The sequence below is a fragment of the Bacillus cereus group sp. BfR-BA-01349 genome (genome assembly GCF_022663795.1).
Taxonomy (GTDB): Bacteria; Bacillota; Bacilli; order Bacillales; family Bacillaceae_G; genus Bacillus_A; species Bacillus_A cereus.
Genome location: NZ_JAKUGE010000001.1, coordinates 57,672 through 278,097 on the forward strand (window position 1 = coordinate 57,672; position 220,426 = coordinate 278,097).

A 220,426-nucleotide genomic window follows, 5' to 3' on the forward strand; every position below is an offset into this window, starting at 1 on the left:
TAGCGGAAACCATCTTTACTCCTGTCAAACTGCTCTCCAACTTATACAGAAATCTTGTCTAACAAATATTCATTCTACTTATCAAGGGAGACGTAATGCTGTAAAAACAAAATTTAAATTCAAACAAAACGTTCCAATTCCGATCAATCATAGAGAATATATTTGTGCTTTCCCAACAGAATCTCCTGCTTCTCCAAATTGTATTTGGCTTTTCTTCAAACATGTTCATACAATAGAGTTTTTCAAAAAAGCTAAACGAGCTAAAATTCATTTTTCAAACGGAGCTACCGTAACGATACAAATTAGTTCCCATAAGCTAAGTCAGCAATTATGGAAAGCTGGATATGTATTATCCCAAATGAACATGCAAGATTCATCACCTTAATAACAAATAGAATGGAAGGTAGTATTTCCTCACCTTCCATTCTATTTCCTATTTTTATCCTTTTACACTATCCCGCATTTTCTCGATTGCTTGCCGATACATCCATCTTACTTGATAATATGTCATTTCCGTCTCTAAAGCGATTTCTCCCATCGTCTTCCCTACAAAAAAACGTTCAAAAATAATATACTTCTCCTTCTCATCTAACACGCTCATAAAATCCTTTACTCTTATTTCAACATCCTCAAAATGAAAGATATCCTCATACTCTCCTACACATACACACTTCTCCTGCACTGCGAACTCTTTCTTCAATCTCTCTAATATATAACCTCGCACCGTTACAACTGCATATGCAGGGAAATACCCCTTCTTTGCATCAAACCTTTCATACGCATGCCAAAGACCGATTAAACCACATTGATAATACTCTTCATAATCTTTACGAATACCTAATTTCTTTATCTGATTTACAATCATCCCTTCGTACAAAACAACTGCCTCTTTAAAAGTGGCTGGCTTCACACAGTACCCGTTTCTAAAAGGTATACCTTTCTAGTATTCCGCGGTACCTTCACAATATAAAAATAAAGAAAAGATTTCACCGTGAGTAATTTCAAATACTACCGACGGAATTTGAAATTACACCAGCTAGTATTTGAAATTTTGTTGGTGGTATTTGAAATAGGGGTAAAAATAAAAAAAGGTGACTCTTGAAAGAGCCACCTTTCTATTTTATTTCCTTATTGGAACATACCTTGTAAAGCGCCCATTCCAAGAGTTAAAACAAAGAAAACAATAGTAATAATTGTTGCCTGCTTTTTAGTTAAACCTGCTGTAATTTGAAGACCTAGCCATGTAACTGCATATCCCCAAATTGTAAACACTTCAAATTTACTTACAATGCCTTTTACAACACCACTACTTGAAGCAAAAATTGGCTCTAGGCCAGTGTACATTTCTTGACCTGATCCACCTAAAATATATGCTAAAATCGTATTTATTAATAAACCTAGTAATGAAATAACACTTGAATATACAGTAATCGCTAATAATTTTTTATAAGAAGTATCATTGCTTATAAATACCATTAACACTTTATACACCACGGCACTAAGTAGAAAGACAAATGCCATACTAATAGCAATTACCCCAAATCCCATACCATATGTCATTGCAGCTGAAACAGTAACACCTAATTCCTTATTAAGCTTAATTGCTTCAGGTGTTAGAGAATATACATAAGCAGCAAATCCCCCAACAAGCCCAGCTATTAAAACAAGTAGCCAAAATGCACCCCAAACTGCATTACTCGTCTTCATTCTCTCAAACTGCTCACTTGGAGAAGTAATCATTCCTAATAATGATGGCTTCTTCGCACCTACATCTTGCGTATTAATATTAGCTTCCATTATAACGCCTCCTTCTATTTATATAACCCGTTCTAACGGGCGGTTCACTTCCTCATATAGAGGCTACGAACCGCCCACTAGAACGGTAATGTGTAGTTCTACTACACTATTAATTACTCATAACGCAATGCTTCAATTGGATCTAATTTCGCAGCTTTATTTGCTGGAATTAATCCGAAAATAATACCGAGTGTCATCGAGAACAGTACGCCTCCAACGACAACTTCCCACGAAACGAGCGGTGGCCATTTTGCGAATGTAGAAACGATATATGCTCCGCCATACCCAAGACCAATTCCAATTAAACCACCTAAAAGTGTTAACATAACAGCTTCAATTAAAAACTGTAATAAAATTTTACTACGCGTTGCTCCAAGCGCTTTACGTATCCCAATTTCGCGCGTACGCTCCGTTACAGATACGAGCATGATATTCATAACACCAATACCACCAACGACTAATGAAATACCAGCGATACCACCGATAATCATCGTCATGATGCTAGTTACTTTAGAAACATTTTCTTGGAGTTCTTTTAAATTCACCAGTTCATATTTACCTGGGATTTCACTTGGCTTACGACTATTTAATACATCAACAGCTCGTTTCCCTGCTGCTTCTAAATTGTCTACATTTTTAGCTTGAATTGCGATATTTTGAATATCATCTGTCCCATATAAAACAGGCCATAACGTAAGAGGAATTAACGCTTCTTCCATTTCAAATCCCATAAATTCATTATCTGATGTATACACACCAATAATTTGCATTGGCTGTCCCTTCATCTCAATAATTTGTCCAACTGGGTTTACGTCCTTAAATAACGTTTCCTCTGTTTTTGTGCTAATCATCACAACGTTATTCGCGTGAGAAATATCTGATTCATTTAAGGAGCGGCCCTTTACAACCTTTACTTTATTAACCGCAAAATATTCATTATCAAGTCCAATAACATTCAGCCTTGCTTTTTTATCATTTACATCCAGTGTCTCTGTTGTCGAATTTGTTGTAATAACGTGTGAAACATCTTTCACTTGTTTTACTTCCAAAATATCCTCTTCCGTTAACTTCGGTATTTCAAATCCACCTATAGCAAATTCATCATTAATATCTGCTTTAAATTGAATTGGCATAAGGTTATTACCACCAGAACCTGCGAATTTTGATTTCAACATCGCTTCCCCGCCTTGCCCAATTGCAACGACAGTAATAATCGAACCTACCCCGATAATAATACCCAGCATCGTAAGAGCTGAACGCAGTTTATGAGCTAAAATAGAAGATAAGGCAATTTTTATACTATCTAGTAAACTCATACCGCACACCTTCTATCTTCTGTAACTTTCCCGTCTCGCAGTACAATGCGGCGGGAAGAATACGCTGCCACTTCCTCTTCATGCGTAACCATAACAATCGTCGTACCTTCTGCATTAAGCTTCGTGAAAATATTCATAACTTGCTCACCAGACTTCGTATCAAGTGCACCAGTCGGTTCATCGGCCATAATAAACGTTGGATTATTTGCAATCGCTCTTGCAATCGCTACACGCTGCTTCTGTCCACCTGATAACTCATTTGGTAAATGATGCACGCGATCTGCCAATCCAACTTTACCTAGCGCCTCCAAAGCACGCTTGCGACGCTCTGCTTTCTTCACGCCACCGTATACGAGCGGAAGCTCAACATTTTCCACTGCTGAAAGACGAGGCAGTAAATTAAAATGCTGGAATACAAAGCCAATATATTCATTACGAATTAAAGCAAGCTTTGACTCGTCTGCTGTTAAGATATTCACGTCATTCAGCATATATTCGCCTTCTGTTGGACGATCTAAACAACCGATAATATTCATAAGCGTCGACTTACCAGAGCCAGACGGTCCCATAATCGAAACGAACTCACCGCTCTGAATCGTTAAACTAATACCGTGCAAAATCGGCACTGCCAACTTTCCTTGATAATACGTTTTAGCAATATTATTTAACGTAATCATTTCTCTTTCACTTCCATTCCGTCATACACATCGTCGGAAGGATTTTTAACCACCTTTTGCCCCACTGTTACGCCTTCTACAACCTCTGTCCAGTCCCCATCAGTAGAACCTTTTTTCACATTTTGTTTACGAAGCTTACCTTTATCCTCAACATAAACAAATGCATCATCGCCTTTTGCTACAATGCTCTTACTTGGGACAGCAATCATCTTCTTATTCTCTAAGTTTACTTGCAATGAAACATGATAACCTGGAGATAAACCATCTTGACTATCAAGACTAGCTTTATATGTATATTGGGACATATTTTGAGTTGCTTCACCAACGCCGCCAGCTTGCGCCATCTCTGCGCTCGTTGGGAACTCACTTACCTCTGTAATCTTACCTGTCCACTTCTTCTTATTATTTGCTTTCGCCGTCACAGTGAATGTTTGATCTTTTTGAATTTGTGACTTCTGAAGCTCAGTTAACGTACCTTGAACTTGGAATGGATCTTTAGAAGCTACTTGTAAAAACGCTTTTCCTTGACCACCTAACGCTTGAGATGAGCTTTGTGCCGCATCTTTATCTAACTTTTGAACAACACCAGCGAAATTACTATAAATCGTAAGTTCTTTCTGCTTCTTACTTAACTCTTCTTTCTGCAACTTTCCTTTTTCTTTCTCAAGGTCAATTGTTTTTTGCCCTATCTCTAACTCGTTTACTTGCTCGTCCATCGGATCTGTTACTTCTTTCCCAGCTCCGCTATCTTTCGCCTTCTTAATTTCTTTCTTCAACGAATCAATCTTCTTTTTCCCTTGATCGTAACGCATATCCGCCATCTTCTGATCAAGCTCAGCTTGCTTCATTTGAAGATTAATCTCTTCATTATCATAAGAGAATAACTTCGTACCTTTTTCTACCTCTTGCCCTTCTTTTACCTCAATATCTTTCACTTTCCCTTTGGCCGGATCTGCATAGAAGCTTTCAATATTACCAGGCTTCACCTGACCAGAAATTAACTTCGTATTATTCAGCTTACGCTCTGTCACTTTCTCAAAACTTACAGCATCAGCATTTGTTGATGCACCCTTCTTCTTACCTTGCATAACAAAAATATTAATTGCCGCTACAATAACAATTAGTGCAATAACCCCAATAATAATCCATTTCTTCTTCTTGTTTGGAGTACGAACCGTATTTGGTAACATATTCTCGCTCCCTTTTATAACTTAATAGTTTAATATAAAAATTGTATAAACCTTTCTGAAAATAGATTACATATTATTACATTATTTTTACAAAGTTTTACACATCCATTTATATTGTAACAAAAATTCCAATGATTAGAAATATGACATTATATCTTTTAAGATAGATTTAAGGAAAGGAAAAAGGATAATTTAAATTGAATTTTCAAGTACTTTTATATGAATGTAAGCCATCTTTTATTAATAAACTTCTTACCAAGATAAATTATTAAAATCATTTTTGTCATATATATTTGACATTTCATCTATTCAATTATAAAATGTCACATATAAATGACATTTCGGTACACGAGGTCTACAACCATCAATGGGAGGGTTATATTTGAATAACGTTAAACAATATCGAAAATCTGAAGGGCTATCGCAACTAGAGTTAGCTAAAAAAGTTAACGTGGCGAGACAGACAATAAATTTAATTGAAAACAATAAATATAATCCCTCTTTAGCCTTATGTATCGAATTAGCAAAAGCACTAAAAACAGATTTAAATAGTCTATTTTGGGAGGGAGATTAAATGATGAAAATTGAATGGAAAGAAAGAGTTTATAATAGTTTTGTTGGAACACTAAGTGAGAGAGATGAATACCAAAAACAAGAAATCAATAAAGAGTTATCTGTAGCTGGAATTGGTTTGTGGTGGTTAAATATGTTGGTAATGCTTATTATGTTACTTGTTGATACTATGAACCACACAATATCTATAGGAACTATATTTATTTTTCTATCTAATATGATTTACGCTAATTATTTAGCCTTTAAATTCAAGAAAAAAGGTTTAAGTGATACTGAATGTGCAACAAAAGAAGAATATTTACAACACAAGAAAAAATTAAGAAAAGCTGGGTTAAAAGCAGGTGTACTTTGGGGCTTTCAAATGTTTGTTTTTATGAATTATATCCTTCCCTATGTAGGTTCAGAAGAAATCTCTATTTCTTTATTTGATGTTATGCTTTGGGGCTGCGCTGGCGGATTTTTTGGTACAACCATGTATCTATTTGGTTTATGGAATCTAAAAAAATTATATTAAGTAATAAAAATCATTTACATATTAAACTGCAATTTTACATACTATTTATTTTTCCTAAATAAAAATATAAAAGCTATCCAATATAAAAATTGGATAGCTTTTTCAAACAAAATATTACGCTACTTTAGGATCTTTTCTCTCATGTCCACGTTGAACAATAAATAAGAAGATTGTTGATAAAACCGCACCTGTTAATAGTAAGATGAAACAACCATCCCAGCCAGAACTATCAACAATAACACCAATTGCTGCGTTAGCTACAAGACTTCCGCCTACATAACCGAATAGACCACACATACCAACTGTCGTACCTACTGCAAATTTCGGTACTAATTCCATCGCACTTAAACCGATTAAGAACTGTGGTACATAGATTAAACAACCGATAATAGAAACTGCAATACTTACAACAAGTACGCTAGTTGCTTGCCAATATATAAACGTACCAATAACAACTCCAACCATACTAATAATACATAATGGCATACGTTTTCCTTTAAATAATTTATCACTTAAAAAGCCAACGATTAATGAACTTGGAATTGCCATACCTTCAAAGATTGCATATGCCGCATGCGCTTCTGCTTTTGAAAATCCTTTAACTGTCGTTAAATAAAGTGGAACCCAGTTAATAACACCGAAACGAATTAAATAAACAAAAGCATTCGCAATACATAAGAACCATACAAATTTATTTTTCACTACATACTTCATTAAAATTTCTTTTGGTGACATCTTGTTAGCATTATCTGCTTTTTCAAGATTTTCATAGTCATTACGATACTCATCAATTGGAGGAAGACCTTCAGATTCTGGTGTATCCTTCGCATTGATCCAAACAAGTACTGCAATTACCATTGCGATAATCGCAGGGAAAATAAATACGCCACCTTGCCAATGATTTTCACCGAAAATACCTACACCAATTCCGACAAGTGGTGGCACAAGCATTCCACCAACGTTATGTGAAATATTCCAAAGACCTGTTTTCGTACCACGTTCTTTCTTCGAGAACCATTTCGTCATAACAATACTACAAGGTGGTGCTCCCATACCTTGTACAATACCGTTAACAACGAGTAATGTAACAATCATCCCAAATGATGATGCAAAACCGAAACAAATATTTACAAGCCCTGATAAGAATAAACCGACTGCGATAAAGCGCTGGGCGAAAGCTTTATCTGATAAATTACCCATAAAGAACTTACTAAATCCATAAACAATTGCCATTACTGAACCTAGTAGACCAATTTCAGCTGTACTAAAACCATATTCTTGTACTAAATACGTACTTGATAACGTAAAGTTACTACGAACTAAATAATAAGCAGCATATCCAACTGAAATCCCGATTAACACACGAATACGTAGTAATCGATATACACGGTCGATCATATCCGCTGGCAATCTTTCAATTGCAGGTGCTGGCTTAAGCCATTTAAACATATATTTCCGTCTCCTTTTCTCACTTCAGAGAGAGACGCTGTCTATTCCATATCTCGATTATTCCGCTATTTGATATATTTTGGTTCGTCCTTCTAACCGGCTGTCCTTCTATTTCTTTCTCATTCTTCGCAAACATCGTTGGTACGCCAAACGACACTTTTTCTAAAATATGCCCCGCTTCTTCTGATAAACAATAATCAATAAATAAATCCGCAATAATACCACTCGGTGCACGTTTTAGTTTAGAAATCGCATTAACAGATAACCCTGTTTGCTCAGGTTCGTTACTTAAAATCGGAAAGCCTTGTTTTTGAAGCATTCTCTGATCTCCCATAAAGTTGATGCCTATCATATATTCACCGCTCGCAACAAGTTCTGCTGGGATGTAACCATTCACTGTTACTTCTCCAACTTGTTCTGCCAGATTCTTCACATATTCCTTCGCTTCCTCTTCACCTAACGTATCAATAAGTGATTGGAAAAACGTATATGCTGTACCTGAAACATTTGGATCGGGCATGACAATCTTCCCCTTATATACTGGATTCAATAAATCTTTCCATCTTAACGGATACGAGAGACCGAGCGGCGCTATTTCCTCGTTCCACCGCTCTTTATTAATCGCAATTGCCAGCTTCTCCACTTCATAACCATACCAATAACCATCTTTATCTTTAACAGTTTTTGAAATACGATTTGCATGTTGGCTTATCACAGGAATAGAAAGATTTTTTTGCTTCATCATTTGATGCGCATCTACTGTACCGCCAATAATAATATCCGCCTTCGGATTTCCAGCTTCTTCTTCCACTCTACGAAGAAGTTCTTCTGTTGAAAGACGAATAAATTCATACGTACATCCTCGCGGCTTACAAAATGATGAAAGTAACGCTTCACCAACTTCCTCACGAGCCGCCACATACGCAACAATATGACGATCATCCAAAATAGGGAGACCATTTTTACTATATTTAATAGAGGTTGTATCTCGAGAGCAACTAGACATCGCTCCTCCAATTACTAGCAAAAAGAAGAAAAAGGCTATCTTTCTCATGACGCATTCTCCTTTACGAATAACTCTGCTAGAGAGCCTTTCATATACATGACATTCCCGTTATTATCACCGAGATATTGCACAACAAAGTACGATGGATACACAGAAATCGTAAGAATATCTTCACGATCATTCTTTACACGCTTACCTGTTTTATAAGCTGTAATATAAGCAATCGGTTCATTCTGCGATTGTAATAACTTCTGAATTTCTCCGTAATCTGTAATTTGCTTTGCGTATCGAATAGAATCAAGTATGTGCGTAAGATTGATAGTACGTACCACATCGCCTTGACGTACTACGACATCCTTTGCTGAAGCAAAGAAATCACTAATACGCTCTGGCGTGTAATACAGGCTTAATAAATACGTTTGAAGTGCTGAAATCATCGGATCCATGCCATTCTTTCCGTATACATTTTCCCCATACTGGAACAAGTCACCTACTGCAAAAGTACGCTTATGTCCATTCAAGTACGTTACTTCTCCAGTAAATACTTGTTCTTGGCTCTTAACGTCCCCAGGCTCTATTCGAATTCGGTCAAAGAATGAAATAATCGTATGCAAACGGACTTCATCCGTTACAACGATTTCTCCCCACTTTTCATGTCTTACTTTCACTTCAATTGGAAGAGATTCATTCACCCTTTGTAAAACGGCTTGTTTATCATTTACAATGTTGATTCGATTATAGATTTGCTTCTCCATAACATAAAACAAAACGAGAGAAACAATTATACAAATGACAAATATAAGAATTTGAAATGATAGCCTTTTCATTTCTGCCTACCTCCAAGATAAAAAAACGTTGTTTCGAAAATACCGCATAATTGTTTCATAAATGTATCATTTAACCGCTTTCAAGTTTTTTATGTCTTCCATCCTTCTCGGAAGCAAAAATGTAATGAATATTGTAGTACCTATTTCTTCACTACTCTCAATCCGCATGCTTCCGCCCTGCTTATTCATAATCTCCTGACAAATATACAAACCATAACCATTCCCGTAACTAGAAGGAAGTGCCTTTCCTTTCGGAGACTCATTCCACTCTGCAAGCACCACTTCATCTATACCGATCCCATCATCATGAACAAAAACCTTCGCCTCATGCTCATTTACAATTACATTCATACGAATGTGCGAAGCATCACTATACTTAATTGCATTATCAAGCACATTTAAGAAAATTTGCTTCGTCTTATCAAAATCCGCAACAACATGTACATCCGTTAACTCATTTACCACTTCAATTTCAAACTGATTTAGACGAGGTTTCACAATTGAAACTGCTTCTTCTGCCAATTCCTTTATATTCACAACTGTAGGAGACACTTCAAACGTACTCGTCCCATATTTCGAGGACTTAAGCAGTTCCTCTACAAGTGATAATAAACGCTCACTTTCCACAGCCACATAACGAAGACTTTCCTGTACATCTTCTTTCGATTGTAACTTCGGAATTAAATCAACATAACCGATAATTGCCGTTAGCGGTGTTTTTAGCTCATGCGTAATGCGGTCTAGGAAATCTTTCTGCTTCTCTTTCTCCTCCTGCAATTGCTTAATATGCAGTTCAATTCCATCAGCCATCGCATTAAAAGATGCTGAAAGTTGAGCGATTTCCACGTACTCATTTAACTCAATCTTACTCTTATAATCACCATTCGCGAGCCGCTGTGCCATTTGTCTCAACTGATCAATTGGTTTATGAAGAGACTTCGCCAAACGAATTGCAAAGAAAATACCGGTAGCTACTAAACAAAGAGACGTCATTAAGAAAGTCCAGCTCACATTTGTTAAAACTTCCTTCTCACCCGTTAACTCATTTATAAAACGAATACTTCCAATGACATCGTTTCCATAATAAACCGGGCTTGAAAACAAAAGAATGGGAGCGGGATCCGCCTCCTCAAAAACATAAGACTTCTTCCCCTTCAAAGAACTCTCAATGTCGATGTTACGGTGAAGCAATGCTCCTTTTTGTGTATCTGCAACAACATCTCCATTCTTCCCGATCATCTGCACACGGACATCCATACGCTTCGCTAAATACGACGCAATTAAAAGTGAATTCGGACCAAGCGTATCCACTTCTGCTTCCTTCTCTAAATAATTCATCGTATAAATTTGTGCTTCTACACTTAACTTTTCTAAAGAATCTGCTGCGTTATGATACATATTCTTTTCTAACGTAATATAAACAACTGCATATAAAAGAACAAAAATCGGAATTAACAGCCCAACTATTCCGAACACCATATTTCTCTTTAAAGACATGCCATCACCACTTAACAATCCAGTTTATAGCCTACGCCATAAATTGTCTTAATATATTCTCCGCTCGTCCCAAGCTTCTTTCGAAGTCTCTGCACCATAATATCAACTGCTCTCGTATTTCCGATATACTCAAATCCCCATACTTTCTCAAGTAACTCATCCCTCATAAACACACGCTGCGGATTTGAAACAAACAACTGACATAAATTAAACTCTCGGTACGTTAACTGAATCTCTTGTCCACTCACATGTACCTTTCTTTCCTTAGGACAAATCACTATATCCCCGGCCTCAATTACTTCATGACTTACAGCTGCCTCCGTCTTCTTTACACGCCGCGCCATATTCTTAACCCGAAGAATAAGCTCCGCATAATTAAACGGCTTCGTCACATAATCATCCGCACCAAGCTGCAAGCCAAGCAACTTATCATTCATCTGACTTTTTGCCGTTAACATAAGCACCGGAATATCCCTATCCCTCTCACGGAACAAACGAAGCAACTCATACCCATCCGTATCCGGAAGCATAACATCCAAAATCAATACATCCGGCCCTTCATTCCATCGCTCTAAAGCTTCTCTCCCATCAGCCGCTGCCAATACTTCATAACCTTCCATCTCCAACTGCATCCGAATCAAATTACGAATACTCGATTCATCATCAACCACAAGTATTTTCATCATTCTCCTCCTTCCATCATGTATTATAGTACAGTTTAGTATAGCAAAAATTCTATAAAAAAAGAGAGGGTATTGTCGAACATATTTTGTCGACGATACCCTCTCTTTCACTTATTGTATTTATTTAGCATATCCATTCGGTTGCTTTTGATGCCAATTCCAAGCATGCTCAATAATTGTTTTAACATTTACATACTTAGGATCCCATCCTAACTTCTCTTTCGCTTTCTGAGAAGAAGCAACTAAACGTGCTGGATCACCCGCACGGCGCGGTGCTACCTCAGCAGGAATTTCATGATTTGTAACTTCGCGAACTGCATCAACGATTTCTTTTACACTGAAACCATTACCATTTCCTAAGTTATAGAAATCACTCTCTCCGCCGTTTTGTAAATCCTTAAGCCCTAAGAAATGAGCTGCCACTAAATCTTCAACATGAATATAATCACGGATACAAGTACCATCTGGTGTATTATAATCATCACCAAACATCATAATCTTCTCACGTTGGCCTAACGCCACTTGCAACACAAGAGGAATTAAATGTGTCTCTGGGCGATGATCTTCTCCAATAATACCACTTGGAGTTGCACCAGCCACGTTAAAGTATCTAAAGATCTTATAACGTAAATTTGAAGCTTGGCTATACCAATGAAGCATCTTCTCGATTGCTAACTTCGTTTCTCCATACGTATTCGTTGGATTCGTCATCGTTTCTTCAGTAATAAGATCAACATCTACCTCACCATACGTTGCCGCAGTAGAAGAGAAAATAAACTTATCTACCTTAAACTCATCCATTACCTCTAATAAACAAAGTGCACCATACACATTGTTATTATAATATTGAAGGGGCTTTTCCATACTAACTCCAACTAAAGAATCAGCTGCAAAGTGCATAACCGCCTCAATATTTTCTTGTTTAAAAACATCCCTTAAAAATGATTTATCACGAAGGTCGCCATTATAAAACTTCGCGCCTTCCATAATTGCATCTTCATGACCAGTTTGTAAGTTATCTACTACTACTACAGATAAACCTTCGTCTACTAATTTTTTCACAGCGTGAGAACCGATGTAGCCAGCTCCGCCACAGATTAAAATTGAATTCATTGTTTTCCTCCTACTATTTTCAGATATCTTAATTATAAAAGGAAAAGGTATACGGGAACTCGTACACCTTTTATCTCTCCTTTATTACTTAGCTACAAAATAATCAGTTACATGTTTCGCCCAAACATCATGTCCTTTTGCACTTGGGAAACCGAATTCTTCTTGTAGGTATGGTAAAATTGCTTTCGTTGAAGCATCCGGCCATGCTCCCCAATGATCAATATATGTATAATTATTTTGCGTCGCAAATTGTTTTAATGCTTCAATCGATTTCGGATAATTTTTCGCACCATAAACTGGATTTGATGGTTGAATCATAATCGTAGCACCTTTTGCACTAGTAGAAAGTGCTTGAACGAACTTCTGTGTATTCACAACAGAGTTCCCATTACCAGTTTTACCGTTATCAGTAATAAATGGTGGCTCAAATAAGATCACATCTGGATTATCTTTTGCAATCTCTTTATCACGTTTATTCGTAATTAACTCTTCTGTGCTTTCACCCTTATATTCCTTTACAGTCACATTCCATAAACCTTTACCATAAGCAGTTTCTAAATTAGCCGTTAGCTTAGCTGCCCAAGCACCTTTTTCAGATGAAGAAGCTTCATCACCAACAATAACAAGATTTACTGCCTTTTTATCCTCAGCAGCTTTCTTTAACTTCTCTTTCACTGCATCTGGCAAGTTCTTCGCGTATGCCTCATTAAAAGATGACTTTGCATCTTGTTTTTTCTCCTCTTTTTTCTCCTCTTTTTTCTCCTCTTTTTTCTCTTCTTTCTTTGCTCCGCTATCTTTTACTTCAGCTTTTGTTTTCGTTACTTCACTCGTTTGTCCTGTTGCATTTGCAATCTTCTTATTCCAGTACAATTTACCGCTCACAATCGAAGCTACAAACAATACAAAAATAACAAGGACAAGTACTGCTTTCTTATTCATCGATTCACCTCATCTATTAATCTCACAATATATAATACTAATATAAATCCATGCAAAAATAAACCCAACTCCTTCCAAAGGAGTTGGGTTATTACATATTACTTAGTCAATTCAAGATGTGTTCTTAACTTATTCGTTAAATCTTGTTTTGCTGCATCCGGAACATAGTAGTACCAAATACCATCAGCAGCTTTGTGACCATCACCTGGGATTTGGATTTCTTCACTATTCTGCATGCAATCTTTATAGTTCTTTTGAATATCAAACATTTGGTCTTGCGTTAAACTTGTTTTAACGTTTTTCTCAATTGCTTTTAATACATCACCGTAACTTGCTAAAGAAGAAACTGTAGCACCCTGTTTAATTACTCCTTGAATTACTTGACGTTGGCGCATTTGACGTCCGAAATCACCACGTGGGTCAAGCTTTCTCATCCTAGAATAATGTAATGCCTTTCTACCATCTAAATGAATGTTTCCTTTTTCAAAATGAATTCCTTCATATGTGAAATCTAAATCATTATTTACATCTACACCACCAACAGCATCTACAATATCTTTAAATCCATCCATATTTACTTCAATATAATGATCAACTGGTACATTAAGAAAATTCTCTACTGTTTTTACAGCCATATCAATTCCGCCAAAAGCATAAGCATGATTAATTTTATCCTTTGTACCTTTTCCAACGATTTCTGTATAAGAATCACGTGGAATACTAACAATTTTCATAGATTTCGTCGTAGGATTTAATGTAAATAGCATTAATGAATCCGACCTTCCTTGGTCTTCACCACGTTGGTCTACCCCCATCATTAAAATAGATATGGGTTTCTGATCTGAAATATCTACCTTCTTTTCTCGTTTTTCAGATTTCTCACGATCTAATGGTTTATGAACAGCATCTAATGTATTAGAAACATTAGAATAAACAGTATAAGCATATACTCCACCACCGACAATAAGAATTCCAATAATACCTAGAACCCAGAATAAAATTTTCTTTTTCATTTTTTAACCTTCTTTCGAAAATCGAAATCTTTTCTCAAAAAACATAGTTACAATTATAGCCTAAATACATTCAAAATATCTATAGTCATCATAAATAATCAAATTCCTTTATGCACTCAATTGCAAGAGTTCAAATTTTTATATACTCTTCGCATAAAGTATCTAATTTAATTTTTCATTTAATAAAACACATTTTTAACCAACCATTTGCAATTAGTTTATTATACTCTTATGCTTGCTAAACTTCTTAGTTCATATAGATTATTAAAATTGTAATAAGAAATTTGTTTACTGCTTATATTCATACAATTACGTGTATCAAATATAATAGCCTTTCTTGCGTTATCAATAATGACTTGTTCATCTATTTGTTTAAACTCATTATGGTCTGTTAGTACTAAAATACATTCTGCATTTTTTACAGCATTCTCTAGACTATATAAATTAAAATGGACCTGATTTTCATGAACATGAGGATCATGTACAGCAACTTCATAACCCTGTTCTTTAAGTAAATCTACAATTGTCATAGCTGGACTTTCTCTGACATCATCGATATTACCTTTATATGTAATTCCTAAAACTGCAACTTTTGCATTTTTATCTGGAATAATTTTTGCTAATTGCTCTACAACAAATACAGGCATAGAATTATTTATAAAGCGCGCATTAGAAATTAATTGAGACTCTTCGGGTGCCTTTTCAATAATAAAATACGGGTCCACTGCTAAACAATGTCCTCCAACCCCTGGTCCTGGAAGATGTAAATTTACTCGAGGATGATGGTTAGCTAATTTAATAACCTCTAAAGCATTTACGCCAAGTTTTTCAGAGATTTTTGCTAATTCATTTGCTAATGCAATATTTACATCGCGGAATGTGTTTTCCATAAGCTTAGACATTTCTGCTGTTACAGCAGTAGTTTCAAGGATTTCTCCTTTTACAAAACAACCGTAAACTTCGGCTGCTTTTTGCGTAGATTTTTTATTAATCCCACCAACTATTCTTGTATTCTCTACTAATTCAATTAAAATACGTCCAGGTAACACACGTTCCGGACAATGTGCAAGGTAAATTTCTTCTCCTACTTTCCATCCCTGTTCCTCAATAATTGGAGCCACTGTATCATCAATAGTTCTTGGCGGAATCGTAGATTCTACAATTACAATACTTTCCTTCTGTAAGAATGGTAAAATAGACTTAGTAGCTTCTACAACATAGTCTAAATTTGCAGTATGATCAGCATTGTGTGGTGTAGGAACAGCAATAATAAACACATCAGCTTTGGTTGGTTCTACACTAGCGCTCAATTTCCCCTTTTCTACTACATCTTTAACTAATTCTCCTAATCCAACCTCTTCAATATGAACTTTACCTTGATTAATCATTTCAATTGCAACAGGGTTTACATCTACCCCTATAACATCATATCCCGCTTTTGCAAAAATAGCTGAAGTTGGTAAACCAATGTAACCTAAACCTACTACACAAACTTTTTTATTCATCTTCACCAATCCTTATCTTTTTTATTATTCAACTCATATATCAACGTTATATTAAATATAGAATCATAAAAAATTAAACTCACTCAAATAATTTCATATAGACACACTATACTTTATTATCCTTGCAGTTAATTAAATTCTATTATTACGTATCAATGATTATTGAACCCTTAATTTTGGATTCCTTTACTACCTATAGTCTCTTATTTAGAATATAACTCTTCTATTGAAGATAGCATTTTTTCAATCGTAAAATGTTCCTCAAATGTCCTAAAGCCATTTTTAGAAAGCCTATCATATAGGCTATAATCTTTTATAATTTCTAATATTTTTTGTGTCCCTTCTCTAGCATTATCTTTATCAAAAAGATAACCATTATAATCATCAACCACTATTTCATTATTACCTACAATATCTGTAGCAATAATGGGTTTTTTATATGATAATGCCTCTATTAATGAATATGGCATACCTTCGTATAAGGAAGTAGATAAGAATATATCAAAACATATTAATTCTATATCTGGGTTTGAATGAAATCCTTTTAATTTAATGAATTCACTTAAATTATTCCTTTTAACATAATCAGAAACTTCTTTAAAATACTCTCCATCTCCAATATATACAAACTCAACATTTTGATTTTCCTTAATAACTTGCTCAGCTATACGAATAAATAACCATGGGTTTTTTTGATAATCCATTCTCGCAATTGTTCCTACTACCAATTTCTCTTTACAATCTTTTAAAGGAAATTTACTATCTGTAGGTGGTGAAGAAATACCATTATATACTACCATTGATTTATTTAATGAAATGACTTTATGTCCCAAAGCAAATCCTTCTTCACCTTTGGAAACATGAAGGACCTTCGTTGTTAAAGAACCTAATAGTTTTTCAACGTTCTTATATATGAACTTTTTCTTTGCTGATAAATTTGGGTTTTGAAATACATATGCATGTGGCGTATAGTACACTTGTTTCACTCCACATATTTTGGCTGCTATCCTGCCTATTGCACCTGCTTTAGAGCTATGACAATGAACAATTTGCGGCTTAATTTCCCTTAGCATTTTTATAATTAATTTTGTAGCTCCTATGTCATTCTTAAGTGATAATTCCCTCACCATTTCTGTGACTTCGTAAAAATAGAGCCCTTTTCTCATAAGATTATTTTTTGCCGATAGAAATACATCATCTACCCGCTGAGTACCATGTATAACATGTACTTCATATTTATTTAGGTCTAAATTTGAGAGTACATCTACTAAATGTCTTCTAACTCCCCCACCTAATGCCTCACATATAAAAACAACCTTTTTCATTCCTCACTGCTCCTTTTATCATTAGTTAGATCTACTTAGTAAAGATTTAATACCAATAATTAGCTTGTTAGGAGCTACTAGCAAGATAAAAGACTTTATTATTCCCACGTAGCTTTCTAAAACTAGAGGATTAAAATATTTTTTTTGAATTTTTATTCTACTGTACAACTGTCTTTTTCGCCTACTTAATGAGATACTATTTGGATTGATTTCTTTACAAATAAGTACTTCATCTAAATTCGAAACCTCATATTTATTCATTATTCTAAAGAAGAATTCATAATCTTCTGCCGCTGGAAAATCAGTATGATATACACCAATCTCTTCAATAATTGCTGTTCTAAACATAACTGATGGATGCGGGAAACAGCTATTAATATGCATCTTCTTTTTTATCTCATCTGTTGAAAGCGGTACACGCTCTATAAACACTTCTTTACCATCCATATCCGTATGTCTTACGCTGGAACCTATTAACATATAATTTGGATTATCTAACATATATTGTTTTTGCTTATAAAATCGATTAGGTTCAATAGTATCTCCTGCATCTATCCTCGCAACAAATGTATAACCATTATCACAAATATACTTTAACCCTAAATTTAAGACATGCTCAATTCCTTTATTAACTTCAGATTTTATAAAAATAATATGGTGAATTCCAACAGTCTTAGGAACAAGGATTGGTTCCTTACTACCATCATCAACAACTACTACATCTACCTTCTCTTTTGTTTCCTTCAATAAAGATTCTAAGGTTTGATTTAAACCAACTTGATCGTTATATACAGGAATTAATAAAGCTATTTCTGACATATACTCGCTCCAATCATTTTTCTAATATAAATGAGAAAAAGGGATTACAGGAATCTAAATTAATCTGGATTCCCCAATCCCTAATTCTGTTATATATATCTTAAATTACTCCAGTTGATTAATAGCTGCATTAGGACTATTTGTGTTCGCTCGAATCTTTTTTGAAGAATTAAATTTAGATATTGACATCTTATTAAATCCAGCAAGTCCCCCTAGAAATATAAGCCAATAGCTTAATGAAAAATCGTATGGCCTTTGGTAAATAGATAGGAAGTAAATTATACAAAAAATCCAGATATACCTATTTCTCATAGCAAAAGCATGCCCCATAAAATATATGGTATGAAGGACGAATAATAAAAATCCATTTACTACTACAAAGGTTTTCCAAGATAATGCCTCTGAACCATAAGCATTTGCTTTATAAAAATACTCTTTTTCTTTCATCCCTAACAATAAGTTACCATCTTGCAAAAATTCCTTATATATTTGTTCGAATGCTGCGTTCGCTCTATTATTTCCTTCTAATTCGTTATTTCCTAACTCCAACCTGTAAAGAATCTTTTCATATACATAAGTATCTTTAGGTACAGTATTCATTAATATTAGTAGCACACCTATTGATAGCAAAGCATATTTGTACTTCTTTATCAAAAGATATAAAAATACAATTACATAAAAAGCAAATGAGAAAGAGCATATCCCTGCTACAAATAATATTTTCTCATAACCTCTACGCAAAGAAAATCCTTTAGATGCTAAGATTAAACCACTAATTGTTCCAACTACTCCTGGTTCATCAAACATTCCACAAATTCTATCAATACTTCCTCCCCAAGGGAGGAAGTACCTTTGATCTGATCCGTTAAAAAAGTGGTAGATAGATAAATTAAAGTAATTCCTATAGTAAGGTTTTGTCCAAGATGTACTAGATAACTGAGACCATTGTAAATCTATTCCTACAAATAAAAGAATAGCTATCGCTATTGCTGGTATAAGAGATATGGCAACTATTTTAATAAAATTATCATAAATCTTTAAACGTTCCTCATTCCTTATCAAAACTAATGGAATAAGTGAAACAGAATATAGCCATAGGTTACGAATAATATTCTCGTCCTTAAAACTAAAAATTGCTATTAATATAAAAGCTAAAAAAGCACTAAATATATTTGATTTATTAATTTTGTAATCCGATATACTAATCCATAATAAAAATACTGAGATATGAATTATTCCAAAGAGAGGTATTATGCTATTGTTCCATGTGAAAAATGGATTTAACCATAAAAATCCCAAGAATGCTGCCATAAATATATATATCTTATAAAAAAGTGAATCTATTCTACCTTTTTGCATTTATTTATATCATCCTATCTTTAATCTTACTCTATTAAATATATTTTTAATGTCGCAAGAACCCTTCCCATATTTTTAGTTAACTAATTTATCTTCCTACCGTCTTTATTAACATATTTATTATTTAAATTTAATCAAGCAAGTCCATATATTTTCTAGCATTAGAGGCATAACTATAATATTCCTTTAAATCCGCATAGTTAAAGTCTACACTATCTAAACTAATTTCAAGTAATTTATCTGCAATTTGTTCCTTTTGATTATTTACATTATCAAATAGTTCAGTTAAAGTTGATCCTATATTCAAAATTCGTTTATTTGCATACAAATAATCAATAATTTTACTAGGTATTTGACTTGTACTCTTGTTATTTAGATTAATTAACAAGTCCATTTTTTTCATAATGCTAATAATTTCACTTCTATTTTTAAATGTATTTACCGTAATAGGAATTGTTTTTATATCCAATCCCTCAACTTTTAAAAATTCTTCTAAAGCATTTACATTTCCAAAATAATGAAAATGTAATTTTGGATTATTTTTACTAGCTAATACTAGACCATGAATAAACTCTACTGGGCTCCTAATCCCTCTATAAAAAGACCCTGCGTACATTATATTAAATTTACTCTTATCTATTTTATAGTTACTTTCACCCTGTTGTTCTTCAAATAATTGAGGGATAACATGAATTTCCGACCTATTTACACCAAGATTAGTGTAGCAATCTATCGCACTTTCTGTTGGTATTACTATAGAATCTACATTATTAAGTACCCTTGATTCTAGAAACTTATCGTATTTTCTTATTTTCCTATCTGGATTAAAAGAAAAAGGATCTCCATAATCTGCTATCCACTTTAAATGCGAAGCTTCTTTTTTTAATAGGTGTCCTGTAATATGAGTAGAAACCGGTAAACCTATAGTCACCATAGCTGCACTGTTATTATGCAATTTGTTTTTTTTAACATAGCGATATGCATTGATGGCCCACTCAATTGTTCGATCTGGCCAAACAAATACATCATATAGTTTTTTCAAACCTTTAATAAGAAAATTGCTACGGGGATTATTTAATATATTTTTATTAACATCCCATCTATTTTTTTCTTTATGGAGTAAAATACCTGGCTTCACTTGATGTACAGTTATATTTTCTGATTTTTTAGTACCAATCCCTTGATACATAGTATTTCTAGGAATTATTAAATCTACATGATATCCCTCTTGTATCAAAGAAGATACAATACCTTTCACATGGAATGCACGGGCTACATTTTCCGGATAATACCAATAACTGATTACCATTACTCTCTTCATATTCCGTAATAAATCCCTTCTCAATTTTATTTAAATTTTACATTATATAAAGTAATTTTATTTTTATTATTCCTTCTTTAGTTAATTAGAAATGTATAGAAAAAAATTTTATTTATTCCTAATAATTCGTCCGTAACCATTTGAATAGTAATTGAATTCCGGATTAACAATACTTGTTCCAAAATCGGTTATCACTACTTGTTTGTCACATATTTCTATTTTCCTATATACTTTCTGACCATAACCACTATGGCACCCTATAAAACTATTATTTTTAAATTCCAGGCACTGACTATTTGTATTATGCTCTAAGTTAAATAAGCCACTCAATCCATAATAAAAGTTATTTTGTTCTATATCACCTAATTGAATTGTAAAATGTGCTTTTGTTGACCTAAATAAATTTCTTTTCTCTGGTATTGGGGTGTATAGGTATGTTCCAGGATCTTTTATAATATCTTCCCCATCAATTACTAATTCAATGCTGAGCTGATCATTATGATCATGACTTCCTTTTCCATTAGTACCTAATTTCCCGCACCTAATAGCTAAATAAAAATCTTGAGATTTAAAGATATACATACCAAAGTCAGGATATGCTATCTTTTTTAAACCTTCAACTAAATTTGATTTAGAATTAAAAATATATTGAACAAATTTTTCTTGTTGCTCTAATTTATTTATTTCATTTTTCTCATGCTCATTTATGGAAACGTCTAACACATTATATTTTAAACTCTGTGAAATAGATTCTTCATATCGTTTAATGTTATTTTTTACTATATTTTTAATTAATGTATGTTCTATAGAAGGTTTATTTACAAAGCTAAAAAATTTCTTCTTTTTAAATAAAGCGTTAATTCCCGCGACTAAAGAGCGGTGTTCTAAAAAGTCTTCATCCCAGTACTTTTCTTTATCACTTAATTCATTATAAGTACTTAAATTTAAATATTTTTGCTTAGCCTCCTCAACTGTTACTAAATTATAAGACGGCTGTATCTTAAAGAATCTTCCACTATCATTATCACCAAACTGTGCAACTTCTCCGTTAGGCTTAGTAATATCAACTGTAAACTCAGCCATTTTTTCTAATCTCTCTATATACCAATTCGGAAATGTTTTTCCTTTATGGAAATCCCAAAATTTATCCGAATCAATTTCAAATCCTAGTTTTTTACAAATTTCAATATGATTTTGCAATCTATAACTATGCAATACCTTTATTTTCTCTTCAGGTAACGCTAGCGCCACTGTTGTTGCATAAAGCATGAGTTCGCTAGATAAGCGATGATAAGTAGTTGAATTTTCAAAGTTTGAGCCTTCTTCATAAAATTGAAAACTCATCTCTTGAATTAATTCTTGGAATGAAAAGTTTAACCACTGTGATACCACTTCTGTGGCAGGAAGGTATGTAGCTATAAAGAATAGCCCCACAATATTAGATAAATAATGATTATTTCTTATATCCTTATTACGCTCTAAATTATTAAAAATAAAATTACCATGATCATGTATAGAAAGTACAAATATTTTTTCAAATTCCTTATCAAATTTGACTCCTTGTACTTTAAATAAATCATAAACTAAAAGCCAATTAGCCGCCCGAATCGCAACGTCCATAGTACATGTCCAATTCACTCCGAATTTAGGTGGGTTTGTAGAGATAAAATCAAGGATCTCATCTTGAAATTCTCTTACATATACATATGGACTAGCAAATCCTTCATTTCCTTGTTTCGCTAATTTATATGCCCATACAAATTGAACTAAGTGTTGCATTCTTGAAAGCTCCCAAGGCACTTTAATATCGACTCCCGGTTGTTTACCAAAAGATAGTTTAGAAGAATGTTTTCTTGAATCCCAACAATAACCTGATTTAAAATCTATTCTCCAATCTATCGGTAAATAGTTATCTGATATTTTACTCCGCACATATTTACTATAGGGGATATTTTTTTTATTAACTAAATTTCTTATCAATCCATCAACATTATTTGATTCAATTTTTTTAGCAATATATCTATACTCTCCTAGCCCCCTACATTCTATATTATGTTGAACCTTAGTCCATCCGGATCCTAATAAATCAAAATAATGCTTTAAATAGAGGGATGTTGTTTCTTTAATTTGCTTGATTTCGAAATCAGTAAATTCGTACTCTATGGGATCTAAAAAAATATTTTCCAACTCGTATTTATAAATTTTTTTCGAATAAGAGGGATATAAGTTATCTTGAACACATTTAATTTCTTTAGAAATAGTAGTAAAAGTTTTTTTCTTAATTTTTACTACTATTTCCTTTGGGGATAATCCTTTTATCTTTTTTAAATACACAAAACCCCTCCTATATTAATATTTTTCACTTATTCCATTTTAAGATATCTACTTGGATCTGTACCTAAAACTCTCGCAGGTACTCCTCCTACCACACTATTATCAGGTACATCCTTAATAACAACCGCATTGGCACCTATTACTACATTATTTCCTATTTTAAAATCTCCTAATAATCTTGCACCAGGGCCAATATAAACATTATCCCCTATTACGGGTGGACCACCATGTCCAGCTCTGCCTCCTATGGTACATCCTTGACCAATAACGCATTTTTTTCCTATTTTACAATTTTTATGCAAAACAACTCCTATGCCACCATAACCAAATGAGCTATTTTCACCTATTTGAGCTGTATGAGGTATATTTGAATTATGCACTAAATTATTTATTTTTGTAATAATTTTTGCTATCCTAAAATTTCGTTTTAAATATTGCTTTCTAGCGATTGAATATAATCTATAGGCATCTAACATGCGTTTCATCCCCTTAACAACCATTTATATAAAAAAGTATTAAACTACATAACCAATACTTTATCTAACAATAAGAAAACTAGTAGTTTATGCACATTTTTTTAAAACTCTAAATACCATAGAATACTGTAATACCAAAATAATCAGACCATTAAACACTTGCGCCCATGCCACTCCAACAACCGAGAAATTTTGAATAGCTAGATAGCTGCTAAATAAAGCTATAGGTGTTGAGATAATTGTTACATAAAAATTTTCTCTCATCTTTCCTAAAGAAACTAACATTGCAGCTGTGATTGCATACGAAGAATACAAAACATACTTAATCATTAATATTCCGGTATACTTTGCTGTGTTTATATAAGCCTCCCCATAAAAAATGGGAACAAATATCATTGAGGCAATGTAAACAGCTACTCCAACAACAATACTTATTATTATAGTCTTTTTTTGGATATCAAAAGTCATTGCCTTTAATGCCCTGATATCTTTATTTTTCTCTGCTAAATATGGTGTATAAATACTTTGTAAAGTAGCTGTAACCTGAGTTGCTCCTAGTAAAAATATAGTCGCTATGGCATAATACCCCATTTCAACTCGATCCGTAGTAAAACTATCCATAATAATAATATCTGCATAATTCCCTATATTATTGGTGAAATTCGCTAAAAAACTAAAAAACGCAATACTCCAAAATGCATATGGTACTTTAGAAGGTATTTTATGTAATATTTTTATTGAATTTATCTCTTTAAACAAAGGTAATAATCCTAATAATAATCCTAATACTGTAGCAATGATAAATCCTTTAATGCCAAACAACCATGTTCCAATAATAATAAATACAGCATTCTGTATTTTTATTATTGATTGTATAACGGCCATCCGATTTACTTTTTTTAAAGCTAGTAAATAGCTCATTAAAATATTTGTCATTGCTAGCATTGGAATGCATAAGGTATACAATCCCCACTGAGATATAGAATACTTCGGAACAAAAAACAAAAACAAATTAAATAACAATACTGCAATCACACAAAAAATTATGCTTCTTCGAATCGCATATGAGAGAAGATAATTTTTTTCGCTATCCTCCCTAGGTTCCGCACAATATTTTAATATTGCCGTATCAATTCCAAAAGTACCTATTAGAACAGCTAATATTAAATAAGTCTGTAAGCTTTTTATCTGTGCCATACTTTCAGGAGAAATAAATTTTGCAACTAAAATAACACTTCCGAACCCAACAAACTGTACTAAAAATTTTGTTAATAATAAACTAAAAAAACCTTTTTTTCTTAGTTGAATTATATTATTATGGATTTCCCCTCTCAAATTTGCTAATATCTGCATCATGTTGATTTCTCCTTAGAATCCATATCTTCAATACATTTTTCAATATTACATACTAAATCATTTATATTTCGGTTTTCAAACAATATTGTACCCTCTGGCCGATTGCAAACATTACTTGCAATAGCTCTACAATTAAAGTAAATTGCTTCTTCAATACTTATACCGTAAGCATCACTATAAGTTGGTCGAATCATTATATCTGATTTCTTAAATAGGGGCCATAATTCTTTTTGCCCTGTAAGAAATAATATATTTCCCTCTATTTTATATTCTTTAATTTTTTCTAAAATACTTTTGAAGTACTCTTCATTTCCTATTTCTGCCAAAGCGAAAATCAATCCTATTTTGGGATACTTGTTTTTTAAAATTCTTATTACTTCTATACACATATCAATTCCATACAAATCTATATTCTTATAAAATGTAATCTTTGAGGCATTGCCTATTAATATTTGTTCATGGTTATTTAAAAAACTTATAACCTCTTCGCTATACGTCGATAAAATATGTTCTTCATCCTCTAATGGAGGTGGTATAAAGGGTGATTTTACTACGACTCGTTTTGGTAGTTGTATGTTATTCTTTCTATATCCATCTTTTAAATGTTCTCCAACCAACACACAATAATCTACTTTTTTTATAAATAATTTAGTCATTATTTTTTTCATATTACGAAAAGTATCTAAAATTCTTATAGAATGATTTTGTAAAATAATCCTACATTGAAATGGCCGTAACAATAAAGCGATCATAGTTAATGTATTAAATTCATTAAGGTGGAAAGTATGCTTTTGTGGTGATATTAAACAATAACGCATTAAAAATTTAAACTTTTCTAAACGCCCCATTTTATCAAAATCGATAAATTCTACTTCTTCACCTTGTTTTTCTAAAAATTTACTATACCTATATATATATATACTCACGCCTCCCAATGGAGGAGGATAAGGACCTATAAGAAAATATTTTCCGCTCATATTTTACATTACCTCTTAATTCCATTAAATGTATCAGATTTAATATTTATAATGATATATCTAATATTATTCAGCTTTCTAAAAGTTTGACATAAAAAAAATAAATAGATCCCTCAGATAGAACAAGCTATAATTCTCTCAAGGAATCTATTTATGAATAATCTCAAAAACGTGATGATTATGTTTAATAAGCACCTTTACGTAATACGACCAATAAAACTGTTTTAAATAAGATAATAATATCTAATTTTAAAGATTGATTGTATACATAATATAATTCTATATCTACCCTTTCTGGGTATCCTACATCACTTCTACCACTCACTTGCCAATAACCTGTTAAACCAGGACTCACAGATAAAAAGTCTGAAGTTTTAGAGCCGTATTCTTTTAATTCCTCCTGAATTACTGGTCTCGGACCAACTAAACTCATATCGCCTTTAAGGACATTGATAAACTGTGGTAGTTCATCTAAACTTGTTCTTCGTAAAAAGCGCCCTATGTTTGTAATACGTGGATCTTCCTCTGGCTCAAGCTTATAGTTATTATCTACATATTTCTTATATAAGACTTCATTTTTTTCTAATTTCTCTTCTGCATTAACTACCATAGAACGAAATTTATAAATACCAAATACTTTACCATCTTTACCAATTCTGGATTGTTTAAAGAAAACTGGTCCTTTCGCATCCCCACGCATGTAAAGGATAGGAATTATAATAAAAAACGGAGAAAATACTATCAAACCCACAATAGCACCTATAATATCCAGTGTCCTTTTAAAAAATGCATGGAAAATTGATATTTTTTTCACTACACTTATTTCTTTCTCCACAGATTTATGCATTAATCCTCTTTCTTCCAACCTTTTCACCTCACCTTTACACATTTATATTTTCTGTTTTTATAAGTTCAGTCATATACTCCAATAATTCATCTTTTAATTCTTTATGTTGTAACGCCATCTCAATTGTCGTTTTAATAAACCCAAACTTCTCACCAACATCATAACGAGTTCCCTCAAAATCATAAGCAAATACACGCTGAATTTCATTTAAACGTTGAATCGCATCTGTTAATTGAATTTCTCCACCTGCACCTGTCTGCTGATTCTCTAGGAACATAAAGATTTCTGGTGTTAATATGTAACGTCCCATAATTGCCAAATTAGATGGCGCTGTTCCTTGAACTGGCTTTTCTACAAATTGACGCACCTGATAACGACGTTCATTTTGTTCAACTGGATCGATAATACCGTAACGATGTGTTTCGTTTTCAGGCACTGTTTGTACACCGATAACTGACGACTGTGTACCTTCATATTGATCCATTAATTGACGTAAACACGGTGTTTCTGCTTGCACAATATCATCACCAAGTAATACCGCAAATGGCTCATTTCCAATAAATTTACGCGCACACCATACTGCATGCCCTAAACCTTTTGGTTCTTTCTGTCTTATGTAATGAATATTTATTTTTGAGGAAGCTTGTACTTTTTCAAGCATTTCATACTTCCCTTTTTCTAAAAGGCTTTGTTCTAATTCGAAAGAATGATCGAAATGATCTTCAATAGCACGTTTTCCTTTTCCAGTAACAATAATAATGTCTTCAATTCCTGATTCAATCGCTTCTTCTATTATGTATTGAATTGTCGGTTTATCGACGATAGGTAACATTTCTTTCGGCATCGCCTTCGTTGCTGGTAAAAATCTTGTCCCAAGACCAGCAGCTGGGATAATCGCTTTTCTTACTTTTTTCAATTATACTCCCCCTATAAATCTATTTATTTGTATGTAACAATAACAAAAACCCTACCTATAGAGTCATTTTTATAACTCCATAGGTAGAGTTTCCATTAGAAATAAATTATGGGCATCTAACCCATCCTCACGCCATACTCCCGACGACAAGCGTCTAAGGTAGGCATGAAATAAAATTTCTACCCACAGCACGACCGAGTGCCCCCGTTGATAACGGTTAGGAGACATCACCAATTCTTTATTTAAAAAATACCGAACAATTTTTTACGACGAATTTGTTCTGGATCTTCTTTGTAAATTGCCTTCCCGCTAATTAATAAGTACGGATTTTCTTTCAAATCACTCATAACATTCATTCCGAATTCTTTCTCAATTAGTTCATAACTTTCCGCTAAGTGAAATCCTCTCGATGTCGTGTTATGTGCATCTGAAGCAACCATATGTGTTAAATTATGTTCCACAAGCTGTAGTGAGAATTTTTTAATTTTCTTGCCAAATTTCCCAAGTAAACTACCTGCTGTCACTTGTGTTAATGCACCTTTATTTACAAGATTATATAACTTATCTGGCCGCTCGATTAACTCGGCATTACGTTCTGGATGAACAATAATTGGAATCATTCCCTTTATACGTAGTTCATATAATAATTGTTCTGCATAACGTGGTACGTGATTAGATGGAAATTCAATGAATATATATTTATTTGTTTCATTTAAAGTAACGATTTTACCGGCTTCATAGTCTTCTAATAAATCGCCATATAACCTGACCTCTTGCCCCGGTAAAATAGTAAGTGGAATATTATATTGTTGTAGTTCATCATTTAATTGTTTTACGTGATGAATAATTGAGGTGCGTTCATTTACATATTTGCCATTTTGATGGTGCGGCGTTGCGACAATTGTATGTATTCCTTCTTCTACAGCTTGTTGTGCCATTGCTAAACTATCAGTTACTGCTTGTGCACCGTCATCAATGCCATGTAAAATGTGACAATGTAAATCAATCATTCTTTCAGCCTCCCTTTCTCCTATCAGTCTTTTTTCCCTTGAATATGAGACATCTCATATTCAAGGGAAAAAAGGAGATATGGTTGAAACATATCTCATCCTTTTAATTAGTTTGCGCCATAATAATAATATAAGCCTTGTTCACGTTCACGGTCATTTAAAACAACACCTAACAATTTACCTTTTGCAGACTCCAATAACCCTTTTGCTTTTACTGCTGTTTCTTTCTCTGTTGATTCACTACGAACAACAAGAATAGAAGCATCACATACATTTGCCATAATTTGTGCGTCGGTAACAGCTAAAATTGGCGGCATATCAAAAATAACTAAATCGTACATGCTGTATGCTTGTCCAAGAAGTTCTTTCATTGATTTTGAGCCTAACAATTCGGCCGGGTTTGGTGGGGTTGGACCACAAGCTAAAAAGTGTAGATTATCAACTAATGTTGTTTGCACACATTTTTCTAAACGGTCACTATGTGTTAGTACGTTCGTAAGTCCAAAAATATTATCTACTTGGAACATTTGATGCATAGCCGGTTTACGCATATCTGCATCAATTAATAATACTTTTTTTCCTTGTTGAGCAAACACAACTGCCATATTCGCTGTCGTTGTCGTTTTCCCTTCACTTGGGTTTGCAGACGTGACCATTAATGAATGTAAATTCGTATCAACAGCTGCAAATTCAATATTCGTTCGAATATTACGATATTGTTCTGAAATTGGTGATTTTGGTTGTTGATGAGCAATTAATTGACGGCGTTGACGATGATTCTTGTTCTTTTTAAATAAATTAAGAGCCAATTGTTTGTCCCCTCACTTTTCTTGATGATGGAGCGTGTGATTTCACGTTCATTGTTTCTTCATCCATACGAGCTACAATTCCTAACACTGGTAAGCCAAGTAAGATTTCTACATCTTCTTCTTTTTTCACCGTATTATCTAAGTATTCTAGTAAGAATGCAAGACCAACTGAAGCCATTAAACCAACAATGAAAGCAATTGCTACATTAAGCATAGGCGCTGGTTTAATTGGAGATTGATTTTCTGCAACTTCTGCTTTAGATAATACTGTTACGTTATCAACGCTCATAATTTTAGCAACTTCACCTTTAAACACTTCTGCAGTTGTATTAGCAATATCACGAGCTAGTTTTGGGTCTTTATCTTGCGCAGTTACCGCCACTACTTGTGAGTCTTTCTCATTAGCTACTTCAATTTTATTGTTTAGCTCTTGTACTGTTATATTTAAACCTAGCTTTTCTTTCACTTGATCCAAAATAACTGGGCTTTTAATAATAACCTTGTATGTATTTGTTAACTGAATATTTGTTTGTACTTCATTAAATTGAATTGCTGCCCCTTCTTGCTTCTTCTGGTTAACAAGAATTTGCGTCGAAGATTGATAGATTGGTGTCATAAAGAAGAAGCTAATGATAGCACTTACTATAGCTACACCAAAGGCGATTACGAGGATCATTGCTAAACGTTTTTTTAAGATATGAAATAACTCTTTTAAACTAATTGTTTCTTCCATAAGTTCCTCCAACTTTCTAAAATTTACGCATAGGAAAAATTATAACATATAAATATTACATTTTTTATTTTTAATAATTCAGTTCTATATTTGTTCACAAGAAACAAGTTTAATCTTACAAAATAATCGTAAATATGACAACACATTCCAATGATTCCCCAAAAATTTTATCATATCATGCTTTTTACAATGTATAACTTGATAAATAATTATCAGAAAACAAAAAAGCCAACAAAAATTTTTGTTGGCTTTTTCATATTTTAGTAATAACCATACTGCTCTTTTTCTTCTCTTTTATCGTTCAAAACAACACCTAGTAGTTTGCCTGATGCTTTATCTAATATTTGTTTCGCTTTTACGATTTTATCTTTTTCCGTCTTTTCACTTCGTACAACGAGTACGATTCCATCACATTTATTCGCTAGTATTTGTGCATCTGTAACCGCAAGGACAGGTGGTGTGTCGATTAATATAATATCAAACATGTTATATGCTTCTAGCAACGCCTCGTCCATTACCCGGCTTCCTAATAGTTCTGCTGGGTTTGGCGGGATTGGACCTGCTGCCATTAAGTATACGTTCTCTATATCTGTTTTTTGAATGCATTGCATAAGTTTCGCTTGTCCTGATAATAAGTTTGTTAATCCATTTGAACTATGAATGGCAAATAAGTTTTGTATCGTCGGCTTACGCAAGTCAGCTCCAATTAATAAAACTTTCTTTCCTTGCTGTCCGAAAACAACTGCTAAGTTTGAGATTGTCGTTGTTTTCCCATCACCTGGATCGGCTGAAGTAACAATAATAGAACGAACATGATTATCTACAGATGTAAACTCAATGTTTGTACGAATGTTACGGTATTGTTCTGTAATACGCGATTTAGGCTCTTTATGTGTAATTAATTGTCGTAATGGTTTTCTTTTCTTTCTCCCGAACATATTCATAATCTCCTTTTGTGAAATGCGACATTTCCCTTTTCTCTCTCTTATGCTCGATTTCATACGTCTAATTAATATTCTTGCTGAGTTCCCCACATTTCATCATAATCAATAACATTCTACTTTGTCTTATTTAAGTACCTTAACAATATGACAATGCCCTTATTTCTTTATTACCTTTATCACTTATCCTGTTTTCTAGATAAATAATAAAGTAAGTATATGGTAATTACCATCTATTTACAAGATATTTTCTGATTAGTTTGTATATTATTGTTTCATCGTTATATAGCAGAAATTAAAAAATCCCCTTGTCTTTTCACAAGGAGATTTTTTAGTACTATCTATTCTTTTTTATCACCAATCGCAAATGTAATTTCTGCCTCACATGCAACTTCACCATCTACTGTTGCAATTGCTTTTCCTTTTCCAATTGGACCGCGTACGCGTGTCATTTCTACTTCTAGACGAAGCTGATCACCTGGGCGTACTTGTTTTTTGAAACGGCAATTGTCGATACCTGCAAAGAAAGCAAGTCTTCCGCGGTTTTCTTCTTTCTTTAATACTGCAACTGCTCCGACTTGTGCTAATGCTTCTACAATAAGTACACCAGGCATAACTGCATAGTCAGGGAAGTGTCCGTTAAAGAATTCTTCGTTTGCGGATACATTTTTAATCCCAACCGCTCTTTTTCCTTCATCTACTTCTAATATTTTATCAACAAGTAAAAATGGATAGCGGTGAGGAATGATTTCTTTAATTTGTTCTATATTTAGCATGTAACAATCACCCCTTTTGTAATATTGGTCTTACCACTTGGACATATTGCTATTATCCCATTTTGTTTATTGTTTGTCATTACAAAGTAACATTTTATATTTAGCACAACTTCCTAAAAAAAATGCACACACTCTATTCCATTAAAATAGTTGCACATTTTTGCAACTGACACGGAGGTGGAAAAGAGTGTATGCCCAAATTAGGGAAAGGCAATATGTATTGAAACATTATTTGCCTTAATGTCGTATTCGACTCATTATATTATAAACGTTTTCAATTAAGGAAATATTAAATTTAACCATATATATGAATATTTTACCTGTTTCCTTCATATTTCTCTATTTTCCTTCCATTTTCGCAAAAAAACAAAATAAAAAAATATAAAAACGAAAAAAGAACTAAGGCATTAGCCTTAGTTCTTTCAAATTATCTCAAAGCACGCTTTGGTAATCTGTCGATATTCTCTAACATAATACCTGTACCAACCGCAACGCAGTGCATTGGGTTTTCAGCAATTAATACTGGTACTTTTAGTTCTTCTGCTAGAAGCATGTCGATACCGTGTAGTAAAGCTCCACCGCCTGTTAGAATAACACCGCGGTCGATGATATCTGCAGATAATTCTGGTGGTGTGCGCTCTAATACACCTTTTGCAGCTTGTACAATAACAGCTGCATTTTCTTTTAATGCTTCTGTAATTTCTTCAGAGCATACTGTAATTGTACGTGGTAAGCCTGTTACCATGTCACGCCCGCGAATTTCAAGTTCTTCGCTACGTGCACCTGGGAATACTGTACCAACTTTAATTTTAATATCTTCTGAAGTACGTTCTCCGATTAATAGCTTATACTTACGTTTAATATAGTTTAAGATCTCCATATCAAACTTATCGCCAGCCATTTTGATAGAGGAGGAGGTAACAATATCACCCATAGATAGTACAGCGATATCTGTTGTACCTCCACCAATATCAACAACCATGTTACCGCTTGGTTGGAAGATTTCCATACCAGCACCAACTGCGGCTACTTTTGGTTCTTCTTCTAAAAATACTGTTTTACCACCTGAACGTTCAGCAGCTTCACGAATTGCTTTTTGTTCTACTGATGTAATATTTGTTGGACAACAAATTAAAATACGAGGTTTTGAAAAGAAGCTCTTTACGTCCAATTTGTTAATGAAATACTTTAACATTGCTTCTGTAATTTCGAAGTCTGCGATTACACCATCTTTAAGTGGACGAATTGCTACAATATTACCAGGCGTACGTCCCACCATACTTCTCGCTTCTTCACCTACTGCTAATACTTTACCACTATTACGATCAATCGCCACAACAGATGGCTCATTTAATACAATACCCTTACCTTTAACATGAATTAATACGTTAGCCGTACCTAGGTCAATTCCGATATCTCGCGCAAACATTCCCGTTTTTTCCTCCTCGATATTCAAAATCAGGTTACACCCGAATTCTTTTCACCTAATTTCTGATTTTATCATAAATTTAACAGAAACGTAATATTCGCAAAAAGAATTCTTCTGAAAAATATTACCGAATGTGAACGGAATGTTTGCTACTGTAACATTATTGACGTACAGGCTTCTCTACATCTTCTTTTCTATACTTTTGTTTTGTTGCTTCTCCACCCCTTAAATGACGAATAGACTTATGATAATCAAGAATTTCTTTCACTTCATTTGCGAGCTCTGGATTAATTTCTGGTAGACGTTCTGTTAAATCTTTATGGACTGTACTCTTTGATACCCCAAATTCCTTTGCAATGACACGCACTGTCTTTCTTGTCTCCACGATATACTTACCAATCTTGATAGTTCTCTCTTTGATGTAATCGTGCACACCACTCGCCTCCCTAATTTGGATGTGAGAAGGGTGAAATGAGCCTCGCTGCATACGACTAAGAAGTAAGTGTGAGTGCTGTTTGTAAGCGTTAAACATTCTTGGATTTATAATGAAATAATTCACGATTTCTCACCTCAAACACTCTCTTTGCTTTGGTTTATACCATTGTATTGCCCGCACTACTGATATATGCTACATGTTCACTATTTTTGCGGACTAAGTTAAGAAAAATTACGTTTTTTTGTGAGAAATACGTTAAAACTGACTATTATAGCGAAAAAAAATGACACCTTGTATAAAAGGTGTCATTCTTCTCGTTCCAATTCTTCTTCTAACAATTGATGGTGGGGAACCTCTTTCTTACCGGCAATGTAATAATATAAAGTGAATAAAACAAACAATAAAATAATAGCAGTCGACAGAACAAACAAAAATGACACAGTATCCCCTCCCTTTTGTAATATATATTCGAGAATCTCGTCATTTTTCCTTGTTATTGCAACTTTTTTCTCGAAATTGAGTATTTTTATATGGAAATAAAAAAATCAGCTCCCCTAGTGGGAACTGATTTTTTCACTTTCTTATTCTTGTGAAGAAGAATCGTTAGATGATTCTGTAGAACCATTTGTTGATTTTTCTTCTTTCTTCGGTTCTTCTTTTTTGTCACTAGTTGAACCGCTTGTTGATTTCTCTTCTTTTTGAGATTTGTCTTCTGTTTTACTTTCTGGTTTCGTGCTCGTTGACTTTTCTTCTTTTTGAGATTTGTCTTCTGTTTTACTTTCTGGTTTCGTGCTCGTTGACTTTTCTTCTTTTTGAGATTTGTCATCAGCTTTTTTACCAGAAGCGTTCGTTGCCTTTGCAGCACCTGCATCAGCTTTAATTTCTGTTACTGATTTATTTAAGTAACGTTCAGGGTTCACAGCCACATTATCTTTACGTACTTCAAAGTGAACGTGAGAGCCTGCCTCTTTATTCATTGCACTTAGACCGGATGTTCCTAATACTTCACCTTGTGCAACTCTTGCACCTTTTTCTACTTTCACACTGCCTAAGCTTTGATAAGATACCGCTACACCATTTCCACTATCAACTGTTACAACATAACCAAGAAGTGAATCTTTTTCAGCTTTCGTTACTGTACCACTTAAAGCAGCAGCAACATTGAATTCTTTTCCATTCTTCGCAGCAATGTCAATTCCTTTGTTTGGGGAATATGTGTTGTTATAAAAAACAAGTGCTTTTTCTTGTTCCGCCTCAGTTGCTGCATCTTCATAGAATTTCTTCTGTACGACTACTTCCGCATTCGCGGCAGCTGGCATTTTCACTACTTCTAAAGATTTCGTTACTGGTACTGCTGGATCTTCCGATTGTGTATACGGTGTTGCTTGATCATGGTTCGGAGTCTTCTTCGGATTAGCTCCTTGGAACCATAGCGCAACCATTAAGATTACCGCTGCACAAGCAATGTATAGTGCCGGAAACACCCATCTTTTTTGAAATAAATGTACTACCTTTTGCGACTTTTTATTATTTCTTCCTCGCATTCCATCATCACCTCAGCAATCATTTTGAACAATATTCACGCATCCTATACAACGTATAACTAATTACTTTTCGACAAAATCTGTAAAAATATGTATGAGAATTGCAAAATTTCCGAGGAAATGATAGAAAAAAGAAAAAACTGAGCACTTTTGGCTCAGTTTTTAGTCTAATTGTTTCTTTTTATATACGATTAAACATACAAAGAGCGATATAATAAGCCAAACTGCAACATTTAATACATGCCCACTAATACTACTAAATCCCGCCCCACCTACTAAACTGTTAAGTGCTTTCACAATATGAGATGTTGGAAGATATCCAATCATCGTCTTAATTACTTTATTTTCAACCATCGGCTCAAACTGTACAGCCAAATACATCGTCATTAATATCGGCATTCCAATTATTGATGTTTGTGGTACAGATGCAGCTAACAATCCAATCATTGTTCCAATCACAATAAATAGAATTGTTCCACATAAGAAAATAAATCCTAGCAATAATAGATTTCCACTAAATTGATCCAAAATAAATAAGTTCACAATACAAATGCCCAATGTCAAACATACTGTTAATATACTTTTTCCAAGTAGAACTTCAACCGAAGATGCCGGTGATAGCATTAATACACGCAATGTATGTTTTTCTTTTTCTTCTGCAATTACCATAGATTGAACAAAGCCTGCGACAAATAGGAAGGCCGTTATAGTAGTAATGCCTAACATTTCCTTTCCCACTCCAAATCTGCTAAACAAAAATGAAAGTATAATTGGTAAAAATGCCATTAACAACACTTGTGAATTTGTCTTAAAATCTTGTACTTCTTTTCTAAAAATAGCTGATACACGTCTCATTGAAAATGTCATTATAATCCCCTCCCAGTAACTTCAATAAAAATATCGCCTAAAGTTGGTTCGTGTGAATGAATGGATAGTAATTCTCCTTTGTTCATCCATTCTGAAATACGTTTTGCACCTAATTCATCTTTTTGTACCGTTTCTTTCTTCTTATCCTTTAACACGACTTGTATTTGATCTTTCGCGTATTGTAAGCGAAGGTTCTCCGGTGTATCAAGTGCTACAATCTCTCCGCCACACAGGAAGGCAACGCGGTTACAAAGCGTTTCTGCTTCGTCCATGTTGTGAGTCGTTAAGAAAATCGTCGTTCCTTCTTTATTTAAGTCTTTTAAGATTTTATGAATGTTTTGTACGTTTACTGGATCAAGTGCAGATGTTGGTTCGTCTAAGAAGAGGATATCTGGTTTATGAAGGATTGCTCTTGCTAGTGTGACGCGTTGCTTCATTCCCTTTGATAATTTTTTTACTGGTGTTTTTTTATCATCTAATAAATTCACTTGTGCTAGTACTTCATCGATTCGTTCTTTTTTGCAATCGTATAAGTCACAAAATAATAATAAGTTATCATAAATGCTAAGTCTTTCATATAAGCCGCTGTTATCTGTTAAAATACCAATTCGTTTGTAATCGATGCTACTTGGTCCTGTAATATCTTTCCCTAATACTCTTACCGTTCCAACACTATGAAGCAATTGAGAAGTTAAAATTTTTACTGTTGTCGTCTTACCAGATCCACTCGGTCCGAGGAATCCGAATATCTCTCCTTGCTTCACCTCAATATTTACATTTCCAAGTGCCGTTTTTCCGTCGAAACTTTTCATTACATCTTTCATTTCAATTGCCAATGTCATTTCTTCATCTCCTTTGTTTTTCTTCTTTATAGATGAAAGTCGCTTTAGCGCTTTTCGTTTGTTTGTTTCGCTTTTCTTGACTCAATCATATGAAAAACAAAGGGTAGGCGCATTAAAATACCGGTAAAAGGAGTATTTTTACCGGTGAATGAATCGCATGTTGAGCTTATTGGAGCACTTTTATAGTCCAATAACACCTTTTAATTCATCCATGCGTCCTTTTGAAAGTGGAATTGAACTTTTTCTTTCGTCATCCAAAATTAAACTGAAACTGTTACGAGTCCATGTAATCACTTCTCGTACTCTTTGTAAATTTACAAGGTAAGAGCGATGACATCTAAAGAAACCAAAACCTGTTAATCTCGCTTCTAGTTCACTTAATGTTAATGCACATACGAAATCGCCTTCACGAACGTGAATATGCGTTACTCCGTTTTGCGTTTCAATGAAATGGATTTCCATCGGATCAAGTAAAATGATTTTATCGTTTACTTTCGCAGGTATTCTTTCTAACTTCATTTGCGGAATCATTTGAATGACTTTTTCTTCACCGACTTCTTCCACTTCCTCTTGCTCAATTTCTATTTTTTTCACACCATCGTTGTTTAATATGTATACGTCCTCTGTTAACGAAAGGGCATCTGATAGAAATGATGATGTAATAAAGATTGCCTTTCCTTGCTCTTTCATTTTCATAATCGCTTTTCGAATAATAACCGTACTCTCTATATCGACATTTTGCTCCGGTTCTTCCAAAATGATTAAATCCGGATTATGAATCATCATTCGTCCAATATGAAGACGACGCTTCTCTGAAAATGATAGTTTTTCTATTTTAACGTTTAACTTATCTAAGAGACCGACATATTGTACAACTTCTTCCGTACTCATATTCGATTCATAAAGCCCCATAAAAAAATTAAAGTATTCCTTCACCTTCAAACGATCATATGCCTCGTCTTTCAAAAAACAAAAACCGATGCGGGAATAATTTTTCTTTCCAATTGCTTCCCCTTCAAACAGTACGTTGCCAGTTGAAGCTTCTTCTTCACCAATAATAATACGGTGTAACACTTTAGCTGTATGATTATTGCATTGCAAAACAATACATTGTCCTTTTTCAACCTTTAGCTCAATTTCCGGTAACTGGTTCGCCTTCCCTAACTGTTTCAACTCCAGTAGCGCCATTTCGTCTCCCCCAAATGTCTTTTTATCCTATTATATCAAACAATTAATGGAAAATTATTCTATTTTACATAAAAAAAATAGGCGCCAGAGTTCTGACACCTATTTCTTCACCATCAGTTTTCCTTCATAATCATTCATCGTCTTTATTTCAACGCCTTTATAGTAATGAGCGACGATATCTGTATATTTCTTTCCTTCCGCTGCCATGCCGTTCGCCCCGTATTGACTCATACCAACGCCGTGACCGAAGCCTTTCGTTGTAACGATGATTTTATCTCCTTGTTGTTTCCACGTGAAATCAGAAGAACGTAAATCTAACTTTTCACGAACTTCTTTTCCTGTTAATGTTTTTCCTTGAAAAGCTACATCCTTTACGCGCTTTCCTTCCGTAAGGTCTTTAATATTTCCAACCTTCCCGTCTGCTAGCACTTTCACACCGAGACGTTTTTGAAAATCAGCTACTGTAAATGTTTGCTCGCTCGTAAACTTTGGAGAGGCTTGATCCCACGGACTATCTACACTTTTCAAGTACGGATAATCATTCCCCCAATAGTCAGCTGCATTTTCTGTTCGGCCATTACTCGTTGAAAAGAAGGATGCTGAAATTGGTTTTCCATCATACGTTAAAACTTGTCCTGCTGTTTTCGAAACGGCTTCTTCGATTTTCTTCAAATTATTTTCGTAGTTATTGCCCCATTGCTTCTTCAATTCATCTTTGCCTTTGTACACTTGATCTTTCACCGTATCTGTCACGTCCGCATTATTTTTCTTTCCTCCGCTTAGCATACGTTGTACTACAAATGTTCTCGCTGCTAATGCCTGCGCCTTTAGTGCCTCTATTTCAAAACTGGCATTCATCTCAGAAGCTACTACACCTGTCACATACTCCTCCACTGGTAATGTTTCTACCTTCTTCTGTTTTTCGCGATATACAGCAACTTGAACAGCTGTATCTGCTTTTCCTGGAGCTGGTATGCTTTCTATCGCTGGAGGAGTTTTAGAGGCCGTTTCTTCCCCTACTTTTGCTTTCGCAAATGGAATAACAAGGGCTGCAGGTACAATGATAACGAGCGCTATTAAGAGCGCTACTGTAATAAAAAGTGGCTTTGAAAATTTCATCCTATTTTCCCCCAATATAAAAGCTTTACTCCATTCATTCTTATGGAACAACTCTTTTTTTTAGAACATACTTAAGGGGAAGAGTATAAAACAGAAATTTTCTAAATATTTTTACTGGTACGTGCATAAGTATAGAATTTATTGACTATAACAGTAATAACCCAAAAAAATAGCCCCTATGTCAAAAGACATAGAGACTATTTCAATTAAGCGTGAAGATCAGAAACTTCTTGTTCTTTCACTTCTTCTACTTTTTCGTTTACACGTTCAATAGTTGCACCTAATGCAGCTAATTTCTTATGGAAGTTTACATAGCCACGGTCAAGATGTTTTAACTCAGTTACACGAGTATAACCTTCTGATACTAAACCAGCTAAGATTAATGCAGCTGCAGCACGTAAGTCAGTTGCTGCTACTTCAGCACCTTGTAAACTGTTTGGACCGTTCATAATAACAGAACGACCTTCAATTTTAATATCAGCATTCATACGACGGAATTCTTCAACGTGCATAAAGCGGTTTTCGAATACCGTTTCTGTAATCATGCTTGTTCCATCAGCTTGTAGTAATAATGCCATCATTTGTGATTGCATGTCTGTTGGGAAACCTGGGTGAGGCATGGTTTTAATGTCAACCGCTTTTAACTTATCTGGGCCGATAACACGTACACCTTCGTTTTCCTCAATGATTTTAACACCCATTTCTTCCATTTTCGCTGTAATTGAGCGTAAATGTTCAGGTACAGCATTTTCAATTAAGATGTCTCCACCAGTAATTGCTGCTGCAACCATGAATGTTCCCGCTTCAATACGGTCAGGAATAATAGAGTGGTTTGCACCATATAATTTATCAACGCCTTCGATACGAATCGTTCCAGTTCCAGCTCCGCGTACTTTCGCTCCCATCGCATTTAAGAAGTTAGCTAAGTCAACGATTTCTGGTTCTTTCGCTGCGTTTTCAAGAATTGTTGTCCCTTTTGCTAATGTAGCTGCAGACATAATGTTTTCTGTCGCGCCTACGCTTGGGAAGTCTAAGTAGATTTTAGCTCCTTTTAGTTCTCCCTCAACATATGCCTCAACAAAACCGTTACCAACCTGTACTTTCGCTCCCATTGCTTCGAAGCCTTTTAAATGTTGGTCAATTGGACGTGAACCAATTGCACATCCACCAGGAAGTGCAATACGAGCACGACCATTACGTGCTAATAATGGTCCCATTACTTGAACAGATGCACGCATTTTACGTACATATTCAAATGGTGCTTCAATGTTTAGTTCTTTAGAAGAATCGATTGTTACTTGATTATTTTCAAATACGACTTCAGCATTTAAATGACGTAATACCTCATTAATTGTGTATACATCAGACAAAACTGGTACTTCAGATAGTACATTCTTTCCATCACTCGCTAATAGGGCTGCAGCGATTATAGGTAATACAGCATTTTTTGCGCCCTCAACACGCACTGTGCCGTTTAACCGCTTTCCGCCACGGACGATGATCTTTTCCAAATTATTCCCCTCCGTGTCCTTTTTTCAGTATCTATTCACTCAATACTCAGAAGTTATGATCGGTGTGCCAACCACAATTGTATCTTTGTTGTCTGTAGAACGTATTGCTATTTGCACATTTATTTTCTCTCTATTTGTTGAAAGAGCGTCATCCCACTTTTTATTGTATGCGGAGACTGACACAAATGCTCTTTCTTCTACTTGTTCGATCGCTCTTGCTGAAAGATCTTTCAAAACCTGATTGGTTTTATTTTGCAAAACACCTTCAATCTTATCATTCAGTACACCTTGAACACAAGTGTAAATTATAGGTTTTTCACTAAAAATTTTATTCATGTTTTGAACATACTTCGGGTCCCATTTCGCCCCACTTACTTCAAAGATAATGAAAGTGTTTTCTTTAGTATTTTCTTTACTCCAAGTTACTACTACTCGTTCTTCATAAGAAGAAAGCTTTTTATAGGATGTAGCTTTATATCCATCTGGAGATTGCTCTACTTCCCACTTTTGAATATTTGCCTTTTCCTTCACATCGTTTAACAACTTTTGAAACGTATGTATGTTAGAAATTATTTTTGTTTCTCTCGCTAACCATGACCATTTTTCTACTTTAGCATCATTTTTCTCTAAAGCCTTGATCATGCTCTCCATTTTCTGTTCATCGCTTATCGGTTTCATCTCTCTATATCCAACCAAAAATAAAACAACACTAAGTGCAACAATAAGAATGGCTTTAAGCTTCAATTTCATCCCCTCCTATCCCCATTGTTAACGGAGATTTGAGGTTCTATACACTTACTTTACTAAATACGTTAAACTCTTCGAATAGCCTAAATAATCAAGGAAAAAGTTACTTACAGATGTCCCAATTGCAATTGTAATTAAGATGAGTAATACTCGCGTCTGCAGCACTTTTCCGGACTTCATTAAACGCTCAATGTGAATGCCTTGTAAGGCCCACCACGTAATGGTAATAAACAATAAATGCGAAACAATGGCAATCAGTGCTTGTTGCCCTAAAAGTTGTGCCAAAAAATCGACCCCTTTTTACTCAGCTACTACTTATGAAAGAATATAAAAACGATACCATAATAAGTAGGAGCTACACTTTTTCAAATGCACATAGACATCTTACATTTTACATCGTAATTTTCTTTCCAAAAACGTATATCTACATTACAAGTTAACACAAAATAAAAAGCGCAGAGTACTGACTCCACACCTTTTATTTTCACTATTGTACCACGTTCCCTAAGAAGAAGAAATCTTTCATTAATGGAAAATATTCATAAAAGAAATTGTACCCAATCATCGGCATAATCCCTAGTATTACAATCGAAATTGCACAAAGACTCATAACAACCTTTATATTTAACGGTAACCGTATCCTCTCTTCTGTCTCTCCTGTGCGGAAAAACATTTGTTGTAAAATACGGAAATAATATACGAATGAAACAACTGTCGTACCCATCATAATCGAAGCTAGTAAGTAATGTGCTGGCTCTACATGAAGCGCGCCTAAAAAGATGTTAATCTTTCCAATGAAGCCAGCCGTTCCTGGTATCCCAGCCAGCGATAAAATAAAGATTGTCATCATAATCGCTGCAAATGGTGACCTTTTATATAAACCTGTGAAAATCGTTATATTTTCCTCATCATTTTGTAAGATTAAGCCGTGGATGATAGCAAATGCACCTATATTCATAAGCATGTATGCCAGCATATAAAACCACATGCTATCCATCGTAAATGGTGATAATGCCACAAGTGGAACGAGTAAATACCCTGCATGAGCAATGCCCGAATAAGCAAATAAACGCTTTATATTGTATTGTTTTAACGCAACTACATTCCCAACAATCATCGTAATACTTGCTAACACCGCGATATATATACTCATATGCCCATATAAAGATTGCATATCTCCTTGTATTAATACACTTGCAAAAACCATAAGGAACAAACGAATAATGAGCAGGAACCCAGCAATTTTAGAAATCGTTCCAAGAAAAGCAGTAACTGGTGTAGCCGCTCCTTCATACACATCAGGTGCCCACATATGAAACGGAACTGTGGCAATTTTAAATGAGAGACCGACTAGCAATAAAAGAAATGCGAGAGCTAACAATAACTGAATACCACTAGCGAGCTCCCCAGTGAGTACCTTTTGCATATCTATAATGTTAGTTGAACCTGTAATACCGTATAAATAACTCATTCCGAAGAGCGTAATCGCCGTTCCAATTCCTCCGCTAATGACGTATTTCATTGCCGCTTCATTTGATGCACGGCTCTTTTTTCGTATTCCTACTAAAATATAAGAAGAAAGTGAAAGTAACTCCAAACCAACGAAAAGGGTAATGAAATCAACACTAGAAGCCATGAACATCGCACCAAGAAGTGCCATTAAAAATAAGTAATAATATTCACCCTTATCTTCAATTGGATTCTTCTTATCATCGCTCATTGCGGTGCATAAAATGAGAGCTGAGGCACCTAATAGCAACGTTTTAAACCCTTTTGAAAATCCATCTAACACAAACGATCCATTTAAAATATCTCCTGCTGGTTCGCTATATAGAGTAATTAATGACACGATTGCCAATACGATGGCAGCAATCGCACCAAAAGCTACATATCTATGGTTCAGCTTAAAAAACAAATCACATATGGAAAGAAGGATGGCGGCGCCGAGAATAATAAATTCTGGCACCATTAGATGCCACGATAAACTAAGTAACGTATTCATATCCATCCTACTTCACCCCCAATGTTTTCAATGTATTTTGAAGCGGATCCCCTAGTAACTCTGGCATAACTCCAATTGCAATAATACAAAAGATAAGTAGTAAAACAGGGACATACTCCCATCCGTGTATATCAGTTTTTGCTTCCCACTCTTTCTTTCCAAATGTCACTTGAAGTGTCGCCCTTAATACGTATACAGCGGTTAAAATGATGCCAATCACACCGACTGCAGCAATGACGGGCTCTCCTTGAAATAAACCGAGAAAGGCAAGAAATTCACTAACAAACCCAGACATCCCTGGTAATCCAAGCGATGCCATTCCTCCTGCTAAAAAGAATCCGCTAAGTATCGGTACACTTTTCGCAAGTCCGCCTAGCACCGTAATATCCGAAGTTCCAAATCGTTGTTCTATAACACCCAGTAGAAAGAATAGCAAGGCTGCAATTAAACCATGTGATACAACTTGGAATAGCGCTCCTTGTGTACCAGGTGCATTAAGTGACGCAAGTCCCATTAACACAATTCCCATATGCGAAATACTAGAGTAAGCCAGTACTTTCCTAAAGTCCGTTTGGATGAGCGCTAAAAAGGCACCGTATAGTAGATTAATTACGCCTAATATCGCAATTAGCGTTGCAACATCGTGAAAATATTCCGGGAATAGCCCTTTTCCGAAGCGAATAATACCGTACGCTCCAATCTTTAGCAAAACTCCAGCATGAAGCATAACTACAGCTGGATGCGCTTCTATGTGTACATTGACCATCCAGCGTTGCAACGGAAAAACAGGTAGTTTAATTGCAAAGGCAATCATTATGGCAATAAATACACCAAGCTGCAAGCTACTTGGTATGACGAATGCTCCCTCTGCACTTACGCTTCTTAATATCTCTTTCAGCTCCACAATATTTGTTGTACCTGTTTTCGCGAACAAAATTGAGAAAACAATGAGCAAAATAGCTGAGCCAATACCGTTATATATTAAATAACTATACGCAGCCTTTTCACTCGATAATTTTCCCCACTTTCCAATTAATAAGAACATTGGTGGCAACGTAATTTCAAAGAAGATAAAAAACAACATTAAGTTTTGAGCAGCAAAGACGCCGAGCATTCCTATTTCTAGCATAAGTAACAGCATATAAAATGCTTTTAAATTTCTTTTAATAGAAAAGGCTGCAATTGCTGCAAGCATCGCTAGAAGAGCCGTTAGTACCATCATGACAAGTGACAAACCATCAATACCGAGCTCGTAATAAATAGAAAACCACCTTTTATCCACCGCTGTAAAATCTCCAAACTTAATCCATTTCACCTTTTCATCAAATAGTGACAAATTCTTTCCAGAAGCATATGTACAAGCGAGGACGATAGCGATTCCAAATGGCAGTGCCGTTCCAAATAAGCCAAGCGCTCGCACTGTACGCAATTCCTTTTTCGGTGTTAATACAAGCAATAAAATTCCTAAAAGCGGGGAAAAAATGAAGAACGTTAACAACAAATCATTCATCGTAAATCCCCTCCCGTATAGAGCAAAATAATGACGAGTACAGCGAGCGAAACCGCCGTTACAGTACCGTACACTTGTACATTCCCGTTTTGAAGTTTCGATCCAAGATTACTTGTGCCTTTAACTACACTTGCAATTAAAACTGCAATTCCTTCAACTACATACACTTCAAATAAGCGAAGCACATGAGCGATTCCTTTCGTAATAGGAATCACCGTCATGTTGTATAGTTCATCCACATAATATTTTTCTTTCAAAAGATTATAAAGAGATGTTTCCGTACCCCCAGCCCAATCTCTAGAAATTGATTTCTTGCCATATATGAAATATGCAAGAGCGATTCCCGCAAATGAAACGAGTGTCGCAACAATCATAATCCAAACTGGTCCATGCGCTTCTTCAACCTTAAACCCTACATCTTTCGTCAACCAATCTCCGAGAAACGTCCCAAACCATGGTGTATTTATATATCCTGCCACTACCGCAAGAACGCCGAGAACAATCATTGGATACGTCATAACGCGAGGCGATTCATGCACTTCTTCCTTCGTCTTCGTTTCTCCAGTAAAGACAAGAAAGTATAGGCGGAACATATAAAATGCTGTTAAAAACGCCGCAATTACCGCTAAAGTAAATAAAACGTAATTGCCATTCATCCACGTCGCCGCTAAAATTTCATCTTTGCTGAAAAAACCGGAAAGCAGCGGAACACCGCTAATGGCAAGGGTACCTATTAAAAATAGCGTACCAGTTACTTTCATCTTCTTCTGTAAACCGCCCATTTTATTAATGTTTTGCGTATGCACAGCATGAATTACACTTCCTGCCGCCAAAAATAATAGTGCTTTAAAAAAAGCGTGTGTCGTTAAATGGAATATACCAGCTACATAACCGGCAGAACCTAACGCGAGCATCATATACCCGAGCTGGCTAACTGTAGAATAAGCAAGCACCCTCTTTATATCTGTTTGCACAAGACCAATAGAGGCCGCAAAGATTGCAGTGAAAGCTCCAACGATTGCCACTGTCTGCATCGCCACTGTACTTGCTGAAAATAGAGGGAACATCGTCGCTACTAAATATACGCCAGCTGCCACCATCGTCGCCGCGTGAATAAGTGCCGAAACGGGCGTTGGCCCTTCCATTGCATCTGGCAACCACGTATGAAGCGGGAACTGACCTGATTTTCCCATCGCCCCGATAAAAATTAATATCGCTGTTATTGTAATCATGTAAGGAGGTAGATCCCCTGTATAAATCGCCCTAAATATTGCGTCATATTCAAAACTACCTGCGTACCAAAAAATTAAAATCATCCCGATAAATAAACCAACATCCCCAATACGGGTCATAATAAAAGCCTTTTTTGCAGCAGCCTTCGCTTCTTCTTTAAAGAAATAAAAACCGATAAGTAAAAATGAACCAAGGCCAACTAATTCCCAAAATATATAAAGCTGTAATAAATTCGTTGATATAACAAGCCCTAACATCGCAAATGTAAAGAGTCCTAAATATGCGTAAAAGGTTGGTAATCGTTCATCACCTTTCATATAACCTTTCGAATACACATGTACAAGTAGACTCACAAGCGTCACGATAAATAACATTAAAGCTCCTAATGCAGTCACTTCAAAGCCGAATGATATATCCACATCTCCAGCTCTAAGCCACACCCACTTATGCTTCACGCTTGCTTCTGAAAACCTTTCTATTAACACAAGTACCGCAAGTATAAAGGAGAGAAAGACGAAAAAAATACTAAGTACGCTGCTTCCTTCTCTAATTTTCTTCCCGAATATAATAAGTAACAAAAACGAAACGAGTGGGAAAAGCGGTATGAGCCATGCATAATCGATCATTGTTTCCTTCCCCCTTTTTCGGTCACAATGTTATCCTTTGAGCGTATCCATTTCATCCACTTGAACTGTTGTACGATTACGATATAAAGCAATTAAAATAGCGAGTCCTACCGCCGCTTCCGCTGCCGCTACAGCCATCGTAAACAGTGAGAAAATTTGACCTGTTAAATTCGGAAATAAGCCTAATTTACTAAACGCCACTAAGTTTAAATTGGCAGCATTCAGCATTAATTCGATACAAACTAATACGATTACTGTATTCCGCTTTGTTAAAGCTCCAAATAGACCGATGCAAAACAAAATAATCGCAAGTGTTAAATATGCAGAAGCTGGAACGCTACTCATTGGAATCCTCCTCTTTCTCATCCTTTTTCGCAAGTACAATCGCGCCAACGAGTGCTACAAGTAAAATAACTGAAGTTAGTTCAAATGGGATAATATATTTTGAATAGAGAAGCGTACCGATTTGAAGTGTGTTGTTTTCATGGAGAGGTAAACTTCCTTGTGTGCTTTCATTTGCAAAATCAACATTATTAACAGCGAAATACATAACCGCTCCAAATGCTACAACCGCAAAGAAGATAATCCATTTTCGAAGAGTAAGACGCGATTCATTTTCCGCGTTATGTTTCGTTAACATAATGCCGAAAATCATAATAATTGTGATTGCACCAGAGTAAAGTAAAATTTGTGCAACGCCTATAAATTCAGCTGATAAAAGAAAATACAAACCTGCAATGCTGAGAAATGTCAGAACGAGAGCTAGCATCATGTGCATAACTTTCGTTAAGTTCAACATAAGAACACCGCCGATAATTGCAGACAAGGATAGTATAAAGAATGCTACAAACTCGCCATTCATGCCTTGTTCTCCTTCCTGACGTTTTCGTCGTTTTCGTCAAGCCACTGCAAATTTTTAAATAAGTCATCACGTGAATATTCCGCGAGTTCAAAGTTATTTGTCATGACAATTGCCTCTGTCGGACAAACTTCTGTACATAAATCACAAAGAATACAAATTTCAAAATTAATATCATACGTGTCGATAATTTTTCCTTTTTTCGTAGGATCCGGATGTTTCTTTCCTGTTAACTGAATACAGTCTGTCGGACAAATGTTAGAGCACTGATTACAAACAATACATTTCTCCGGATAAAATTTTTGAATTCCACGAAAACGGTCTGGCAACGGCAACGGTTGATTTGGATAATCATACGTTACCTTCTTCTTGCTCAAATTACTTAATGTATATTTTAATCCTTTAAATAGTCCTTTCATCTCTTACTGGCACCCCCCTCATAGATTAGAAGAATAACTCCTTAATCAATGCCGTTAAGAAAATATTTGCAAGTGCAATCGGCAATAATACTTTCCAACCAAACTCCATTAACTGGTCACCTCTTATACGCGGGAACGTAACGCGGAACCAAATTAATAGAAAGACTACACTGCTAAATTTCAAAGCAAACCATACGGCACCTGGGCTAAATCCAAGAAACATGACTGGATTCCATCCGCCTAAAAAGAGCACTGTAATTAACGATGCCATCCCGAAGAAATATACGTACTCTGAAAGCATGAAAAACGCCCAGCGAAAACCTGAGTATTCCGTATGATATCCAGAAACAAGTTCTGACTCCGCTTCTGGCAAATCGAATGGCGTTCTATTTAACTCTGCAACTGCTGCGATTAAGAAAACGACGAAGCCAATTGGCTGTACGAAAATGTACCAAACCTTCTCCTGCGCCGCTACAATCTCATTTAAATTCAGACTACCAGCTAGCAAAACGATACCAATTACACTCATTACGAGCGGAATCTCATAAGAAATCATTTGCGCCGCCGCACGCATTCCTCCTAAAAGGGAATATTTATTATTCGATGCCCATCCCCCAGTTACAACACCTATCGTCGTAATACCGGAAACAGCAATATAATAAAGTAGCCCAACTCCAATATCTGCAAATTGAAATTTATCAGTGAACGGGATAACCGCAAGCACCATAAATGCTGGTGCAAATGCAATGACAGGCGCTAATATAAACAGCGGTTTATCTGCTGCTTTTGGAATACTATCTTCTTTCAATAATAGTTTTAAAACATCAGCTACCGTTTGCAGTAAACCGAATCGGCCTCCAACCTGGTTTGGTCCAATCCGCCCTTGCATAAACCCCATCACTTTCCGTTCTGCCAAAATTCCATATGTAACGAAGCCAAGGACTGCAAATAGTAGAAGTACCGCTAATCCGAAAAAAATGAAGAAATTCGTCCAGCTTGAAGGTGATTGTAAGAGCGTTTCAATCATTAGCCATCAACCTCCCCAAGTACAATATCAACTCCACCTAAAATCGTAATTAAATTGGCGATGTTTTCACCTTTCAATAACTTCGGTAAAATTTGCAAATTGTAAAAAGACGGCCTACGAAACTTCAAGCGGTACGGCTCTTTCTTTCCGTCACTAGCAATATAGCACCCAATCTCTCCGCGCGGCGATTCGATACGTACAAATGCTTCTCCCTTAGGTGCCTTAATAATTTTCGGTACTTTTGCCAGCACAGCTCCATCTTTCGGGAACTGCTGAACCGCTTGCTCAACAATCTTTAAAGACTCCTCGATTTCTTGCATTCGGCAAACGTAGCGATCCCAAGCATCTCCCACGCTTCCAACAGGAATATCAAAATCAAAACGATCATAAATCGAATACGGCTCATCTTTGCGAAGATCCCAGTTTACTCCAGTGCACCGCAAATTTGCTCCGCTTAAAGAATACGAAATCGCTTCTTCCGCGCTATATATACCAACGCCTTTCACACGATTTAAGAAAATCTCATTACCGCTAACAAGATCATGATAACCTGCCAGTTGCTCTCTCATATACGGAACAAACTCTTCCACCTTTTCAATCCAACCATCTGGCGCATCCCACTTCACACCACCAACTCTCATATAGTTAAAAGTAAGCCGTGCCCCGCATAATTCATTTAATAAATTTATAATCATCTCTCGTTCACGAAAAGCGTACAAAAACGGGCTAACCGCTCCTATATCAAGAAGATTCGTCCCCCACCAAACGAGATGGCTCGCAATTCTTCCTAGCTCCATCGCAAGTACTCGCAAGTATTCGGCACGCTCTGGAATTTCAAGCCCCATCATCGTCTCTACAGCATGGCAAATGACGTAATTATTCGTCATAGCTGATAAATAGTCCATTCGATCTGTATAAGGGATAATTTGCGTATACTGTAAGCTCTCAGCGATCTTTTCCGTCCCGCGATGTAAATACCCAATAACAGGTGTAGCTTCTTTAATAATTTCCCCGTCAATCTTAATTACGAGCCTGAACACACCATGTGTACTCGGATGCTGAGGTCCTACATTCAAAAGCATCTCTTCCGTACGGATCATAGCTACACCTCCACATCATACGGTTCATAGTCTTTTCTAAGCGGATAGCCTACCCAATCCTCTGGCATTAAAATACGCGTTAAATTCGGATGCCCTTTAAATACAATCCCGAGCAAATCGTATGCTTCTCGCTCCGGCCAGTCGGCCCCTTTCCAAAGCGCTGTCACAGATTCGACTTGCGGCGCTTCCCGGTCTATCTTTACCTTCACCGCTACCGATTGTTTCTTACTATATGAAAACAAATGAACATACACTTCCATATGTGTCACAAAATCCGTCGCATGTAGCTCTGACATATAATCAAAAGCAAGTCCCTCATGGAATCGCAGTAACTCCATCACTTCATAATACTTTTCGGGATCCACCACAAGAGTTGGCACATCCTTTGACAGTTTATTAATGTAGGAATCTACTAATGCACCCTCTCCTAACTTCTCCCTAATAGCCTCAACATACTGATTTAAATACGGCTGATTTACGGACGGTTCTTCCTGCTTCGGCTCATCCTCTTTCTTACCTTCAGCCCCCTTTGTCTTCGCTCTTGCAGCCGCTGCTGCTTTCGCTTTTGCCGCTGCAATTGCCTTTGCCTTTTCATCTCCCGAATCCCCATCACCTTGCGAGGCTTTCTGCTTCGCCAATGCTGCCGCTTTTGCCTTGGCCGCTGCCACCGCCTTCGCCTTGGCCTTCGCTTTTTCTTCTTCCATTACTTCTTCTATTCCTTCTCTTTTCTGCTTCGCTAACGCTGCCGCTTTTGCTTTTGCAGCTGCTGCTGCCTTCGCCTTTGCTTTCGCTTTTTCTTCTTCCGTTACTTCTTCTGTTCCTTCTCTTTTTTGCTTCGCTAACGCTGCCGCTTTTGCTTTTGCAGCTGCTGCTGCCTTCGCCTTTGCTTTCGCTTTTTCTTCTTCCGTTACTTCTTCTGTTCCTTCTCTTTTCTGCTTCGCTAACGCCGCCACTTTTGCTTTTGCAGCTGCTGCTGCACGTCGTTTTGCTTCTTCTATAGTAATATCATCGTTTTTTGGTAGCGCTTTCTCTTTTTCTTGATCTTCTTCCTCAAGCTTACTTATTTCCGCCTCGTGTTTCGCTACAAGGCGTTTTCTCGCTTCTTCTTTTGCACGCCTAGCTGCTTCTTTTTTCAACTCCTCTAAATCTTTATTTGGATTACTCATTTATTCGTCACCTGCTTCCCGGTCTTTGCTTCGTAACGAATTTTTTCTTTCAATTTATTAATTCCATAAATTAAGGCAGCTGGATTTGGGGGACAACCAGGAATATACACATCAACTGGTACGATTTGGTCTACACCTTTCACAACAGCATATGAATTTACATACGGACCACCTGCTGTCGCACAAGATCCCATCGCAATAACCCATTTCGGTTCGGGCATTTGATCATATAAGCGCCGAACAATAGGAGCCATCTTCTTCGTTACCGTTCCCGATACAATCATGACGTCCGATTGCCTTGGTGAAGTTCGAAAAAATGACCCAAATCGATCTAAATCATAATGTGATGAGCCTACCCCCATCATTTCAATTGCACAGCACGCCAGTCCGAATGTCATCGGCCATAAAGAGTTGCTCCTCGCCCATCCTTTCAACTGTTCCAATGTAGAAAAAAAGATATTTCGTTCTAATTCTGCTCGCTCATTTGGATGTAATTCCTCAAAATTTATAACCATTGTAACACCTTCTTTTTCCAAGCATACGCTAATCCAACTAGCAACATTACAACAAAGATGAGCATTTCAATTAATGCAAATAAACCTAGCTTGTCATACGCAACAGCCCAAGGATATAAAAATAAAGTTTCTACATCAAAGATCACAAACAATAAAGCGAAAATATAATAACGCGCATGAAACCGAATATTTGCATCATGAAAAGGCTCAATTCCACTCTCATACGTCGTCGCCTTTGCTGCACTTGGTTTATTTGGGCGCAGCATCCTTCCTAATGTAAGAGCCACTACCGGCAGCAATATACCTAATAGCAAGAAAATCAAAACGATCATATAACTATTTTCATATACACTTGCCATTGTGAAACCCTCCCCCCTAAATTAAGAACAAGTTCACATAGTAAACAATATGTCCTAGTTGCAGTAATTATTATTTTTAAATTTTTCTAAATAATGAAACTATTATAATCATTATAGCAAACTTCAAATTCCTATGTCGATATGTTGGGAGGCAGAAACAAGAATTATTAAAATCTATCTTTACAACTTGCTATAATTGTGCAAAATAAATATAAAACTTATATATGCTTTTCAAGAAACCGTAGGTGATATAAATGAAAAAACAAACACATGTAAGTATTCTTATAAGCATTGTATTGCTGTCCATAACGATTCACTACGTAGCGATGCCTTTTCTATATGAATACTCATTTCCTTTTCAGCTATTAATCGGAATGAGTACCCTATTAATTGATATTATCGCTTGTAGTTATATACTTTATTTTTCAAACATGAAAGAAGGGCTATCTCGTTTATTTTGGATCATATTATCTGTTGGAGCTCTCTCTTATTTTATCGGTGATATAGTCGTTGCCTATCAGCGTTTAATTGTAAAAGACTTCTATACGTTCGTTGATCCATCTGACTTTTTTTAGTTAGTTTTACGTTTGCCTTTCTATACGAAATCATTTATAACCGAGATTTATTAGAAAAACTTTTTATGCTATGTGATATTTGTATTATCGTTACAGCCCAATTTACTTTAAGTTACTACTTACTTATTGAACGAACTATTCACATCTTTACAACATCCTATATCGACATATTTGTTCAACTTACCTATCCAATGGCTGATTTACTCTTTCTCTTAATAGGAATCAACCTTTTATTCAAACCACTATCCTTATTACCTAAAAAGGTCGGTGCACTTCTTGGCAGTGCTTTAATTTTATATGCTACTACAGATGCGATTTATGCTTATATAAAATACTTCATACCAGAGTATTCTATGTTTACAGTTACTCCTTTCTATCAAGTAACCTTAGTGTTAGTAGCAATCGCCTGTATTCTCCATACAAAAGAGCCTGAAAAACAAGAACAAGTACTACTAACACCTAAAATTGGTGAATCAATCCGATTATCATTACCGTATATTTCGGTAGTAATGCTTATTGTTTTTATATTAGTTGAATACGTTTTTGCGCCTATTATAGTAATCGGACTTATAATAACTTTCTCTTTCGTTCTCATACGTCATAGCTTAGTTCGAAAACAAAATAAAATATTATTGTTTGCTCAAATGCAATTCAACTCAGAACTCGAGAAACAAATTAAACTACGTACAGAAGATTTAGTAGAACAGAAAAATGAACTCTATCATAATCAACAAATGTTTAAATCTTTATACGAGCATCATCCAGATCCAATCTTCACATTAGATTTGTACGGTAATTTTCTCAAAGTAAATAACGCTGGCACTACTTTACTCGGTTATCAAACGAATGAATTATTAAACCAGCCTTACTATTCACTCATATACGAAGAAGATTTAGAAGAAATGATTAACGCCTTTCATCGCGTGAAAAAGGGGTATTCTATCTCTTTAGAAATACGGGCTTACCATAAAAGCAGAGATATTTACTACTTGCACGTTACCGCCGTACCGATCTTTTTAAAGGAGAAAATTTCTGGGGTTTATTTAATGATTAAAGATATTACAGAAAGCAAACAACAACAAGAACAAATTAATTTCCTAGCATACCATGATACTTTAACAGAGCTTGCAAATCGACGTGCATTTCATCAACATTTAGAACAGGCAATTGCGCGAGCAAAAATATCGAAAAAGCCTTTTGCTGTTATGTTTCTCGACCTAGACCGTTTTAAAGTTATTAATGATACCCTCGGTCATCGAGTAGGAGACCTATTGCTCATCGCAGTAGCAAAAAGGCTCGAAAGAATAGCAACATCAAATATGAAACTCGCGCGGCTAGCTGGGGATGAGTTCACAATCCTTATCGAGAATTACAAAAAAAAGCCAGATGTCCAAAAAATAGCTGATAGGATTGTAACGGCCATGAATGAGCCATTTGAAATCGAAAATCAACATTTACAAATCTCACCGAGCATCGGAATTGCAATATATCCTGAAGCAGGTGAAGATGCGCTATCCATTTTGCAGCATGCTGATATGGCCATGTACGAAGCAAAGAATAAAGGAAAAAACGGTAGCTCTCTTTACACGAAAGAACTATATAAAAAAATGGAACGAAAAGCTCGAATTGAAAAAGATTTGCCAATCGCTTTAGTAAACAAAGAATTTTATCTCGTTTATCAACCACAAATTGATACGACAACAAATAAAATTATCGGCGCTGAAGCTTTAATACGTTGGAAACACCCACTATTAGGTGACATTTCACCATGTGAGTTTATTCCAATTGTAGAAGAGACGCCACAAGTAGTCCCACTTGGACATTGGGTATTACAAGAAGCTTGTCTCCAATTAAAAATATGGCATACCTTTGGCTACCAAAATTTAAAAATAAGTGTTAATCTATCCGCAAAAGAGTTCCGGCAAGATCAATTAATTGAAAGCATTTCACAAATATTAAACGACGTGCAAGTCGATCCAAAATATGTAACACTTGAGTTAACAGAAAGAATTGCAATGGTTGACGAGAAAGAAACGTTATTAAGACTGAAGCAATTAAAAGAATACGGTATCCAAACTTCCATTGATGACTTCGGTACTGGATACTCTTCTCTTGCTTATTTATCAATTTTTCCAATCGACACATTAAAAGTACCGAGAGAATTTACACAATTAGCTGATCATCGTCCTGAAGAACGAGCCATCGTTTCTACAATACTTTCCCTCGCGAATACTTTAAATCTTTCAGTCGTCGCCGAAGGAATTGAAACCGAAAAACAACTTAAGTTTCTGCAAAAACATAACTGTAAATATATGCAAGGTTACTATTTCAGTAAACCACTTACTAGCAATCAGTTTATAAAGTTTCTACAAAAAACCCCCAGTATGAACAAATAATTCATACCGGGGGTTTTTTAGTGCTAAATATTTTTCTCATAATATTCTTCTGCAATCTCTTCGTAAAAAGCTGCAGATGTCGTATAGAAATATGGAATTAACCATAAGAATCCAATCCCTAACGTAATACAACTTAATATAAACCAGCCAATAAAACTTAAACATAAAATGAAATACTCCATCTTATGTCCATCCATCATACGACGACTTTCTGTAATAGCTTGGTTCAGTGAATACTCAGGATGATCGTTTATAATAAAGTATGTCATCGCATAAGAAAATGATTTAATAATACCTGGAATAATGAACAATAACGTCCATAAGAAAAGATAAAGATTTACTAATAAATATAATAAAAATGATTTTAGAAATCTCTTTCCCTCTGAAAACCAAATGAATACATTACCAATACTAGCTTGCTTTTCACGAAGGATATTTAAACCAAGGTAATATCCACCTAAAGTTAACGGTCCAGTAACAAAAAATGTAAGAATATTCGTTGAAAGTGAACCATTTGTTTTTTGCCAACCGAAAATCAAAGAAAATCCCCAATCAACACTAAAACTAAAAGCCGTGATAAGAATTGAAATGAGTAGTGTAGCTCCAACAGCTAATCCCCATTTTCCTTCTAATGAATCTAGTGCTTCTCCTTTTAAATCACTAATCATGCGTAGCCTCGCCTCCTATACACAATAATTCTATTAGTATAGCATGTTCCTATTGAAATTCACCTTTTGAAATATAGCGATAAAAGTGTGCTGTCGTCGTACTCATATACGGACTAAGCCAAAGAAATCCTATTCCAAAAGTAAGAAGCGCTAAAATAGCCCATCCTATGAAGCTCAGCCATAAAAGAAACAAATCTAACTTATGACCCTTCATAAGATTCTTACTTTCCTTCATCGCCTGCGAAACACTATATTCTGGATTTTCAATCATCACATAGTACGTCAGTGCATAAGAAAAATACATCACAATCATACCAACGATTGAAATAGCTAGTAGTACACAGATAGCAATAGCAAACGACGCATTTCCTTCTTCACCAAAAAATGCAAATAAGGCTACTAACAATATCGGAATCCATGTACCTGTATATAATAAAATTGCAAGCATTGCCCATATTGTTTTCATCATTCTTTTAAAGCCACGAAATCCTTCGAATAAGTAATCTACTTTAGCATCTTCTCGTTTACTAATCTGTAAAAATACATTTGTATAACCGTATGATGTAATCCCATAGGATGCACTACTCAAAATTATCATAATGCAATAAAAAATCCCGAATGTAACACTTGCTCCATTTGATATTGTTTGCCCTTCAAGTGAACCTACTAAACCAGCAAATAAGAGAAATATAATAATTCCTGGAATTAATAGTATAAGCATTGCAGCCATCGAAACAACATAACTTAAAATAAAATATAAAATTGTTGATCCAACACCTAGTCCCCATTTTCCCTTTAAAGAGTACAATGCTTCTCGCTTCATTTCACCAATCATTGATTCATCCCCTTTATGAAATATAAATTGTTGTACACTTCTACTTATACAAGCATCAATATAATTATACCAGTTTTGTAAAATTATCCATAAAATACACAAAAAAATCCGTAAAGGCAAAGCCCTTACGGATTTTTTTACTTCATATCGGAAACGTTCAAACGGTTCACAGCACGTTGTAATGCCATTTCTGCACGTTTAAAGTCAACATGTGCTTGTTTATCTTGCAGACGTTGCTCAGCGCGACGCTTCGCTTCATTTGCACGATGGATATCGATATGGTTTGCTTCTTCAGCAGATGATGATAATACAGTCACTTTATCTGGACGAACTTCGATAAAGCCACCGCTTACTGCTACATAATCAGTGTGTCCACCATTTTTCAGACGAACTGCACTAATTTTTAATGGTGCAACAGTTGGAATGTGACCTGGTAAAATCCCCATTTCCCCACTCTCTGCTTTTACACTTACCATTTCTACTTCTTTTTCGTAAACCGGTCCATCAGGAGTTACAATACTGACTGGAAATGTCTTCATACTTCGTCCCTCCTAAGGCCTTACGCCATCATTTTCTTCGCGTTTTCAATAACTTCTTCAATGCCACCTACTAAGCGGAATGCATCTTCTGGAAGGTCATCATATTTTCCTTCTAGAATTTCTTTGAAACCACTAACTGTATTCTTTACAGGTACGTAAGAACCTTTTTGACCTGTAAACTGCTCAGCTACGTGGAAGTTTTGAGATAAGAAGAATTGAATACGACGAGCACGATGTACAACTAACTTATCTTCTTCAGATAACTCATCCATACCTAAGATAGCGATGATATCTTGAAGTTCTTTATAACGTTGTAAAGTTTGCTGTACTTGACGAGCTACTTCATAATGTTCTTCTCCTACGATTTCTGGAGAAAGTGCACGAGATGTAGATGCTAATGGATCTACGGCTGGGTAAATACCCATTTGCGTTAAACGACGCTCTAAGTTTGTTGTTGCATCTAAGTGAGCGAACGTTGTAGCTGGTGCTGGGTCAGTATAGTCATCGGCTGGTACATATACCGCTTGGATAGACGTGATAGACCCTTTATTTGTAGATGTAATACGCTCTTGTAATTGACCCATTTCTGTTGCAAGTGTTGGTTGGTAACCTACCGCAGATGGCATACGACCAAGAAGGGCAGATACTTCAGAACCCGCTTGCGTGAAACGGAAGATGTTATCGATGAACAGAAGTACGTCTTGTCCTTGCTCATCACGGAAATGCTCAGCCATTGTTAAACCTGTTAATGCAACACGTTGACGTGCTCCAGGTGGCTCGTTCATTTGTCCAAATACCATCGCAGTTTTCTTGATTACGCCAGAATCGCTCATTTCGTGGTATAAGTCATTACCCTCACGAGTACGCTCACCTACACCAGCGAATACAGAGATACCACCGTGCTCTTGTGCGATGTTGTTAATTAATTCCTGAATTAATACTGTTTTACCTACGCCGGCACCACCGAATAGGCCGATCTTACCACCCTTAATGTAAGGAGCAAGTAAGTCTACTACTTTAATACCCGTTTCAAGAATTTCTACTTTAGTAGATAATTCTTCGAATGCAGGTGCTTGACGGTGAATTGGATCACGATGTACATCTGCAGGAACCTCACCATCTAAGTCAATTGCATCACCTAATACGTTAAATACGCGACCAAGTGTTACATCACCAACTGGTACAGAGATTGGTTTACCAGTATCTTCTACTTCTGTGCCACGAACAAGTCCATCTGTGGAAGACATTGCAACTGTACGAACTGTATCATCACCTAAATGAAGTGCAACTTCAAATGTTAAGTTAATACTTCCGTTTTCGTTGCTTTGTTTTACCGTAAGGGCGTTGTAGATTTCTGGTAGCTTTCCGCCATCAAACTTAACGTCTACAACCGGACCCATGATTTGCGTAACGCGCCCTTTATTCATCGGGTTCCCTCCTAGCTTTCTTTTAATTAGCCAACTTTCTACGAGCAGCTAGCTTTTAATTTTTTATTGGTTTATAGCTTACGCGACTCTTTTGACAGAGCCGCTTCCGCTTTTTATTGAATCTAGCTCCGGTGGCTAGAAGGGTCGGTCATTTCACCCCTTCCTACGAGGCAAAGAACACCTCTTTGTCAGGAGTTCCAATGCCCTCCCCTTCTGAGCAAGCCACCTACACTTTTTATTGAATCCAGCTCCAGCGGTTAGAATGTTCGGTGGCTTCGCTTTTTCCTACGAGGCACAAATCGCCTCTACGTCAAAAGCTCCATCCCCCTCTCATTCTGAACGAACCGCTTCCGCCTTTTAATACTATTCTAACGCTGCTGCTCCACCAACGATTTCCGTAATTTCTTGCGTAATCGCTGCCTGACGCGCACGGTTGAATGAAAGTGTAAGTGAATCGATAACTTCCATTGCGTTGTCTGTAGCACTCTTCATTGCTGTCATACGCGCTGCGTGTTCACTTGCTTTACCGTCTAGTAATGCACCGTACACTAAGCTTTCTGCGTATTGTGGCAATAGTACTTTTAAAATTTCTTCTTCAGAAGGTTCGAATTCATAAGCTGTCGTCGGTTTGTCAGACGCCACATCAGTAAGCGGTAAAATTTTATTTTCCGTTACCTCTTGTGAAATTTTACTTACGTAATGGTTGTAGTAAATGTACAGCTCATCATAAGCACCATCTGCGAACATCGCAATTGCTCGAGAAGCAAGGTCTTTAATATCAGTAAATGATGGGTGGTCAGATAGTCCAACTACTTCATCAATGATGTTAAAGCCGCGACGTTTTAAATAATCACGTCCTAGTCGTCCAAGCACAATAATTGAATATTGGTTTGAATCCATATTATGACGTTCACGAATTACGTTACTTACTGTACGTAATACGTGACTGTTATAACCACCTGCTAGTCCGCGATCAGATGTAATAACGATGTATCCTGTACGCTTTACAGGACGCGCATTTAGCATCGGATGATTAATTCCTTTACTTCCTTGCGCAATGCTCGCTACTACTTCTTGAATCTTTTCCATATACGGAACGAAAGATTTAGCATTTTGCTCTGCACGGTTTAACTTAGATGCAGATACCATCTCCATCGCTTTCGTAATTTGACTCGTTTTCTTTGTCGAGTTAATCTTCGCTTTTATATCGCGTAAAGATGCCACAGGTTTTCACCACCTTTTTTCCGGAAGTTGGCACGATTAGTAAGAATCCTCTTCCTAATCTACGTTGCAAGATATTCTTGCTCATGATTGAAGGAAAAGAATAGGTGCACCTACTCTTTTCCTTTACATAACCGTCAGCAATCTCAGAGCCCGAGATGCCTTTTATATATACTATCTAGCTCCAGCGGCTTGAATGCTCGGTGGCTTCACTTCTTCCTACGAGGCAAACACCGCCTCTTCGTCAGAAGCTCCATCCCCCTCACATTCAGAACGAGCCGCTTCCGCTTTTATTATTCAGAAGCTACAAATACTTTTTTAAATCCATTGATTGCTGCTGCAAATTTGTCGTCATCCGCAAGTTTCTTAGTTGTGCGGATTTCTTCTAATAAGTCAGTCGCATTAGAATCTAACCAAGCATGGAATTCTTCTTCGAAACGAGTGATATCTACTACTGGGATATCATCTAGGAATCCACGTGTTAAAGCGTAAAGAATGATAACTTGTTTCTCTACACGTAATGGTTTGTGTAATCCTTGTTTTAATACCTCAACAGTACGAGCACCACGGTTTAATTTCGCTTGAGTTGCTTTATCAAGGTCAGAACCGAACTGAGCGAACGCTTCTAACTCACGGTAAGATGCAAGGTCAAGACGAAGTGTACCTGATACTTTACTCATTGCTTTAATCTGAGCAGATCCACCTACACGAGATACAGAAGTACCCGCATCGATCGCTGGACGTACGCCAGAGAAGAATAGGTCAGATTGTAAGAAGATTTGTCCATCCGTAATAGAAATTACGTTTGTTGGGATGTATGCTGATACGTCCCCTGCTTGTGTTTCGATGAAAGGTAGTGCAGTTAAAGAACCGCCGCCTTTTGCATCACTTAATTTTGCTGCACGCTCTAATAAGCGAGAATGTAAGTAGAATACATCCCCTGGGTAAGCTTCACGACCTGGAGGACGACGTAATAGTAATGACAGCTCACGGTAAGCCGCTGCTTGTTTTGATAAGTCATCATATACTACTAATACGTGTTTACCATTGTACATGAACTCTTCACCCATTGTTACACCAGCGTAAGGAGCTAGGTATAATAATGGAGCTGGTTGAGAAGCAGATGCAGTTACAACGATTGTGTACTCTAATGCACCGTGCTTACGTAGTGTTTCTACTACGTTACGTACAGTTGATTCTTTTTGTCCAATTGCTACATAGATACAAATCATATCTTCATCTTTTTGGTTAATGATTGTATCAAGCGCAACCGCTGTTTTACCAGTTTGACGGTCACCGATGATTAACTCACGTTGACCACGGCCAATTGGTACAAGAGCATCGATCGCTTTAATACCTGTTTGAAGTGGCTCATGAACAGATTTACGATCCATTACACCTGGTGCTGGACTTTCAATTGGACGAGTGTTTGTTGTATTGATTGGGCCTAAACCATCAACTGGTTGACCTAATGGGTTTACAACACGACCAATTAGTTCTTTTCCTACCGGTACTTGCATGATGCGACCAGTACGACGAACTTCGTCACCTTCACGAATTTCTGTGTAAGGTCCTAAAATGATAATACCTACGTTATTTTCCTCTAAGTTTTGTGCTAGTCCCATAACGCCGTTAGAGAACTCTACAAGTTCACCAGCCATAACGTTATCAAGACCATGAGCACGCGCGATACCGTCACCAACTTGGATAACTGTACCAACATCACTAACTTCGATTTCAGACTGATAGTTCTCGATTTGTTGCTTTATCAGTGCGCTAATTTCTTCAGCTCTGATGCTCATGTGCTTCACCCCTATCTATTCTTCATTAATTCACGCTGAATACGTGCTAATTTTCCTTGTAAACTTCCATCATAAATGCGATTTCCAATACGTACTTTAATGCCGCCTAGTAAATCTTCATCTACAACATTTTTCACCCGAATTGCATCTTTTCCTGTTCTCTTCGCAAATGCTTCTGCAATGTTAAGCTTCTCTTCTTCTGATAGAAGACGAGTAGAATATACAGTTGCGTCCGCTACGTTACGTTCTTCATTAGCAAGAACAACATATTCATCTGCAATTTCAGGTAAGATATCAATGCGTTTGTTATCAATTAAAATATATAACGTATTTAAAATAGATTCAGAAACAGATCCGAATACGTTTGCAAGAAACGTTTTCTTTTGTTCCTTTGAAATGTTCGGTTGCGTTAAAAAGCTATGTAGTTCTCCGTTCTTTACATAAACGTTTTGTACAAGGCGTAATTCCTCTTCAAACATTTCTAATACGTGTTTTTCTTTAGCAATTTTAAAAAGAGCGACAGCATAACGTTTTGCTACAATCCCATTGCTCATCGCGCTTCTCCTACTTCTTTAATATAATCGCGAATTAACTTCACTTGATCTTCTTCTTTTAATTCTTTTTCAATTACTTTAGAAGCAATTTGAACAGATAAAGAAGCAACTTGTTCTTGTAAAGCAGCAATTGCTTGCTCTTTTTCGCGTTGAATTTCTTGTACAGCAGATGCTTTAATTGATTCTGCTTCTTCTTTCGCAGCAGCAACAATAACATCTTTTTGATCTACAGCTTGCTTTTTCGCTCTTTCGATTAACTCTTGTGCTTCAACACGTGATTGTTTTAACATTTCACGTTGTTCTTCTACTAACTTCTTCGCCTCAGCATTACTTCTTTCTGCAGCGTCGATTTCATTAGTAACATGCTCTTCACGTTCTTTCATAATTCCCATTAAAGGACCCCACGCAAATTTGCGTAGCATTACTAATAGAAGTAAGAAAATGAACAATGTATAAGCAATCGTTCCAAATGGAATGGCAGCACCTAATAATAAAGTTGGCACAAGGATTCACTCCCTTCAAAATATCTAAATTGATCATATGAAAAAAAAAGACATACGTTTCATTCATAAAGCAATGGCGAAGAAAGTTCGGAAAAACACTCTTCGCCATCTATGTAAGGGGAGTCTCCCTTATTTGTTCATTACGATGAAAGCAATAACTACACCGATGATTGGAAGTGCCTCAACTAAAGCAACCCCGATGAACATAATTGTTTGAAGTGCGCCTTTTAGTTCTGGTTGACGAGCAACACCTTCGATTGTACGTGATACGATAAGACCGTTACCAATACCTGCACCTAATGCTGATAAACCAATTGCAATTGCAGCTGCGATTACACCTAAACTCATTTAATTTGTCCTCCTTTGTATTATAAAAAAATAAATTTTTTCTTACTTAAATTATATTAATGGTCATGGCTTACTTTATGAGCCATATAAACCATCGTTAACATAACGAAAATAAATGCTTGGATTGATCCAACGAATACACTGAATCCCATCCATGCTAACATTGGTACAAGCGCACCTACTGCCCCAAGGACTGATGCTCCGCCCAACTTAGCAAGTAATCCTAATAAGATCTCACCTGCATAAATGTTACCAAATAAACGAAGACCTAACGTTAATGTGTTAGCAAACTCCTCAATAACCTTTAATGGGAATAAGAATTTCATAGGTTGGAAATAACCTTTTACGTACTCTTTCGTACCCTTCATCTTAATTCCATAATAATGGGTGAGGGTAACTACCATCACGGCTAATGTTAATGTAACTGCTGGATCAGACGTTGGTGATCTCCACCATGCAATATGTTCGCCAGCTTCAGTTGCTGAATACATGAATGGTAAACCAAGGAAGTTCGATACGATGATAAACATGATAAGCGTAACGCCAAGCGTTAAGAAACGTCCACCTGTTTTCCAGTCCATCGTACTATTGATAATCCCTTTCACGAAGTCAAACACCCATTCCATGAAGTTTTGCATTCCTGTTGGGCGAAGAGCTAAGCTGCGAGTTCCGATAACAGCGATTAAGAAAACAATAACTGCTGCTACAGTAACCATCATAACTGACGACAAATCGAACGTTAAACCTAGAAATTCAACTAATCTACCGTGTTCCACTAGTAATTCACCTCTCTTCCCTGCTCTTATACTCTAAATAAATAAAATCTATGATCATGACAAGGTATCCTGTCAGCAATCCTACACCTAGGCCCCACATCGCGATTAACTCTTGATATTTGGCTGCAAATAAAATTAATAACCCAATCGTGGCGAATCTTGAATATGTACTTACCGCTGTTGCCTTGAACTTCACGTTTTCTCCATTTGTTACGCGATCTAGCAGCTTGTCTGTTCTACGTGCAATGATGCGCAAACTAAGAAAACTGAAAATCGTCCCGATAATCAGTCCAAGAAATACATCCTTGTAAGAGGTAAATCCCCATCCTAGCACTAGAAGCGCAAGCAAGTAGTACATATATTTCTTTTGTCTTTGGACAAGTCCATGTACGTCTATCATCATTGCTCTCCCGAATAGTAATGTCGAATGAGTCGAATCATTGCGTATACCCCTGTTCCTAGTCCGAGTAATAACCCTATAATAAGAAACAACGGAAACGTTCCAACCTTATTATCAATCCACTGCCCACCAAAGATTCCAACAAGAATAGAACCGACTAATTGAGCAAGAATACCTGACATTAAAGCATAAGCTTTTATATGGCTGCGATCGTTTTTTTGCAAGGATTCATCCCTCCAATATGTAACCCTCATTCACGATGTGTTAATAATAACTCATTTTTTTGCATAAATCCTATACAAAACAAAAAGTTTACATTTTCGTCACGGAATAGATGTAATTTTGTCACTGAAAGCCCTACCATCTATCCCCGTTGTTAGCATACAATAGGGTATTAACAGTGTCAACGAGAAATCGTAAAAAATCTAAAAATTTGAGTATTAGGCATTTCCTCCCAAAAATGAAAACGTTCCCCTTCTAAATACTGGTTACATATATGCAATTCCTAACAGTTTTCTCTTTATAATAGAAGGAAATGTTCACAAGTTTGTCACTATTATATTTTCGAGATATAACGCTTTTCTTCCATAATATAGTGTTCCTCAGACGTAAGACTTCTATATTATATGTGAGGTGTATGCAGCTTATGTTGTATATACGATGTATATTTATCCTCTCCCCCTCCCCTACTTGCTTACAACAAAAAAGACGAGCTGGGGAATCTCCCCTGCTCGTCAGTTGTCTTACTTCGTTCCGAATAAACGGTCACCAGCATCACCAAGACCTGGTACTACATATCCGTGGTCATTTAATTTCTCATCTAATGCTGCTACATAAATATCAACATCAGGATGTTCTTCTTGTACTACTTTTACCCCTTCTGGAGCTGCAACGATACACATTAATTTAATTTGTTTCGCACCGCGCTTTTTCAGAGAGTTAATTGCTTCAGCCGCAGAACCACCTGTTGCTAGCATCGGATCTAGTACGATAAAGTCACGCTCTTCTACATCCGTTGGAAGTTTCACATAGTATTCTACCGGTTGCAATGTTTTAGGGTCACGGTATAAACCAACGTGTCCTACTTTTGCTGCTGGAATTAATTTCAGAATTCCATCAACCATTCCTAAACCTGCACGTAAAATCGGAATTAAACCAAGTTTTTTACCAGCGATCACTTTTGTTGTCGCTTTGCTTACAGGTGTTTCAATTTCAATGTCCTTAAGTGGAAGGTCGCGAGTAATTTCGAAAGCCATTAAACTTGCTACTTCGTCCACTAATTCACGAAAATCTTTCGTACCTGTATTCTTATCGCGAATATATGTAATCTTATGTTGAATTAACGGGTGATCAAATACATACAGTTTTCCCATGTGAATCTCTCCTTTAGATGATATTCATGCGTTTGCACGCTTTTTTACACTATTTACGATTGTAAAGAAAACGCTACTAATATTCAAGGGCAAATTTGGCAAAATCATGATTTTACGATGAATCTATCTAGTATCTTTACCAATTATGGGAGCTGTATCCTTCATTATATCGCCAAAATTTATTCATCATTTGTATACATACTTTAAAAATAATATATGTCCACAAAAAAGACCGCCAAAACAATTAAGTCTCGGCAGTCTTCTTCAATCTATTATAGATTTGGATACATTGTGAATTTGCTAGTTAACGCTTCTACACGCTTACGTACTTCTTCTAATGCAACTTCATTTTCATGATTTTTTAATGTATAAGCAATAAGTGACGCAATTTCATCCATTTCTTCTAAACCGAAACCACGAGATGTTACAGCTGCTGTACCGATACGTACACCACTTGTTACAAATGGGCTTGCTGTTTCAAATGGAATTGTATTTTTGTTCACTGTAATACCAACTTCATCTAATACGTGCTCTGCTACTTTACCTGTGATTTCTAAGTTACGAACATCAATCAAGATTAAGTGATTGTCTGTTCCGCCAGAAACAAGTGTAAGTCCTTCTTTTTGAAGACCTTCAGCTAAGCGGTTCGCATTGTTAATGATATTTTGTGCATATGTTTTGAAATCATCTTGAAGTGCTTCACCAAATGCAACAGCTTTTGCAGCGATTACGTGCATAAGTGGACCACCTTGAATACCAGGGAAGATTGATTTATCAATTTGTTTTGCAAATTGCTCTTCACATAAAATCATACCACCACGCGGACCACGTAACGTTTTATGTGTTGTCGTTGTAACGAAATGTGCATGTGGTACTGGATTTGGGTGTAAACCAGCAGCTACTAAACCAGCGATATGTGCCATATCAACCATTAAATAAGCGCCCACTTCATCTGCAATCTCACGGAATCGCTTGAAATCGATAACACGAGGGTATGCACTTGCACCTGCAACGATTAATTTTGGTTTATGTTCTTTCGCTTTTGCTAATACATCATCGTAATTAATACGGTGAGAGTCAGCATCCACGCCATATTCTACGAAATTATATTGTACTCCACTGAAGTTAACAGGGCTTCCGTGTGTTAAGTGACCACCATGAGATAAGTTCATACCAAGTACTGTATCGCCTTGCTCTAAAATCGTAAAGTATACTGCCATGTTCGCTTGTGCACCAGAGTGTGGTTGAACATTTACGTGCTCTGCGCCGAAAATTTCTTTCACGCGATCACGTGCGATATCTTCTACTACGTCTACGTGTTCACAGCCACCATAGTAACGTTTTCCAGGATATCCTTCAGCATACTTATTCGTTAAAACAGAACCTTGTGCCTCCATTACTGCTTCACTTACGAAGTTTTCCGAAGCAATTAACTCAATCTTTGAACGCTGTCTTCCTAGTTCTGCCTCAATTGCAGCAAATACCTTTTCATCTTGACGTTTTAAATGATCCACCAAAATCCCCCTTTTCTGAACGAATTACATCGATTCCCAACAGTTTTTTCTTATTTATTCAGAAAAAACGAAAATTCAGGTTGTAATTCTTTCGAACCTTCATGTTTTCAACTACATTCTAACATGACTTTCTATATCATAAAAGAAAAAAAAGACCGAAAATCGGTCTTTTCTTTCTTCTATTATAAAGTCAGACAACATACCTTTTATCTTATGATAAACAGTTACTATATGACTTCCTAATTTCTCATATTTAACGGCAAGTGGTAGTCTCTTCCACTGCCGCATAGACAGCACGCGCTCCACCAATTAGTTTTCCACGTGTTTTGGCCATCGTTACATGCGCACTTCCAATTGCCTTCACACTTGTACGAACCGGAACAGCTACATGCTTTAAATGCATACCGATAAATGTATCACCAATATCCATTCCTGCATCAGCTTTAATAAACTCAACTACTACCGGATCTTTCAAATTGTGATACGCGTATGTCCCCAATGCACCACCTGCTGATCTAACAGGCGTAACTGTTACAATTTCAAATTGATATTTTATCGCTACTTCTCTCTCAACTACTAAAGCACGGTTTAAATGCTCACAACATTGAAACGCTAATTCAATACCTGTTTGCTCTTGAAATTGTTTTAACTCAGAGAAAATCGCCTCTGCTACTTCCATCGTTCCTGATGTTCCAATTCTTTCGCCTAGCACTTCGCTCGTGCTACAACCCACTACAAAAATTTGACCGCTTTGTAATGAAGCTTGTTCTTGGAAATCAGAAAGCGACATTTGTAGCTGTTCTCTTACCTTTACGATTTCTGTCATTACGCCTCTTCCTTTCACAGGTTGGTTCACCAAATTATATTTCACACTACTGATAGTTAGAATCTATTACTTTGTTTCGTATGTTTTAATTTTTCCTACGCGGTTTTCGTGACGACCACCTTCATAGTCAGTTGTTAACCAGATTTTCGCGATATCACGCGCTAGACCAGCACCAATTACACGCTCGCCCATCGCTAGCATGCTAGTGTCATTATGCTCTCTCGTTGCTTTCGCGCTGAAAGTATCATGAACTAACGCACAACGGATACCATTTACTTTGTTTGCTGCGATTGACATACCAATGCCTGTCCCACAAACTAAAATACCACGATCTACTTCACCATTCGCTACCATTTCAGCTGCTGGAAACGCAAAGTCAGGGTAATCAACAGAACCAGCTTCACATTCACAACCTAAATCAATATATTCAATATTTAACTCTTCTAATAAACTTACAAGTTCTTTGCGGATATTCATACCGCCGTGATCAGATGCTATTACTACTTTCATTTTTACCCCTCCAAATTTTCAATCAATTATCTTCATTTCACACTCGCTACCTCACATAGGAAGAAGTGATCTCCAATATCGTATTATACACGAAACATCAACCTACTGAATGTTTTTTCAGTAAAGTTTGTACAAGTTTTTCCATCTCATCTAACGTTTCTTTATAAATAGAAAGCGAGCCTCCAAGTGGATCTGAAATATCCTTGCCTATACCTTCAGTTAATCCATATAACGTATTTAATTTCTTTTCAACGCTCGGATAATGCCCAAGTACAATTTGCTTATGGTTTTCTGTCATCGTTACGACAATATCAGCCCAATCAAGCAAAGTTTCATTTACTTGCTGCGCCGCATGATCAATTAAAATTCCTTTTTCAGCTAAAGCTTCCTTCGCATGTACCGATGCATCGCTCCCAGGATAGGCGAAAACACCAGCAGATTGCACTTCAAACTTATCTCCTCCGTGATGACGAAGCAACGCCTCAGCCATTGGACTACGACATGTATTGCCAGTACAAACAAATAACACTCGTTTCATTCAAACCCACCCCTATATTCGATTTCTTACCATTCATCATAACTTACATTAGAATAGAACAAAAGAAATGTGAATATACAAAAGGCGCATTTCTCTTATATTTTTTCTAAGAAAAATGCGCCTTATCCACATATATGTGAAACCCTATTTCCAAGTGCCTAGAGTATTTTAACATACATGCTGAACATGCAACAAAAATAAGGAATCCATTTCATACGAAACGGATTCCTCTTATATTGCACTTATTTCATTGTAACTTTCATTACTTCTGTTGAACCTTTTGTAGCTGCTACGCCTACAGTTGTCTTAATAGACTCAGCTGCATCTGTGTTTGTAATAACAATTGGAGTAATTGTGCTTTTCGCTTTTTCACGGATTAATTCTAAGTCGAATGAGATTAATTTATCTCCAGCTTTTACAGCTTGGCCTTCAGAAACGTGAGCTTCGAATCCTTCGCCTTCCATTTTTACAGTTTCTAATCCAACGTGGATTAAAATTTCTGTACCGTTTTTCGCTTTAATTCCAATAGCATGTTTTGTGTGGAATAATTGTACGATTTCACCATCAACTGGAGATACAACTACACCTTCAGTAGGATCGATTGCAACACCGTCACCCATCATACGACCAGCAAATACTGGATCTGGTACTTCTTCAATATTTTTCACTGCTCCAGTTAATGGAGCTACGATTGTTTCTTCATTTGTTTTTGAACCAAGACCGAATAATTTTTTAAACATAGGATAGTCCTCCTTATAATTTACCTAAAAGTTTATAGGGCAATCCCTAGTAAAGCTCGGGATACATGTAAGACTTCATACTTCGAATATTATACTGTAAAAACGCTTTCGAAATAAATTACGTCATTACTAATAGACTCTTATTGTAGCGCTTCACAAAATTCCAGTCAATTCTGATTGTCTGAATAACAATTAGAAGTTAACTTCTATTTATATTTTCTCTTTTTTTGCCCAACTTGTCTAGAGGTCTTTACTACATTTTATTTTTTGTTGTTAATTTGTAAAATTTAATTCAAACTTTTTTCAAAATCCACTTGACTAAAGTAAGTAACTATTTTATTATTACTTACGTAAGGTAAGTTAATAACTTTTAGGGGGTTTTTAAAAATGATGGATTTCGGTCTACTTATTATTCGTCTTATTATAGGAATTACATTCATGGGTCATGGTGCTCAAAAATTATTTGGTTGGTTCGGCGGTTACGGTTTAAAAGGAACAGGTGGCTGGATGGAGTCAATCGGTTTACGTCCTGGTGTATTTATGGCATTTATGGCTGGCGCAACTGAATTACTAGGTGGTTTCTTATTTGCATCAGGTATTTTCATTGTAGTTGGTTCATTATTTATCATTGGAACAATGTTAATGGCTATCTTCACTGTTCACGGAAAAAATGGTTACTGGGTAACCCAAAACGGATATGAATATAACTTAATGTTAATCGCTGTCGCTGTTGGTGTAGCTTTAATCGGACCTGGGGCATACGTTTTACTTTAATTTTTATCTCAAATTTGAGATTCTTGAAAAAAGAACTTACTTCATTACAATTGAAGTAAGTTCTTTTTATGAAACAAAATATTATTTCCAGCAGGATTTTCTCATCGTTATCTTGTAAACAAACAATAAGTATTCATATTTAGAAAGGGGATTACAAGCATGTTATCCATTAATCCAAATGAACAAACTGAAAAAGATAATTACAAATTACTTACTGGAAGTATCATCCCTCGTCCTGTCGCATTCGTTACTTCTGTAACAAAAGAAGGCGTACTAAACGGAGCACCATATAGTTATTTCAATATTGTCGCTGCTAATCCACCACTTATCTCAGTATCTGTACAACGAAAAGTCGGAGAAAGAAAGGACACTTCCCGAAACGCAATTGAAAAAGGAGAATTTGTCGTACATATTTCTGACGAATCATATGTAGCAGCAATTAACGAAACAGCAGCTAACCTCCCGCCAAATGAAAGTGAAATTGAACTAGCAAAACTAACACCAATCGAAAGTGAAGTCATCTCTGTTCCAGGTGTAAAAGAAGCAAATATTCGAATGGAATGCGTATTAGAACGTGCAATTCCACTTGGCGGAACGGAAGACTCACCAGCTTGTGATCTACTAATTGGACGCGTCGTTCGTTTCCACGTTGCCGAACATCTATATGAAAAAGGGCGCATTCACGCCGAAGGACTCAAACCAATAAGCCGCCTAGCAGGACACAACTATGCAAAATTAGGAGAACAATTTGAATTGGTTAGGCCAATCTAAAAGCGGAAGCGGCTCGTTCAGAATCGCAGGAAGACGCGAAGCCACCGACCATTCTAGCCGTTGGAGCTGGATATATTTAAAAGCAAGACGGCTAGATTCCTCCCATCACTCAAATATAAAATCCCCTGCTTTTTAGCAGGGGATTTTATCATTGTAATTCTTCCTTCTTTTCCTCTAAAGTAGGCATTTTCTCTTTTTTCGGCTTCCCTAGCTTAATTACGAAGAAGTATAGGGAAAGTAATGTAATAAGAAAAACAATTAAAAACGGGTACGGAGAGTAAAAGGCACGCGCCGCCTCAGTCTTTCCCGCAACAAATTTCAATGACTCAATATCTAAAAACTCAGCAAACATTTGTACACCGAGCATACTAAACCAAAAAACAAAAAAACTAATAATAATACCAAAAACTTGCTTCAATCTCGTCATTCATCTCATCCTTTCTATATCTGTAATTTTTAGCGCAATAAATATAGTACAAACAAAATATTCACAGAAAGGAACTATCTCACCATTCACGAATTAACTTAATCCAACCTAACATCGAAATTTGCAAAATAATACCCCAAATTATAAGTCTTCTTAGCCATCGAGGATAGAAGGTTAAAAATTTAACATACCATTCCAATAGCTTGTTCATAATTCCCTCCTACATAAAATTATATAGGAAAAAGGATATATAATCCAAACCCAACTAAAATGATACCCCCTACTATCTCACCATATGTACCGAGCATATCTTTCGCATGTCTCCCAATTAATAAACCCATCCACGCTAATAACATGCTAACAAATCCAAAAAGTAAAATCGTAATAATTGTTTGTGCCCCATAAATACCAAGACTAAGTCCTACTGAGAAACTATCTATACTGACGCCAAATGCAAATACGAATAAACTAATTCCAATAGGGGCTGTTCTAGTCTCTTCATTTTGTAAAATGCTCGAATATACGATATAAAACCCTAGTCCGATTAATAAAATAGCACCCGCAAAATGTGCGATATCTCCATACTTCTCTGATAAAAAACGACCTAGTACCATTCCTATAAACGGCATAATAATATGAAATATCCCTATCGTCATACCAATATACAGGATTTGTCTTAACTTTAGGGGTATCATCCCCATACCAAGACTCACCGAGAACGCATCCATCCCTAAGGCGAATGCCATAATTATTAAAGGTATTAGCTGTTCAAACGTCATTCATGCCCCTCCTTGGACGTGCTACTTCACAATATGCTTATCCAAGGAGAAATATTCTGTTTGCTAATCTTACCTTATCATTCAATAATAATATGATGTCCTGCCGCTTTTGTTAAACGATTCATAATTGCATTTCCTATTCCTTCATTAGGGAATGACTCACTAAAAATAACATCCACTTCACTTGCATCAAATGTTCTAAGTACATCATATAATTTAGTCGCAACACTAGCTAAGTCACTTCTAACACCACAAGATAATATAACATCTGCACTATATACATGCTGATACTCTTCTGTCGTTAATACGCCTACTTTAAATCCTCCTTCCTTTTTCTCATCCACAAGATGCTGAATAAACTCACGTGAGCCCTCAACAATACTAAGTGGTGCTTTCGGGGCATAATGTGTGTATTTCATTCCAGGCGATTTCGGTTTTTCCTTCTCATCCTTTAAAGCTGGATCTAAAGAAACAGTACCTATCACCGCTTCTAATTGTTCTTTCGTAATCCCACCTGGACGTAATATTGTTGGAACCGCGCTTGTACAATCAATTACAGTTGATTCAACGCCTACTCCAGTTGCACCACCATCAACAATACCTGCAATCTTCCCATTCAAATCTTCATATACGTGAGAGGCTAATGTTGGACTTGGACGCCCTGAACGATTCGCACTTGGTGCCGCAACAGGTACATTCGCCTCTTCAATAAGAGCAAGTGCAATTGGATGATCAGGCATTCTTACTCCAACCGTATTAAGTCCTGCTGTCACCTTCTCTGAAATCCCTTCTTTTCTCGGCAAAATAATTGTTAATGGTCCTGGCCAAAAATGCGCCATTAACTTCTCTGCAACTGGTGGAATTTCTTTCACAATCCCATCTAACTGAGATTTTGTACCTATGTGGACAATGAGTGGATTATCACTCGGTCTTCCTTTCGCTTCGAAAATTTTCGCGATTGCTTCATCATCCATCGCATTTGCACCTAACCCATATACTGTTTCCGTAGGGAAAGCCACCGCCTCATTTTCTCTTAATAATTTTGCTGCTTCTTGTAACTGTGGATAATATTTTTTTCTTTCCACAACATTATCCACAACCCACATGTTTGTATGCATTTTTTTCCACGTCCTTTTCTACCCTTAAATACTTGTCTATTTTTAGTTTACTATGAGATTTATCCAAAAGACAAACAAGGTTTATCCACAAAATGTGGATAAACCTAATTAATCCGTGGATAACTTTGTGAATAGCTGACAATTTAGTATTATTGCATTCTGCTCTTTTATATTTTTACAAAAATGTTCTAGCTGTTGAACTCCCTCTGGAACCTCATCCTTTTCTATAGTAAAAAAGTCAAAAAACTGAAAGATCGGTACAGATTGTGGATGATTTGTTAGTAAGTACAATTGTTGAACACTTTTTTCTTTCATATACTGCAAAAACATTTCAAAAAAATATAAGAAAGTCTGTTTATCCACATGAGGTGTGAATAAACAAGAACGAATAAGCACATCTTCCCCACTTTGTTCATAACCAATTACAGCTCGTATTTCTTCCGCTTCTTCCAAAATCATAAATTGTGCGTACAACTCATTTATTTTATCATCTTTTTTATTAGCTTGTCCGAAAAAAGAATGTAATCTTTCCACATCTGCTTTCGTAGCAAAATACACTTTCTTCATAATAAATCCCTCCTCATTTTTATATATGAAGAGGGATTTATTAATAGTACTATTTAGAGAATAAAGATGTAAAAGCCTCTACAATAAACAATTTAACTTCTGGCTTTTCTTCTTCCTCTTCTACTTTTACATACTCATTTTGTTTTTCTTGTTTTTTCTCCACAGGTTTCTCCACTTTTTCCACAGTTTTTATTTCTTCTTTACTTACAGGCTGCTCTTCGACTTTTGTTTCATTTTTTACTACTTTCTTTTCAGAAGCTGTTACTTTTTTTACTACTTCCTGCTTTACAGCTTTCGTTTCTTTTACCTTATCTACTTTCTTCTCTTCTTTATCTATTACTTCCTCATCTAGTTGTTTCACCTGCTCCTCTTCAGGAGATTCCGCCTTCACAACGTGCTCTTCTTTTCTTACAGCTGTCCCGCTCGAAAAATCTAAGAAACACATTGGTGGAAATAATACACACCACCAGTTCGCCCCTTCACCTTCTCCAATTGTGATTAATACTGCTTCATATTCTCCTGCTGGATAAATAAAATTCCCATATACCTTTGTAGGAAACTTTACATTCTTACTAAATTTCACTTGAAATGAATCTTTACTTCCTTCTCTTTTTAACGTATTTTCCACCGTTTTCTCGATTTCTGGAATATGACTTTGAATTACTTTGCGTGCCTCTTCAAATGAAGTTAAATCCGCTACCCATCCATCAATTTGTGCCTTTACTTCATCACGCACTTTACGCTTTAATGCCTGGTCTTTATCTGAATCACTATTTGCTAAAATTCTTAATCGAACGGCCTCTTTCGGAATAACTGAAGGCCCTTTCGCATCAGCTTTCATATATCCAAACTGCACAAGTAACTGTGCACCAATTAATAGTATAAGAAGATAAGCAATAACTTGTTTTTTCATTTCCTCCACCGTCCCTTCTACAAACAGTGTGGACAGACTTTCATCTTTCTAAACTATTAAATTCAAAATCTATATGAATTTTTCCACAAAAAAATAGAGTAAGGTGTGAACCTTACTCCATCTCTGCAAATACCATACGATCTTTTCCGTTAATATCGAAAACAACCTCAACATGAGCATGTGGAAAAGCTTGTTGTAACAATCTTTTTACATCCTCACCTTGTCCTACTCCAATTTCAAACGCCACAATCGCTTTCTTCTGCAACACATTTGGCAATTCTTCCATAAAACGGCGATAGAAATCTAATCCGTCTTCACCACCAACAAGTGCTCTCTTCGGCTCATGCTCTTTTACAACAGGAGAAAGACCACGCCAATCCTCTTCCGGTATATATGGAGGATTTGAAACAACAACATCTAGCTTTTGACCCGTTTTATGAAATGGTGACAATAAATCACCGTGATAGAACGTTACTTCTGCACCTAAAGCTTTTGCATTTTCTTTTGCAACTTCAATCGACTCTTGTGCAATATCTACTGTATAAACATGAAGATTTTCATTTTCTAAAGCAAGCGTAATAGAAATCGCTCCACTACCTGTACCTATATCTGCTACATGTAGTTTCTCATCACCAAAATGGCGCTCGATTCTTTCTAATACTCCCACTATAAGCTCTTCTGTTTCCGGTCTTGGTATTAATACTTCTTCATTCACAAAGAAAGACCGTCCATAAAACATTTCATAACCAATCATATATTGAATAGGAATACCTTCTACATGCTTGTGGATAAACTCCGTAAAGCTTTTCTCTTGATCCTCAGTTATTTCTTCACGCATATTCATAAGTAATCCTGTTCTGTTCACCTTTAATACATGACAAAGGACAATTTCTCCCGCATTTTCATCTCGTCCATTTTCCTGTAAAAAAGAAGAAGCCCATTTCAGGGCTTCATAGACACGCATTACTCAGCTGCCTCCATCTTTTGAGCCTGATCTTCCATCACTAAGGCATTGATGAAATCATCTAACTTACCTTGTAAGATTTGATCTAGCTTTTGAATCGTTAAACCGATTCGATGGTCTGTAACACGGTTTTGCGGGAAGTTATACGTACGAATACGCTCTGAACGATCTCCCGTACCAACAGCTTGTTTACGGTTTTGATCATACTCAGCTTGCGCTTCTTGTCTAAACTTATCATAAACACGTGCGCGTAATACTTTCATCGCTTTTTCTTTATTCTTGATCTGTGATTTCTCATCCTGACAAGATACAACTACACCAGTCGGTAAATGCGTTAAACGCACCGCTGACATCGTCGTATTAACGCTCTGTCCACCAGGTCCACTAGAAGCGAATGTATCAACACGAACATCTTTCTCATGAATATCAATTTCTACTTCTTCTGCCTCTGGTAATACAGCTACAGTTGCTGTAGATGTATGAATACGTCCACCAGATTCCGTTTCAGGAACACGTTGTACACGGTGAGCACCATTCTCGAATTTCAGCTTCGCGAAAGCACCTTTACCATTAATCATAAAGATAATCTCTTTATATCCACCTAACTCTGTATAGCTAGCCTCAATAATCTCCGTTTTCCAGCCCTGTACCTCAGCGTAACGGCTATACATACGGTATAAGTCCCCAGCAAATAAAGCTGCCTCATCTCCACCAGCAGCTCCACGAACCTCAACGATAACGTTCTTATCATCATTAGGGTCTTTTGGAACAAGTAAAATTTTCAGACGCTCTGATAATGTTTTATCTTGTGATTCTAACTCAGAAACTTCTTCTTTTACCATTTCACGCATTTCTGCGTCTAACTTATCTTCTAACATTGCTTTCGCATCTTTTAATTGCTCACGAACATCCTTATACTCACGATACACCTCTACCGTTTCCTGTATATCAGACTGTTCCTTTGAATATTCACGAAGCTTATTTGAATCACTAATAATCGCTGGATCACTTAACAATTCATTTAACTTCTCATAACGATTTTCTACAGCTTGCAAACGATCTAACACATCATTCACCTCTACATCCTAGTATCTAATACAAATAGTATATGGTACTTACTCAAAAAAACGCAAATTATATTTAAAAGTGGCGGTGGCTCTTTCAGCTCTGACCAGCTAAGGTTCTTTCGACCTAAAGGTGCTTTTTACCTTTCGGGCGGAAGGTTCTTAGATGCGAAGAGCTAGCCACCAGAACTAGATATATTTAAAAGCGTAAGCGGCTCACACCGCTCATTCTCTCTATTTTGAAAAAAACCCGCCTTGCGCAGCGAGTTTTACTTATCTTTGTTTGCAGGTACTGCATGACAATGACGACAACGCGGTTCATACGATTCTGAAGCTCCAACTAAAATAATTGGATCATCAAATGCCGCTGGTTCTCCATCAATTAATCGTTGTGTACGACTTGCTGGAGATCCACATACAGAACATACTGCTTGTAGTTTTGTCACATGTTCAGCAATCGCCATCAGCTGAGGAACTTGTCCAAATGGTAGACCACGGAAATCTTGGTCTAAACCAGCTACAATGACACGATAGCCACGATTTGCCAATACTTGCACCACTTCCACAATGTCCCCATCAAAAAATTGCACCTCATCGATTGCAATAACATCCAGCTCTTCTGTAATATGTTCAAATATATCCTTTGAAGCTGAAACAGGAACTGCTTTTACCTTTAATCCGTTATGTGATACTACATCTTCTTCACTATATCGATTATCAATACATGGTTTAAATACAATTGCATGTTGTTTTGCAAATTGCGTACGGCGCACACGGCGGATTAGCTCTTCTGACTTGCCAGAAAACATACTACCGCAAATCACTTCAATCCAGCCATTTTGATTTATTAAGTACATGAAGCTCTCCTTTCATCTACTTTTCAGTTAAAAGTAGGGTAAAGGTATAATATTTTCGCAAAAAAAACAGACAAGCGAATACATACACTTGCCTGTTTTATGTTTTTATTACTTAAGACCGTATTTCTTATTGAAGCGGTCAACGCGTCCGTCTGCAGTAGCAAACTTCTGACGTCCAGTGTAGAATGGGTGAGAATCAGAACTGATCTCAACTTTTAGTAATGGATAAGTGTTACCATCTTCCCACTCAACAGTTTCGTTAGATCCTTTAGTAGATCCGCTTAAGAATTTGAAGCCTGTGTTTGTGTCCATGAATACAACTTTCTTGTAATCTGGGTGAATTCCTGCTTTCATTCTTTTCATCTCCTTCCGCCCTGAATCATTTTCGAAACAGAGTTTTTCATCTTCAGCTGCATACACAACTATATTGATGAAACACATATGATGAAATTATAACAAGGCTAACTTCATTTTGCAACTACCTGTTTTTGTCTTTTTAATTTTAAAAGCGCAAGCGGCTCGTTCAGAATGGGAGGGGGATGGAGCTTCTGACGTAGAGGCGCTTTTTGCCTCGTAGGAAGACGCGAAGCCACCGACCATTCTAGCCGCTGGAGCTGGATATTAAATTTAAAGTGGAGGTGGCTCGCTCAGCTCTGACCAGTTAAGGTTCTTTCGCCCTAAAGGTGCTTTTTACCTTTCGGGCGGAAGGTTCTTAGATGCGAAGAGCTAGCCACCGGAACTGGATATCATTTAAAAGCAGAAGCGGCTCGTTCAAAATCGCAGGGCATTGGAACTCTCGACCTTGAAGCGCTCTTTGCTTCGAGTGAGAGAGTGAAATGACCGGAGATTCTAGCCGCTGGAGCTCGATATTATCTTAAAAGTGGAGGTGGCTCGCTCAGCTCTGACCAGATAAGGTTCTCTCACTTATCTCTCTCTTTAATATCACCTAAACAGCATAAAAAACTCGCTTACTATAAAATAAGCGAGTCCTGATTTTTCCCTTTACTTAGTTGTTACATACCTTTTTGAGTCTGCAACAATGTTTTGTAAAAACTCTTCATTTGTCTTAGTTTGACGAAGCTTACGTAAGAAACTTTCAACGAAGTCTGGTGTATCACGCATTGTTTTACGAATGCCCCATAACTTGTCTAAATGTTCTTTTGGAATTAATAGATCTTCTTTACGTGTACCAGAACGGCGAATATCGATCGCCGGGAAGATACGACGTTCAGCTAATGAACGATCTAAGTGAAGTTCCATATTTCCAGTTCCTTTAAATTCCTCGTAAATAACATCGTCCATACGGGATCCTGTATCAACAAGGGCTGTTGCTAAAATTGTTAAGCTACCGCCTTCTTCAATATTACGCGCAGCTCCAAAGAAACGCTTCGGTCTATGGAAGGCAGCTGGATCGATACCACCTGATAATGTTCTACCACTTGGTGGAATAACGAGGTTGTAAGCTCGGGCTAAACGGGTAATACTATCCATTAAAATGATAACATCTTTCTTGTGCTCTACAAGACGCATCGCACGTTCTAACACAAGCTCAGCTACTTTAATATGATTTTCTGGTACTTCATCAAAAGTAGAACTTACAACATCTCCTTTAACAGAACGTTCAATGTCTGTTACTTCCTCTGGACGCTCATCAATTAAAAGTACAATTAATTCTGCTTCCGGATGATTTGTTGTAACACTATGCGCGATTTCTTTTAATAGACTTGTTTTACCAGCCTTTGGAGGCGCAACAATTAAACCACGTTGTCCAAATCCAACTGGTGCGATTAAATCCATGATGCGTGTCGGTAACTTTTTCGGTTCCGTTTCCAATTTCATTTGGCGATCTGGGTATAATGGTGTTAATGCAGGGAAATGCACACGCTCTTTTGCTGAATCTGGATCATCTCCGTTTACAGCTTCAACTTGTAATAACCCAAAATAGCGTTCATTTTCTTTCGGAGGTCGTACTTTACCAGAAACCTTGTCTCCATTACGTAAATCGAAACGACGAATTTGCGAAGCTGAGATATAAATATCTTCTGAGCTTGGAGAATAGTTGATAGGACGTAGGAATCCAAATCCTTCTGATTGAATAATTTCTAATACGCCTTCCATGAAAAAGAAACCTTCTTTTTCTGCTCGAGCTTTCAAAATGGAAAAAATTAACTCTTTTTTCGTTAACTTGCTATAATACGAAATCTTAAATTCTTTCGCAAGCTCGTATAACTCTTTTAATTTCATGTTTTCTAATGCTGCAATTGACAAATTCATTCAGACACCACACTTTAACGTTATTCTCTTTTTTCATGGGTAAAGGGAAAAAATACGGAAGGCAAATAATTAATAATGAAAGGCAATAAGTTCAAGTAGGGTAATATTCACTATTGTAACCCTTTTATCTAGTTTTAATCAATACGTTGGAACACAAATACAAGAAGCGAAGACAAGAAAATTTGTCTTCGCTTCTTATTTAATTTAGTTCCAGCTCCGATAGTTAGAAAAGTCGACCATCTTAACCTTTCTGAGCGAGCCGCTTGCACTTTTTATTTAATCCAGCTCCGGTGTCTAGAAGGGTCAGTCATTTCACCCCTTCCTGCGAGGCACAAAACGCCTCTTCGTCAGGAGTTCCAATGCCTTCCCCTTCTGAGCAAGCCACCTCCGCTTTTTACTTAATCCAGCTTCAGCAGCTAGAATGGTCGGTGGCTTCACTTCTTCCTGCGAGGCAAAAAGCGCCTCTTCGTCAGAAGCTCCATCCCCCTCCCATTCTGAACAAGCTGCTTACGCTTTTTACTTAATCCAGTTCCAGCGGCTAGAATCTCCGGTCATTTCACTCTCTCACTCGAAGCAAAGAGCGCTTCAAGGTCGAGAGCTCCAATGCCCTGCGATTCTGAACGAGCCGCTTGCACTTTTTATTTAATAACTAAGTTCGGTTTTTTATTTAAGCTATGACGACCATCTACGAAGCGAACTGTGCCTGATTTTGCGCGCATAACAAGGGATTGCGTTGTTCCTACGCTACCTTTAAATTGAACACCGCGTAATAGTTCTCCATCTGTTACGCCTGTTGCTGCAAAGATTGCATCGTCACCTTTTACTAAGTCCTCCATACGAAGGATACGATTAATGTCTTCTATGCCCATTTTTTTACAACGTGCTAATTCAGCTTCGTTTTGCGGCAATAGTTTTCCGTGAATTTCTCCACCTAAACATTTTAAAGCAACTGCTGCTAATACACCTTCAGGTGCTCCACCAGATCCAAATAAAATATCTACACCTGTACGATCAAACGCTGTATTAATCGCTCCAGCTACATCTCCATCATTAATCAATTTAATGCGAGCACCAGCTTTACGAATTTCTTCGATAATTTCTTGATGACGTGGACGATTTAAAACTGTCGCTACAACATCTTCAATATCTTTATTTTTCGCTTTCGCAACTGCACGTAAGTTATCAATAATAGGCGCATCAATATCGACCGCCCCAACTGCTTCCGGGCCAACCGCGATTTTATCCATGTACATGTCAGGGGCATGTAACAAATTACCGTGGTCTGCAATTGCAATAACAACAAGAGCATTCCAGCCACCAGCTGCTACGATGTTTGTCCCTTCTAAAGGATCAACCGCAACGTCTACACGTGGTCCATATCCTGTACCCAATTTCTCTCCGATATATAGCATTGGTGCTTCATCCATCTCACCTTCACCAATTACAACTGTACCTTTCATCGGAATTGTATCAAATACATCACGCATAGCTGATGTTGCTGCACCGTCTGCCTCATCCTTTTTCCCGCGCCCCATCCAACGCGCTGATGATAAAGCTGCAGCCTCTGTTACACGTACTAACTCCATAGATAAACTTCTTTCCACGATAATCCCTCTCCTTTAAGTCTTTATATTTCTGCCGTATTTTGTGAACCGTGTTTTTCTATAAAGTGTACTTCCGCAAGTAGTGATGCTTCGCTTCCCCCTTGCGGAAGTATCACTTATGCGTTCTTCATTTCTTCAATTTCTTGCTTTGTCATTTGTTCTCGCCAAATGTTTGCTCCAAGCCCTTTAAGCTTGTCCACTATATTCTCATAACCTCGATCAATATGCTCAAGTCCTGTTACTTCTGTAATTCCATCTGCCATTAAACCTGCAATAACAAGTGCCGCTCCTGCTCGTAAATCACTCGCCTTCACTTTTGCACCTTGCAGTAACACAGGACCAGTTACAATTGCCGAACGACCCTCTACTTTAATTTGAGCATTCATACGACGTAATTCATCAATGTGTTTGAAACGGGCACCGTAAATTGTATCTGTTACAACTCCCGTCCCGTGCGCCTTTGTTAAAAGCGTCGTAAACGGCTGTTGTAAATCCGTTGGAAAACCTGGATATACAAGCGTTTTGATATCAACTACTTTTAACTTTCTATTACCGTTCACCGTAATTTGATCATCGTTCGTTTCAACTTGAACACCAGCTTCTCTTAGCTTTGCAGTAACTGATTCTAAATGCTGAGGAATAACATTATCAACCGTTACTTCTCCTCCTGATGCAGCTCCTAGAATCATATACGTACCAGCTTCAATACGATCTGGGATGATAGTATGGTGACAACCATGTAAAGAGTCCACACCATCTATTCGGATTACATCTGTACCAGCACCTTTAATACGTGCCCCCATGCTTGTTAACAATGTAGCTACATCAATAATCTCGGGCTCTTTCGCTGCATTTTCAATAACAGTTCTACCTTTTGCTCGTACAGCTGCTAGCATAATATTAATCGTAGCTCCTACACTAACAACATCTAAATAAATACGTGCCCCGCGTAGCTCATCTGCTCTTAAATAGATGGCACCTTGTTCATTCGTAACATGTGCACCTAGCGCTTCAAACCCTTTAATATGCTGATCAATCGGCCTTGGTCCTAAATGACATCCACCCGGAAGCCCAATAACAGCTTTTTTAAAACGGCCAAGCATTGCACCCATTAAATAATAAGAAGCGCGCAATTTTTTCACTTTTCCATTTGGCAAAGGCATTGCAACCATGTTAGAAGGATCGACTACCATCTCCTCCTCCTGTCCATAAGTTACTTTCCCTCCAATTTCCTCTAGTAAGTCTCCTAACATTTTCACGTCCGAAATATTAGGGACACCACCAATAGTTACTGGAGTATCTGCTAAAATTGTCGCTGGAATTAATGCAACGGCACTGTTCTTTGCACCACTTACTCGAATTGTTCCATTTAAAGCTCTTCCGCCTTCAATTAGCAATTTTTCCATATTGAGCTCCCTTCTTGTGAATGTATTTACTTTCTATCTTTTTATAGAAAGCTCCCCTTAAGAATCTCAATTACTCTTTCCATCCCAAAACTCAATAAATAGGAAACCATTATCTTCATTTCTCCTGTAGCACGAATAGATAAAGATCAACTATTCATCGAATTCACTTTATCAATTTAGATACGTTATCACATTTATTAATAGGACTATGCACATTATTTTCTATTTAAAAACAAAAATGATAAAATCTTTAGACTTGTTCACGCTTTCATTATACAACGAAAGGAAACCGTCTAAAAGACTAGACGGTTTCCAAAACGGAATTTTATTCTTACGCTTTACCGTTAGAACCGAATTCGCGAATTTTACCAATAACAGTTGCTTTGATAGCGTCGCGGCCAGGTCCGATAAATTTACGAGGATCGTAAACTTCTTGGTCTTTGTTTAATACTTCACGAACAGCTTTTGTAAACTCGATTTGGTTCTCAGTGTTTACGTTGATTTTTGAAGTACCTAAAGAGATAGCTTTTTCGATATCAGCAGTTGGGATACCAGTACCACCATGTAATACTAAAGGTACGCCAGTGAAGTCACGAACTTGTTCCATTTCAGCGAATCCTAAGTTAGGCTCACCTTTGTAAGGACCGTGTACAGAACCTAAAGCTGGAGCTAGGCAATCGATACCTGTTGCTTCAACAAGGTGCTTACACTCTGCTGGGTCAGCGTAAATTACGCCTTCAGCGATTACGTCGTCTTCTTGTCCGCCAACTGTTCCAAGCTCAGCTTCAACAGATACGTTACGAGCGTGTGCGTATTCTACTACTTGTTTAGTAGTTTCAACGTTTTCTTCGAATGGGTGGTGAGAAGCGTCGATCATTACAGATGTGAAACCTGCATCGATTGCTTCTTTACATTTTTCGAAGCTTGAACCATGATCAAGGTGAATCGCTACAGGAACAGTGATGTTCATTTCTTCGATTAAAGCTTTAACCATAGCTACAACTGTTTTGAAACCAGTCATATGACGAGCTGCACCCTCAGATACACCTAGGATTACAGGAGATTTTTCTTCTTCCGCAGCAGCTAAGATAGCTTGAGTCCACTCTAAGTTGTTCATGTTGAATTGACCAACTGCGTATTTTCCTTCTAGTGCTTTGTTTAGCATTTCTTTCATAGAAACTAAAGGCATGGTGAATCCTCCTAAAAAACGTTTTTTGTATCCGATAAGTTCTTATCGCTGGTAGTATGACCAGAATAAGGTAAAATATGTATATATACATACCGGACTTTTTTCTACACTCAATAGGATAACAACTTGTACTCAAAAACTCAACCGTATTCACCTGCACAATAGTCCATGTAAACGCTTTTTTCCATATTTTTTATAAAAAATTCATTTTTACGCCTCTACAGCGAGCTCATTTCTCACAGCTTGACGAATTTCATCAATATCAAATGGTTTAGCAAAATGCATTAAAGCACCTAAATCTTTTGCTTCTTGGATCATATCAAGCTCTCCATAAGCAGTCATTAAAATTACTTTAATACTCTCATCAATTTCTTTTACATGCTTTAAAATCTCTATACCATCCATGCCTGGAATTTTCATATCTAACACTACTAAATCTGGATTATCTTTTTTCACGATATCTAAAGCTTGAAATCCATTTGCTGCTTGGAATGTCTGATAACCTTCTTTTTGGAACACTTCATGTAATAACACACGAATCCCATATTGATCATCAACGATTAAAATTTTACCTTCCATAATTCCCAACCTTTCTGTGTAAGTACAAGATTTAAAGCTTCTTATATCTTAACGATTTATTTTCGCTATTCTTTGGCAAATTCCTTCCTATTCTTTCTTATTTTACCGTTTCCTATTTTGTTATGCTACCCTACGATTTCACCTTTCTAAAAAAATAAACTATAATGAAAGCCGGCAAACACGTACGAAGGGAGTAACATTATGTTAAAAATTTTTTCAACTCAATTAAGTGGTTATTTCTCCAGAGTTTCTCAAAAAGAAGAAATGAATATAGAAGATAGCGCTCGTTTACTTGCTCAAGCACTAGTTGGCGATGGTTTCATTTATTTACATGGTACAAATGAAATGGAGGGCGTTGTTGCCGAGGCACTATTCGGTGCTGAACCAATGAAGCAAGCAAAACGCTTATTTGAAAATGGTAAAGAAGCAGAAGTAACCTCTGCGGATCGTGTACTTCTTATTAGCCGTTTTTCAACAGATGAAGCGGTTGTAGAAATTGCAAAAAAACTACAAGAAGAGGGACACTCTATTGTCGGCATTTCTGCTCTTCAAGAAGGTACGGAATCACTCGAACGATATACAGACGTACATATTGATACAAAACTGTTAAAAGGTCTTATTCCAGATGATGAAGGTAATCGCTACGGATTCCCAAGTTTAATAGTAGCTTTATTTGCTTATCACGGAATCAAATTCACAATCGATGAAATGTTAAATGAATATTAAAAAAAGCGCCTTATTTCAGGCGCTTTTTTTATTACTTGCTCTCTTTATTCGTAATAGAAGCTCTTACGAAGTCATGGAACAATGGTTGTGGACGGTTTGGACGAGAAACAAGTTCTGGGTGGAACTGTGCTGCCACGAACCAAGGATGGTCTTTTAATTCAATGATTTCAACTAGACGGCCGTCTGGGCTTGTACCAGAGAATACAAATCCTTCTTTTTCCATATCCAGACGGAACTGGTTGTTGAACTCATAACGATGACGATGACGCTCATATACAACCGGCTCATTATAAGCATTGTAAGCATTGGTTTCTTCAGCAAGCTTACATGGGTATAGACCAAGACGAAGTGTACCACCTAGGTCCTCTACATCTTTTTGTTCTGGTAATAAGTCGATGATTGCATATGGTGTGTCAGGGTTGATTTCAGAAGAGTTAGCACCTTCTAAACCTAATACATTACGTGCGAATTCGATTGATGCAAGTTGCATACCTAAGCAAATTCCTAAGAATGGAACTTTGTTTTCACGAGCATATTGAATCGCAACGATTTTACCTTCTACACCACGATCGCCGAAGCCACCTGGTACAAGGATACCATCTGTATCGCCAACTAATTCTTTTACGTTTTCTGCTGTTACGTGCTCAGCATTTACCCATTTTACTTCTACATCTGTGTCGAATGAGTAACCAGCATGACGAAGTGCTTCTACAACAGAAATATAAGCATCTTGAAGTTCTACATATTTACCAACAAGAGCGATTTTTGTTTTCTTAGAAAGATTACGCACTTTGTTAACTAGCGCAGTCCACTCTGTCATATCTGCAGCTGGATTGTCTAATTTTAAGTGGTCACAAACGATTTGGTCCATGTTTTGTTCTTGAAGAGATAATGGAACCGCATATAAAGTATCTGCATCGCGAGCTTCGATAACTGCTTTTGTATCAATGTCACAGAATAATGCAAGCTTGTCTTTCATATCTTGAGAAACAGGCATTTCTGTACGAACAACGATAATGTTTGGCTGAATACCTAAGCTACGAAGTTCTTTAACACTATGTTGTGTTGGTTTTGTCTTCATTTCACCCGCTGCTTTTAAGTACGGGATTAACGTACAGTGAATGTACATTACATTGTCACGACCGATGTCGCTCTTAATTTGACGGATTGCTTCTAAGAATGGTAGAGACTCGATATCACCAACTGTTCCACCGATTTCTGTAATAACAACATCCGCATTTGTTTCACGGCCAGAACGATATACGCGCTCTTTAATTTCGTTAGTAATGTGAGGAATAACTTGAACTGTTCCTCCTAAATATTCACCGCGACGCTCTTTTTGAAGAACTGAAGAGTAAATTTTACCTGTTGTTACGTTGCTGTATTTGTTTAAGTTAATGTCGATGAAACGCTCATAGTGACCAAGGTCTAAGTCAGTTTCTGCGCCATCATCTGTTACGAATACCTCACCGTGTTGATATGGGCTCATAGTCCCTGGGTCTACGTTAATGTATGGATCAAACTTTTGAATCGTTACGTTTAAACCACGATTTTTTAAAAGTCTTCCAAGAGATGCTGCTGTAATACCTTTTCCTAAAGACGATACTACACCGCCTGTTACAAAAATATACTTAGTCATGAAAAAGCTCCCTTCTATTTTGCTGTTATATAATCACCGTTGCAAAGCGCAACGTATGTAGATAACACTGTATCCATCTTATTGTTAGACTCTTTTTATTTTCTAAACAAAAAACAAAAAAGAAAATTGCTCCCCTCATCACAAAGAGTAATAAGTAGGGAGCAATTTTCTTTTATATTTACACTTTAAAAGTATTATCGTCCTTTTTTAAAGAGCCCAAAAATGATTCTACATGGACGATAATGAAAAGTCAAGAACTACAGTTCTTCCTCTTCTTCTTCAGCGAAGTCGTCGTCATCTTCGTCTAAATCATCAAGATCGTCGTCATCTCCGTCTTCTTCTTCAAGAACTTTGTCCAAATCTTCTACATCGTCTTCTTCAATTACGTCTGCATCGTCGAAGTCATCTTCGTCTTCTTCAATGTAGTCGTCAAAACCGTCTTCTTCAACTTTACGTTTCTTCTTCGGTTTTGGTTGAGGCAAGATTTCTTCATCAATTTGCTCATATGGGTACCAGCTGCGTAGTCCCCAACGATTTTCTCCTAAATTAATGAAACGTCCATCGATGTTTAAGTCTGTATAAAATTGTGCGATTTTCGCATTAACTTGCTCTTGAGATAGTCCCAGCACTTGAGCGATTTCTTGAACCAACTCGTTGTATGTCGTTGCTTGTTTTTTATCCCCTAAAACGCTATGTACAACTTCAATCATTGAACATTCTTTTAGCTCTTCTGGTGAATATTGCTTAAAATCCACTTATGCGGCACTTCCTTTCATCAAATATAACCTTATATATAACGGCCTGCTTAAAAAAATCCATACTATTCATTATAAACAAAAGTCGCACAAATATGCTACAAAAAAAACGGGAAACTTTTATAGGGTAGTAAAATTATAATTTGTCTGTTCCTTATTTCGGAAGCATATGGGCCCCTTGCAATACATACCTAATTTGCATTTCTGTATATTCTTCGAGCGTATACAGTTTTTGCAGCGCCCAGCGTCTAAATCCCCACATCTGTCCTTGTATAAAAATATTATGCGCAAGAAGCTGTATTTCTTTTTTATTTAATGTAAATGTTCCATTTTCCGTACACTGTTCTAAAATATTCTCGAACATTCCTACCATTTGAAACTCCTTTTCTAATACATACGGAAGTGATTCTTTCGGTAAAAAGCGTACCTCTTGATACATTATCAATACTTCTTCCTGTAATTCGTCCATCACTTTAAAGTAATTCGTTATTGCTATCTTTAAACTTTCTATACTCCCTTTTTCTGTACACACTACTTCCTCTAATCTTTCTTTTACATGTTCATATATACTATCACAAACTAAATATAAAACATCATCTTTGGTACGAATGTACTCATAAAGTGTCCCTATACTAAACCCAGCCGCTTTTGCAATCTCTCTCGTTGTTGTACGCGGAAATCCTTTTTGTTTAAACAGTTGCACCGCACCTTTAATCATTTGTTCACGTCTTAACGCAACTAATTTTTCATCTTTCACCGATGCATGCACATTATGTTTAACCATTCCCTTCACCTCTCTATTATTTTTTGGAAGGAAAAAGCGTAGGAAAATACCTACGCTTTCGTTCCTACTTCGTTAACATACGAGAAATTACAAGCCTCTGAATCTCTTGTGTTCCTTCATATATTTGTGTAATCTTTGCATCTCGCATATAACGCTCTACTGGATAATCTTTCGTATAACCGTAACCACCAAATACTTGCACCGCTTCAGTCGTCACCTTCATCGCTGTATCTCCTGCAAATACTTTTGACATCGCTGATTCTTTTCCATACGGAAGCCCTTCTGATTCAAGCCAAGCCGCTTGATATGTTAAGAGGCGTGCCGCTTCTACATCTGTTGCCATATCCGCAAGTTTAAAGCCAATCCCTTGCTGCGCCGCAATTGGTTTTCCAAATTGATGGCGCTCCCTTGCATATTCTACAGAAGCATCTAAAGCCCCTTGTGCAATACCAACAGCTTGCGCCGCAATACCGTTACGACCTCCATCTAATGTTTGCATCGCAACTTTAAACCCTTGCCCCTCTTCTCCAAGTAGATTCTCTACAGGAATACGGCAATCTTCAAACATAATTTCAGTCGTTGGTGAAGAGCGAATCCCTAGCTTGCTCTCCTTCTTCCCAACTGAAAATCCCGGTGTATCACTTTCTACAATAAATGCACTCGTACCGCGCTGCTTCGATTCAGGATCAGTTAGCGCAAAAACAACATAAATATCAGCAATACCGCCATTTGTAATGAAAATTTTTGATCCATTTAAAATATAATGATCGCCATCTCTCTTTGCGATTGTCTTCATTCCACCAGCATCCGATCCAGATCCTGGCTCCGTTAAGCCATATGCACCAATTTTCTTCCCTTCAGCCATCGGTCGTAAAAACTTTTGCTTTTGCTCTTCCGTCCCAAATTTAAAAATTGGCCATCCCGCAAGTGAAGTATGCGCGGACAGTGTTACACCTGTTGAAGCACAAACGCGAGATAATTCTTCAATAGCGATTACGTACGCTAAGTAATCGCTTCCAATTCCGCCGTACTCTTCAGGCCATGGAATACCAGTTAAACCAAGCTCTGCCATTTGATCAAATAACTCTCGATCAAATCTCTCTTCTTCATCACGCTCAGCTGCTGTTGGTGCCACTTCATTTTTAGCAAAATCTCGAACCATTTTTCTTATCATTTCATGTTCTTCTGATAATTTAAAATGCATCTCCGTCTCCCCCTCGCCCTTTTATAAAGCACGGCTAATAACAAGTTTCTGTATTTCACTTGTTCCTTCATATATTTGCGTGATTTTCGCATCACGGAAAAATCGTTCTACTGGATAGTCTTTCGTATAACCGTAACCACCAAATACTTGCACCGCCTCAATCGCGACTTCAACCGCTGTCTTAGAAGCAAATAATTTCGCAATAGATGCTTCTTTACCGCATGGTAATCCTTGTGCCCTAAGAGATGCCGCTCTATATACGAGTAACCTTGCTGCCTCGACACTTGTTGCCATATCTGCAAGCTTGAAGCCAATTCCTTGCTGCGCCGCAATGGGCTTCCCGAATTGCTCCCTTTCTTTTGCATAATCAATTGCACAGCCAAGCGCCGCTTCAGCAATTCCTAACGCCTGCGCACCGATTCCAATTCGCCCAACATCTAAATTCGCCATCGCCACCTTGAATCCTTGTCCTTCTTCCCCAAGTAAATTCTCAGCTGGCACTTTCATATCTTCAAAAGTAAGTTGTACTGTACGAGAACCGAGAAGTCCCATCTTATGTTCATCTTTTCCAATGATTAAACCAGATGTATCTTTCTCTACTATAAATGCAGAAATACCACTTTTTCCTGCCTCTGGATTTGTAGAAGCGAATACAATGTATGTACTTGCTTCACCACCATTTGTAATAAACACTTTCGATCCATTAATAATATAATGATCACCTTTTTTCACAGCTCTTGATTTCAAACTCCCTGCATCTGATCCTGCATTTGGCTCTGTTAAAGCAAATGCACCTAAATATTCCCCTGTTGCAAGTTTAGAAACATATTTTTTCTTCTGTTCTTCTGTTCCGAAATATAAAATCGGATTCATTCCAACTGACGTATGTACAGCTAAAATTACACCAACTGTTGCACTTACCTTTGAGATTTCCTCAATTGCTAGAATGTAAGAAATAAAGTCCATTTCTGCCCCGCCGTATTTTGCAGGCGCTGGAATACCCATTAATCCAAGCTCACCCATCTTTTGCAAAATCTCTTTCGGGAACACCCCTTGTTCCATACTAGGAACAAAGGGGGCTATTTCCTTCTGTGCAAAATCCCGAACCATTTTCCTCATCATTTGCTGCTCTTCATTAAAACGAAAGTTCATATATTCCGCCTCCATTTGCTATATATCCTTTAAATAATTTGGTAAGACCACTATGTTGTAACAAAGGGGGCATTTATTCGTAAACGTAGAATCCACGACCTGTTTTACGCCCTAACCATCCTGCATTCACATACTTACGTAATAATGGACATGGGCGATATTTACTATCTCCTAATCCTTCATGCAACACTTCCATAATGTATAAACACGTATCTAAACCGATAAAATCAGAGAGTGTCAAAGGCCCCATCGGATGGTTCATACCAAGCTTCATGACTTCATCAATTGCTTCTTTCGTCGCTACACCTTCATATAACGTATAAATTGCTTCGTTAATCATCGGTAGTAAAATGCGGTTTGATACAAAACCTGGGAAATCATTCACTTCAACTGGTACTTTCCCAATTTTTTTCGTAATATCTTCAATTGCTTCATATACCGCATCATCGGTAGCCAAACCACGAATAATCTCAACAAGCTTCATAACTGGAACTGGATTCATAAAGTGCATACCGATTACTTTTTCCGGACGCTTCGTTACCGCTGCAATTTCTGTAATTGGCAGAGATGACGTATTCGTCGCTAAAATTGCGTGTTCTGGAGCAATTTCATCTAGATTCGCAAAGATTTTCTTTTTAATATCCATTTTCTCAACAGCTGCTTCAATAATAAGATCCGCTTCTTTCACACAATCTAAATCAAGCGTTACTGTAAGACGATTTAATGTCGCTTCCTTCTCTTCTTCCTTCATGCGTCCTTTTTCTACTTGGCGGGCTAAGTTTTTCGTAATGATAGCCAATCCTCTATCTAATTGCTCTTGCTTTAAATCTTGTACCTTCACGTCATATCCTGCCATTGCACATACTTGTGCAATTCCTGACCCCATTTGCCCTGCACCAATTACAACAATGTTTTGTACACCCATTTTTTCTTCCCCCTTAATTGTTAATAAATTTTATACCCTCGAACTTTAATTAGTGAACTTCAATCATCACTGCGTCCCCTTGACCGCCACCGCTACAAATCGAAGCAATTCCAATTCCGCCGCCGCGCTGCTTAAGTGCATGGATTAGTGTAACGATAATGCGCGCTCCGCTTGCTCCAATTGGATGTCCCATCGCTACCGCGCCGCCATTTACATTCAATTTTTCCGGATCAATTCCTGCGATTTCTGTACTTGCAATTGCTACCGCTGCAAATGCTTCATTAATCTCGAATAAATCGATGTCTTCAATTTTCTTGCCTGTTTTTTCAAGCAATGCGTTAATTGCATAACCTGGCGTTCTTGGGAAATCTTTAGATTCCACTGCAATTGCTGTATGCGCCAAAATTGTCGCTAATGGCTTTCTTCCTTCTTGCTTCGCTCTGTCTTCGCTCATTAATACAAGTGCGGCACCACCATCATTTAGTCCCGGGGCATTACCAGCTGTCACCGTCGCTGTCTTATCAAATACAGGTTTTAACTTTGCTAACTTTTCAATCGTTGTATCTTCACGTGGCGCCTCATCCTTTGCAACGACAATAGGATCGCCTTTTCTTTGCGGAATCGTTACTGGCACGATTTCCTCTTCAAAACGCCCTTCTTTATGCGCTGAAACCGCACGCTGATGGCTACGATATGCCCATTCATCTTGCGCTTCGCGAGAAATTCCATCTTCCTTCGCAACTTCTCCACCATAAACACCCATGTGTGTACCTGAAAATGCGCATGTTAAACCGTCAGCAACGTTTAAATCAACAACTTCGTTGTTACCCATTCTGTATCCCCATCTTGCTCCGCGTAAAATGTAAGGACTGTTACTCATCGACTCCATACCGCCGGCTACAATCAGTGATTGATCGCCAGTACGAATAATCTGATCCGCTAACGTAACCGCACGAAGTCCTGATGCACAAACTTTATTCACTGTTTCCGTCTGCACTTCCCAAGGGATTCCAGCAGCCCTCGCAGCTTGGCGCGATGGAATTTGCCCCTGTCCACCTTGAATAACCGTTCCAAATATAACTTCTTCAACATCACTAGCCGCAACATTTGCTCTTTCCAGCGCTGCTTTAATTGCAATTCCTCCAAGTTCCGTCGCTTTTACATCTTTTAAAGATCCTCCAAATTTTCCAACTGGTGTTCTTGCAGCACTTAAAATAACTGTTTTACTCATGTTTCTTTCCCCCATTTCATTTTTTAACACTGAGCGCTCGCTCGGTATCCCTACGTTGAGAAGAGGTGCAATCATTGCACCTCTTTCTAAAGTTGTATACATTCTTACAAATTACATCGCTTCTTTTTTCTGTCCGATAACAGATCGTTCTAAAATCTCTGTCACATCAAGAGTTTGAACCTTCTCTTCTACCTCTTTCGCTTTCGTTCCATCACTGATCATCGTTAAGCAATATGGACAACCTGTACCGATAATGGATGGCTGTACAGCTAATGCTTGTTCTGTACGAGCAACGTTAATACGTGAACCTGTTGTTTCTTCCATCCACATTAAGCCACCACCTGCGCCACAGCACATTCCCGTTTCACGGTTACGTGCCATTTCTACAAGATTCACTCCAGGAATCGCTTTCAAAATGTCACGTGGCGCTTCATACACTTCGTTGTATCTTCCTAAATAACAGGAATCATGGTACGTAACTGTTTCTTCAATAGCGTGAACAGGCTTTAAGCGCCCTTCTTTCACCCACTGAGCTAACAATTCTGTATGATGATAGACTTCTGCTTGCAAGCCAAAGTCCGGATACTCATTTTTAAATGTGTTATAAGCATGAGGATCAATCGTAACGATTTTCTTCACTCCTGCCTTTTCAAATTCTTCGATATTCTTTGTCGCCATCTCTTGGAATACAAATTCATTCCCAAGGCGGCGTGGTGTATCTCCAGAATTCTTTTCTTTATTACCGAGAATTGCGAATGAAATGCCTGCTTCGTTCATTAACTTCGCAAACGATATCGCAATCTTCTGACTACGATTGTCGTATGATCCCATTGAACCAACCCAGAATAAATACTCGAATTCCTCCCCAGCTTTTGATTTTTCTTTTACAGTTGGAACTGTTACTTCGTCATCACCTTGGCGCCAAGTTTCACGCTCTTTACGGTTCAGCCCCCACGGATTTCCTTGACGCTCGATATTTGTCATCGCGCGTTGTGCTTCCGCGTCCATTTTCCCTTCAGTTAAGACGAGATATCGACGTAAATCAATAATTTTATCAACATGCTCATTCATAACTGGGCATTGATCTTCACAGTTACGACACGTTGTACATGCCCAAATCTCTTCTTCTGTAATAACATCTCCGATTAAACTCGGATCGTAAGCGAGCGTTGTAGACGCTGATTCTTGTTGTCCTTTTCCAGCTGCCATCATCGCTAACTGATTTCCTTGTGTATTATTGAAGGCAACTACTGGAACCCACGGTGCTTTTGATGTTACCGCAGCTCCTTTATCAGTTAAATGATCGCGAAGTTTTAAAATTAAGTCCATCGGCGATAACATTTTTCCTGTTCCTGTTGCCGGACACATATTTGTACAACGGCCACACTCTACACAAGCGTATAAGTCAATAAGTTGATTTTGTCTAAAGTCTTCAATTTTACCAACACCAAATGTTTCTTGCGTTTCATCTTCAAAAGCAATCTTTTCAAGCTTCCCTGGGTTTGAAAGACGACCGAAGAATACATTAGCTGGTCCTGCAATTAAATGCGCATGTTTTGATTGTGGAACATACACTAAAAACGTTAACAAAATTAGTAAATGCACCCACCAAGAAAAATAGAACACTGAAATGGCTACGGTTTCATTTACCCCGCTAAAAACGTAAGCGATTGCAGAAGCAATTGGTTCACTCCATGAAAGCTCCTCGCCATGCCATATAAGTCCCATACCGTTACCAAGTAGCACAGAAATCATTAAACCACCGATAAAGATAAGAACAAGACCTGATTTGAAGTTACGTTTTAAACGAACAAGCTTTTCTACATAACGTCTATGAAAAGCCCAAAATACTGCAATTAAAATAACAAGTGTGACAATTTCCTGGAAGAATGTAAATGCAGGGTATAGTGGTCCAAGTGGAAGATGTGATCCTGGTGCGAGTCCTTTCCAAACGAAGTCAATTGCTCCAAATTGGACAAGAATAAATCCGTAAAAGAACATAACGTGAATGATGCCGCTTTTCTTATCTTTCAGCAGCTTTTTCTGACCGAAAACATTGACCTTAAGGAGATCCCAACGCTCTTTAAAACGACGGTCAAACTCAAATTTTTTTCCTAATTGTATGTAGGCCATTCTCGTCCGTATAAGATATACAAACAAATATCCTGCATAAGCAATAACAGCAATGGCAGCCAGCCAATTAATAATCAGTAAGCTATTCATTTTTATGCTACCCCTCTCTTTGTAAGCCCTCTTTCTTTTTGAATCTTCAAAAATATATAATTTTCTGAATTATATCCCCTATCCCCATTATATAATGAGTGAGCATTCAGTCAACAGTTTTTTGTTATAGAACAACACATTTTTTCATAAAGCTGTTTATTTCGGTGAAACTATAAAGTGAAACTTTAATCAGTAGGGGCGGTTCTTCCCCCGCTGATTATTAGTTGAACCAATCGGGCTTTTACGGGCAGTTGATTTCCAAACTAACTTCTACTTATTCAACAGTTTTTGAGGTGTGAGGCTTACTGCCCTTTAAAGCGGGATAAAGTGCAACTTTCATCAATGCAACATACTATCCTCTGATGAACTTTATAATAACAACCGTGCTACCCGTATCATTTGTAACACACTGAAGGTGAAAAGAATGCGAAGGAGGGAATTCACTGATGCTCTACTTATCTCTTTTGTTAATATCCGTTGCTCTTTGGATTACAATTGACCTTTCATACGGGAGACTTCTTCATTTAAAACGGGTAAGCTCTCGCACTTTCCCTTTACGTCAAAGTGATTTTCGCCTTTATACATACGGGAAAGATTTATATGACGCTTTATTTACTGACATAAAACAAGCACAGCACCACATTCATATTTTATTCTTCATTGTAAAAACCGATAAAATCAGTCGTGAATTTTTAAAATTGTTGATTGATAAGGCTCAGGAAGGAATTGAAGTACGACTTTTACTTGATCGATTTGGCAGCCATTCTTTATCAAACGAAGCTATTCGCTCCCTGCAAAAACATGGTGTATCTTTTTCATTTTGTCATAAGGTAAAATTTCCTCTTCCTTTCTTTTCTGCCAATCAAAGAAATCATAGAAAAATCACAGTGATTGATGGGAAAACCGGCTATATCGGGGGATTTAATATTGGCGAAGAGTATCTAGGGCATAATGAACACTTAGGATTATGGCGAGACTATCATTTACGTCTTACAGGAGAAGGGGTTCAAGATTTACAAAAGCAATTTTTGCATGATTGGTTTGATGATACGAAACAGAATTTATTGGATGCTTCTCTTTATTTTCCAAAACAACAACCAGGTACCATCCTGCATCAATTTATTCCGACTGATGGTGCTTATTTACAGCATACTTTTTTACATTTAATTAACGGAGCAAAAAAAGAAATCTGTATCGGTACACCATATTTCATTCCTGGAAAAAAAATTATGAATGCCTTATTAAAAGCAAGAGAAAGAGGGGTTCAAATCACAATTCTTGTTCCAGAAAAAGCTGATCACCCTCTCGTTCGGGAAGCAAAATTCCCGTACTGCCGAAAATTAATACAGGCTGGTTGCAATATTTATGCATTTCAACAAGGGTTTTTTCACGCCAAAATTATTATAGTGGACGATGATATTTGTGATATCGGAACGGCAAACTTTGATATGAGAAGTTTATATATTAATCATGAAATAAACTGCCTGTTATATAATAAACATTTCATTCAAACAGTAAAAAATAAATTTCATCAAGATCTAGAGAATGCATCCGTACTTTCCTATAGCGATGTAAACCCGCCTTCTCTTATCGATAGAGGAAAGGAATGGATTGGAACAATGCTTGCTTTCTTTTTATAGGAAAGACAATGAATAAAAGAGGTGTATCTCATATGATTATACGGTTTGGATATGTCTCACATGCAATGGCACTCTGGGACTGTTCTCCTGCCAAAACAATGACGTTTACGAGCTTTAAGAAACTTAGCAAGCAAGAACGAGAAGACAAACTGTACCATGTTATAAGGCAAAATTTAGAGCACACAATACGTATCCTTCATTACAATATAGCACATGAAATCCCACTATATCGCCTATCGTCTTCCATCGTCCCACTTGCAACACATCCCGAAGTCGAGTTTGACTATATTGGGTTATTCACACCACTTTGGCATAAAATAGGGGCTTTAATTAAAGAACACAATTTACGAATAAGTTTTCATCCAAATCAATTTACGCTATTTACAAGCGACAAGCCACATATTACTACTAACGCTATTACGGATATGACTTACCATTATAAAATATTGGATGCTATAGGCATTGCAGATTCTTCTTACATTAATATTCATGTAGGTGGAGCCTATGGAAATAAAGAAAAGGCAATTGAACGCTTCCATGAAAACATAAAAAAACTTCCTACACATATAAAAAAACAAATGACTCTTGAAAATGATGATAAAACCTATACAACCGCTGAAACTTTATCAATTTGCCAAAAAGAAAATATTCCATTTGTATTTGATTATCATCATCATATGGCCAACCTTTGCGAGGAACCACTAGAAGAGTTGCTTCCTGCAATTTTTGAAACTTGGTCACATACAAATATCTCTCCTAAAGTTCACATTTCCTCCCCGAGATCGGAAAAAGAATTTAGGGCTCATGCTGAATATATCGATTTAGAGTTTATTAAGCCTTTCTTACACATTGCAAAAAAAAATAATCATAATTTCGATATTATGATTGAAAGTAAACAAAAAGACTTAGCACTATTCCAATTAATAGATGAACTTTCTGCTATAAGAGGAATTAAAAGAATAAGTGGTGCAATGTTACAGTGGTAAATTGTAACTTTGCACCATTTTTTCAAAAAAGTAATTTTTATAGTAAAAAATATTCTATTTTATATGCTATTATTTAAATTAGCATTTTCTCCCCGAGATTCAACTTTATTGAAACGGAGTCATAATATGATTAATCAAAAAAAGTATATACAATCTGTCATAATATACATATTTATATTTGCTCTTTGGATATTCCTTATACCAAGTGAGTCGAATATAAAAGAAATCGGGATTCTTTTCTTATTCTGTTTCGCTGCACTTTTTTCTTGCTATTGCTTATGTAAAGCGATTAGAAAAATGACGCCTGGTGATAAATTATTTTGGATTTTATTATTATGTACTTGTCTATGCGGGTTAGCTATGGAGATAACTTTATTTCTTCCTTCACTTTCTATTCATAAGCAAGTTATATTCTCATATAAAGCATTACCTTTTTTTATCATACAATATGTTTTACTCTTTGTTGGATTTGCTATAAAGTTTATAAAAATTTACTCTATTAAGGGTCTTGCTCAATTTTCATTCGATAGCATATTTATTGTTATTATGAACATTTATTTCACTTTAACTTTTATCTTGGACCTTTCAAGCTTCCGTATGCTAACAAAGGAAACTTGGATTTTAATTGGCTATTTTATTGCACAATCATTAGTAATTTACGCCGTTATTAGTCTATATAGAAGAGAACAATATTCTTCTAGTAGAATCGCATTAATTATCGGTTTCACTATTATACTCGTATACGGTTACATTCATCTGTTTCAATTAAATTTTGGGATGAAAACTTCTCCTGAATTTAATTATTTAATACACACTGCTTCTATTTTATTAATTGGACTTTCTTCCATACTATATATCTTGGATAAACCAATGCAACATGAAACGAAAGCAAAATATTATCGATTCGATTATGTACGTTTTATACTACCTTATTTTAGTATAATTATTACTTTTTCCTTTATTATCATTCAACCTTGGGATGATAAATTTATGTTAATTGGTCTCGTATTATCACTTATTTTGTTATTCTTGCGGCAACTTTACATGTGGAAAGATAATCAAGCACTAATCCTTACATACGAACAGTTGACTACACAACTAGAGGACGAAGTTGAAGAAGGTGCATTTGCATTATCAAAAAGTGAACAACGCTATAAATCTTTATTCGAAGATCATCCCGATGCCGTTTTCTCTTTAAATATGAATGGCATTTTTCAACAATCTAATAAGGCTTGCGAAAGCTTATTTACTGCCTATTATTGCGAAGTGGCAAGCTATTCTCTGGTACACTTCATTGATTCAAAAGACCACGAACTACTAAAGAAGGCTTTACAAATTACAAAGGAAGGTAGGCCACAAACGTTAGAAGTTCGTACAAAAGAACAAGAAGGCTATTATTATTATCTTCATATTACACTTATCCCTACTTTTATAAACAAAGAAGTGGTCGGAATGTTTGGGATAGCGCGTGATATTACCACTTTATACGAAAAACAAAAACAAGTAGAGCATTTAGCCTTTCACGATGCACTTACTGGATTACCAAATCGCCGAAAGTTCGAAAAAGATTTAAAAGCCATTTTAAATACAGCTCAAACTAACGCAAATGATGTCGCCGTCATATTCCTTGATTTAGATCGATTTAAAAAAATTAACGATAGACTTGGTCATGACGTCGGAGATTTATTATTAATTGAAGTAGCAAAAAGATTACGCGGTTGCTTGCGTTCAAAAGATATCGTCGCTCGCCAAGGTGGAGATGAGTTTACAATTCTATTACCAGAAATGTACTCAGAAAAAAGTGCAATTTTTATAGCTGAACAGATTTTAACTATTTTAAACAAACCATTCTTCATTCAAGGCGAAGAACTCTCTATTACACCAAGTATCGGAATTGCGATGTACCCTGATTATGGAACTGATGTAAATGAATTAATGAAAAATGCTGATATGGCTATGTACCGTGCGAAAGCAAATGGAAAAAACAGATTTGTTTTCTTCTCAAAAGAAATGAGTATCGCTCAAAATGAAATTCAATTCTTAGAAGGTGAACTTTCAAAAGCATTACAACAAAATGAATTTTTCCTTGAATACCAACCACAAGTAAGCACAAAAACAAAACAAATTATCGGTTTTGAAGCATTAATACGTTGGAAGCATCCAAAACTCGGTATCGTATCTCCTGCCCAATTTATCCCTCTAGCAGAGGAAACTGGTTTTATTATTGAACTTGGCAATTGGATTTTACGTACTGCCTGTTTAGAGGCAAAAAGATGGCATAATCAAGGTTTTTCTCACTTAAAAGTTGGTGTAAATTTATCTGTTGTTCAATTTAACCATGCAGATTTAATCCCAACTATTTCAAAGGTGTTGGAAGAAACAGAACTAAAACCAGAAGCACTAGATATTGAAATTACGGAAAGCATCGCGATTAATCAAAATCAATCTGTAGTTGCAAAACTAGAACAACTTCAAAATCTCGGTATTCAAATTTCAATCGACGACTTTGGAACTGGTTATAGTTCTTTAGCTTATTTAACAAAATATCCAATCAACACATTAAAAATCGCTCGAGAGTTTATTTGTGGAATTACAACTAGCCCTTTAGAAGAAGCAATTGTCTCTTCCATTATTACACTATCAAAAGAACTAAATTTAAAAGTGATTGCAGAAGGTGTAGAAACGGAAGAAGAATGGGAATTTTTACATAAACAAAATTGTGATCACATTCAAGGATTCTTTATTAGCAAACCTGTTTCTAGTAAAGATGTTTGGATGTTACTCCATAAAAAAACAACCGTCTAAGTAAGACGGTTGTTTTTTAGAACTCAAAAGGTACTTCATTAGCTAATTGTATCTCTTGATTATTATGAGAAATTATTTGGTTTTTCTCTAATGCTGTATCTCCTAATGAAATACCCCATGCCATCGCTAACGTTAGTAAACTACCAATAAGTAGTTTTTTCATATTCCATCACCCGCATTTTTTCTTTAAATATATCATGAAAAATTATCCAGACTTTATGCAATTATGCATATTTGTTCTTTATGTCTTTTTTATTTCTTCATTTTTTTTATAAGTGATTCTTTTAATTCATGGTTTCCTAATATATCAAAAAAGAAGCATGCTTTTTCGTAAGCATCTTCAATTTCTGCTCTATCACACCCAAGTTTTGCTAGGCATTCACCTTTTCGAAAGTATAACTGTCCAATCAATGTCATACTGTTAATTCGACACGATAGGTCAATGGCTTTATTTGCGTGACAAAGCGCTTCTTCGTATTGATTGTCTATGTATAATGCTTTTGCATGATTATGTCTCACCTTCACATCAAACTCTTTATTATCATGCAATGCCTCTAGTTGTTTTAATATATTTTCAAACAAATCAATACCCTGCTTCAAATAGCCGTTTTCAGCATAAATGTTTGCAATTGCGTTTTCAATATAAAGGTTCTGATATACATCTATTCCTACCAGTTGTTGATTGAGCAATTTCTTTAATTCTAAAATGCAATATTCGTAATCGATTTTTTTCAATACGTAAGCAGCTACATAATATTGCCATTGAAGAAATTGCTGAAGCTCGGGATGATATTCTTCCTTTTTCAATTCATTGCATACTCTATTATAAATTTCTTTATATTTTTTTTGCTTACAAAGCAGAATAATTTGATCTTTTAACTGCTTATTCCTCTCAATATCAGAATAAATAAGTACCTCATAAAAATGAATAATGGGAACTTGTAATTTTGCTGCAATACCTTGCAATATATCCATACTTGGGTATACCGCGCCCGATTCAATTCGACTTACTTCCGATTGATGACATATGTTCTCGGATAACTGTTTTTGTGTTAATCCTCTCATCACCCTAATTTTCTTAATTTCACTTCCTAATTTTTCTGCGTGCATACTTACTCACCATCCCATTATAACAATCTAGTTTTTAAGTTGTCATACCACTACAATAATGTGAATTCGACAATTTTTGATATGAAATAATGCATAATATATATATAATTCGGCAAATTTTTCATACAATTCATCTCACATACAATAATAGATTAGGAGTGTTATAGATGAATTATAGAAAACTTGCTAGTGCTTTCGTTACATTCGGTCTTCTTTGCCCTTTATCAACAGAAGCTATTCATGCCCAAGAATTAGATAAAAATGAAGTCAAAGTTGAAATTGCTCAGCCAGGTTTAACAATTGGAAAATTAACAGAACCTCAAAATGATACGAAAGAAAATATTGCGAAAAAGTATTTAAAAGGTGAGGTAAACGGGGCTAAAGCTCAACAAGAACAAGTCACTACTGAAAAAAATGTAGATTTCCAACCTACAAATAAAGAAACCAAAGAAAATCAAACCGAAGTTCGCCTTGCACAAACATATAAAAACTATAAAGTATATGGCCAAGATCTTATTGTAAAAGTAGATAAAAATGGAGTAATCACAACTGTTAGTGGTAAAGTTGTTCAAAATTTAAATCAACAACCTAATCTTACTATAACAAATTTTTTGTCGAAAAATGAAGTAAAATCTAAATTACGCGATATAGTTCAAATTCCAAGTGATGCAGTTGAGACAGAATTCTCTAACGAAACCGTTGTTTATAAGAAAAAAGATGGCTATTATACATTCGCAACTGTTATTACATTTACTTATGAAAACAATGAACAAATTATAAACGGCAATGCTATCGTTGATTTAAAAACTGGCGAAGTACTTTTTCAAGAAAAATTCATTAAAAACAAAGAGAATAAGACTATAAATCAAGTAACATCACCTAGATTATCCCCTGCAAGTGAGCAAGGAACTGGGAAAAATGCACTTCAAGAAAACATCTCTTTCAATATTGCCAAAGGAACTGATGGAAAATTTTATTTAGCGGATTTATCACGCGGAAATGGTATTTATATTTATAATGCAAACTACGCTGATTCCCTCGGGGGATATAGTCAAGCTGGTTATCCAGGGACACTAATTTCAAGTAGTACTCCTAGTTTTGCAGATAAAGAAGCCGCGGGCGCTATGAAGAACATGAGTGATATTTACGATTACTTTAAGAAAGAACATAATCTAAAAAGTTACGACAATAAAGATTCAAAAGTTGTTGCTAGTGTACACGGTTTTGATTCTACTAAAGTTAGTGATGGTGTAAAAGAAGACTATGTAAATGCATTTTGGCATCCCGCTTGGAACCAAATTGTATTTGGTGATGGTTTAGACGGAAAACTAACATCCGCTCTTGATGTAACAGCTCATGAATTTGGACATGCTGTATTTAGTGGCACGACGAAAAATAAAGTCGTGAGATATCCAAGTGCTGAAACATCTGCACTAAACGAGGGAGTAGCGGATTTCTGGGGTACACAAATCGAATATTACGTAAAGAAAGATAAAGGAAACTGGATTATGGGCGATACATTAGGTGGCCTAACAATTCGTGATATCCCAAGGGAAATTGGTGACGGCGGTCATAAACTATATACAAATTTACAAGATTTCTATAACGATGGTAATAATCAAGAATCACACGTGAATTCTGGTATTATCAGTCACGTATTATATCAATTAGCTGAAGGTAAAACATATAACGGTATTGCTGTCCAAAAACAAGGCAATGAAAAAGTCAGTAAAGTTGTTATGCGTGCATTGCAAAATTATGCAACTTCCGCTGAAGACTTTGAATCACTTCAATCTCACATCGTACAAGCTGCAAAAGATTTATATGGCACTGCCGTATCAAATGAATTTGCAAAGGCATTTGAAGCACACGGTTACAAACCGTTACAAAAAATAAATAAAGTAATAGCGGTACAATAATAAAAAAAGAAGTTTACCAATCATAGGTAAACTTCTTTTCATATCCATCCCTTTTCTTCCGCAATTGTAATTGCTTCAATTCTATTTTTCGCATCAAGCTTCGCTAATACTTCAGAAATATAATTACGTACTGTACCCGGTGAAAGATAAAGTGCCTTCGCAATTTCGTTTGCTGTCTTTCCTTCTTTCGCAAGCAACAATACTTCCTTTTCGCGATCTGACAACGGATTTTGCTCCTGCCATAAGCCAAACATTAAATCTTGGGAGACCTCTCGTTTCCCCTTCATTACATTACGAATTGCTGCAGCTAAATCTTCACTTGGGCTATCCTTTAATAAATAGCCGTGCACACCAGCTTTCATTGCTCTTTCAAAATATCCCGGCCGTGCAAATGTTGTTAAAATCATTACTTTGCATGATGATTTTTCTTTCTTTAACGCTTCAGCAACATCTAATCCACTTTGAATCGGCATTTCAATATCCATGATACTTATATCCGGTTTTAACGATTCAATTAATTTTAGCGCCTCTTCCCCGTTTGCCGCTTGTCCAATTACCTCGATATCATCTTCTAGATCAAGCAGAGCCCCTAACGCACCACGAAGCATCCGCTGATCTTCTGCAATAATAATTCGGATCATGCCCTCACCTCATCTTTTCCTGTTCTAATAACAACTGGAACTTTTACTGTTAACAACGTCCCTGGATTGATTGTACCTAGTTCAACAAATCCATCAATAAGAGCAATTCGTTCTTTCATGCCGCGAATACCATTTCCATCATGATTTTGATCTGTTAAACCGATTCCGTTATCTTCTACTTTCAAAATCAGCTCACCTTGCGATTCTAATACAGAAACTGCGCACCGCGTCGCCTTACTATGTTTTACAACATTTGTAACGGCCTCACGTAAACACATCCCGACAATATTTTGTTCAATTGGTGATAACGAGCTCGATCTTGCTTCTTGCCTCACTTCTAATTTAATATTAGCTGCTTGTAAGATCGCTTTTATTTGCTCTAGCTCTTCTTCTACCGTAATCATACGCATATCAGAAATTAATTCTCTCAGCTGTTTTAAGGCTGTACGAGACGTTTGTGTAATTTCCTTCGCTTCCGCACTTGCACGCTCTGGATTTTTTACGATTAACTTCTCTACAAGCTGGCTTTTCAAAGTAATAAGAGATAACGTATGCCCTAATGTGTCATGAAGATCTCTTGCAATCCGCTGCCGTTCTTCACGTTTTACTAAGTCTTTAATTTGCTCGTTCGCCTCATCTAATTGATTTCTTAACATCTTTTTCTGATTAAAATTACGCATACCAAATGGCGTAAGAAGCATTAAAATAAACATCGGGACGATATTTACTAAACTTGTTGGTGTTAGTTGATTCATATTTACAAATAAAAATGCTCCAAGCATTATAACTAACGAGCATAACAGCACTCGAAATACTTTCTTATTTGGCGCAAATCCCATCGCACTTGCTGTGAAAAAGCCAAAAAATATCATAAAAGGATTATAAAATAAAGCAAATAAAAAGATGAGTATCATTTGAATGCATGCCCATAAAATAAACGTCTTCTGAACAAAATAAAGCTGACGGTATGTGATAATAAAGAGTATCAACATACCACTCCCTAGCACAAGCTTCCATCCTGATGCTTGTGCTAAGTGATAAATTGGAAATAATAGATAAACAAACCACATGTACGGAAAGAATCCCATATGTTTCGGAAAAATCTCAATCCTCTTCTTCTCTATCATTTATACCGCTTCCTGTCTTTTTCTTATATATATTGATACTACAACAAATATAAGGAAATAACCTCCTAATACCGCGATATTTTCCCATCCAATTGATTTTCCAGCTACAATATCCCACGCACCACTTCCGAAATGGTATGTTGGTGTCCATTCACCAATCGTTCTTAATATTTTGGGGAATACTTCAATCGGCATCCATAACCCGCCAACTATGGCTAAACTCATATTTAAAATATTTGCTAAGCCAGCAGCTGCGTCCGCCTTTTTAATGGAACCTATTACTGTTCCTAACGCTAAAAATGGTGTTACCCCTAACAATAACCATAACCCCGCACCAATCCATTGCCCTACCGTTAACTCAACATGATTAATTAGTATCCCTGCAATAAAGATAACCAATATTGAAAAAGCATTTACTACTGTTTGAGCGATAATTTTTGCTGTTAAATATGCTCCCTCTGGAAGCGGTGTAATTTTTAGAAGATGTGTCCATCCTTGCCCTTTTTCCTGAGAAAGTCTTACACCGAAACTAAAGAGTGCAGTCCCTACAATACTGAAAGTTGCCATCGAAATTAAATAATGTGCTTTCCACGCATCTCCGTTTTGTGGTACTTGAACAACATTTGTGAAAATGTAGTAAAACATAACAGGCATTAATAATGAGAAAAAGATAAATAATTTATTGCGGAATGTACGTAAAATTTCTATTTTGCACTGCATCCATAACGCTCTCATGCGATTTCCTCCTTCTGATTTGCAACGAATTGTTCAAATGCCTCATCAAGACTTCCACGTTCAACTGAAACATCTGTTACAGGTAAACTCCTTTGATAAATGGCTTTTAAAGTTGCATCCGTATCCTCCGTTGTTAAAATGAAGCGTCCTTCGTTTGACTTTACTTCTATTACTTTTGGTAATTCCTTTAGTAATTTTGTAGGAATGCTTTCCTTTGAGTAAAATGTGATTGTTTTTCTCGAAATCGTTGCTTTCATTTCGTCTGGTGTACCATCTGCGATAATCTTTCCGTTCGCAAATAATAAGATACGATTTGCTAAAGCATCTGCTTCTTCTAAATAATGCGTCGTTAAAATAATCGTTTTCCCTTCACTTGCTAACTTTCGAATCGTTTCCCAAAACGTTCTTCGAGACGTAATATCCATTCCGACTGTCGGCTCATCTAAAAATAACAAATCCGGATTTCCCGCAAGTGCAAGCGCAAAGTTTAACCTTCTTTTTTGCCCACCTGATAATTTCTCACATCTTTGCTTTCGCTCTGATTCTAAATTTGATAACTGCAGTAACGTCTCTTTCTCTATAGGATTCGTATAATAACTACGGAATAACTCAATTGCCTCTTCCACCGTAATACTATCAATGACACTTACTTCTTGCAGCATCGCACCGAGGCTATTACGAACATCTCTATGCTTTGGACTCTTTCCAAATATAGAGACCTTACCTTCCGTTGGTTCCTTTAATCCAAGCATCATCGACATCGTCGTTGTTTTCCCAGCACCATTCGGACCAAGCAACGCTACTATTTCCCCTTTATTTACATGAAATGAAACATTATTTACTGCGTTTTTATGTTTAAATGTTTTAGAAACATCATTTACTTCAATAATCTTTTCCATCTCTCCACCCCCGCTGTTTCTTATATTTACATTGTATTACTTGGAAAACTTAGGAAACAGTATGATGCGTCATGACATCGATATGACAATTGTCATGTATTCTTTATGAGAGGAATCAACCTGCATACCGCAAGCGAGTAGCAGGACGAAAATAAACATGATACAATCGGATAAGATATATATTCGAGGAAGGACAGTGGTTTTCATGATTATTCGTAATGAACAAGATTTAGAAGGCTTACGAAAAATCGGCCGCATCGTTGCGCTTGCACGTGAAGAAATGAAAAAACAAGCGAAGCCAGGTATGACAACGAAAGAGCTTGATTTGATCGGTAAAAAAGTATTAGATGAGCATGGTGCTATTTCTGCACCTGAAAAAGAATATGATTTTCCAGGTGTAACTTGCATTAGTGTAAATGAAGAAGTTGCTCATGGTATTCCAGGAGATCGTGTATTAAAAGAAGGCGACTTAGTAAACGTCGATGTATCTGCTGCACTTGATGGCTATTATGCAGATACAGGCATTTCATTTGTTCTTGGAGAAGACGAGGCAAAAGAAAAACTTTGCCAAGCAGCGGTAGATGCATTTTGGGCAGCAATGAAAAAGGTTAGAGCTGGCTCAAAACAAAATCAAATTGGTCGTGCTGTTTCAAACTTCGCACATAAAAGTGGATACAATGTTATTCAAAACTTAACTGGTCACGGCATTGGTCTTAGCTTACATGAAGCACCAAATCACATTTTAAGTTACTATGATCCAATGGATAATGCGCTTCTAAAAGACGGTCTTGTTATCGCTGTAGAACCGTTCATCTCTATGAAAGCTGATCATATTATTGAACGTGGTGACGACGGTTGGACATTCGTTACACCTGATAAAAGTCTTGTTGCACAATGTGAACATACCGTTGTCGTAACGCGCGGCGAACCAATAATTTTAACAGAAATCTAATATCAAAAACGGCTGTTTTGTAGATTTATTCCACATAAAATAGCCGTTTTTATTTTTGGGAAAATATGTGAACTATTGTTGAACTCTTTATCATTTAAGTATATAATCTTTAGCGAAGGTTACTTAAGCTTATCTTTATTAAAAAGATATTGTAACTAAGGAGTAAAACACCTTCTTTCTTATTGTTTAAACAGTCTCAAAAATGACCGCAGTAACGTATTAGTCGAATATTCTGTAATCCTTATATTTATCTAACAATGTAAGAAACTATCATCTTTCAACTTCGGTCCACTAATCGCACAACTCTCTTTAGACAAAATAGATGACTATTTTCAAAGTACATATTGTCTTCATTCTGACCAAAACCAACCCTATCTAGATTTTTATTTCCACATAACTTTAAGGCAAAAATAAGCCTTCACAAAGGGATACACTACATTGGTTAGTATGTATCGTAAAACTTACCTTTATAACCATTCTTTTTTACTAGATATACATGAAAACTATCTCGCATATAAAGGTCTGATATCATTCTTTATATCAGTATTTTTTTCGACTTTTTTTGTCGAATTGTGTATATTTCCATAGAACTGTGTAAATATACATTTTGTTTTACGTTAAACAATTTTACTTTGAACATAATTCTGTTTGTCTGAGAACGTGTATAGAAATGGAGGGATAGCAAAAAGCAAAAAGTAAATAGCTTAACAAATACTTTTAATATTCCATTTGTTCATGTGGAATAAGTCCCCAATGGACAAATGAATGTTCAGAGGAGGAAAAATGAAAAAACTTTTCAATGTATGTTTAATTGTATTCGTACTATTTTCGCAACTTGCTAGTTTTCCATACAATCAAGTAAAAGCGGAAACCTTAACAGGAGATTCCTTATTTGACACTGTTGAAATGAAAGATGCAACGAATCATATTATTGACGAAGCAAAAAATCCTAACAATTTAATAAAGATAGGATCAACCATTCAAGTAGAATACGCTTGGTCAATAAAGGATCGACAAGTTGCACACGCAAATGATACAGCAGTAGTTCAAATACCACTTGCATTAAAAGTATCTAAAGATTTGCAAGGGGATTTAGTAACAGATCAAAAAAATATTGGTCAATATTTTATAACAGCTAAAGATAATAAATTAAAATTAATATTTAATGATCAAGTAGAAAATTTGAAAGACGCTAAAGGAAAAATTAAATTTGATACTGTGTTTAACTCAACTTTAAAACCTGGGGAAAAATCAGTTCAAATCGCTTTTCCTTTAGGAACAATGGTTCAGCCTATATCAGTTCCCGTTCAAGTAGAAAACTCTAAAGAAGATGGCACCAAACAGGATACTAATAAACAAGCGCAAGATCCAGTAGCTAAACCTGTTACTGACAATCCGGAGCAAGATCCAGCAACTAAAACTGTTACTGATAATCCGGAACAAAACCCAGCAACTAAAACTGTTACCGATAATCCGGAACAAAACCCAGCAACTGAAACTGTTACTGATAATCCGGAACAAAACCCAGCAGCTAAAACTGCCACTGATAATCCGGAACAAAACCCAGCAGCTAAAACTGCCACTGATAATCTGGAACAAAACCCAGCAGCTAAAATTGCTACTGACAATCCAGAACAAAAGCTATCAAGCGACCCTGCTGAGAATACAAATTCAGGTCCAAAGCAAATAACAACAAACATTTTAACCGGTGTAAAGTTGACGGATAAAGACGGAAAACCATTTACAGAGGATAACCGTCCAAGTACAGATTCCCCTGCCAATATTGAGTTTACATGGGAACTTTTAAAATCAATGAATGTGAAAAATGGAGATTACTATATTTTTGATCTTCCTAAACATTTTAAGATTTACAATACAATTAACAGTCCTTTATATGATAGTGAAAACCATCAAATTGGTAATTTTACTGTTACAAAAGATGGAAAAGTCACGATGACATTCAACGATTATGTTGAAGAGCATCCAGATGTTGCTGGTAACCTACAATTAAAGACAGAATTTAATAAAGCTGAAATTAAAGGTACAACAACACAAGAAATTCCTTTCCCGATTAAAGATAAGGATGTTTCTATTACAGTTGACTTTAAGCCTAATGTACAAACAGCTACGAATAAAAAAGGATTACCTGATAGACCAATTAATACAAATGAAATTAATTGGAAAGTAGAGATGAACAAAACGCAAGACACCCTTAAAAACGCTATTTTTAAAGATAACATTCCACAAGGTACAAACTTAAATAAAGATTCTATTAAAGTTTATTATTTAGAAGTTGATGTTAATGGGAATGTAACGCGTGGTGCAGAAGCTGAGCCAACAGATTACAATATTATTTCATCAGATGGTTCAAAATTGGAGATTGCTTTCAAAGATTCTATCAATAAAGCATATCAAATCGAATATACCACAAAAATTACTGATGAAAATATTAAAAGTTTCCGAAATAACGTTACGATAACGAGTGATAATCAAAAGCAACAAAACGCAAGCTCTACTGTAACGGTTTCTCGTGGTACACACTTAAATAAAACAAGTAAATATGATCCAAAGACGCAAACAATTGAGTGGACAATTACTTACAATGGTGATCAAAGAGAGATCAAAAAAGCAGATGCGATTTTAAAAGATATTTTTGACGATACACACGAACTAGATGCAAATTCTATTGTTGTAAAAAACGCTTCATATAATGAAAAAGGAACGCTTGTAACAGGGGACGCTGTTAATAATTACACTGTAAGTAACAAGAAGAATGGATTCGATTTACAGTTTAATGATGATATTAATAGTGCTTATGTGATTACCTATAAAACCAAGCCAACTAATAAAGTTATAGAAGATGGAAAAGTAAAAAATAAAGTTACAGCTGATAATGATTCAAGTAAAGAAAATGAAGCTAGCTTCAAGCAGCAAAATATTATTAAATTTAATAATAAAGCTGAAACAAATTATAAAGACAAAACAACAACTTGGACAATTATAGTAAATAATAACAACTATCCATTAAACAACGCGATTATTACGGACACCTTTGATCATGGTGGATTACAATTAAAAGATAAGAAACTAGAAATTAAAGACGGAAATTATACCCTTCAAGCTGGGACTGACTATGTTTTAGATGTAACAGATAAAGGCTTCAAAATCACTCTTATAGGTACGTATCAGTCTAATATGACAAAGACATTAGTCGTAAAATATACGACAGACTTTGATTATACAAAGCTAGAAAGTGGTAAAACTTCATTTAAAAATACAGGTAACCTTTCTTGGATAGATACGGATTCTAATCCACAATCAAATAAAGTTGAAGCTAATTTCGATCCTGATACTTTCACAAAGGCAAATGGTTATAAATACGGTTCTTATAACGCCCAAACGAAGGAAATTACTTGGATAATAGGCTTTAACTATAATAATGTTGAGATTAAAGATCCTTATGTTATAGACGTCATACAAGATAAACAAAAGTTAGTGCCTGGATCCATTGAAGTGCGCGATATGATTTTAAATGGAAATCCTGATAATGCACAACCTGGTAATGCTGTACCAACTGAGAAATATGAACTTGAAGAACCTACAGAGGAAAATAAAAACACCCTAAAGGTTCATTTCAAACAATCAATTAATTCACCTTACTATATTATCTTTAAAACAAGCCTTGATGGTGAACTTATCCAAGGCACCTACAAAAACGAGGCAGATTTAAAAGATGGCTCTAAAATCGTAAACACCCTTACAGGTGACACTCAAGTAAATAAAGGTGGCAGCTTCGTTACTAAAAAAGCTGTGCAAGACGACAACTATATTAATTGGAGTATTGCAATTAACGAAAGCCAATCAACCATTGCAGATGCCGTTGTAACAGATGACCCAACCGAAAACCAGGTAATTGTGGAAGATTCATTCCACTTATATCCTACAATTGTTGATCCATATGGAAATTTAACAAAAGATACAGTAAACGAATTAAAAGAAGGAACAGACTATAAACTCAAAATAACAACAGACAATAATACCGGAAAGCAACATTTCGAAATTGCCTTCTTGAAAAAAATTGATCGAGCTTATATTTTAGAATATCGCTCACTTATTAATGCAGATGATAAAGAAAAAGTAAGTAATAAAGCGAAAATCACAGGCAATAAGTTGACAGTTAAAAACACAGAAACTACTGAAACGATTGAAGTGAGAATGTCTTCTGGTTCAGGCGGAGGATCTGCTACTAAAGGCCGTGGAAACCTTGAAATTATAAAGGTAGATAACGACAATAAGAACGCACTATTAGCTGGGGCAGAATTTACTTTATACGATCGTACAGGTAAAACTGTTATCCGTAAAATTACAACAGACAAAGACGGTATCGCTAAATTTAATAATTTAAAACGCGATAAATATTTATTAAAAGAAACAAAGGCTCCTGAAGGCTATGTAATTAGCTGGGATTTAAAACAAGGGAAAATTGTTGAACTTGGTACACAAGAGACTACAACATATAAACTTGCAAATAAGAAATTTGTCGGTAAAGTAGTTTTAACAAAGTCTGATGACCTGAATAAAAATGTCACACTGCAAGGTGCCGTTTTCACACTACTTGATAAAGACAAAAAAATAATTTCAGAACACGAAAAATTAACAACAAATGATAAAGGACAAATTACTGTAGATAATTTAAAACCAGGAACTTACTACTTAAAAGAAATAAAGGCTCCTGAGCATTATCAATTAGATGATCGACTTATTGAATTTACAATCGAGGAAGATCAAACAACAGTAATTAATAAAACGGCCCAAAACAGCTTAATTAGAGGCTCAGCTATCCTAACAAAAGTTGATAAAGAGGGTAATCCTTTAGAGGGTGCTGTATTTAGTGTACGGGACCAAAATAACAAAAGAATTCCTGGTTATACCAAATTAACGACAAATGGTAACGGACAAATCGAAGCGAAAAATTTACTTCCTGGAGAGTACCAATTTGTTGAAGAGAAAGCACCTGAACATTATGAAATAGATAAAAAACCGCTTAAATTTACAATTGAAAAAAGCCAACAGAAAGCACTTACTGTTACCGCGACAAATCACCTCATTAAAGGTGGTGTCACTTTAACGAAATTCGATGATGTCGATGGCACTGCCCTTGAAGGTGCTGTATTTAAAATTGTCGATGCGAATGACGAGAAACAAGTAATTCGTGAAAATATAAAAACAGGTTCAGATGGAAAAGTTACCGTTAAAGATCTAGAGCCTGGTGTTTATAAATTTATCGAAACAGAAGCTCCTAAGGATTATACGTTAAGTACAAACCCTATCGAGTTTACAATTGATAAAAGCCAACAAGCTCTTGCTACTGTTACGGCAAATAACAGCTTAAAAACGGGCGAAGTTGAATTATTAAAAGTTGATGAGTTTGGTGAGAAAAAACCACTTGAAGGTGCTGTATTCAAGCTTGTCGATACCAATAATAATGACGTTTCCCCTCACACTAACTTAACTACTGATAAACACGGTAAAGTTAAAGTTAGTAACCTACGTCCTGGTACGTATAAATTTATTGAAATAGCAGCTCCTGAACATTACGTTTTACGAGCAGAACCTATTGAATTTACAATCGATAGAAGTCAGAAAGAAACTCTACTTGTGAAAGCTGAAAATGCTTTAAAACCAGGAGATGTTGAATTAACAAAAGTTGATGATGTCGATGGTACAGCTCTTGAAGGTGCTGTATTTAAAATTGTTGATGCAAATGATGAAAAGAAAGTCATTCGCGAAAATATAAAAACTGGTGCGGATGGTAAAGCTATTGCTACTGGCTTACGCCCTGGCGATTATAAATTTATCGAAGTAACAGCACCGAAGTATTACGACAAAAATACAAAACCAATTAAATTTACGATTACAGAAAGTCAAACAACTCAGGCTACTGTTACCGCTAAAAACAGCTTAACAAAAGGCGGTATTGAGTTAACAAAAGTGAATGCTGCAGATGAAAAGGAAACACTTGAAGGTGCAGTATTTAAAATCGTTAATAGAGATACTAATGAAGATGTTCGTACGGACCTTGTTACGAATAGTAAAGGAATGCTAGTTGTAGATGACTTACGTCCTGGTAACTATAAACTTATCGAAACAAAGGCTCCAACTTATTACGATGTAAATGTAGAACCAATTGAATTTACAATCGAAAAAGGACAACAAAAACTCCTTCCACTTACATTTAAAAATAGTTTAACGAAAGGAAAAGTTAAACTTATTAAAGAAGATGATGTGGAAAGTAGTAAAGCTCTTGCCGGCGCTGTATTCACATTGCAAGACGCAACTGGCAAAGAAATTATGAAAGATTTAACAACAGATGATCACGGAGTATTAGTTATTCCTGATTTAGCACCAGGGGATTATCAATTTATCGAAACAAAAGCCCCTGAACATTATAAATTAGACAAAACACCTATTAAGTTCACAATTAAAAAAGGTAGTAAGGAAGATCTTCCTATCCCTGTTACTGTAAAAAATAGTTTACTTACAGGTGGCGTCACTTTAACAAAAGTTGATGATGTTGATGGCACTACTCTTGAAGGTGCAGAATTTATAATCGTTGACGCTCATGATACTAAAAAGGTAATTAGAAAAGGTTTAACGACTGATAAAAACGGTAAAATTACTGCTTCTGATTTACGTCCTGGAGACTATCAATTTATTGAAGTAAAAGCTCCAAAAGACTATACCTTAAGCAAAGATCCTATTCCGTTCACTATCGAAAAAAGTCAAAAAGAGAATATTACTGTTACTGCTACTAACAGTTTAAAGAAAGGTGCGGTAACATTAACAAAAATTGATGACATCGATCGTACGATGCTTGAAGGTGCAATCTTTAAGATTGTTGATATGAATGGTAAGGAAGTTCATACGAATCTTGTTACTGATAAAAACGGAAAAATTTCTGTTTCTGATTTACACCCTGGAGACTATCAGTTCATTGAAACAAAAGCTCCTGAGCACTATGTATTAGATGAAACAACGATTCCATTTACAATTGAAAGAAGTCAAGCGAAAGAGATCAATGTTACAGGCAAAAATGCTTTAAAAAAAGGTAGCGTTGAACTAACAAAGATTGACGATATTGATATAAATACAAAACTTTCTAACGCCGTATTTAATTTATTAGATGCAGACGGTGAGCTAGTTGAAGAAGGCTTAAAAACAAATGCTGAAGGTAAAATTGTTGTTGAAAATCTACGTCCTGGTACGTATCAATTCGTTGAAACAATTGCTCCTGAACATTACGATTTAGATAAAAAACCTATCGTATTTACAATTAAAAAGAGCCAAACTGAAACTCTTCATATCACTGCTACAAATGCTTTAACAAAGGGTGCAGTTAAACTTTCTAAAGTAGACGATGTTGATGGCACTGTTCTTAAAGATGCAGTATTTAAAATTGTTAATATGAACGGTGATGTAGTTCATAAAGACCTTGTTACAAATGAACAAGGAATAATCGAAATTAACGACCTACGTCCTGGTGATTACCAATTCATCGAAACGAAAGCTCCTAAGCATTACGTTTTAGATGAAACACCAATCAAATTCACTATTGAAAAAGGACAGAAGAAAGTTATTTCTTTAACTGCTACAAATAGCTTAAAACAAGGTAGTATCGAATTACTTAAAGTTGATGATTTAAACACTCAAACAAAACTTGCCGATGCGGTATTTCATTTACTAGATCAAGATGGCAAAGTACTTAAAACAGATTTAAAAACAAACAGTGAAGGTAAAATCGTTATCGAAAACTTACGTCCTGGTACGTATCAATTCGTTGAAATAACGGCTCCTGAACACTATGATTTAGACAAAAAACCAATTATATTTACAATTAAAAAAAGCCAAAAAGATATTGCTACCGTTACTATGAAAAATAGTTTAACAAAAGGCGGCGTGGAACTTTCTAAAGTGGATGACGTCGATGGCACTACTCTTGAAGGCGCAGTATTTAAAATTGTGGATATGAATGGCACTGTAATTCGCAAAGATCTTGTTACGAATCAACAAGGTAAAATTAGCGTTTCTGACCTACGTCCTGGTGATTATCAATTCATCGAGACAACGGCTCCGAAACACTATGATTTAAACAAAGAGCCAATTCCATTCACAATCACAAAGAGCCAAGCTGATCCTATCTCCGTTACAGCTACAAATAGCTTAACGAAAGGCACTGTGGAACTTTCTAAAGTAGATGATGTAGATGGTACTGCTCTTAAAGATGCGATATTTAAAATTACTGATATGAATGGTAACGACATTCGCACTGAGCTTACAACAGATGTACATGGAAAAATTTCTGTTTCTGATTTACATCCTGGGGACTATCAGTTTATTGAAACGAAAGCTCCTGAACACTATAAATTAGATAGTACACCTATTAAGTTTACAATTAAGAAAAGCCAAAAAGAAAAGCTCCAAGTTACTGCTACAAATAGCTTAACTGAGGGTGCTGTAGAATTAATAAAAGTGGATGATATAAATCCAGATACAAAACTTTCTGATGCAGTGTTTAACATCATCGATGCGAAAGGTAAAATTGTTCGCACTGATTTAACTACTGATAAAGATGGGAAGATTTCTGTTTCTGATTTACGTCCGGGAGATTATCAGTTCATTGAAACGAAAGCTCCAACTGGCTATGATTTAAACGTTAAACCAATTCCTTTCACAATTACGAAAGGACAATCTCAGGTTACCTCTGTTACAGCCTTAAATAGTTTAACAACAGGTTCAATTGAGTTAACTAAAGTTGATATTGATCACCATGGAACACTTGAAGGTGCCATTTTCAATATTTTAGACCAAGATGGAAAAGTCATCCGAGAAGGTTTAAAAACAGATCAACACGGAAAAGTAATCGTAAATGATTTGAAACCTGATAATTATCAATTAGTAGAAACAAAGGCTCCTAAAGGCTATCAATTAGATGCATCACCAATAAACTTTACAATTGATAAAGCCCAAGCTACGCCACTACAAATTACAGTTTCAAATAAAAAAATTGAATCTTCTTCAGGTGGAGATGACAAGCCAATTACTCCTCCAAATAAAGAAGAAAACAAAAGCAATGAAATATCTGAGAAACACGAAAACGGAACTTCCGAAGAAACATCGAATAAAACAGATAACAAACAGCAAGATGATCGAAATACGGATAAGTACCTTCCAAATACAGGTCATAAAGAAGACCCTACACAAACAGTAGGTATTGTTCTTCTACTAGCTGGATTATTAAGTATTTTAGCTACAAAACGCAAAAAAAATTATTAATAATTTTTTCACATCCAATCAATCTCTCAATTGATTGGATGTTTTTTTATACAAAAAGGACGATACATAAAGTATCGTCCTTTTAACGGGGTGAGGCTGCCCAAAAGTACGGAAAACCTTTGAACAGCCTCTTATTTTCATATGGATGCCTTACATATATCACTGATAATAATTATGAAATGCGGAAACATAATTACCATCAACTGATTCAAACATGAGAAATGAAACCCTACAGTGGTTCCATTCCTCTACATAATCTAAAGTTTGGGTACACTAGATTCATGCAATGTAGGAGCTTTCAGAGTAGAAAGCGAACCTTCGTTTAAAATGATAGCATACATATCTCCCTCAAAAATATGCAAATATGCATATATCGTTTTTTATTTCTCAATGTCAGAATATTGAAAAACAAAGGGTGTGAAGGTAAAATAAAGTCATTATCCGTCTTCTTTTGTCAGTCAGAGAGAATAGAAGAATAGGAGAGGAAAAAATGAGAAAATCATTGAAACAAAAAATAGTAAGCTCTTTGCTTGCTGTATCACTTGCTGTTAGCTTAGCTCCAATTGGGCAAGCAAAAGCGGATTCCACGTCAGAGGTTACACAAACTCCATCTATTACAAAACAGATTGATCCAAACCGCGCGATTGAACATGTTCGTTTCTTATCTGAAACAATTGGTCCTCGCCCCGGTGGAACAAAATCCGAAGAATGGGCTTCTCGTTACATTGGTATGCAGCTTAAATCAATGGGCTATGACGTAGAATATCAACCATTTCAGGTGCCCGATCAATACGTTGGATTCATTGAATCACCACTATCAACAAAACGTAATTGGCAAGCTGGTGCTGCTCCTAATGCACTAATTTCTACAGAAGCTGTTACAGCTCCCCTTATCTTTGTTGAAGGTGGGACAAAATTAGAAGATATTCCAAATGAAGTAAACGGTAAAATTGTTTTATTTGAAAGAGGAACGACAGTTACCGACTATAATAAACAAGTTGAAAATGCTGTTAGCAAAGGTGCAAAAGGTGTTCTTTTATACAGTTTAATTGGCGGGCGCGGAAATTATGGACAAACCTTCAATCCCCGCCTAACGAAAAAGCAATCTATCCCTGTCTTTGGTCTTGCTTATGCGCAAGGAAATGCATTTAAAGAAGAAATCGCTAAAAAAGGGACAACAATTCTTTCCCTAAAAGCGAGACATGAATCTAAATTAACATCTCTAAATGTTATCGCCAAAAAGAAACCAAAAAAGAGTACAGGTAATGAAAAAGCAGTCGTTGTAAGCTCGCACTATGATAGTGTTGTCGGAGCACCTGGCGCAAATGATAATGCTTCTGGAACTGGATTAGTATTAGAACTAGCTCGTGCTTTTCAAAATGTAGAAACTGATAAAGAAATTCGCTTTATTACCTTTGGTTCTGAAGAAACTGGATTACTTGGTTCGGATTATTACGTGAATAGTCTATCCCAAAAAGAACGCGACCGTATTTTAGGTGTCTTTAACGCCGACATGGTTGCAACAAATTATGATAAAGCAAAGAATTTATATGCTATGACACCTGATGGCTCTACAAACTTTGTAACAGACGCTGCCTTGCAAGCAGGTAAACAACTAAATAATAACCTCATCCTACAAGGTAAATTCGGTTCTAGTGATCATGTTCCATTTGCTGAAGCTGGTATTCCTGCTGCTCTATTCATTTGGATGGGTGTCGATAGTTGGAATCCATTAATCTATCATATTGAGAAGGTATACCATACACCTCAAGATAACGTATTAGAAAACATTTCACCTGAACGAATGAGAATGGCATTAGACGTTATCGGAACAGGAGTTTATAACTCGCTTCAAAAACCTGTTCCTCAAACTGAACAGAAAGCTGCTTAATCATTTAAAATACCACTGATTTTATCAGTGGTATTTTATTGAGAAAAAATATATATGCATAAAAGCATATTTTATCCTACCCATTATCGTATACAATATTAACTATAACAAAACTGATTACAACTAATAAGGAGGCTTTTTCTATTATGAAAAAAATGATTTTAGCAGGTGCATTAACTTTAGCAGGAATTACTGGAGCTACTGCGTTTATTCCTGAAACAAAAGTCGCTGCTGCCGCTCAAGAACAAAGCTTTACAAAATTTTATTCTTTGCAAACTGGAGGTAGTTCTGAACAAGAACCTATTTTCCTTCAAAAAGGACAAGAACTAACAATTCATCCTAACAGCAAAACTCCTAGTTACAGTGTTTATGACTCAAATCATAACCTTATTGGACGTTATTCTGATGGTTACGGCCGAATTTTCACTGCAAAAACAGATGGCAATATGTATGTTCAATTTCATGCACCTTACGTTTACTATAGTCCTGTTAGTTTTTCTGTTACTTATACTATTCAATAGAAAAGAGGTCCTTTATAGGACCCTTTTATTTCTCTTCCCAATTCACTTTTACAAATCCATCTTTTACTTTTAATCCGCTTATATTCAATACATATTCTTCATTTGCTTTTAAAGTAACTGTAAAAGTACCTTTTTTCGATTCACAAATTTCCTTTAACTCTTTTATACCTTCTCCTTGTCTTTCATACACACTAAAACATAAGTTTCCTCGTTTTGCATCTGTCTCATAAGAAAATGTCACTTCTGTATCCTTTTCATACTGAAATTCAATATCCTTACCGGCAATATCCCATGATGAGAATTTTGCCTTGTAACTTGTTTTCCCTTGCCTCTCATTTGCTAAATATATATCTCCGGCTCTCCACGCATCATCTAACGTTTGTGCAAAAGTAAAACCACTAAGTAATACAAACATTGTGCTTGCCAATATCGCAACTAATGTTACTTTCTGTTTTTTAACAAAATTCACCTTACATTCTCCTTCAACCTTCTTTTTACTTCTTCTTACCATATATAATAAAAACCCAATAAAGAATGGCAATATAACTGCTAAAATACTCCATCCTTTGCTCATTTGATGCGCTTTAGCATCTGTATATACCCATGACGCAACACATATTAAAAGTGCTATAAAAGCCAAAAACATTGTAATCCCAGCTATCTCAAATACTACAAATGGATTAGCGAACTCTATCATCTAATTTATACTCCTTCTTTAAAAATGACTGTATTACAACATATATCGGAACGTATACGTGCATCATAATCACACTTGCTATCAGCATAGGAATTTTATGATCCAAATGAGTGATAAATTGTTCTATAACAATTGTTAACAAAACAATCCAAATGGCATGAATACTAATTAGCCACCTCTTCTCTAACTTCTGAGCCTTTCGCACACTCTGCTTCGTGTTATTGATTAGCTCTTCGCTTGGAATTATCTCTCCTGCTAAACTGCTCTTTATTTTCTGTTCAAATTTATCTTCCTTCATGAACGAACCCCTCCAAATGTTCTCGCATTTTCTTTTTCCCATAATTAAGCCGATACTTTACCGTACCAATCGGTATATTTAATATTTCACTCATTTCCTTGTAAGAATATTGTTCATAGTAATAGAGTACGAGTACCGTTTTATATTTTTCATTTAATAAATGTATAACTTCCCATATCATTTCCGCTTCTACCTTTTGAATGATTTCCTCTGATATATTCACATCATCTACAAACTCTACTTCTCCACCATCTTCTTTATGAAATAAATCTAATACGCGATCTTTCCATCTTTTCTTCTTGCGGTAAAAGTCATAAAATGTACGAACGCAAATTGTAGTAATCCACTTTTTATAATTATCCACATAAGAAAGTTGGTGCCTTGATGAAAAAACCTTTATCCACGTCTCTTGAAAAATATCTTCCGCATCTTCTTTCGTTTTCGCTAACTTATAGCATAAGGAATATATTTGCTTCTTATATATATCAATTAATTCTTCTATCTTTTCTTCCATCATACGCCTCCTGTCATTTATATAAGACGACGCAAATTCCTCTTTTGTTTGATAAAATTTTATTTTTTTATTATCTCCACATAAAAAGGCAATCACAACATCGTGTGATTGCCTTTTATTTAAAAACGAAAGTCCGCTTCCGTTTTTCTTTATGTCCAGCTCTGCCTCCTAGCCCCTTCTGTCTAAGAACCTTCCCCACTAGAAGATAAAATGCATCTTCTGTGGGAAAGACCCTTAGCCTTCGGGACTAAACAGTCGGCTCCGCTTTTCTTTATTGTCCAGTTCCAGCGGCTAGAATACTCGGTGGCTTCGCGCCTTCCTCCGAGGCAAAGTACGCCTCTCTGTCAGGAGCTCCATCCCCCTCCTATTCTAAACGAGCCGCTTCCGCTTTTCTTCATTACATTTTTTCTGGTGCAGATACTCCTACGATTGCTAATGCATTTTGAAGTGTAGTGCGTACTGCCTTCATTAACTCGTAACGAGCTTTACTTAATTCTAAGTTATCTTGGTTTAATACTTTTTCTGCATTGTAGAAGCTGTGTAATGTTGCTGCTAATTCAAATGCATAGTTTGTAATACGGTGTGGCAGACGTTTTTGTGCTGCATCCGCAACTACAGCTGGGAATTCACCAAGTTTTTTCAGTAACTCTACTTCTTTCTCAGAAGTAACAAGCTTGTAGTTCACATCTCCGCCTGTAGCTAATCCTAACTCTTCACCTTGACGAAGGATACTGCATACACGAGCATGAGCATATTGTGCATAGTATACTGGGTTTTCATTAGATTTTGATACAGCTAAGTCCATATCGAAGTCTAAATGAGAATCACCGCTACGCATTGCGAAGAAGTAACGCATTGCGTCCACGCCTACTTCTTCCATAAGCTCACGAAGTGTAACTGCTTTACCCGTACGCTTACTCATCTTCATTTTTTCACCGTTTTGATACAGTTGTACCATTTGGATGATTTCTACTTCAAGTGTTTCTTTATCGTAACCAAGTGCTTGAATAGCAGCCTTCATACGAGGAATGTAACCGTGGTGGTCAGCACCCCAAATGTTGATTAACTTATCAAAACCACGCTCTAATTTATCACGGTGATACGCGATATCTGGCGTTAAGTATGTGTAAGAACCATCGTTTTTAATTAATACACGGTTTTTATCGTCACCGTAAGTCATTGAACGGAACCAAGTTGCTCCATCTTCTTCAAAGATCTCTTCGCGCTCTTTTAATACGGCAAGAGCTTGATCGATTTTTCCGTTTTTGTATAGTGATGTTTCTGAGAACCATACATCAAATTTAACACGGAAGCTTTCTAAGTCTTTTTGAAGTTTTGCTAATTCATATTTTAAACCGTACTCACGGTAGAATTCATAGCTTTCTTTTTCATCAGCTTTCGCATAACGATCGCCGAATTCTTCAGCTAAACGTTTACCGATTCCAATGATATCCGCACCATGGTAACCGTCTTCTGGCATTTCTTTATCTAAGCCTAAAGCTTGCATGTAACGAGCTTCAACAGAAAGAGCTAAGTTATGAATTTGGTTACCAGCATCATTAATGTAGTACTCACGAGATACATCGTAGCCTGCTTTTGCTAATAGGTTACATAAAGTATCACCTACTGCCGCACCACGTGCATGCCCTAAGTGAAGGTCACCTGTTGGATTCGCAGATACGAACTCAACTTGTACTTTTTCACCTTTACCAGTATTCGTTTCACCGTAAGCTTCACCAGCGTTTACGATTGTTGGAATTAAATCTGTTAAGTAGCTATTATCCATATAGAAGTTAATAAAACCAGGACCAGCGATTTCGATTTTTTCAATAGAAGCTTTTGCTTTATCGAAGTTTGCAACTAGTTCTTCTGCAATCATACGAGGTGCTTTCTTCGCAACGCGTGCAAGTTGCATTGCCATATTTGTAGAGAAGTCACCATTTGTTTTATCTTTTGGAGATTCTAATACAACGGTTGGAATCTGTTCTTCTGTCGCTAATTCTGCCTTTAATACAGCAGCCTGAATTTCTTCTTTAATCAATCCTTTTACTTGTTCTAAGGAATTCATTATTTTGCCTCCTTCAAATTAATTGTAATAGTATATCTGCCAGCTTCTTGTTCACTTAGAAGCAATGCGTAAGTTAAGAAGAGTTGTCCTTTTTTCTTTTCATCCGACCATTTAAAAAGAACGTTATCAGTCTTTGTTTGCAATGCAAACGTACCAAGTTCACTCGTATACGTACCAGTTGTCCATTCACCTTTCACATGCGTCTGACGCATAGAAACAGCACCTGAACGCATAATGAGAACTTGTTCATCTTGAATTTTAATAATTGTTTTCACTTCGCCTTGTTCGTTCGGCTCCTGGAATGTTACATATGTACCTTGACCTTTTACATAGTATTGACCATTTGCTTCAAAAGCAACGGTTTCCTTCCTCGCCCCTTCACGGATTTCTGTTACGAAATGAACGTGTACCGGCAAGCCTGCAAGTTGTTTCTCCACGTCTTGCACACCTTTCAAATGTTATAGATATTAAATACTACTTATAATAAATCACTTTTCCTATCATATCAAAAAAAGACTCTGTCTGTCTGCTGAAAAATCAGGAAAACTCCATTTCAAAAAATAATTCACTTCTACTTTATTTCATATGATAAAATATTTTTTAAATCTTAATATTCTTTCAATTAAAGAGGTGAATATAGTGATACCAACAAAGTTAAAAAAGGGTGATGAAATACGAGTGATTTCACCATCGTGTAGTTTAAGTATTGTTTCAAATGAAAATAAAAAATTTGCTATAAAAAGATTAACCGACATGGGCTTTCAAGTTACATTCTCAAAATATGCCGATGAGATAGATCGATTTGCTTCCTCTTCTATTTCTTCCCGCATTCAAGACCTCCATAAAGCATTTGGAGACCCTAATGTAAAAGCTATTTTGACGACACTTGGCGGATACAACTCCAATGGTTTATTGAAACATCTCGATTATGATCTAATTCGTAAAAACCCGAAATTTTTCTGTGGTTATTCAGATATTACTGCTTTAAATAATGCAATTTACGCAAAAACAGGTCTCGTTACATATTCAGGACCCCATTTCTCTTCCTTTGGAATGGAGAAAGGGCTCGAGTATACAACCGATTACTTTTTAAAGTGCTTAACTTCTAATGAGCCTATTGAAGTCCTGCCATCTGAAACATGGAGCGATGATTCTTGGTATATAGATCAGGAAAATCGAGAATTTATTAAAAATGAAGGATACGTTTCAATTCAGGAAGGAGAAGCTACGGGAGATATTATCGGTGGCAATATGAGCACATTTAACTTACTGCAAGGCACACCATATATGCCAAATTTAAAGAACAAAATTTTATTTATTGAAGAAGATAGTTTAACTGGAACATCTACTCTTAAAACTTTTGATCGTTATTTACATTCCCTTATGCAGCAGCAAGATTTTGAATACATAAAGGGAATCATTATAGGAAAGATGCAAAAAGGTGCAGAATGTACGATAGAAGACATTCAAGAAATGATTGCTTCAAAACCTGAACTTGCACATATTCCTATCATTGCAAACGCAAGTTTCGGGCATACAACCCCGATTTTCACTTTTCCAATTGGTGGACGTGCAAAAATTATTTCTAACAAGGAAAAAACATCTATCACTATTTTAACGCACTAAAAAGGAGCGAATGAGTCGCTCCTTTTATGGTTTTTCTATTTTTTCCAACGCTTTTTGTGGAATAGATTCTTTCGGGATTTCAGCCCATCCTTTTCCTTGCATACCTTTTGCATAAATTTTTATAAACGCCCCCGTATGCAATTCACGGTTCATCATTCTTTTAATGATCTGTAACTTTCCGTCTTCTGTATACCCTTTAAAAGTATACAAGTATTCTCCGTCTTTTTTCTCACCTTTATCTATAACCGCATAATAATCTTGTATTTCTTTATTTGAAAAGAAGTTGTCTACAAAAGCATGTACACCTTCTGTTTTTGTGTTCAAATAATACGCTGTTCCACCTAGAATAATGGCGAATACAGCTAAAACTTTAATTACCAATTTCATACATGAACCTCCTGTTTGCACTTCTTTCTCACTAGTATTATATCTATACTTGTATTATACGGAAAAGAGCATACTATACTCTATCTAAAAGTCTTACACTTTCCTTACATTATTGTAAGGGATTTTTTCTTACAGCAAGTTCCCAAGAAAAAATTTTTCCGTTTCATACACTTTTATATTATTATTGAATGATACGAATTTTTATTACAAAAATCAAAGGAGACAGTTTTCAAATGGCTATCTTGCAAGGTTTAGCACTATTACTTGTTGTACTTTGTCTATTTACACTTTTTAGTTACCGTGCGCCTTATGGAATGAAGGCGATGGGTGCTTTAGCTAATGCAGCAATCGCAAGTTTTCTTATTGAAGCATTTCACCGTTATATAGGTGGAGAAATGTTTCATAATGACTTTTTACAATCAGTAGGAGAAGCTTCCGGTAGTATGAGCGGTGTCGCAGCAGCGATTTTAGTCGCATTAGCAATCGGTGTTTCCCCCGTATACGCTGTTTTAATTGGTATCGCTACTAGTGGATTCGGTATTTTACCAGGATTTTTCGCTGGATACGTTTGTGCTTTCGTCGTGAAATTTCTCGAAAAGAAATTACCAGCTGGCGTGGAATTTTTAGCAATCCTATTTATCGCTGCACCAATCTCACGCGGAATGGCAATGCTTATGGATCCGCTCGTTAACGCAACACTCGGTAAAATCGGTTCTATGATTTCAGTTGCAACTACAGAAAGTCCTATCATTATGGGTATTATGCTTGGTGGATTAATAACAGTTATTTCTACCTCTCCACTGAGTTCTATGGCACTAACTGCAATGCTTGGATTAACAGGTTTACCAATGGCGATTGGTAGTCTTGCCGTTGCGGCCTCAGCCCCGATGAACTTTATTTTCTTTAAACGATTAAAAATTTGTTCAAAGAAAGATACAATTGCTGTAGCAATCGAGCCTTTAACACAAGCCGATGTTGTCTCAGCAAATCCAATTCCTATCTATATGACAAATTTCGTTGGCGGTGCACTTGCCGGTATTATTACATCGCTATTCCAACTTGTTAATAATGCACCAGGAACAGCATCACCAATTCCAGGTCTTCTTGTCCTATTCGGATTTAATGACGTTATAAAAGTAACGATCGCTGCCGTACTATGTGGAATCGTTACCACTATTGTCGGATACATTGGATCTATTGTGTTCCGTAAATATCCAATCCGCTCTGCTGATGAAATTCGCGGAGTTACTTCGGAAGAGAAGGTTGCATAAAAAAAGAGCTATTCCCATCGTTTGAGAATAGCTCTTTTTTGTGTTGCGTAACGGTAAATGAAATTATATCGGCGGTTTTTTAAATATATCAGCGATTTTTTTAATATATCGACTTACCGACACATAACGACAAAGTAAGAGCCCTCTAATCATATAGAGGGCTCTTACTTTATCTAGCTGCAGCGGCTAGAATGATCGGTGGCTTCGCTTCTTCCTTCGAGGCAAAAAGCGCCTCTACGTCTGAAGCTCCATCCCCCTCACATTCTGAGCGAGCCGCTTCCGCTTTTATTTTATCCAGTTACGCCTCCTAGACCCTTGCGTCTAAGAACCTTCCCTGCCAAAAGGTAAAAAGCACCTTTTGCAGGAAAGAACCTTAGTCACCGGGTCTAAACAGTCGGCTTCACTTTTATTTCACCCAACCGAGCAGCATTTCCCGCACGAATTTGCTTGCTGCGACTGATGTTTGATCACTATGGTCGTAGACTGGAGCTACTTCTACTAAGTCTGCTCCAACTACATTTATATTTGAATTTGCAATTGCTACGATGGAATCTAATAATTCTTTAGATGTGATACCGCCAGCTTCTAACGTTCCTGTTCCTGGAGCGTGAGCTGGGTCTAATACATCAATGTCGATTGTGACATAGACTGGGCGGCCAGCAAGTTTCGGTAATACTTCTTTTAACGGTTCTAATACGTCAAATTTGTATAAGTTCATACCTACTTCTTTCGCCCATTCAAATTCTTCCTTCATTCCAGAACGAATTCCGAAAGAATATACGTTTTCCGGACCAATTAAATCACACACTTTACGAATTGGTGTAGAGTGGGATAAAGGCTCCCCTTCATACGATTCACGTAAATCAGTATGAGCATCCATGTGGATGATTGCTAAATCCGGATATTTTTTTGCCATTGCCTTAAAAATTGGCCAAGACACTAGGTGCTCACCGCCGAGACCTAGTGGAAACTTATCGGCATCTAAAAGTTTTGATACATACTCTTCAATCATGTCTAAGCTGCGTTGTGCGTTTCCAAATGGTAATGGGATATCACCCGCATCAAAATATTTTACCTCTTCTAGTTCACGATCTAAATACGGGCTATATTCTTCAAGACCGATTGATACTTCACGAATACGTGCAGGGCCAAAACGAGATCCCGGACGGTAACTTACTGTCCAATCCATAGGCATCCCATAAATAACTACCTTTGACTCTTCAAAACTTGGATGACTTTTAATAAATACTTTACCTGAATAAGCTTCATCAAAACGCATATTCTTTTCCTCCTTATGTGGAACTTAAGGTATCCCAACCTTTCACTATTTCTCAAATTTGGAGCGAATTGCTCCTCTTTCTCGATTTACCGGGTCTTCTTTTTAACAACAAGAAGACGATTTTCTCTACAGAAGTGTAAGTAGCTAGCATGTTCAAGTCTTCTGGACAAACACCTTAAATGAGCTACTTACACTTTATTTGTTTGATACAATTCTCTTACTTAATTAAATCGCCAACAAATTTCGGTAATGCGAATGCTGCATTGTGTAATTCTTTTGTGTAGTATTTCGTTTCGATTTCGTGGAAACGCTCTTCACTTACTTCTAGTGGATCATGTTTTTTAGATCCAATTGTGAACGTCCAAAGACCACTTGGGTATGTTGGAATATTAGCTGTGTATAAACGAGTAATTGGGAAAATCTCTTTTACATCTTTAAACACAGTCGTAATTAGTTCTGGTGTAAACCAAGGGTTGTCCGTTTGTGCAACAAAAATACCATCTTCTTTTAACGCTTTAGAGATTCCAGCGTAGAAACCTTTCGTAAATAAGTTTACTGCTGGCCCTACTGGCTCAGTAGAATCTACCATAATTACGTCGTATTCATTTTCGCTTTCTGCGATGTGTAGGAAACCGTCTCCTACTTTTACTTCTACACGCTCATTATCTAATGCACCTGCGATTGATGGTAAGTATTGTTTAGAGTACTCAATTACTTTTCCATCGATTTCAACAAGAGTTGCTTTCTTTACACTTGGGTGTTTTAACACTTCGCGAATAACACCGCCATCGCCGCCGCCAACAACTAATACGTTCTCAGGATTTGGATGTGTAAATAAAGGTACGTGCGCTACCATTTCGTGATAAACGAACTCGTCCTTTTCTGTTGTCATAACCATGCCGTCTAAAATAAGCATGTTTCCGAACTCTTCCGTTTCAACCATATCTAGTTTTTGGAATTCTGTTTGCTCCGTATGTAATGTGCGGTTAATACGCGCCGTAATCCCAAAATGTTTTGTTTGTTTTTCAGTGAACCATAGTTCCATCGTACAATCACGCCTTTCAATGCAAATTTATAATAGGGACATCATTAATGTCCCCTAACAAAAATAAAACAAAACATCCAAAATGTATAGTTAAAAGTACAAAAATACCGAAAATATATTTTAGTCAGAGGGTTCTAACATATGTGCGGAAAGGGTTTGCACCGTAAAAGGAAAGAAAACCCTTTCTTAAGAAAGGGCTTTTGTCTCTATTTCTACTGGTTTACGAATTGGAATTAGGATCATAATACAACCAACTAACACAACAATTCCACCTACTAAAAACGGACTTTGTGGTGAAACAGTATGACCGATAATTCCTGATAAAATTGGAGCAATCGCACCACCTAACCAACGAACAAAGTTATAAACACCTGACGTAACAGATCTTTCATAAGGTGAAATATCCATTACATAACTTGTATATAATGCATTGTTTAAGCCAGATGCCAATCCTGATAAAACGATAAGAGTAATTTGTAACCACATAATTTTCACAAAGAATAGTGCAATTAAGAAAATCGCAAATACGAGTAAACTACCCTTTAATAATGTTTTTGGTTCATATTTCCCTTCTAGCTTATGTGCTAAAATTGCAGAACCGTAAGCTAACGCGAGCCCCCATCCGCAAAATACAAAGCCTAATTGAATAGCTGATAAATGCATAATAAGTGGTGAATATGCTAACACAACGAAAAATCCGTAGTAGTATAACATTCCTGAAATCGCACCTTGCATAAACGGTTTATACTTCACCAGGTTAACTAATTCTCCTACGCCTGCCACTTTACGCTTCACTTTTCGCTCTGGTTCTTTTACAAAAAAGAATACTAAAATAAATGCTAAGAAAATTAAAATACTCGTCGCGAAAAACGGATAACGCCAAGAATGACCACCTAATATCCCGCCTAATAATGGTCCGCCAGCCATGCCTAAACCGATAGCTGCTTCGTATAATCCTACTGCTTCATGAACTTCTTTACTTAATGCTATTAATAGCGTCATTGCTGTAGCAAAAAACATCGCATTTCCTAATCCCCATCCAGCGCGGAAAAGAGATAATTGAGCAATCGTTTGCGATATACCGCATATAAACGCAAATACAGTCACAATTGCAAGGCCGATTGTCATCATTCGTTTATCACCAAATCTCGATGCAAATATACCAGCTGGTAACATCATGATTGCCATCGTTAAAATATAAGCGGTAAATAACATTTCAACTTGCCAATGCGTTGCACCGATTTTCTCAGCAATAATTGGCAAAATTGGGTCAACTACCCCTATACCCGAAAAGGCAAGGAAGGTAGCCACCACTGTAATCAATCTCCCTAGTTTTTGTTTGCTCTCCATTTTGATTACTCTCCTTTTGTGTTCTCTAAAAATGTTACTGCACGATGTAAACTATCTTCGAGTTCTGCCTTTACACGTTGCATTTGCTCCATTTTTTCGTCTAGCGTTTGCACTTGTTGTTCAAGCATCTCTTTAATTTCTTGAATCACTTCACGGTCACGAGGATTTTCACTACTTCTTCTTTGCTCCATTCTTTCTTTTAACGATAAAAAATGCTGCATCTCTTGAAGCGTAATTCCTAACACTTCTTTCGCTTCCACAATTTTTTTAATTCTGGCGATATCCCCGTCTGTATACAGGCGAATGTTCCCCTCACTACGTTCAGGGGGATGAATTAAACCAATTTCCTCATAATAACGAAGTGTACGTTTTGTTAAACCGACTTGCTTTGTTACTTCATCAATTTTATACATGTTTATTCCTCCCTTCACTTAATTATTACATTTTACGTTAACGTTAACTTTTCTGCAACTGTTAGACTTTTGTAAATGTTTGTCATATTCAATTGTATTTTCCCTAAAGCAGTTTCATAATGAAAGAAAAGAGATAGTAAGGAGAATTTCACATGAGTAAACCACTTATTTTCGCTCACCGCGGAGTAAAAGGAACACATCCCGAAAATACGATGATTGCCTTCCAAGAAGCAGAACGCATTGGCGCTCACGGAATTGAACTCGATGTCCACTTATCAAAAGATGGTGAACTTGTCGTAATTCACGATGAAACCGTCGATCATACAACAAATGGCGTTGGACTTGTTTCGGAAAAAACGGTAGAGGAACTACAATCATTGGACGCTGGTAGCTATAAAGACCCTTCTTTCCATGAAGCAAAAATCCCAACGTTGCGTGAGGTTTTCATTTGGCTTTCCACAACGAACTTACAACTAAATATTGAATTAAAGACAGATGTTATTCATTACCCAAATATTGAGGAAAAAGCTGTTGCACTTGTGCGTGAATATCATCTTTCTAATCAAATTGTATTTTCATCATTTAACCATGACTCTGTTTCATTATTAGCAGAAATTGCTCCTGAAATCCCAAGAGCAATTTTATATGATACACCACTTGCTGATCCAATTGCCGAAGCAAAACATAGAGAAGCAAATGGATTACATCCAAACTTCCAGTTATTAACGAAAGAATTTGTGCAGTTAGCACAAGAGCAAGGGTATGTTTTCCGTCCATATACAATTAATGAATACAAAGATTTACAAACTATGATTGATTATGGTGTAGATGTCATCATTACTGATTGGCCAGCACGTGCCTTTGAGCTCCTTTCTTAATGGAAGGGGCTTTTTTATTTTCGAAATTTCATTGTTTAAAATAAATGAAAACCCTCAATACTAATACAATAACGCTTGTATTAATGAGGGGCTGAAAAAAGATGGATCAAACTATGAATCCAAAACTTAAAAAATATAAACGTCTTTTCTTCACCGCAATGTTTTCTTGCGTCCTTTTCTTCGTTTTTTCTTTTTTTGTTATTATTATAGTTGCAAAAATTATGGGACCTCCTCCTGTTGCGGTCCCGCAAACAAGCGTCTTTTACGCAAATGATGACACTGTTATAGGACAAAGTAATGAAATGCAAAAACGTTACAATGTATCTCTTAATGAAATTTCACCTTATGTAAAAGAGGCGACACTATCTATTGAAGATCAACGATTCTACAAACATCATGGCTTTGATATGAAACGTATTGCTGGTGCCATTGTTGCCGATTTAAAAGCGATGGCAAAAGTCCAAGGTGCTAGTACGATTACACAACAGTATGCTCGTAACCTTTACTTAGATCATGATAAAACGTGGAAACGTAAACTATTAGAAGCAATGTACACAATTCGCCTTGAGGTGAATTATAATAAAAATCATATTTTAGAAGGATATTTAAACACAATTTATTACGGACATGGCGCTTATGGCATCGAAGCTGCGTCCCGTCTATATTTCGATAAAACAGCAAAAGAGTTAACATTAGCAGAAGCTAGTATGCTCGCAGGTATCCCGAAAGGGCCAAGTGTCTATTCGCCCTTTTTGAAAGAGGATCGTGCGAAAGGACGACAAGCTCTCATATTAGATGAAATGGTAGAACAAGGATATATTACGAAGCAACAAGCAGCCTTAGCGAAGAAAGAGCCACTAACTTTTGCCTCATTAGATACGAAAAAAGTAGCAGAGGTCGCACCATATTTCCAAAATGCTGTACAAGCTTCGCTTCTTCGTGATGTTGGATTAGACGAACAAGCTTTACAACGAGGTGGCTTACGAATTTATACAACGCTAGACCCTAAACTACAAGCTGTAGCAGAACAAGCTGTAAAAGATCACATACCTGACACAACAAACATACAAACTGCTCTCGTCTCTATGAATCCAAAGACAGGTGAAGTGGCTGCTCTTGTTGGTGGAACTGATTATACTACAAGTCAATTTAACAGGGCTACACAAGCCATTCGTCAACCTGGTTCTACATTTAAGCCATTTCTATATTATGCGGCATTAGAACGAGGATTCACGCCTGCTACGCGCTTAAAAAGCGAATATACTGTATTCACCTTAGGTGACGGCGTTTCAAAGTATAAACCGAAGAACTATAAAGATTATTATGCAGATGATTTCGTAACGATGGCACAAGCTCTCGCAGTCTCTGATAACATTTATGCTGTGAAAACGAATTTGTTTTTAGGCGATGACGCGCTTGCAAAAACAGCGAAACAATTTGGAATTAAAAGTGCATTAAAAGATGTTCCTTCTCTAGCTCTTGGTACATCACCAGTAAAACCAATTGAAATGGTTAACGCTTATAGCATGTTCGCAAACGGTGGAAAAGAAGTAAAACCTACTTTCATTCGCCGCATTATGGATCATGAAGGAAATATATTATACGATGCTCATTTAGAGAGTAAACAAGTTCTCGACAAGAGCAAAGCGTTTGTAATGGAAGAAATGATGACTGGTATGTTTAATAAGAAACTAAGCAGCTATGCTGCTGTAACTGGTCAATCGATGTTATCCAAACTATCAAGAACATATGCCGGCAAATCTGGTTCTACTGAAACGGATAGTTGGATGATTGGATTTACTCCGCAAATCGTAACTGGTGTGTGGGTCGGATATGATCAACCTAAATCTATTTCAAACGTAGCAGAACAAGGATATGCGAAGAAAATATGGACTGATACGATGGAGAAAGGGTTAGATGGACAACCAAAAAAAGAATTTAAACAACCAAGTGACGTCGTAGCGGTTAATATCAATCCAGAGAACGGTAAAATTGCTACAAAAAATTGTCCTATTTCTGTGAAAATGTATTTCGCTAAAGGTACCGAACCGACTGAATATTGTATGGATCACGTCGATGATAAAGAAGAATTTGAAAAAACGACTGAAGAAAAGAAAAAAACAAGTTGGTGGAAAAAATATCTTCCTTGGTAAAAAAATAGCTGACGGGCATCCGTCAGCTATTTTTTATTCACTTAATAATGCACGGCGCAATTCTTCACTAGATTCGTTCCAAATCGCTTCATTATGTTCTTTCAAGAACGTACCAAGTACTTTTTTAGATGATTCATCCATATGTTCAACCATAATGTGACGCTTCAATGATTTATCCATTTTATTTACGTGCTCTGGAAGTGATTTATATCCGCGGCGAATTTCACGGTCTACTGTCATTTCACAAGCTGTTACACCTGCGTAATACGCACCTGTCGCAGTTCTTTCAATCGTTACCCAAACAAGCCAAAATGGTTTTCCGTTTGGAACTTCATCTTTATTTGTTAAAAACTTAATACCTTTTTCTACTGTACTACGCGCGTGCATCGCACCAATATCAACGAATGCAGTTTTCTCTAGTACATCAACAAATACAGGTGAAATGTTTTCTAAGCTTAATGCCCCAACACCAAATCCACCATGTCCATCTGTTGAATCATTTTTCACGATATTAAAACCGATTTTTTTCTTTTTCTCTGTCATATGTAAAATCCTCCTCACTTAAAAATTATAAAAGGCCAAAAATAGGCGCAATGATGCTATCTAAAAATACAAATACATGCGGAATAACTACCTGGAAAATAGGTTGAATTGTGTAATTACTAAGCGGTGTAATAACGAGAATTAATAACGCAATTGCCCCGTATTTTTCATACTGTGTCATTTTCGCGCGAATATTTGCTGGCGCTAAATCTTCCACTACACGATACCCATCAAGTGGCGGGATCGGTAATAAGTTAAATACAAGTAAAACGATATTCAGCATAATAAAAATCTGGAAAAATTGAGCTAACGTATCTGCTACTGCAGATGGAATTGAGTATAATACACCAAATTTTAATAAGCTATACCAAATAATTAAACCAATTGCGCTTAAAATTAAATTACTAATCGGCCCCGCAATTGAAACTAATACACCTGCAAGACGCGGTCTTTTAAAGTTATATGGGTTAACAGGAACCGGTCTTGCCCAACCGAATCCAAGAATTAATACTGCAATCAAACCTATAGGATCTAAGTGTGCCATCGGTGATAAAGTCAAACGACCTTGTCTCTTTGCTGTATCGTCTCCAAATTTATATGCTACATATGCATGTGCAAATTCATGAACTGATAATGCGATAATAATGGCCATTGCTACCAAAGGAATTTGGTGCAACGGGTATCTAAATAACTGATCCATGCTTCATCTCCTCTTCCATATGTCAAAAAAAGAAATTATTTGTTTTTTCGATTGTTCTTCCCTATAATCCGCTATAATAAGAGTGTAACTTACATAAAAGGAGCGATTGTACATGCCATACGTAACAGTGAAAATGCTAGAAGGACGCACAGAAGAACAAAAGAAAGCTCTTGCTGAGAAAGTAACAGCAGCAGTAAGCGAAACAACTGGTGCTCCTGAAGAAAACATCGTTGTTTTCATCGAAGAAATGTCTAAAAACCATTATGCAGTTGGCGGAAAACGCTTAAGCGACAAATAATTTCAAGTTTTTTCATAAGAAGCAGCCATTAGCTGCTTCTTATTTCTTTCCTTCTAACAACTCAATAATTCTCTCTTTATATTTTCCTTTTCTTCCATCTTCATAGATTAAATCATGCGGATAGAATAGCTTTTGATCCGTTCTTTTCTTACCTGTAATCGCCTCAACAATATCCGACTCACGTGAAAGCTCTCTAAGCTCTCCGTTTGGCATAAGAAGTAGGATTGGTAGACGCTCTTCTTCTTCTCCTGCACGATAAAAGTCATACGGTAAGTCTGATGTTGAATCGACTACTAAATAATACTCCGGATCAAGTCCAATCTTTTTAAATAAACTACTTAATTCCATCCAATTATCTAAACCGTGTTTATCTGTAAACTCTACATATTTAAATAGATTTCGATTCATAAAACGGCGGCATAAATCGCTTAAAATTGGATCTTCTTCTTCCTGCCATACTTGGAAGTAGTAATACATAACGTTCTCGTCTAACTTTAAATAATCCTCTACTGTTACTTCTTCTTCAAATAAAGAATAGAAATGAACAGGATGATTTTTAAATGTATAATACTTCTCGTGCAGTGATTTCGCACGGTGTAAAATCTTCGTTAAAATAACTTCTGCACTTCGCGTTACCGGGTGGAAATATACTTGCCAATACATTTGATAACGACTCATAATGTAATGCTCAACAGCATGCATACCACTATTTTTAATGACTACTTGATTCCCATACGGACGCATTACACGCAGTATACGTTCCATATCGAAGTTTCCATACTTTACGCCTGTAAAATAAGCATCTCTTAATAAATAATCCATACGATCCGCATCAATTTGACTCGAAATCATACTAATCGCTAATTTATTAGTAGACGTTTTTGCAATTACATCTGCTACCTTTTGTGGAAACTCCTTATCAACACGACTTAATACATCATTAATCTCCGTATCGCCTACGATAATCTTTTGCGTAAATTTCTCATGATCTAATGAAAATACTTTTTCAAACGAGTGAGAAAATGGGCCGTGGCCGACATCATGAAGTAATGCCGCACATAAACATAACAATCTATCTTCAGCATTCCAATTTGGTCTGCCATCAAACACATCATCAATCATACGACGAATAATTTCGTATACACCTAACGAATGAGTAAAGCGACTATGCTCTGCACCGTGAAATGTAAAAAATGTCGTTCCAAGCTGCTTAATACGGCGCAAGCGTTGAAATTCTTTCGTTCCGATTAAATCCCAAATAACACGATCACGCACGTGCACATATTTATGTACTGGGTCTTTAAACACTTTTGTTTCGCTGAGTTTGTCGTTTAAATATACCACTTTCCGACATCCCCCTTTCTTTACTACATTCTTACTTTATATTATAACCGAAATGAGAAACAGAAAGAAATAAAAGACTGTATTAATTCCCTTTATAAAAAGAAAAAATCACCTTTACCGAAGTAAAAGTGATTTCCTTTATACATTATTTACCTAAAACGAATTCAGCAACTTCGTCTAAGATCATATCTTTCCCTAGTGGGAAGTAACCTTTGTTTAAGTCTTCATTTTTAATTGTAAATACGTGGTTATTTTTAACAGCGTTCATGTTTTTCCAAATTGATTCTTCTTGGAATTTTTTTAAGCGCTGAGAACCGTCACCAGTTGTAAATACGAATAAGTAATCTGGGTTGTAATCGATTAAAGCTTCTTTTTGTACTTGTACTAACGGTTTATCAGTTGGTGTACCTTTAACTGCTGGTAGTTTTAAATCATTAAAGATTACGCTACCGTAACCGTAGTCACCGTATACGCGGAAAGCATTTGGATATGCAGCCATTTTCATAAATGTTGCTTCACCAGTTTTAGCGACGATTTTGTCATGTAATTTGCTTGCTTTTTCATCATACTTTTTGAACCATTCTTTTGTTTCTTTTTCTTTACCGAAGATTTGACCTACTTCTTCGAATTTTGGACGCCATTGATCTAATGGAGTGTTTAACATAACTGTTGGTGCAATTTTAGATAATTGATCATAAATCTTTTCTTGACGATTATTTACAAGAATTAAATCTGGTTTTGCAGCAGCTACTGCTTCGATGTTAATTTTATCGCCCCAAGCAGAACCAACTGGTTTAACATCTTTTAGTTTCTTTTCAATATGTGCATCAATTTTTTCTTGAGATGTATTAGCAGTAATAACCGGTTTCATACCGAAAATTAGTAATTCTTCTGTTGAACCACTAAGGTCAGCAATTTTCTTTGGGTTTGCAGGAATTTTAATTTCCCCTTTTGCATGTTTTACAGTGCGCTCTTCAGTCTTTGCATCTGCTTTCTTTTCTTCTTCTTTGTTAGAACAAGCTGCAAATAGTACAGAAGTCACAACTAGTACCATTGCTAATAGTGCCATTTTAAAATTCTTCATGTTCCCACTCCTTCTAGCTGTATTTATCTTATAAGTTACAATGAACTATAAGAAACAAAGATAACAATTAATTAATATATATTTATTAACTGTTGTTAATAACCCATTCTAACGGGCGTTCAACTTCCCATTCATATATAAGAAGCTCAACGTCCATTAGAAGCCCCCTCTTTACGAGGGGGTTCTACTTATGCTTTTTTACGCAATTGATTACTAATCATCGCTAAATCATATGTTAAACAAATTGGCTTACAGTTTACTGGACATGGAACGATTTGAGCTTCAATCTCAAATACGTTACGAAGTGTTTCACTTATCATAACTTCATCTGGTGTTCCTTGTTTCATTAACTTACCTGCTTTTAATGCAATCATATGATCAGAGAAACGAGAAGCGTGGTTTAAGTCATGGATAACCATAACAATCGTTCTACCTTCTTCTTCATTTAACTTTTTCAATAAGTTTAATACTTCTAATTGATGAGCCATATCTAAGTACGTTGTTGGTTCATCCAATACAAGTAATTCTGTTCCTTGTGCAAGAGCCATTGCGATCCAAACACGTTGACGTTGGCCACCTGATAGCGCTTCTGCTGGACGATTCGCAAATTCTTTCATTCCTGTCACTTCAAGTGCCCAGTTAATGTAGCGATAATCCTCTTCTTTCAACGTGCCAAACCCTTTTTGATGAGGGAATCTTCCATATGACACAAGCTCAAATACAGTAAGACCCGTTGGCACTTCTGCAGTTTGTGGTAAAATCGCCATTTTCTTTGCAATTTCTTTCGTTGGCTGTTTCTCAATTGCTTTTCCGTCAAGATAAACAGTACCTTGCTTTGCCTTCAAAATACGAGACGCCGTTTTTAATAATGTGGACTTCCCACAACCATTTGGTCCAATAATTGTTGTAATTTTCCCTTCCGGAATTTCAACTGTTAACCCGTCAATAATTAAACCTTCATTATAGCCAACAGATACCGCATCCACCGCTAAAGTTGCCATACGAAAAGCCTCCCTTTATTTTGTCCTCATAAGTAAATAAATGAAATATGGTGCACCAATTACAGAAATAACAAGACCGACTGGTATTTCTGAAGTTGTTAATACACTTCTTGAAATTACGTCTGCAAATAAAAGTAAAAACGTTCCTATTAGCGCAGCTGTGGGCAACATAATTTGATGTTTACCACCAACAAGGCGCCTTGCTAAATGCGGGGCCATTAAACCGATAAAGCCAATTCCGCCTGCAACAGCAACAGATGCACCTGCTAAACAAACTGCAATAAATAATAATTTACGTCTTTCTTTTTCTACGTTTACACCAAGGCCAACTGCTGTAGAATCGCCTAGGTTCATTACATTTAATATGTGTGCTTTACTTATAGCAAGCGGTAAGAAAATAACCATCCATGGAAGTACACTTAATACGAATTTCCAATCTGTACCCCATAGACTTCCCGCCAGCCAAATCGTAGCAAAACGAAAATCGTTAGATGTCATCTTCATAGAGAAAATTAAACTAACAGCTCCAAATCCAGCTGCAACGGCAATACCGACAAGTATTAATCGAGTCGATGAAACGCCGTCTTTCCATGCTAGTAAATAAATAATTACCGCTGCTAATATCGCTCCAACTAGTGCGAAGAATGGAAGAATGAATACAGATAAAAATGTACCAGTCCCTACTTTCCCGAAGAAGAAGTAGACGAATATAACAACTGTTAATCCCGCTCCAGCATTAATACCTATAATACCTGGATCAGCAAGCGGATTTCGTGATAAACCTTGCAAAATCGCACCTGACATAGCTAAAGCAGATCCAACTAGTATAGCAATTACCATACGCGGCATACGGAATTCAAATAAAATAACAGACTGATCTTCAGCCCCTAGTCCAACCAATGACTTTAATACGTCCATTGGCGGGATTTTAAAAGTTCCTGTATTTAAACTAATAAGAAATATAGAAACGATTAGTCCTACTAAAATCGTTAATATAGAAATGTTCTTTTTTGTTAAGACACTCGTCCTCACATCTTTCCTCTCCCTTCATTACGTGCTAAGTAGAGGAAGAATGGAACCCCAATTAGCGCTGTAATTGCTCCAATTGGCGTTTCAAATGGCGGGTTAATAACGCGAGATAACATATCTGCACATTCAATTAACAGCCCACCTAAGACCGCAGAACATGGAATAACCCATCTATAGTCCGAGCCTACAAGAAAACGAGTCATATGCGGAATTACAAGACCAACAAATCCAACTGATCCTGCCATGGAAACTGCGGAACCCGTTAAAATAAGAACAAGTACTGTTCCGATAAATTTAATCAATGTCGTATTTTGACCAAGTCCAATTGCAATTTCTTCACCGAAGCTCAAAATTGTAATATATCTCGACATCATAATTGCGATAAAAAGACAAACAAGGCCAATTGGCACTAACATATTAATACTTTGCCATTTCACTCCAGCAACTCCGCCTGCATTCCACATGCTTACCTCTTGGGCAAGATTGAAATACAATGCGATTCCAGATGAAATTGCCCCTAATAAAGCACTAATAGCTGCACCTGCTAAAGCTAATTTCACAGGTGTTAATCCACCTGGTGAAGAAGACCCAATTCCATATACAATGCTTGCACCAAACGCAGCTCCAATAAAAGATGCGATAACAAACATTAAATAAGGTGAATTAGGAAAAAATGCATACATAATTGCAATTCCAAATACAGCCCCATCTGTAATCCCCATTAACGATGGTGAAGCAAGTGGATTTCGCGTCATACCTTGCATAATTGCTCCTGATACCGCTAAAAAGGCACCTGCAACTACGCCCCCTATTGCTCTAGGCATGCGAAGCTCTTGAATTACATTATGATGTGTAATAGATCCATCAAACTGAAATACAGCTTGCCATACAGTCTTTAAACTAATATCTGCAGCCCCAAAAGAAATAGAAACTGCCATGCTTAAAGCTAACAAAACTGTACCCGCTACTAAAATAATAGAAGCGATAAGCGGTCTGCTCTTAATCTCTTTAACATTCTCTTCTTGCTGTTCTATACTGCTTGCGCTCGCTTCCATCCCTCAACCATCCTAACTAACAACATATATTTATTGAAATGAAATTTATTCTCAAATAGTAATAAAAAAATTAGGTGAATTGTTATTTTCCTGATAATGATTATCAGAATCAGACACTTCTATTCTACCTATCGCTTTAAAAGACTGTCAACCATTATTTTGAAATATAAATTGGAATTTCAATACAAAAGTTATATCTATCCTTTAGAAAACGTTCGTCCACACAAGAGTACTTTCGCAGAATAAATCATTCCTCTTATGGGCATAAAAAAGAAGAGTAATCTTTTCACTCTTCTTTTTCTTACTTATTTAACTTTGCTTCAATTTTTGCGATTAACTCATCTTCTGTTGGAGCCGCAACTGGACGGTTATTTACAAATGCGAATGATTTTTTACGACCAGGACCACAGTAAGACTGACATCCAACTTCAATCGTTGCACATGAATCTACTTTTTTTAACTTCGGAACTAACGTTTTAACGTTCGTTGCCTGACAGTCATCGCACACGCGAAACTCGTTTCCCATTATATAACACTTCCTCTATTTTAAACTTTTCTCAAGTACATTTAAAAATAAACACTAAATGGTATTTTACCGCTCTTTGAAGCTCGTTGCAAGTTTCCCTACAAAGCCTATTCTCTACATAATGCTACATATTTATATGCTCTTCTACAGAAGCGCTCACCATTCATGGGAAAATTTTTACCTTTCATCGAAATCTACCATATTTTTAAAAGCTTTGTATAAAAGTTTATTTTTTTGCCCATTATAAAAATAGGAAGTTCATAAAAAGAAAGGGAGTTGAATCTATGAAAGTAAGACAAGATGCTTGGACAGATGAGGATGATTTATTACTTGCTGAAACGGTACTTCGTCATGTTAGAGAAGGAAGTACGCAATTAAATGCATTTGAGGAAGTAGGGGATCAGTTAAATCGTACATCTGCTGCTTGTGGTTTCCGCTGGAATGCTGTTGTTCGCTATAGCTACGAACAAGCTCTTCAACTAGCAAAAAAACATCGTAAAGATAAAATGCGTGCTGCAAGCGGTGAACAAGCAAAAAAACGTTTACTTTATACACCACCAGCTTCAGATTCGATAACTGATTATGAAGAATTAGTACAAGAAGAATCAATCGTACAATATAAAGAAGCTATTCCATATCAAGAATCTACTGCTCCTGCTGCAAGAAGCTCTATGACAATGCAAGATGTTATTTATTTTTTACAAACAGTCGGATCTTCAAATATAAAAGTGACAGCTCTTGAAAACGAGAATACGAGATTGAAACAAGAAATTAAAGCACAAATCCTTCGGAATGAGGACCTAGAAAAGAAACTAGAAAAATTGGAAAAGCAATCTCATACTGTACAAGAAGATTACGAAACACTTATGAACATTATGAACCGAGCTCGTAAATTGGCAGTCATGGATGACGAAGAACGTTCTCAAATATCTTTCCGAATGGACCGAAACGGTAATTTAGAAAAAATTGCAGAATAAAAAGGATGCATGTAATGCATCCTTTTTATTATTTCACCTATAAGCTCCCCCTTTATATGTGAGAAAACTCCATTCTTCATTTTTTGCTATAATAGAGATTGTCATTTTAAAGATAAGGGGTTAGTTATATGAGCAATTCCCGTTCCATTTTATCTCAGCCAGAGTGGCGCATTGTAGATCAATCTAGTTTGGGACCAACATTCCATGCACTTCAGTCATTCGCAATGGATGACACATTATGCACAAGCATTGGAAATGGCAAGTCAGCCGCAACAATGCGTTCTTGGGTTCATCACAATACAATTGTCCTTGGCATTCAAGATTCACGCCTTCCGCATTTAGAAGAAGGTATTTCTTTTTTAAAACAAAACAACTTCAATGTTATTGTCCGTAATTCTGGCGGGCTTGCGGTCGTGCTTGATGAAGGTGTTTTAAACGTATCACTTTTATTCCAAGAAACAGAAAAAGGTATCGATATCGATCTTGGATACGATACAATGTGGCATTTGATTAAGGAGATGTTAAAGGATTACGACGTTACTATCGAGGCAAAAGAAATTGTCGGCTCTTACTGTCCTGGTAGTTATGACTTAAGTATTCGCGATCAAAAATTCGCTGGTATTTCACAACGTCGTATTCGCGGCGGTGTCGCTGTCCAAATCTATCTCTGCGCTACCGGAAGTGGCTCTGAGCGTGCCGCACTCGTTCGTGATTTTTACAGCCTAGCAATTCAAGGGGAAGAAACACGCTTTACGTACCCTGAAATTGTACCAAGTACGATGGCCTCACTCTCAGAATTACTTGGCGAAACCATTACAGTACAAGATTTAATGATGCATCTTTTAAAAACATTGCAGCAATTCGCTCCAAAGTTAACACCATCTCAATTAACAATAGATGAGATTCCTTTATATGAGACGAATTTACAACGTATTATTGATCGTAATAATAAAGCACTTGGTTTAGAAAAATAAAGACCGTCGCTATAATAGCGACGGTCTTTATTTCAATTCATTATAGAATTAAAGTGCTTGAGCTGCTGTAATTAAAGCTAACTTGTACACTTCTTCTTCGTTACATCCACGAGATAGGTCATTTACAGGCATGTTTAAGCCTTGTAAGATTGGCCCTACTGCTTCGAAGTTACCTAAACGTTGAGCGATTTTGTAGCCGATATTACCAGCTTCTAAGCTTGGGAATACGAATACGTTAGCATCACCTTTAATTGTAGAACCTGGAGCTTTTTTCTCAGCTACAGATGGTACGAATGCAGCATCGAATTGGAATTCTCCATCTAAAGTTAACTCAGGAGCCATTTCTTTTGCAATGCGAGTTGCTTCTACAACTTTTTCTGTTTCTGGAGATTTCGCAGAACCTTTTGTAGAGAAGCTTAACATAGCAACGCGTGGATCAATGCCGAATAACTCAGCAGTTTTCGCACTTTCGATACCGATTTCAGCTAAATCTTGACTGTTTGGTGCAATGTTAATTGCGCAATCAGCGAATACATATTTCTCTTCTTCACGTACCATGATGAATACGCCAGAAGTTTTTGTAACGCCTGGTTTTGTTTTAATAATTTGAAGTGCTGGACGAACTGTATCAGCTGTAGAGTGAGCTGCACCACTTACTAGACCGTGTGCTTTGCCCATGTATACAAGCATTGTACCGAAGTAGTTTTCGTCTTTAAGGATTTTGCGAGCGTCTTCTTCAGTTGCTTTACCTTTACGGCGTTCAACGAAAGATGCTACCATTGCATCCATTTCTTCGTATGTAGCTGGGTCGTAAATATCAACGCCTGCTAATGTTAAATTCATGCTAGCAGCTTTTGCGCTAATTTCTTCTCTATTACCAACTAAGATTGGTTTTACTAACTCTTCTTTTGCTAAACGCTCTGCAGCGCCTAAAATTCTTTCATCAGTTCCTTCAGGAAGTACGATAGAAATGCCTTTTCCTTGAACTTTTTCTTTTACTGTTGTAAATAAGTTGCTCACGAATAAACCCTCCTACATATGTTAAAAAAACTCTATCTTTAAGAATACTGCTTTTCTTCTATATTTTAAACTTATAGCTCCCAAAAAATAGATAAAATAAAAATGATTATATTTTCATAAAATTCAGCCGTTAAATTCACCTTGCTTAAACACTTAAATGTGACAATTTTATGCGCCAAGGTTTTATATAGATGATTTTAAAACTATATATGCTATAGTTAACGTGTAAAACTATCATTAACTGAGGTGAATAGAATGAGTGAAGTAACAACAACGTTAGATGGCTGGTATTGTTTACATGATTTACGTTCTATTGATTGGGCTGCATGGAAAACATTATCTAGCGACGAACGCGGACAAGCAGTGTCTGAATTTTTAAATGTCGTTGAAAAATGGAACGAAGTAGCTACTGCGAAAAAAGGTAGTCACGCAATGTATACAGTTGTTGGCCAAAAAGCTGATATTATGCTTATGATTTTACGTCCAACAATGGAAGAGTTAAATGAAATTGAGACAGAATTGAATAAAACAACTTTAGCTGAATATATGGTTCCTGCATATTCTTACGTATCTGTTGTTGAATTAAGCAACTATCTTCCAGCTGATGAGGATCCATACCAAAACCCGCAAATTTTAGCTCGCTTATATCCTGAATTGCCGAAAGCAAATCATATTTGCTTCTATCCAATGGATAAGCGTCGCCAAGGTGATGACAACTGGTACATGCTTCCTATGGAAGAGCGTAAAAAAATGATGTACAGTCATAGTAAAATTGGACGTCAATACGCAGGTAAAGTACGCCAAGTGATTTCAGGATCTGTTGGATTCGACGATTTCGAATGGGGCGTAACATTATTCGCTGACGATGTTCTTCAATTTAAAAAACTTATATATGAAATGCGCTTCGATGAAGTAAGTGCTCGTTATGGTGAATTTGGAACATTCTTCGTTGGAAACATTTTACCAGACGAAAAAGTAGAGAAATTTTTACACATATAAATGGTGAAAAGGAACGAAATTCGTTCCTTTTTTTATTCTTCTCTATATTTATCCTCAAAAATCCCCTTTTTTCTGCACTTTTGAAGAAAAACCGACATTTTTTCAAATTTATTGTAAAATTGTAACCTTTTTATATGTAAAGATATGCTAAAATGATACGAGCTATATGCTAAATAACGATGCGAAGGTGATAATCTATATGAAAAAAATTTTGTCTATTTTACTATTGTTTGTATTGTCAATTTCTTCCTTAGGAGTAACAACATCCCATGCGGAAGAAAAAATACATATTGAGGCAGCCGCTGCACTTTTATTTGATGCAGATACAGGAAAAATACTTCACGAGCAAAATCCAGATGAATTGCTAGCTATTGCTAGTATGTCGAAATTAATTGTTGTTTACGCTGTTTTAGAAGCAATTAAAGAAGGAAAAATCACATGGGATACGAAAGTAAATATTTCTGATTACGCTTATGAAGTCTCTCGTAATAATGAATTCTCTAATGTACCGTTCGAAAAAGGACGTCAATATACTGTAAAAGAATTATATCATTCTATTGTTATATTCTCTGCAAATGGATCTAGTATCGCTTTAGCAGAACTTCTTGCAGGAAGTGAGAAAAACTTCTTAAATCTTGCAAATGAACATGCTAAAAAGCTAGGATTAAAGAAATATAAATTTGTAAACGCTACGGGCTTAAATAACGCTGACTTAAAAGGAAAACATCCTGAGGGTACTGATCCAAATGCAGAAAACTCTATGTCAGCTCGTGATATGGGTATGCTTTCAAAAGCAATGATTACAAAGTATCCAGAAATGCTAGAGGATACAAAACAAAGATTTAGAAACTTCCCAGACAATCACCCAAAACCAATTCGTATGGAAAACTGGAATTGGATGTTACCAGGAGCTGCTTTCGCTTATGAAGGTACTGATGGTTTAAAAACTGGAAGTTCTGATACAGCTGGATACGGATTTACTATTACTGCTAAACGTGGTGATGTACGTCTTATCTCGGTTATTATTAAAACAAAATCAATGGATGAACGTTTCACAGAATCTCGTGAATTAATTGAATATGGATTTAATAACTTTGAAAAACAAAAACTAAAAGTTAATAAGAACAATACAATCTCTGTAGTAAAAGGGAAAGAAGACCAAGTAACTGTTGCACCCGAAAAAGAAATAACAGTAATTGCGAAAAAAGGTAGCAAAGAACCTTATAAAATTGGGACTGAATTAGATAAATCTCTTGCTGAAGATGGACATTTAGTTGCTCCTATTAAGAAAGATGCCAAAGTAGGCTCAATTACTTTAGAATCAACTGATAAATATGGTTTCTTAGACGGTAGTAAAAGTATGAAAGTTACTGCAAAAACGACAGAGGAAGTTGAAAAAGCAAATTGGTTTGTGTTAACAATGCGCTCTATTGTTGATTTCTTCTCAAACTTATGGTCTAAAGTTTTTTAATAAAAAAGCTGGCTCACGCTAGCTTTTTTTATTTTCCGCTCTCAATGTAAAACTTCGTTTGGTTGTCATATCTGAGCCCTTTTCCTCATACGTATGAACTAGTAATTGTTACACACTTCATCTAGAGATAAACCTCTTTCCAAAAGGTATTCCAAAAAGAGAGGTGACACATAATGGGAGTTATTGCTTATAACGAAGAAGATGTAAAGTTGTTAGCTAGACTGATGCGTGCTGAAGCCGAAGGAGAAGGACAACAAGGAATGTTAATGGTCGGAAACGTTGGGGTAAATCGTGTCCGCGGAAATTGTTTAGACTTTAAAAGCATTCGTAATTTACGTCAAATGGTTTATCAAAACCCCGGCGGTTTTGAAGTAACGCAAAAAGGATACTTTTATCAACGGGCACGTGAACAAGATATTGCCCTAGCGAGACGGACCATTCAAGGGCAACGTTTTTGGCCTGCCAACTTTGCCTTATGGTTCTTTAGACCTGAAGGGGCATGTCCACCGACTTGGTATAACCAACAAAACTCTGGTCGCTTTAAAAAGCACTGCTTCTTCCAGCCATCTGCTGGAGACTGCCCTAGCGTATATTAAGGAATAAAAATGAGGAGGGATTTTTGAATGGCACAGCAACAAAATCCGTACTATGGAACAGGTTTTTATCAACCATCTGGAACTTATGTACAACCGCAACAAATGACTCAACAACAGCAGCAAGCGATGCAACAACAAACAGCTCAAGCTGCGCAAGCTCAATATGCAATTTCTCAAGGCATGTTACCTCTAGAGCAATCCTATATTGAAAATATCCTTCGTTTAAACAAAGGTAAGCAAGCTACGGTTGTAATGACTTATGAACGTGGCAGTTCCCTTGGTACACAATCTTATACAGGTATTATTGAAGCAGCTGGCCGTGACCATATTGTTATTAGTGAACCGCAATCAGGAAAACGCTATTTACTACTAATGATCTACTTAGATTACGTAGAGTTTCCAGAAGAAATTACGTATTTACCTAGTCAACAAGCAACTTATACTCCAAGACCATAAAAAAAGCTGGCAAATGCCAGCTTTTGTTTTTTTATAATCCTTTTACAACTGCAGTCCCTACTAGAATCCACGCCACAATAAACGCTACACCACCAAGAGGTGTAATTGGACCAAAGAACTTAATGCCTGTCGTACTTAATGCATACAAACTACCTGAGAACATAATAATTCCAGCTACCATTAGCCAACCAGCAGTAGTTAAAAGTGATGATTGAACCTTATCCATCAATAAAGCAACTACGAATAGTCCACCTGCATGAAACATTTGATATGTAACGCCTGTTTTCCAAACTTCTAACATTTTTGCAGAAATTTTATTTTCTAAACCGTGTGCTCCAAAGGCCCCTAACGCAACAGATAGCCCCGCTGCAATACAACCTAGTAAAAAGAAAATTTTCATCTTAATTCCCCTTTTTTACCTTTATCATAAGCAATTTTTGCATATAAGCCAAACGATTTATCTTCTAAAAATCAAATAAAGAATTACCGTTTGCATCACTTTCTTTTATATATACTGGCTCCCCAGAAACAGGTGCAATTGGTTGCATAGTTGTTACTGGTTGTGATCCAATTACTTGCGATTGAATTTTCGGTTCTCTATATGTAGATGTTTCAACTTGTTCATCTAATAATAAGTCACATAAAGCACGCACAACTAATAAATGTTCTTTTGACTTTTGTCCTTCACTACTTTTTGCCTTCACAATTTCATTCGCCATTTTATTTAAAATCTTGTCGCTAGATATTTGCATTCCTTATCACCTCGTACTTTGTAATTCTTTCTCGAATTGTCCCAATTTTTCTACTGAACCAAATACTATTATCATATCACGTTCTTTCAATTTTTCCTGCCCTGTTGGATTATGTATAATATTCCCATTTCTTGAAATCGCTAATATTGTTACATCAAACTGATTCCTTACATTACTCTCTAGTAACGATTTACCAACTAATATTGAATCTTTTCCAACTAGAATTTCTTCAATGACAAATGACTGTTCTACTCCATACAACACTGTATCAATATAATGAACGGTTAATGGATTTGCAATACCTTTTGCGATATGAATACCCGCCATACTAGATGGGTTAATAACCTTATTTGCACCAGCACGCCTTAATTTCTCTTCAGTTTCTGGCTTTTCAGATCTCGCCACAATTTTAATCGTATCGTTTAACCCTCTTGCTGTTAATGTAATAAATACATTTTCGGCATCATTTGCAACAATAGCAACTAAACCAGCTGCTTTTAAAATTCCGGCATTATGTAATACTTGATCTTCCGTTGCATCTCCATGTACAAATAAAAGCTTTTCCTGCTCCAATATACTTTCATCTTTATCAACAACGACAAATGGAATATTCTTTTCTTGCAATTCATGTACAACTTGAAGCCCCACTCTACCGCAACCACATACTATAATATGATTTTTCAACTGCGCTATTTGTTTATCCATCTTCTTCCTCCGTACTGCATGAAATAAATTCCCTTCAATAATCATAGCTGCCACTACCCCAATTGCATACGTAACAATACCTACGCCAACAGGAATAATAAGAAGCGCAAATACTTTCCCCGCTTGCGTTACAGGAACGGCATCTCCGTATCCAACAGTCAATACAGTAATCATTGTCATCCAAAATGCTTGAAACAAACTAATCTCTTCAATCGTCATAAATCCTATCGTTCCTAGAATTACAACAAAAGTCATACATATAACTGCTATCCATAATTGCTTACGTGCATTCATACCGTGTTTCAACTCTTTTCTCTATCTACAATCTTTGCCAGTGGAAATAAAATACGTATATACTAGATACGGAATCTATGAAAGAGGTTGATATAATGAAGACATTTCTTTCCGCCTTACAATGGGCACTATTTATTTTAGCTGGAAGCCTTATTGTACCAATTAGTGTCGCAACTAGTTATGGTCTTAATGGCGCTGAAGCCATCGCATTCGTACAAAGAACATTATTTGTTCTAGGTTTTGCTGGTCTCTTGCAAGCTATATTTGGGCATAAACTTCCTATTCAAGAAGGTCCTGCTGGCCTTTGGTGGGGAATTTTCTCCCTTTACGCAAGTTTAGGCGTCGTACTATTTGGATCAAATAATGAGACACTTAAAGTTCTTCAATATGCTTTCTTATTAAGCGGTATTATTTGTATTATTCTTAGCGTTTTTGGACTTATTGATAAACTCGTTCGCTATTTTACACCGACAGTCATTGGAACGTATTTATTTCTTCTTGTCGCGCAGCTTAGTGGCTCCTTCTTAAAGGGAATGTTTGGCCTTGATAGAAAACATACAGAAGTACAACCTAACGTATTTATTCTTTCACTCATTGTTATTTTACTATCCTTTTTCATCATGAAGCTACCTATTACTGGACAATATTCCGTTCTTTTCAGTATCGTATGCGGCTGGATATTATTCGCATGCTTCGGATTATCTAATCCAATAACACCAGTGACAGACATAATCCGTTTTCCATCCTTATTTGTTTTCGGAATGCCTCGTGTTGAATGGAACATGGTAATTACGGTCATTTTCGTTACACTCTTACTTCTAACAAATATGTTAGCAAGTATTCGCGTTGTACAAAAGGTTGTCTCTAAATATGAAGAAAACGCTGCATCAGATCGTTTTAAACAAGCTGGCATTATAACAGGAATCAACCAATTGCTAGGCGGCCTATTTTCAGCTATTGGGCCTGTCGCTATTTCTGGATCAGCAGGTTTTATTGCAACGACTAATATTTATAAACGTCTCCCGTTTATATTAGGGTCAAGCTTTATTATTGTCGTTAGTATATTTCCAAAGATTACTTCATTCTTTGCAGCAATCCCTGTTGCAGTTGGTTATGCCGCTATTTATCCTGTATTCGCAAGCATGATTGGCCTCGCCTTTCGAGAATACGAAACTGTCCAGGATAAAGAACGATTATTTAAAGTAGCCGGTCTTTCAATCTTTACGGGAGTCGGAGTTATGTTTGTTCCAGCAGGAGCATATTCCACACTTCCACCATTTCTAGCATCGTTTTTAAGTAATGGTCTCGTTCTTGGATCTGTAATGGCAATCTTGCTAGAAATACTATTTTCTCGTTCCACAGCAAAACAAATATCTTAAATTGGAAAACTTCCATTATTGCACTCTACCTTTAGAGTTGTTACGATAAAATCAAACTTTAATCATTGGGGTTTTATTCATCCCCAATGATTATTAACCAATATTATGAGCAACACACTCATAATAATTTATCTACTTCTTTTCAAAGAGGTTTGATGTCTTACTATTATTCCTCAATCTCTTCATGAACATGTATTTTGATTTCAATTAAAGAAAGGAATTTTCTATATGACTTATAAAATGATTGTTTTAGATTTAGATGATACTTTATTACGTGATGACCATACTATTTCACCTCGTACGAAAGAAGCGTTAATGACTGCACAAGAGCAAGGCGTAAAGGTTGTACTTGCTTCTGGACGTCCAACGTTCGGTATGCGCAATGTAGCGAAAGAACTTCGTTTAGAAGAATACGGCAGTTTCATTTTATCTTTTAATGGTGCAAAAATTATTAACTGTAAAACAAACGAAGAAATCTTTAGTAGTACACTATCTCCTGAAATCGTTCACAACCTATTTGAAATTAGTCAAACTGAAGATGTATGGATTCATACTTATATGGGCGATGATATCGTAACGGAAGAAAATAATCCTTATACTGAAATTGAGGGCGATATTACTGGTATGCCAATTGTTGTAGTAGATGACTTTAAAGCTGCAGTTAAAGAGCCCGTAGTAAAAGTATTAATGAATAAAGAAGCTGAACGCCTTGTTGAAGTTGAAAAGAAACTACAAAAACAGCTAGAAGGCCAATTAAGCGTGATGCGTTCGAAACCATTCTTCTTAGAATTTACTGAAGCTGGTGTTACAAAAGGAACGAGCTTAAACAAACTGATCCAAAAGCTTGGCATTAAGCGTGAAGAAGTTATCGCAATGGGCGATAGCTATAACGACCAAGCGATGATTGAATTTGCTGGTCTTGGCGTTGCAATGGGCAATGCACCTGATGATATTAAAGAAATTGCAAACTACGTAACAGATACAAATATGAACGATGGTGTTGCAAAAGTTGTAGAGAAATTCGTTTTAAAAACGGATGTACTTGTTTAATATTTTCATTCACAAAACCTATTTGAAGTCAAATACTTCAAATAGGTTTTTATTTAAATTCTCATGCTTTTGTGACTATATTTTGAACTTTGCACTATTCTCGTAGTGTAAACTTTCTTTTTGTATATAATGAAACAAAATAGACTATTTTATTTTGAAAAAGAATACAAATTTACTATATACAAGCATACGTTAAAGGAGGCTACTTTATGTTATCTACACCAATCGGACGATTAAGAGCAATTGGACTAGTTGAGGGTATTTCTTTCCTATTACTATTATTTGTAGCAATGCCATTGAAATATTTCGCAGGATTTGCAACAGCTGTTAAAATTACAGGCATGGCTCATGGTGTTCTATTTATTCTATTCATCTTTGCAGTAATTCAAGTAACAATCGTACACCGTAAATCAATTTTATGGGCACTTGGAGCATTTGCTTCATCAGTTATCCCATTTGGCACTTTTGTACTAGATGCAAAATTAAAGAACGAGCAACAATAATAAAAAGGTAGTTAACGACTGTTAACTACCTTTTCTATTTATAAATTTGGAATTTCCCAATCAATTTCTCTTTCGCCCATATTAGCTAAAATCGTATTTACTTTAGAATATGGCTTACTACCAAAGAAACCACGTCTTGCCGATAATGGGCTTGGATGTACAGATTCGATAATATGATGATTTGGATTCGTAATTAACTTCTTCTTCGCCTGCGCATGGCGCCCCCACAATATGAAAATAACTGGCTTTTCACGTTCATTCAACAGTTCAATTACACGATCTGTGAAGTGCTCCCATCCTTTTCCCTTATGAGAATTTGCTTCGCCTTGACGAACTGTTAATACGGTATTTAGTAATAATACTCCTTGTTCTGCCCATTTTACTAAATAACCGTTATTCGGGATTTCATAACCATATTCATCTCGAAGTTCTTTATACATATTTAACAATGACGGTGGTGTTTTAACACCAGGTTGCACAGAAAAGCTTAAACCATGCGCTTGATTCGGTCCATGATATGGATCTTGTCCTAAAATAACAACCTTTGTATTTTCATAACTTGTATACTGAAGAGCGTTAAAAATATCTTCTACCTTCGGATAAACAACATACGTGCTGTATTCTTCTGTCAAAAAACTGGATAGAGTAAGATAATACTCTTTCTGGAATTCAGGTGCCAATAGTGGCTCCCAATCATTCTTTAAAATATTTTCCATACTGTCACTTCCTGTCTAATTAATTCACCATATCCTGTCTTGTAAATACTACGAACGAAATAACAAGAGAAACAACTGCCCAAACAGTTAAATTCATCAAAGAAAATCCCATCGATAAACCTTGTAATGCAGGTAATTTTCCTGATAAATAATCCGTTAATGATAGATTCACACTAAAAATATATTTGGCGCCTTCCCAAGATGTTGCGAACGAGCTTAAAATACCGCCTGCAATTAATGCAGCTAGCATAACGCCCATACCAGCTGGTGTATTACGAATTAAAACAGAGACCATAAATGATATAGTTCCGACAACGATAGCAACAAACCAGGCTAGTCCATACGCCATTAAGATGTATTGCCACTGCGGAATAAGATGCACAAAGTTCGTATTTAACGTTTCCTTATCAATAACGAATCCTGTTAAAACAGGTAAATTCCATCCCGAGTACCCAAATACAAGCCCTGATAATATGTAAGCAAACAAACCTACAAGAAACAGTATGAGCGAAATGAAAAATAACATCGTCACGTATTTACTAAGGAGTATTTTCCAGCGCCGAATTGGCCGCGTAAGTAACATCTTCATCGTCCCATCACTTCGTTCTCCTGAAACGATATCAATGGCTACAATCATTACAAGAAGCGGAATAAATAATGTAATTCCTTGTTCAATAAATGCTCTGACAAAAGTCGGTGCACCCGGTGCCATCGGATTAATATCATGATCTAAATAATATTGTTGTTGCTCAACTCTTACCTTTAACCAATCACGCCATTCTTCTGGCAACCTAGAATTGTTCAACCGGTTCTGAGAATCAACAATTTGCTGTTGCAATGAAACCTTCCAATCAGTTGTACCGAGTCTTTTTTGTGTCGTTTCTATTTCACGATACTGCGCATACACAAAAAGCGGGATCAAGATTGCTAAAATAAGCATGACAACAAAAATACGTTTCTTGCGGTAAATCTTTTCTGATTCATTTAAAACTAGATTCGCAAATTCACGCATGCTGCTCACCCCTTGTGAGTTCAATAAATAAATCTTCTAGCGTAAATACAAGCTCCTTAACGCTATGTACATCTATTTCATTTTCGACAAAGTGTTTATTCCAACTACTTATAGATGCAATATCCATGCGGCATAGTAATCGCTCGCCTTCTACACTCACTTCCCTTACTTCTTCGGCCGCTTCTAGCATATCTTTCGCCTTAGAAATCGGTGTAACAATCCATTCTACACGATCACTTGCTGTTTTAATTAATTCTTCAACCTTGGCAACTGTTATCATCTTTCCTTTATGAATAATAGCAACGCGATCGCATATCATTTGCACTTCACTTAGCAAGTGACTTGAAATAAACACGCTCATATTTTCTTCTTTTACAAGCTTATGTATAAATTCCCTAAGTTCTCTAATCCCTGCTGGATCTAAACCATTCGTTGGCTCATCTAATATGAGCAATTTTGGATTCCCAAGGAGCGCCTGCGCAATTCCAAGGCGTTGTTTCATACCAAGTGAGTACGTTTTTACCTTGTCATGAATTCTTTCATCTAAATGAACCATTTCAGCAATTTCAATAATACGTTCATCTGATATATCACCTAACATACGAGCAAATTGCTTTAAATTTTCCCATCCCGTTAAATATGTATACAACTCTGGGTTTTCAACGATACTCCCAATTTGACGCATCGCTTCTCTGAAATTTTCCTTAATCGAATAACCACCAATAGAAATCGTACCTTCTGTCGCCTTAATCAATCCGACTAACATTCGAATGGTAGTCGTCTTTCCAGCACCATTTGGTCCTAAGAACCCGAACACTTCTCCTTGCTTTACATCAAAGGAAATATTCTCTACAAGAGTCTTCTTTCCAATTACCTTCTTCAAATCTCGTACGGAAAGTATCGTCGTCATTTTACCCCTCCTTGTTCTAGTTTTAATTTACTTACAACATTTTGAACTAAACGTTCTGCCATATACGTATAACCTACTTCGTTCGGATGAAAATGATCAGAGTATAATAAATCTTTCCCACGGTTTTGGAATAAATCAAATGTCGGTGTAATATACACATTTTTATCGTTTAGCGCTAACTTCTCTAAAGATGCATTCCAGTCCACAACAATGTTTGAAGACCCTTTTAAATCTTCTACATCTTCAAAAGGATTGTATAAACCAAGCCAAAAAATCGGACTATCTGTATTTAATTTACGAATTTCTTCTATAATTTTCTTTGCTTCATTTTGAAACGTTTCTGTGTCAGGACGATACGTCTCTAAATCTATTTTCCCAAGCGATTCCCAGCCTGGGAACAAATCATTCCCACCAATCGTTAACACGATTATATCTGCTTGCTTAATTGAATATTGAGCGCCATTACTTTCAATTTGTTTTAATAAATCGGGCATTTTTGCACCACTAACTGCTAAATTTGTTAATGCAATTTTTTGCTTATAATCTTTTTGTAAATCCTCTTTCATTCGCCCAACATAGCCAATTCCTTCTTTATCACCAACGCCACGCGTTAATGAATCACCTAAACTAACGATTTGTAACGTTCCCGTTTTCTTTTTCTCTTTTGCCACTACATCGGTCTTTTTAATTAAATTTGAAGCTTTCGGATTTAATACATCGTTTACACCTGAAACAAAGCCATATGCAAATAAACAGAAAGATGCAATTGTAATGAGTAGAATTACTTTTACTACTTTTGATCTCATATCAAAACCCCTTTTAGCCCTCATAGATTGTCCATAATTATACCAAACGAAATTTTGAAAAGCGATTTTCACACCTTCTCAATTACGTCGTTTCTCTATTTACTAACTCTGGTAATAACTCTATATGCTTCACATCTAATTTCTCTTCATTAATCTTTTCATATAATAATTCAAACGCTTTTACTCCAACGTTTTTACTAGAATGCGAAATCGTCGTTATACCCAATATATCCGCCACCTCTTGATCATCACACCCGATAATCGTAATATCCTCTGGAATACGAATTCCTTGTTTTTTTGCTTCTGTAACCATCCCCGCTGCAATATGGTTACAAGATACAAGGAACGCCGTAGGTTTTACTGACATATGAGCCCATTCTCTAATTACATTGCGTCCATCTTCCACTGTAAAACAACCCTCAAATTTCCAGGTCTCTAACGGTGTTACGATACTCTGTTGAAGCGAATCTTCATATGCCTTCTTTCGTCTTTGGCTATTAACACTATTACTTCTTCCAATACAATATCCAATATGTGTATGACCGGCATCTATTAAGCTTTTCATCCCAAGTGAAAATACTTTGTAGTAATCGATATGGACACTTGAAATGCATTTTGAATCTATTTCTTCACACATAACAATCGGGCCGAATTTTGTATATTCTTCAAGCTTCTCCTTACTATTTGCCCGAGAACAAATAATAACCCCATCAAGCTTTTTCATTTTTAACATATTTAAAATTTCTAGTTCTCTTTCTTCGCTATAATTCGTCTGGCAAAGCATCATATTATAATTATTCTTTGCTGTCTCTTTTGATATCCCCTCGATAATAGCGCTATAATATTGATCATTTACGTGTGGCAATAAAACGCCAATTACATTCGTTTTTCCTTTCACTAAATGAATTGCATTCACATTTTGCGTGTAATTTAATTCTTCTATAATCGCTAAAATTTCTTTTCGTTTCTGTTCATTTACGTACGGATGATTATTTAGTACACGTGAAACAGTTGAAACAGATACTCCAGCAAGTTCAGCAATCTTTCTTATATTTGTCATCTCATTTTCCCCTTCTCACAAAAATTCTCCCTTGACCTGGTAAGCTTTCCACAATATATCCTTTCCTAGCAAATACATTTAGAAAGGATATACAACTATGCTTCGATTCAAATTAGAATATATATTTTTCATTGGCGGTTTACTCATTCTTGCCATCGGTATTAATATGATGACGACAATTACTTCCTTTGGACTTAGCCCTTATGATTCCTTCTTTATTGCACTATATCAAAATTTTGGCATAAGTATTGGTTTTTGGATTTTCATGATTAACTTTGCTTTTACACTTATCGTACTCTTTTGGAATAAAAAACAAATTACAATCGGTACAATTGTAACGATGGTTCTTATTTCTCTTTTTGTTGATTGGATTGGTTCCATTACAACTATTATGGACGCTATCCGCTCTCTTCCAAAATATATAACACTTATTTGCGGAAATCTATTCGTTGGAGCTGGAATTGGTCTTTACGTCTCTACAAACCTTTGCGCAGCGCCTCAAGAAGCTTTCGTTTTAACGGTTGCTGAGAAGAAAAAATGGACGTTTAGAAGAACAGAGATTTCATTAGCCTTTTTATTTTTAACGTTAAGCTTTTTATTAGACGGACCTATCTATTTTGGAACAATCATCTTATCCTTTACAACAGGCTGGATTATCCAAGCATTTATTCAAGTTGGTACGCAGATTTTAAATAGAAAAGAGCCTATTAAGCAAGCTGCTTAATAGGCTCTTTCTGTTTTATGGTAAGGATACTACTTAGCATCCCCTTCAATTCGATAGTTCGCTTTCAAACAATCTATTTCTTCATACCCTTGCAACGTATGTAGAATATAATCATAATCAGCAAGAGACGCACGATGCGTTACAATTACAATTTCAGCCTTTCCTTTCTCTTCAAGCGGCATTTGAATAATTTTCTCAAAGCTAACTCCGCGCTCAGAGAACAATGAAGTAATTTTTGCAAATACACCAATTTCGTCTTTTACATGCAGTCTTAAAAACTTTTTCACGACAATTTCGTTTGGCTCTTTTAATACTTTTTGATATTGTGGGACTACAGCACTATTTCCTGTTACCCCTAATCTAATATTTTGCATTACAGCAACTAAATCCGAAACAACAGCTGTAGCTGTCGGTAAACTTCCTGCGCCTGGTCCATAAAACATCGTTTCTCCAACTGCTTCACCGTACACATACACAGCGTTATATTCACTTTGTACTGCCGCAAGAGGATGTGTATTTGGAAGTAAAGTTGGTTCAACTGTAACCTCCAATTTTTCACCATCTCGTTTTGCAAGACCGATTAATTTAATTGTATAACCTAAGCTCTTACTGTATTCAATATCTTCCTCTGTAATAGAGGTAATCCCTTTTACTTTCACGTCTCCAAGCTCTACATTTGTAGAGAAACCGAGAGTAGCTAAAATTGTCATTTTTCTTGCTGCATCTAAACCTTCTACATCTGATGTTGGATCTGCTTCTGCAAATCCAAGTTGTTGGGCTTCTTTTAACACGTCGTTGTATGCTCTCCCTTCGTCTGACATTTTCGTCAAAATAAAATTTGTCGTTCCATTTACAATTCCCATTACTTTCGTAATAAGATCTGAAGAAAGTCCTTCTACGATACTGCGTAAAATTGGAATTCCCCCTGCCACACTCGCCTCATAGAATAAATCAGCCTTATTATCTTTTGCTGTCGCTAATAATTCAGCTCCATGTAATGCCATTAAGTCTTTATTTGCAGTTACAACATGCTTTCCGCTTTTTAAAGCTTGTAAAATATATGATTTTGCATCATCAATGCCACCCATCACTTCAATGACAACATCAATATTTGGATTATCTAAAATTTCATTTGCATCTTGTGTTAATAGAGTAGAAGGTACCTCTACCTCTCTCTCTTTCTCAATGTTTTGAACTAATACTTTCGTTACCTTCACTGGACAACCTACTTGGTGTATGAGTCGTTCTTGATGATCCGTAATAATACGAACCACACCACTGCCAACTGTCCCAAGACTTAATAACCCAACTTGAATTTCTTTCATAGTACTGTCCACCCCTCAAAAATTGTGTTTAGATGAAATTATATGAGTAAAAAATCCGAAAAACAATGTATTTTGAACATTCGGAAAAATAAAGGTTAATCTTTACAAGGAAAACGTTGCCACGTGTTACACAATCTTTCTTTACAATATATAAGGGGTTTCTTGATACACGTAATAATTCAACCAATTAGAAAACAATAAATTACCATGACTTCTCCACCTAACAAGCGGCTTTTCATCTGGATTATTATGTTTAAAATAGTTTTTTGGCACATCAATATTTAATCCCTTGTCACGATCTCGTTCGTATTCTTATTTTAACGTCTCACAACTATATTCGCTATGTCCAAGGGCAAACACTTGCCTTCCTTCTGGCTCAATAACAAGGTGAACACCTGCTTCTTCAGAGTTTGCTAACAATGTTAATTCTTTCACTTCTCTAATATCCTTCTCCCGTACTTCTGTATGACGAGAATGCGGAGCAAAAAACAATTCATCAAATCCTTGTAATAATTTCACATGTTGCTCGCAAACTTCATGTTCAAATACACCGAACATTTTTTCCTTAAGGGGATACTTTGGAACACCATAATGATAGTACAAGCCAGCCTGTGCTCCCCAGCAAATATGGAGCGTAGATGTTACATTCGTTTTTGAATACTCCATAATATGTTTAAGCTCTTCCCAATAATCTACCTCTTCAAAAGCAAGGGTCTCCACTGGCGCTCCTGTAATAATGAGCCCATCAAACTTTTCATTTTCAATATCACGAAACGTTTTATAAAAGCTTGTTAAATGTTCTTGCGTTACATTACGAGATAGATGTGATTCCATATGAAGCAAATGAACATCTAATTGTAACGGTGTGTTTCCAATTAAACGGAGTAATTGCGCCTCTGTGTCTTGCTTCGTTGGCATTAAATTTAATATAGCAATTTTTAAAGCGCGTATATCTTGTGTTTCCGCTCGCTCCTTCGTCATTACAAAAATATTTTCTTTTTGCACCACTTTGCGAGCCGGTAAATCTTTATCAATTATGATCGGCATGTGTTTTGCCTCCAACTAGAGCTGCTTCCAAATCTGCAATAATATCAGAAATATCTTCTATACCAACCGATAAACGAATTAAATCAGATGTAACACCAGCTAAACGCTGATCTTCAGCACTTAATTGTCTATGCGTCGTACTAGCAGGATGTATAACGCAAGTTCGTGCATCAGCTACATGTGTTACGAGAGTTGCTAGTTTTACATTTGCGATAAATTCTTTTGCTGCTTCTAATCCCCCTTTAATACCAAATGTTAAAACTCCACTAGCACCTTTTTTCAAATACTTTTGTGCTAACGAGTAATTTTCATTACTATCTAATCCCGGATAATTCACCCATTCAATACGTTCATGATTAGCAAGCCACTTAGCAACCGCGAGAGCATTTTCGCTATGACGCTCCATTCGTAAATGCAAAGTCTCTAAGCCAATATTGCTAATATATGCATTGAATGGGCTCATACAATTTCCATAATCTCTTAATAGCTGAACACGTGCTTTCACAATATACGCTGCTGCACCAAAGTTTTGAACGTAACTTACACCGTGATAACTTGGATCTGGTTCAACAAGTTCAGGATACTTCCCATTTGTCCAATCAAAGTTTCCACCGTCAATTACAATACCGCCTAAGGAGCTCGCATGCCCATCGATATATTTAGTCGTAGAATGAACAATAATATTTGCCCCATGTTCAAAGGCCTGGCATAAATAAGGAGTTGCTAATGTATTATCAACGATAAAAGGTACCTCTAATTCTTTAGCGGCAGCTGAAAATTCTTTAAAATTTAAAACATTCATCGCTGGATTTCCTAACGATTCTGCATAGATAAGTTTCGTCTTGTCATTAGCAAGCGACGTAATTTCATCTGCCGTTAAATTCGGATTAAAGAACGTAACATCAATGCCCAGTTTACGCAAACTCACTCCAAATAAATTAAACGTTCCCCCGTAAACCGTTGAAGAACAAAGTAAATGATCCCCACTACTACAAATATTTAAAACTGCGAGCATAATAGCTGCTTGCCCAGAAGCCGTTGCAACAGCTCCTACACCGCCTTCTAAATCTGATAACTTCTGCTCAAATGCGGCTAGAGTAGGGTTTCCAATACGTGTATAAATATACCCTTCTGCCTCTAAGTTAAATAGGGCTGCTAAATCATCTGAAGTATCGTATTTATATGTTGTACTTTGATAAAGTGGTAAAACACGTGGTTCACCATTTTTTGGCGTATAGCCACCTTGCACACAAATCGTTCCTTTTCCCCATGATTCTCCCATCTCTCATTCTCCTTTCTTTTATACAAAATAAAAAACTGCCCCTTTCCTGAAAACAAGAAAGGAGCAGTTTGAAAACACGCTCTAAAGGCTCTTTCTTATCTCTCAGGATTACTACCTGCAGGATTTGGCACAATTCCGTTATACGGCTGTTGCCAAGGTTTCATCGGGCCTGTCCCTCCACCTTTTCTTGATAAGACTATGCAATTACCGTTGATTTTATAGCAATAATTTCCTAATGTCAAACAGTTTTTCTGAATGTTCTAAAATAAATGTTAACAGTTTCATATAAAGCAACAAAAGAAATATATTCTAGTCTATTTCAAAAAAGACCTTTAAAAACCTCAAATCAGTCTATAAAATTAAATAAGTAATTTAACCTATAAATTCAAATTCCCCTAAAGTTAGCCTATATGTTGAATAGGCCATCTTCTCAAAAAGATACTATATATATTCAATCCATTTTTCACTAGTATATTTCACTTTTTTACCTACTAAGATTTACATAACGGAGGTATAACATGACAAATAAAAAAGATATGCAGTACATACTTGCTCTATATGGCATTCTTCTAGGATCTATAGTAGGAGCTACAGTCTGGTTATTTTTAGTCACAATAAATATTGGAATCCGCTTTATTTGGGGATACTTGCCTGAAGTTCTCTCTTTCCCCTCTTATTACACCCTTTGCGTAACAATAATTGGCGGGGTCCTTGTTGGTCTATCACAAAAACATTTCGGTACATACCCACGCCTTATGCCTGAAGTGATGGCTGAATATAAAAAAGCTGGTCGAATCGAATATCGCTTTGTCCATCAGGCTACTTTAACAGCGATTATTGTTTTAATTTTCGGAGCTAGTCTTGGTCCAGAAGCCGCACTAGTTGGAATTATAGGCGGACTGTGCACATGGGTAGGGGATCGCTTTAAATTTGCCTTAAAGGGTATGAATGAGCTAACCGAGATCGGAATTGGAGCTACTTTAAGTGTCATTTTTAACGCACCATTATTCGGTTATTTAGCACCAAATGAAAATGAGGGGGAACAAATTGCTGCTTTTTCTAAAGGAAAAAAGGCGATTGTATACTTAGCTACTACTTTCGCAGGTTTTTCTGTTTATTTACTACTGAGTAAACTCGATAATCGTGGATCCTTTATTGTTGATTTCGGGGAAGGTGCACTTTCTTTCAATGAATGGATCGCATTTCTTCCACTTGCTAGTATCGGTGCTATAGTTGGTTTCTTTTATTTCAAGTTAGAATTCACATTAGAGAAGTTAATTCACCCTTTTAGGGAATACAAACTGACACTCGGAATTATCGGTGGTATTTTATTAGGAATTGCGGGAACTTTTCTTCCGTACACATTATTTTCAGGGGAACATCAATTAAAAGAATTAGTTGTTGAATGGAGCCATTTATCTTTTTGGATACTACTTCTTTCAGGGATTTTAAAGTTGTGCATTACTGCCGTTTGTTTGAACACAGGGTGGCGAGGTGGACATATCTTCCCAATTATATTTTCCGGGTCAAGTATCGGATACGCTGTAGCATCTATTCTTCCTATAGATCCAGTAGCATCTGTTGCCATCGTAACGACAGCAATTTCAAGCTATGCGTTACGAAAGCCAATAGCTATAACATTACTATTACTTATGTTTTTCCCGCTTAATTTACTATTGCCCATGCTTGGTGCAGCTGCTATCGGGAATGCCTTTCCGCTCCCAAAGCATAACGAAAATAAAAATTAATAAAAATAGGCAGTGGGGATGAAAGCTCCACTGCCTATTTTTTTATTACACATGCTGCTTTAATAACGCTTCTAACTCCTCAAAATTATGCACTTCATATGTCGGTATAATCCCACTATGATTTAATTTCCTTTCTAGATTAAACCAACAAGTATCAATTCCCGCTACATATCCACCTTTAATATCAGCGCTTAATGAATCCCCAATAATCAGCCCTGCTTCAGGTGCAAAGTTAGGAATCCGTTCAAAAACATAATCAAAATACTCTTTCATCGGTTTTTGAAAACCTGTATCTTCCGAAACAAAAACATCTTTAAATAATGAATGTAAACCTGCATTACGCAAACGTTTATCTTGCGTCTTAGAAACACCATTTGTCACTATATACAATTCATACTCTCCTTGAATTTGATTTATAAATTCAAACGCACCTTGCATGAGTTGATTTCCTTCTTCTAAGTAGTTACGATAATTATTTTCGAATAATATTCCATCTACTTCTTCTCCATACTCTTTAAACAACAGAGAAAATCGTGTATTTACAACTTCATTGCGTGATAGTTCTCCTTTTTCAAAAGCATCCCAAAGACCTTTATTTATTTTTTTATAACGAGCCTCTATCTCGTCTGTTAAAGGGATTCCCTTCTCTTCAAAAAGCACCCGTAAAGCCACTTTTTCAGCCTTTTGGAAATCTAGTAATGTATCATCTACATCAAATAACAATGTTTTATATTTTTTCATAAATTCATCACACTCTCTTTTCTACAAAAACAAATTTACATAAATCGTATCATTCCTTCTTGTAAAGATAATAGGAGATATCTCATACTATACATGGGGGTGAAAATATGAAAATCAGCAAAAATGAGGAAGAAATTTATCAATACATGCGAATCCATCAATTCCATACCCTATTTTCATTTCATGTCTTGCCATATGTAGAGCTGCATTCTTTTCAAACGAAAGAGATGATATGTAGCGAAGGAAATGCTCTCCCTTATCTCTATTACTTAATTTCTGGGAAAGCAAAAATATATATGAGTCATCAAAACGGGAAGGTTTCATTAATTAACTTTATTCAAGCACCATCTTTTATCGGGGAATTAGGATTAATAGGAGTAGAAAATATTACTAAATCCGTTGAAGTACTAGAAGATTGTGTGTGTTTGGCACTTCCTCTTAAAGATTGTCAGCAACTTTTATTACAAGATGCAACGTTTTTACAGCACTTATGTAAATTTATTGGAGAAAAGACAATTACTCGCACTGAAAATTACGCAAAAAACTATAGTTATCCTTTTGAAAATCGATTAGCTGCTTTTATTTTATTAACAGAGCAAAATAATTGTTATATAGAAAAGCATACCGAGGCCTCGGAATATTTAAATGTCAGCTACCGTCATCTTTTATATGTATTAAATCAGTTTTGCCAACAAAATTATTTAAGAAAAGAAGGCCGAACATATTATATACAAGATCGAAATACATTAGAAAAACTTGCTGACGAACTAAAAATATAAAAAAACAGCATTAACATGTAAACGTTAATGCTGTTTTTTCGAGTGACGATTATAATTTTAATTAAAATTCACTTGCTACTTTAGCTGCTTCTTCAAGACCTACAGCGATGATTTCTTCTGCTTTATCTGGAAATTGGTTATGTCCTTCAATAACTACTGTTTCCATGTTTGTTGCGCCGAAGAAGCCCATCATACTTGCTACATATTTAACAGCCATTTCTACCTCAGCTGCTGGACCTTCTGAATATACGCCGCCTCGTGCATTTAATAATGCAATCTTCTTATCTCCGATTAGACCAACTGGACCCTCTGGCGTATATTTGAACGTTTTACCAGCACAGTTTAAATAATCAATATATGTGTGCAATACTGCTGGAATCGTTAAGTTCCATAATGGGAAGCCGAAAACAACTTTATCAGCTTCTAGAAATTGATTTAAATACTTATCGGCAACTGCTACTGCTTTTGCCTCTTCTTCTGTTAAATCAAATCCTTTACCTACCTTGAATGTACCATTGATCATATCTACGCCTACATATGGTAATTCTTCTTTATATAAATCAAGTTCTACTACTGTATCATTTGGGTGTGCTTCTTTATAGTTTGCTAAAAATGCCTCATATAATTTTACACTAACTGCTTGTTCCGCTGGACGGTTATTTGCTTTAACGAATAAAACTGTTGCCATTATTTATTCCTCCTAGTACTCACTCTTATGTTGTTATATGCTTTCAAAAAAGGTATCCCTTGTAATTGGTGTTTTGTTGCTTACAAACATATTTTATCTTTATATAATGACAATTTCGTCCTCACATAGACGTATTTTTCCATAAAAAAAGTCCACCTTCTAAAGGCGAACTTGGTCTTACGACTTTCGTCTTATACAATTCCATTTTTCACTGCATATAATGCCGCTTGCGTACGATCAGATAAATTCAACTTACTCAAAATGCTACTTATATGCGTCTTAACTGTCTTTTCTGTAATAACTAAAACAGATGCAATTTCCTTATTGCTCATCCCTTTTGCTAATAGCTGCAATACTTCATTTTCTCTCGCTGTTAGCACATCCACTTGAATAGAAGGTTCTTCTTCCTTTTCTTCTACAGGTAATGTTTGAGAGAGAAGAGCATTTGCTATATCCGGATGTAATTGAATATTACCTTTATATGCGCTTCGAATAGCCTCAACAAGCTGATCTGGTTCTACATCTTTTAAAATATAACCACTTGCTCCAGCCCTTAATGCAGGTAACACATGCGCCTGATCAGAAAAGCTAGTTAATACAATTACTTTCACATTTGGATACTCTTTTTTAATATATGCCGTCGCCTCAACACCATCCATTTCAGGCATGTATAAATCCATTAATATAACATCGGGAGTTGTTTCTCCTACTTTCACTAACGCTTCTTTCCCATTATTCGCTTCTCCAACTAACTCTAAATCTTCCTGTGTACTTAAGGAAAATGCTAATCCTTTTAAAACGACTGTATGATCATCAACTAACAATACTTTTATTTTCACGAACTTCCCTCATTTTCACATCATAATGGTACGTTTATTTTTACACTTGTTCTTTTCTTATCACTTACAATTTTAATTGTTCCACCAACTAATTCTACTCTTTCACGCATCGTAGTCATGCCAAGTGATTTCTTCTCTTTTATATCCTTTTCTACAAAGCCGTTTCCTTGATCGACTATTTCTAATGATACATTTTTCTCATTCACTGTAAAATAAATCGTCGCTTCTTTTACACCTGCATGCTTACTTACATTGTTCAGTGCTTCTTGGCCTATGCGCCACAAAGCTTCTTCTACTACACGAGGTAAATCACGAACACCCGTAACTTGCTCCCTAATTTTCAGTCCCAAATTTTCACCGTACTGCTTTAGAGCTGGCAATAATCCTTTTTCTAATCCTGCCGGACGAAGCTGCCAAATTAATGTCCTCATTTCTTTCAAAGCTCCTTGCGCCAGTTCACGCATCTCATGCAAAGATTGATCTACCTTTTCATTTTTACCTTTTAAAACTGCCTCAGCGCCTTTTGTCATGAAGGTTAATGAAAATAATTTTTGCGAAACAGAATCATGTAAATCTCTTGCTAACCGATTTCTTTCTTCCATTCGTACAAGTTCACGGCGCTGCTCGTTTAACCTCAAATTCTCTATTATTAACGAAACATGGTTCGATAATGCTTGAATTACATCTATTGTATTAGCATCCAACTCTCCATTATTCAAGCTAACACATAAAACACCAAATATATGGTTTTGAATATGTATTGGTGTAGCAATAACAGATCGATTTAGATGTACATTATGTCCTATTTGATGTTTTATTAGAACTGGTTCATCTTGTTCTAACGCCTTCTTGGCCGCCTCTTTTATATCCTCTTTTAACTCTTCCTGAACGTAAGACGCTCGCAGAGATAATTCTTTTTCCTCCCTAATAAAAAGCGCTACTTGATTCCATTGAAATACTTCACCTACGTGATTTACCACCTTTTCAGGTAGTACATTAAACTTATGAATCGTTTTTAAATCTTGAATGAAACGCTCTAATTTCACATAATAATGTGCTCTTCTCTTTTCATTTTCATATAATTTTGTTCGCTTTAAAGCCGTACCAATTTGGAAGGCAACCGATTGGAGTAATACTAATTCTTCTTCTGAAAAATGTGTTTTACCCGGACTTGCAACATTTAACACCCCAAATTTTTCTCCCCCAGCTTTTAAAGGAACCGTAGCATGATGAAGAATGCCCTCCGTATCCCCCCAATTATATTCAATTGCATTATTAATTCTTTTACATTCAATAATATTAACGGCTCTCTCTAATTTTCCATCTACAAAACCTCGTAAACACCAACATTCACCTTCGCACATCGGGCGTTTATTTTCATATGTAAGTGCCTCTGGTAATTGATAATCAATTAACTTCGTATACTTCCCATTTTCATCCGCAAGAAAAATCCATCCTGTCGTTAAACCTGTTACACTTAGTAATTTCTCTAGGACAGCTTGCAATACATGATATGTATCATTTGATGTATTTAATGTTTCTGCAATTTCCTTTAATATAACTAATTCATTTGTACGATTATCTCGAAACATACTCAGTCTCCTGCATACAAGATTTTAAATAGCTCTTAAAATAAATCATCTACTTTTCACTTTGTACTTATTCGTAACATTGATATAATGGTGAGAACATAGTTTTCATTATATCACTCGAGGGGGCTTTCATAATGACATTAAATAAAGCACTTACTATCGCTGGTTCTGACACAAGTGGCGGTGCTGGTATACAAACAGATTTAAAAACATTCCAAGAACTGGGCGTATACGGAATGACATCTCTTACAACAATCGTAACGATGGATCCACATAACGGTTGGGCACATAACGTATTTCCAATCCCAGCTTCTACATTAAAACCACAATTAGAAACAACAATTGAAGGTGTTGGCGTAGACGCTTTAAAAACAGGTATGCTTGGATCAGTAGAAATTATTGAAATGGTTGCAGAAACAATCGAAAAGCACAATTTCAAAAATGTAGTAGTTGACCCTGTTATGGTATGTAAAGGTGCTGATGAAGCATTACATCCTGAAACGAATGATTGCTTACGTGACGTTCTTGTTCCAAAGGCATTAGTTGTAACACCAAACTTATTTGAAGCTTACCAATTAAGTGGCGTAAAAATTAATTCTCTTGAAGACATGAAAGAAGCAGCGAAAAAGATCCATGCTTTAGGTGCGAAATACGTCCTAATTAAAGGCGGTAGCAAACTTGGTACGGAAACTGTAATTGACGTCCTATATGATGGAGAAACATTCGACCTTCTAGAATCAGAAAAAATTGATACGACAAATACACACGGCGCAGGTTGCACATATTCTGCTGCAATTACAGCAGAACTTGCAAAAGGAAAACCTGTGAAAGAAGCAGTAAAAACTGCTAAAGAATTCATCACAGCTGCTATTCGTTACTCATTCAAAATTAACGAATACGTAGGTCCAACTCACCATGGTGCATATCGTAAATTTGTTGTATCAAAAGAACTTGTCTAATATATAAATAAAAAACACTCACAAAGTTCATACATTGCCTCTGTGAGTGTTTTTTATAAGCTTTATATCTTCTGGTCATCTTATCTTTAAGATACAGAGCTGACCTTATTTCTACCATTTCGTTTCGAGTAGTATAACGCATCATCCGCCGCTTGAATAAATTGCTCCGGTGATTCTTCATATTCTGAAACCCCCACCGAAACTGTAATTTTTATTTTCGTTTCATCTAACAATTGAAATGAGTGACTTTCAACAGCTGTACGAATTTGCTCGCCCGTAAGAATTCCGTAAGCTAATCCCTTATTCGGTATCAAAAGCGCAAACTCCTCTCCACCCTTTCGAAAAGCCAAATCTGGAAATTGTGAAGTTTCTCGTAAAATACATCCTACTTGTTTTAGCACTTCGTCCCCTGCAGGATGCCCGTACGTATCATTTACATACTTAAAGTGGTCAATATCTATAAGTAGTAAACAAAACGAATCATTTTTCATGTTCTTATTACTAATATGACGATTCATCTCTAAATCAAACTGTCTTACGTTTCTTAAACCTGTCAATGCATCTATCGTTGCGTATTGTTTCATCTTTTGAAATAACTCATTGGATTGTAAAACATAATTTGCACTTATGAATGTTATGTAACCTGTAATAATACTAGAAATTAAATATAATCCCACTATGTGGATCTCTTTAATTAACCATATATATAACGCTGGGATTAGAATAGATAAAATATATGTGTGTAACCATACCCACTTTCCCCCTAAAGAAAGCTTCATGCGCGAAATAAAGATACTCCCTATTCCTATCGCAATGATTGTATAAAAAGCCACTTGAGAAGCTAATGAATAATCCATAAACAACAGCCTAGTTACTAAAATCATACCAATTGTTATGGTACTCGCTATCGGTCCTCCAATAATAACAGCTAGAATAACAGCTAAGTAGCGTAAATCCAATAGAATGGTACCAACACGAACACTGAAATACATTAATACTATACCTAGTATCCCAGTAAAAATGCCTACTACACATTTCTGCCCAAAAGAGAATCCTTCTTTTAACGGCTTATCCCTTAAAAGCTGACCTCCAATAAAAATAAAGGAAAGAATAATTGTTGTATTTACAAATAAGTCCCTTAACATAAAATAATCTCCCTACTTTTCCATCTATCCCCTTCCTCACCTTATTGTATACGAAATACCTTTAATCCCCAAATATTTTGTTTATTTTTGCTGTTCCACGTGAAACAGCAAAAAAATAAAAAGGGCGAAAACTCGCCCTTTTTCATTAACAACAGCGTGATATTTTTCCACCCTTTGCATTAAATCTTGCTTCTTGTGCCTCAGCAAAAAATTGCTTTTGACATACAACCTCTTCTTCAGGATGATGCTTTTTCATATGCTCCACATATACTTCATAACTTGGTACCCCAACGAGCAAACTAATAAAGCGTTTTCTTTCACCCCATACTTGCCACAACTTTTTAAGCATAGTTCCTCGACTCACTTTCATCTCTAGGAATATATGGTGCCTCTTTTAACGGCATTGGCTTATTTCTTAATACTTGGATCCAAATTCGAAGTGCTGAAATTAACACAGCGATTACAACTATCATAAAAATTCCGCAAAGCGCAGCATCGATATAATCATTGAAAATAATTTGCTTCATTTGAGCAACATTTTTTGCTGGCGCTAACACTTTTCCCTCATCTAATGCTCCCTGAAATACCTTTGCATGCGATAGAAATCCAATTTTAGGATTTTCATGAAATAGCTTTTGATATCCCGCCGTCATCGTTACAATCAGCAACCCGACAGTTGGAATAAGTGTTACCCAAACGTACGCCTTTTTTCCCATTTTGAACAACATTGTCGTTCCAAGTAACAATGCAATACCTGCTAGCATTTGATTTGCAATACCGAAAAGTGGCCATAATGTATTAATTCCACCGAGCGGATCTATTACCCCTTGGTATAAGAAATATCCCCACCCTAATACACATAATGTTGTAGCGATTACATTCGCTAATGTAGAATCCGTTTTCCCAAATGGCTTATATATACATGCCCTAAAATATCTTGAATCATAAATCGGCCGACACGCGTTCCGGCATCAATTGTTGTTAAAATGAATAGAGCTTCAAAGAGAATCGCAAAATGATACCAAAATGCCATCATGGCTGTTCCACCTATTACTTGTGAGAAAATATATGCCATACCTATCGCTAATGTTGGCGCACCACCTGTACGTGATAAAATTGTTTGCTCTCCAACATTTACAGCGAGATCTTTTAGTTCATTTGGTGTAATAGCAAATCCCCATGAGGAAATAACTTGAGCTGCCTGCGAAACATCTGTACCGATAAGTGCTGCGGGGCTATTAATTGCAAAATACGTTCCCGGTGTTAATACACAAGCCGCAATCATCGCCATCGCTGCTACAAACGACTCCATTAACATTGCTCCATAACCGATTGGCTGTGCGTGTCCCTCTTGCTCGATCATCTTCGGCGTCGTACCTGATGAAACGAGAGCATGGAATCCAGACACTGCACCACAAGCAATAGTAATAAATAAGAACGGGAATAAGTTTCCAGAAAACACAGGACCAGTTCCATCAACAAATTTCGAAACTGCTGGCATTTGTAAATCTGGTGCTACAATTAAGATACCGATTGCTAACCCTACAATTGTTCCGACTTTTAAAAATGTACTTAAATAATCACGTGGTGCTAAAAGCATCCAAACTGGTAATGCCGATGCGATAAATCCATATATAATAAGCATAATAGCAATTGTTTCACCACTAAATGTGAACATACTTGCAAGTGTTGGATTTTCTGCTACATACTGTCCTCCAACAAGAGATAAAATAAGTAGAATAATACCAATTACTGATCCTTCTCCAACACGACCAGGCCTAATATAGCGCATATAAACTCCCATTAAAATAGCGATAGGAATCGTTGCTGCTATCGTAAACATTCCCCAAGGACTTCCGATTAGTGCCTTTACTACGACTAACGCTAATACTGCTAATAAAATAATCATAATTCCTAAAATACCTATCATTGCAATTAGTCCTGTAACAGGTCCAATCTCATCTTTAATCATTTCTCCTAACGATTTACCATTACGTCTCATCGAAGCTAATAAAATGACAAAATCTTGGACAGCCCCCGCAACAACTACCCCAACAATAATCCAAATGGTTCCTGGTAAATATCCCATTTGTGCTGCTAAAATCGGTCCTACTAAAGGTCCCGCCCCAGCAATCGCTGCAAAGTGATGTCCAAACAATACCCACTTATTTGTTGGAACATAGTCTTTCCCATCGTTTAATGTATGGGCTGGTGTTTGCCGATTATCATCTAAATTAAAAACCTTTCTCGCTATAAATCTACTATAAAAGCGGTAAGCAACTGCATATACACATACGGCAGCTACTAAGAGCCATACAGCATTAATGGTTTCACCTTGTGATAAAGCTATTACCCCAAAAGCACCTGCTCCTACTGCTGTAATAACGCCCCAAAGTAAGATCGATTTCAATGTCTTCACATACAATTCCCCCAATACTATTTCTTAGTGGAGATTGCACTAAATTTTCTGAATATTTAATTTGAATCCTCCCTATCATGAAGGATTTTCAGTTTATCATGTTAAAATACTCTCATTACCTACTATAATTCAATGTTATTTCGAAGGCGTTTTACATAATTACGACTGACTGGAATCGGTTGCTCATCATACCTATCTAAATACAAATTATACGTGCCATTATAATAAGGTTTCAGTTCTTTTACATATGACATATTAATTAAATAGCTTTTATGTACACGTAAAAAATCATATGCATTTAGCTTATTTTCTAATTCCTGAAGTGTATATGTTGAAATATACTGATTATTCGTTGTGTAAATTGAAACAGTTTTATTTTCTTTATTTTTACTTACATATACGATATCTTCTGGGAGAATATATCGTATACCCTCTTGACTTTCTATCGGTAGTTTCCGCAAATAACTCTTTGCTTTCTCACCTTGTTCTTTACCTATTTTATATAAAAGAAATTGTAAATCTTCTTCACGAAATGGTCGCAATAAATAATAAAATGCTTGGAAACGAAAAGCTGTAATAGATTCTTCTATGTTTTCACCTACAAAAATAAATTTTGTATAGCAATTTATTTCTCGTAATAAACTTGCATATTCAAAACCAGTACCATCTAGTAATTTGGAACTTAAAAAAACAAAGTCTGGTATATGTTTTTTCATCATAAATAAAGATTCTGTTCCTGTCTTTGCTTCAAAACATTCTACATTTCTCATATTTTCAGTGAAATTTTCAGCTAACTCTCTTCTCTCTTCTGCCTCTTCCATGATCAGTAAAATTTTCATTTCTTCAACCACCTAATTCTTTGTCCATATGTCCTGTTGTATACATTCGCTTTTATAAGAAATAATCCCTTTTTCTTACTATACCATTATTTATCTAAAAAAACAGAAAAAAGGAAACCACTTCGGTTTCCTCTCCTCTTTTATCCCCTACTAACTGCCTATAAAGAGCCGAGTAGTGTAGGATAATAAACGGTCAGGGATACGTTTAAATTTTCACTTTATACTAATTCTCGTTGCTTCGTTTCCTGTCCAAGTATTATTACAGCGAATACACCAATTAAAATTGATCCACAGAAAATCGTAAATATTAATGATAGTGAAGCTTCTGAAGCAACTAAATATCCCACTAATAGTGGCCCAAGAATACCACCAATACGACCAAATGCTGCTGCCATTCCTGCACCTGTACCACGAATAACCGTTGGATACTGCTCAGGTGTATAGGCGTATAATGCTCCCCAAGCACCTAAGTTAAAGAAGGATAGTAACATACCTGCCACGATTAATACTGTTAATGAATCCGCAACCCCAAACAAATAAGCACTGCAAGCTGTCCCGATTAAATACGTAACCAAAACAAATTTACGACCGAGACGTTCAATAAACCAAGCAGCTGTGAAATATCCTGGAAGTTGAGCTAATGTCATAATAAGTACGTATTGAAAACTTTTTATTAAACTAAATCCTTTTAGCACCATTACACTCGGTAACCAAAGGAACATTCCATAATAGGAAAAAACAACACAAAACCATAGAATCCATAGCATAATTGTTGCTTTACGATATTCCCCAGACCAAACTGATTTTATATTTTCAATAACAGATGGCCTTTTTTCAACTTTTTGGAACCTTGGGGAATCCGGTAAATTCCATCTTAAATATAAAGCATATAATGCTGGAACTGCACTCAATACCATCGCAACTTCCCAACCATATTTAGGAATAACAAAATACGAGATAAGAGCTGCAATTAGCCATCCACCTGCCCAAAAACTTTCTAATAACACAACAATTTTCCCACGCTCATGCGCTTCAACACTCTCTGATACTAGTGTAGAGGCAACCGGAAGCTCTCCGCCAAGCCCCATACCAATTAAAAAGCGTAAAACGAGAAACATCGCAAGTGTTGTTGTTAATGCAGTTAAACCACTACCGATAGAAAATAATAATAATGTAATAATAAAGACTGATTTTCGCCCTATTTTATCTGATAGTATCCCAAAAATAAGCGCTCCTACTGCCATACCGATTGAGTTAATACTGCCTATCCAGCCCATTTCTTGCGTACTTAATCCCCAATCCTTTTGCAAGGCTACCATTACAAATGAAAGCATTCCAACATCCATTGCATCAAATAGCCATCCAAGCCCAGCTATACCAAGTAGTTTGCGCTTCGAAATTTCTTTTACCTTGCCCACTAGAAGTCCTCCTCACACAGGTGTCTTTACACATCATTTTACATGTGTGAATTGTATAAGTAAAATACTTTTGTGTAAAAAATTCTCCTTCATCATTCCCAAAAAGTAAAACGTCTATCCCGATTGGTGAGAGCTAATAATCAGTGGGGATGCCTCACTGATTAAAGTTTCAATTTATTAAAAATGAACAAATAAAAAAAGCAGCGATATTTCGCTACTTTTTCGAACGCATTACTTCTTTTAAAAATTCCGCTAATACTAACTGACGACGCCAGCGTGTCGGATTACTGCATAATCTATAAAACCACTCTAAATGAATCGCTTGAATCCATTTTGGTGCACGTTTTACCTCTCCAGCCCATACGTCTAAACTTCCACCCACTCCAACAGCCATTTTCGTTTCTAAACGATGCTTATTGTTTTGGATAAAGTTCTCTTGTCCCGGGAAACCAAGTGCAACAAGTAATAAATCTGGTTTTGCTTCTTGAATGCGAGAAATAATATTCTCTTCGTCTTCTTGTTTAAAATAACCATCTTGTATACCAGCGATGGATACAGCTGAATATGTCTTTGTTAAATGATCTGCTGCAGCTTGTACAACATGCGGCTTTGCACCTAATAAGAAAACAGATACCGGCTTACTATCTTCTGATAACTTCGCAAGTAAATTACACATTAAATCAAAACCTGCTACACGTTCTTTTAAAGGTGTACCAAGCATGCCGCTTGCCTTTACAACCCCAATACCATCAGGTGTAATTAAATCTGTATTCAATAATGTTTGATAGAACTTTTCATCCTTTTTTGCGCACATAACAATTTCAGGGTTTGCTGTTACTACCTGAAACGTATGAGTTCGCTCCGCTTCTAGTTGTTCTTTTAAATATTGGACCGTTTCATCCATTGTCATTGTAGAAAAAGGAACGCCTAGAATATCAACTGTTTGTACTGCCATAGTTAACTATCCTCTCTATCATTACAAGTTTTTCGCTATTAATTGCTTATATGTTTCCTTTGTATCTTCATATAGTTTTTGAAGTGAGAAGTTCATAGTAGCATGCTCATAAATATGTTTACCCATTGCTGCTAACTCTCCAGTTTTCCACTTATCATACGCTTCTTCTAAAGCTAATGCTAATGTCTTTCCATCACCTGTCGGCACAATCCATCCGTAAGTTTCATCTACGATTAATGGTTCAATTTCTCCAGCCCTAGTCACAATTGATGGTACGCGTTGATTTGCCGCTTCTAATAAAACTAGTGGGAACCCTTCACTATGGGAAGTTAATAAATTTACATGTGACGACGCAAATAATTGTTTTACATCTTGACGATGTCCTAAAAACTCTACTTTATCGTTAATCCCTTTTTCAGTAGCTAATGACTTTAGATTTTCTTCTAATGGGCCATCGCCAACTAATAATACTTTAATTTTCTCTAATTTTGTTTGTTGTAACGCATCGAATAAAACTTCATGTCCTTTGACAGGATGTAATCGTGCTACTTGGATTGCCGTAAATACATCTTCATCAATATTGAACATTTCTTTTTTATTATAGCCTTTTGCTTTTTCCTTATCGTATTCAATTCCATTATAAATAACATGCATCTTTTCATTTGAAATACCTAATGCTGCCAGGCTTTTTTTCAATCTATTTGTTACAACGAAAAATAAGTCTATATTTTTTAAGGCTTTCAAATTTAATTTCGTAAAAATCCAACCTTTTAAGCCCTGTTTAGTAAAGTCTTGAAATGGATCACTATGAATAGTCGTTACCCATTTTGCCTTTATTCTCTTTTTCATTAAAGAAACATAGAAATTAGCCCTAGGGCCATGTGTATGAACTACATCAAATTTTTCTTTATTAATAAATTCACTTATATTCTTTAAAATGGATAAATCATAGCGCGATTTTTGTGAAAACACATGGACTTTTATCCCTAACTCCCTTGCTTCCTTCGCAACAATTCCATCTTCAAATACTGCTAATTCTACTTCACCAGTTGGAAACTGATCGAGAAGTGAAATAATATGTGTTTTCCCTCCCCCATCTTCTGCTCCTGCATTCATATGCAATATTCTCATATTTTTCCCTCCTTTAAATCCTCGCTACGTTTCCATCTATTTTTATTTTTATCATTCAATTTCTAGGTCTACTATTAGATAAGCTAACACCACTACAAAGTAAATCCCAACTCCTGGTGCTGTTAAAATATGTCCTGCAATATAAGCAATACCTAACGCTAACAATAAGCTTGCTGAAATCATTCCATATTTTATATTAAATATGTCCTTAAATCTCGTAGCAAATGCTAGTAGAATTCTTAGCCCGTAATAAACAAATGGAATCATTAGTAATACAAAGCCAATAATCCCGAAATCATAAAACCAATCATGGAAGTCCATTTCAATTAGTTTTGGATCTGGCTGCTTTTGTTCATTGTATTTAAAGTTACCTGCATAACCCATTCCTAATAACTTTTGTGACATTGGCGCTTCTTTAAAGAACTGCTTATGTCTTTCTTCATATACTTGACGTCCACTGAAAATAAGATTTTCTTGATTTTCTTTCTTTTGCTCTTTCTCAAGCTCTTTCTTAACTTCCTCTTCTATCTTCGCCTTTTCTTCTGGCTTTTCAACTTTATGATGATTTTCTTCTTTTGCTTTAAGTTCTTGCTCTTTTTTCAGCTTCTCTTTAATTTCTTTTTCTTTTTGACCTTGCTGTGCCACATTTTGCTCTGATAAATAATTATTGTGAATACCCATATTTTGTGCTAATGGCGTTTGTTTAAACGTTCCGACTACACCAGCTAATAGGACAATAGCAATTACTGCATTAAGTGCAAGGGATTTTTTGTTCGGATTTTTTCTATCAAATAATAATTGTAGTAAAATAATCCCGATTGCTGCCGCTAGCGTAGCACCAATTGAGCCCATTCCTACTTTTGTACCAACTTGAATTAGCGAATAAATCATTAAAAGTGATGGAATCCAATATAGAATGTGTTTCCAGCTCTTTGTTTTTTGAATAGAATATAGTACTACAATAGGGAAAATAATAGCTAAGATTGAACCTAGTTCATTCCCTGCATAGAACCAACCTCGAGAACCAACCTTCATCCATTCATAACTACCAAAGTCAGTAGATGTTGAAATAGAAATAACCATAATTGCGTTAATGATTAATGTAGAATATACAATACTATTTCGAACCTTATCACTAATATTAACTGTCTTTTTCAATGATTTTAAAGCTAAAATGTATGATCCCAGCATGATATATATATATAATGCTTTCGCAACGAATTTAACCTCTTCACTAAGTACAATAGGATCCTTAACTAGTTTGTTATTAATAAATCCTATCCCTAAAACTCCGGCTAACAATATAAGATAAATTAAAAACTTTCTATTTTCCTTCTCTTTTGCCTGAATTAAAATGTAAATACCACCAACAGCCATAATAAGGAATCTTACTAAAATTCCAACGGTAGCATTTGACTTTAATAAAGTGATGCTAAGAGACGTTAATAAATCTAAAACAGGCTGTAAAATAATAAAAAAGAGCAAAAAATGCTCAAATCTAACCCTAGCTTGATTTGCTAACATTCCAAGACCTCCATACAAAATCTTAACATTATCTTTTAATCATAATTTTTTATCATTCAAACACACCTAGCAATTATAACATAACTCATATTCAAATCGAGAACTATTTTTCCAGCTAAAACTAGCCAGGACAAGTATTAATCAGTAATAGAAATTATCGTCCTTTAGCTATACTCCCCTATTTTTATAAAATCTATCTAACAACCATCCCCTTATTTTTGTCAGTATATAAATATTTTTTTATCATTTTATACAAATATAAATAACCTACCTATAATTGTAATGTTTTACCAAATAAACAACATCAAAAAATGTAAAATTAATCTTTTCATATCTTTTTCAAATTACTTTATGGCTATTTTCCAAACATTTTCAAACGCTTTCTTTATGAATTTTATCCGTTTTTCTACATGTAGCGAAAAGTAATTGTTATTTCCAATACTTTAGTGTATATTTTTTCTCTGGAACATCTTTAAGAGGAAGGGATTAAGGCCATGTTATTAATCGATATATTTACGTTTCTTGGCATTATCGCCGCTGCCATTTCTGGTACATTAGTTGGTTTAAAAAAAGATTTAGATTTATTTGGTGTCCTTTGTTTAGCTGTAGCTACTGCGCTCGGCGGCGGTATTATTCGTGATATCATGATTGGTAACCTGCCCCCTGTCGCATTTGTAAAACCCATTTACTTTTTCGTAAGTGTATTATCAGCATTATTTACTTGTATGTTTTTTGAGCGCATCAATAAACTTCAAGTCGTTATTATGCTTTCTGATGCTGTTGGCTTAGGTGTTTTTACAGCTATTGGTGCAAATGCGGCAATGTCACATCATGTTGACGCCTCATTTCTAGTTGTTTCAATGGGAGTCATTACAGGTATTGGAGGCGGTATTTTGCGTGACATTTGTGCTCAAGATATCCCTTACGTATTCCGAAAAGAGATTTACGCAATCGCTTCTATCTTAGGAGCAATTAGCTTCCTAATCACACACGCTATGGGGGCGCACGTGTTAGCTTTCTATGTTTGTTTATTAGTAACATTCATTATTCGTGTCGTCACTGTAATATATAATGTTCATTTCCCTGTTTTCTTTAAAACACATGCTAAAATTAATAAAGGCCATTAAGAGAATTCTAGATAGAATTCTCTTAATTTATATACTATTCAACGAACTAATATAGAGTAATTATATATAAGCATATATAATTACTCTATATTAGTTTTAAAATTGAAAACGTTTTATATACAGGGGGAAGAATGATGCTTGGGGTTTTCAAAAAAAATATTAATAAAACAAATGCCAGTATAATCGAATTAAGTAAGGACCAACAAATAACTTTTAATGTCCCTACTAATTCTGAATTAAAAATTCAAATGGATATGCTACATATTTCAAAAGAAGATTTACAAGTTGTAAAAGTACTACAGCCTTTTATTTATGCAGAAATTGATTGGATTACTGAAAAATTCTATGCCAACATTACAAAACAACCTAATTTAATTACTATTATTGAACGTTACAGCTCTATTCCAAAACTAAAACAAACTTTAAAAACACATATTAAAGAATTATTCAGCGGCAATATGCATGAAGATTTTATTGAACAGCGTGTTAGGATTGCCAAAAGGCATGTACAAATTGGTTTACATCGAAAATGGTATACTGCTGCTTATCAAGAATTGTTCCGCTCTATCATGAAGATTTTGCAAACCAAAATAACAACAATCGATGATTTTTCCTATTCTATAAATGTTATAAATAAATTATTTACTCTTGAACAAGAACTTGTTCTTGCAGCTTATGAATCTGAATATGAAAGAATGCAAAAAGAGCATGAGAAAGAAAAAGAACTAACTGCTATGACAATTACGCATATCGCAACAGAACTAGCTGCTGTATCTGAAAAAACAAGCTCTTCTATTCAAAAACTAACCGCCAAATCTGAAACTATTGTAGAGATTGCTAAAACAGGTACATCATTAGCTACAACATCTGAAGAAAAAGCCAATAAAGGGAAAGAACAATTAAACCAGCAAAACAAACGAATGGGATCTATTCAAATGAATATGGAAACGATTATTACAGATACTCATGAACTCCTTAATATTTCTAACAAAATTAATGAAATCATAGATATTGTTAAATCGATTGCGGAGCAAACCAATTTACTCGCACTAAATGCAGCTATCGAGTCTGCACGTGCTGGAGAATTTGGGAAGGGGTTTTCTGTTGTTGCTGGTGAAATTCGGAAATTATCAGAGCAAACGAAAGAATCTATATTTAACGTTACAAAGCTCGTTGAAAAAACAAATGAACAAATTACCCGTGTCTCGTCTTCCGTGAAACAAATTAGCTCTCTCGTATCGGAAGGAACGGATAGTATGTCAGCAACAGATCGATACTTCCAAGAAATTGTAAAAGATATGTCTAACTCAAAAGAACAGAATAAGAAAATTGAACACGAGCTACAAGCTATTTCACAAGTAATGAAAGGAATTCAAGATGATTCCTCACAAATGGCTCTAACAGCCGATAATTTACAACTAGAACTAAATCGATAAGATAAAGTGAAACTTTAATCAACGGGGGTTTTGTTTATCCCCCGTTGATTATCAGCCCTCACCAATCGGGCTTTTACGGGCAGCCCGCCCCCCACCTAACTTCTTTGCTTTCGCTAATTTTGAGGTGGGGGTCTTACTGCCTGGAAAATAGCGGGATCAAATTCAAGTCAGGCATACTTTTCATCTGCACTGACTACTAAATTTCATCTTCCATCAAAAAAAGAATCCAGAATGGATTCTTTTTATTTTCTGAAAAATATTTTTTGACAATACACATAACTCATATAAACACCAAAGCTCTGCAAAATGAACAATGCCGGCATAATTACATTGTAATATGCCATATCTACTTGAAAGAGCTTTAACAATACGTAGCCACTAATTAAAAATAAGAACAACATATATCCCTCATTTTGTTGTTTCTTAATAAGGAAGTGTAATAGAGCTATAGTCATAAACAATGTTACGGCTATATATATCAGTTTTTCACATTTGAAAAGAATAGAATTTACCCCTTCATCTGAAAACTGATTTATCATCGGCTCTAAAAGTTTAAATCTTTCTCCCTCAATCTCTTTTAACTTTTGATCAATATGCTCTGTTACACTTTGATTTTTCGATATTTTTTCTTCATGTTGCGTCTTTCCAATTAAAACAGATTGAACATACGTCTCATTTGAAATCGTATATTGTGACAATCCCATTGCCTTAATTCCATAATTCACACTAAAATGGGCACTATAAAATAGAATGAGTATCCCTATCATTTTTAGTAACACCTTTTGTTTCGTTGCTGATTGAAATACTTCGATTAATAATACATATACCGTAATAAAAATAGGAAGAAATAATCCCATTGGGAAAACCATATTACTAAATGCAAATAAAATCGCTGAAAACACCCACATATAAGGATGATCTAATCCTTTATATAAAAGTATGTAACAAGCAAAATAAAATAAAAATATTGCAAGTGATTCAGGAGTTAATACGGAACTCATGAATATATTTGGAATATACAGAGCATAAAAGATAGAAGCAATACGACCGCATTCTTCTCCAAAAACCATTCCCGCAATACGATAAATAAACAATGCTGTTCCTGTGCAAAATAGCACATTAAATAGTTGTAAAGCGAATAATGAATCACCAAATATACGAATAATTACCGACTCATATATAATAAAAGGCAAATGAGTTACAGTCCCTATATTATTACCAATTGCAATCTGCTTTGCAGACTCATACATCACTTTCATATCACCAATTATTGGAGCATCTACAAATAACAGCATACTAACCCTCACAACTATAGATATACTTATAAGAAAAATAAGAAATTGTTTATCTGTAAAACGATATTGTAGAATTGATGCCACTAACAAAATAAGTATGACGAAAATTGCTAATATGATTGTTACACTTGTTGTACTTCCTCCAAAAAATTGCTTACTTGTCTCAAATGCTGCCCAACAACTATAAACAAAAAATGCGAGCATCGCACCGATTGTAATTTTATTGAAGAAAGATGAAAAATTTGTTTGTATATGATTCATATGTCCATTGCACCTCTATTTCCATTCATAACAAAACGATTCTATCATGAATGGGTACACGGCTGATAGGGAATTTCTATGACAAATACATAGTCATTACTTTTTACTTGCAATGTAAGCGAATCCTCTTTTACACTACATTTTAGATAAAATAAATTTTCTTTCAGTTACATGAATACAAATACAGAAGTTTAAATAATCCTCTTTTGGAATACACTTTACTTCATTAAATATCTAATATGAGTAATCTGCTTACACATATTATTCTGATTGAAAACAGACTATAGGGGCTGAATATATGGAAAAGAAATTCATGCGAGAATCTAAAGCAATTAAGACAACACGTGTTTTTCCTAACGATTTAAATAATCACCAAACACTTTTTGGAGGGAAATTATTAGCAGAAATTGATAGTATTGCTTCAATTGCGGCTGCAAGACATAGTCGTAAACATTGCGTAACAGCATCTATTGATTCAGTTGATTTTTTAACTCCAATTCACCAAGCTGATTCTGTTTGTTATGAAGCATTTGTATGTTATACAGGGAAATCTTCAATGGAAGTTTTCGTAAAAGTAATCGCAGAAAACTTATTAGCAGGCGAGCGTAGAATTGCTGCTACTTGCTTCATTACATTTGTGGCAATAAAAGATGGAAAACCTTCATCCGTACCACAAGTACTTCCTGAAACTGAAGAAGAACATTGGTTACACACAACCGGTTTAGAACGCGCGGAAAACCGAAAAAAGGGACGTTTAAAAAGTAAAGAGATGGCTGAAGTTTTAACTTTAAGTAAGCCATGGAATATATAATACGATACTCTCACTTCATACATGCACAGGTTTATTTCATCCTTGCATGTATTTTTTATTGTAAAAAATTCCACCTCTTATCTTTTATTTACTGTTTGCCTCCTAAAATAATCCACCAGTTTTTCCTTTATTTTGCTATACTATTAATGGTATATTAGATAAGGTTCGTTTAAAAATAACTATAATATAATTAAGTATATAAGGGATGGTGCGATAATGTCTATTGAGGTACCAATTTCAATACCAAAAACGTTAATTATTATTCCTGCGTATAACGAGGAAGAAGCAATTGCAGATACATTAACAAGATTATTAAAACTAAAACAGCATTTTACAGAATTAAGCATTTGCGTTATTAATGATGGATCACATGATAAAACAGCTCAAATCGTAAATGATTTTCCTGTTCACCTTGTGAACTTACCATATAACCTAGGTATTGGCTCAGCTGTACAAACTGGATATAAATACGCATATGAGAACGGATATGATATTGCGATTCAGTTCGATGCTGATGGACAACATAATCCAGATGATTTATATAAAATAATAAAGCCAATCGCTGAAGATGAATGCGATATGGTGCTAGGGTCACGTTTTACAGAAAAAACAGCATATAAAGGTAGTATTTCCAGAAGGATCGGTATTTTTTATTTTACTGCCCTATTGAAAGTACTAACAAAACAAACATTTATGGATCCAACTTCTGGATATCGTGCTATCAATCGAGAAGTAATTAAAATTTTTGCACACAACTATCCAAAAGACTATCCAGAACCAGAAGTTCTTATTCATTTAAAAAAGAAAAAACTTCGCATTAATGAAATATCTGTAAATATGCAAGAGCGTCAAGGGGGACAATCTTCTATCACACCTCTTAAATCTGCATATTACATGATTAAAGTAAGCCTTGCTATATTGATGCAAAAAATTGTGAAAGGTTGATAATAAATGCCTATAATTACCTTTTCATTTATCTTCATTCTATTATTATTTTTATTAATTATTAATTCCATTCGTCGTGGAGCTTTAGAAACTAAATATGCTATTTTATGGATTTTTGTTTGTGTTGCAATGGCTATTTTAAGTTCTACTGAAAAAATTATAAATTGGATTGGCCAACTATTACACGTAGAATATCCTCCATCTGTTTTATTCTTATTTGGACTATTATTCTGTTTCATATTAATTTTTGACTTAACAAGAAAAATTTCTAAATTACATCATCAACTTGTAACGTTAACGCAAGATTATGCGTTATTAAAGCAAAAATTAAAAGTAACGCAACCTGAAACCGATAAAGAATAGTTTTCTATTTAAATATCGATATATACAAAAAAACATCTTAATTTTTAAAAAAATTAAGATGTTTTTTATTGCAAACTATTTTTTTCTAATTAATAATTTACTAATTTTCATAACAGTTGCCACGATCCCAACTCCAATTATAATAAATAAGAATGGTATTAACGGTAATGCATATCGTTCATATGCAACATAAAAACATGTTAAAGCTGTTTGCAATAAAAGGATTGACCATAAAAATGTAGTCTCTCTCCACCTTTTTAAAAGGAAAATAAATGAAAGTACTGTACATATTAAAAACGTCGTCTTAATAAAATTATATATTTCATTCATATCCTTTGCAGAAACATTGAATACTTCAATATTATGCTCTATAGAATAATACGGTTTTTTCCAAAGAATTTCTGGCTTCAAAACTAAATAACTCTCTATCATAGATTCCTTATCAGTTTTCCACCATTCCTTCATTTTATCAATCGCTATTTTTTCTTCTAATTCCATAAATTCATGTGCTTCAAGATTAGGGTATTTTGCATGTAACTCTATTTCAAGTTCCCCCATATCCTTACCTTCTGGGTAACCTTTCCCTTGATACGTTCCAAGTAATAACGGATTCCCTGCCCCAGCAGTTAGTGGGATAAATTTATCAAATTGAATGTAATTGCGAGCCCACCATGGTCCAAGTACGATAAGTCCTATTCCTATGCTTATAATCGCTTGCTTCATCATAATACGGAATGGGTAGCGTTTCATTAAAAGATACCCAAATAGTAAGATTGGATATAAGGCAATTTGTACACGGAGGTACAGTGCTAAAAAGTAGAAAATTAATACAATCAGAAGATGTTTCGTTTTATGAGTATCAGCTAATTTTAAACTCCAATATACTAATCCTAATGAAAGGAATAGAAATGGTCCTTCTGTTAAAGTTAAATTTTCCATAACAATCTCTGGAGGATACACAGCTAATAAGAAAGCACCTATTAATCCTGCAGCAGAATTCAATAAATAAGTACCAATCTTATAAGTTAGCAAAATACTAAGTACCCCTAATAGGATAATAATTAATTTTGCTACAAAAAGACCTTCACTGCCATTTCCAAAAAAATAAAATACAACAGCTAATAAAGCTGGAAAACCCGGCATAATATGAATCGTTGGTTTATCTGGTTCATGATATGTTAACATCCCTGTTTCCAATAAAATATTTGCCGTTTTTTGATAACCTATATCATCGCTAGCTATAGATAGATCTGCACCATGTGTTTGTAAAGTTGCAAAACGAAGTGCAAAACCGACTATCATAATAATCCCTAAAAGGATTATATTAGATTTGCGAGTAAATCGCCCTAACATCTCATCTTCTCCCTTCAGATACATAATTTTCAAAATATATTTCTATATTTTTACAACACAATACGTTCTATAATAAATACTTTTTATACAAAGTACAACAATAGAAAGTTGATTTACAAAGTTTATATGCGTTAAACTTATACAGATGTTCTTGTAATCTTCTTCCTTCCAAAAGGCTTGTATATATGATGCAAGACATAAAAAACTTGAGGAGATAAAAATTCTATGATGGAACAAAAGCAACTTGTTTCTGTTGTCATACCCCTGTATAACACGGAAAAATATATTGAAGAAACGATGCAGTCAATACTAGATCAAACATATAAAAACATTGAAATTGTAATTGTAGATGATGGAAGTAAAGATCAATCACCTTCTATTGTGAAAAACCTTGCTGAAAAATACCCAGGGCAAGTAAAATACGTTCATCAAAAAAACCAAGGTGTTTCGGTAGCCCGTAATACAGGTATCGAAAATGCTAGCGGAGAATATATCGCTTTCCTTGATAGTGACGACTTATGGCATCCAACTAAAATTGAGAAACAAATCGAGAGTATGCATAAAAACAACATGGACGCGTGCTATTGTGGTTATATGAATTTCTACGAAGAAACAGGCGAAAAGCTTGAGCATACAACAAACTTTATTAAAGGTGATATGGCAAAAGCATTCCTAACACATCAAGTTGTTGCTCAAACAAGTACTTGGATTTTCAAACGATTCATCGTAATGGATCATAACATTCGTTTTACACCAGGATGTAGTTGGGGAGAAGATTTAGAGTTTTTATTTAAACTTATGAGTTTGACAAATGTATGTTATGTCGATGAATACTTAACTTATTATAGAATCTTATCAGAAGGAAATCTTTCTTCTAAGTATAAAGATTATGAATTAAAAACAACAAAAGAGCTAGAAGTATTCAATCGTATGAAAGATTGGGTACATAATAAATCTCAAGACTTCATTACGAAAGACCCTCAGTCACTGATTGAGATTCTTGAGACTTATTTATTCCCTTATACAGTCATCAATAACGCTTGTATATATATTAAAGAAAACTCTCGATTAGATAAATCACAAGTTCAATTAATCAAAAAAGATATAAGGAAATATTGCCGTAAAATCTATTCAAAGAATGGAAAGCGTAGTAAAAAACTATATGCAATGCTTTGGTTTGTACGAATTAAATTTCTGTTTTCTTAAACTGAAAATATAACGATACTCTCTCTTTCTGTGAACAAATTAAATTTACAAATAGGACAAACTAACCGGGTCCTAAAGAATAGAAAGGTCTTTTCTCATGAAAACAAATAAAATTCTAAAAAACGCATCCTACCTCTTTGTAGGAAACATTACTGTCCGCTTTGTACTGGCTATTGCAACAATTTTCTTTGCAAGATATGTTTCTCCAAGTGATTACGGTATGTTTACAACTGCGTTAGCAGTTTCAGCTGTTATTTGTTACTTTACAGATGCAGGTTTAACACATACGTTTATGCGTGAAGGAACGAGAAGCGATGCTAATATTAGTGTGCTAATAAGTAGTTATTTACGTATTCGTTTAATATTAGCTATCGTAATTTCTGTACTTTTCGCTATTTTTGCCCAGTTCTTCTATCCCGATGCTTACTTACGTGCGATGGTATATTGGGTTGTCCTACCAACAATGTTCGGAGCAACCTTACAAGGTGTTGGTATGGCTTACTTCCAAGTAACAGAACGCATGCAATTTACAGCTATTATTTCTGTACTACAAGGTGTAACGGCTGCTGCTGCCCTATTACTAGGGATGTCTTTCCAATGGTCACTTATGATGGTTGCTGCCATGTACGGGGTATCTAGTCTTGTAACAGGTGTTATCGCCTTTATAATGACAATACGTTACACGAAAGTCCATAAGGGTTGGGATAAAGGCATTTTAGATCAACTACTTATTTTCACGATCAACGGAATCATTATTATGCTCTTACCACAATTGGGCCCTATTATATTAGAAAAAGTTTCAACATATAAGCAAGTTGGATTCTTTGGTGCTGCATCTAAAATACCTGCTGTACTATATCAAATACCTGGAGTAATTGCAGCTGCTTTTTATCCAAGACTTTTTGCTTTTGGTAATGAGAAAAATATTGAAGAACATAGAAAATTATCAAGTTTTGAATTAAAACTTATGTCTTTTTTAGGAATGGGAATTTCTATCCCCTTTATTGCTGATCCAAGTTTCTGGATTGTTAGTTTATTAGGAGAAAAATACGCTCCCGCTGGTGACGCTCTTGCTATTCTAGCATTTATGGTTATTTTACAATCAATTAACTATCCACTAGCCGATAATTTAACAACGATTGGCCAGCAATGGAAACGTGCAACAACAATGACTATTGGATTAGTTGTTGCCATCATAGGTTATATTGTATTAGGTAGTAAATATGGAATGATGGGGGCAGCTGCCGCAGCCATCATTACCGAAATTACACTATTAATTGGATTTACCCTCTTTATTCGTAAAGGCATGCAATTATTAGTTAAAGGAATTATATTTAATTCCTTAGCCTTTATTATTAGTTACGGTATATACCGAATTGCATTAATCAACTTACCACCATTAGTTGCTTTAACTCTTACTGGTATACTATACGGTATAATCGGAATTGTAATTGATCCTCAAATACGTGGATTCGTTTTAGGATTTATAAAACAAAAGCTTATTCGCAAACATGCTTAAAAGCAAAAAGCTTTTCCTATTTAAAAATGGAAAAGCTTTTTGCTTTTTTATATACCATCATTTTTCTTCAGTAAAAAAATGCTATATATTCCAGCTCAAATTGACTTACTTTCTGAAAATGCCTTATACTAAATTACATGTAAACTATGAACTTCAACGCTTGTAAAAATATATATGCTTCAACAAAAATATATATTTTCTCATGTTAAAACTAAAGAACACACCTTTAAAAATTGGTGTGTTTTTATATGCTACCTAAAAACTAGTTGCTACATGTAACGACTTTCAAAGGAGGATTATCAATTTTTATGAGCATAAAGCCGAATAATAAATTCTTTTCCAAGAAAACAATAATAATTATGCCAATATTATTATTGTGCGCTTTTGCTTTTCATTATTTCTTTTTAACATCTAATCAAGCCTTTTCTGGTACAGGGGATGCGTTACGTCAATTTGGTTTTTTTACGTTTCTTCTACAACATGCCTTTAAAGATGGCAACCTTTTTTGGTCTTTTGATTATGGATTAGGTGGAGATTTATTTGGAGAGTTTAGTTATTATTACAGCACATCACCGTTTTTCTGGATTACACTGTTACTACCTAAACTAAGTCTTGAGCAAGTATATGACGTGAAATTATACATGAGTATTTTAAAAAACTTTTTAGCTATGGTATTCATGTATGGTTCTTTACGTTACCATAATAAAACAGCATTCTCATCTTTTGTTGCTGCTATTATATATGGTGGTTGTATTACTTTCATCCGCCACTCTTTACTATGGGATTTCATGGCTGATGCCATTGTATTTTTACCATTAGTAATATGGGGACTTGATAAATATATTATTGAAAAGAAGCGCGGACTTTTCCTAATCGCTGCTACTTTAATGTTAGCATCAAACTTTTATTTTGCTTTTATCACAAGTATTTTCATATTTATTTATGCATTATTCCAATACTTTTCGACACAACAAAATAAAACGATTGTCTCTTTTCTAACTTATTATATTAGAATCGGTTTATTGTATGGATTATCACTCGGTTTAGCCGCCGTTTGCTTCCTCCCATCAGTTAATGCCGTATTTAGTGCTGATCGACTATCAAAAAAGTTTGAGATACCATTATTATTTGAAGATAAATTTTATAAAGATTTAATGGAAAATATTTTCTTCATGTATAATGCTGAAAATCATCAATTAGCTTTACCAGCTTTAATTTTATTCTTAATCGTATTTGGAATGTTTATACGTGATAAACTCGTTAAAAATAAAGTATTCTTTACGTTATTCATGTTCATTCTGTTTATGCTTCCATATACATATTCTGTGTTTAATGGTTTTTCAGCAATGCAATCTAGATGGTTCTATTTATTTGTATTTGTAATTGCCCAAACAATTGCATACATTCTAGATTGGATGATTATTCATAAGAAAGACTACAAATTACCTTATTTAATAAGTTTATTAGTGTCTATTGGATTATTCATTTATGCATTTTATAGAAAAGCAAATATAAATGTAACTGATAAACCTTTACAAGACGTTGATAACATTTTACTCGGAACTGTCGTTCTTTCTGTTATTACAGTATGTTTATGGCGCTATATTTCTAAATCATTCATACAATTTTTAGTTGTATTGAATGTACTCGTTAGCACAATTTCTATGAATTATATGTATGCGAATAATATACTTAGCACCGTTTACGGACAGAGCCAGATTTCAACTGAAAAGTTACACGAACCAGGCTATGATAATAAAGAAGAAATTGCTGCAATTCGCTACATACAAGAAAATGATAAAGACTTTTATCGTATTCTTAATCCATATAGCGAATATAACACACCGATGCTACAAGGATATCATGGCGTAAGTACGTATCAAAGCTTAGTTAATTATTATGTCCATGACTTTATGAAAAATAAATATGGTGTATTCCAAATGTACGATACACCTTCAATGTTTTATCAAGCTGATAGTCGACTACTACTCGAAAATATGCTAGGTATAAAATATCGCGTATTAAGTGCTGATACAGATTCAAAGAATGTACCTTATGGATATAAACTATTACAGCAAGTAGGACCATATAATATTTACAAAAATGACTATGCTTTACCGTTAGGATATGTATATGATTCGGCTATAAGTGAAGAAGAATTTTCTAAATTAAACTTCGCTCAGCGTGATCAATTATTATTACATGCTGTTGTCGTTAATAATACAAAAGAATTTTCATTAAACCATTTTAATAAACAAGACCTCAAATCAAAGGCAGTATCTATTAAAACGGAAAAAGCAAAATTCGAAAACATGGAAAAACAAGAAAATAAACTAATTGTTCATGGCTTTGGAAATATGATTGTACCTATCAATTATCCTGATACACCTGGTGATCTACTGATAGAATTAAAATTAAAAAATGCAGGCACATTCAATGCAACTGTTAATGGAAAAACGATAGGAAAAGGGGACGATGCTGGTGCATACTCTTATCCGTTAGAAAGGTTTGTTTACAATTTGGGCAATGAGCGTCCAGAAAATCTAACTATCTCTATTGATATGGCAGGTGAGTATGAATTAGGTGACTTGCAAGCAAATATTGTAAACTATGAAAGTGTACAAAAAGAAACAAAAAAACTAACTGAAAATAGGCTTGAAAATATTTATTATAAGAACAATTATTTAAAAGGGGATATCAAATCAAATAAAGACGGGCTCTTATATTTATCTGTCCCATATAGTAAAGGCTGGACTATAAAAATTGATGGGAAAGAAACCGAATTTACGAAAGCGAATTCTGCCTTTATCGGTGTTCCCATTACAAAAGGTTCACATGTAATCGAAATGACTTACGTTACACCTTACTTCAAATTAGGTATGATTATATCAATCATCTCACTAATTATCTGTATAGCTTTACTAATTTTCAAAAATCCAAAAGCACGACGAAAATTTTCTTTTAAAAAGCAATAATGAGCAATCAATGAATCATGAATCTATCCAATTGGATAGATTCATATAAAAACGCATAACATTGTTTTAACCCACTACAAACAAGGAGTGTCAAAAATGACTCTTTCAATCGTTGTACCATGCTACAATGAAGAAAAGGTGCTTCGAGCCTTTTATTCAGAGACTTCTCTTGAAATTCATAAATTAACTACCGATTATGAATTTGTTTTTGTTAATGATGGTAGTAAAGATGATACTTTAAATATTTTACGTGATTTAGCTAGTTCAGATTCGTCAGTACACTACATATCATTTAGTCGAAACTTCGGAAAAGAAGCTGCAATGTTAGCTGGTTTAAAATATGCTACAGGCGATGCAATTGTTATTATGGATGCTGACTTACAACACCCTCCTACGTTAATAAAAGAACTGTTAGAAGGATATAACGACGGCTACGACCAAGTCATTGCAAAAAGAACAAGAACTGGTGATTCACCCGTTCGCTCTTTCGTCTCTCGTCTTTACTATAAAGTGATGAATAAATTTGTAGATATTGAATTAGTAGACGGTATTGGGGACTTTAGACTTTTAAGTCGAAGAGCAGTAGATTCTTTATTATCTTTAAGTGAATACAACCGATTTTCAAAAGGCTTATTTTCTTGGATCGGTTATAACGAATTAATCATTGAATATGAAAATGTATTACGTTCTGATGGAGAAAGTAAATGGACCTTCTCGAAATTATTAAATTACGGAATTGATGGTGTAATTTCATTTAATAATAAACCGTTACGTCTATCTATATATCTCGGATTACTAACAACCATTTTAGGACTTTTATACGTAATCACTACGTTCGTTCAAATCATCCTTGGTGGTGTGGAAGTTCCTGGTTACTTTACTCTCATTTCCGCTATACTATTTATTGGCGGTATTCAACTCATATTCCTAGGTGTTATTGGTGAATATATCGGTCGTATTTATTATGAAACAAAACGTAGACCGCATTTTATTGTAGCTGAAAAGAAAGTTAGTGAAGTTAAACAAAAGGCATAACCAAAAAGTTACTTCTGTAGGTAGAAGTAACTTTTTTATATACTAACATTTACAAACACTTCTTTTGAAAAAATATACATTTTGAAATGATGGCATTATATGAAAGAATTTAGTATCATGATTCAAGGTACTATTTCAAGTTGGACGGAGGATACTATGAGCTTATTAACAGTTGAAAAATTAGGACATACATTTGGTGATCGTACATTATTTAAAGATGTATCTATGCGATTATTAGCAGGTGAGCACGTTGGATTAGTTGGTGCAAACGGTGTTGGTAAATCAACATTCATGAATATCATTACTGGTCAGCTTATTCATGACCAAGGTCGTGTAGAATGGACACCGGGCACACATTACGGCTACTTAGATCAGCATACTGTTTTAACGCCTGGACGTACGATCCGTGACGTACTAGCGGATGCATTTTTACCGTTATTCGAAAAGGAAAAAGCTTTAAATGAAGTTACAGAAAAAATGGGAACTGCTACACCAGAAGAACCAGAAGAACTTCTTGAACAAATGGCAGAAATACAAGATGCACTTGAAGCAGGTGGTTTCTATTTACTAGATATGAAAATTGAAGAGGCTGCACGTGGTCTTGGAATTGATGCTATTGGTTTAGATCGTGATGTTTCAGCACTAAGTGGTGGACAACGTACAAAGGTATTGCTTGCAAAGCTATTACTTGAACAGCCAGAAGTATTATTGCTTGATGAACCTACTAACTATTTAGACGTTGAACATATTCATTGGTTAACAAATTATTTAAAAGAATACCCACATGCATTCTTATTAATTTCTCATGATACGGAATTTATGAACAAATGTGTTGATGTTATTTTCCATCTAGAATTCACAAAAATGACACGCTATACAGCGACATATGAAAAATTCCTAGAACTAGCAGAAATCAATAAAAACCAACATATAAACGCTTATGAAAAGCAGCGCGAGTTTATCAAAAAGCAAGAAGACTTCATTGCAAAAAACAAGGCTCGTTATTCAACGACAGGTCGTGCAAAGAGTCGTCAAAAGCAACTTGATCGCATGGAACTTATTGATCGCCCAGAAACAGCAATTAAACCTGAATTCTCATTTAAAGAAAGTCGCGCAAGTAGTCGCTTCGTCTTTGAAGGTGAAAATGTAGAAATCGGATATACACATCCGCTACTACCAAAGCTATCAATGACGATCGAACGTGGTGAAAAAATTGCTATTGTTGGATGTAACGGTGTTGGTAAATCAACGTTACTAAAAACAATCTTAGATAAAATTAAGCCTTTAAGCGGTAAAACAAGCCTTGGTGACTTCTTAGAGCCTGCATACTTTGAGCAAGAAGTTAAAGCTGACAATATAACACCAATTGATGATGTATGGAATACATTCCCTGGTTTAGACCAGCATCAAATTCGTGCGATGTTAGCAAAATGCGGATTAAAAAATGAACATATTTCTCGCCCATTAAGTCAATTAAGTGGTGGAGAACAAGCAAAAGTTCGTTTATGTAAGCTAATGGGTGAGGAAAGTAACTGGCTACTATTTGATGAGCCGACAAACCATCTTGATGTTACAGCAAAAGCGGAACTTAAGAAGGCTATGAAAGCATATAAAGGAACAATCCTCCTTGTATGTCACGAACCGGACTTCTATGAAGATTGGATCACAAAAGTTTGGGATGTCGAAGAATGGTCTCAAAATAGTAAGTAGTCTTTAAGTAAAAACTCCTTGTGTAGACAAGGAGTTTTTACTTATTTTTATTAAGAATTTTTTATATTGTAGTATCCTATAAGGCGTAATCGAAATTCTTTTAATTCCGGATACGCCTCTAAATTTGCTAACATACCTCTAATTACCGGAATTCTTGGATTAAGCAATCGTATTTCCGCCTCTAAAACATCTAACGTTACTAGCAACTCATCATCCTCTAATTGATCCGCTAAATTACGCTTAAATACAATAATGTCTTTTAAAAAATGCTCTTTAACTTGTTCCTTAATGAGCTCTGATTTACAAAGGAATTCTCCAAGCTTTTCTTCATGTAAAATAGGTTCTTCCGAAGATTCTACTAAGCCATCTACTAAATGATCTACTCTTTTTAAAATAAAAGCAGCGACATACGATAAATCAATTTCTGGTGCTTGTAAAATAATTAACTCTAAATAACCACGGCATATGCCTTCTACTATAATTACTAAATCCAATAAATATGGCATAACCTTTTCACCATAAATGGACAATAAACTATTCCGATAAAATGCATGAGACTCTAACTTCATCCGCATCATAAATTCTTCTACTTCTTTATTAAACGGAATTGCATTTTCTCTCGCATGCATAATAATAAATTCTTTATGTTTTTGTATATCATTAAACTGACAATGTAATTGTTTTGCAAATTTTTCACGTGGTAATAAAGACTCTTGTTCAATATCCAGCATTTTCTTTTGGATTTTGTCATAATAATATCGAAGTGTCGCTAATAAAAGCTCATCTTTCGATTTAAAATATAAGTAAAAAACTCCTTTAGATATACCACTAGCTGTCACAATTTCCTGCACTGATGTCGCATTTACACCCTTAGTAGCAAATAACTTCATAGCCGATTCTATAATTAAACGCTCTTTTTCTTTCATATCTTCTCTCCTAAATTTAATCTCGCATCTTATTATAAATGTATTATACCATCCCTTTTTATTGACGATTGACCGAACGGTCAGTTATATTATGTATTAGACTGACCAGTTGGTCCATATAATACAAAGGGAGCGCAAACATGAACAAAATCATCAATTTCTCGTTAAAAAATAAGTTCGCAGTTTGGCTACTAACCATTATTGTTACTATTGCGGGGATCTACTCTGGACTCAATATGAAGCTGGAAACAATTCCTGATATTACAACACCGATTGTGACAGTAACTACGGTCTATCCTGGTGCTACACCAGAAGAAGTAGCTGATAAAGTTTCAAAGCCGATGGAAGAACAACTACAAAATTTAAGCGGTGTTAACGTTGTGAGTTCATCATCTTTTCAAAACGCATCTTCTATTCAAGTAGAATACGATTTTGACAAAAATATGGAAAAAGCAGAACCAGAAATTAAAGAAGCTCTCACAAATGTAAAACTCCCAGAAGGTGTTAAAGATCCTAAAGTTTCACGAGTAAACTTCAATGCTTTTCCCGTTATTTCGTTAAGCGTAGCAAGCAAGAATGAATCTTTAGCTACTTTAACTGAAAATGTAGAAAAAAATGTTGTACCGGGATTAAAAGGACTTGATGGTGTTGCATCTGTTCAAATTGCTGGTCAACAAGTAGATGAAGTACAGCTCATCTTTAAGAAAGATAAAATGAAAGAACTAGGACTAAGTGAAGATACTGTAAAAAATGTGATTAAAGGATCGGATGTATCTTTACCACTTGGCTTATATACATTTAAAGACACGGAAAAATCAGTTGTTGTAGATGGCAATATTACAACGATTAAAGCATTAAAAGAACTTAAAATCCCAGCTATACCTTCCTCACCTAACGGTCAAGGTAGTCAAAATGCTGGCACTGGTGCACAAACGCCACAAATGAATCCAGCCGCTATGAACGGGATTCCAACAGTTACATTAGATGAAATTGCTTCTTTTCCATTTCTCGAACAAATGGAAAAGAAGCAATTGGAATTCAAATTGTGAAGGCCTCTGATGCAAATACAGTTGATGTTGTAAATGCAGTAAAAGATAAAGTAAAAGAACTTGAGAAAAAGTATAAAGACTTAGAGATTATTTCAACATTCGATCAAGGTGCACCTATTGAAAAATCAGTAGAAACAATGCTGAGCAAAGCAATTTTCGGTGCTATCTTTGCGATCGTTATTATTATGCTGTTCCTACGAAATATTCGAACAACGTTAATCTCTGTCGTTTCAATACCACTTTCTTTATTAATTGCTGTTTTAGTCATAAAGCAAATGGATATTACGCTTAACATTATGACACTTGGAGCAATGACCGTTGCTATAGGCCGCGTTGTCGATGACTCAATTGTTGTTATTGAAAATATTTACCGACGTATGTCGTTATCAGAAGAGAAATTGCGCGGAAAAGATTTAATTCGTGAAGCTACGAAAGAAATGTTTATCCCAATTATGTCTTCTACCATCGTAACAATTGCTGTATTTTTACCACTTGGACTAGTAAAAGGTATGATTGGTGAAATGTTCTTACCATTCGCCTTAACTATCGTCTTCGCTTTATTAGCATCATTACTAGTAGCAGTTACAATCGTACCGATGCTAGCTCATTCCTTATTTAAGAAAGAGAGCATGAGGGAAAAAAAAGTACATCATGAAGAAAAACCAAGTAAATTAGCAAATGGGTATAAACGCATACTTGCATGGGCTTTAAATCACAAAATTATTACATCAAGTATCGCTGTCCTTCTATTAGTTGGTAGTCTTGCACTTGTACCAGTTATCGGTGTAAGTTTCTTACCTTCTGAAGAAGAAAAAATGATTATCGCAACATACAACCCTGAACCAGGTCAAACGTTAGAAGACGTTGAAAAAATTGCAACAAAAGCTGAGAAGCACTTCCAAAATAATAAAGACGTCAAAACAATTCAATTCTCATTAGGTGGCGAAAACCCAATGAGTCCTGGTCAATCAAACCAAGCAATGTTCTTCGTGCAATATGATAACGACACGAAAAACTTTGAAAAAGAGAAAGAACAAGTCGTTAAAGATTTACAGAAGATGTCTGGCAAAGGCGAATGGAAAAACCAAGACTTCGGAGCAAGTGGCGGTAGTAACGAAATTAAACTATACGTTTACGGAGATAGCTCAGAAGACATTAAGCCTGTCGTAAAAGATATTCAAAATATCATGAAGAAAAATAAAGACTTAAAAGATATAGATTCTAGTATTGCAAAAACATATGCAGAGTACACTTTAGTCGCAGATCAAGAAAAGCTGAGTAAAATGGGCTTAACGGCTGCTCAAATTGGAATGGGACTTTCTAATCAACATGATCGACCTGTTCTGACAACAATTAAAAAAGACGGTAAAGATGTCAACGTATATGTCGAAGCTGAAAAACAAAATTATGCAACAATCGATGACTTAACAAATCGTAAAATTACAACACCACTTGGTACTGAAGTGGCTGTGAAAGATGTTATGACTGTAAAAGAAGGTGAAACTTCGAATACAGTGAAACACCGCGATGGCCGTGTTTATGCAGAAGTAAGTGCAAAACTAACATCTGATGACGTTTCAAAAGCATCTGCCGCTGTTCAAAAAGAAGTAGATAAAATGGATCTTCCTTCTGGCGTAGATGTTTCTATGGGCGGCGTTACAAAAGATATTGAAGAATCATTTAAGCAACTTGGCTTAGCGATGTTAGCTGCGATTGCCATTGTATACTTCGTTCTTGTCGTTACATTTGGTGGTGCCCTTGCACCATTCGCAATTTTATTCTCGCTACCATTTACAATTATCGGAGCTCTTGTTGCCTTATTAATCTCTGGTGAAACATTAAGTGTATCTGCAATGATTGGGGCGCTTATGTTAATCGGTATCGTTGTAACAAACGCAATCGTGCTTATCGACCGCGTTATTCATAAAGAAAATGAAGGACTATCAACACGTGAAGCTTTATTAGAAGCTGGTGCAACACGCCTTCGTCCAATTTTAATGACTGCAATTGCAACAATTGGTGCTCTTATCCCGCTTGCATTAGGATTTGAAGGTAGTGGCTTAATTTCTAAAGGACTTGGTGTAACGGTAATTGGTGGATTAACAAGTTCAACGTTATTAACACTTCTTATTGTTCCAATCGTTTATGAAGTATTAAGCAAATTTAAAAAGAAAAAAACAAAATAACAAAAAATAACCTCGCTAACTGCGAGGTTATTTTTTATTTCCAAACAAGACTAGAAAATCACCATAGCCTTCTTTCTCTAATTCCTCTTTTGGAATAAATCGAAGGGCTGCAGAATTAATGCAGTAACGAAGTCCATTTGGTCCTGGACCGTCTGGAAATACATGCCCAAGATGTGAATCTCCTTCCTTACTTCTCACTTCTGTACGCGTCATATTATGACTCACATCCATCTTTTCTTTCACACTTGCTGACATAACTGGTTTTGTAAAACTAGGCCATCCACATCCACTATCAAATTTGTCTAGAGAAGTAAATAGCGGCTCACCGGAAACGATGTCTACATAAAGACCTTCCTCTTTATGGTTCCAATACTCATTTCGAAATGGTGGTTCTGTACCATTTTCCTGCGTTACATAAAACTGCATCTCATTGAGTTTTTCTTTTAAATGAGCATTATCCTTTGGCCAATGTTGCTTAATAAAAGCATCTCGTCCTGAGCCTTTACGATATAACTCATAGCGGAATGTGTTTTTCTTATGATATCCTTGGTGATATTCTTCAGCTGGATAAAATGTAGCTGCTGGTAGTATTTTTGTCGCAATTGTTTTTGAAAAGCGCCCACTCTGCTCAAGTTCTTCTTTTGAGGCTTCTGCTTTTTTATGTTGCTCTTCATTATGATAAAAAATCACTGTTTCGTAAGACTGTCCGCGATCGTGGAATTGTCCACCTACGTCGGTCGGATCAATTTGTCTCCAATATATATTTAATAACTGCTCATACGGCATTTTATTTGCATCAAATGTAATTTGTACCGCTTCATAATGTCCTGTTGTTTCTGAGCACACTTCTTTATACGTTGGGTCCTCTTTATGACCGCCTGTATAACCTGAAATAACCTGTATAATGCCCTCCATCTCTTCAAATGGAGAAACCATACACCAGAAACACCCTCCAGCAAATGTAGCTAACTCTACCTTTTCATTTACAGCCATTACTTCACCCCTATTCTATATTCTCCTTACAGTATGGCATAAGAAACATAATGTTATAAAAGAAAAAGCATCGAACATCGATGCTTTTTCTTTACTTCACTTTATTTTTTCCAACATCCTTCTCCATTTCATCACTTGTCACGTCTAAAACATCTAGTAAGAAAATGAAGATTGGAATACCGATAATCAGTCCCCATACACCTAAGAAGTGCTCTGAGAAAATTAATACCATAAAAGTATAGAAAATCGGTAAATTTGTTTTTTGCGACATAAACTTCGGATTTAATACGTAACTTTCAAGCGCATGAATCACTGTTACGATAACTAAAATATAAACAACGTACATAATACCGCCAATATTGTAAGCAATCATACAAAGTGGGAATAACGAAATGATAACCCCCGCTACTGGAATTAATCCAAGCAAGAAAATCATTAATGCTAAACCTAATAATTGCGGGAATCCTAATATCCATAATGCGATAACTGAAAGAACACAGTTAACAACAGCAATTAAAAATTGTGCTTCGATTACCTTTCCAAATGAACGTGCAAATTTCTTTCCGAAGTACTCAATTTCAGTATAGAAAATTGCAAGCCTGCTTTCTTTAAACTTTGCAGTAAAACCAACAATACGAGATTTTTCTAATAAGAAAAACAAACTCAAAATTAAAGAAAGTAAAACTTGAAGGCCAAATTTACCAACATTCGTAATCGATTTATACAAAATGTCTACGCCTTGTCCTACATATTTAGAAAGCTCCATATGATTGACAGCATTAACTGCATACTTAATTAGTTCACTATCTGGTGGGTTTCTTAAAAATACATTGAATTGGTAAATCAGTTGTGAAATTTGTATCGTCAATACTGGTAAATATTTAAATAGCGTAATAGCAATTCCACCAATTAACATTACATATAGAAATGCTATAATAATTTTTCGATTAATAGGCATGAAATGATCTAATTTGCGGGAAATAAACTTTTGGAATCGATCCATTAAATACGTGAGAATAAACGTAATTAATATTAAATTCAACATACTTTGCAGCCCGTATAACACGAGAGCAAGTATTACTAATACGAGTAACCTCTGAAATCCTTTACTTTGAAACAGGTTTTTTATTTGCATAATCGACGAATACTCTCTCCTGTCCTATAAACTAAAACGTTAATAAGTAGATTTCTCTCTCTTTTCTACTTTTAATTATTCATTCATATTAAGATTTTTATAAACTCATTATATGCCTACCTTAACAGGTATATAGTAGCTTACTTCTTATTTTACAATACAATGACCTAATTCAAAACGTATTCTACATAGTATTAATGAAGATTTAAGGAAACTTACATTTTTTTAAATAGGTCTTACCACTACTGTAACATAAAAAGCAAGCTATCAGTAGAAATCTGTCCTACAAATAGCTTGCTTTTCTTGTTTTTTAAGTAAGTTTTACTATCCAATGAATGGTATGAACATTGGGATGACAACTACTGTTACAACCCCAACTACTGTTACAGCAATACTTGCCATCGCTGCCTCTACCTCACCCATTTCAATTCCTACCGCAACTCCTAATGCATGACCCGCTGTTCCAAGTGCTAAACCTTTTGCAATCGGATGTTTCACTCTAAATGTTTTTAAGAATAATGCTCCTAATGCGTATACGATAACTGCGTTGAAAATAACTGCAAACGATGTAATTGCTGGAATACCACCAATACTTTCTGAAATTGGTAACGCAATTGCTGTTGTTGCTGCTTGTGGTAGCATTGAATTCATTACTGCTGTATCTAAACCGATTGCTTTTGCAACAATGAACACGACAATTACTGAGCAAATAGATCCAACCACGATAGCTGATAAAATTTGCCACCAATATTTTTTCAACTTATCAACTTGTTTATAGAGTGGGATAGCAAATGCAATTGTTGCTGGCTCTAAGAAGAAACTAATCATTTTTCCGCCAGTATTATATTCTTCAAAAGTAAAGTTACCTACCTTTAGAAAGACAATCCCTAATACCATCGCTACGAATAATGGCGTAAATAGGAAGAACCCTTTTGAATGCTTGAATAATAATGTTCCGATTCCGTATGCGATTAATGAAACGCCGATTCCGAAATATGGAGTCATTGTGCTTGCCATGTTCATTACCTCCTAACAATATATAAATGCAATGGTTACGCAACCTTTCCGTGCTTGCGTCCTTTATTTACTACTTTCAATTCTTTTGTATCTTCTGTTTCTTTTTCATCTTTTCCTAAAATAAATTGTGCAAATAACCCTGTTACAGCGAGTAAAATAACTGTTGCTACAACAATTACAGTTAAAATTTGTACAAAGTATTGCCCCATTACACCAAGAGAATTAATAACTGAAATACCTGATGGGACGAATAAGAATCCAATAATACCTGTTAAAGCTGTTCCGATTGATTCAACTTGCTCCAATTTAATAACTTTTAAACATAATAGACTAAATAAAATAACTAACCCGATTACCGATGAAGGCATTGGAATTGGTAAATGTGTTGCAATAATATTAGAAATTAACATAATAGCTGAGAATATGAATGCTTGTGATAAGAAACTATATACTTTTTTCGTACTCATTTTGGCCACCTCTTTCGATTTGGTACCTTTATTGTATAGGATACAAACGTATAAGTAAGCGTTTACATAACAGAACGTCAAATATACAGAATCAGTTACAAATATAAAAGGATGAAATACAAAAGCGGCTTCTTAAATACGAAGCAGCTTCTTGAGTTCTTTTGCATATGTACGGCTAACAGGTACTTTCGATCCTTCTTTCATGATTAAATTATAAGTAGAATTAAACCATGGCTGAATTTCAGTAATATGATTAATATTCGCAATAAAGCTACGGTGTACGCGCATGAAGCTTGCTTGTGGTAACTTCTTCTCTAAAATTACAAGTGTATCATGTGTTACATACGTTTCCCTCGTTGTTTTTACTGTTACTTTCCCATCTACAAGCCCTACATATATAATATCTTCAATATTCACAAGTACGATTGATTCTTCAATTGGTAATGCTAATTTATGCATCTCTGCTGTTACATCTGTCCCCTTTATTTCGTGCTTCGTTTCTATTTGCGCTTGTTTTTGTTTTTTATACTTCTTTAATGTCTGCACAATACGCTCTTCATCAAATGGTTTTAAAATGTAGTCTAACGCATCTACTTCAAATGCTTGCAGCGCATATTGATCATAGGCAGTAGCAAATACAATTGCAGGTGGATTTTTCATCTTCTTTAATATATTCGCGATTTCAAATCCGTTATCATCGGATAATTGAATATCTAAAAACACAATATCTGGTCTACTTTGCATTAGTTCTTCTAATGCGTCTTCCACACAATCAGCCTCACCAATTATCTCAACTTCTTTCGTTCTCTCTAATAAATACTTTAGTTCATCACGTGCTAACATTTCATCGTCAACTACTAGTACTTTTAACAATCTGCTCTTCCTCCCCTACTTTTTTTGGAATAACAAAAGTAATCTCTGTCCCCTCATTTAATTCACTTTCGATATGAAGCATCGTTTCTTTTCCAAATAATCCAATAAGACGTTCATTAATATTATATAAAGCTGTTCCAGTCCCTTTCTTTGACGAAACTACCATCTTTCCTAATTGTTCTAAACGTTCTTCCTCAATTCCCTGTCCATTATCTTTTACTTCAAAATGAACCATACCCTCTTTTTCAAAAACATGCACTTCTACTTCGCATACTGGTTGCTTCTTCGGAAAAGCATGTCGCAATGCATTTTCAACCAATAGTTGAAGAACAAATGGTGGTACTAAAGTTGTCTTTAGCTCATCCTCAATATACATCTTTACCTCATACTTATTTGGGAACCTTGCTTGTTCTAGTGATAAGTATGCCTGTACATGGTTTAATTCTTGTTCTAGTGGAATCAATAACTGACGTGCCCCTTGCAAATTACAACGGAAATATACGCTAAGCTGTAATAATAACTTCCTTGCTTTTTCTACATCTGTTCGGCATAAAGCTGATACTGTATTAATCGCATTAAATAAAAAGTGTGGGTTAATTTGCGCTTGTAATGCTTTTATCTCCGCATCTTGAAGTAATTTACTTTGCAACTCAGCTTCTCCTAACTCTAACTGCGTGGAGAATATTTTTGCTAACCCTTCTGCTAATTCCTCTTCCACACGACTTAACTGGTTAGGATTTTTGAAATAGAGTTTTAATGTCCCTATCGTATTTCCATGCGAAGTTAGTGGAATTACAATCGCCGCTTGCAAAGGGCAGCCTTCATGTTGACAATTAATAACCTCACGTGATTTCGCTTTCATTATTTTCCCTGTGTTTAACACTTCTTTCGACAAACCGGTTATTAAACTATGTGAAGGAATATGGTGATCTGATGCTAATCCAACATGAGCTAATATTTTCTCTGTATCTGTTAAGGATACCGCATCTGTTCCTGTAAAACGGTGAATAATTTGTGCCACATGCTTACATGATTCTTCTGTTAAGCCTTGGCGGAAATACGGTAACGTTTTATCTGCAATACGTAATACTTTATGAGTCTGAAGTGCCTTTGCATTCTCCTCCTGACGCAAAATAGCTTGTATCATAGAAAGTAAAATAAAACTTCCAAAACTATTTACAAGAATCATTGGTATCGCTATTGTTTTCACAACGCTAATTCCATCCTCTATAATTAATAAAATCATAAGCATTTCTAAAGATACGATAAAAACACTTAAAACTGCTGAAAATTTAGGAGTAATTGTACGATTATATTTTTTGAAAATATATCCGATATAACCAGTTATAATCCCAGCTAAAATAGAAGAGATTGCGCAGCTTAGCGCTGTCGTACCACCAAGCATATAACGATGAATACCAGCAATAAATCCGACTCCAACCCCTACAATAGGGCCACCAAGTAAGCCGCTAATACCAACACCCATAATACGCGTATTCGCAATTGTACTTGAAGAAGAAACACCTTGTAACCAGTTTTCATTCATAATCGTATTTCCTGCTATTTCAATCCCAGTGTAATTGCTTACAATTGTAAATACCGAAAAAATACAAATAAGCTTAAGCTTATCTACATAGCCATCCTGTTTATGAAGGAGGCGTCTGAAAGTTTTAATATGAGAGAGTAAAAATCCTAAAATAACTATAAGTCCGACTCGTTCGATCATCATGAGTACTAAATTTAGCATCTTTGATTCATTCCTTTTTATTTAGTTAGTTTTATTATGGGAAAATAATGAAGTCGGCGTCAAGAAGTACGAAATGTTTTTTGAAATATTTTACACATAATAACTTCCTCTTTATTTGACAATACAATAGAAGAGTGCTAAAAATAAAGTAATATAATACAGTCCTTTAACCCAACCCCGTGAGGTTGAGAAGGAAGTCGGAATACAATATACGTATGTTCTTTTTTGGGGATACGTATGCTTTTTTGGCCTTCTCATCATATCAGGTGAGAAGGCCTTTTGTTATTCTTCCATAGCGACTGTAGAAAATAAGGAGGAGTAATAATGAACGTCACTACTGATGTACAACAAGCAACAGAGGAGACGAAAGCGAAAAGATATAAAACATTATTTGGTTCTGCGCTAGGATATGCAGCAGAAGGTTTAGATATGTTGCTATTATCTTTCGTACTTGTCTATATTTTAAAAGAGTTTCACTTAAGTCCTGTTGAAGGTGGAAACTTAACATTAGCTACCACAATAGGGATGTTAATTGGTTCTTATTTATTTGGATTTATTGCTGATTTATTTGGCCGTATTCGTACAATGGCCTTCACAATCTTACTGTTTTCACTAGCAACCGCACTCATTTATTTCGCAACAGACTACTGGCAATTATTAATTCTGCGCTTTTTAGTTGGAATGGGGGTTGGTGGTGAATTCGGAATCGGAATGGCCATTGTAACAGAAACATGGTCTAAAGAAATGCGCGCTAAAGCGACATCTGTTGTTGCACTTGGATGGCAATTTGGTGTACTGGTTGCTTCACTCCTTCCAGCATTTATTGTCCCGCACTTTGGATGGAGAGCCGTTTTCTTATTTGGATTAATTCCAGCTTTACTAGCTGTCTATGTCCGTAAAAGTTTAAGTGAACCGAAAATATGGGAGCAAAAACAACGCTACAAAAAGGAACTATTGCAAAAAGAAGCTGCAGGTAAATTAACAACTACTGAAGCAGAACAACTAAAACATATAAAAAAATTCCCACTTCGAAAGTTATTTGCCAATAAAAAAGTAACAATTACAACAATCGGTCTTATTATTATGTCGTTTATCCAAAACTTCGGATATTACGGAATCTTCACATGGATGCCCACTATTTTAGCAAATAAATATAACTATACATTAGCAAAAGCAAGTGGCTGGATGTTCATTTCTACCATCGGTATGCTAATTGGAATTGCAATCTTTGGTATTCTGGCTGATAAAATTGGTCGCCGTAAAACTTTTGCAATCTATTATATTGGCGGTACAGTATACTGTCTCATTTACTTCTTCTTATTCACAGATTCAACATTATTATTATGGGGAAGTGCATTGCTTGGATTCTTTGCAAATGGAATGATGGGAGGGTTTGGAGCAATTTTAGCTGAAAACTATCCTGCTGAAGCTCGCTCTACCGCTGAAAACTTTATTTTCGGTACAGGACGTGGGTTAGCTGGATTTGGGCCTGTTATTATTGGCTTACTCGCTACAGGTGGCAACCTACTTGGAGCATTGTCCTTAATTTTTATCATCTACCCAATCGGGTTAATTACAATGCTACTATGTGTACCAGAAACAAAGGGAAAAGTATTAGATTAAACGTAAAAGAGGAAGCATCTCATTTAAGATGCTTCCTCTTTTACGTTTTTATTTATTTTGATTTACTAGCCTTCTGAAATAAGAATGCAGTTTTATCTTCTTCTTTTACAATACCTTGTTTTAATGCTAATTCTCCCGCAACTTTAGGCGCTAACCATAGCATCGGGAATAACAAAATTGATACCGGAACTGCCGTCACCACGATAAACGATTGTAGCGCATTAATACTTCCTTCACCCATATATAAAAGAATTGCTGCAACTGCGCCCATAATAAGCGACCAAAAAATTCGCAAACTAATTCTAGGATCTCCGTCTCCAGTCACTGCCATTGAAATGGAATACGCCATTGAATCTCCTGTTGTCACTACAAATAAAATTGTTAATAAAAGAAATGCTGGTCCAATAATATTAGAAAGTGGCAATTGTCCTGTAATTGCAATCATAGCTGCCGGCATACCAGATTCACTTAATGCGTCCGAGATAGACCCAGGATTCATCAACTCATAAAACACGCCTGATCCACCTAATATAGTAAACCAAAACGTTGTAATAATAGGTGCGATAATTCCAATTGCAACGATGATTTCTCGAATCGTTCTCCCTCTTGAAATTCGACTCACTAAAATTGCCATCATTGGTCCGTATCCAATAAACCATCCCCAGAAAAAGATTGTCCAAGATCCTAACCAACTTGTATCACCACGGTATGTGCTCATCGGTATAAACTCATTTACATAAAATCCAAACGAAGAAACAAACGAATCAATAATAAATCCACCTGGCCCAAATAGTAATATGAATACCATTAATACAATTGCTAATCTAACATTTAAATTACTTATAATTTGAATCCCTTTATCAATACCTGTTACTGCCGATATGGTAGACACGGCCACCACACAAACAATAATTGCTAATTGAGTAGTAAACACATCAGAAATTCCAAATAATTCTTGTAATCCATAACTTGCTTGTAAACCTAAAAATCCAATTGGGCCAATTGTACCTGCAGCTACTGCAATAATTGCAGCTGCATCAATTATCGTTCCAAGCAGGCTCTTTCTTAATTTTTCCCCAAAAATAGGATATAAAAGCGTTCGAGGTTTTAGCGGCATATCTTTATGATAATGTCCATACATCATAACTACCGCACTAATTGTACCTAAAATCGTCCATGCTAAAAATCCCCAATGCATATAACTTTGTGCTAAAGCAGGCATGACTGCTTCTTTCGTTCCAGCAGATATACCATCATGTATTGGTGGCACCGTCATCAAATGATACATTGGCTCTGCTGCTGCCCAAAAAACGCCACCTCCGGCAAGTAATGTAGACATAATAATAGCAAGCCATTTTGCCGTACTAATCTCAGGTTTTTCTAATCCTCCAAGCTTAACTCTCCCATATTTGGAGAACGCCATACACATCGCAACAATAAATGTACCTAATAATAAAACTTGCCAGAAGGCACCGAAATATTTAATTGAAAAAGCGAAACTTTTATTAATCGCACTCTCTACATAATCCTTGTTCAAAAAAACTGCAATTACAAATAATAAAAGTGAACCACCACTAATAATAAATACAGGCCAATCAGTTTTTCGACTCTTCATCCTCATTTACACTTCCTCCTTCCTCAGCAATCTAAAAAAACAACTTTATTATGTTTTATTGTTTAAAACCAAAACACAATAATTATATATGCATAACATTTTATCGACTTCCCACATACTTATGTTGTCCCTAAAAATATGCCAAATCCCTTATTAAAAAGAAAGAATCTCTTCCTCTTACATAAAAAAGCAAAACAAAAGACCTTATATTTCTATAAGGTCTTCGAAACAGAAATTTGATTATAACATAAGGAACTCCTTGGTTCAAAAAGCCTCTTCCAAAAATAACCGAGAGTAAAGGCTTCCATTTGCTACATAACAGTAATTTAAAAAAATTATATTTCACAGAAAAAACCTATACTAAATATCATTTATGAAAGAAATTTGGCTTCAAAATTTCATTCGGATACGGTTTATGATAAATGTGGGTGGTAGCTGGAGATAATGGTGGAATAAGCCATACCCAATTACCTGTTACAACACGACCACAAGCAGCTTCTTGCTTCTCAAATTGCTGAAATTGTTGTGCAGCAGTATGGTGATCAACAATACTAACTCCTTGTTTTTTAAAGGAGTGTAGTACGGCAATATTCAACTCAATTAGCGCCTTATCTTTCCATAAGGTACCGTTTCTCGATGTATCTAAATCCATCATCTCCGCAACAGCCGGAAGTAAATTATAACGATCATGATCTGCTAAGTTGCGCGCCCCAATTTCTGTTCCCATATACCATCCATTGAACGGAGCGGCTATATAAGAAATACCGCCAATTTCTAAACGCATATCTGAAATCATTGGAACACCATACCATTTTACTCCAAGTGATGAAATAGGGTATTCTGGGTGTTCAATTGGCACTTCTTTTACTTCTTCTCTCGGAATTTCTTTATATATAGGCGCTTTTCCATCTATAGAAAACACAAGTGGCAATACATCGTAATTCGTACCTTCTCCTTGCCAACCAAGCTCCTGACAAAAGTCCGTAAATGTAGCGGAATGAGAATCACCAATCACTCCCGTTTCTGTTTTATATCCTGCATATCGAATCAATTGGTGATTATAAATTCTTATATTATTTTCTTCACCTTGATATTGCTTAAAAATCGTAATGGTTGGTTTAACTTTTCCGTCGTTCGTTGCATATTTAATATGATGAATTAATGCATTATATACACCCTCTTCATCATTTACTTCGCGCGCATCTAATATGTGCATCTTACTCCAAAATAGTCTTCCAATACATCTATTACTGTTACGCCATGCCATTCGTGAACCATGAACAAGTTCTTCAAATGTATGCTCATATGTCCCTGTCTTCTCTATCTCAATTTGAATTTCTTTTATACGTTCTTCTATCAATTGTTCTTTATGAAGCTCCTTATAACAAATCGTAATAAAATTACTTGCTTCCTCTATTAATTGTTTCGTTTTACTCATAAACAATCTCCTTCTATTTCAACAAAACCCTGCTACTTTACAGTATAAGCAAAAAGGATAGGAGTCACAAATGAAAGTGAGAGTGTTACTTTTATTGTAATATTTTTCAGAAAATTAATGGACTTACTATTGACTTATATGGAAAATGGGTGTATTTTTGACTCAGATAAAGTATTTTTACCTAGACCAACTTTTTAAATGGAAAGGAGGGAATGTTATGTCTTCATTTCAATTGCCAAAGCTTTCATATGACTATGATGAACTAGAGCCACATATTGATAGCAATACACTTTCCATTCATCATGGAAAGCACCATGCGACATACGTAAACAATTTAAATGCTACTTTAGAAAATTATACTGAATTACATAATAAATCTTTAGAAGAATTGCTATGTAATTTAGATGCTTTACCGAAGGAAATTGTTACAGCTGTACGAAATAACGGTGGTGGTCACTATTGTCATAGTCTTTTTTGGGAAGTGATGAGCCCACGAGGTGGCGGTGAGCCTAATGGAGACGTTGCAAAAGTAATTGATTATTATTTCAATACCTTTGACAACTTAAAAGATCAACTTTCCAAAGCTGCTATTAGTCGTTTTGGAAGTGGCTATGGATGGCTTGTTCTTGACGGTGAGGAACTCTCTGTTATGAGTACACCAAATCAAGATACGCCTTTGCAAGAAGGGAAAATCCCCTTACTCGTAATTGATGTATGGGAACATGCTTATTATTTAAAGTATCAAAATAGGCGCCCAGAGTTTGTTACCAACTGGTGGCATACAGTAAACTGGGACCAAGTAAACGAGAAGTATTTACAAGCAATTCAATCACAAAAACATTAGTCGTACGTATAAGGTAAATTTGGTAATGTAAAATCAGTATTGTCGAAATCCTCCAGAATCCCCCGGATTGCCACCGGGGGATTTATGATTACTTCATTGTATTTATATAATGTTTTAAAACATTTTTCATTTCTAGTTCCGGCTCTCGGAACAAAAATCCAAATTCACGAGCCTTTCCATTATGTAACGTACAGTTATTTACCTCATTATAAGGAGCTATATTTCCCCCAGCTTTCTGAATGAGTGCTTTTATTCCCGTCTTCTCTTCTATGAAATGCATAATTTCTTCCATAGAAACTACTCCGTTACTACAGGCGTTAATTGCTCCTCTCACATTTGCCATTCCGCACCAAGCTAGAAACTCTCCTGCCTCTTTTTCATGTATAAATGACAAAGTTCCATCTACATGATCCACAACGATAGGTTTTTGGTTCACAATACATTCAACGTAAAATTGTAACCTTTTCGTATAATCATTTTCTCCAATAACAACTGGAAAACGCACTGCAACGACTGGGAATGTTGCATGTTGAAATACAACGGCTTCAGCTAATCTCTTTCCTTCACCATAATTGAAGTCATTCCTATCTCCATACGCGATTGCATACTCGTACGGATTAAAGTCTTCTTCTGATAAGCTTAGGGCAGGTTCATAGACGGCCATTGAAGATGTCATAACATATTTCTTCGTTTTCCCTCGTAACACTTCACATATTACCTTCGCTGCATTCGAGCTATAGCATAAATTATCGTATACAATATCATAAATTTTATCTCCTAGACGCTCTGCTAGTTGTTTTTCATCTTCCCTATCTACAATAAGTCTTTTTACTCTACTGCCAAAAGAATCTTCCGTAATTCCTCTCGTCGCAATCGTTACATCGTGCCCCTCTTGCAAAAGTGCTTCTACTAAATGTTTACCAAAAAATCTTGTTCCCCCTAGCACCAATACTTTTTTCAACTTCATCATCCCCACTTTAGCAAAGTGTAAAATACTACCTCTCTATTATAAGTGCTAACATATAAAAAGCATGGAATTCGTTTAACGATTCCATGCCTTTATACAGATAATATATTAACGGACTCGATATTTATAAATACAATAACAGAAGTACAAAATAGAAATTACTGATACATAAACCACGTTAACGCATTAACAACATCATGGAATTGAACAAATGAAACAACCATATAGAATAAGGCTATAATTGCTACCCAAATACAAAACCATCCTAGACCACTACTATCCATTCCTTTTATAAAAGTAACACCTACATATAAATAAGTTAATCCAAATAAGAAAGTAGCCGCATATGAATACACTGTCCAATTGCTTTGGTCAGAAATCATAATCAAATAAAACGGAATAATAATTTGTAGTGCACCCACAAATAAATTAAAAACACCCGCACTTTTCATCTCTGCTTTCCCTAATATAACAAGACTATTTAAAAATAAAGCTGCCCCTGAAAGTAATAATCCTACATAACCCATATATATTCGTGTGAAAATCTTTACCTTTCACACTTTTAACCTCCCCACACTATAAAATGATACTTATATTATTTTTCTTCCCATTTAAAACTACATACATAATTTTTCATCTAAATAAGTCAGACCTCCTACCTCAAAAAAAGGAGTGAACTTAAAACGCTTTCAATAATAAATAATCCTATCAAAACATGAACTAGGATTCCTTGATTATAAACGTACTCTAGCAATGATACAAGTGTTGGAATACATTTCAATAATACGCTTTCAATTCCCATAAAAAATCAATAAAATAATACATTACTCTATCTCATTCTACTACCTTGTAGCATAAGATATTGTAAAATCATATCATTTAAAACAGCGAACGTTCTTTTCTAGGTTCGCTAATAAACTTAGTAGAAAATGAATATAAAAAATGACCTCTTGCTTTTATGCAAAGGTCATTTTTGTATATTCACCATTAAACTTCTAGATAGCCATTTTTATTATTTGATTGCCATTTCCAAGAGTCAGCACACATTTCTTCTAATCCGCGTGTTGCCTCCCAGCCTAATTCACGCTTTGCTTTCGATGCATCAGCAAAACATACTGCCACATCACCTGGGCGACGCTCTGTAATTTTATAAGGAACTTTCTTGCCTGAAACTTTTTCAAATGCTTCAACCATCTCTAGTACACTATAGCCCATGCCTGTGCCCAGGTTATAAGCATCTACTCCTGTTGTACTCAGTACTTTCTCAAGCGCCTTTACGTGACCATTTGCTAAGTCCACAACATGGATGTAATCACGGACTCCTGTTCCATCTTTCGTTGGATAGTCATTTCCGAATACGCTTAATTCTTTTAACTTACCTACCGCTACTTGCGTTACATATGGCATTAAGTTATTTGGGATTCCATTTGAATCTTCTCCGATACGCCCACTTTCGTGTGCACCAAATGGATTGAAATAGCGAAGTAATGCGATACTCCATTCTGGATCTGCAAATGCTACATCACGCATAATTTGCTCAATCATTAATTTCGTTTGACCATATGGATTTGTTGCACTTAATGGAAACTCCTCCGTAATCGGTGACGTTTCCGGGATACCATATACAGTTGCAGATGAACTAAAGATTATCTTCTTTACATTATGTTTCTGCATTACTTCACATAGCACTAACGTGCTTGTAATGTTGTTATGATAATATGTTAATGGAATCGCTACTGACTCCCCTACAGCTTTAAATCCTGCAAAGTGAATAACTGCTTCAATTGAATTTTCTTCAAAAATTGCGTCAAGCGCTTCGCGATTTAAAACATCTTCTTTATAAAACTTAAATTGTTTTCCTGTTATTTCTTTCACTCGATTTATAGATTCTACCGAGCTATTCGAAAGATTATCCACTACTATAACTTCGTAACCGCTATTTAGTAATTCTACACATGTATGACTACCAATATATCCTGCTCCACCTGTTACAAGTATTTCCATAATTATAGTCCTCCATATTTCATTCATTATAAACTTCTCAAAGTATATCACATATTTCTTATCCTATGTTTAACATGCGAACACAGAAACTTACATTTTATCCCATAATAATTTTATAACATATACGATTCTAATCAGGTAATAAAAAAACGCCACATAATAAAAATTATGTGACGTTTTTTTATTAAATTACGTAACAATATACACTTAGAAAATGCGCAAGACTACCTAATAATACAAAAACATGAAAAATTTCATGATGCCCCATATATTTAAACTCTAACCATTTTGGCTTTGTTCCATAAATAAATCCACCAATTGTATAAAAAATGCCACCAAGTACTAAGAAAATAATGCCTCCTGTACTTAAATTCTCAGCTAACGGGGCAAAGAATAAAACAATTAACCAACCCATCGTAATATAAATTGCTGTCGATAACCACCTTGGACAATTAAACCAAAACATTTTAAATACAATGCCACAAATCGCAGTTGCATAGACTAAACAAAATAATAGCAAACCACTTGCTGAATTTAATGTAATTAAGCAAAAGGGTGCATATGTACCTGCAATTAATATAAAAATCATAGAATGATCTAGCTTCCTAAAGAAGTATATAACACGTTCATTGGCCACAACACTATGATATACAGCTGACGCCGTATAAAGGACCATCATTCCAATACCAAACAAAATAACAGCTGTAATTGCAGCAAATGATGGCATCTTGATAGAAACTTTCACAAGCATAGCTAATAACGCAATAAATGATAATATCGCTCCACCTAAGTGAGTAAATGCATTAACTGGTTCCCTTACATAAGTATTCATAATAACACCCCTCATATAATTACATGTAGTTTTTATAACTACATGTAATTATATACACATTTCTTTTTAAGGTCAACATTTACAATTCATTTGTTTCGTAATACCATATTTAAAGATATATTAAACATTAAGTTCCACTAAGTTATAAAAGTGAGGGATTCTACGTGGAAAATATAAATGAATTACTTAAGACATTACATTTAGAAAAAAACATTAAACTTGAGGATATTCCAAATGTTGACTTATATGTAGACCAAGTTGTCCAACTATTTGAGAATACTTATGCAGATACAACGAGAACTGATGATGAAAAAGTATTAACAAAAACGATGATTAATAATTACGCAAAAGGGAAACTATTCATCCCTATCAAAAATAAAAAGTATTCAAAAGAGCATATGATTTTAATTAGCCTAATTTATCAATTAAAGGGAGCTCTCTCCATTAACGACATAAAAAGTTCATTAGAAACTATAAATGACTCCTTATTAAATGATGATTCATTCGAATTAAATACGTTATACAAAAATTATCTTGCTCTTACCGAAAGCAATGTCGAAAGCTTTAAACAAGACGTAAATAACCGTGTTACAGAAGTAAATGAGATTTCTTCCTTAGAAGATACAAAGCTAGAAAAATTTCTACTACTAACATCCTTCGTCACTATGAGTAATATGTATAGACGTTTAGCGGAGCAACTAGTGGATGATTTAAAAGAATCATAAATAAAAAACTATCCACCTATTAAAGTGGATAGTTTTTTATTTACTTAATTGCTTCATGAACTTTTAGTTGTTTCCCTTTAATCGTTGTAGTCTTCATGACTTTCAAGACAAGTGGTCCTTTTCCATTTAATATTTCAACGTAAGAAACATTATCTTGTATCGTAATAATACCTATATCTTCTGCTGTAACACCTTTAATTTTAGCAATTGTACCGACGAAATCTACCGCCCTAATTTTCTTTTTCTTCCCGCCATTAAAGTACAGCTTCATAATGCCTTTGTTGATATCTGCATTTTTATCTTTCTTTATAATTGGTTTAGCATGTATCTTTTCTTCAAATGCAGCTTTCTCTTTCATAACTTCTTCTTTTGAAGGTCCAATTGCCTTTGGAATTTCAAATCCAATATACTCCTCAATCTCTTCTAAAAATCTATTTTCATATGGTGTTATAAATGTAATAGCTTTTCCACTATTTCCAGCTCGTCCCGTTCTTCCAGTACGATGTACATAGCTTTCTTTTTCAAGTGGAATATCATAATTAATAACATGTGTAATATTATCAATATCAATTCCTCTCGCAGCTACATCTGTTGCTACTAAATAACGGAATTTTCCTTTTCTAAAATCATCCATGACTTCAAAACGATCTTCTTGTACCATACCACCATGTATTTTGTCACAAGGATAGTTAGCTCGTTTTAATTGTCTATATACATGATCTACATTTTCTTGTGTACGACAGAAAATAATACAGCTATCAGGATTCTCAATCGTTGTTACATCTTTAAGTAGTGAAAGCTTCTCGTCTTCTATCACCTCAAAAAGAGTATGTTCAATTTTATCCGTCGTAATCCCAGCTGCTTTAATTTCAATATGAATTGGTGAATTCATATATGTACGAGACAATTTCTCAACATCTTCTGGAAGTGTTGCTGAAAATAACATCGTCATTCTTTTTGTAGGTAATTCATCAATAATTGCCTCTACTTGATCGATAAAGCCCATATTTAGCATCTCATCTGCTTCATCAATAACTAAATACTTCAAACACTCTAAAGAAAGGGTACCCTTCTCAATATGATCCAACACACGACCAGGAGTACCAACTACAATATGTGTCTTTTGCTTTAATTTTAATTTTTGACGTGCAAATGGAGATTTCCCATAAACTGCCGCAGCCTTAATCCTTTTGAATCGACCTATATTTGTAATATCTTCTTTTACCTGTACCGCAAGCTCTCTCGTTGGTGTTAAAACTAATGCTTGTGGTTTATTCTCTTCCCACTCCACCATTTCACAAAGTGGAATACCAAATGAAGCCGTTTTTCCACTTCCAGTCTGGGACTTCACAACAAGATCCTTCTTTTCTAATGCAACTGGAATAACCTCACCTTGTACTTCTGTTGGATGATTATATCCTAACCCAGTAAGTGCCCTTACGATTTCCGTACTTAGTTTATAATCAGAAAAACTTTTTTTACTCATATATTAACCTCATTTTATTTTGTATTATTTTCTTTTTTATCTTTTGTATACATTACTATCACCCTACTTATTATACTTGAAACCTCACATAAAAAGGTGGATCATGCCAGATTCATCTTTTTATATAGAAATAAACCTTATCATCTCATATAATGTTCAACTACTTGATAACATCTTTTGCTCGTATTGTTAGCATTAACCTTTTCATAGTATCCTACATCCACTCCAAAAAAATAAAAAGAATACATACAACCTTGTATAATTATCTTAATTTTTCAACCTTTTTCATAAACGAACAATAAAAATAAAAAAACGTTTTAAATTCGTTTTTAACGTTGTTTTTCAGATATAAAATCTACTTTTTCAAAAAATGTTAAGAAATCCTTTGACTTCTTAATAAAAATAATGTAAATTATCCTATGGACGAACATTTTTGATTAATAAAAATAAAATATTCGTATTTTAGGGGTGTAAATGATGGAAAACGTATTCGACTATGAAGATATTCAATTAATTCCCGCGAAATGTATTGTAAATAGCCGCTCTGAATGTGATACAACTGTCACTTTAGGAAAACATAAATTTAAATTACCTGTCGTACCTGCAAATATGCAAACGATTATTGATGAAAGAATTGCAACTTATTTAGCTGAGAACAACTACTTTTATATCATGCATCGTTTCCAACCAGAGAAACGAATCTCATTCATTAGAGATATGCAATCACGTGGATTAATCGCTTCTATCAGCGTTGATGTAAAAGAGGACGAATATGAATTCGTACAACAATTAGCTGCTGAGCAACTGACACCTGAATATATCACGATTGATATCGCACACGGTCATTCTAATGCTGTGATCAACATGATTCAACATATTAAAAAACATTTACCAGAGAGCTTCGTTATCGCTGGAAACGTTGGAACTCCAGAAGCGGTAAGAGAATTAGAAAATGCTGGTGCCGATGCAACAAAAGTTGGTATTGGACCTGGTAAAGTTTGTATTACTAAAATTAAAACAGGCTTCGGAACTGGTGGTTGGCAGCTAGCTGCACTTCGCTGGTGTGCAAAAGCTGCAAGTAAGCCAATTATCGCTGATGGTGGTATTCGTACACACGGCGACGTAGCTAAATCTATACGATTTGGGGCAACTATGGTCATGATCGGTTCTCTATTCGCTGGTCACGAAGAGTCTCCAGGGGAAACAATTGAAAGAGATGGCAAACTTTATAAAGAATACTTCGGTTCTGCTTCTGAATTCCAAAAGGGTGAGAAGAAAAACGTTGAAGGTAAGAAAATGTTCGTTGAGCATAAAGGTTCTTTAGAAGATACGTTAATCGAAATGGAACAAGATCTTCAATCTTCTATCTCTTACGCTGGTGGAACAAAATTAGATGCTATTCGTACTGTAGATTATGTTGTCGTGAAAAACTCGATTTTCAATGGTGACAAAGTATATTAATTCTTAAATTAACTTGAAGGACAAGCATTTTCATGCTTGTCCTTCTTTTTTGTATATAAAAATGTAAAATACTTTGATTTAACTGCATTTTCTATTGTTATATTTTTAGATAGTCTTAATAAGGAGGATATACGACTTGAAAAATGTAATGGAAAATCGCCTTAATCGCGTAGAGGTACCTGCTGAACTAACATGGGATTTATCCGATTTGTATAATTCTGATACCAAATAGCCTACTGCATTAAACGCATTGGAAAATGATATACAGAAACTTGATTCATTTAAAGGACATTTACATACTAGCTCCCACACTTTATTAAATTGCCTACTTTTAGAAGAAGCACTTTTAATGACGTTAACAAAACTGTACTCATATGCAAATTTAAAAGAATCTACTGATCGTACAAATCCAAGTATTCAAGCGAACTCTTCCAAAATTTCTGCTTTATGGACGAAAGTACATACTGCACTATCCTTTATTCATAATGAAATTCTCATATTCGGCGAAGGAACAATTGAAAAATATTTAACTGAAGAAACAAAACTTGAACCTTTCCGTAAATCGTTACTAGAAATACTACAAAAAAGGCAGCACACACTGCATCCACTGCAGTAGCTCAAATGATTAAAGAGGAAGGACAACATGCTATTGATCGCTGGTGGTACAATGAAACATGCCGGAGTAGATATGTCAAAACCAGATGCAATCCGTAAAGCTGTTTCTTACGTTGGTTCATTAATTGATAAATTAGAGCATTCTTATCAAGTATAAAAAATAAGCCCTCGCTTTATGAGGGCTTATTTCATATTTACTTCCCAAACCGTTTGCGATATCCACATTTCCTGCAAAGTTCTTCAACCGCAACTCTTTTCGAAAATCCATCGACAATGTTTGTTGCTCTTTCACCTTCGATAATGTTAGAAAATGAATCATTATTAATATTCCCAAGGTTAATAATCCCTTCACCATCTAAACAACAAGGAATAACTGTTCCATTCGCTAAAATACCCGCTTGATTACGAAGTCCATGACAGAATCCTTTCCCATCATCCTCTTCTTCATGTAATGCTGGCCACTGGAATTCATAGTCTTGATTAATAAAGACACGTTCTGCAATTTTTATACCTTTTCCTGGTGTAAGCTTCTCTTCAATTTGATAAGATAGATCAAATTCATTTTCAATTATAGATAATAACTCTCTATTTTTCTGGATTTCAGCATTCGTTTTATTATCCTGAGTTAAATTCCATAACCTTAACGATACAATTAAATCTGATTGACTTGTCGCTTCCCTAATGAAGGAAAGTATACTCCTTACATAGCCCTCTTTATCTTGCGAACCTGGATGTCCATCAAAACTATGCAGTGAAAAATTCATTTGTCTTAACGCAGGCTTATTTAACAGCCTATGTCTTCTCTTATTAATTAACGTTCCGTTCGTTGTAATATTGACTTTAAACCCTTTTTCATGACTTAAGTCTAATAGTTGATCTATTTTCGGGTGGAGCAACGGCTCACCCTTCACGTGCAAATAAATGTAGTCTGTGTGAGGTTTAATTTGGTCTAATCTTTTAGCAAAATCCTCTACAGAAATGAATTGCTTCTGCCTTTCCGTCGGCGGACAAAAGCTACACGCAAGATTACATACACTCGTAATCTCCAAGTAAAACTTCTTAAACTTCTTCACCTTTAATTCCTCACTTCTCTAACTACTTATACTTTTTCCTCTTCATATTACAGCATATTTTTATGGAAATAGAAACATACTTATTTTAGGAAATCTACATACCATCTAATAATATTTAAAAGACCATCGGTAATTTTGAACTGAACCCAAAAAATTAGACAAATATATTAAGCAGCTACTAAGGATTGAACTCTGTATTGCACAGGGGACAATCCTTTTAGTTTTGTTTTAATTCTTTTGTGATTGTAGTAATGAATATAAGTTTCTAGTTCTTGCTTAAATTGTTCCATACTT

At 35.7% G+C, this 220,426-nt stretch carries 203 protein-coding genes, 7 pseudogenes and 1 riboswitch (1 of these 211 running past the window's edge); of the genes and pseudogenes, 51 read left to right on the top strand and 159 right to left on the bottom strand.

Annotation, left to right across the window (positions count from 1 at the left end):
* Window positions 1-385: the 3' portion of a competence protein ComK gene (locus tag MR169_RS00245; RefSeq protein WP_000368313.1), read on the top strand. Its footprint begins 92 nt before the window's first position; the window shows 385 of its 477 coding nt (coding positions 93-477); the start codon falls outside the window, past its left edge; its stop codon occupies window positions 383-385.
* Between the two features lie 54 nt (window positions 386-439).
* Here the strand turns inward: MR169_RS00245 and MR169_RS00250 are convergent, their stop codons facing one another.
* From MR169_RS00250 to MR169_RS00270, 5 genes are all read right to left on the bottom strand, one after another.
* Window positions 440-910, bottom strand: a complete 471-nt coding sequence (locus MR169_RS00250) for a sigma-70 family RNA polymerase sigma factor (RefSeq protein ID WP_000801284.1) — start codon at window positions 908-910, stop codon at window positions 440-442.
* 218 nt (window positions 911-1,128) lie between these two features.
* Window positions 1,129-1,797 (bottom strand): YknW family membrane protein, encoded by a 669-nt coding sequence (gene yknW / locus MR169_RS00255; RefSeq protein WP_044584993.1) that lies wholly within the window; start codon window positions 1,795-1,797, stop codon window positions 1,129-1,131.
* Between the two features lie 113 nt (window positions 1,798-1,910).
* Window positions 1,911-3,113 (bottom strand): ABC transporter permease, encoded by a 1,203-nt coding sequence (locus tag MR169_RS00260; protein ID WP_000054354.1) that lies wholly within the window; start codon window positions 3,111-3,113, stop codon window positions 1,911-1,913.
* The gene (locus MR169_RS00265) at window positions 3,110-3,790 is read right to left on the bottom strand and encodes an ABC transporter ATP-binding protein (RefSeq protein ID WP_000631626.1); all 681 of its coding nucleotides are present in this window, start codon (window positions 3,788-3,790) and stop codon (window positions 3,110-3,112) included. The genes MR169_RS00260 and MR169_RS00265 overlap by 4 nt, the downstream gene beginning before the upstream one ends.
* Window positions 3,787-4,980, bottom strand: coding sequence for an efflux RND transporter periplasmic adaptor subunit (locus MR169_RS00270; RefSeq protein WP_044306710.1), 1,194 nt, complete (start codon window positions 4,978-4,980; stop codon window positions 3,787-3,789). The genes MR169_RS00265 and MR169_RS00270 overlap by 4 nt, the downstream gene beginning before the upstream one ends.
* A gap of 382 nt (window positions 4,981-5,362) precedes the next feature.
* Here MR169_RS00270 and MR169_RS00275 point away from each other — a divergent pair, with 382 nt between their 5' ends.
* Window positions 5,363-5,554 (top strand): helix-turn-helix transcriptional regulator, encoded by a 192-nt coding sequence (locus tag MR169_RS00275; RefSeq protein WP_001067016.1) that lies wholly within the window; start codon window positions 5,363-5,365, stop codon window positions 5,552-5,554.
* The gene (locus tag MR169_RS00280; protein ID WP_030029401.1) at window positions 5,555-6,067 is read left to right on the top strand and encodes a DUF3278 domain-containing protein; all 513 of its coding nucleotides are present in this window, start codon (window positions 5,555-5,557) and stop codon (window positions 6,065-6,067) included. It begins immediately after the preceding gene.
* Between the two features lie 114 nt (window positions 6,068-6,181).
* Here MR169_RS00280 and pgtP read toward each other — a convergent pair whose 3' ends face one another.
* The 46 genes from pgtP to nuoA form a co-directional block, all read right to left on the bottom strand.
* Window positions 6,182-7,516: an MFS transporter gene (gene pgtP / locus MR169_RS00285; RefSeq protein WP_000477602.1), complete on the bottom strand. Its 1,335-nt coding sequence runs from the start codon at window positions 7,514-7,516 to the stop codon at window positions 6,182-6,184.
* 19 nt (window positions 7,517-7,535) lie between these two features.
* A complete protein-coding gene (locus MR169_RS00290) occupies window positions 7,536-8,570 on the bottom strand; it encodes an ABC transporter substrate-binding protein (RefSeq protein WP_001225641.1) in 1,035 nt (344 codons plus the stop codon).
* On the bottom strand, window positions 8,567-9,349 hold the full coding sequence (locus MR169_RS00295; RefSeq protein ID WP_086424220.1) for a DUF3919 family protein: 783 nt from the start codon (window positions 9,347-9,349) through the stop codon (window positions 8,567-8,569). Before MR169_RS00295 ends, MR169_RS00290 begins: the two co-directional genes overlap by 4 nt.
* A 66-nt stretch (window positions 9,350-9,415) precedes the next feature.
* Entirely contained in the window at window positions 9,416-10,846 is a 1,431-nt protein-coding gene (locus MR169_RS00300; RefSeq protein WP_000054027.1) for a HAMP domain-containing sensor histidine kinase, read from the bottom strand.
* An 11-nt stretch (window positions 10,847-10,857) separates the two neighbouring features.
* Window positions 10,858-11,529: a response regulator transcription factor gene (locus MR169_RS00305; RefSeq protein ID WP_098202809.1), complete on the bottom strand. Its 672-nt coding sequence runs from the start codon at window positions 11,527-11,529 to the stop codon at window positions 10,858-10,860.
* 120 nt (window positions 11,530-11,649) lie between these two features.
* Window positions 11,650-12,642 carry a UDP-glucose 4-epimerase GalE gene (gene galE, locus MR169_RS00310; protein ID WP_136986158.1) on the bottom strand — a complete coding sequence of 331 codons (993 nt, stop codon included), beginning with the start codon at window positions 12,640-12,642 and terminating at the stop codon, window positions 11,650-11,652.
* Between the two features lie 84 nt (window positions 12,643-12,726).
* The gene (locus MR169_RS00315; RefSeq protein WP_242318722.1) at window positions 12,727-13,581 is read right to left on the bottom strand and encodes an SGNH/GDSL hydrolase family protein; all 855 of its coding nucleotides are present in this window, start codon (window positions 13,579-13,581) and stop codon (window positions 12,727-12,729) included.
* Window positions 13,582-13,679: 98 nt separating this feature from the next.
* Entirely contained in the window at window positions 13,680-14,594 is a 915-nt protein-coding gene (tagU, locus tag MR169_RS00320; protein WP_029443643.1) for a polyisoprenyl-teichoic acid--peptidoglycan teichoic acid transferase TagU, read from the bottom strand.
* Window positions 14,595-14,815: 221 nt separating this feature from the next.
* Complete coding sequence (locus tag MR169_RS00325; RefSeq protein ID WP_098783176.1) at window positions 14,816-16,099, bottom strand: nucleotide sugar dehydrogenase; 1,284 nt, start codon at window positions 16,097-16,099, stop codon at window positions 14,816-14,818.
* Between the two features lie 203 nt (window positions 16,100-16,302).
* Window positions 16,303-17,424: a glycosyltransferase family 4 protein gene (locus MR169_RS00330; protein ID WP_242318723.1), complete on the bottom strand. Its 1,122-nt coding sequence runs from the start codon at window positions 17,422-17,424 to the stop codon at window positions 16,303-16,305.
* 21 nt (window positions 17,425-17,445) lie between these two features.
* Window positions 17,446-18,243, bottom strand: coding sequence for a glycosyltransferase (locus MR169_RS00335; protein WP_098033378.1), 798 nt, complete (start codon window positions 18,241-18,243; stop codon window positions 17,446-17,448).
* Window positions 18,244-18,348: 105 nt separating this feature from the next.
* On the bottom strand, window positions 18,349-19,602 hold the full coding sequence (locus MR169_RS00340; protein ID WP_242318724.1) for a transcriptional regulator: 1,254 nt from the start codon (window positions 19,600-19,602) through the stop codon (window positions 18,349-18,351).
* Between the two features lie 130 nt (window positions 19,603-19,732).
* Window positions 19,733-20,923, bottom strand: coding sequence for a glycosyltransferase family protein (locus MR169_RS00345; RefSeq protein WP_242318725.1), 1,191 nt, complete (start codon window positions 20,921-20,923; stop codon window positions 19,733-19,735).
* A 108-nt stretch (window positions 20,924-21,031) separates the two neighbouring features.
* A complete protein-coding gene (locus MR169_RS00350; protein WP_194138358.1) occupies window positions 21,032-23,257 on the bottom strand; it encodes an alginate lyase family protein in 2,226 nt (741 codons plus the stop codon).
* A 29-nt stretch (window positions 23,258-23,286) separates the two neighbouring features.
* Entirely contained in the window at window positions 23,287-23,733 is a 447-nt protein-coding gene (locus MR169_RS00355) for a serine O-acetyltransferase (RefSeq protein ID WP_097853602.1), read from the bottom strand.
* 87 nt (window positions 23,734-23,820) lie between these two features.
* Window positions 23,821-25,089, bottom strand: a complete 1,269-nt coding sequence (locus MR169_RS00360; protein ID WP_098033382.1) for a lipopolysaccharide biosynthesis protein — start codon at window positions 25,087-25,089, stop codon at window positions 23,821-23,823.
* On the bottom strand, window positions 25,086-26,066 hold the full coding sequence (locus MR169_RS00365) for a glycosyltransferase family 4 protein (protein WP_098033383.1): 981 nt from the start codon (window positions 26,064-26,066) through the stop codon (window positions 25,086-25,088). Before MR169_RS00365 ends, MR169_RS00360 begins: the two co-directional genes overlap by 4 nt.
* A 184-nt stretch (window positions 26,067-26,250) precedes the next feature.
* The gene (locus MR169_RS00370; protein WP_242318726.1) at window positions 26,251-26,931 is read right to left on the bottom strand and encodes a sugar transferase; all 681 of its coding nucleotides are present in this window, start codon (window positions 26,929-26,931) and stop codon (window positions 26,251-26,253) included.
* Between the two features lie 16 nt (window positions 26,932-26,947).
* A complete protein-coding gene (gene bpsC / locus MR169_RS00375) occupies window positions 26,948-27,829 on the bottom strand; it encodes a UTP--glucose-1-phosphate uridylyltransferase BpsC (protein WP_098783172.1) in 882 nt (293 codons plus the stop codon).
* 242 nt (window positions 27,830-28,071) lie between these two features.
* Window positions 28,072-28,839: a tyrosine-protein phosphatase gene (locus MR169_RS00380; protein ID WP_098783171.1), complete on the bottom strand. Its 768-nt coding sequence runs from the start codon at window positions 28,837-28,839 to the stop codon at window positions 28,072-28,074.
* Window positions 28,840-28,946: 107 nt separating this feature from the next.
* Window positions 28,947-29,648, bottom strand: coding sequence for a CpsD/CapB family tyrosine-protein kinase (locus MR169_RS00385; protein ID WP_242318727.1), 702 nt, complete (start codon window positions 29,646-29,648; stop codon window positions 28,947-28,949).
* On the bottom strand, window positions 29,638-30,381 hold the full coding sequence (locus tag MR169_RS00390; RefSeq protein ID WP_098033387.1) for a YveK family protein: 744 nt from the start codon (window positions 30,379-30,381) through the stop codon (window positions 29,638-29,640). Before MR169_RS00390 ends, MR169_RS00385 begins: the two co-directional genes overlap by 11 nt.
* A 260-nt stretch (window positions 30,382-30,641) precedes the next feature.
* Window positions 30,642-31,319, bottom strand: a complete 678-nt coding sequence (locus MR169_RS00395; protein WP_047387249.1) for a CpsD/CapB family tyrosine-protein kinase — start codon at window positions 31,317-31,319, stop codon at window positions 30,642-30,644.
* A 344-nt stretch (window positions 31,320-31,663) separates the two neighbouring features.
* The gene (fabZ, locus tag MR169_RS00400; RefSeq protein WP_000931959.1) at window positions 31,664-32,098 is read right to left on the bottom strand and encodes a 3-hydroxyacyl-ACP dehydratase FabZ; all 435 of its coding nucleotides are present in this window, start codon (window positions 32,096-32,098) and stop codon (window positions 31,664-31,666) included.
* A 427-nt stretch (window positions 32,099-32,525) separates the two neighbouring features.
* Window positions 32,526-33,527 carry a rod shape-determining protein gene (mreB, locus tag MR169_RS00405; protein WP_000457978.1) on the bottom strand — a complete coding sequence of 334 codons (1,002 nt, stop codon included), beginning with the start codon at window positions 33,525-33,527 and terminating at the stop codon, window positions 32,526-32,528.
* Window positions 33,528-33,687: 160 nt separating this feature from the next.
* Window positions 33,688-33,960, bottom strand: coding sequence for a sporulation transcriptional regulator SpoIIID (spoIIID, locus tag MR169_RS00410; RefSeq protein ID WP_000544012.1), 273 nt, complete (start codon window positions 33,958-33,960; stop codon window positions 33,688-33,690).
* A gap of 308 nt (window positions 33,961-34,268) precedes the next feature.
* Complete coding sequence (locus tag MR169_RS00415; protein ID WP_000008903.1) at window positions 34,269-34,403, bottom strand: hypothetical protein; 135 nt, start codon at window positions 34,401-34,403, stop codon at window positions 34,269-34,271.
* A 141-nt stretch (window positions 34,404-34,544) separates the two neighbouring features.
* Window positions 34,545-35,507 (bottom strand): stage II sporulation protein SpoIIQ, encoded by a 963-nt coding sequence (gene spoIIQ, locus MR169_RS00420; RefSeq protein ID WP_242318728.1) that lies wholly within the window; start codon window positions 35,505-35,507, stop codon window positions 34,545-34,547.
* 162 nt (window positions 35,508-35,669) lie between these two features.
* Window positions 35,670-36,374, bottom strand: coding sequence for an ABC transporter permease (locus tag MR169_RS00425; RefSeq protein WP_000144448.1), 705 nt, complete (start codon window positions 36,372-36,374; stop codon window positions 35,670-35,672).
* Window positions 36,374-37,216 (bottom strand): ABC transporter ATP-binding protein, encoded by an 843-nt coding sequence (locus tag MR169_RS00430; protein ID WP_242318729.1) that lies wholly within the window; start codon window positions 37,214-37,216, stop codon window positions 36,374-36,376. The genes MR169_RS00425 and MR169_RS00430 overlap by 1 nt, the downstream gene beginning before the upstream one ends.
* Before the next feature lie 180 nt (window positions 37,217-37,396).
* Window positions 37,397-38,404, bottom strand: coding sequence for a LytTR family transcriptional regulator DNA-binding domain-containing protein (locus tag MR169_RS00435; RefSeq protein WP_001185917.1), 1,008 nt, complete (start codon window positions 38,402-38,404; stop codon window positions 37,397-37,399).
* A 99-nt stretch (window positions 38,405-38,503) separates the two neighbouring features.
* Window positions 38,504-39,523, bottom strand: a complete 1,020-nt coding sequence (gene spoIID, locus MR169_RS00440) for a stage II sporulation protein D (RefSeq protein WP_000672648.1) — start codon at window positions 39,521-39,523, stop codon at window positions 38,504-38,506.
* Window positions 39,524-39,729: 206 nt separating this feature from the next.
* A complete protein-coding gene (gene murA / locus MR169_RS00445; RefSeq protein WP_000411274.1) occupies window positions 39,730-41,034 on the bottom strand; it encodes a UDP-N-acetylglucosamine 1-carboxyvinyltransferase in 1,305 nt (434 codons plus the stop codon).
* Between the two features lie 39 nt (window positions 41,035-41,073).
* A complete protein-coding gene (locus tag MR169_RS00450; RefSeq protein ID WP_481746810.1) occupies window positions 41,074-41,778 on the bottom strand; it encodes a YwmB family TATA-box binding protein in 705 nt (234 codons plus the stop codon).
* Between the two features lie 51 nt (window positions 41,779-41,829).
* Entirely contained in the window at window positions 41,830-42,066 is a 237-nt protein-coding gene (locus MR169_RS00455; protein ID WP_000057889.1) for a DUF1146 family protein, read from the bottom strand.
* Between the two features lie 202 nt (window positions 42,067-42,268).
* A complete protein-coding gene (gene nuoN, locus MR169_RS00460; RefSeq protein ID WP_016118938.1) occupies window positions 42,269-43,783 on the bottom strand; it encodes an NADH-quinone oxidoreductase subunit NuoN in 1,515 nt (504 codons plus the stop codon).
* A gap of 7 nt (window positions 43,784-43,790) precedes the next feature.
* Entirely contained in the window at window positions 43,791-45,293 is a 1,503-nt protein-coding gene (locus MR169_RS00465) for an NADH-quinone oxidoreductase subunit M (RefSeq protein ID WP_242318731.1), read from the bottom strand.
* Window positions 45,290-47,152 (bottom strand): NADH-quinone oxidoreductase subunit L, encoded by a 1,863-nt coding sequence (nuoL, locus tag MR169_RS00470; protein ID WP_098389733.1) that lies wholly within the window; start codon window positions 47,150-47,152, stop codon window positions 45,290-45,292. Before nuoL ends, MR169_RS00465 begins: the two co-directional genes overlap by 4 nt.
* Window positions 47,153-47,182: 30 nt before the next feature.
* Complete coding sequence (gene nuoK, locus MR169_RS00475) at window positions 47,183-47,497, bottom strand: NADH-quinone oxidoreductase subunit NuoK (protein ID WP_000100079.1); 315 nt, start codon at window positions 47,495-47,497, stop codon at window positions 47,183-47,185.
* Window positions 47,490-48,014 carry an NADH-quinone oxidoreductase subunit J gene (locus MR169_RS00480; protein ID WP_001012814.1) on the bottom strand — a complete coding sequence of 175 codons (525 nt, stop codon included), beginning with the start codon at window positions 48,012-48,014 and terminating at the stop codon, window positions 47,490-47,492. Before MR169_RS00480 ends, nuoK begins: the two co-directional genes overlap by 8 nt.
* On the bottom strand, window positions 48,011-48,430 hold the full coding sequence (gene nuoI, locus MR169_RS00485) for an NADH-quinone oxidoreductase subunit NuoI (protein ID WP_000677191.1): 420 nt from the start codon (window positions 48,428-48,430) through the stop codon (window positions 48,011-48,013). Before nuoI ends, MR169_RS00480 begins: the two co-directional genes overlap by 4 nt.
* Before the next feature lie 25 nt (window positions 48,431-48,455).
* Window positions 48,456-49,457, bottom strand: a complete 1,002-nt coding sequence (gene nuoH, locus MR169_RS00490) for an NADH-quinone oxidoreductase subunit NuoH (protein ID WP_242318732.1) — start codon at window positions 49,455-49,457, stop codon at window positions 48,456-48,458.
* Window positions 49,457-50,557 (bottom strand): NADH-quinone oxidoreductase subunit NuoD, encoded by a 1,101-nt coding sequence (gene nuoD, locus MR169_RS00495; protein ID WP_000621434.1) that lies wholly within the window; start codon window positions 50,555-50,557, stop codon window positions 49,457-49,459. Before nuoD ends, nuoH begins: the two co-directional genes overlap by 1 nt.
* A gap of 2 nt (window positions 50,558-50,559) precedes the next feature.
* The gene (locus MR169_RS00500; protein ID WP_242318733.1) at window positions 50,560-51,723 is read right to left on the bottom strand and encodes an NADH-quinone oxidoreductase subunit C; all 1,164 of its coding nucleotides are present in this window, start codon (window positions 51,721-51,723) and stop codon (window positions 50,560-50,562) included.
* Window positions 51,720-52,238 (bottom strand): NADH-quinone oxidoreductase subunit NuoB, encoded by a 519-nt coding sequence (gene nuoB, locus MR169_RS00505; RefSeq protein ID WP_000236331.1) that lies wholly within the window; start codon window positions 52,236-52,238, stop codon window positions 51,720-51,722. The genes MR169_RS00500 and nuoB overlap by 4 nt, the downstream gene beginning before the upstream one ends.
* Window positions 52,229-52,597, bottom strand: coding sequence for an NADH-quinone oxidoreductase subunit NuoA (gene nuoA / locus MR169_RS00510; RefSeq protein WP_000179273.1), 369 nt, complete (start codon window positions 52,595-52,597; stop codon window positions 52,229-52,231). Before nuoA ends, nuoB begins: the two co-directional genes overlap by 10 nt.
* 254 nt (window positions 52,598-52,851) lie before the next feature.
* Here nuoA and MR169_RS00515 point away from each other — a divergent pair.
* Window positions 52,852-55,568: pseudogene (locus MR169_RS00515) on the top strand (putative bifunctional diguanylate cyclase/phosphodiesterase).
* A 23-nt stretch (window positions 55,569-55,591) separates the two neighbouring features.
* On the opposite strand, the gene MR169_RS00520 reads toward MR169_RS00515, so the two are convergent.
* From MR169_RS00520 to MR169_RS00610, 19 genes are all read right to left on the bottom strand, one after another.
* The gene (locus tag MR169_RS00520) at window positions 55,592-56,236 is read right to left on the bottom strand and encodes a DUF975 family protein (RefSeq protein ID WP_000622467.1); all 645 of its coding nucleotides are present in this window, start codon (window positions 56,234-56,236) and stop codon (window positions 55,592-55,594) included.
* Between the two features lie 49 nt (window positions 56,237-56,285).
* Complete coding sequence (locus MR169_RS00525; RefSeq protein WP_016118944.1) at window positions 56,286-57,173, bottom strand: DUF975 family protein; 888 nt, start codon at window positions 57,171-57,173, stop codon at window positions 56,286-56,288.
* A 35-nt stretch (window positions 57,174-57,208) separates the two neighbouring features.
* A complete protein-coding gene (atpC, locus tag MR169_RS00530) occupies window positions 57,209-57,610 on the bottom strand; it encodes a F0F1 ATP synthase subunit epsilon (RefSeq protein ID WP_000847211.1) in 402 nt (133 codons plus the stop codon).
* A gap of 20 nt (window positions 57,611-57,630) precedes the next feature.
* Window positions 57,631-59,037, bottom strand: a complete 1,407-nt coding sequence (gene atpD, locus MR169_RS00535; RefSeq protein WP_001032593.1) for a F0F1 ATP synthase subunit beta — start codon at window positions 59,035-59,037, stop codon at window positions 57,631-57,633.
* Between the two features lie 363 nt (window positions 59,038-59,400).
* Complete coding sequence (atpG, locus tag MR169_RS00540) at window positions 59,401-60,261, bottom strand: F0F1 ATP synthase subunit gamma (protein WP_242318734.1); 861 nt, start codon at window positions 60,259-60,261, stop codon at window positions 59,401-59,403.
* A 290-nt stretch (window positions 60,262-60,551) separates the two neighbouring features.
* A complete protein-coding gene (atpA, locus tag MR169_RS00545; RefSeq protein WP_000027518.1) occupies window positions 60,552-62,060 on the bottom strand; it encodes a F0F1 ATP synthase subunit alpha in 1,509 nt (502 codons plus the stop codon).
* 11 nt (window positions 62,061-62,071) lie between these two features.
* Window positions 62,072-62,614, bottom strand: a complete 543-nt coding sequence (gene atpH, locus MR169_RS00550) for a F0F1 ATP synthase subunit delta (RefSeq protein ID WP_000064683.1) — start codon at window positions 62,612-62,614, stop codon at window positions 62,072-62,074.
* Window positions 62,611-63,117, bottom strand: coding sequence for a F0F1 ATP synthase subunit B (atpF, locus tag MR169_RS00555; protein ID WP_001142618.1), 507 nt, complete (start codon window positions 63,115-63,117; stop codon window positions 62,611-62,613). Before atpF ends, atpH begins: the two co-directional genes overlap by 4 nt.
* A gap of 129 nt (window positions 63,118-63,246) precedes the next feature.
* The gene (atpE, locus tag MR169_RS00560) at window positions 63,247-63,465 is read right to left on the bottom strand and encodes a F0F1 ATP synthase subunit C (RefSeq protein ID WP_000052064.1); all 219 of its coding nucleotides are present in this window, start codon (window positions 63,463-63,465) and stop codon (window positions 63,247-63,249) included.
* A 56-nt stretch (window positions 63,466-63,521) separates the two neighbouring features.
* The gene (gene atpB / locus MR169_RS00565; protein ID WP_016118945.1) at window positions 63,522-64,241 is read right to left on the bottom strand and encodes a F0F1 ATP synthase subunit A; all 720 of its coding nucleotides are present in this window, start codon (window positions 64,239-64,241) and stop codon (window positions 63,522-63,524) included.
* Window positions 64,242-64,248: 7 nt separating this feature from the next.
* On the bottom strand, window positions 64,249-64,641 hold the full coding sequence (locus tag MR169_RS00570; protein WP_242318735.1) for an ATP synthase subunit I: 393 nt from the start codon (window positions 64,639-64,641) through the stop codon (window positions 64,249-64,251).
* On the bottom strand, window positions 64,641-64,865 hold the full coding sequence (locus MR169_RS00575; RefSeq protein WP_001171223.1) for an AtpZ/AtpI family protein: 225 nt from the start codon (window positions 64,863-64,865) through the stop codon (window positions 64,641-64,643). Before MR169_RS00575 ends, MR169_RS00570 begins: the two co-directional genes overlap by 1 nt.
* Window positions 64,866-64,891: 26 nt before the next feature.
* A complete protein-coding gene (locus MR169_RS00580) occupies window positions 64,892-65,005 on the bottom strand; it encodes a DUF4024 domain-containing protein (RefSeq protein WP_000232962.1) in 114 nt (37 codons plus the stop codon).
* Between the two features lie 379 nt (window positions 65,006-65,384).
* A complete protein-coding gene (gene upp / locus MR169_RS00585; protein ID WP_000517539.1) occupies window positions 65,385-66,014 on the bottom strand; it encodes a uracil phosphoribosyltransferase in 630 nt (209 codons plus the stop codon).
* A 272-nt stretch (window positions 66,015-66,286) separates the two neighbouring features.
* The gene (glyA, locus tag MR169_RS00590) at window positions 66,287-67,528 is read right to left on the bottom strand and encodes a serine hydroxymethyltransferase (RefSeq protein WP_000349809.1); all 1,242 of its coding nucleotides are present in this window, start codon (window positions 67,526-67,528) and stop codon (window positions 66,287-66,289) included.
* Between the two features lie 253 nt (window positions 67,529-67,781).
* The gene (locus MR169_RS00595) at window positions 67,782-68,354 is read right to left on the bottom strand and encodes a TIGR01440 family protein (protein WP_000136376.1); all 573 of its coding nucleotides are present in this window, start codon (window positions 68,352-68,354) and stop codon (window positions 67,782-67,784) included.
* 66 nt (window positions 68,355-68,420) lie between these two features.
* Complete coding sequence (gene rpiB / locus MR169_RS00600; protein ID WP_242318736.1) at window positions 68,421-68,864, bottom strand: ribose 5-phosphate isomerase B; 444 nt, start codon at window positions 68,862-68,864, stop codon at window positions 68,421-68,423.
* A gap of 97 nt (window positions 68,865-68,961) precedes the next feature.
* Window positions 68,962-69,402 (bottom strand): low molecular weight protein arginine phosphatase, encoded by a 441-nt coding sequence (locus MR169_RS00605; protein WP_242318737.1) that lies wholly within the window; start codon window positions 69,400-69,402, stop codon window positions 68,962-68,964.
* A 242-nt stretch (window positions 69,403-69,644) separates the two neighbouring features.
* A complete protein-coding gene (locus MR169_RS00610) occupies window positions 69,645-70,142 on the bottom strand; it encodes a PTS sugar transporter subunit IIA (RefSeq protein WP_000473665.1) in 498 nt (165 codons plus the stop codon).
* A gap of 387 nt (window positions 70,143-70,529) precedes the next feature.
* Here MR169_RS00610 and MR169_RS00615 point away from each other — a divergent pair, with 387 nt between their 5' ends.
* Complete coding sequence (locus tag MR169_RS00615) at window positions 70,530-70,916, top strand: DoxX family protein (protein ID WP_000968615.1); 387 nt, start codon at window positions 70,530-70,532, stop codon at window positions 70,914-70,916.
* Between the two features lie 159 nt (window positions 70,917-71,075).
* Window positions 71,076-71,687, top strand: a complete 612-nt coding sequence (locus MR169_RS00620) for a flavin reductase family protein (protein WP_000949056.1) — start codon at window positions 71,076-71,078, stop codon at window positions 71,685-71,687.
* 148 nt (window positions 71,688-71,835) lie between these two features.
* On the opposite strand, the gene MR169_RS00625 is transcribed toward MR169_RS00620, so the two are convergent.
* The 15 genes from MR169_RS00625 to spo0F form a co-directional block, all read right to left on the bottom strand.
* Window positions 71,836-72,114, bottom strand: coding sequence for a DUF3935 domain-containing protein (locus MR169_RS00625; RefSeq protein ID WP_000197472.1), 279 nt, complete (start codon window positions 72,112-72,114; stop codon window positions 71,836-71,838).
* Between the two features lie 79 nt (window positions 72,115-72,193).
* Complete coding sequence (locus tag MR169_RS28140; protein WP_001037636.1) at window positions 72,194-72,325, bottom strand: hypothetical protein; 132 nt, start codon at window positions 72,323-72,325, stop codon at window positions 72,194-72,196.
* A gap of 19 nt (window positions 72,326-72,344) precedes the next feature.
* Window positions 72,345-72,893, bottom strand: coding sequence for a manganese efflux pump MntP (locus tag MR169_RS00630; RefSeq protein ID WP_000142463.1), 549 nt, complete (start codon window positions 72,891-72,893; stop codon window positions 72,345-72,347).
* A gap of 77 nt (window positions 72,894-72,970) precedes the next feature.
* On the bottom strand, window positions 72,971-74,011 hold the full coding sequence (locus MR169_RS00635; protein ID WP_242318738.1) for an L-threonylcarbamoyladenylate synthase: 1,041 nt from the start codon (window positions 74,009-74,011) through the stop codon (window positions 72,971-72,973).
* A 108-nt stretch (window positions 74,012-74,119) separates the two neighbouring features.
* Entirely contained in the window at window positions 74,120-74,578 is a 459-nt protein-coding gene (locus MR169_RS00640; RefSeq protein WP_242318739.1) for a GNAT family N-acetyltransferase, read from the bottom strand.
* Between the two features lie 49 nt (window positions 74,579-74,627).
* Window positions 74,628-75,491 (bottom strand): stage II sporulation protein R, encoded by an 864-nt coding sequence (gene spoIIR, locus MR169_RS00645; RefSeq protein ID WP_000745063.1) that lies wholly within the window; start codon window positions 75,489-75,491, stop codon window positions 74,628-74,630.
* A gap of 112 nt (window positions 75,492-75,603) precedes the next feature.
* A complete protein-coding gene (prmC, locus tag MR169_RS00650; protein WP_001267055.1) occupies window positions 75,604-76,455 on the bottom strand; it encodes a peptide chain release factor N(5)-glutamine methyltransferase in 852 nt (283 codons plus the stop codon).
* On the bottom strand, window positions 76,455-77,522 hold the full coding sequence (prfA, locus tag MR169_RS00655; protein ID WP_000887064.1) for a peptide chain release factor 1: 1,068 nt from the start codon (window positions 77,520-77,522) through the stop codon (window positions 76,455-76,457). The genes prmC and prfA overlap by 1 nt, the downstream gene beginning before the upstream one ends.
* A 266-nt stretch (window positions 77,523-77,788) precedes the next feature.
* Window positions 77,789-78,376, bottom strand: coding sequence for a thymidine kinase (locus tag MR169_RS00660; RefSeq protein ID WP_000280859.1), 588 nt, complete (start codon window positions 78,374-78,376; stop codon window positions 77,789-77,791).
* Between the two features lie 108 nt (window positions 78,377-78,484).
* The gene (locus tag MR169_RS00665; protein WP_000643433.1) at window positions 78,485-78,730 is read right to left on the bottom strand and encodes a type B 50S ribosomal protein L31; all 246 of its coding nucleotides are present in this window, start codon (window positions 78,728-78,730) and stop codon (window positions 78,485-78,487) included.
* A gap of 648 nt (window positions 78,731-79,378) precedes the next feature.
* Window positions 79,379-80,650, bottom strand: coding sequence for a transcription termination factor Rho (gene rho / locus MR169_RS00670; RefSeq protein ID WP_001053903.1), 1,272 nt, complete (start codon window positions 80,648-80,650; stop codon window positions 79,379-79,381).
* 638 nt (window positions 80,651-81,288) lie between these two features.
* Window positions 81,289-82,254: a class II fructose-bisphosphatase gene (glpX, locus tag MR169_RS00675; protein ID WP_242318740.1), complete on the bottom strand. Its 966-nt coding sequence runs from the start codon at window positions 82,252-82,254 to the stop codon at window positions 81,289-81,291.
* Window positions 82,255-82,370: 116 nt separating this feature from the next.
* Window positions 82,371-83,660 carry a UDP-N-acetylglucosamine 1-carboxyvinyltransferase gene (gene murA, locus MR169_RS00680; RefSeq protein WP_000413254.1) on the bottom strand — a complete coding sequence of 430 codons (1,290 nt, stop codon included), beginning with the start codon at window positions 83,658-83,660 and terminating at the stop codon, window positions 82,371-82,373.
* A gap of 331 nt (window positions 83,661-83,991) precedes the next feature.
* Window positions 83,992-84,849, bottom strand: a complete 858-nt coding sequence (locus MR169_RS00685) for a class II fructose-bisphosphate aldolase (protein ID WP_001131855.1) — start codon at window positions 84,847-84,849, stop codon at window positions 83,992-83,994.
* 210 nt (window positions 84,850-85,059) lie between these two features.
* On the bottom strand, window positions 85,060-85,428 hold the full coding sequence (gene spo0F / locus MR169_RS00690; RefSeq protein ID WP_000398594.1) for a sporulation initiation phosphotransferase Spo0F: 369 nt from the start codon (window positions 85,426-85,428) through the stop codon (window positions 85,060-85,062).
* Window positions 85,429-85,629: 201 nt separating this feature from the next.
* On the opposite strand from spo0F, the gene MR169_RS00695 reads away from it, so the two are divergent.
* Complete coding sequence (locus MR169_RS00695; RefSeq protein WP_000912402.1) at window positions 85,630-86,154, top strand: DUF2529 domain-containing protein; 525 nt, start codon at window positions 85,630-85,632, stop codon at window positions 86,152-86,154.
* Between the two features lie 31 nt (window positions 86,155-86,185).
* On the opposite strand, the gene pyrG is transcribed toward MR169_RS00695, so the two are convergent.
* The 8 genes from pyrG to MR169_RS00735 form a co-directional block, all read right to left on the bottom strand.
* Complete coding sequence (pyrG, locus tag MR169_RS00700) at window positions 86,186-87,793, bottom strand: CTP synthase (RefSeq protein ID WP_242318741.1); 1,608 nt, start codon at window positions 87,791-87,793, stop codon at window positions 86,186-86,188.
* Window positions 87,794-88,050: 257 nt separating this feature from the next.
* Entirely contained in the window at window positions 88,051-88,548 is a 498-nt protein-coding gene (gene rpoE / locus MR169_RS00705; protein ID WP_242318742.1) for a DNA-directed RNA polymerase subunit delta, read from the bottom strand.
* A gap of 154 nt (window positions 88,549-88,702) precedes the next feature.
* Window positions 88,703-89,332: a TetR/AcrR family transcriptional regulator gene (locus MR169_RS00710; protein WP_000238599.1), complete on the bottom strand. Its 630-nt coding sequence runs from the start codon at window positions 89,330-89,332 to the stop codon at window positions 88,703-88,705.
* Window positions 89,333-89,396: 64 nt separating this feature from the next.
* A complete protein-coding gene (gene acdA / locus MR169_RS00715) occupies window positions 89,397-90,536 on the bottom strand; it encodes an acyl-CoA dehydrogenase AcdA (RefSeq protein ID WP_000545543.1) in 1,140 nt (379 codons plus the stop codon).
* Window positions 90,537-90,557: 21 nt separating this feature from the next.
* Complete coding sequence (locus MR169_RS00720) at window positions 90,558-91,688, bottom strand: acyl-CoA dehydrogenase (protein ID WP_001011181.1); 1,131 nt, start codon at window positions 91,686-91,688, stop codon at window positions 90,558-90,560.
* A gap of 73 nt (window positions 91,689-91,761) precedes the next feature.
* Entirely contained in the window at window positions 91,762-92,613 is an 852-nt protein-coding gene (locus tag MR169_RS00725) for a 3-hydroxybutyryl-CoA dehydrogenase (protein WP_242318743.1), read from the bottom strand.
* A 49-nt stretch (window positions 92,614-92,662) separates the two neighbouring features.
* A complete protein-coding gene (locus MR169_RS00730) occupies window positions 92,663-93,946 on the bottom strand; it encodes an acetyl-CoA C-acetyltransferase (RefSeq protein WP_002005994.1) in 1,284 nt (427 codons plus the stop codon).
* A 9-nt stretch (window positions 93,947-93,955) separates the two neighbouring features.
* Window positions 93,956-96,067: a (Fe-S)-binding protein gene (locus MR169_RS00735; RefSeq protein ID WP_242318744.1), complete on the bottom strand. Its 2,112-nt coding sequence runs from the start codon at window positions 96,065-96,067 to the stop codon at window positions 93,956-93,958.
* A 446-nt stretch (window positions 96,068-96,513) separates the two neighbouring features.
* Between MR169_RS00735 and cls the strand changes: the two genes are divergently transcribed.
* From cls to MR169_RS00750, 3 genes are all read left to right on the top strand, one after another.
* A complete protein-coding gene (gene cls / locus MR169_RS00740) occupies window positions 96,514-97,707 on the top strand; it encodes a cardiolipin synthase (protein WP_242318745.1) in 1,194 nt (397 codons plus the stop codon).
* Window positions 97,708-97,739: 32 nt separating this feature from the next.
* Window positions 97,740-98,693: a UV DNA damage repair endonuclease UvsE gene (uvsE, locus tag MR169_RS00745; RefSeq protein ID WP_016118948.1), complete on the top strand. Its 954-nt coding sequence runs from the start codon at window positions 97,740-97,742 to the stop codon at window positions 98,691-98,693.
* A gap of 126 nt (window positions 98,694-98,819) precedes the next feature.
* On the top strand, window positions 98,820-101,498 hold the full coding sequence (locus MR169_RS00750; RefSeq protein WP_061664287.1) for a DUF4084 domain-containing protein: 2,679 nt from the start codon (window positions 98,820-98,822) through the stop codon (window positions 101,496-101,498).
* 16 nt (window positions 101,499-101,514) lie between these two features.
* Here the strand turns inward: MR169_RS00750 and MR169_RS00755 are convergent, their stop codons facing one another.
* A complete protein-coding gene (locus MR169_RS00755) occupies window positions 101,515-101,661 on the bottom strand; it encodes a quorum-sensing peptide PapR (protein WP_000734726.1) in 147 nt (48 codons plus the stop codon).
* Window positions 101,662-101,750: 89 nt separating this feature from the next.
* On the bottom strand, window positions 101,751-102,608 hold the full coding sequence (locus tag MR169_RS00760) for a helix-turn-helix domain-containing protein (RefSeq protein WP_000542925.1): 858 nt from the start codon (window positions 102,606-102,608) through the stop codon (window positions 101,751-101,753).
* A gap of 167 nt (window positions 102,609-102,775) precedes the next feature.
* Here MR169_RS00760 and MR169_RS00765 point away from each other — a divergent pair, with 167 nt between their 5' ends.
* Window positions 102,776-104,527 carry a M4 family metallopeptidase gene (locus tag MR169_RS00765; RefSeq protein ID WP_242318746.1) on the top strand — a complete coding sequence of 584 codons (1,752 nt, stop codon included), beginning with the start codon at window positions 102,776-102,778 and terminating at the stop codon, window positions 104,525-104,527.
* A gap of 38 nt (window positions 104,528-104,565) precedes the next feature.
* Here the strand turns inward: MR169_RS00765 and MR169_RS00770 are convergent, their stop codons facing one another.
* From MR169_RS00770 to MR169_RS00785, 4 genes are read right to left on the bottom strand one after another with little or no spacing between them, the layout of a single operon-like run.
* Complete coding sequence (locus tag MR169_RS00770) at window positions 104,566-105,168, bottom strand: response regulator transcription factor (RefSeq protein ID WP_000619244.1); 603 nt, start codon at window positions 105,166-105,168, stop codon at window positions 104,566-104,568.
* Window positions 105,165-106,295 (bottom strand): sensor histidine kinase, encoded by a 1,131-nt coding sequence (locus MR169_RS00775; RefSeq protein WP_000570612.1) that lies wholly within the window; start codon window positions 106,293-106,295, stop codon window positions 105,165-105,167. Before MR169_RS00775 ends, MR169_RS00770 begins: the two co-directional genes overlap by 4 nt.
* Window positions 106,296-107,030, bottom strand: a complete 735-nt coding sequence (locus MR169_RS00780; protein ID WP_001202427.1) for an ABC transporter permease — start codon at window positions 107,028-107,030, stop codon at window positions 106,296-106,298. It abuts the gene before it with no gap.
* A complete protein-coding gene (locus MR169_RS00785; RefSeq protein WP_000411113.1) occupies window positions 107,027-107,929 on the bottom strand; it encodes an ABC transporter ATP-binding protein in 903 nt (300 codons plus the stop codon). Before MR169_RS00785 ends, MR169_RS00780 begins: the two co-directional genes overlap by 4 nt.
* Window positions 107,930-108,086: 157 nt before the next feature.
* On the opposite strand from MR169_RS00785, the gene map reads away from it, so the two are divergent.
* From map to MR169_RS00805, 4 genes are all read left to right on the top strand, one after another.
* Window positions 108,087-108,881: a type I methionyl aminopeptidase gene (map, locus tag MR169_RS00790; protein WP_003313889.1), complete on the top strand. Its 795-nt coding sequence runs from the start codon at window positions 108,087-108,089 to the stop codon at window positions 108,879-108,881.
* Window positions 108,882-109,664: 783 nt separating this feature from the next.
* The gene (locus MR169_RS00795) at window positions 109,665-118,214 is read left to right on the top strand and encodes a SpaA isopeptide-forming pilin-related protein (RefSeq protein WP_242318747.1); all 8,550 of its coding nucleotides are present in this window, start codon (window positions 109,665-109,667) and stop codon (window positions 118,212-118,214) included.
* A gap of 490 nt (window positions 118,215-118,704) precedes the next feature.
* Complete coding sequence (locus MR169_RS00800) at window positions 118,705-120,105, top strand: M28 family metallopeptidase (protein WP_001232213.1); 1,401 nt, start codon at window positions 118,705-118,707, stop codon at window positions 120,103-120,105.
* A gap of 146 nt (window positions 120,106-120,251) precedes the next feature.
* On the top strand, window positions 120,252-120,626 hold the full coding sequence (locus tag MR169_RS00805) for a hypothetical protein (RefSeq protein ID WP_000738221.1): 375 nt from the start codon (window positions 120,252-120,254) through the stop codon (window positions 120,624-120,626).
* Window positions 120,627-120,651: 25 nt separating this feature from the next.
* Here the strand turns inward: MR169_RS00805 and MR169_RS00810 are convergent, their stop codons facing one another.
* The 5 genes from MR169_RS00810 to MR169_RS00830 form a co-directional block, all read right to left on the bottom strand.
* Window positions 120,652-121,323 carry a hypothetical protein gene (locus MR169_RS00810; RefSeq protein WP_000568890.1) on the bottom strand — a complete coding sequence of 224 codons (672 nt, stop codon included), beginning with the start codon at window positions 121,321-121,323 and terminating at the stop codon, window positions 120,652-120,654.
* Window positions 121,307-121,621, bottom strand: a complete 315-nt coding sequence (locus MR169_RS00815) for a hypothetical protein (RefSeq protein WP_000656689.1) — start codon at window positions 121,619-121,621, stop codon at window positions 121,307-121,309. Before MR169_RS00815 ends, MR169_RS00810 begins: the two co-directional genes overlap by 17 nt.
* Window positions 121,608-122,135 (bottom strand): RNA polymerase sigma factor, encoded by a 528-nt coding sequence (locus MR169_RS00820; RefSeq protein ID WP_000391477.1) that lies wholly within the window; start codon window positions 122,133-122,135, stop codon window positions 121,608-121,610. The genes MR169_RS00815 and MR169_RS00820 overlap by 14 nt, the downstream gene beginning before the upstream one ends.
* Window positions 122,136-122,532: 397 nt before the next feature.
* Window positions 122,533-124,203, bottom strand: coding sequence for an arginine--tRNA ligase (argS, locus tag MR169_RS00825; protein ID WP_098616160.1), 1,671 nt, complete (start codon window positions 124,201-124,203; stop codon window positions 122,533-122,535).
* Window positions 124,203-124,640 (bottom strand): YwiB family protein, encoded by a 438-nt coding sequence (locus MR169_RS00830; RefSeq protein WP_000414867.1) that lies wholly within the window; start codon window positions 124,638-124,640, stop codon window positions 124,203-124,205. Before MR169_RS00830 ends, argS begins: the two co-directional genes overlap by 1 nt.
* A 202-nt stretch (window positions 124,641-124,842) precedes the next feature.
* Here MR169_RS00830 and MR169_RS00835 point away from each other — a divergent pair, with 202 nt between their 5' ends.
* Complete coding sequence (locus MR169_RS00835) at window positions 124,843-125,829, top strand: S66 family peptidase (protein ID WP_098616161.1); 987 nt, start codon at window positions 124,843-124,845, stop codon at window positions 125,827-125,829.
* 24 nt (window positions 125,830-125,853) lie between these two features.
* Here the strand turns inward: MR169_RS00835 and MR169_RS00840 are convergent, their stop codons facing one another.
* Complete coding sequence (locus MR169_RS00840; RefSeq protein ID WP_000779920.1) at window positions 125,854-126,216, bottom strand: YxeA family protein; 363 nt, start codon at window positions 126,214-126,216, stop codon at window positions 125,854-125,856.
* A 233-nt stretch (window positions 126,217-126,449) separates the two neighbouring features.
* Here MR169_RS00840 and MR169_RS00845 point away from each other — a divergent pair, with 233 nt between their 5' ends.
* The gene (locus MR169_RS00845) at window positions 126,450-127,487 is read left to right on the top strand and encodes a PTS sugar transporter subunit IIC (protein ID WP_000996328.1); all 1,038 of its coding nucleotides are present in this window, start codon (window positions 126,450-126,452) and stop codon (window positions 127,485-127,487) included.
* A 406-nt stretch (window positions 127,488-127,893) separates the two neighbouring features.
* On the opposite strand, the gene speB is transcribed toward MR169_RS00845, so the two are convergent.
* From speB to MR169_RS00865, 4 genes are all read right to left on the bottom strand, one after another.
* A complete protein-coding gene (gene speB / locus MR169_RS00850; RefSeq protein ID WP_242318748.1) occupies window positions 127,894-128,766 on the bottom strand; it encodes an agmatinase in 873 nt (290 codons plus the stop codon).
* 217 nt (window positions 128,767-128,983) lie between these two features.
* Window positions 128,984-129,811, bottom strand: a complete 828-nt coding sequence (speE, locus tag MR169_RS00855) for a polyamine aminopropyltransferase (protein ID WP_000424696.1) — start codon at window positions 129,809-129,811, stop codon at window positions 128,984-128,986.
* A gap of 186 nt (window positions 129,812-129,997) precedes the next feature.
* The gene (locus MR169_RS00860; protein WP_242318749.1) at window positions 129,998-131,161 is read right to left on the bottom strand and encodes an MFS transporter; all 1,164 of its coding nucleotides are present in this window, start codon (window positions 131,159-131,161) and stop codon (window positions 129,998-130,000) included.
* Between the two features lie 5 nt (window positions 131,162-131,166).
* Entirely contained in the window at window positions 131,167-131,574 is a 408-nt protein-coding gene (locus MR169_RS00865; RefSeq protein ID WP_061664282.1) for a MerR family transcriptional regulator, read from the bottom strand.
* A 152-nt stretch (window positions 131,575-131,726) separates the two neighbouring features.
* Between MR169_RS00865 and MR169_RS00870 the strand changes: the two genes are divergently transcribed.
* Together MR169_RS00870 and MR169_RS00875 are read left to right on the top strand one after the other, a co-directional pair.
* On the top strand, window positions 131,727-132,452 hold the full coding sequence (locus MR169_RS00870; RefSeq protein ID WP_242318750.1) for a glycerophosphodiester phosphodiesterase: 726 nt from the start codon (window positions 131,727-131,729) through the stop codon (window positions 132,450-132,452).
* Between the two features lie 101 nt (window positions 132,453-132,553).
* Window positions 132,554-134,605, top strand: coding sequence for a transglycosylase domain-containing protein (locus MR169_RS00875; protein ID WP_242318751.1), 2,052 nt, complete (start codon window positions 132,554-132,556; stop codon window positions 134,603-134,605).
* A 33-nt stretch (window positions 134,606-134,638) separates the two neighbouring features.
* On the opposite strand, the gene MR169_RS00880 is transcribed toward MR169_RS00875, so the two are convergent.
* Complete coding sequence (locus MR169_RS00880; protein ID WP_016118957.1) at window positions 134,639-135,148, bottom strand: YwhD family protein; 510 nt, start codon at window positions 135,146-135,148, stop codon at window positions 134,639-134,641.
* Window positions 135,149-135,173: 25 nt separating this feature from the next.
* Window positions 135,174-135,848, bottom strand: coding sequence for a site-2 protease family protein (locus MR169_RS00885; RefSeq protein WP_000372456.1), 675 nt, complete (start codon window positions 135,846-135,848; stop codon window positions 135,174-135,176).
* 112 nt (window positions 135,849-135,960) lie between these two features.
* Here MR169_RS00885 and MR169_RS00890 point away from each other — a divergent pair, with 112 nt between their 5' ends.
* Window positions 135,961-136,146: a 2-hydroxymuconate tautomerase gene (locus MR169_RS00890; RefSeq protein ID WP_001147171.1), complete on the top strand. Its 186-nt coding sequence runs from the start codon at window positions 135,961-135,963 to the stop codon at window positions 136,144-136,146.
* Between the two features lie 39 nt (window positions 136,147-136,185).
* Here MR169_RS00890 and MR169_RS00895 read toward each other — a convergent pair whose 3' ends face one another.
* The 6 genes from MR169_RS00895 to MR169_RS00920 all read right to left on the bottom strand — a co-directional run bounded on the left by MR169_RS00895 (window position 136,186) and on the right by MR169_RS00920 (window position 142,185).
* Window positions 136,186-137,490, bottom strand: a complete 1,305-nt coding sequence (locus tag MR169_RS00895; protein WP_000262730.1) for an HD domain-containing protein — start codon at window positions 137,488-137,490, stop codon at window positions 136,186-136,188.
* A 145-nt stretch (window positions 137,491-137,635) separates the two neighbouring features.
* Complete coding sequence (locus tag MR169_RS00900) at window positions 137,636-138,574, bottom strand: ABC transporter substrate-binding protein (RefSeq protein ID WP_242318752.1); 939 nt, start codon at window positions 138,572-138,574, stop codon at window positions 137,636-137,638.
* Window positions 138,575-138,762: 188 nt separating this feature from the next.
* Window positions 138,763-139,575, bottom strand: a complete 813-nt coding sequence (locus tag MR169_RS00905) for an ABC transporter ATP-binding protein (RefSeq protein ID WP_242318753.1) — start codon at window positions 139,573-139,575, stop codon at window positions 138,763-138,765.
* Between the two features lie 15 nt (window positions 139,576-139,590).
* Window positions 139,591-140,607, bottom strand: a complete 1,017-nt coding sequence (locus MR169_RS00910; protein ID WP_001260757.1) for a FecCD family ABC transporter permease — start codon at window positions 140,605-140,607, stop codon at window positions 139,591-139,593.
* A complete protein-coding gene (locus MR169_RS00915; protein ID WP_242318754.1) occupies window positions 140,604-141,659 on the bottom strand; it encodes a FecCD family ABC transporter permease in 1,056 nt (351 codons plus the stop codon). The genes MR169_RS00910 and MR169_RS00915 overlap by 4 nt, the downstream gene beginning before the upstream one ends.
* 301 nt (window positions 141,660-141,960) lie before the next feature.
* On the bottom strand, window positions 141,961-142,185 hold the full coding sequence (locus MR169_RS00920) for a YuzB family protein (protein WP_000526078.1): 225 nt from the start codon (window positions 142,183-142,185) through the stop codon (window positions 141,961-141,963).
* 284 nt (window positions 142,186-142,469) lie between these two features.
* On the opposite strand from MR169_RS00920, the gene MR169_RS00925 reads away from it, so the two are divergent.
* On the top strand, window positions 142,470-143,162 hold the full coding sequence (locus MR169_RS00925; RefSeq protein ID WP_242318755.1) for an RsfA family transcriptional regulator: 693 nt from the start codon (window positions 142,470-142,472) through the stop codon (window positions 143,160-143,162).
* A gap of 128 nt (window positions 143,163-143,290) precedes the next feature.
* The gene (lipL, locus tag MR169_RS00930) at window positions 143,291-144,136 is read left to right on the top strand and encodes an octanoyl-[GcvH]:protein N-octanoyltransferase (RefSeq protein ID WP_242318756.1); all 846 of its coding nucleotides are present in this window, start codon (window positions 143,291-143,293) and stop codon (window positions 144,134-144,136) included.
* Window positions 144,137-144,184: 48 nt separating this feature from the next.
* Here the strand turns inward: lipL and pta are convergent, their stop codons facing one another.
* A complete protein-coding gene (gene pta, locus MR169_RS00935; RefSeq protein ID WP_000067225.1) occupies window positions 144,185-145,156 on the bottom strand; it encodes a phosphate acetyltransferase in 972 nt (323 codons plus the stop codon).
* A 255-nt stretch (window positions 145,157-145,411) separates the two neighbouring features.
* Between pta and hemQ the strand changes: the two genes are divergently transcribed.
* The 4 genes from hemQ (at window position 145,412) to gerQ (ending at window position 148,678) form a co-directional block, all read left to right on the top strand.
* Entirely contained in the window at window positions 145,412-146,155 is a 744-nt protein-coding gene (hemQ, locus tag MR169_RS00940; protein ID WP_242318757.1) for a hydrogen peroxide-dependent heme synthase, read from the top strand.
* Window positions 146,156-146,354: 199 nt separating this feature from the next.
* Window positions 146,355-147,626, top strand: a complete 1,272-nt coding sequence (locus tag MR169_RS00945) for a serine hydrolase (RefSeq protein WP_242318758.1) — start codon at window positions 146,355-146,357, stop codon at window positions 147,624-147,626.
* Between the two features lie 173 nt (window positions 147,627-147,799).
* Window positions 147,800-148,222 carry a cell wall hydrolase CwlJ gene (cwlJ, locus tag MR169_RS00950; RefSeq protein WP_242318759.1) on the top strand — a complete coding sequence of 141 codons (423 nt, stop codon included), beginning with the start codon at window positions 147,800-147,802 and terminating at the stop codon, window positions 148,220-148,222.
* A 27-nt stretch (window positions 148,223-148,249) separates the two neighbouring features.
* The gene (gene gerQ, locus MR169_RS00955; protein WP_000068652.1) at window positions 148,250-148,678 is read left to right on the top strand and encodes a spore coat protein GerQ; all 429 of its coding nucleotides are present in this window, start codon (window positions 148,250-148,252) and stop codon (window positions 148,676-148,678) included.
* Window positions 148,679-148,709: 31 nt separating this feature from the next.
* Here gerQ and MR169_RS00960 read toward each other — a convergent pair whose 3' ends face one another.
* From MR169_RS00960 to MR169_RS00970, 3 genes are all read right to left on the bottom strand, one after another.
* On the bottom strand, window positions 148,710-149,078 hold the full coding sequence (locus MR169_RS00960) for a DUF423 domain-containing protein (RefSeq protein WP_000688315.1): 369 nt from the start codon (window positions 149,076-149,078) through the stop codon (window positions 148,710-148,712).
* A gap of 64 nt (window positions 149,079-149,142) precedes the next feature.
* Window positions 149,143-149,430 carry a YwdI family protein gene (locus MR169_RS00965; RefSeq protein WP_001167359.1) on the bottom strand — a complete coding sequence of 96 codons (288 nt, stop codon included), beginning with the start codon at window positions 149,428-149,430 and terminating at the stop codon, window positions 149,143-149,145.
* 6 nt (window positions 149,431-149,436) lie between these two features.
* Window positions 149,437-150,429 (bottom strand): potassium channel family protein, encoded by a 993-nt coding sequence (locus tag MR169_RS00970; RefSeq protein ID WP_000993984.1) that lies wholly within the window; start codon window positions 150,427-150,429, stop codon window positions 149,437-149,439.
* Between the two features lie 95 nt (window positions 150,430-150,524).
* Between MR169_RS00970 and MR169_RS00975 the strand changes: the two genes are divergently transcribed.
* The 3 genes from MR169_RS00975 (at window position 150,525) to MR169_RS00985 (ending at window position 153,361) form a co-directional block, all read left to right on the top strand.
* The gene (locus MR169_RS00975) at window positions 150,525-151,808 is read left to right on the top strand and encodes a purine/pyrimidine permease (RefSeq protein ID WP_242318760.1); all 1,284 of its coding nucleotides are present in this window, start codon (window positions 150,525-150,527) and stop codon (window positions 151,806-151,808) included.
* 228 nt (window positions 151,809-152,036) lie between these two features.
* On the top strand, window positions 152,037-152,858 hold the full coding sequence (locus MR169_RS00980; protein ID WP_000221395.1) for a Cof-type HAD-IIB family hydrolase: 822 nt from the start codon (window positions 152,037-152,039) through the stop codon (window positions 152,856-152,858).
* 209 nt (window positions 152,859-153,067) lie between these two features.
* Window positions 153,068-153,361, top strand: a complete 294-nt coding sequence (locus MR169_RS00985; RefSeq protein ID WP_000953393.1) for a DUF3817 domain-containing protein — start codon at window positions 153,068-153,070, stop codon at window positions 153,359-153,361.
* A gap of 38 nt (window positions 153,362-153,399) precedes the next feature.
* Here MR169_RS00985 and MR169_RS00990 read toward each other — a convergent pair whose 3' ends face one another.
* From MR169_RS00990 to MR169_RS01010, 5 genes are read right to left on the bottom strand one after another with little or no spacing between them, the layout of a single operon-like run.
* Window positions 153,400-154,077 (bottom strand): uracil-DNA glycosylase, encoded by a 678-nt coding sequence (locus MR169_RS00990; protein ID WP_000427788.1) that lies wholly within the window; start codon window positions 154,075-154,077, stop codon window positions 153,400-153,402.
* A 19-nt stretch (window positions 154,078-154,096) separates the two neighbouring features.
* Window positions 154,097-155,089, bottom strand: a complete 993-nt coding sequence (locus tag MR169_RS00995; protein ID WP_001206477.1) for an ABC transporter permease subunit — start codon at window positions 155,087-155,089, stop codon at window positions 154,097-154,099.
* Window positions 155,082-155,999, bottom strand: a complete 918-nt coding sequence (locus MR169_RS01000; protein WP_000207720.1) for an ABC transporter ATP-binding protein — start codon at window positions 155,997-155,999, stop codon at window positions 155,082-155,084. Before MR169_RS01000 ends, MR169_RS00995 begins: the two co-directional genes overlap by 8 nt.
* Window positions 155,996-156,877, bottom strand: coding sequence for an SGNH/GDSL hydrolase family protein (locus MR169_RS01005; protein ID WP_002001579.1), 882 nt, complete (start codon window positions 156,875-156,877; stop codon window positions 155,996-155,998). The genes MR169_RS01000 and MR169_RS01005 overlap by 4 nt, the downstream gene beginning before the upstream one ends.
* A 10-nt stretch (window positions 156,878-156,887) precedes the next feature.
* On the bottom strand, window positions 156,888-157,865 hold the full coding sequence (locus MR169_RS01010) for a LacI family DNA-binding transcriptional regulator (RefSeq protein WP_000181959.1): 978 nt from the start codon (window positions 157,863-157,865) through the stop codon (window positions 156,888-156,890).
* A 97-nt stretch (window positions 157,866-157,962) separates the two neighbouring features.
* Between MR169_RS01010 and MR169_RS01015 the strand changes: the two genes are divergently transcribed.
* The gene (locus tag MR169_RS01015; RefSeq protein ID WP_000943411.1) at window positions 157,963-158,589 is read left to right on the top strand and encodes a YczE/YyaS/YitT family protein; all 627 of its coding nucleotides are present in this window, start codon (window positions 157,963-157,965) and stop codon (window positions 158,587-158,589) included.
* 29 nt (window positions 158,590-158,618) lie between these two features.
* Here the strand turns inward: MR169_RS01015 and MR169_RS01020 are convergent, their stop codons facing one another.
* The 3 genes and pseudogenes from MR169_RS01020 to MR169_RS01030 form a co-directional block, all read right to left on the bottom strand.
* A complete protein-coding gene (locus tag MR169_RS01020; protein WP_242318761.1) occupies window positions 158,619-159,914 on the bottom strand; it encodes a homoserine dehydrogenase in 1,296 nt (431 codons plus the stop codon).
* Window positions 159,915-160,055: 141 nt separating this feature from the next.
* Window positions 160,056-160,961, bottom strand: a pseudogene (gene metA / locus MR169_RS01025) (homoserine O-acetyltransferase MetA).
* Complete coding sequence (locus MR169_RS01030) at window positions 160,945-162,243, bottom strand: bifunctional O-acetylhomoserine aminocarboxypropyltransferase/cysteine synthase (RefSeq protein ID WP_000504789.1); 1,299 nt, start codon at window positions 162,241-162,243, stop codon at window positions 160,945-160,947. The pseudogene metA and the gene MR169_RS01030 overlap by 17 nt, the downstream one beginning before the upstream one ends.
* A 92-nt stretch (window positions 162,244-162,335) precedes the next feature.
* Window positions 162,336-162,440: riboswitch (SAM riboswitch) on the bottom strand.
* A 321-nt stretch (window positions 162,441-162,761) separates the two neighbouring features.
* On the opposite strand from MR169_RS01030, the gene MR169_RS01035 reads away from it, so the two are divergent.
* Window positions 162,762-163,991, top strand: coding sequence for a chloride channel protein (locus MR169_RS01035; protein WP_000182474.1), 1,230 nt, complete (start codon window positions 162,762-162,764; stop codon window positions 163,989-163,991).
* Between the two features lie 45 nt (window positions 163,992-164,036).
* Here MR169_RS01035 and MR169_RS01040 read toward each other — a convergent pair whose 3' ends face one another.
* The gene (locus MR169_RS01040; protein ID WP_242318762.1) at window positions 164,037-164,732 is read right to left on the bottom strand and encodes a YjjG family noncanonical pyrimidine nucleotidase; all 696 of its coding nucleotides are present in this window, start codon (window positions 164,730-164,732) and stop codon (window positions 164,037-164,039) included.
* A gap of 107 nt (window positions 164,733-164,839) precedes the next feature.
* Between MR169_RS01040 and MR169_RS01045 the strand changes: the two genes are divergently transcribed.
* Window positions 164,840-165,511, top strand: a complete 672-nt coding sequence (locus MR169_RS01045) for a transcriptional regulator YeiL (RefSeq protein ID WP_000703323.1) — start codon at window positions 164,840-164,842, stop codon at window positions 165,509-165,511.
* Window positions 165,512-165,572: 61 nt separating this feature from the next.
* Here MR169_RS01045 and MR169_RS01050 read toward each other — a convergent pair whose 3' ends face one another.
* The 3 genes from MR169_RS01050 to MR169_RS01060 form a co-directional block, all read right to left on the bottom strand.
* Window positions 165,573-166,199, bottom strand: coding sequence for an FMN-dependent NADH-azoreductase (locus tag MR169_RS01050; RefSeq protein ID WP_242318763.1), 627 nt, complete (start codon window positions 166,197-166,199; stop codon window positions 165,573-165,575).
* 191 nt (window positions 166,200-166,390) lie between these two features.
* The gene (locus MR169_RS01055) at window positions 166,391-167,038 is read right to left on the bottom strand and encodes a response regulator (protein ID WP_242318764.1); all 648 of its coding nucleotides are present in this window, start codon (window positions 167,036-167,038) and stop codon (window positions 166,391-166,393) included.
* Between the two features lie 20 nt (window positions 167,039-167,058).
* Window positions 167,059-168,630 (bottom strand): GAF domain-containing sensor histidine kinase, encoded by a 1,572-nt coding sequence (locus tag MR169_RS01060; protein ID WP_000488142.1) that lies wholly within the window; start codon window positions 168,628-168,630, stop codon window positions 167,059-167,061.
* A 134-nt stretch (window positions 168,631-168,764) separates the two neighbouring features.
* On the opposite strand from MR169_RS01060, the gene pdxK reads away from it, so the two are divergent.
* Window positions 168,765-169,589 (top strand): pyridoxine/pyridoxal/pyridoxamine kinase, encoded by an 825-nt coding sequence (pdxK, locus tag MR169_RS01065; RefSeq protein WP_242318765.1) that lies wholly within the window; start codon window positions 168,765-168,767, stop codon window positions 169,587-169,589.
* A gap of 86 nt (window positions 169,590-169,675) precedes the next feature.
* Here the strand turns inward: pdxK and MR169_RS01070 are convergent, their stop codons facing one another.
* The 8 genes and pseudogenes from MR169_RS01070 to MR169_RS01105 form a co-directional block, all read right to left on the bottom strand.
* Window positions 169,676-170,734, bottom strand: a complete 1,059-nt coding sequence (locus tag MR169_RS01070) for a GGDEF domain-containing protein (RefSeq protein ID WP_242318766.1) — start codon at window positions 170,732-170,734, stop codon at window positions 169,676-169,678.
* Between the two features lie 145 nt (window positions 170,735-170,879).
* Window positions 170,880-171,083: a YbdD/YjiX family protein gene (locus tag MR169_RS01075; protein WP_000914504.1), complete on the bottom strand. Its 204-nt coding sequence runs from the start codon at window positions 171,081-171,083 to the stop codon at window positions 170,880-170,882.
* A pseudogene (cstA, locus tag MR169_RS01080) lies at window positions 171,076-173,153 on the bottom strand (carbon starvation protein CstA). The gene MR169_RS01075 and the pseudogene cstA overlap by 8 nt, the downstream one beginning before the upstream one ends.
* Window positions 173,154-173,275: 122 nt before the next feature.
* The gene (locus MR169_RS01085; protein ID WP_000698256.1) at window positions 173,276-173,992 is read right to left on the bottom strand and encodes a LytR/AlgR family response regulator transcription factor; all 717 of its coding nucleotides are present in this window, start codon (window positions 173,990-173,992) and stop codon (window positions 173,276-173,278) included.
* A 218-nt stretch (window positions 173,993-174,210) separates the two neighbouring features.
* The gene (locus MR169_RS01090; protein ID WP_000521077.1) at window positions 174,211-175,410 is read right to left on the bottom strand and encodes an MFS transporter; all 1,200 of its coding nucleotides are present in this window, start codon (window positions 175,408-175,410) and stop codon (window positions 174,211-174,213) included.
* Window positions 175,411-175,624: 214 nt separating this feature from the next.
* On the bottom strand, window positions 175,625-176,365 hold the full coding sequence (locus MR169_RS01095) for a WecB/TagA/CpsF family glycosyltransferase (RefSeq protein ID WP_242318767.1): 741 nt from the start codon (window positions 176,363-176,365) through the stop codon (window positions 175,625-175,627).
* A 21-nt stretch (window positions 176,366-176,386) separates the two neighbouring features.
* Window positions 176,387-177,496, bottom strand: coding sequence for a glycosyltransferase family 4 protein (locus MR169_RS01100; RefSeq protein WP_242318768.1), 1,110 nt, complete (start codon window positions 177,494-177,496; stop codon window positions 176,387-176,389).
* A gap of 51 nt (window positions 177,497-177,547) precedes the next feature.
* A complete protein-coding gene (locus tag MR169_RS01105; protein ID WP_000880750.1) occupies window positions 177,548-179,020 on the bottom strand; it encodes an O-antigen ligase family protein in 1,473 nt (490 codons plus the stop codon).
* A gap of 494 nt (window positions 179,021-179,514) precedes the next feature.
* Here MR169_RS01105 and MR169_RS01110 point away from each other — a divergent pair, with 494 nt between their 5' ends.
* The 3 genes and pseudogenes from MR169_RS01110 to MR169_RS28415 all read left to right on the top strand — a co-directional run bounded on the left by MR169_RS01110 (window position 179,515) and on the right by MR169_RS28415 (window position 181,583).
* Window positions 179,515-180,147, top strand: a complete 633-nt coding sequence (locus MR169_RS01110) for a trimeric intracellular cation channel family protein (RefSeq protein WP_000924369.1) — start codon at window positions 179,515-179,517, stop codon at window positions 180,145-180,147.
* A gap of 134 nt (window positions 180,148-180,281) precedes the next feature.
* Window positions 180,282-180,827, top strand: a pseudogene (locus MR169_RS28410) (protoglobin family protein); the annotation flags it as partial.
* 54 nt (window positions 180,828-180,881) lie between these two features.
* On the top strand, window positions 180,882-181,583 hold the full coding sequence (locus MR169_RS28415; protein WP_370658441.1) for a methyl-accepting chemotaxis protein: 702 nt from the start codon (window positions 180,882-180,884) through the stop codon (window positions 181,581-181,583).
* A 242-nt stretch (window positions 181,584-181,825) separates the two neighbouring features.
* On the opposite strand, the gene MR169_RS01120 is transcribed toward MR169_RS28415, so the two are convergent.
* A complete protein-coding gene (locus tag MR169_RS01120) occupies window positions 181,826-183,139 on the bottom strand; it encodes an ArnT family glycosyltransferase (RefSeq protein WP_061655694.1) in 1,314 nt (437 codons plus the stop codon).
* Between the two features lie 298 nt (window positions 183,140-183,437).
* Between MR169_RS01120 and MR169_RS01125 the strand changes: the two genes are divergently transcribed.
* From MR169_RS01125 to MR169_RS01135, 3 genes are all read left to right on the top strand, one after another.
* Complete coding sequence (locus MR169_RS01125) at window positions 183,438-183,950, top strand: acyl-CoA thioesterase (RefSeq protein ID WP_000412120.1); 513 nt, start codon at window positions 183,438-183,440, stop codon at window positions 183,948-183,950.
* 216 nt (window positions 183,951-184,166) lie between these two features.
* On the top strand, window positions 184,167-184,895 hold the full coding sequence (locus tag MR169_RS01130) for a glycosyltransferase family 2 protein (protein ID WP_242318769.1): 729 nt from the start codon (window positions 184,167-184,169) through the stop codon (window positions 184,893-184,895).
* A gap of 6 nt (window positions 184,896-184,901) precedes the next feature.
* Window positions 184,902-185,258 carry a DUF2304 domain-containing protein gene (locus tag MR169_RS01135; RefSeq protein ID WP_001121767.1) on the top strand — a complete coding sequence of 119 codons (357 nt, stop codon included), beginning with the start codon at window positions 184,902-184,904 and terminating at the stop codon, window positions 185,256-185,258.
* Window positions 185,259-185,333: 75 nt separating this feature from the next.
* Here the strand turns inward: MR169_RS01135 and MR169_RS01140 are convergent, their stop codons facing one another.
* On the bottom strand, window positions 185,334-186,611 hold the full coding sequence (locus MR169_RS01140) for a glycosyltransferase family 39 protein (RefSeq protein ID WP_000901469.1): 1,278 nt from the start codon (window positions 186,609-186,611) through the stop codon (window positions 185,334-185,336).
* Between the two features lie 225 nt (window positions 186,612-186,836).
* Here MR169_RS01140 and MR169_RS01145 point away from each other — a divergent pair, with 225 nt between their 5' ends.
* The 5 genes from MR169_RS01145 to MR169_RS01165 all read left to right on the top strand — a co-directional run bounded on the left by MR169_RS01145 (window position 186,837) and on the right by MR169_RS01165 (window position 195,056).
* Window positions 186,837-187,817, top strand: a complete 981-nt coding sequence (locus MR169_RS01145; protein ID WP_000970518.1) for a glycosyltransferase family 2 protein — start codon at window positions 186,837-186,839, stop codon at window positions 187,815-187,817.
* Window positions 187,818-187,914: 97 nt separating this feature from the next.
* Window positions 187,915-189,336, top strand: a complete 1,422-nt coding sequence (locus MR169_RS01150; RefSeq protein WP_000856129.1) for an oligosaccharide flippase family protein — start codon at window positions 187,915-187,917, stop codon at window positions 189,334-189,336.
* 308 nt (window positions 189,337-189,644) lie between these two features.
* The gene (locus MR169_RS01155; RefSeq protein ID WP_242318770.1) at window positions 189,645-192,311 is read left to right on the top strand and encodes a YfhO family protein; all 2,667 of its coding nucleotides are present in this window, start codon (window positions 189,645-189,647) and stop codon (window positions 192,309-192,311) included.
* A 96-nt stretch (window positions 192,312-192,407) separates the two neighbouring features.
* Window positions 192,408-193,346: a glycosyltransferase family 2 protein gene (locus tag MR169_RS01160; protein WP_000175827.1), complete on the top strand. Its 939-nt coding sequence runs from the start codon at window positions 192,408-192,410 to the stop codon at window positions 193,344-193,346.
* Between the two features lie 156 nt (window positions 193,347-193,502).
* Entirely contained in the window at window positions 193,503-195,056 is a 1,554-nt protein-coding gene (locus MR169_RS01165; protein ID WP_242318779.1) for an ABC-F family ATP-binding cassette domain-containing protein, read from the top strand.
* A 50-nt stretch (window positions 195,057-195,106) separates the two neighbouring features.
* Here MR169_RS01165 and MR169_RS01170 read toward each other — a convergent pair whose 3' ends face one another.
* On the bottom strand, window positions 195,107-195,982 hold the full coding sequence (locus MR169_RS01170; RefSeq protein WP_242318771.1) for a TetR/AcrR family transcriptional regulator: 876 nt from the start codon (window positions 195,980-195,982) through the stop codon (window positions 195,107-195,109).
* A gap of 140 nt (window positions 195,983-196,122) precedes the next feature.
* Here MR169_RS01170 and MR169_RS01175 point away from each other — a divergent pair.
* A pseudogene (locus tag MR169_RS01175) lies at window positions 196,123-199,217 on the top strand (efflux RND transporter permease subunit).
* Window positions 199,218-199,244: 27 nt separating this feature from the next.
* On the opposite strand, the gene msrB reads toward MR169_RS01175, so the two are convergent.
* The 6 genes from msrB to lytS all read right to left on the bottom strand — a co-directional run bounded on the left by msrB (window position 199,245) and on the right by lytS (window position 205,449).
* The gene (gene msrB, locus MR169_RS01180) at window positions 199,245-200,210 is read right to left on the bottom strand and encodes a peptide-methionine (R)-S-oxide reductase MsrB (protein WP_242318772.1); all 966 of its coding nucleotides are present in this window, start codon (window positions 200,208-200,210) and stop codon (window positions 199,245-199,247) included.
* Between the two features lie 91 nt (window positions 200,211-200,301).
* On the bottom strand, window positions 200,302-201,345 hold the full coding sequence (locus tag MR169_RS01185) for an AI-2E family transporter (RefSeq protein WP_001166010.1): 1,044 nt from the start codon (window positions 201,343-201,345) through the stop codon (window positions 200,302-200,304).
* A gap of 324 nt (window positions 201,346-201,669) precedes the next feature.
* Window positions 201,670-202,362 carry an antiholin-like protein LrgB gene (gene lrgB / locus MR169_RS01190; RefSeq protein WP_242318773.1) on the bottom strand — a complete coding sequence of 231 codons (693 nt, stop codon included), beginning with the start codon at window positions 202,360-202,362 and terminating at the stop codon, window positions 201,670-201,672.
* A 35-nt stretch (window positions 202,363-202,397) separates the two neighbouring features.
* A complete protein-coding gene (gene lrgA / locus MR169_RS01195) occupies window positions 202,398-202,829 on the bottom strand; it encodes an antiholin-like murein hydrolase modulator LrgA (protein ID WP_044797728.1) in 432 nt (143 codons plus the stop codon).
* 132 nt (window positions 202,830-202,961) lie between these two features.
* Complete coding sequence (locus MR169_RS01200; protein WP_000921841.1) at window positions 202,962-203,702, bottom strand: LytR/AlgR family response regulator transcription factor; 741 nt, start codon at window positions 203,700-203,702, stop codon at window positions 202,962-202,964.
* Window positions 203,680-205,449, bottom strand: coding sequence for a two-component system sensor histidine kinase LytS (lytS, locus tag MR169_RS01205; protein WP_000933589.1), 1,770 nt, complete (start codon window positions 205,447-205,449; stop codon window positions 203,680-203,682). Before lytS ends, MR169_RS01200 begins: the two co-directional genes overlap by 23 nt.
* A gap of 324 nt (window positions 205,450-205,773) precedes the next feature.
* Between lytS and MR169_RS01210 the strand changes: the two genes are divergently transcribed.
* Entirely contained in the window at window positions 205,774-207,072 is a 1,299-nt protein-coding gene (locus MR169_RS01210) for an MFS transporter (RefSeq protein WP_001103402.1), read from the top strand.
* A gap of 52 nt (window positions 207,073-207,124) precedes the next feature.
* Here MR169_RS01210 and MR169_RS01215 read toward each other — a convergent pair whose 3' ends face one another.
* A complete protein-coding gene (locus MR169_RS01215; RefSeq protein ID WP_242318774.1) occupies window positions 207,125-208,693 on the bottom strand; it encodes a BCCT family transporter in 1,569 nt (522 codons plus the stop codon).
* A gap of 361 nt (window positions 208,694-209,054) precedes the next feature.
* Window positions 209,055-210,125, bottom strand: a complete 1,071-nt coding sequence (locus MR169_RS01220) for a nitric oxide synthase oxygenase (protein WP_000047624.1) — start codon at window positions 210,123-210,125, stop codon at window positions 209,055-209,057.
* 217 nt (window positions 210,126-210,342) lie between these two features.
* Between MR169_RS01220 and sodA the strand changes: the two genes are divergently transcribed.
* Complete coding sequence (gene sodA, locus MR169_RS01225; RefSeq protein ID WP_000094037.1) at window positions 210,343-210,969, top strand: superoxide dismutase [Mn]; 627 nt, start codon at window positions 210,343-210,345, stop codon at window positions 210,967-210,969.
* Window positions 210,970-211,057: 88 nt separating this feature from the next.
* Here the strand turns inward: sodA and MR169_RS01230 are convergent, their stop codons facing one another.
* The 4 genes and pseudogenes from MR169_RS01230 to trhA all read right to left on the bottom strand — a co-directional run bounded on the left by MR169_RS01230 (window position 211,058) and on the right by trhA (window position 214,772).
* Window positions 211,058-211,939 (bottom strand): NAD-dependent epimerase/dehydratase family protein, encoded by an 882-nt coding sequence (locus MR169_RS01230; protein ID WP_242318775.1) that lies wholly within the window; start codon window positions 211,937-211,939, stop codon window positions 211,058-211,060.
* A 161-nt stretch (window positions 211,940-212,100) separates the two neighbouring features.
* Window positions 212,101-212,463 (bottom strand): annotated as a pseudogene (locus MR169_RS01235) (AmiS/UreI family transporter); the annotation flags it as partial.
* Between the two features lie 460 nt (window positions 212,464-212,923).
* Window positions 212,924-213,940, bottom strand: a complete 1,017-nt coding sequence (gene galE, locus MR169_RS01240) for a UDP-glucose 4-epimerase GalE (protein ID WP_242318776.1) — start codon at window positions 213,938-213,940, stop codon at window positions 212,924-212,926.
* 184 nt (window positions 213,941-214,124) lie between these two features.
* The gene (gene trhA, locus MR169_RS01245; RefSeq protein ID WP_001099728.1) at window positions 214,125-214,772 is read right to left on the bottom strand and encodes a PAQR family membrane homeostasis protein TrhA; all 648 of its coding nucleotides are present in this window, start codon (window positions 214,770-214,772) and stop codon (window positions 214,125-214,127) included.
* Between the two features lie 164 nt (window positions 214,773-214,936).
* Here trhA and MR169_RS01250 point away from each other — a divergent pair, with 164 nt between their 5' ends.
* Entirely contained in the window at window positions 214,937-215,497 is a 561-nt protein-coding gene (locus MR169_RS01250; RefSeq protein ID WP_000427884.1) for a DUF1836 domain-containing protein, read from the top strand.
* A gap of 40 nt (window positions 215,498-215,537) precedes the next feature.
* Here the strand turns inward: MR169_RS01250 and MR169_RS01255 are convergent, their stop codons facing one another.
* Complete coding sequence (locus MR169_RS01255; protein ID WP_242318777.1) at window positions 215,538-216,983, bottom strand: DEAD/DEAH box helicase; 1,446 nt, start codon at window positions 216,981-216,983, stop codon at window positions 215,538-215,540.
* 477 nt (window positions 216,984-217,460) lie between these two features.
* Between MR169_RS01255 and guaC the strand changes: the two genes are divergently transcribed.
* The 3 genes and pseudogenes from guaC to MR169_RS01270 all read left to right on the top strand — a co-directional run bounded on the left by guaC (window position 217,461) and on the right by MR169_RS01270 (window position 219,216).
* Window positions 217,461-218,444: a GMP reductase gene (gene guaC, locus MR169_RS01260; RefSeq protein ID WP_242318778.1), complete on the top strand. Its 984-nt coding sequence runs from the start codon at window positions 217,461-217,463 to the stop codon at window positions 218,442-218,444.
* Between the two features lie 136 nt (window positions 218,445-218,580).
* Window positions 218,581-219,051: pseudogene (locus MR169_RS01265) on the top strand (oligoendopeptidase F); the annotation flags it as partial.
* A gap of 36 nt (window positions 219,052-219,087) precedes the next feature.
* Window positions 219,088-219,216 carry a hypothetical protein gene (locus MR169_RS01270; RefSeq protein ID WP_016118980.1) on the top strand — a complete coding sequence of 43 codons (129 nt, stop codon included), beginning with the start codon at window positions 219,088-219,090 and terminating at the stop codon, window positions 219,214-219,216.
* A gap of 37 nt (window positions 219,217-219,253) precedes the next feature.
* On the opposite strand, the gene MR169_RS01275 is transcribed toward MR169_RS01270, so the two are convergent.
* Complete coding sequence (locus MR169_RS01275; protein ID WP_000713633.1) at window positions 219,254-220,132, bottom strand: radical SAM/SPASM domain-containing protein; 879 nt, start codon at window positions 220,130-220,132, stop codon at window positions 219,254-219,256.
* A 167-nt stretch (window positions 220,133-220,299) separates the two neighbouring features.
* On the bottom strand, window positions 220,300-220,426 hold a 127-nt coding region (locus tag MR169_RS01280; protein ID WP_242318780.1), incomplete at its 5' end, for an IS3 family transposase.

What these genes read in the sequence shown, in the direction of transcription:
- yknW (WP_044584993.1), bottom strand. Translation starts at nt 1,797, where the DNA reads ATGGAAGCTAATATTAATACGCAAGATGTAGGTGCGAAGAAGCCATCA.
- MR169_RS00260 (WP_000054354.1), bottom strand. Translation starts at nt 3,113, where the DNA reads ATGAGTTTACTAGATAGTATAAAAATTGCCTTATCTTCTATTTTAGCT.
- MR169_RS00265 (WP_000631626.1), bottom strand. Translation starts at nt 3,790, where the DNA reads ATGATTACGTTAAATAATATTGCTAAAACGTATTATCAAGGAAAGTTG.
- MR169_RS00270 (WP_044306710.1), bottom strand. Translation starts at nt 4,980, where the DNA reads ATGTTACCAAATACGGTTCGTACTCCAAACAAGAAGAAGAAATGGATT.
- MR169_RS00280 (WP_030029401.1), top strand. Translation starts at nt 5,555, where the DNA reads ATGATGAAAATTGAATGGAAAGAAAGAGTTTATAATAGTTTTGTTGGA.
- pgtP (WP_000477602.1), bottom strand. Translation starts at nt 7,516, where the DNA reads ATGTTTAAATGGCTTAAGCCAGCACCTGCAATTGAAAGATTGCCAGCG.
- MR169_RS00290 (WP_001225641.1), bottom strand. Translation starts at nt 8,570, where the DNA reads ATGAGAAAGATAGCCTTTTTCTTCTTTTTGCTAGTAATTGGAGGAGCG.
- MR169_RS00295 (WP_086424220.1), bottom strand. Translation starts at nt 9,349, where the DNA reads ATGAAAAGGCTATCATTTCAAATTCTTATATTTGTCATTTGTATAATT.
- MR169_RS00300 (WP_000054027.1), bottom strand. Translation starts at nt 10,846, where the DNA reads ATGTCTTTAAAGAGAAATATGGTGTTCGGAATAGTTGGGCTGTTAATT.
- MR169_RS00305 (WP_098202809.1), bottom strand. Translation starts at nt 11,529, where the DNA reads ATGAAAATACTTGTGGTTGATGATGAATCGAGTATTCGTAATTTGATT.
- galE (WP_136986158.1), bottom strand. Translation starts at nt 12,642, where the DNA reads ATGAATTCAATTTTAATCTGTGGCGGAGCTGGCTACATCGGTTCTCAC.
- MR169_RS00315 (WP_242318722.1), bottom strand. Translation starts at nt 13,581, where the DNA reads ATGAATAAGAAAGCAGTACTTGTCCTTGTTATTTTTGTATTGTTTGTA.
- tagU (WP_029443643.1), bottom strand. Translation starts at nt 14,594, where the DNA reads ATGAAAAAGAAAATTTTATTCTGGGTTCTAGGTATTATTGGAATTCTT.
- MR169_RS00325 (WP_098783176.1), bottom strand. Translation starts at nt 16,099, where the DNA reads ATGAATAAAAAAGTTTGTGTAGTAGGTTTAGGTTACATTGGTTTACCA.
- MR169_RS00330 (WP_242318723.1), bottom strand. Translation starts at nt 17,424, where the DNA reads ATGAAAAAGGTTGTTTTTATATGTGAGGCATTAGGTGGGGGAGTTAGA.
- MR169_RS00335 (WP_098033378.1), bottom strand. Translation starts at nt 18,243, where the DNA reads ATGTCAGAAATAGCTTTATTAATTCCTGTATATAACGATCAAGTTGGT.
- MR169_RS00340 (WP_242318724.1), bottom strand. Translation starts at nt 19,602, where the DNA reads ATGCAAAAAGGTAGAATAGATTCACTTTTTTATAAGATATATATATTT.
- MR169_RS00345 (WP_242318725.1), bottom strand. Translation starts at nt 20,923, where the DNA reads ATGAAGAGAGTAATGGTAATCAGTTATTGGTATTATCCGGAAAATGTA.
- MR169_RS00355 (WP_097853602.1), bottom strand. Translation starts at nt 23,733, where the DNA reads ATGTTAGATGCCTATAGATTATATTCAATCGCTAGAAAGCAATATTTA.
- MR169_RS00360 (WP_098033382.1), bottom strand. Translation starts at nt 25,089, where the DNA reads ATGATGCAGATATTAGCAAATTTGAGAGGGGAAATCCATAATAATATA.
- MR169_RS00365 (WP_098033383.1), bottom strand. Translation starts at nt 26,066, where the DNA reads ATGAGCGGAAAATATTTTCTTATAGGTCCTTATCCTCCTCCATTGGGA.
- MR169_RS00380 (WP_098783171.1), bottom strand. Translation starts at nt 28,839, where the DNA reads ATGATTGATTTACATTGTCACATTTTACATGGCATTGATGACGGTGCA.
- MR169_RS00390 (WP_098033387.1), bottom strand. Translation starts at nt 30,381, where the DNA reads ATGGAAGAAACAATTAGTTTAAAAGAGTTATTTCATATCTTAAAAAAA.
- MR169_RS00395 (WP_047387249.1), bottom strand. Translation starts at nt 31,319, where the DNA reads ATGTTCGGGAGAAAGAAAAGAAAACCATTACGACAATTAATTACACAT.
- fabZ (WP_000931959.1), bottom strand. Translation starts at nt 32,098, where the DNA reads ATGCTAAATATAGAACAAATTAAAGAAATCATTCCTCACCGCTATCCA.
- mreB (WP_000457978.1), bottom strand. Translation starts at nt 33,527, where the DNA reads ATGTTTGCGCGAGATATCGGAATTGACCTAGGTACGGCTAACGTATTA.
- spoIIQ (WP_242318728.1), bottom strand. Translation starts at nt 35,507, where the DNA reads ATGCGAGGAAGAAATAATAAAAAGTCGCAAAAGGTAGTACATTTATTT.
- MR169_RS00425 (WP_000144448.1), bottom strand. Translation starts at nt 36,374, where the DNA reads ATGACATTTTCAATGAGACGTGTATCAGCTATTTTTAGAAAAGAAGTA.
- MR169_RS00430 (WP_242318729.1), bottom strand. Translation starts at nt 37,216, where the DNA reads ATGACATTGGCAATTGAAATGAAAGATGTAATGAAAAGTTTCGACGGA.
- MR169_RS00435 (WP_001185917.1), bottom strand. Translation starts at nt 38,404, where the DNA reads ATGGCGCTACTGGAGTTGAAACAGTTAGGGAAGGCGAACCAGTTACCG.
- spoIID (WP_000672648.1), bottom strand. Translation starts at nt 39,523, where the DNA reads ATGAAATTTTCAAAGCCACTTTTTATTACAGTAGCGCTCTTAATAGCG.
- nuoN (WP_016118938.1), bottom strand. Translation starts at nt 43,783, where the DNA reads ATGAATACGTTACTTAGTTTATCGTGGCATCTAATGGTGCCAGAATTT.
- MR169_RS00465 (WP_242318731.1), bottom strand. Translation starts at nt 45,293, where the DNA reads ATGAATGATTTGTTGTTAACGTTCTTCATTTTTTCCCCGCTTTTAGGA.
- nuoL (WP_098389733.1), bottom strand. Translation starts at nt 47,152, where the DNA reads ATGATCGATTATGCATGGCTCATACCGCTTTTCCCACTCGTTTCGTTT.
- nuoK (WP_000100079.1), bottom strand. Translation starts at nt 47,497, where the DNA reads ATGAGTAGCGTTCCAGCTTCTGCATATTTAACACTTGCGATTATTTTG.
- MR169_RS00480 (WP_001012814.1), bottom strand. Translation starts at nt 48,014, where the DNA reads ATGAATGGCGAGTTTGTAGCATTCTTTATACTATCCTTGTCTGCAATT.
- nuoI (WP_000677191.1), bottom strand. Translation starts at nt 48,430, where the DNA reads ATGAAAGGACTATTTAAAGGATTAAAATATACATTAAGTAATTTGAGC.
- nuoH (WP_242318732.1), bottom strand. Translation starts at nt 49,457, where the DNA reads ATGATTGAAACGCTCTTACAATCACCTTCAAGCTGGACGAATTTCTTC.
- nuoD (WP_000621434.1), bottom strand. Translation starts at nt 50,557, where the DNA reads ATGATCCGTACGGAAGAGATGCTTTTGAATGTAGGACCTCAGCATCCG.
- MR169_RS00500 (WP_242318733.1), bottom strand. Translation starts at nt 51,723, where the DNA reads ATGAGTAATCCAAATAAAGATTTAGAGGAGTTGAAAAAAGAAGCAGCT.
- nuoB (WP_000236331.1), bottom strand. Translation starts at nt 52,238, where the DNA reads ATGGTTATAAATTTTGAGGAATTACATCCAAATGAGCGAGCAGAATTA.
- nuoA (WP_000179273.1), bottom strand. Translation starts at nt 52,597, where the DNA reads ATGGCAAGTGTATATGAAAATAGTTATATGATCGTTTTGATTTTCTTG.
- MR169_RS00520 (WP_000622467.1), bottom strand. Translation starts at nt 56,236, where the DNA reads ATGATTAGTGATTTAAAAGGAGAAGCACTAGATTCATTAGAAGGAAAA.
- atpC (WP_000847211.1), bottom strand. Translation starts at nt 57,610, where the DNA reads ATGAAGACATTTCCAGTCAGTATTGTAACTCCTGATGGACCGGTTTAC.
- atpD (WP_001032593.1), bottom strand. Translation starts at nt 59,037, where the DNA reads ATGAATAAAGGGCGCGTTACGCAAATCATGGGTCCGGTTGTAGACGTT.
- atpA (WP_000027518.1), bottom strand. Translation starts at nt 62,060, where the DNA reads ATGAGCATCAGAGCTGAAGAAATTAGCGCACTGATAAAGCAACAAATC.
- atpH (WP_000064683.1), bottom strand. Translation starts at nt 62,614, where the DNA reads ATGAGCAATGGGATTGTAGCAAAACGTTATGCTGTCGCTCTTTTTAAA.
- atpE (WP_000052064.1), bottom strand. Translation starts at nt 63,465, where the DNA reads ATGAGTTTAGGTGTAATCGCAGCTGCAATTGCAATTGGTTTATCAGCA.
- MR169_RS00570 (WP_242318735.1), bottom strand. Translation starts at nt 64,641, where the DNA reads ATGATAGACGTACATGGACTTGTCCAAAGACAAAAGAAATATATGTAC.
- MR169_RS00580 (WP_000232962.1), bottom strand. Translation starts at nt 65,005, where the DNA reads ATGGTAGGGCTTTCAGTGACAAAATTACATCTATTCCGTGACGAAAAT.
- upp (WP_000517539.1), bottom strand. Translation starts at nt 66,014, where the DNA reads ATGGGAAAACTGTATGTATTTGATCACCCGTTAATTCAACATAAGATT.
- MR169_RS00595 (WP_000136376.1), bottom strand. Translation starts at nt 68,354, where the DNA reads ATGACAGAAATCGTAAAGGTAAGAGAACAGCTACAAATGTCGCTTTCT.
- rpiB (WP_242318736.1), bottom strand. Translation starts at nt 68,864, where the DNA reads ATGAAAGTAGTAATAGCATCTGATCACGGCGGTATGAATATCCGCAAA.
- MR169_RS00605 (WP_242318737.1), bottom strand. Translation starts at nt 69,402, where the DNA reads ATGAAACGAGTGTTATTTGTTTGTACTGGCAATACATGTCGTAGTCCA.
- MR169_RS00610 (WP_000473665.1), bottom strand. Translation starts at nt 70,142, where the DNA reads ATGTTTAAAAAATTATTCGGTCTTGGTTCAAAAACAAATGAAGAAACA.
- MR169_RS00615 (WP_000968615.1), top strand. Translation starts at nt 70,530, where the DNA reads ATGATGGATTTCGGTCTACTTATTATTCGTCTTATTATAGGAATTACA.
- MR169_RS00620 (WP_000949056.1), top strand. Translation starts at nt 71,076, where the DNA reads ATGTTATCCATTAATCCAAATGAACAAACTGAAAAAGATAATTACAAA.
- MR169_RS00625 (WP_000197472.1), bottom strand. Translation starts at nt 72,114, where the DNA reads ATGACGAGATTGAAGCAAGTTTTTGGTATTATTATTAGTTTTTTTGTT.
- MR169_RS28140 (WP_001037636.1), bottom strand. Translation starts at nt 72,325, where the DNA reads ATGAACAAGCTATTGGAATGGTATGTTAAATTTTTAACCTTCTATCCT.
- MR169_RS00630 (WP_000142463.1), bottom strand. Translation starts at nt 72,893, where the DNA reads ATGACGTTTGAACAGCTAATACCTTTAATAATTATGGCATTCGCCTTA.
- MR169_RS00635 (WP_242318738.1), bottom strand. Translation starts at nt 74,011, where the DNA reads ATGCATACAAACATGTGGGTTGTGGATAATGTTGTGGAAAGAAAAAAA.
- MR169_RS00640 (WP_242318739.1), bottom strand. Translation starts at nt 74,578, where the DNA reads ATGAAGAAAGTGTATTTTGCTACGAAAGCAGATGTGGAAAGATTACAT.
- spoIIR (WP_000745063.1), bottom strand. Translation starts at nt 75,491, where the DNA reads ATGAAAAAACAAGTTATTGCTTATCTTCTTATACTATTAATTGGTGCA.
- prmC (WP_001267055.1), bottom strand. Translation starts at nt 76,455, where the DNA reads ATGCGTGTCTATGAAGCCCTGAAATGGGCTTCTTCTTTTTTACAGGAA.
- MR169_RS00660 (WP_000280859.1), bottom strand. Translation starts at nt 78,376, where the DNA reads ATGTACTTAATAAATCAAAATGGCTGGATTGAAGTGATTTGCGGTAGT.
- MR169_RS00665 (WP_000643433.1), bottom strand. Translation starts at nt 78,730, where the DNA reads ATGAAAGCAGGAATTCACCCAGATTACAAGAAAGTTGTATTCATGGAC.
- rho (WP_001053903.1), bottom strand. Translation starts at nt 80,650, where the DNA reads ATGAATTTGTCAATTGCAGCATTAGAAAACATGAAATTAAAAGAGTTA.
- murA (WP_000413254.1), bottom strand. Translation starts at nt 83,660, where the DNA reads ATGGAAAAATTGCTAATTGAAGGCGGAAGAGCTTTAAATGGAACAATT.
- MR169_RS00685 (WP_001131855.1), bottom strand. Translation starts at nt 84,849, where the DNA reads ATGCCTTTAGTTTCTATGAAAGAAATGCTAAACAAAGCACTAGAAGGA.
- spo0F (WP_000398594.1), bottom strand. Translation starts at nt 85,428, where the DNA reads ATGGAAGGTAAAATTTTAATCGTTGATGATCAATATGGGATTCGTGTG.
- MR169_RS00695 (WP_000912402.1), top strand. Translation starts at nt 85,630, where the DNA reads ATGTTAAAAATTTTTTCAACTCAATTAAGTGGTTATTTCTCCAGAGTT.
- pyrG (WP_242318741.1), bottom strand. Translation starts at nt 87,793, where the DNA reads ATGACTAAGTATATTTTTGTAACAGGCGGTGTAGTATCGTCTTTAGGA.
- MR169_RS00710 (WP_000238599.1), bottom strand. Translation starts at nt 89,332, where the DNA reads ATGGTTAAACATAATGTGCATGCATCGGTGAAAGATGAAAAATTAGTT.
- acdA (WP_000545543.1), bottom strand. Translation starts at nt 90,536, where the DNA reads ATGCATTTTAAATTATCAGAAGAACATGAAATGATAAGAAAAATGGTT.
- MR169_RS00720 (WP_001011181.1), bottom strand. Translation starts at nt 91,688, where the DNA reads ATGAACTTTCGTTTTAATGAAGAGCAGCAAATGATGAGGAAAATGGTT.
- MR169_RS00725 (WP_242318743.1), bottom strand. Translation starts at nt 92,613, where the DNA reads ATGGGTGTACAAAACATTGTTGTAATTGGTGCAGGGCAAATGGGGTCA.
- MR169_RS00730 (WP_002005994.1), bottom strand. Translation starts at nt 93,946, where the DNA reads ATGTATACAACTTTAGAAAGAGGTGCAATGATTGCACCTCTTCTCAAC.
- MR169_RS00735 (WP_242318744.1), bottom strand. Translation starts at nt 96,067, where the DNA reads ATGAATAGCTTACTGATTATTAATTGGCTGGCTGCCATTGCTGTTATT.
- cls (WP_242318745.1), top strand. Translation starts at nt 96,514, where the DNA reads ATGCTCTACTTATCTCTTTTGTTAATATCCGTTGCTCTTTGGATTACA.
- uvsE (WP_016118948.1), top strand. Translation starts at nt 97,740, where the DNA reads ATGATTATACGGTTTGGATATGTCTCACATGCAATGGCACTCTGGGAC.
- MR169_RS00750 (WP_061664287.1), top strand. Translation starts at nt 98,820, where the DNA reads ATGATTAATCAAAAAAAGTATATACAATCTGTCATAATATACATATTT.
- MR169_RS00755 (WP_000734726.1), bottom strand. Translation starts at nt 101,661, where the DNA reads ATGAAAAAACTACTTATTGGTAGTTTACTAACGTTAGCGATGGCATGG.
- MR169_RS00760 (WP_000542925.1), bottom strand. Translation starts at nt 102,608, where the DNA reads ATGCACGCAGAAAAATTAGGAAGTGAAATTAAGAAAATTAGGGTGATG.
- MR169_RS00765 (WP_242318746.1), top strand. Translation starts at nt 102,776, where the DNA reads ATGAATTATAGAAAACTTGCTAGTGCTTTCGTTACATTCGGTCTTCTT.
- MR169_RS00770 (WP_000619244.1), bottom strand. Translation starts at nt 105,168, where the DNA reads ATGATCCGAATTATTATTGCAGAAGATCAGCGGATGCTTCGTGGTGCG.
- MR169_RS00775 (WP_000570612.1), bottom strand. Translation starts at nt 106,295, where the DNA reads ATGATAGAGAAGAAGAGGATTGAGATTTTTCCGAAACATATGGGATTC.
- MR169_RS00780 (WP_001202427.1), bottom strand. Translation starts at nt 107,030, where the DNA reads ATGAGAGCGTTATGGATGCAGTGCAAAATAGAAATTTTACGTACATTC.
- MR169_RS00785 (WP_000411113.1), bottom strand. Translation starts at nt 107,929, where the DNA reads ATGGAAAAGATTATTGAAGTAAATGATGTTTCTAAAACATTTAAACAT.
- map (WP_003313889.1), top strand. Translation starts at nt 108,087, where the DNA reads ATGATACAATCGGATAAGATATATATTCGAGGAAGGACAGTGGTTTTC.
- MR169_RS00795 (WP_242318747.1), top strand. Translation starts at nt 109,665, where the DNA reads ATGAAAAAACTTTTCAATGTATGTTTAATTGTATTCGTACTATTTTCG.
- MR169_RS00800 (WP_001232213.1), top strand. Translation starts at nt 118,705, where the DNA reads ATGAGAAAATCATTGAAACAAAAAATAGTAAGCTCTTTGCTTGCTGTA.
- MR169_RS00805 (WP_000738221.1), top strand. Translation starts at nt 120,252, where the DNA reads ATGAAAAAAATGATTTTAGCAGGTGCATTAACTTTAGCAGGAATTACT.
- MR169_RS00810 (WP_000568890.1), bottom strand. Translation starts at nt 121,323, where the DNA reads ATGATAGAGTTCGCTAATCCATTTGTAGTATTTGAGATAGCTGGGATT.
- MR169_RS00815 (WP_000656689.1), bottom strand. Translation starts at nt 121,621, where the DNA reads ATGAAGGAAGATAAATTTGAACAGAAAATAAAGAGCAGTTTAGCAGGA.
- MR169_RS00820 (WP_000391477.1), bottom strand. Translation starts at nt 122,135, where the DNA reads ATGGAAGAAAAGATAGAAGAATTAATTGATATATATAAGAAGCAAATA.
- argS (WP_098616160.1), bottom strand. Translation starts at nt 124,203, where the DNA reads ATGAATTCCTTAGAACAAGTAAAAGGATTGATTAAAGAAGAAATTCAG.
- MR169_RS00840 (WP_000779920.1), bottom strand. Translation starts at nt 126,216, where the DNA reads ATGAAATTGGTAATTAAAGTTTTAGCTGTATTCGCCATTATTCTAGGT.
- MR169_RS00845 (WP_000996328.1), top strand. Translation starts at nt 126,450, where the DNA reads ATGGCTATCTTGCAAGGTTTAGCACTATTACTTGTTGTACTTTGTCTA.
- speB (WP_242318748.1), bottom strand. Translation starts at nt 128,766, where the DNA reads ATGCGTTTTGATGAAGCTTATTCAGGTAAAGTATTTATTAAAAGTCAT.
- speE (WP_000424696.1), bottom strand. Translation starts at nt 129,811, where the DNA reads ATGGAACTATGGTTCACTGAAAAACAAACAAAACATTTTGGGATTACG.
- MR169_RS00860 (WP_242318749.1), bottom strand. Translation starts at nt 131,161, where the DNA reads ATGGAGAGCAAACAAAAACTAGGGAGATTGATTACAGTGGTGGCTACC.
- MR169_RS00865 (WP_061664282.1), bottom strand. Translation starts at nt 131,574, where the DNA reads ATGTATAAAATTGATGAAGTAACAAAGCAAGTCGGTTTAACAAAACGT.
- MR169_RS00870 (WP_242318750.1), top strand. Translation starts at nt 131,727, where the DNA reads ATGAGTAAACCACTTATTTTCGCTCACCGCGGAGTAAAAGGAACACAT.
- MR169_RS00875 (WP_242318751.1), top strand. Translation starts at nt 132,554, where the DNA reads ATGGATCAAACTATGAATCCAAAACTTAAAAAATATAAACGTCTTTTC.
- MR169_RS00880 (WP_016118957.1), bottom strand. Translation starts at nt 135,148, where the DNA reads ATGACAGAGAAAAAGAAAAAAATCGGTTTTAATATCGTGAAAAATGAT.
- MR169_RS00885 (WP_000372456.1), bottom strand. Translation starts at nt 135,848, where the DNA reads ATGGATCAGTTATTTAGATACCCGTTGCACCAAATTCCTTTGGTAGCA.
- MR169_RS00890 (WP_001147171.1), top strand. Translation starts at nt 135,961, where the DNA reads ATGCCATACGTAACAGTGAAAATGCTAGAAGGACGCACAGAAGAACAA.
- MR169_RS00900 (WP_242318752.1), bottom strand. Translation starts at nt 138,574, where the DNA reads ATGAAGAATTTTAAAATGGCACTATTAGCAATGGTACTAGTTGTGACT.
- MR169_RS00905 (WP_242318753.1), bottom strand. Translation starts at nt 139,575, where the DNA reads ATGGCAACTTTAGCGGTGGATGCGGTATCTGTTGGCTATAATGAAGGT.
- MR169_RS00915 (WP_242318754.1), bottom strand. Translation starts at nt 141,659, where the DNA reads ATGGAAGCGAGCGCAAGCAGTATAGAACAGCAAGAAGAGAATGTTAAA.
- MR169_RS00920 (WP_000526078.1), bottom strand. Translation starts at nt 142,185, where the DNA reads ATGGGAAACGAGTTTCGCGTGTGCGATGACTGTCAGGCAACGAACGTT.
- MR169_RS00925 (WP_242318755.1), top strand. Translation starts at nt 142,470, where the DNA reads ATGAAAGTAAGACAAGATGCTTGGACAGATGAGGATGATTTATTACTT.
- lipL (WP_242318756.1), top strand. Translation starts at nt 143,291, where the DNA reads ATGAGCAATTCCCGTTCCATTTTATCTCAGCCAGAGTGGCGCATTGTA.
- hemQ (WP_242318757.1), top strand. Translation starts at nt 145,412, where the DNA reads ATGAGTGAAGTAACAACAACGTTAGATGGCTGGTATTGTTTACATGAT.
- MR169_RS00945 (WP_242318758.1), top strand. Translation starts at nt 146,355, where the DNA reads ATGAAAAAAATTTTGTCTATTTTACTATTGTTTGTATTGTCAATTTCT.
- cwlJ (WP_242318759.1), top strand. Translation starts at nt 147,800, where the DNA reads ATGGGAGTTATTGCTTATAACGAAGAAGATGTAAAGTTGTTAGCTAGA.
- gerQ (WP_000068652.1), top strand. Translation starts at nt 148,250, where the DNA reads ATGGCACAGCAACAAAATCCGTACTATGGAACAGGTTTTTATCAACCA.
- MR169_RS00960 (WP_000688315.1), bottom strand. Translation starts at nt 149,078, where the DNA reads ATGAAAATTTTCTTTTTACTAGGTTGTATTGCAGCGGGGCTATCTGTT.
- MR169_RS00965 (WP_001167359.1), bottom strand. Translation starts at nt 149,430, where the DNA reads ATGCAAATATCTAGCGACAAGATTTTAAATAAAATGGCGAATGAAATT.
- MR169_RS00970 (WP_000993984.1), bottom strand. Translation starts at nt 150,429, where the DNA reads ATGAATGCACGTAAGCAATTATGGATAGCAGTTATATGTATGACTTTT.
- MR169_RS00975 (WP_242318760.1), top strand. Translation starts at nt 150,525, where the DNA reads ATGAAGACATTTCTTTCCGCCTTACAATGGGCACTATTTATTTTAGCT.
- MR169_RS00980 (WP_000221395.1), top strand. Translation starts at nt 152,037, where the DNA reads ATGACTTATAAAATGATTGTTTTAGATTTAGATGATACTTTATTACGT.
- MR169_RS00985 (WP_000953393.1), top strand. Translation starts at nt 153,068, where the DNA reads ATGTTATCTACACCAATCGGACGATTAAGAGCAATTGGACTAGTTGAG.
- MR169_RS00990 (WP_000427788.1), bottom strand. Translation starts at nt 154,077, where the DNA reads ATGGAAAATATTTTAAAGAATGATTGGGAGCCACTATTGGCACCTGAA.
- MR169_RS00995 (WP_001206477.1), bottom strand. Translation starts at nt 155,089, where the DNA reads ATGCGTGAATTTGCGAATCTAGTTTTAAATGAATCAGAAAAGATTTAC.
- MR169_RS01000 (WP_000207720.1), bottom strand. Translation starts at nt 155,999, where the DNA reads ATGACGACGATACTTTCCGTACGAGATTTGAAGAAGGTAATTGGAAAG.
- MR169_RS01010 (WP_000181959.1), bottom strand. Translation starts at nt 157,865, where the DNA reads ATGACAAATATAAGAAAGATTGCTGAACTTGCTGGAGTATCTGTTTCA.
- MR169_RS01015 (WP_000943411.1), top strand. Translation starts at nt 157,963, where the DNA reads ATGCTTCGATTCAAATTAGAATATATATTTTTCATTGGCGGTTTACTC.
- MR169_RS01020 (WP_242318761.1), bottom strand. Translation starts at nt 159,914, where the DNA reads ATGAAAGAAATTCAAGTTGGGTTATTAAGTCTTGGGACAGTTGGCAGT.
- MR169_RS01030 (WP_000504789.1), bottom strand. Translation starts at nt 162,243, where the DNA reads ATGGGAGAATCATGGGGAAAAGGAACGATTTGTGTGCAAGGTGGCTAT.
- MR169_RS01035 (WP_000182474.1), top strand. Translation starts at nt 162,762, where the DNA reads ATGACAAATAAAAAAGATATGCAGTACATACTTGCTCTATATGGCATT.
- MR169_RS01040 (WP_242318762.1), bottom strand. Translation starts at nt 164,732, where the DNA reads ATGAAAAAATATAAAACATTGTTATTTGATGTAGATGATACATTACTA.
- MR169_RS01045 (WP_000703323.1), top strand. Translation starts at nt 164,840, where the DNA reads ATGAAAATCAGCAAAAATGAGGAAGAAATTTATCAATACATGCGAATC.
- MR169_RS01050 (WP_242318763.1), bottom strand. Translation starts at nt 166,199, where the DNA reads ATGGCAACAGTTTTATTCGTTAAAGCAAATAACCGTCCAGCGGAACAA.
- MR169_RS01060 (WP_000488142.1), bottom strand. Translation starts at nt 168,630, where the DNA reads ATGTTTCGAGATAATCGTACAAATGAATTAGTTATATTAAAGGAAATT.
- pdxK (WP_242318765.1), top strand. Translation starts at nt 168,765, where the DNA reads ATGACATTAAATAAAGCACTTACTATCGCTGGTTCTGACACAAGTGGC.
- MR169_RS01070 (WP_242318766.1), bottom strand. Translation starts at nt 170,734, where the DNA reads ATGTTAAGGGACTTATTTGTAAATACAACAATTATTCTTTCCTTTATT.
- MR169_RS01075 (WP_000914504.1), bottom strand. Translation starts at nt 171,083, where the DNA reads ATGCTTAAAAAGTTGTGGCAAGTATGGGGTGAAAGAAAACGCTTTATT.
- MR169_RS01085 (WP_000698256.1), bottom strand. Translation starts at nt 173,992, where the DNA reads ATGAAAATTTTACTGATCATGGAAGAGGCAGAAGAGAGAAGAGAGTTA.
- MR169_RS01095 (WP_242318767.1), bottom strand. Translation starts at nt 176,365, where the DNA reads ATGGCAGTACAAACAGTTGATATTCTAGGCGTTCCTTTTTCTACAATG.
- MR169_RS01100 (WP_242318768.1), bottom strand. Translation starts at nt 177,496, where the DNA reads ATGAGAATATTGCATATGAATGCAGGAGCAGAAGATGGGGGAGGGAAA.
- MR169_RS01105 (WP_000880750.1), bottom strand. Translation starts at nt 179,020, where the DNA reads ATGTTAGCAAATCAAGCTAGGGTTAGATTTGAGCATTTTTTGCTCTTT.
- MR169_RS01110 (WP_000924369.1), top strand. Translation starts at nt 179,515, where the DNA reads ATGTTATTAATCGATATATTTACGTTTCTTGGCATTATCGCCGCTGCC.
- MR169_RS28415 (WP_370658441.1), top strand. Translation starts at nt 180,882, where the DNA reads ATGACAATTACGCATATCGCAACAGAACTAGCTGCTGTATCTGAAAAA.
- MR169_RS01120 (WP_061655694.1), bottom strand. Translation starts at nt 183,139, where the DNA reads ATGAATCATATACAAACAAATTTTTCATCTTTCTTCAATAAAATTACA.
- MR169_RS01125 (WP_000412120.1), top strand. Translation starts at nt 183,438, where the DNA reads ATGGAAAAGAAATTCATGCGAGAATCTAAAGCAATTAAGACAACACGT.
- MR169_RS01130 (WP_242318769.1), top strand. Translation starts at nt 184,167, where the DNA reads ATGTCTATTGAGGTACCAATTTCAATACCAAAAACGTTAATTATTATT.
- MR169_RS01135 (WP_001121767.1), top strand. Translation starts at nt 184,902, where the DNA reads ATGCCTATAATTACCTTTTCATTTATCTTCATTCTATTATTATTTTTA.
- MR169_RS01140 (WP_000901469.1), bottom strand. Translation starts at nt 186,611, where the DNA reads ATGTTAGGGCGATTTACTCGCAAATCTAATATAATCCTTTTAGGGATT.
- MR169_RS01145 (WP_000970518.1), top strand. Translation starts at nt 186,837, where the DNA reads ATGATGGAACAAAAGCAACTTGTTTCTGTTGTCATACCCCTGTATAAC.
- MR169_RS01150 (WP_000856129.1), top strand. Translation starts at nt 187,915, where the DNA reads ATGAAAACAAATAAAATTCTAAAAAACGCATCCTACCTCTTTGTAGGA.
- MR169_RS01155 (WP_242318770.1), top strand. Translation starts at nt 189,645, where the DNA reads ATGAGCATAAAGCCGAATAATAAATTCTTTTCCAAGAAAACAATAATA.
- MR169_RS01160 (WP_000175827.1), top strand. Translation starts at nt 192,408, where the DNA reads ATGACTCTTTCAATCGTTGTACCATGCTACAATGAAGAAAAGGTGCTT.
- MR169_RS01165 (WP_242318779.1), top strand. Translation starts at nt 193,503, where the DNA reads ATGAGCTTATTAACAGTTGAAAAATTAGGACATACATTTGGTGATCGT.
- MR169_RS01170 (WP_242318771.1), bottom strand. Translation starts at nt 195,982, where the DNA reads ATGAAAGAAAAAGAGCGTTTAATTATAGAATCGGCTATGAAGTTATTT.
- msrB (WP_242318772.1), bottom strand. Translation starts at nt 200,210, where the DNA reads ATGGCTGTAAATGAAAAGGTAGAGTTAGCTACATTTGCTGGAGGGTGT.
- MR169_RS01185 (WP_001166010.1), bottom strand. Translation starts at nt 201,345, where the DNA reads ATGCAAATAAAAAACCTGTTTCAAAGTAAAGGATTTCAGAGGTTACTC.
- lrgB (WP_242318773.1), bottom strand. Translation starts at nt 202,362, where the DNA reads ATGGCAAGCACAATGACTCCATATTTCGGAATCGGCGTTTCATTAATC.
- lrgA (WP_044797728.1), bottom strand. Translation starts at nt 202,829, where the DNA reads ATGAGTACGAAAAAAGTATATAGTTTCTTATCACAAGCATTCATATTC.
- lytS (WP_000933589.1), bottom strand. Translation starts at nt 205,449, where the DNA reads ATGCTAAATTTAGTACTCATGATGATCGAACGAGTCGGACTTATAGTT.
- MR169_RS01210 (WP_001103402.1), top strand. Translation starts at nt 205,774, where the DNA reads ATGAACGTCACTACTGATGTACAACAAGCAACAGAGGAGACGAAAGCG.
- MR169_RS01215 (WP_242318774.1), bottom strand. Translation starts at nt 208,693, where the DNA reads ATGAGGATGAAGAGTCGAAAAACTGATTGGCCTGTATTTATTATTAGT.
- MR169_RS01220 (WP_000047624.1), bottom strand. Translation starts at nt 210,125, where the DNA reads ATGAGTAAAACGAAACAATTAATAGAGGAAGCAAGTAATTTTATTACG.
- sodA (WP_000094037.1), top strand. Translation starts at nt 210,343, where the DNA reads ATGTCTTCATTTCAATTGCCAAAGCTTTCATATGACTATGATGAACTA.
- MR169_RS01230 (WP_242318775.1), bottom strand. Translation starts at nt 211,939, where the DNA reads ATGATGAAGTTGAAAAAAGTATTGGTGCTAGGGGGAACAAGATTTTTT.
- galE (WP_242318776.1), bottom strand. Translation starts at nt 213,940, where the DNA reads ATGGAAATACTTGTAACAGGTGGAGCAGGATATATTGGTAGTCATACA.
- trhA (WP_001099728.1), bottom strand. Translation starts at nt 214,772, where the DNA reads ATGAATACTTATGTAAGGGAACCAGTTAATGCATTTACTCACTTAGGT.
- MR169_RS01255 (WP_242318777.1), bottom strand. Translation starts at nt 216,983, where the DNA reads ATGAGTAAAAAAAGTTTTTCTGATTATAAACTAAGTACGGAAATCGTA.
- guaC (WP_242318778.1), top strand. Translation starts at nt 217,461, where the DNA reads ATGGAAAACGTATTCGACTATGAAGATATTCAATTAATTCCCGCGAAA.
- MR169_RS01270 (WP_016118980.1), top strand. Translation starts at nt 219,088, where the DNA reads ATGCTATTGATCGCTGGTGGTACAATGAAACATGCCGGAGTAGATATG.